The following is a 230,045-nucleotide window of genomic DNA, read 5'->3' as shown; positions in this document are numbered from 1 at the left end:
CCTCGTAGAGCCGGTGGTCGCCCCCGTCGCGGCACGCGTTGGCCTCGCGCAGCTTCGCGGCCAGCCCCCAGGTCTGACGGCTCAGTCCCCGACCGGTAAGGGACCGGCAGCGCAGATTGGCGTCGTCGTAGTCATCCGCCTCCCAGACCTCGCGCGGCGGCACGGAGAAGACCCGGGAGCGGTGCGGGGCCACCATCGCCACGGCCAGGGCCTCCGCCTCGCGCCATCCGGCCGTCAGCAGCCCCAGCGGCATGTCGACCGCGACCACGGCGGCATCCGGAAGCCGGCCGAGCAGCTCGCGCAGCCCGCCGGCGGTATCCGCCCCGGCGAAGCGGCCCTCCTCGCACAGGGTCACGGCCACCCAGCCGGTACGGCAGGCGTCCACCCCCACGACGGATGATCCGGCGCATCCGGGTGCGGGCGGGGTGTGAGCATCGCGACGGGAACCCATGCGCCGCATCCGACCACGCCGATGGGCCGGTACGGGGCAGAACGGCGCGAAAAGACCGGCGAGGATCGAGGGCGACCCCGACTCACCGGTCAGCCGCGGCCGACTGTGCCCCGTGGTCGGACCAGGAGCGGCAGGCCTTCCCCGAGCGGTCATGAACTGGCGTCGGAAAGGTTCGCGACGGCCCACGGGGTGCTGACCCATCTGCGCTCGTCGCACTGCAACCGCATCCGGGGGGTTGTGTACTCGGCGTTTGCAGTGGGAGCTCTACCGGCACGGCGGCGAGTGGAAGTTTCGCGCTGTTGGCCCGGACCATGTGTCAGGGCTGCGAGGCATCGCTCTAGACTTCGGGGTCAATGTTTCGCAAAGTCAGGTACCGTGCGGGGGAGCCCCGTACAAAACGATTGGGTAGCCAGTGCTTCTGAAAACGTTCGGCTGGTCGTTCGCGGTCACCGCGCTCGGCCTGGTCGCGGCCGTGTTCTACGGGGGGTGGACCGGCTTCGGGATCGTGGCGATCCTGTCCATCCTCGAGATCTCGGTGTCCTTCGACAACGCCGTGGTCAACGCCGGGATCCTGAAGAAGATGAATGCCTTCTGGCAGAAGATCTTCCTCACCATCGGCGTCCTGATCGCGGTCTTCGGCATGCGCCTGGTCTTCCCGGTCGTGATCGTCGCCATCAGCGCCAAGATCGGTCCGATCGAAGCGGTGCGGCTCGCGGTCGACGACAAGGACAAGTACCAGCAGTTGGTGACCGACGCCCATCCGTCGATCGCCGCCTTCGGTGGCATGTTCCTGTTGATGATCTTCCTCGACTTCATCTTCGAGGAGCGGGAGATCAAGTGGCTCGGCTGGCTGGAGCGTCCGCTCGCCAAGCTCGGCAAGGTCGACATGCTCTCCGTCTGCATCGCGCTCATCGTGCTGCTCGTCTCCGCGATGACCTTCGCCACCAAGGCCCACCAGCACGGCGGCATCCATGCGGACAAGGCGGAGACCGTCCTGATCGCCGGCGTCGCGGGCTTGATCACCTACCTGATCGTCAGCGGCCTCTCCGGCTACTTCGAGAACAAGCTCGAGGAAGAGGAGGAGCGCGAGCACGAGGCCGAGGAAGAGGCCAGGAGGAGCGGCAAGAAGGTCCCGGCGGTCGTGATGGCCGGCAAGGCCGCGTTCTTCATGTTCCTCTACCTGGAGGTCCTGGACGCGTCCTTCTCCTTCGACGGCGTCATCGGCGCCTTCGCGATCACCAACGACATCGTCCTGATGGCGCTCGGCCTCGGCATCGGCGCGATGTACGTCCGCTCGCTCACGGTCTACCTGGTCCGCCAGGGCACCCTCGACGACTACGTCTACCTGGAGCACGGCGCGCACTACGCGATCGGCGCCCTCGCCGTGATCCTGCTCGTCACCATCCGGTACGAGATACACGAGGTCATCACGGGCCTCGTCGGCGTCGTCCTGATCGCCTGGTCCTTCTTCTCCTCGGTCCAGCGCAACCGCAGGCTAGCGGCGGCCGAGGGAACGGACACGGGGTCCAGCGAGAAGGCTGAGGTCTCCTCCGGGGTCTGAGCCGGGCCGCCGCCAGGCGGACGGTGTCCTCCGCGAAACCCCACCGGTGGCCGGCCACCGCCCTGACCATTCCGGGGCGGTGGCCGTCCACCGCCCCGGAATGGTCGTCCAGACGCCGAGGACTATCGCTTTGCCGAAGCCTTCGGTGCGGCTTCGGGCGAGGCTTTCGGTGAGGTCGACGGTGAGGAAGGGGCCGTGGCGCCGCCGGGGTTCGGACCGTAGGCGTCCAGGAAGCGGTCGCGGAAGGAGCTCATCTTCCACACCGGGGCCTTCGCGCCCGGCATCAGGCCGTCCTCCCAGCCCCAGTGGGAGATCCGGTCCAGCACCGCCTTGTCGTGCGCGACGATCGCGACCGGTACGTCCCGGCTGGCGTTGTCGCCGCTGACCCGGGCGAGGGGCTGGTGGTCGCCGAGGAAGACGAGCACGGTGTTCTTGTTGCCGTACTTCAGCACATAGTCGATGAGGCTGTTCACCGAGTACTGGATGGACTTTCCGTACTCGGCCTTCACCTTGCCGGAGTCGGTGAACACATCCGCGGGATTCTTCCCGGCCTTCTCGATGGCCTTGTAGACCGAGCCGTCGCCGACCTGGCTCCAGGGGACCGTCTTGGGGATGGGCGCCCAGGGCTGGTGGCTGGAGGTCAGGATGATCTCCGACATCAGCGGCTTGTCGCGCTTCTTGCCGTGCTCCAGGTGCTCGAACGCCTTGAGGGCGTACTGGTCGGGCATGGTCGACCAGCTGAACTTCGGGCCCTTGTAGCCGAGGTCGCGGGAGTCGTAGACGTGGTCGAGGCCGTAGAACTTGCCCTCCGGCCAGCCCTTGGTGACTCCCGGCATGATGCCGACCGTGCGCCAGGCGCCGGTGCGCTGGAAGGCGCGGGTGAGGGACATGTGGTCGCCCGCGGTGACGGTGCGGTAGCGGTTCTGGTTGTCGATCCACAGGCCGGTGAGGAAGGTCGAGTGCCCCAGCCAGCTGCTGCCGCCGTACGTGGCCGAGGTCAGCCAGCCGCTCTTGGAGGCGAACCCGGCCTTGTTCAACCGCTTGGTGGCGTTCTTGAGGGTCTTGTCGACACCGGGCGCGATCGCCGGGTCCTCGATGGCCGAGCGGCCATAGCTCTCGATGAAGGTGAACATCATGTCCTTGCCGCGCAACCCGGTCAGCAGCTGGTCGCCGGGGGTGTCGCCGTAGGTGTCGACGGCGGCCACCTTGGCGAACTCCCGCTCGTCCTTGAGGGTCTTGCGCACCCGCTCCGCCCGGTCCTGGACGAGCGCGGTGGTGCTCCGGGACGCGAACGGCGCCCCGGCCACCTGCACGCCGAGCGCCGCGCACATGACCCAGACGGTGCCGAGCACCAGGGTGGTACGGGTCGCCACGGCGCTGTTCCTCGCCATGACGTTGCTGATCCGCAGGACGGCGAGCCCCATCAGGACGAGCATCACCACGGCGAGGACCACGACACCGATCACGGCGGCGGTGGCGGCCGTGTCGCCGAGCGCGTCCTTGACGTACGACTGGGCGTCGTCCAGCAGTATCCAGTCGAGCACCACGTTGAACCCACGGCCGAGGAACTCGTTGAAGCCGATGTCGAGCAGGTTCAATATGGTCAGCGCGCCGAGGGCCACCCCGGCGAGCACCGCCACCACCCGCCGCGCCATCGACGGCAGCATCAGCAGCAGCGTGGCGCCGAACACCCCCTCCACCGGGATGCGCATGAAGGCGCTGGGTTCGATGAGGCTGAGCCGGGTCGGCAGGAGGAGGGCGAGGAACACGAGGGCGAGGGAGAGCCCCGTGGCCGTCCACGCCACCGTCCGCGCCACCGCGGGGTACTTGGCCCGCCAGCCCTTGGGGGCGGCGGCCGTGTCGTGGACGGAGCTCACCTCCTGGTCGGGGACCGCGTCCCGCTCCCCGGTGTCATCCTGCCGCTGGGCGGGGAGATCCGGCGTGGCCTCAGGCTCAGCCTGAGGTGGACTCTCCGGAGCCGGGCCCTCCGTCGGGGCCTGCTCCGTGGTTCCCTTGTCCGTTTCCGACCGCTGATGAGAGCTCGATTGGCGCGACAACCCGAAGGTCCTTCCCTGCGAAGCCCGGTGGTGGCACGGCGGACCCGGCTCGGGTAGTCGGGCCCGCCGTTATCCGTACGGCGCGCCGGGGGCCTCCGTTCAATCACCTGGCACTTTTCCCGGCGCCGCCCGCTCGCGAGTGCACCCGCCCCACGATACGCTGCAACCCTCACATGAATGTGAGAGTCAGCCGGATCGGCGGCACGCGGGCGGAGAGACAAGGACGGACACATGCGTATCGGAGAGCTCTCGGAGCGCACCGGCACACCGCGCCGGCTGCTGCGCTACTACGAGGAGCAGAAGCTGATCCTGCCCGACCGCTGTGCGAACGGCTACCGCTCCTACGACGAGCGTCTCGTCGACCGGGTGCTGCAGATCAGGGGGCTGCTCGACGCGGGGCTTCCGACCCGGATCATCAAGCAGATCCTGCCGTGCCTCGACAAGCCGCGGCGCATTCACTTCTCCGACGCCACACCGGAGATGATCGCCACGCTGGAGAACGAGCGGGACCGCATGAGCCGGCGCATCGAGTGCCTGACCCGCAACCGGGACGCGATCTCCGAGTACCTTGACGCCGTGCTCAGTAACAACACCGCAAGCTGACCCACGACGAGACCGGACCGGTGGTCCCCGATGTGAGCGTCGAGGTGGACGACGTGGACGCGGCCTACGCGGTGATGTGCGCCCGCGGTGCCGGGATCGTGCACTCGCTGCGGGACGAGGAGCGGGGCGTCCGCCGCTTCTTCGTCCGCGACCCCAACGGCCGCGTGATCAACGTGCTGAGCCACCGCCGATAATCCGGTGCGCCCCGCCCACGCACTGGGCTAGCGTCGCCGCTCATGACGACGCCACCGCGCATCCGCCCTCCCCGCACCGCCGATGAGCGCACCCAACTGCTGGGCTGGCTCGATATGCAGCGTGCCGTCATCGCGTGGAAGTGCGAGGGCCTGTCCGAGGCGGACGCCCACCGGTCCTTCCTTCCGACCTCGCCCCGGATGACCCTGGCCGGGCTCGTCTCCCATATGCGCTGGGTGGAACACCTGTGGTTCGAGATCGTCCTCCTCGGCCGCCCGGCCGGGGGCCCCCGGTTCGACGAGGACGTCGAGGATGCCGATATGAGGGTCGAGGGCGTCCCGCTCGCCCAGCTCCTCAAGGACTACGCGCAGCAGTGCGAGGTGTCCAACGAGATCATCGCGGCCCACGCCCTGGACGACACCGGCCGCCACCCGGACTTCAACGCCACCTCCACCAGCCTGCGATGGATCCTCTTCCACATGATCGAGGAAACCGCCCGCCACGCCGGCCATATGGACACCATCCGGGAACTCGTCGACGGCGAGAAGGGCTACTACTGACGCCCCGCCGCGGTGACCGGGTGACCTGGATCGAAATTAACGGATCGCCCGCCACCCGGCGGTGGATCCGGGCTGGGGCGCGGTGGTGCGGGCGGCGGCCCGGCGGCGAGCCGACTGATCAGCTATCTGTCGACGGTGCCGGACAGCCCGGCCGGGTCGGCCACGGCCACGGCCGTCTTCCCGTCCAGCTCCCAGCCTTTCGCGTACGCCGCGGCGAACTCCTCGCCGCCCAGCGCGGCCTCACCCCGGCGGGTGAGCTCGCGGACCTCCGGATCGGTGTGGTCATGCGTGCCGCGGAGCCGGGCGGCGGCCCCGAGCAGCACGGCCGACTCGTGGTGCCGCCCGCGCGTCTCGGCAAGCGCGGCCGCCTTCACCGTCACCAGCGACAGGATCGGCAGATCCCGGGTCGCCAGCGCGGCCGCGTACGCCTCGCGCAGCGCCTTGTCCACGCCGGGCAGGTCGCCCAGCGCCAGGCAGAGCGCGGCCCGTGCGCCGCCGACCAGCGTCCGGACGTGGTCCGTGGGGAACGCGGTCTCGTCGAGCAGACCCCGTTCGGCGGCGTCGATCAGGTCGCCCGCTCTGTCCAGGTCGCCGAGCCGCACCCGGAAGTCGGCCTCGCACACGTCGACCAGGACCAGCAGGTCCGCCGAGGACGCGTGCAGCGCCCGCTCCCGGGCGGAGTCGATCACCGCCATCGCCCGATCGGTGTCGCCGCGCCGCAGGTGCACGTCGATCCAGCGCAGGTCGCTGTAGAGCTGGTCGCCGAGGCTGAGCGAGCCGAACTCGCCCGCCAGCGTCCGGGCCTCGCGCAGGTCGGCCAGCGCGCCGTCGAGGTCGTCGTATCGCCGCAAGTGGGCGCTCATCGGCAGCGTGGCGGCCCGGCCCCAACGGTCGCCGGCCTGCCGGAAGCGGGCCAGGGCCGCCTTCACATGGACACGCATTCGCATCAGCGCGCCCACGTTCTCGGCGATCTCGGCCTGGAACATATGGGCCAGCCCGGACAGCCACACGTCGTCGCCGTCGGCCAGGCGCTGGAAGATCGCGAGCGCGGCCTCCTCCTTCTGCAGGAAGAGCAGGACCGGGCCGAACACGCGGTAGTGGCTCGGCAGCTCCGGGTGCGCGAGCAGCCGTTCGGCCAGCTCGCGCATCTCCGTCCGGTCGTCCGCGGCTTCCCCGGCGGTGATCCCCGACAGGATGTCCGCCCGGTTGAGCAGGTAGGCGGCTCGGACGCAGTCGCGCTCGGGCGTCGGCCCGCCACTGGTCGCCGCCAGCACCTCGCCCAGCCAGTAGGCGGCGTCGGAGTGGCGGCCGAACATCTGCCAGTACCAGACCAGGGTCAGGGCGAGAGTGGTCGCGCCGTGGGAGTCGCGGGTGGCGCACAGGTGGCGCAGGGCGGCGAGCGTGTTGTCGTACTCGGCGCCGATGACCTTCATGGCTGTCAGCTGGCCGGGCCCGCGCAGCAGCGGGTCCTGACGGGCCATCAGCCGCGTGAAGTGGGCGGCGGCCAGATCGCGGGCCGTGCCGAGGTCGCCGGTGTCGGTCAGGCGGTCGGCGCCGTACTCGCGGATGGTTTCGAGCATGCGGTAGCGGCCGGTGGCGGGCACGAGCTGCAGCAGTGACCGGTCGACGAGGGTGGCGAGCAGTTCGGGGATGTCGGCTGTGGGCACGGTGGTGCCGGCGCAGACGGCGGTGGCCGAGGCGGGGGTGACGCCGCCGGGCAGGATGGAGATCCGTTCCGCGACGGTGCGCTCGCGCTCGCCCAGCAGCTCCCAGCTCCAGGCGATGACCGCGCGCAGGGTGCGGTGCCGGGGTGGTGCGGTGCGGCTGCCGGTGGTGAGCAGCCGGAACCGGTCGGAGAGTCCGTCGGCCAGGTCGGGCAGTGACAGCGTCCGCAACCGGGCGGCGGCCAGCTCGAGGGCCAGCGGCAGGCCGTCCAGCCCGCGCACCACGCGCACGATGTCGGGCAGTGAGGTCTCGTCGACGTCGAAACCGGGTCGCACGGCGGCGGCCCGCTCGGTGAACAGGCGCACCGAGGCCGCCCTTCGGGCCTGTTCGACGCCGTCGTCCGGGTCGGGCAGCGCGAGCGGGGCCAGCGGCACGAGCGCCTCGCCGTCGACCGCGAGGGGTTCGCGGCTGGTGGCGAGCACGCGCAGCCCGGGGCAGCGGGGCAGTAGCGCCGAGACGAGGCGGGCCACGGCGTCGATCAGGTGCTCACAGTTGTCGACCAGCAGCAGGCTCTCCCGGCCGCCGAGCTCGCCGACGAGGACATCCAGCTCGTCACCCTCGATCCGCTTGCGGGCGTCGAGCATCGCGCCGCCCCGCAGCCCGGTCCCGGTGAGCACTGCCGTGGCGATCTTCGCCGGTTCGGTGACGGACACGAGGTCGATGAGCCAGGCGCCGTCGCGCCATGTGTGGCGGTGCCGGCGGGCGGCCTCCAGCGCGAGCCGGGTCTTCCCGGCGCCACCGGGACCGAGGACGGTGACCAGGCGTCCGGTGGTGAGCAGCGTGCCGATGCGGGTGAGGTCGTCGTCGCGGCCGATGAAGCTGGTCAGCGGCGCGGGCAGGTTGGTCGGCCGGATCCGATCGGGTTCGGTGGCCGCCCGTCCCCCCGCCTGTCCCCCGGCATTCCGTCCGGTTGCGGCCGCAGGGCTCCCGACCTCGGAGTTCGCGCCCGCCTGGCTCATGCCTGCCACGCTCGTGCCCGCCGCGCTCGCTTCCGTCGCGCTGGTGGCCCGGGCGGTCGCCTCGGTCGTCGGAACCGAGGCCCTCGAACTCACCGCACGCCCGGCCGGGGCACTGGAAGCCGCCGGGCTCCCGGCCGGAGCGCCCCCAGCCGAGGCGTCCGGCACCAGGTTGGGCCGGCCGGGGCGCAGCAGGCGCAGATGGCGTTCCCGCAGGGCGGTGCCCGGGTCGGCGCCGAGGGCGTCGGCCAGCGTCTCGCGGACCCGCTCGTAGACCGCGAGCGCCTCGGCCTGACGCCCTTGCGCGGCGAGCGCGTCCATCAGCAATGCGGCCGCCCGCTCGTTGACCGTCCGCTCGGCCAGCAACCCGGTCAGCCGGGCGGCGGCCAACTCGGCCCGCCCCAGCGACAGCTCGGCGTCGGCGAGATCGGTGACCGCATCGATCGACACCCGCGCCAGCCGTGTCGCGACCGTGGGCGCGACCGCGGCGACGACCGCGGGTTCGGCGCCAGGATGGTCGCCCCACAACGCCACGGCATTGGACAGCGCGGCGACCGCGGCCTCCGGGTCACCTGCCCGCAGCCCCTCCCGACCGGCAGCGGTGAGCCGCTCGAAGCGCAGCGCGTCCACGTCGGCCGCGTCCACCGCCAGTCGGTAGCCGCCCGTGACCTGCACGACCACGCCACGGGCCGGGTCGGTCGGGGTGAGGGCGCGGCGCAGCCGGGAGACGAGGGCCTGCAGGGCGTGGGCGGGGCCGGACGGCGGCTCCTCGGCCCAGATCGCGTCGACCAGCACGCCGGGCTCGACCGCGTGGCCACCGGCGAGCGCCAGCCGGACCAGCAAACCCCGCAACCGCGCGCCCGAAACGGTCAGAGCGGTGTCACCGCGCGACACCTGAAACGGGCCGAGCAGCGTGATGCGAAGCCGTGCGCCCCTCTCCATTCCCCGATCTTCGCGCGCCCACCCGCAAGGCCCCAAATCAGGGCGCCCGTGTCAGCGCCGTATCAGCCCCCTGTGAGCGACCCGCCTCAGTCTCCTCATGCCGCACCACCATCACGAGCAATGGAGACGACAGATGACCGCGACAAACAACGCCGGCAACTGGGTCCGGAGCTGGGGCGCCTCGCCCCAGGCGGCCCACGACGGGCTCGGCTCGCTCAACGACTGCCCGCCCCTCGCCGACGTGACCCTGCGCCAGGTGGTGCGCGTCAGCGGCGGCGGGCGCCGGGTGCGCATCCGTTTCACCAACGAGTTCGGGACCGCGCCCTTCACCATCGGCGCGGCGCGGGTGGGCCTCGCGGCGCCCGGTGGCGGGGTGCGGCCGGGCGGCGAGCACGTGCTGACCTTCTCCGGCGCGCCGGCCGTCACCGTCCCGGCGGGCGCGCCGCTCCTCAGCGATCCGGTCGACCTGCGGCTGCCCGCCCTCGCCAAGCTGTCCATCAGCCTCTATCTGCCAGGGCGCGTGGAGACCTGCACCTGCCACGACCCCGCCCTGGAGACCGGCTGGACGATTCCGGGCGACGCCGTTGCCTCTCCCACCCTGCCGGAGAACGCCGAGGTTCTGCCGGTGCGGGCCCTGATCTCCGCCGTGGAGCTGCTTCCCGACGCCCCTGCCAAGGCCATCGTCGTGGTGGGTGACTCCCGCACCGACGGCGTCGGCTCGACCCCGGACACCAACCGCAGCTGGCCGGAGCTGCTGGCCGAGCGTCTCGCCGAGCGGACCGTGGCCACCGGCTACGTTTCCAACCAGGGGATCAGCGGCAACCGGATGCTCAACAACGGCATCGGGGTCGCCGCCTCGGCCCGCTTCGACCGGGATGTGCTGGCGACGCCCGGCCTCGGTTACGTGGTGCTCTCCGTGGGCGGCAACGACCTCGCCATCTCCTTCGCCCCACGGGACGGCGACGGCCCCCTGGCCGATTTCCTGAAGGTGTTCCCCGGCGCGCCGGTGACGACGGACGACGTCATCGCGGGCTACCGCCAGCTGATCGCCCGGGCGCATGACCACGGCGTGAGGGTCTATGCCACGACGATCGCGCCGTATGAGGGCGCGGAGGTCTACACACCGGAGGGCGAGAGCGCACGCCAGGCGGTCAACGAATGGATCCGCACCAGTGGCGCCTTCGACACCGTGCTGGACTTCGACGCCGTCTGGCGCGACCCGGCCCGCCCCAGCCGGATCAGGGAGGACTTCCACGTCGGCGACCATCTGCACGGCAGCGACGCGGGTTACCGGGCCCTGGCCGACTCCATAGACCTGTCGCTGTTCAGCTGAGTCGGCCGGTCTGTGAATCGGCCGGTCTGCCGCCGGAACGCTTCGGTGTTCCGGCGGTTCCGGCGCGACCCCAATGATCACGTGGGGACGAACGGGTCACCCCCGGCCAGGTCAGCCGCCTCCCCGGGAGGCGGTGCGCCGGGCGCTGTCGCGGCGCGGCCTGAGGGGGGCGTCCTCGTCGCTGAAGAGCTCCGGGTGCTTGGCGCGGATCTTCTCCACATCGCTGAAGACCAGCCGCAGATGGGAGCGCAGCGCCCCGTCGGCCCGGTCCAGATCGCCCTCCTCCAGCAGGTCGACCACTTCGCGGTGCTGGCCGATGAGCAGGGACATCTGCTGGGTCATGGGCAGTGACAGCCTGCGGGCCCGGTCCAGCTGGGCCTTGGCCTGGCTGACGACCGGCCAGGCCGAGGCGTGTCCGCTGACGGCCATCAGCCGGGCGTGGAACTCCTCGTCCAGCTGGAAGAAGCCCTGCATATCGGACTGGCGGTCGGCCTCCTCCTGCGCGGTGAGCAGCACCCGCAGCTCCGCCACATCCCGCGCGGTGGCCTTCTCCACGGCCTCCCGCAGCGCGGCGCACTCCAGCGCCTCCCGGATGAACTGGGCGGAGGCGACATCGCGCTCCCGGATGCGCGAGATGAACGTTCCCATCTGGGGATAGATGTCGACCAGTCCCTCGTCGGCGAGCAGGATCAGGGACTCGCGGACGGGGGTGCGGCTCACTCCGAGTTCGGCCGCCAGATCGTTCTCCGAGACGGCGGAGCCGGGCTCCAGCTCCAGGCCGACGATGCGCGAACGCAGCAGCTCATGGACCAGTTGCCGGGTGTTGCGCCCCCGGGAGCGTGCCGTGTGCAGTCCTTCCGCCGGTGCCATCCGACCCCTTCCGAACCCTTGACTCGCCTCGCTGACGTACTTGTATGGTAGCCGACCGACAGCCCCGACTCCACCCCCGGAGCTCCACGGGAGCCCCCGGAGCCCCCGGAGCCCCCCGGAGCCCGCTCAGTGAGGAGCACATGCGTATGGCCACGATCACGGAGGCCAAGGTCATCGTCACCTCGCCGGGTCGCAATTTCGTGACCCTGAAGGTGACCACCTCCGACGGCGTGACCGGTCTCGGTGACGCGACCCTCAACGGCCGCGAACTCGCGGTCGCCTCCTACCTGGAGGACCACCTCGTACCGCTGCTGATCGGCCGCGACCCCGCCCGGATCGAGGACACCTGGCACTACCTCTACAAGGGGGCCTACTGGCGCCGCGGCCCGGTGACCATGACCGCCATCTCGGCCGTGGACACCGCGCTGTGGGACATCAAGGGCAAGGTCGCGGGCCTTCCGGTGTACGACCTGCTGGGCGGCAAGGCCCGCGAGGGCGCCATGGTCTACGGCCACGCCAGCGGCGGCGACGTCCCCGAGCTGCTGGAGGACGTCGCCCGCTTCCAGGAGATGGGCTACCGCGCGATCCGCGCCCAGGCCGCCGTCCCCGGCTCACCGGGGACCTACGGCATCCGCCACGGTACGGTCGCCACCGTCTACGAGCCCGCCACCGGCGCGCTGCCCGAGGAACAGCCCTGGTCCACCGAGGCGTATCTGGACTTCGCGCCGCGCTATCTGGAGGCGGTCCGCGAGCGGTTCGGCTTCGGCTTCCATCTGCTGCACGACGTCCACCACCGGCTCACCCCCACCGAGGCGGGGCGGCTCGGCCGCAGCCTGGAGGAGCTGCGGCTGTTCTGGATGGAGGACCCCACCCCCGCCGAGCTCCAGGAGTCCTTCCGCCAGATCCGCCATTCCACCACCACCCCGATCGCGGTCGGCGAGGTCTTCAACTCCATCTGGGACTGCCAACAGCTCATCACCGAGCGGCTCATCGACTACATCCGCGCCTCGGTCGTACACGCCGGCGGCATCACCCATCTGCGGCGGATCTTCCACCTCGCCGAGCTGTACCAGGTGCGCACCGGCTCGCACGGCGCCACCGACCTGTCGCCGGTGAGCATGTCCGCCGCCGTCCACCTCGATGTCACCGTGCCCAACTTCGGCATCCAGGAGTACATGGCGCACGACCCGCTCACCCATGAGGTGTTCCGGCCGACCTACGAGCTGCGGGACGGCGCGCTGCACCCCTCGGCCGCGCCCGGCCTCGGCATCGAGTTCGACGAGGAGGCGGCCGCCCGCTTCCCGTACGACGCGAAGTACCTTCCGGTGAGCCGCCGTACCGACGGGTCGGTGCACGACTGGTGAGCGCCAACCCCACGCGGCGCCTGTCCCTGGCCACCCTGCCCGGCGTCCCCGCGGAGAGCCGCCCGCCGATCGACCCGCGGGCGCTGCGCCCCCGGATCGTGCATCTGGGCATCGGCGCCTTCCACCGCGCCCACCAGGCCCTCTACACACAGGCCGCCGAGGCGGCACACGGCGGCGGCTGGGGCATCGCCGGTGTCACCCAGCGCAGCCGGGCCGTCGTGGACGCGCTGCGTCCGCAGGACGGGCTGTACTCGTTCACCGAGCGGCGCCCCGACGGCCCGGCCACCCGCGTGGTCGGCACCGTGACCGAGGTGCTGCACGCCGCCGACGACGGCGCCCGGCTCGGCGCGCTCCTCGCCTCCCCCGAGGTCACCGTCGTCACCCTCACCGTCACCGAGAAGGGCTACCGGCGCGACGCCGCCACCGGCGGACTCGCCCTGGACGACCCGCTCGTCCGGGGCGATCTGGAGGGACGGCCCGCACCCGCGAGCGTGGCCGGGCAGCTCGCGGCGGGGCTGCGCGCCCGGCTGCGGGCCGGCGGCGCCCCGGTGTCGCTGGTGTCCTGCGACAACATGGCCGACAACGGCGCCGTACTGCGCCGCCTGGTGCGGGAGTTCATCGCCGCGACCGCGTGGGAGGACCGTGACCGCCTGCTGGACTGGATCACCGGCTCGGTCGCCTTCCCCGCCACCGTCGTCGACCGCATCGTCCCCGCCGCCACCGACGCCGACCGGCAGGCCGCCGCCCGCGCGCTGACCGTGGCCGACCAGGGCGCGGTGACCGGCGAACCGTTCACCCAGTGGGTCCTCCAGGACATCTTCGCCGCCGACCGCCCCCGCTGGGAGGAGGCGGGGGTGCGCTTCGTCGCGGACGTCGCCCCCTACCAGCTCGCCAAGCTCCGGCTGCTCAACGGCTCCCACTCGCTCATCGCCTATCTCGGCCTGGCCGCCGGATGCGAGACCGTCGCCGATGTCCTGGCCACCCCCTGGGGCGAGGAGACCGTACGCGCCTACTGCGCCGAGGCCGCCCAGAGCCTGCCGCCCACCGAGGGGCTGGACCTCCCCGCCTACATCGACAGCCTGGTGGACCGCTTCGCCAACCCCGCGATGCACCATCGCATCCAGCAGATCGCCATGGACGGATCCCAGAAGATCCCCGAACGGTGGCTCGCCCCGCTGCGCGAACTGCGCGCCGCCGGACGGGACACCCCCCTCCTGGCCGCGGCCCTCGCCGCCTGGGCCCGCCGCACCCGGGACCACTCCCTGGACGATCCGCGCGCCGAGGAGCTGCGCCGGGCCTGGGACGGCCCGCACTCCGAGGCCCCGCGCCGGCTGCTGCGGCTGCTGGGCGCCGAGGACCTCGCGGACGACACCGCCCTCGTCGCGTCCGTACGGGCGGAGCTGGACTCCGGCACCCGGCCGCCGCGCTGACCACACGTATTGCCCCTTCAAAGGAGAGCCGCCTTGAAGACGCCCAGAGTCGCCCCCGCCACCGACACGCCATCCCAGGACGGGGCAAGCCCCGCGCCACCGCGCCCACGCGGTCTGCGGCACAACACCCGCTGGCTGATGGTCTTCCTCTGTTTCCTCGGCATGACCGTCAACTACGTCGACCGCGCCACCATCTCCCTCTCCCTGCCCTATATGACCGATGACCTCAACATCGGCCCCGAGTGGCAGGGCGTCATCCTCAGCATGTTCTTCGTGACCTACGCGCTGGGCCAACTGCCCGCCGGGGCACTGATCGACCGCTACGGCGAGAAGCGCATGTTCGCCATCGGCGGGCTGCTCTGGTCCCTGGTCACCGTGGGCACCGGCTTCGTCCGGGGCATCGGCAGCCTGCTGTTCGCCCGCCTCGCCCTCGGCGCGGGCGAGGCCCCGGCCTACCCCTCGTGCGCCAAGTCCGTCTCCCGCTGGTTCCCGGTCCGCGAACGGGCCCTGGCCAACAGCGTCTGGGACAACGGCGCCCGCGCCGGCACCGCGGTCGCCGCCCCGGTGGTGACCGCGCTGATCGCCTGGCAGGGCTGGCGGATGGCGTTCTGGGTCACCGGCGCGGCCGGTCTGCTGTGGGTCGCGTTGTGGCTGAAGGCATACCGCGAGCCCACGGCGCGCGACGGGCTCAGCGCCGAGGAGCGCGCGTACGTCACGGCGGGCGGCGCCCGGCTCGAGGAGAACCCCGCCGAGGAGACGGCCCCGGAGGAACCCGCCGTCCGCTGGCGCGACCTGTTCCGGTACCGCACGGTCTGGGGCATGATGATCGGCTTCTTCTGCCTCAACTACGTCATCTACTTCTTCATCACCTGGTTCCCCAGCTACCTCGTCGACGCCCGCGGCTTCGACCTGCTCAAGCTGGGCTTCTACGGCGCCCTGCCCGGCGTCGTCGCCATCGGCGGCAGTCTGCTCGGCGGCTGGACCAGCGACACGCTGCTGCGCCGCGGCTGGTCGGTGACCCGGGCCCGTAAGACCTGTCTGGTGTGCGGGATGCTCTTCTCCTCGGTCATCGCCTTCGCGGTGCTCGTCCCCAGCGCCACGGGGGCCCTGGCACTGTTGTCCGTCAGCTACGCGAGCCTGGCCTTCTCCGCCGCCTCGGTGGCCAGCCTGCCCGCCGACGTCGCACCCACCCCGCGCCATGTCGCCTCGCTCGGCGGCATCCAGAACTTCGCGTCCAACCTGGCCGGGGTGCTCGGCTCGACCACCACCGGGCTGCTGCTGGGCGCTTTCAACCACTCCTTCGTCGCACCGCTGATGCTGTCCGGCGCGCTGTGCGTGATCGGCGCCCTCACCTACGGCCTGGTCATCAAGCGCGTCGAACCGCTGCGGCTGTCCGCCGCCTGAGCCCCACTCATGTACGAGGAGAACCACCCCGATATGAACGACGCCACCGCCGCGATCCTGCACGGCCCCAAGGACGTGCGCATCGAGCGGCGCCCGATTCCGCGACCCGCCGTCGGCGAGGTCCTGGTGGAGATCGGCGCGGTGGGGCTGTGCGGCTCCGACCTGCACTACTACGCCCACGGCGAGAACGGCCCCAATGTGCTGCGCTCCCCCACCGCGCTCGGCCACGAGGCGGCCGGAACGGTCGTGGCGGGCGACGGCCCCCTGCCCGCGGGCACCCGGGTCGCGATCGAGCCCGCCATCCCGTGCGGACGCTGCCGCGCCTGCCGCGCGGGCCGCTACAACCAGTGCCCCCACGGCCGCTGCTTCGGCTCCCCGCCCACCGACGGCGCCCTGACCGGGCATCTGGCCGTGCCCGCGGAGTTCGCCCATCCGCTCCCCGACGGCTTCCCCCTCACCTCCGGGGCGCTCATCGAACCCCTCGCGGTCGCCCTGCACGCGGTGCGCCGCGGCGATGTCGCGGCCGGGGACCGGGTGCTGATCACCGGTGCCGGGCCGATCGGCCTGCTGGTCCTCCAGGCCGCCCGCGCCGTGGGGGCGGGCGAGACCGTGGTGACCGACGTCAACCCCGGCCGGCTGGCCCACGCCCGCCGCCTGGGCGCCGACCACGCCCTGGACACCTCCCGTGAGCCCCTCCCTCAGGATCCGGTGTTCGATATCGCGCTCGACTGCTCCGGTATCGAGTCCGCCCTGGCGGCTGCCGCGCACGCGGTACGCCCCGGCGGCACCGTGGTCGCCGTCGGCAACCCGCCCCAGCCCCGCACCACGCTGCCGCTGGCCTGGATGCAGCGTCAGGAGCTCACCCTGGTCACCGCCTTCCGCTACGCCGGGGAGTTCCCCGCGGCGGTGTCCCTGGCCGCCACCGGACGGATCGACCTGGAGTCGCTGGTCACCGCCCGCTTCCCGCTGGAACGTACGGCGAACGCGCTCGAGACGGCGCTCTCCGATCCCGCACAGCTCAAGGTCGTCATCGAGCCCTGAGCATGGCCGTCCGAGCGGTCGGGCCCTGAGCCATGGCCGCCCGAACAGACGAGCCCTGAGCAGCCGTCCGGGCCGGGGCGGCACCCCGTCCGTCCCACCCGTCACAATGGGGATCATGTCCCGACGTACCCGACGCCCGCAGCCGGCCCGCCCCACCCCGGCCTCCTGCCCCTGCGGGCTGCCCGCGGCCTACGACGACTGCTGCGGCCGGCTGCACCACGGCCAGGCCCGCGCGACCACCGCCGAGCAGCTGATGCGCTCGCGCTACAGCGCCTTCGCCGTCGGGGACCAGGCGTATCTGCTGCGCAGTTGGCACCCCACCACCCGGCCGCCCGGCGCCGGGCTCGACCCGGGGCTGCGCTGGGTGCGCCTGGAGATCCTGGGCACCACCGAGGGCAGCGCGTTCCACACCACGGGCACCGTCGAGTTCCGCGCCCACTACACCGAGGGCGGCCGCGCGGGCTCGCTCCACGAGAACAGCCGCTTCGTACGCCACGAGGGCGACTGGGTCTATCTCGACGGTGTGACCGGCGACTGACCCCGCCCCACAGCGGTCGGCGCGACCACCCTCCGCGCCGACTTGGTCATTTGTTTCCCGTGTCGTCGCCGACGCCTTCTGGTGCCCGGTCAACTCCGGGGCGATGCTGGGGCGCTGTGCGTGTGAACCACGCGAGTCCCCTGGCCCCATGGAGTTGCCGTGCCTCCTGTCGCGTTCGCCAGACCTCTGGCGGCCCTGGCCGCGGTGTCCGCCCTTGTGCTGGGCGCCGCCGGCCAGGCCACCGCCGACACCACCCCCGCCCCGGCGCCCGAACCCCTGCCGCGGGTCTCCACGGAGATGCTGCGGCCGGTCGCGCCGCCCGCCGCCAGCGGTGCGCCGGGCACCCGGTCCGTGGCCGACGGCGACGGGCTGCAGACCGCCCGCTCCTCGCGGCCGGTCGCCCCGGGGGTGAAGCTGGCCTCGTACGACCGGCTGGAGTCCGACAAATGGCTGCGGGTCGACGCGCTGTCGGTGGACCTGGCCGGCGGAACCAAGGTCGACTATCTCCACCCCGACCAGGTCGCCAAGCGGCGGACGGTGTCCCAACTGGCCGCCGAGCACGACGCCGGGCCGGGGCGCCGCACGGTCGCGGCGATCAACGGTGACTTCTTCGACATCAACCAGACCGGCGCCCCCGAGGGCAACGGCATCGGCGACGGCCGCCTCGTCAACTCCGCCTCCGCGGCCGGACCCGCCCAGGCCGTCGGCATCGGCCCGGCCGACGCGGGCCGCGTCCTCCAGCTCTACTTCGACGGCACCCTGACCCTCCCCGACGGCCCCCATCCGCTCGCGGCGCTCAACGCCGCCAACGTCCCGGCCGCCGGGATCGGGGCGTACACCGCCCAGTGGGGCGAGGCGGACCGCGCCCAGACCGTGGACGGCGCACGGCGCACCGCCGAGGTCACGGTCGTGGACGGCAAGGTCACCAAGGCGGCCACCGCGCCCGGCAAGGGCCCGATCCCGGCCGGTGCGACCGTGCTGCTCGGCCGGGACGCCGGGGCCGACGAGCTGTCCGCACTGGCCGTCGGCGACGCGGTGTCGATGGAGTACCGGCCGCGCACCGACGACGGCGACCTGCCGCGCACGGCCCTCAGCGGCCGGGAACTGCTGGTCGTGGACGGCAAGCCGGTCGGCCACGACGGCGAGGGCAACAACACCACGGCGCCGCGCACCGCGGTCGGCTTCTCCCGCGACGGCCGCACCATGCAGATCCTCACCGTGGACGGGCGGCAGGCCGACAGCGGCGGGGTCACCCTCACCGAGTTGGGCCTGATGATGAAGGACGCGGGCGCCTACAGCGCGCTCAACCTCGACGGCGGCGGCTCCTCCACGCTCGTCGCCCGCGAGCCCGGCAGCGACACCGCCCGGGTGGAGAACAGCCCGTCCGACGGCGCCGAGCGCACCGTCCCCAACGGCCTGGCCCTCACCGCGCCCGACGGCAGCGGCCGGCTCAAGGGCTTCTGGGTGGACACCGCGATGGACCGCGCGTCCGCGCCCACCGCGGACCCGGTCCGGGGCGGCCACCCCGAGCGGGTCTTCCCCGGCCTCACCCGCCGCCTCACCGCCGCCGGTTACGACGAGACGTACGGCCCGGCCGACGGCGCGCCGCAGTGGCGGGCGGCCGATTCCCACATCGGCCGGGTCGGCTCCGACGGCACCTTCACCGCCCGCCACGGCGGTGACACCACCGTCACCGCCCGGCGCGGCGCCGCCCACGGCGACATCGGCCTCACCGTCCTGGACCGGCTGGACCGGATCCAGCCCACCAGCCGGCTGGTCGGCCTGGCCGACGCCGAGGCCACGGGCCGGTTCGGCGTCGTCGGCCTGGACGCGCACGGCACCAGCGCCCCCGTCGAACCCTCCGATGTGGGGCTCTCGTACGACCACGCGCTGTTCGACATGGCCCCGGACCCCCGGACGGGCACCTTCACCGTCAAGGCGCGCCATGACCAGGCCGCGGGGCAGGTCACGGTCCGCGTCGGCGGCGCCACCAGCGTGCTCGCCGTCACCGTCGGCCTGACCGAGCGGCAGGAGGCGTCCTTCGACGACGCCGATCGCTGGACCTTCAGCCAGGCCCGCGCCTCGGGTTCGGCGCAGGCCACTCCCGACGGCCACACCGGCACCGGGCTGAAGCTGGACTACGACTTCACCCAGTCCACGGCCACCCGCGCCGCCTACGTCACCCCGCCCCAGCAGATCGAGGTGGACGGGCAGCCGCAGTCCTTCGGCCTGTGGATCAAGGGCGACGGCAAGGGGGCGTGGCCCACCCTGCACCTCAAGGACGCGGCGGGCTCCGACCAGTTGCTCCGCGGACCGTATGTGACCTGGACCGGATGGCGACATGTCGACTTCGCCGTCCCGGCCGGAGTCGCGTATCCGCTGAAGGTCAACCGCTTCTACCTCGCCGAGACCTCCCCCACCCGCCAGTACACCGGCAGTGTGGTCATCGACGACCTCTCGGCGCGGGTGCCGCCCTCCGTCGAACTGCCCACGCAGAGCGTGCGCCCCGATCCGCTGATCTCCACCGCCGCGCAGGTGCGGGGGCGCGACTGGCGGTTCGCGGTGATGTCCGACGCGCAGTTCGTGGCCCGCGATCCGGGCAGCCCGATCGTCGCCCAGGCCCGCCGCACCCTGCGGGAGATCAAGGCGGCCAAGCCCGACTTCCTGGTGATCAACGGGGACCTGGTCGACGAGGGCTCCCCCGCCGATCTGTCCTTCGCCCGCACCGTGCTGAACGAGGAGCTGGGCGATGAGCTGCCCTGGTACTACGTGCCCGGCAACCATGAGGTGATGGGCGGCTCCATCGACAACTTCACCGGCGAATTCGGGCCCGCTCACCGCTCGTTCGACCACCGGGGCACCCGCTTCCTCACCCTGGACACCTCACGGCTGGGGCTGCGCGCCGGTGGCTTCGACCAGATCAAGGAGTTGCGCGCCCAGCTCGACGCGGCCGCGAAGGACCCCGACGTCGGCTCGGTGATGGTGATCGAGCATGTGCCGCCGCGTGACCCCACCCCGCAGCAGGGCAGCCAGCTCGGCGACCGCAAGGAGGCGGCGCTGCTGGAGGGCTGGCTGACCGACTTCCGCCGCACGACGGGCAAGGGCGCGGGATTCATCGGCAGCCACGTCGGCACCTTCCACGCCTCACGGGTGGACGGCGTCCCGTACCTGATCAACGGCAACTCGGGCAAGAACCCCGCCACCCCGCCCAACCAGGGCGGGTTCACCGGCTGGTCGATGGTCGGCGTGGACCACGTCTCGGCCCGGGACCAGGCGGCCGCGCGCCACGCACCGTGGCAGGGCGGCCCGGACTGGGTGTCCGTGCAGACCCGCGCCCATGTGGACGGGCTCACCGTCACCGCCCCGGACGACCTGCACACCGGGCAGGCCGCCGACATCACGGCGACCGTCTTCCAGGGCGAGGGGATCGACGCCCGGCGGGTGCCGGTCGGCTTCCCGCTGAGCGCGGACTGGACCGGCTCGCCAAACGTTCACATCGGCGACCCGGACGACGCCGGGCGCCGTGATGTGGCGGCGTACGACCCGGCCGACGGCAAGCTGACCGCGCTGCGCCCGGGAACGGCCACCCTCGCGGTGCGCGTGAACGGCGCCACCGCGCAGGCGCGGTTCACCGTCACCGCGGCGGCCGCGGCGCCCGCGGCCTGAGGGCCGTCCGGCGGAACACCATTCCGGCGGTTGGCCCGCTGGGACATCGGCCCGCGCATCCGCACCGGGCAGGTGCGGATGCGCGGTACCGAAAGTCAGGTCACCGCCGCAGCGGTCCCTCGCAACTGAATTCCGCGGTACCGGAGTTGCCCGTGACGGCGGGCCGGCCGAAGCTGCAGTTCATATCGCTGAAGTCGACGGCGGCGGGCTTGGAACGGTCGAGCAGGTTGGCGTCGACCGCCTCGGACATCTCGGTGAAGACCTTGTTGAGGCTGCCGGGGTCGCTGAGGTTCGTTGTGATCTCGCCGGTGCAGACGAACCGACCGTGCTCGCCGTCGCCATTGTCCTTGCAGACGGGCTGATTGCCGGTGGCCTGGGAGAAGGCGCTCTGCGCCCCGGCGGCGTCGGTGAGCGTCAGGTCCTGGTTGGGGACGAACGTGGTGTCCGGTACGAACAGGTCGTCGACGATGGCTATCTGCTGGTCGAGGAAGGCGTTGTACTGCTGCTGCAGGTTGGTGTCCGCGCCCTGCTGGTTGCGCCAGTTGTCGAAGGCGACGGGGTCGTCGGCGCGGATGAACCGGTACATCTCCTGGAGCTTCGCCGGGTGGTCGCGCCACAGGAACTCGAAGAAGGTTCCCGCGTAGGAGTAGAAGCGGAAGCCGTCGCGGTCGTAGGTCGCGTGCAGCATCTCGTTGATCGTCATCCGCGGCCTGCCGCCCTGGGTGTCGCTGATGATGTCCCGGACCAGGGACTGGCGTACGCGGATGCCGTCGTCACGGGTCGAGCCGTCGAAGAACTCGGCGCTGCCCTCGTCCATGGCGGTCGTGCGGTCACCCTCGTACCAGGGGCCCTCGCCGAAGAAGCCGGGGACGGCGAACCGGCCGTTGAGGTAGTGGGTGTACTCATGCCGGAAGAGCTCTTCCAGGGTGAGGGAGGAGTCCTGGGGCACGCGGCGCTGGTACGTGTAGAAGGTCGCCCCCTTCTCGATGTAGACACCGCCGTTGTCGGTGGCCATGCCGGTGAGCATCGGGTGGTAGACCTCGTAGTCGGAGCGTGAGGCGTACAGCACGATGCTGAGGGTGGCGTTCGGGTCACCGGCGAGCGGCTCCTCGGTGCCGAGCACCCGGTGGAACTGGGCCCTGACCTGCTTGGACGCATAGTAGAGCTGGTCGACGGTGGCGCGGTCGAGGGCGGTACGGACCTTGATGCCGCCATTGTCGTAGGAGTACGTGTTCGGGAAGATCCGCTTCTCGATGTCCTCCTTGCAGACACCGTAGGGCCGGCACGCCTCGAAGGTGATGAGCCAGGAGACGACCTTGCCCCAGGGTGCGCTGCCCTCGCCGAAGTTCCTGACCGTGACGGGCAGCAGGGCTCCGAGGTCGGCGATGGTCTGCTGCTTGAGGGAGTCGATCTCGCCGAAGCGGCCGTACTCGAGGAGGGCGTCGCGTACGACCCAGGCGTTGGGGGTGTCCTTCAGGTGGGTGTAATCGGCGAACGCCTTGAAGGCGGCACGGTAGCCGGGGTCGGCGGCGACCGCGGCCTGGAACTCCTTGTCCTGGTTGCCGGAGTAGACACCCAGGTAGTTCAGCGAGAGCGCGGAGAGGGCGGCGTTGCCCCAGGACTGGTCCTTGTTGGTGGGGGTGTGCTCCGGGTCCATGGTGGCCAGGACCTTCTTGATCAGGCCGAGTTGGTACTGGCGTCCGCCGGGCCCGCTGCAGCCGATCAGGGCCTCGCGCAGGGTGTCGGCGTTGGCCCCGGTGGCGTCGAAGGTGTGGGCCGCGGCGCCGAAGGCGTCGACCGCGCCGCGTACCGCGTTGACGGTGGGGGCGTCGGTGGTGTCGATCTCGTCGTGTGAGAAGTCGTGGTACGCCACCGCGTGCAGGTACGTGAACATCTCGTACAGGTGGCTGGTGTTCTCGCCGTCGTGGCCGGGGGCGAGGGAGGCGATGCGCCGTGCCACGGTCTGGACGTGCGCGTCGGACATGACGGGGATCAGCCGCGGGTCCCAGTTCCAGATGAGGCCGCGCAGACAGCCGTCGGCGGTGACCGCGGGGTCGGCGAGGAAGTCGGCCAGCTGATCAGGGCTCAGCCCGGTGATGCCGTCCAGGGTGCAGGGGGCGACGGCCGGCTTCCTGTCGTGGTGCAGGGTGGCCGGCCCGGACAGCGGGCCGGGGATCCGTCCATCGGTGGTGACGGAGCCGGGCGCGGCGGCCGGAGGTGCACTGAACTCCGGTTTCGCGTCGAGGCGTTGGGCGTGGTCGAAGGGGTTGTCGGCGGGCCGGGGCGGGGGCTTCGGTGCCGCCTTCGGCTGCCACGGATGGGCGGATGGCGCGGGGTCCCCGGGCGCGGCCGCGGCGGCCTGCCCGAGCGGCATCACGAGCGCGGCGACGAGGGTCGCGGCCAGCAGGAGTCTGCGCGAGAAGCGCGAATGTAACACCTGAACCTCCAAGAGGCGGTGGGGGGTGAGTGGGGGCCCGAGGCAATGGCCTTCACTTCACGAGGTGTGACCTGTAACATAGTAATGTGAAATTGCACTGACAAGGCGTCAGGAAAAGGTCATCCAGATTTCCTTCACCGGAGGTGTCCGTGACCGCGCGTGCCACCCAACTCCACACCGGCAGCCATGACTTGCCCGTATCGGATGCCCTCGCCCGCTCGATGGCCGACGGCTGGGCCCCCGCGCCGCCCCCAGCTGACTCCCGGGTCCCCGGCTTCGAGCAGCTCACCGGTCGCCGGGCCCGGCTCGCCGCCCGCTTCCCCGGCGAGCGGCTGCTCATCCCGGCCGGCGAGCTGAAGGTCCGCTCCCACGACTGCGACCACCGCTTCCGCCCGCACAGCGCGTACGCCTGGCTGACCGGGCTGACCGGCGAGGACCAGCCCGGTCACGTGCTGGTCCTGGAGCCGGACGGCGAGCCGGTGCTGTACCTGCGGCCACGGTCACCACGCGACGAAGGCGGGGAGTTCTACCGGGACCGCAAGTACGGCGAGTTCTGGGTCGGCCGCCGCCCCGACCTGGCCGAGGCCGAGCGGCTGACCGGCGTCCGCTGCGCCCACCTGGCCGACCTCGCCCGCCTCGGCCCCGGCAGGGACGCCTCCCGCGATCCCGAACTCGCCTCCGCGCTCAGCGAGTTGCGATTGGTGAAGGACCCGTGGGAGGTGGCCCAGCTCCAGCAGGCCGTGGATCACACCGCCACCGGCTTCGAGGATGTCGTCCGCGCCCTGCCCTCGGCACTGCGGCACCCCCGCGGCGAACGCTGGATCGAGGGCGTCTTCCAGCTGCGCGCCCGCGCCGAGGGCAACGGCACCGGCTACGAGACCATCGCCGCCGCCGGCGCCCACGCCTGTGTGCTGCACTGGACCCGCAACGACGGCCCGCTCGACCCGCGGCAACTGCTCCTGCTCGACGCGGGCGTGGAGACCGACGCGCTGTACACCGCCGACCTCACCCGCACCCTCCCGCTGTCCGGGCGCTTCTCCCCCGTCCAGCGCCGGGTCTACGAGCTGGTGCTCGCCGCGCAGGACGCGGGGATCGCCGCCCTCAAACCGGGCGCGAGCTTCCGCGACTTCCACCGGGCCTGTTCCACCGTGCTCGCCGAGGGCCTCGCCGACTGGGGCGTACTGCGCATCCCCGCCGCACAGGCACTCACCGCCGAGAGCGGCCTCCACCGGCGCTACACCCTGTGCAGCTCCGGCCATATGCTCGGGCTCGACGTCCACGACTGCGCCCGGGCCCGCGCGGAGCAGTACCTGGACGGCGTCCTGGAGGAGGGCCAGGTCCTCACCGTCGAACCGGGTCTCTACCTGCAGCCCGACGACACGACCCTGCCGCCCGAACTGCGCGGGATCGGTGTGCGCATCGAGGACGATCTGGTGATCACGGCCGACGGCGCCCGCCTGATGTCAACGGCCCTGCCCCGCACGGCCGATGCGGTGGAGGAGTGGATGGACCGGCTGCTGTCCCCGTCCGGCTGATCCGCGGTCGCGCCGCGCTGCCGCCCAAGGGGCCCGCTCCCGTCCGAGGGGCCCGGCCGGGCGACGCCCCGTCAGGTCACTCGTGCGGCCTCCTCGCGGCCCTGGGCCCACAGGGAACGGACATGGCCGAGGTGGCGGGTCATGCATGCCTCCGCCGCCTCGGCGTCCCCGGCCAGCATCACATCGAGCAGTTCCACATGCTCCTCGGCGGACGGCAGTAGCCGGTCGTGTTCGTCGAGCCAGGTCAGGCCGTAGAGACGGGAGCGCTTGCGCAGGTCGCCGACGGTCTCGACGAGACGGTCATTGCCGCTGAGGCCCAGCAGTTCGAGGTGGAAGCGACGGTCGGCCTCCAGATAGCCGACGAGGTCATGGGCGGCCGCCGCCTCGACGATCTCCAGGGCGATCGGGCGGAGCGCTTCGAGCTGGGCGCGGGTCGCGGTGCGGGTGACCCGGCCCACGACCGGGACCTCGATCAGCGCCCGGATCTCGGTGTACTGGTCGAGGTCGCGGTCGCTCACCTCGGTGATCCGGAAGCCCTTGTTGCGCACCGGCTCGACCAGACCCTCGCGGGCCAAGTCGAGCATGGCCTCCCGCACCGGTGTGGCCGAGACCCCGAAGTCCGCGGCCAGACCGGGCGCCGAGTAGACCGTGCCCGGCCGGAGTTCACCCGCTATCAGGGCCGCACGCAGCTGATGGGCGACCTGGTCGCGCAGCCGATGCTGAACGGTGGCCAGGCTCCGATGCTTGAGTTCACCCATCTCGGCCCTCCGAATGGCACGTCGAGTCGGCGCGGAGTGCCAGCGTACAATGTCACGTTGCGCAAGCGGCCCGACAGCGGCCCGACAGCGGCCCGGCCGGGACCCGGCGGGGAACGGGCTCAGGTGTCCCAGACCCGGCGGACCTGTTCGAAGCGGGTGGGCAGCGGAGGACGGCGACCGGCGTACCGGGCGTTCGTACGGTGGACGAACCGCCGCCAGGAGAGCACCAGCCCCTGCCGGGTGATGGGCAGCCCGGCGATCACGGTCACACCATTGTCATGGGTGTGGTGCACCGTCAGCAGCAGCGCGTCCGGCACCGACCCCTCCAGCTCGGCGCAGAGCTCCTGCCGCACCCGCAGCCAGCGGCGCAGCACCAGCACGGTGCCGCGGTCCAGGCCGTGCCGGCGCGGGACGCGATGCTTGCCGTGCTCGATGGTCACCCATCCGGAGTCGAGGTCCAGCGCCGACAGTCCGCAGCGCAGCAGTCCGCCGTACCGGGCGCCACTGGCCCGCGCCAGGCCCACCACCACGGCCAGCCGTACGGTCTCCGGCTTCGCGCCGTCCTCCATCGCCTGCACCGAGAGCTGCCGCCAGATCCACTCCGCCTCCGCCGTCGAGACCACCGGCCGCGGATAGCGGTCCTGCGCCGCCTCCTTCGCCGTCCGCGCCTGGGACCGCGCTGCCATGTCCACCCCCTGGGAGCCTCGCGACATCGAGGCGACATCGAGTCGCTTGGCACACTATTTCTTCCGTCGATGTCCTCGTCAAGGGCATCACGGCGGTACGGTCGTCCGTGTGCGTCTTCTGCTGATGTCCGACACCCATCTCCCCCGGCGCGCCAAGGCGCTCCCCGGGGAGCTGCTGGAGCGGCTGCCGCACGCCGATGTCGTGGTCCACGCGGGCGACTGGGTCGACCTCGCCACCCTCGATCTGCTCCAGGAGCGATCGCGGCGGCTGATCGGGGTGTACGGCAACAACGACGGGCCCGAGCTGCGGGCGCGGCTGCCGGAGGTGGCCCGGGCCGAGCTGGCGGGGGTGCGGCTGGGCGTGGTGCACGAGACCGGAGCGGGGCGGGGGCGGGAGCGGCGCTGCGCCGAGCGGTTCCCCGACCTCGATGTGCTGGTGTTCGGCCACAGCCATATCCCGTGGGACTCCACGGCCGAGGGGCCGCTGCGGCTGCTCAACCCCGGCTCCCCCACCGATCGGCGCCGACAGCCGTACTGTACGTTTATGACGGCCGCGATCGAGGCCGGGCGGCTGACCGCCGTGGAGCTGCACCGGCTGCCGCCCCGCCGCTGACCGATCGCCGTTCCCCGGGCGGGGTGGCCGCGCCCGTTTCCTTCCGTTCGCTCGTCTCTCCTTTCAGCCCTGGTATCCGACATGTCCTTTTCGGGTGCCGAGGAGTGTGTGATGACGGCGGTAAGTGGCGGGTCCGCGGGGCGATGGGCGCTGGCGGCGGTGTCCGCGACCGTGTTCTGCGTCCAGCTGGACGCGTTTGCGCTGAACCTGGCCCTGCCCGCGATCGGGCGGGATCTGGGGGCGGCGGGAGGCGGCCTGCAGTGGGTGGTGAGCGGGTATCTGCTCGCGGCCGGCGCGCTGATGGCGGGCGCGGGGCGGCTGGGCGATCTGTACGGCCGCCGCCGGTTGCTGACGGCGGGTCTTGCGGTGTTCGGCGGGGCGTCGCTGGTCTGTGCGCTGGCCCCGTCGCTTCCGGTGCTGGTGGGCGCGCGGGTGGTGCAGGGCGCGGGCGGGGCGATGGCCATGCCGGCCGGTCTCGCCCTGCTGACGAACGCCTGCCCGCCCGGTTCGCGGGGCCGGGTCATGGGCCGGGCGCTGGGCATCGGGGGCGTGGCCACGGTGTGCGGGCCGTACGTCGGCGGGGTGCTCACCGAGGCGGTGTCCTGGCGGGCGGTGTGCTGGCTGAACGTCCCCCTCGCGCTGGTCGCGGTGGTGTGCGCGGCACGGGCCGGGGAGTCGCGGGACACCACCGCACCGGCGTCCGTGGACGCGGCGGGGCTGGTCACCGCGACCGGCGCGCTCGCGGCGCTCGCGATCCTGGTGGACCGGGGGCAGTTCTGGGGCTGGGCCTCGGGCCGCTCGGCGACGGCCCTGGTGCTGGCGGTCGGGCTCGGGGCCGTCTTCGTACGGCATGAGCGGGCGGCGGCGCATCCGCTGGTGGATCTCGCCCTGTTCGGCAACCGGCCCTTTGTGGCTCTCACGGCGGCCGGAGCGGCGGCCAATGCCGCGACCGTGGTCGTCCTGTTCGTCGTGCCCCTGGCGTTGCAGGGGCCGTGGCGGCTGTCGGCGACGGGCGCGGGGGCGGCCTTCCTGGCCCCGGCGGCGGCGATGGCGCTGGCCGGGCCGGTGGCGGGGCGGATCCGCACGGCGGACGCGGTGCGGGCGATGGCCGGGGCTCTGGTGCTGGGGGCGGTGGCGCTGGGCGCCGCCGCGGCGGCGCCCACCCTGCCGGTCTTCCTCGTCGCGGTCACGGGGTGCGGGGCCGGGCTCGGGGTCGCGGGCGCCCTGACGCTCATCGCCACCCAGGCGGTGGTGCGGCCCGAGCGCGCCGGGGAGGCGTCGGGGGTGACCAAGACGGTCATCACCACCGCGGCGGGGCTGGGGGTGGCCCTGTCCGGGCCCGCCGCCGACGCGCACGGTGCCGCCATGGCCGCGGCCGTCGACGCGGCCCTGATGACGGCCGGGGGCTGCTGTCTGGCCGGGGCCGCGCTCCTGGTCATCACGCTGCTGACGCGGATACGGCCCGGCCGTGGCCCACGAGCCCGGCGTCGACATGCTTTTCTACAGAAATGACCGACTCAACCCTGCTTGTCTACGGGCTGTGGGCGCCGGAGGTGGGCGACGAGGGCGGAAACAGTTCGCCACGGGCCAGGGCCAGGACGGTCCGGGCCGCGATGCCGCCGATGAGGATGGTGACGGCCACGAGGACGAGGTAGGTGTAGACGAGGTGGCCCGCCGGTTTGCCGTCATCGATCCAGTGCAGCGTGGTGGTGGCGACCACGGCCCAGGAGAAGGTGAAGGCCCACGTGGCGACCGTGAACCGCAGGCGCGCGTAGAGGGGGACCAGCCGGAGCTGGACGATGACCATCAGCAAGAGGTATCCGGCCAGCGCGGCCGCGATGAAGTCCACCCGGCCCTTGTCGAGTGCGAAGTAGGCGACGCTGGCGATGGCGGCGGGGGCCACCTCGATCGTCATCGTCGGCAGGAGCGGCGCGGGCAGTCGAGGGCGGTGGAACAGCCTTCCCGTGATCATCGAACCGAGGATGAACCAGCAGATCATGCCTAAGCCGAACATGACCTCGGCCAGCCGGGTCTGTCCCACCCTCGCGGCGCTGGCGCAGGAAACGAGGCCGCCGGCCACAGTGGGCAGGAAGTAGCCGGGGTGCATCCGGTCCAGTTCCATGTCCCTGCAGACCCACTGTCCGGTGAGCCATCCGCCGAACAACACGGTCAGCACGAGAAAGACGTCCACCAGAACCTTTCCCGCCATCGGGCTGTACGGCGCCAGTCCCTGGGCCGCCAACAGCATCGGGGTGATCAGCGCCAGGGAGGTGAACGGACTCGCCACGGGGTCTTCCAGATCGGCGCGGAGCCTCCCCCTGCCGCCGCACACGTAGCGCAGATACCATCCCACCGATACCAGCCATACGACAGTGGCCAGTCCGATCAGGGCTCTTCCGACGATCACCGGCACATGCCCGGCCTGACCAGCGGCCACCCAGGTACCGCCGAGACCGGCCAGGCCGAAGGCCATGCTGAAAATGTTGGGCGGGACGCGCCGTACGGTCATCGCCGGGCTCCTTTCAAATCCGGCTGATGAGCCACCGCAACCGACTGTGCCCCCCGCGGGCCGCCTCCGCGACTTCGCCATGTCATCCGGGGACGCCGGCAGCCACGGAAATACGAGACGACGCCCTTACCGTCGCACCTGTCGCACGGCCACGGCGTACGTGATGCCCCCGTGAGTGACGATCGTGCTCGGCGAGACCTGACAGCCCTCCGTAGGTCAGGTGAACGCGCGGGGCCGGTTCTCCGTATCGCCCTGTGTGCGTCCTGCCCATGGGACGCACACCGCCCGCACAGACCGATACCGAGACCGGAGGCCCCGTCCATGAATGACCGGTTCATCCCTCCCATCCAGGCGCTGCCGGATGGCGACGCCGAAGTCCGCCTGGTGCTCCATCTGCCCTGGGAAGTGGTCGCCGCGCTGGGCCAGGAGGCCGGCCGGCTGGCGGCCCAGACGCAGCGGCCGGTGAGCCTCGACGAGGCGGTCAGCCATCGGCTGCGCCAGGGGACCCACACCATCGGCGTCCACGCCAAACCCGAGCGGGAGCGGCCCCAGCCCGCGGCCACGGCGCCCCACCCCGCACCGCCGCTGGCGGCCCGCTCCCCCGGTGAGCAGGCCCGGCAGGCGATCGAGAAGATCAACGGGTCGGCGCAGCCGCACAACGGCACCGCGAACGGCACCGTCGGCGCCGCCGAGTCCACCGGCCCGCAGCACACCTCCGGCGCCCCGGAACCGGCCCCGCCCGACACCCGGGGCATCCTGGAGCGCCCCACGAGGGCCACCGGAACGGTGAACGGCACATCGACGGAGATGCCGAGATAACACCCGACGCAGGCGCGGGGAAACGGCTGGAAAGGCCGCGGATACGAGGGTGCCGTCCCCCACGGGACGGCACCCTCGTATGTGCGGCACCTCGAAGGTGCGCAGCACTCGGGCCTCCGGCCCCCTCGCCTTACTCGAGGTGGTCCAGCGCCGCGGCGACGATGCCATCGCTGTCGATGCCGTGGTAGCGGTAGACGTCCTCGATCGCACCGGACTGGCCGAACCGGGTCACGCCGAGGGTGGTGACGGGCGTGTTCTGGATCGTGCCCAGGAAGGACAGGGTGTGCGGGTGGCCGTCCAGCACGGTGACGAGAGGCGTGGCCCGCTCGGCGGGGAAGACCTGGTCGAGGATCCAGGTCGGGTCCTCCGACAGGCCGCGGCGGGCCTGCAGCGCGCGGAAGAGCAGATCCGGGCTGGTCACGCACACGACATCGGCGCCGTGGCCGAGTGCGGCGAGCCGGTCGGCGGCGGCCAGGGCCTCGGGGACCAGCGCGCCCATCGCGGCGAGGGTCACCACCGGGTTCTCGTGCTGCCTCAGCCGATAGGCTCCGGCGACCGCGTGCCGGCGGCGGCGCTCACGCGCGGCCGGGTCGGTCGGCACCGCGGCCGCGGACTGGTCGACGGGCCGGGTGGACAGCCGCAGGTAGGCCGAACTCCCGTCCGGCCGACCGAGGTTGCCGAGCGCGGCCAGCAGACACCATTCGGTGTCGATCGCGAACGCGGGTTCGTAGGTGACACAGCCGGGCTGCTCGATACCGAGTGACGGAGTGGTGATCGACTGGTGGGCACCGCCCTCGGGGGCGAGCGTGACGCCGGACGGCGTGCCGACCAGGATCGACTGGCCACCGGCGTAGATACCGAAGGACCACGGCTCCAGCGCCCTGTTGACGAAGGGGTCGTAGACCACACCGATCGGCAGCAGCGGCTGGCCCCAGCGGCTCCAGGTGGTGCCCAGTTCGCCGAGCAGGCCGACCAGGTTGGTCTCCGCTATGCCCAGCTCCACGTGCTGGCCCGTGGGCCGCTCCCGCCAGTGCAGGATCGTCTCGGCGTCGTCGGCGAACCAGTTGGGGCGCTCGGTCGGCGACCACACCCCGACCTTGTTGAGCCAGCCACCGAGATTGGTGCTGGAACTGACGTCGGGGCTGACCGTGACGATCCGTTCCGCCGCCTCCGGCGCCCGCCGGGTGAGGTCCAGCAGGACGCGCCCGAGCGCCTGCTGGGTGTTGCCGGTACCGGTCGGTGCCGGGCGGGCCAGGTCGGCGGGCACCTCGGGGGGCCGCCGCGACGCGTGTCCGGGGCGGCGCAGCCGATCGGCGGCCGCCGCGCACAGGGCCGCTTCCGGCGAGCCGTCGCCGAAGGCCGCCCAGGGGCGGTCGAGGTCCGTCCCCAGACGGTCGGCCAGTGACTCCATCTGGTCGCCGGTCAGCAGCGAGGAATGGTTCTGCGGATGGCCCTCGGTGGGCAGCCCGCAGCCCTTGACCGTGTACGCGAAGATCACGGTCGGGCGGGTGTCGTCGACGGCGTCGTACGCGTCCATGAGGGCGCGGATGTCATGGCCGCCCAGGTTGCGCACCGCCGCCAGCAGCGAGGCGTCGTCCAGCGGCGCGATGAGGTCGGCGATCGGCCCGGCCGTGGAGCCGGTGCCGGGCAGGCGCTCACGCAATTCGTCGGCGGAACACCGCAGCAGGCGCTGGTATTCGGGGTTGCCCATGGCGTCGATACGGGCGCGCAGCGCCTCGCCGCCCGGCCGCGCGAACAACTCCTGCAGGAGCTGCCCGTACTTGAGGTTGATCACCTGCCAGCCGGCCGCGGTGAACATGCCCCGCAGCCGCTCCGCGGCGATACCGGGCACCACGCGGTCCAGGGACTGCCGGTTCAGGTCGACGACCCACACCACCTCGCCCAGGCCCGGCACCATCGGGTCCTGGATCGCTTCCCAGATCGCGCCCTCGTCCAGTTCCGCGTCGCCCAGCAGGGAGTACTGCCGTCCCGTACCTGCCCCGCCGAAATGCCCCTGCGCGTAGCGCCGCGCGATGGCGCCCCACAAGGGCGCGGTGGCGCCGATGCCGACCGATCCGGTGGAGTAGTCGACCGGATCGGGGTCCTTGGACCGGCTGGGGTAGCTCTGCAGGCCCCCGAAGGCGCGCAGGGTGGTCAGGTAGGACTCGTCCAGCTCACCCAGCAGGTAATTGATCGCATGCAGCACGGGCGAGGCATGGGGCTTGACCGACACCCGGTCCTCGGAGGTCAGCGCGTGGAACCACAGCGCCGTCATGATCGACGTCATCGAGGCGCTGGACGCCTGGTGACCTCCGACCTTCAGACCCGAGGGGTTCGGCCGCACCCGGTTGGCATGATCGATGATCGCCGTGGACAGCCACAGCACGCGCCGTTCGACCGCTTCGAGCACGGCGAGCTCCGCCTCCCGGGCAACGCCCGGGCCATCGCCGCCGACTGACCTCAGCTCCGAGTTCACGACCGTCACAGAGCGCACCCCACTGTCCGCACCTTGCTTCCGCAAAAATTTGACGTTGTGCTCTGCCAGTAGACAGATAATCCCTGGGGTGCACAACATGTCCCCGTAGGAGTGAGCATTCTGCTCAGACTCCGAGTCGGATGAGAGACATCGATTGGACACTATGAGCGATGAGCGAGGCGTGGACGCCACGGACGCGCGGATCCTGCTCGCCCTTGCCGCCGATCCACGAGCCACCATCGTCGCCCTGGCCGAGCAGCTGGGGTTGTCCCGCAACACCGTCCAGGCGCGGGTGGCCAGATTGGAGCAGGGCGGCGCGCTGGACTCCTTCGAACGCCGGATCACCCCGAAGGCACTGGGTCATCCGCTCACCGCGTTCGTCACCGCGCGGGTCCATCAGCACCGGTTGGCCGAGGTGTCCGAAGCGCTGGCGGGCATAGACGAGGTCGTGGAGGTCTTCGGCCTCAGCGGCGAGACGGATCTGCTCATACGGGTGGTCGCCACGGACGTGGAGGCCCTGTACGGAATCGCGGGACAGATCCTCGCCATCCCCGGCATCGAGCGCACCACGACGGCCCTGGCCATGCGCGAACTGGTGCCGCACCGCCTCACCCCACTGCTGCGCCGTGCCGCGGCGGGTGGATAGCAGACTGTAAGGGGACACGGCGGCCCCATGGAACTCCTGGACTCCGCCGGGTCACGGCGGCGCCCGGAAGCGAGATCAGCCGGCGGCGCTCTCCGGCAAACGCATCCAGCACGCCGAGAACCCGGCCGGTCACCGAGCTGTCGTTTACGTATAAGGAGGAAGCGGGCGGAGCCGTCGCGAATCACGTTTTTCGTGTCGGCCCAGCCTGGTGGGTTCCGGTGAGCAGAGCTTCGGCGTGTTTGCGGAAAGCGGTGACCAGACGGCTGCGGTCGCCGGTGCGAGTGGCGAGCACGACCTGGCTGGGTTCGACCCCGCGCAACGGGATGGTGGTGAGGCTGGGATGCAGGCCGGTCGCGTAGTCGAGGGGCGGCCCGATGGCCACGGCCTGCCCGGCGGCGATGAGTTCGTGTTTGTCCTCAAGGGCTTCGACCAGGGGGCCGTCGGGCGCGGGCCGCCCGTCGGGCCGGGGATCGAGCCGCCAGTAGGCGTTCAGCAATGGGTCGGACTGGCGTACGTGGGGGATCGGCTCGTCGGCGATGTCGTCGAGGGTGACCGACTCTTCGCCGGCCAAACGATGGTCCCGCGGCACGACCAGCACGCGCGGCTCGTCGTAGAGGACGGTGATGCGCAACTGGTCGGTGGGGAACGGCAGGCGCGTCACCACCGCGTCGACGCGGTGCTCCAACAACGCGCCGCGCGAGTCGTTCCAGGCGAGCAGGCGGGTGTGGACCTCGGCACCGGGATCGCGGTCGCGCAGGGCGCGCACGGCCGGAGTGATGATCAGCCCCTTGGTGTAGCCGATGGTGACGCTGCCGGGCCGGGCCGCGGCCCGGGTGCGGGCCATCGCCTCGACCGCGGCGCGCAGCAGCCCCTTGGCCTGGGGCAGGAAGATCTCGCCTGCCTCGCTGAGCCGGGTGCCGTGCGTGGTGCGGTCAAGCAGGCGGACGCCCATTTGCTGTTCGAGGCGGCGAATCTGCCGGCTCAGCGACGGCTGGGTGGTGTGCAGCGCCTCGGCAGCACGGCCGAAATGCTGGTGCTCGGCGACCACCGTGAAGCACTGCACCAGCCGCAGGTCGAGGTCCACTGGCGCGGGGAAGGGATCGGACACCACCCCACTCTAGCTGGTGTTATGCACGCTTCGTATTACGTTTTCCGGAACAATCATTGGACCGGGGACCCAGTGCGGTCGCACCGTAGGGACCGTGACATCGAACAGCGTGACTCCGTTTCGCATCGACATTCCGGACAGTGCCCTGGAGGATCTGAAGGACCGACTCCACCGGGTACGCCTTGCCGGCCGGGAGACAGTGCCGGACAGCAGCCAGGGAGTGCAACGGGAGCGGCTCGAGGAGCTCCTGGACTACTGGGCCACCGGCTACGACTGGCGCAAGCTCGAGCGGCGGCTCAACGAGCTGGGTCAGTTCCGTACCACCATCGACGGTCTCGGCATCCACTTCATGCACGTGCGCTCGCCACGCCCCGACGCCACTCCCCTGTTGCTGCTGCACGGGTGGCCGGGCTCGTTCCTGGAGTTCCTCAAGACCGTCGGCCCGCTGACTGACCACAGCTTCCACCTCATCATCCCCTCGATGCCCGGCTACGGCTTTTCCGACCAGCCCACCTCCACCGGCTGGGACCCGGACCGGATCGCCCGCGCGTACGGCGTACTCATGCAGCGCCTGGGCTATGACTCCTACCTGGCCCAGGGCGGCGACTGGGGCGGTGTCGTCGCGACCCGCATGGGGGCGCAGCGCCCGGCGGGCCTGCGCGCGATCCACGTCAACTTCCCCGAGTTCCTCGCCGCACCACCGGTCGGCGACGACCCGACCCCTGAGGAGAAGGCCGCACTCGAACAAGGCAGCCGCTTCCTCACCGTCCATTCCGGATACCACGTCTTGCAGCGCACCCGGCCGCAGACCATCGGCTACGCCCTGACCGACTCCCCGACCGGGCAGGCCGCGTGGATCTACGAGAAGTTCCTCGACTGGGCCCGGCCCGACGCTCTCACCTCCGACGAGATCCTCGACCACATCTCCCTTTACTGGTTCACCGGTACCGGTGCTTCCGCCGCCCGCCTGTACTGGGAGTACGCCCGGCAGCCGCTCACTCTGACCGAGCTGGACCTTCCCGTCGGTGTCAGCGTCTTCCCGGACGAACTGACGCGTACCCCGCGCATCTGGGCCGAGCGCGCCTACCACGACCTGCGCTACTTCAACGACGACATCCCCGCGGGCGGCCACTTCGCCGCTCTGGAGCAGCCGGAGCTGTTCGTCGAGGAGATCCGTAAGTTCGCGCGGACGGTGGCCGCGTGAAGACGGCCGTCATCACCGGGGGCACGGACGGCGTCGGACGCGGTAAACCCGTGGAGATCGCCGTCGGGGGGATCCTGCCATTTCCCGGGTTCCGGCACCCCGGGCCACCCCGTCGCCCTGACCGAGGGGGTCCACATTCCCCTGGCCCCCGGGCCTCCTCCCCCGCCGACGCACGGCGACTCTACGGCTACACCCGGGAGGTGCTTGCCCGATGAGGATGGACGGGTACGTCAACGACGAGCATTACGGCGGCGGTAGCTGGGACGAGATCCACTGGTCGTTCGGCGAGATGCCGGCGCACGCGTCGCGCGGCACCACGCTGCGCGCCGGTGACATCCTCGCCAGCGGCCCCGTGGGCACCGGCTGCATCCAGGAGTTGTCCGGCCACCGCCCCTACCTGGACCGGGAGACAGCGTCCGCATCGAGATCCAGCACCTGGGCGCGATCATCACCCGCATCACCGAACGAGAGGACCACCACCATGGCGCCTGATGTGACGATCTCGCGCAGCATCACCATCGCCGCGCCGCCCTCGGCGGTCTTCGCCGTGATCGCCGATCCGCACCGGCACGCCGGCTTCGACGGATCCGGAACGGTGAAGAAGTCGGTTTCGGGGCCGGAGCGGCTGAGCCTCGGCGCGAAGTTCCGGATGTCGATGAAACTGTTCGGCGTCAGATATCAGATCACCAACACGGTCAAGGAGTACGACGAGAACCGCCGCATCGCCTGGGCCCACCCTGGCAGGCACCGCTGCGCTACGAGCTCCAGGAGGTTCCGGGCGGGACGCGGGTTGTCGAGACCTGCGACTTCTCCACCTCGCCGATCGGCGGGCTGCTGGCGCGCACCCGCTGGACCAAGATGAACGCCGAGGGCATCGAGAAGACGCTGCCGCGGCTCAAGGCACTCGTCGAGAACGGATAGGCAGGCCGAGGGCCCGCCTCCGGATCCGGCGAAGGCGGGTCTCGGTGGCGGTGGTTGTTCGGTGAGGCATGAGGAAGCGTGGCTCCTGAGGGTGGGGGGTCGCGGGGTGGGAATGCGAGTTCGGGCGGTGCTAGGCGGGGGCGGGCGCGGCATCCGCCGCCGACGTCTCGACGCGCACCCGGGCCACGGTCGCGTCCTGGAGAGTGAGTGGTGTCTCTTCGGCGCCAGGAAGGATGGTGTCGAAACGCTCCAGCCGTCGGCCGCCGAGCGTGACGATGCCGTCGAGGACCACCAAAGCGGTGGCGAACGCGGCCGAGACCGACAGCTGCGCGTCGCCCCCGAGGAGGCCGAGGCTGCCGCGGATGCCGCTGCGCACCATGAGGTTGAGCGCCCGCGCCCTGCCGTGAACTGCGGTCGTGGCCACTTCGGCGGTCCCGTCGAACGTGACGATCTGGGTGTAACGCAGATCGTGGACGGCACCGTCGATGGACAGCTGAAGGGGCACGGGGGCGGCCGACAGCAGATGGCGCTCCATCCCCGGAAAGGGTGAGAAGGGGCCGGTGTCCTCGATGTCCGCGAGGCTCAGCCGCCACGTGGCCGTCTCCGGGGAATCCGCGGCGAGCTCACGATGGATCTCGCGGGTCCAGCCCCGTCCGTTGGCCCACCGTTGTGGTTCGAGCGTGGCCATCGGGATGATGTGTGCGGTGTCCGCCGAGCCGTTTCCCGGTTCTCCGGTGGGCTTCTTCGGTGACTGCATGTCGAGTTCGTCTCCATCCCGGCCGGCCTGGCCGATCGGGTTCCGTGGCAGGAGTGTCGGGGGTACGGCTTCGGTCCGGGGAAGTAGGGGGGCGGTGCGGGTGCTCATCCTGCTCCGGGTCAGTTTCCCTCGGTGCCCATGAAGGGATAGGTCCAGTCCAGGTCGGGGTTCATGTTCTCCTTGATGTAGCGGCCGCTGACCCGGCGCCGGAGGGCGAGCGGGGAGCCGGTCTTGTCGTCGCTTCTGCGGGGCGCTTCGATATTCGATCGCGTGAGACGGAGGTGGGCTGCCAGGCTGCGTGCATGGATCACGCGGAAGTGCTCCTCATCGGAGGGCGGGCCGGGGTCGGCAAAACGACGGTGGGGTGGGAGGTTTCGGCGTTGCTGCGAGGCGCGGCGGTCCCTCACGCGGTCATCGACGGTGACTTCATGGGACAGGTGCATCCAGCTCCGGAAAGAGATCCGCGCCGTGCGGAGATCACTGAAAGCAATCTGATTGCGGTGTGGACGAACTACGCACGCCGCGGCTACCGGCGTCTGATCTATACGAACACACTGAGCGTGGTGCCCGAGGCGACCGGCATGTTCGAGCGGGCCATGGGCAGCGGGGTGCGGATCGTGCGGGTTCTTCTCACGGCCACCGACACGACCACGCGGGAACGGCTGGAGCGCCGGGAAATCGGCTCGGAGCTGGAGACGGAATGGGAGAGCAGTACCCGTAAGGCGCGGTTGCTGGACCAGCAGACCTCTGCGGACGCAGTGCGGGTGGCGACGGACGGGCGGGCTGTCGCGGACATCGCGCGCGAGGTGGTGGCCGCCACCGGCTGGACCGAGCAGCACTCCACGAGCCCCCCGGTGGATACGCCTTCGGCGTGGTGGCCTTCCTGAGTCGCTTCGACCTGACAGCCACGGGCCGGCCGGGGGTTCCGGCTGGCCCAGTGGGCTGCATCCCTGCGTGGCGAACCGGCCGTTGAGGTAGACCACGGCCCTGGCCGGAACCGCCGGTGCCGGTGCCGGCCAGGGCCGTATCACTCGCAGTAGACCTGCATCTTGGAGCCGGGGTCGCCGAGGTCGACGATGACGTCGTCGAGGTGGTCGATGAGGTCATCGAGGTGCTGCGGCTTGAGCTCGGCGAGGTCGATCGGCACCCCGGCCTTGTCCAGCTCCGCGTTGACCTTGGTGATGGCCGCCGGTGGGAGCAGGGTGGTGAGCCGGACGCCGGCGCGCAGCAGTTGCAGCGGGATACGGACGTTGAGCCGGGTGGGGCCACCGCCGGTGTCGTCCTCGGCGTCCATGACCACGCGCAGGTACTTGGCGCGGGCCTTCGGGCGGGACGTCGTTCCCGGCGGCGTCTCGGGCTGCTCGCGCTCGAGCGCTTCGATCAGCCGCTCGGCCTCGTCCGCGGTGATCTTTCCTTCGGCCAGCATCTCCAGGATCTGGCGGCGCTGCTCGTTCATGCGTGTGCTCCTGATTCTCTGAGTTATCTCACGCTGGCCAGCACGGCTGTCCGGCCCTGCGCCATCTCGAACCGGGTGCCGGGCAACGCCCACAGCACCTGTCCGGCACCGCGCAGCGCGCCTCCCGGGCTCATCCGGAAGATGAGGCACGCGACCACCCCGCCCAGCACGGCGAGCAGCAGCAGCGGCGACAGCACCAGCACCACCGGCACCACGGGGATGTACAGCCGCACCCGGCGGCCGTTGGAACGGCGCACGCGCACCGTCACCAACTGCGGGATCATCGGCCCCGCTCCAGTTCGGCCAGGGCGTCCTCGGCGGTGATCTCGCCCCGGTGCAGGCGGTCGACGACATTGGCGGCGCTGGTGGGTGCTGGGTCGACGTCGACGAAGTCGAGGTGCTCGGCGATCCGCTTCAGCCGCGACTTGATCGTCGGGTAGCTCACCCCGAAGATCCGCTCCATCTCCTTGATGGATCCGTGCGCCCGGACGAACGCGGCGACGAAGATCTGATCGTCGATGCCGAGTTGGGCCAGCTGCGGCGGCTCGAACAGCCCCTCGATCGCGACGCCGCTGTCGGCGAGGCGGACCCGCTCGACCGCGAACGGCCGACCGCGCGTCAGGTCCGTCAGGTCCTGCCAGTCCATCCTCGGCTCCTTACTCTCGGCAACCTCTTCATACTTCATGTCTATCTTGAGATTATTAAGGAGTCAATCCGCAGACTTTAATATTCACGATGTTGATCTTGATAATTCGGCTTCGATACGGCCGGCTCCGCCATCCCTTCCGCGAAGCCGCCGCAGACCACCGCTCACCCCGGCATCTGGGTAGCTGAAGCCCCGGCCCGCCCTCGGCGCAGCTACCGTTGTGCCCGGTTCGCGTCCTGGCCGGCGGAGCGGTACTCGCTCGGAGTCATGCCGCTGGCGGCGCGGAAGGCGCGGGTGAAGTCGGATGGCCTGGGGTATCCCCAGCGCATGGCGATGGCGGCGATGGGGACGGTGCACTGGGAAGGGTCGGCCAGGTCCCGTCGGCAGCGGGCGAGGCGCTGCTGCCGGATGACGTCGCCGACCGTGGCACCGTGCTGTTGGAAGATGCGGTGCAGATAGCGCGTGGAAATGAAGTGCGTCGCGGCTATGGCGCCTGGTGTGAGGCCGGGATCGTGCAGGTAGGTGGCGATGTAGGCACTGATCTGCTCGAACAGTGCACGCTGCCGTGACCCGGCTGGAATCAGGGTCTGCCGGTCGGCGTGGTGAGCGAGCAGGGCCGTCGCGAGATCGACCGCGGTGGTGCCCAGCCGGGTGCTGTCAGCGGACGTGAGATCGGCGTGCGTATCGGCGAGGCCGGTCAGCATCTGGCACAGGAGCCGCCCGACACCCGCTCGTCCGGGCCCCCACGCCCTCGGCCGTGAGGACATCGACGCGGTCTGCGAAGTGGCCGGGCCCGCCGCGAAGAAGGCACAGGACCAAGGGCTCGGCCCGTGCACGTCGACGTACACCGCCGTGTTCCAGATGATCTCGCCCCCACAGAAGAAGGCCCTGCAAACCGCGACGGTCGACCCGCAGCGCATCGCCGTGCGCACGCCCGACAAGATCGAGATGCCGGCCGAAGCGGTACGGGCCTCCGCCACGTTCTCCGACGACGACCTCGGCAGCTACACCCTGGAGTACCTCAAGGACGATTGGTTCATCACCGACTGAGCCCAACGCGCCATACGCGGAGCCGCCCGGCGGTGGGAGCGGACTCATTCCCACGGCTTCTGGACGCTGGAGATTCCGTGGGACAAGGCGACCCGAGCCGACGCCCGGGACCTCACCCGCCGGCTCCAACGATCGCCGTACGGGCGACCTGAGCGCCGGCTCCGCCGGCACGCAGGCGGAGCCTGCGCTCAGTTACTCGCGCCGTCGGCCGAGGACACAGAACTCGTTGCCTTCGGGGTCTGCCATGACAACCCACGACTGGTCACCCTGACCAATATCAACACGCTGTGCGCCATGAGCCTCGAGGCGAGCCACCTCGGCGCCCTGATCATCAGGCACGAAGTCGAGATGCAGTCGGCTCTTGGCCTTCTTGGGCTCATCAAGCCGGACGAACTCCAACCCCGGCACGCGATCCGGCTCCGGACGGATCGCGAACTCCACATCAGAGGAGTGGACCACAACCCAGCCAAGAGCCTCGGCCCACCACTGCCCCAGGGCCACCGGATCTGCGGAGTGAACGATTACATTTCGCCATTCCAAGGTCATCAGCCGAGCCTAGACCTGCCAGGACTTCGAAAACAGGCATGCATGGCATGCATGAAGAGGGCCCGCTGACATCCTCTCAGCGACGACCATTTCCAGATTCGGCGGACGGCCCGGCTAGCGCGCCACGCGGTAGCGGAAGTAGACGACTCCCGAGCTGAAGGTGCAAGTCTCAACGAGTTCGAGATCCACCCGGCGCTCGCGCTGGGGAAAGAACGGAATGCCACCGCCGACCAGCACCGGATAGACCCTGGCCCGGTACTCGTCGATCAGACCCACCGCGGCCGCCTCGGCAGCGAGAGCCGCGCCGCCGATCGCGATATCGCCCTCCCCCGGCTCGACCCGCAACCGCTCGATCTCCTCCGCCAACCCGCCGGAGACCAGGCGGGCAGTGCCCTGCACCGCCGACAGCGTGGTGGAGAACACCACCTTGGGGAGCGGCTTCCAGAGCGCGGCCCACTCCAGCATGGAGGCGTCGAGTGATGGATCCTGGTCGGCGGTCTCCCAGTACAGCATCGTCTCGTACAGTCGGCGTCCCATCAGGTGGACGCCGACCTCACGGATCTCGTCGATGGAGAAACGAAAGACGTCCTCGCTGGGCGCCGTCCAGTCGAAGCCGCCGTCCGGCCCGACGATGTAGCCGTCAAGTGAGACGGCCATCGAATAGGTCGCTCGCCACTGCCGCTGCGCTTAGCCTGAGCGCATGCGTCACGCGAAAACCTCCTACGTATGCTTGCCATGTCGGGGTTCGTACAAGCAGCCCTACCTCGGCGCTCAGGACCGGCTGTGCCCGCGCTGCGCAAAGCCGATGATCCACGTGGGGTCCGCCTTCGCCGCGCCTCGCCGACGCGACAAAGCGGGGTGGAGGGTACTGTCCGTGCTGCTCCACGCAGGCGTGCGATTCCACAAGAGCTGCTGTGGAGGACCCGGTTACCGCCCACGCACACTCCACGAGGTGCGCGAACGGATGGTGTACGCCCGAACCACCGGGGAGCCATTCGTCCAGGCGCTCGTCCGCCACGAGCTCCCCTAGCACCGCGACAGCCGGGGAGGCGCCGGCGAAAAACCATGCGCCGGAATGGGCGGATGGGGGGAGGTGGGCGTTACGGGAGGGCGCCAGGTCGCTGTGCCCGAAGCGCGCATCGGGCGGGTGCGACAGCGTTCGATGAGGCGACGCCGGCCTTCGGCGGTAAGAGGTGTGTTGCCGTGCGGCATGCCCAGATCTCTCTGCCTGCGACGGCAGTCGATCGCCGGGGCAGTCGGCCCGGCCCGGCTGGCTTGAAGGCGGAGGCTTCTCGTACCGGGCCGAGTGCCGCAGCGGCGCGTGCCGGGCAGGGTCATCGGGTGATCGGGGTGGCACCGGTCGCGGTGATGGACAGGTCCCACAGCCGTGCGGCGGCGCCGGGGTCGATGGCGTACGCGCGGACGCCGCCGTCATCCATGAGAGCGTCATGGGCGGAGATACGTGAGACCTCGCAGTCTTCCAGGTAGAGGCCGCCTCGGTCGTCGAGGAGTCGGGACGTGGCGGCCCACAGGCCGGTGGCGGCGCCCTGGGAGGGGGTCTTGAAGTCGGCGCCGATCACCTTGCCGTGCTCGTCCACCCAACCGCGGTCGATCTGCTCCCGAAGTGTCATCTCCCGCTGAAGGCCGGTGACGATCTTGCCCGGGTGGAGCGCGAGGGCCCGGACACCGTCGTTGCGTCCGAGGGCGTCGAGGTGCACGGCGAACAGGGCGTTGGCGGTCTTGGCCTGGCCGTAGGCCAGCCACTTGTCGTAGCCGGTGCGAAAGTGCGGGTCGTGCCAACGGATATCGGTCAGGGCATGTCCGGCGGAGCTGTTGACGACGACGCGCGCACCGCCCGCGGCGGCCAGGAGCGGATAGAGCTCGCAGGCGAGAGTGTAGTGTCCGAAGTGGTTGGCGGTGAACTGGCTCTCCCAGCCGGGGCCGACGCGCCGCTCCGGGGTGGCCATGATGCCGGCGACAGCCATGAGCAGATCGAGCCGGGCGAGGGAGTCGCTGATCCGTGCGGCGGCGGCGCGCACACTGTCGAGGTCTGCCAAATCCATGGAGATGACCTCGCAGCGCTCCACCTCCGCGAGCGCGGCGCGGGCGACTTCGGGCCTGCGTGCCGGAACGATGACCCGGGCCCCGGCCGCCGACAGGGCCCGGGTGGTTTCCAGGCCGAGCCCGGAGTAGCCCCCGGTGACGACGGCGCTCGTGCCGGAGAGGTTGAGGCCGGCCATGACGTCCTCGGCGGTGCTGACGGCGGAGAAGGGCGAGCCGAGCGGCTGCTGATCAGTGCTGGTCACGCCGACGACGCTACGATCTAGCGCGAGGTCTAGATCAAATCCTGGAGTGGGGCGCATGGCGACTGGCGAGACCTCCGCGGAGCCACTGAGCATCGGTGAGGTGGCCGAGCGGACCGGACTCAGCGTGCATGCCTTGCGCTTTTACGAGCGCGAGGGCTTGCTGGTCGGACCGGTCCAGCGCACCTCCGGCGGTCGGCGGCGGTACACCGCGTTCGACGTCGACTGGTTGCTGATCTGCGTCAAGCTGCGTGCATCCGGCATGCCGCTCGCCGACCTCAAGCGGTTCGCCGAACTGGTGCGGCACGGTCCGGGCAACGAGGCGGAACGTCTGCGGCTCCTCGACGCCCACCGGCAGCGCGTCGACGCACAGATCCAGGCACTGGAGGAGTGCCGCTCCGTCATCGCCTGGAAGGTCGGCGTCTACGCCGAACACCTCGCCCGCGGCGAGGCCGGCGGACTCTGGGACCCGACGGTCTGAGGGGCAGGCACAGAACCGCGAGGGCCGACCCCAGTGCGCAAGGTGGTGGTCGTGACCGGCGCGAGCGACCTGCGGAAACCGCTGATCGGGCGGTGGCCGTCCCGGAGAGTCCGACGCGGCGCTCCGGCTGAGCTGCCGCGCGGCCGCAGCCGGCCCCGCCGCGAGCGTTCGGTGTCCGATTCGCAGGGTGGCGTGGGGGCGCGCAGCATGGAAGTGGCCGGCTGCCATCGTTTCGCGAGGTGACAGGCCATGACTGGTTGAGCCCACTGGAAGCAGCGGCCGAGGCCGTGCGGCCGAGGGGTGTGGACGCCGGGGGACGTTCCGGCGCGATGTGCCGGTCGGAGGAGTCATAGGAGGTCGGCGATGGCGCACGCACACGGAGATGAACCGATCGTGGTCGGCCTCGACCCCGATCCGGGCAGACGCGCGGCGCTCGGCTGGGCCGCCGACGAGGCGGACCGGCGCCGCCTGCCGCTGCTGCTGGTCCTCGCGCAGAACCTGCCGACCCCCGGGTACCGGCCGACGGGCGGGCGGCCGTCCTGGGAGGAGTGGAACGAGTCGCTGCACACGTCGGGGGATCGCATGCTGAAGGAGGCGGTGGCCTTCGTCGAGTCCCGGCATCCACAGGTGCGGGTATCGGGTCTGCTGGCGGAGGGGCATCCGGCGTGGGTGCTGCGTGAGCAGGCGCGGAACGCCACGGTAGTGGTGGTCGGGTCCTGGCGCCTGAGCGCTCTTCAGGAGGTCTTCACCTCCGCCGCCGTCGCCCTGCCGCTCATCGCCCACGCGCCCTGCCCCGTGGTGGTCGTGCCGGAGCAGGTCTCCGAGGCGGAACACGCCCCCGAGCCGGAGCACGTCCCCGAGCGGCAGCCGCATTTCGTGGTCGGGGTCGACGGCAGTCGTCATTCCGCGGCCGCCGTCGACTTCGCCTTCGACGAGGCCGCCGTGCACGGCTCGGCCCTGCGCGCCCTCTACGTATGGCAACCTCCCCGGTTCGGAACCCCCGACGAGGAGGCCGCCGTCCAGGAGTGCCGTCGGCTGCTGTCGGAGACCGTCGCCGGGCGTACCGCCGGCCATCCGGAGGTGGAACTGCGCCAGGAGGTCGTACCGGGCCACCCGGTACAGGTCCTGACCGAGGCGTCCGAACACGCCCTCGGCCTGGTCGTGGGCACCCGCGGACACGGCGGGTTCACCGGCCTGCTGCTGGGCTCCGTCAGCCAGGGCGTGACGCAGCACGCACGCTGTCCGGTCATCACCGTCCCGAGCGCCTGACCACCGCCGCGGCCGCGAAGGCCCGGTCCGGTTCCGTGTTCTTCAGGCCCTGGCGGGGCGGGGGCCGATCTCCCGCAGCAGCTCCATCACCGCCCGGGCGCGGGCGGTCTGGGTCATGCCCTTCACCGAGGCGATCTGGACTTCGAGCGGGGGGCTTCCGTCCCGCAGCTCCAGTTCCGCGATCTCGCCGCCGCCGTAGGTCTGGCCGGTCGCCGGCCGCTGGTTCAGCACGGAGTATCCGAGCCCCCGGGCCACCAGGGAACGTACGGTTTCATAGCTCCGGGTGCGGTAGCGGACATCGGGCGCGGTGCCGGTGGCGGCGATCAGCGAGCGGAAGTAGTCGCGGCTGTGGGGCAGGTCGAGCAGGACGAGGGGTTCCGCGGACAGTTCGGCCAGCTCCACGGAGCCCTGCCGGGCCAGCGGGTGGTCGGCCGCGACGATGACATAGGCCGGGGCCCGCGCGATCGTCTCGCTGCGCAGGTCCATCTCGGCCGTCAGACCGAGGTCGTAGGTGAGGGCGAAGTCGATGCGTCCCGCGCGCAGGGCCTGGACGAGCTGATCCGTCTCTCCCTCCACCACGTCGATCTCGATGCCCGGGTAGCGGTCGGTGCATTCGCTGAACAGGGGCGGCAGATAGTACGGGGCCAGCGTCACGAAGCACCCGACGGCCACCGGCCCGGAGATCGTCTCGCCGTCTCCCCGGGCTTCGCGCTCGATCTCGCGCGCACGGGCCAGCAGCTCCCGCGCGTGCTGCTGAAGCCTCTCCCCCGCGGGCGTCAGGGTCAGTCCCCGGCCCCTGCGGCGGATGAACAGCTGCACCCGCAGGTCGCGCTCCAGGTTGTGGATGGCCGCGGACACGGCGGACTGCGCGATGTGGAGCGCCCCCGACGCCTCCGTCATCGAACCGCGCTCGGCGGCCACGAGGAAGTAGCGGAGCTGGAGGAGGGTGAAACCCACCGGTGACGTCATGCGTGACCCTCGCGCCTGGTGATCGGTGTCCGTGCCGATGCCGACCCTATGCGGCGGCCGGACCCTATGCGGGCGGTGCCTGGTGGCGCTCCGCGGGCGCGTCGGAGACGTCCTCGGGACGCAGCAGGGCGGAACCGGCGGTCTCCTTGAGGGACAGGGCGGCGATGAGGCCGCCGACGGCGAACACCATCAGGTAGGGGCCGGGCAGCAGGGTGCTGCCGGTCGCGGAGATGAGCACGGTCATCAGGTACGGCACCGTGCCGGCGAACAGGGCGGCGGTGAGGTTGTAGGCGATGGACAGGCCGCTCTGGCGGGTGCGGGTGGGGAAGATCTCCGCAGACCACACCGCGTAGGTGCCGAGGATCGCGGCGAGGATCACGCCGAGCAGCAGCCCGGCGATCCAGGTTCCGGCGAGCCCGGTCCGCATGAGGAGGAACGCGGGGGTGGCGAGGACCAGGAGGCCCGCGGTGGCCCCGACGAAGACCGGTTTGCGTCCCACGCGGTCGGACAGCATCCCGAACACCGGGACCAGCACCAGCCCCAGCAGTGAGATCACCGTGGACAGCAGGGCGGCGCTGCCGGCCGAGTGCCCCAGGTGGTCGGTCTCGTAGGTGACCAGGTACGTCAGCACCATGTAGAAGGGCACGTGCATGGCGGCCATCAGGCCCGCGGCCTGGAGCAGATGCCGCTTGTGGCGGCGGAACAATTCCCGTACGGGGGTGCGCGGCACGGCGTCGTTGGCTTCGAGCGTCCGGTACTCGGGGGTGTCCTCGATCTTGTTGCGGATGATGAAGCCGATGACGCCGAGCGGCGCGGAGACGAGGAAGGGGACGCGCCAGCCCCAGGCGGTCAGCTGCTCCTCGTCGAGCCCCGTCGACAGCAGCAGATAGACGAACGAACCGGCGAGGAAGCCCAGCAGGGAGCCGACCTCCAGCCAGCTCACCCCGAATCCGCGGCGGCGCCGGGGGGCGCTCTCGGCGAGGAAGCTCGCCGCGCTGCCGAACTCGCCGCCCGCCGCGAATCCCTGGATCAGGCGCAGGATCACCAGGAGCACCGGGGCGGCGACCCCGATCGCCGCGTAGCCGGGCAGCAGACCGATCGTCAGGGTCGCGCCGGACATCATGAAGATGACCAGCGACAGTGTGCGCTTGCGGCCGATCCGGTCACCGAGTGGTCCGAACACCAGGGCGCCGATGGGCCGGATGCCGAAGGACACGGCGAACACGCCGAACACGGCGAGCAGTCCGGTGGTGCCGTTCTCGTCCGGGAAGAACACGGTCGCGACGGTGCCCGCGAGATAGGCGTAGGCGGCCCAGTCGAACCAGTGCACGAATACGCCGACGGCTCCCGCGGCAACGCTTCTGCGCAGTGCGACGACGTCGGTGGCCACCTCGACCTCGGCCGTGGTGACGTCGGTGTGAGTGGTGGGCATGCGCGCCTCCTTGGGAATGGGGTGGGAGAAGCCGGAGCTGTGCGGGTGCCGTCTGCGGGGGTCGGCCCGGTCAGGAGCTCGCGCTCGCGTAGCGGCTCGAACTCCGGTCCACACCGGTCCAGGCCAGCGCCACCGCCCCGTCGAGCAGGGCCCGCTGGGCGTTCGCGCCCACGCAGAACGCGGCGAACTCGTGCTGGTGGTTGGTGGCGGGCAGCGAGCCGATACCGATGTACGGGTGGATGGCGGGCACCGTCTGCGAGACGTTGCCCATGTCGGTGGAGGCGCGGTTCATCCGGGCGGCCTGTCCCGGCGGCGCGAACTCCCGTCCCAGGGCGAGGGCGTTCGCGCGGTAGTGGGCGAGAGCGGTCTCGTCCGTGCGGAACTCCGCGTACGGTTTGCTCTCCGGTTCGATCTCCAGCTCGCACCCGGTCGCGAGGGCACCCGCCTCGAAGGCCCGCATGACCCGTGGTTCCAGCTCGGCCAGTTCGGCGAGGGTCTCCGCCCTGACGTACCAGCGGCCGGTGGCCCGTTCCGGGATGGCGTTCGGGGCGTCCCCGGCGTGGGTCACCACGCCGTGCACCCGGGCGGAGGTGGGCAGTTGCTGGCGGAGCAGCCCGATCGCGACCTGGGCCACGGTGAAGGCGTCGGCCGCGTTGATCCCGGCCTCGGGGTAGGCCGCGGCGTGTGCGGACCTACCGGTGTAGGAGATCTTGGAGTGGCTGACCGCGAACGGACGGGCCTCGGCGACGTCGACCGGCGCCGGGTGCACCATCATCGCGAGGTCCATCCCGGCGAAGGCGCCCCGGTCGAGCATCTCGATCTTGCCGCCGCCGCCCTCCTCCGCCGGGGTGCCGTAGACCTCGACGGTGAGGCCGGCGTCGTCGGCGACGGCGGCGAGGCCGAGCGCGGCGCCGACCGAGCTCGCCGCGATGAGGTTGTGCCCGCACGCGTGGCCGAGGCCGGGCAGCGCGTCGTACTCGGCGCACAGCGCGATCCGGACGGGCCCGCTGCCGAACCGGGCGTGGAAGGCGGTCTCCAGGCCCAGGTAGGACGTGGTGATGTCGAATCCGGCGCGGTCCAGCGGCTCGGGTACGGCAGCCGCCGCCCGGTGTTCCTCCCAGGCCGTCTCCGGGTCGGCGTGCAGCCGCTCGGACAGCCGGATCAGCTCCTCGGCATGCCGGTCCACCTCGCGCCGGGCGGCCTCTTTGAGCGTGCCCATGGTCCCCGTCGGCCCCGTGGTCCCCATCGGCCCGGTGGTCCCCATCGTCCCCATCACCGATCGCCCGGGACGCCGTACGAGGGAGCGGAGGCGGGGTCGAGTCCACGGCGCACGTAGTCGTCCCGCTGCGGCAGCCAGACGGCGAGGAGTTCGGCGAGCCGGTCGACGGGGTCGTCGGCCCAGTCCACGCGCAGGTCGGTCACCCGCCAGTCCACGTCCGCGACGACCGCGAGGCCCGCGGAGTGCACCGGCCCCTCCTCGCCACCGGCCTCGACCGCGGCCTTCAGGGCGGTGACCAGCCGCTCCTCCAGCTCCCCGGCGGCGGCGGAGTACGCGTCGAGGAGGACGCCGGGGATGTGCTCGCCGCACAGCATGTTGCCGGCCGCCACCGCGCCCTCGGCGGTGGCCGAGGCGTGCTTGCCCAGGGTGTGCGCGCCGCTGTAGACGAACCCGGGCCCGGAGCGGCCCAGCACGGTCAGCTGACGGTGGGCGATGGACTTCGCGTTGCGCACCGCGCCGGTGACACCGGCCAGGGCGCGTTCCGCGTCGCCGTGGTCGGCCAGCTCCGCCAGCAGGCTGGTGCCGAGCGTGGGGTCGGTGACGTTCTGCGAAGCCGCCGCGCCGACCCCGGACCGCAGATGGGCGACCCGGGCGGCGACCGCCGGGCTGGACGAGCTGACCGCGATGCCGAACCGCTCGCCGTCGCGGACCACCAGGGAGAATGTCATGCCCGCGCCTCCTCGGGGATCACGGCGACGGCGTCGATCTCGCACAGCCATTCCGGACGGGCCAGGGCCGACACCACCAGGCCGGTGGAGATGGGGTGGACGCCCTTGGTCCAGCGGCCCACGGTGCGGTACACCGCCTCGCGGTAACGCGGGTCGATCAGATAGATGGTCAGCTTGACCAGGTGCTCCATCCGGCTGCCCGCCTCTTCGAGCAGCAACTTGATGTTCGCCATGGCCTGTTCGGCCTGCGCCTCGGCGTCGCCGATGCCCACGGACTCGCTGGTGTCGAGGTCCTGGCCGATCTGGCCCCGGACGTACACGGTGTCGCCGGCGACGACGGCCTGGCAGAGGTCGTTGTCGAGGTTCTGCTCGGGATAGGTGTCGCGGGTGTTGAACGGACGGATCCGGGTGTGCCCGCCGGCGACGACCGGGGCCTTGACGGCGTTCGCCCGGCGGCCCTCGTTCGTGGAGGTCATCATCTGCTCCTCAGTTCTTCCAGGCCGCCGGCGCGGCGCCGGGCCGGTCGGTGGTGCCGTACGCGAGATAGCCCCGCTGGGTCGTGATGTGATCGGCGACGTATCCGGCGTCGTGCCAGACGCCCCAGATGAAGCTCGATCCGCGGCGGGACAGCCAGGGCAGGCCCAGGAAGTACACGCCGGGCTCGCAGGACACACCGCGCCGCTGGTCCGGCCGGCCGTTCTCGTCGAACGCGTCGACCTCGAGCCAGCTGTAGTCGGTGGCGAAGCCCGTCGCCCAGACGATCGAGGTGACACCGGCCGCGGCCAGGTCGAGCTCCAGCCGGGGATCGGCCACGCCTTCCGGGTCCGGCCCGAGGTCGTGGGCCTGCGGCTCCTCGGGGAGGTCGAGCCCATTGCGCTCGACATACGCATCGGCCGCCCGGAGGAGCTCGAGGTACTTCGCGTCGCCGAGTGCGACGTTCGTGGCGAGATCCCGCGCGAAGCGCAGCACACCGTCGTCGTAGGACGCGGTCAGACCGACGAGCTCGACGCCGTCGGCGGCCAGGGCCCGGAAGTCCACGGTGTGGCCGCCGCGGGCGCCGCTCACCGCGATGGTGACGTGTTCGGCACCCTGGGGAGGCGTCTCCGCGTCCCAGCGCCCGAGCACACCGAGCCACCAGCAGAAGTCACGCCCGCGGTACTGACGGGCGGGACGGTCGTGCGGACCGACGGAGAGAAAGACCCGGCGGCCGGAGCGGCGCAGCTCATCGGCGATCTGGACCCCCGAGGAGCCGGCCCCGACCACGAGGACCGCGCCCTCGGGGAGCTGCTCCGGGTTGCGGTACCCGCTGGAGTGGAGCTGCACGGGGACGGCGCCGTCCGGGACGATGGGCGGGATCACGGGCCGCTGGAACGGCCCGGTCGCGGCCACGACGAAGCGCGCGTCGATGGGGCCCTGCGAGGTCTCGACCCGGAAGTCGGGCCGACCGGTCCGCTTCCGTACCGAGGTCACCTCGACACCGCACCGGATCGGGGCACCTATCTTCTCGGCGTAGGTGACGAAGTAGTCGGCGATCTGCTCCTTCGAGGCGAAGGCGTCGGGGTGGACGTCGGGGTCGACGTCGGAGAACTCCAGCCCCGGGAACCGGTCGTGCCACGCGGGCCCGTTCGCCACCAGGGAATCCCACCGCTCCGAGCGCCACCGCTCGGCGATACGGTGCCGCTCCAGGACGATATGCGGCACACCGTGGGCTCCCAGGTGCTCGCTCATCGCCACACCCGCCTGGCCCGCGCCGACGACGACTACCTCAGTCTCTTCACTCAACTTTCAGCCTCCACTCAGGCGGTAGTGCATCCCGGTGTCGCGTTGACCGTGCTGTGGGTGCTACCGCACGAGGGATCCTTGGGCATGGCCGTAGTGCTGTCCAACAGATGTTTCTGCTGTAGGCGATCTGATTTACAGATTTGGACACCTGAGACTGGCGGCTACTTGGGCGCACTGCCCGGACGCGCCGGAGGCTTTGCCACGCTCCTGAACGTCGCCTGGCGACGGGAAGCCTCTTCGGAGTCGGCGAGTTCAGCGATCACTTCGGCGTGGCACGACTGAGGGAGGCACCAGCATCCGAGGCGGCGGCACGTTCCTGCTGGCCGAGGCTTGAGTCCTGGACGGCCTGCGGGCGACGACGACCTGGTGGCCGGCACCGGTCTTCCGCAGAAGGTACGCGGGGGTCCAGCTCGATCAGAGCCGGATGGTCATCGATTCGGGCGGCATCACCACCGCGGGTGCGGCCCTCGGACACGTTGACCTCGCGCTCGCGATCATCCGGGCGAGCAGCCCTGTTCCAGAACCTTTGCGCTACGAGCCGGGTGGCAGGAGTCCGCGGGCCAGGGTGAAGGCAGCCGTGGCGGTGGACAGGAGGGCGTTGATCCTTCCGAGGATGCGAGCCGTCCTGTCGGCATCCTGCGCGTCGACGGCCGCGGCCAGGTCGTCGGCGTACTCCCGCGCCCTTACCGCCTCATCGGACGTCGCGGTGTCCGCGTCCGTACGCAGGGCGTCGATCAGTTGCTGATGGGGGATGTCAGACGCGTTCGCCCGGTTGCCATAGCCGCCGTGGACCACCGAATGATGGCTGTTGACGTTCGCCACGACGAAGCCGCCCGGTCCAGTGGAGATGTGCACCCCTTCGCCTCCCGTCCAGATGAACTTGCCCTCGTACTCGGTCCAGCCCTTGTACGTCACGCTGTAACTGCCGAACCGCCAACCCTCCACATCGATCAGCTTGTGCTTGAGCGGCTCGGCCAGGACGCGCATCGCGTCCGCCCGATTCCATCCTCGCCGGGCGAAGTAGTCGGTCATCATCACGCGCCGACCCGGGTTCGCCGCCCGTCGGCAGATCTCGCGGAATGCCTGCCCCTGATACATCTCCACCTGGCCCGGGGCGACCGACAGCTCCGGCAGCCGCCGCCGGTGCACGATGCCGCGGATCCATACGAACAGGGCATAGATCAACCAGCAGAGCAAGGCGATCACAACTAACTTCGGTGCCAACTCCACGCTCGTCACCCTCCCCCGTCGGCCCCAAGCCAACCCATTTTAGGACCAGTTGGTGCGCTGTGACCCTGCACTGCACCGTCCAGTCCCGTCCAGTCCCGTCCAGTCCCGTCCAGTCCTGTCCTGGCAACGGGCTTCGGGGACAAGCGGCTACTGGGGCAGGGGGCGGTCGTGGACGACGTTCTTCATGACGAGGGTGGAGTTCAGGCGCTGAACGCCCGGGAGTTTGGCCAGCCGCTGGTCGTAGAGCTGCTGGTAGGCGGCCAGGTCGGTGGTGGCGACGCGCAGCAGGTAGTCGGGTTCGCCGAAGAGCCGCTGGGCCTGGATGACGTGCGGGATGGCGGCCACGGCCTCTTCGAAGGTGGTGACGGTGTCGGCGTCCTCCCAGCGCAGGGTGGCGAAGACCACGGCCTCGAAGTCCAGGCCGACGGCGGCCGGGTCCACGACGGCGCGGTAGCCGCGGATGGCGCCCTCGCGTTCGAGGTCCCGCAAGCGGCGGTGACACGGCGAAACGCTCAGCCCCACGCGGGCGGCCAGCTCGGTGATCGTCAGGCGGCCGTCCAGCTGCAGCTCGGTAAGAATTTTCCGGTCCAAGGCGTCCATGGAGAAGATTCTCCCTCATTCGACGCGATCACGAGGCTGGAGCGCAAACACTTTCGGGCAGATCGCACGTAATCTTCCCTCTCAGAGCAAGGAATGTGAGAGGGATCGATCGATGGACACGACGACGGTGGCGGCTTTCCTGGCAGTGGACCTGCTGCTGGTGTTCACCCCCGGCGCGGACTGGGCCTATGCGATCGCGGCCGGGCTGCGAGACCGTTCGGTCGTCCCGGCGGTCGCCGGGCTGATAGCCGGATACGCGGGGTACACGCTGCTCGCCGTGGCGGGCCTGGTCGTGATCGTGGCGAGTTCGGCCACGGTCCTCACCGTGCTGACCGTCGCCGGGGCCGCCTACCTGATGTGGCTGGGCTGGGGCGTACTGAGGCGGCCCGCCACTTTGACCGCGTCCACCGAGACCGTGGCCTCCTCACGCTGGCAGATCGCGCTCAAGGGGGCCGGTATCAGCGGCCTGAACCCGAAGGCGCTGCTGCTGTACTTCTCGCTCTTCCCGCAGTTCATCCACCCCTCGGGCGGCTGGCCCGTCGCCGCGCAGACCGGGCTGCTCGGCACGGTCCACATGACGGCCTGCGCGGCCGTCTATCTCACCGTCGGCGTTCTGGCCCGTACCGTGCTCAGGACCCGGCCCTCGGCGGCCCGGACGGTGACCCGGGTCTCCGGTGTCATGATGATCGCCATCGGCGGTCTCCTGCTGGTGGAACGCCTGGCAGGCTCGTGAACCCGCCCTGTCCGTACGAACCATGCGATGTCCGCTGAAGGAGCAGTACGTGAAAGACCAGGCGCAGCAGGAGCAGGCGAGCCCCGAGGTGCGCGAGCGTATCCGGGACAGCTTCGGCCGGCAGGGGCTGATGAGCCACCTCGGGGCCCGGATAGCGCACATCGCGCCGGGCCGCGTGCACATCGTGCTCCCGGCCCGCCCCGAGGTGACCCAGCAGCACGGCTACGTCCACGCGGGCGCCACCAGCGCGATCGCGGACAGCGCCGGCGGCTACGCGGCCCTCACCCTGTTCCCCGAGGACGCCGAGGTGCTCACGGTCGAGTACAAGATCAACCTCCTCGCGCCCGCCGCCGGTGACCACATCGAGGCGGTCGGGACCGTCCTGAAGTCCGGACGTACCCTGGCCGTCTGCCAGTTGGAGGTGTTCGGTGTCCAGGACAGCGGGCGGAAGCTCGTCGCCAACGGGCAGCAGACGCTGATCCGGGTGCAGCGATCCGAGCGGTGAAGTCGCCGAAGCCCAAGGGAATCATCGTCCTGGCAGTTCCGTCCGCCATCGAGCCGGAGGTCGCGGCATGAGCACCATACAGATCTCGCAGCGCGCCCAGGCCGTAGCCCCGTTCTACGCCATGGAGTTCGGCAAGCAGGCCGCCGCGCTGGAGGCCCAGGGGCATCACATCGTTAAACTCAGCATCGGCGAGCCGGACTTCGGCGCGCCCCCGGCCGTCCTGGACGCGATGCGCGGGGCAATGGACGGACGGCCCATGCCCTACACCGAGTCCCTCGGACTGCCTGCGCTGAGGCGGGCCATCGCGCGGTTCTACCAGGATGAGCACGGTGTCGAGGTCGCTGCTTCCCGGGTCGTCGTGACGGCGGGGGCCTCGGCAGCCCTGGTGCTGGCCACGGCCGCGCTCGTCGATCCCGGCGACGAAGTGCTCATCGGCGACCCGTCGTACCCCTGCAACCGGCAGATCGCCGAGAGCTTCGGTGCCCGCGTCACGCTCGTACCCACCACGGCCGGAACCCGCTTCCAGCTGGACGCGGAATCGATGCGCTCGCACTGGACGGACCACACCCGCGGGATCATGATCGCCTCCCCCTCGAACCCGACGGGCACTTCGGTGCCGGCCGACGAACTCGCGGCGATCTGTGACGTCGCACGCGAGCGCGGCGCATGGCGCATCGTCGACGAGATCTACCTCAACCTCAGTGACCATGACGCACAGGGCCGGTCTCCGCGCAGCGCGCTGTCGTACGACCCCGACGCCGTCGTCATCAACAGCTTCTCGAAGTACTTCGGCATGACCGGCTGGCGGCTGGGCTGGTGTGTCGTACCCGAGACGCTCGTACCGGCGATGGAACGCCTGGCACAGAACTACTTCCTCTGCGCCTCCGCACCCGCCCAGCATGCCGCTCTGTCCTGCTTCACCACCGAGTCGCTCGCGGTCTGCGAGGCCCGCCGCGTCGAGTTCGCCGAGCGGCGCGCGCTCGTCCTCGACGGCCTGGCACGGATCGGACTGCCGGTTCCCGTCCCGCCCGACGGCGCCTTCTACGTCTACTTCGACGTCAGCGGCACGGGGCTCACCTCATGGCAGTTCTGCGAACGGGCGCTCCAATCGGCACATGTCGCCCTCACTCCGGGCAGGGACTTCGGCGTCCACACGGCGGACAGCCACGTCCGCCTCTCGTACGCGGCGTCGGCCGACGAGCTCCGCGAGGGGATCGCCCGGCTCGGGACGTTCGTGGCCACGCTTCCGTAACGCGGGCGGTCACTAGTGCTTGCTCACCGCCGCGTCGAGGAGGGGCCGAGTTCCCGGGCCACTGTGGTCAGGGCCCGGATGTCCCGCTCGGCCCGGGCGATGAGAATCGCCCGTTCCAAAGCGCTGATCGCTGACACGGAGGTTGTTCATGGATGATGACGCCGAGCGGCTCCCGGCCTGGGTGACCTGGCGGCGCACGCCCTTTCCCGACGCGAACACGCTCCTGCTCCACGGGCGGCAACCCGCCCTGGTCGACAGCGGTTTCGTCGGCCACGCCGAGGAGACCGCCGCCTGGGCACGCGCCCGTACGGGAGACATCGCCCTGGTCGTGAACACCCTCCCCCAGACTTCGTCCGGGGGTGCCCCCAGCACTCCGACCACGTCGGCGGCAACGCCCTCCTCCAGGCCCACGGTGCCGCCATCGCCGCCGGAGTCCCGGAAGCCGAGGCCATCGCCCGCAGGGACCCTGGCTGCTGCGCGGCCGAATACCTCGACCAGCCGGTCGCCCCGTACACGGTCGACATGCCGCTCGACGACGGACAGCTCATCCGGCTCGGCGACACCGACTGGGAGGTCGTCCGCACCCCCGGGCACACCCCCGGCCACCTGGCACTGTGGCAGCCCGAGGTGCGGCTCCTCGTGGTCGGGGACGCGCTGTCGGACTACGACGTCGGCCGGGTGAACCTCGCCCTCGACGGCCCAGACGCGGCCGCCACCGCGCTCACCTCCCTCAAGCGGATCGCCGGCCTCGCCCCCGCGTGATCCTGCCCTCCCACGGCCCCATCCCCACAGATCCCGGCGCGGCCTTCGCCACCGCTCTCCGCCGTGCCCAGCGCCTCGTCGACGACCCGGACGGAGCCGTCTGGTACGGCGCGCGGCGGATCTTCGCCTTCGCCCTGATGATCCGTGGCGGCATCCCGGCCGGCGAGGTCGAGCCCTACCTGTCCGCGCGTGCGTGGCTGACCGACGCCGCACGGCTCCTGGACCGCACACCCGAGGCACTCGCCACCGAGCTGATCGACACCATGCTCGGCAGCGGCGCCGTCGTGCTGCGCGACGGCCGCCTCCAGGCCGCCGCGGACCACACCCCCGTCCCGGCGGAAGCGCTCCGGGTGCCGTACCCCCGGGCGTGGCCGACAACGCGACCGCGCTGATCGACCGCCCCGGCGCACGGGAGATAAGGGCCGCGCCTGCCGAAGCCCGGTACGCCGCCTCCAGCCCGGCCCGTCAGAGGGCGTGGCGGCGGACCGCGTCGAGGAGCTGGTCGATGTCGTCGGCGCTGTGGGTGAAGGTGGTGACGAAACGGACTGTCCCCGGCTCCCAGCGGTCGTGGTGGAAGACGTAGCCGTCCGCGAGGAGTCCTTCGGTGACGTGCTGGGGCAGGCGGCAGAAGAGGATGTTGGCCTGGGGGTGACCAGAAGGCCGATGTCGGGGATGGCCTTGAGACCGTCGCCGAGCCGGGCGCACATCGCGTTGGCCTGGCGGGCGTTGTGCAACCAGAGGTCGTCGGTGAGGTAGGCGTCGAGCTGGGCGGCGTGGAAGCGCATCTTGGAGGCGAGCTGGCCGGCGCGCTTGGCGCGGAAGCCGAGCTCGGTGGCGAGTTCGGGGTCGAAGGAGACGATGGCGTCGGCGGTCATCGCACCGTTCTTGGTGGCACCGAAGGACAGCACGTCGATGCCGGCCTTCCAGGTCATCTCGGCCGGGGTGGCGCCGAGGTGGTCCAGGGCGTTGGCGAAGCGCGCGCCGTCCATGTGGACGCGCAGCCCGGCGTCCTTGGCGATGGCGCACAGGCGGCGGATCTCCGCCACGGTGTAGACGCTGCCGAGCTCGGTGGCCTGGCTGATGCTCACCGCGGAGGGCTGCACACTGTGCACGTCACCGGCCTTGCGACGTACCGCCGCATACAGCGCATCGGGGTCGATCGTGCTGTTGTCGCCGGGAACGCCGACGAGCTTGGCACCGGCGGTGAAGAACTCGGGTGCGCCGCATTCGTCGTGGTTGATGTGGCTGTCGGGGTGGGACAGCACGCTGCCCCACGGCGGGGTGAGGGCGGCCAGGCTCAGACCGTTGGCGGCGGACCCGGTGGAGACCATGAAGACATCGACGTCCCGCTCGAAGATCTCGCTCAGCTTGCGGCGGGCGCTGTCGGTGAAGGGGTCGTTGCCGTACGGCAGGACCTGCCCGGCAGCCGCGTCGGCGACGGCCTGGACTATCTCCGGGGATGCTCCGGCCATGTTGTCGCTGATGAAGGCGCGGCCGGCGGGGGTGGTGGCGATGGTGGAGCTCATGAGTGGGTATTCCTTGGTGTCAGGTTCCGATGGGGCCGGCGAAGACGACGGTCAAGTGCGCTTCCCGCGGTCCTCCCGAGCGAGGAGACCCGCCTGCATACCGCAGGTGACCGGGGCTCGGCACCGGACCGAACAGGCCGAAGGCGCAGGCGCGGTCGCCGCGGAGAACCGAGCAGGTCAGAGGGTGATGGTGCCCCGGATGTAGCTGGTGGCGGCGCCGCCGACCCAGACGGTGCCGTCCTCGTCGGCGATGACGTCGACGGTCCCGGCCCGGCTCAGGCGCGCGCCCTGGGAGACTCGGTAGGCGGACGGCGCCGCACCGGTGGCGGTGAGCCACTGCCCGACCGAGGCGTTCATGCTGCCGCATACGGGATCCTCGGCCACGCCGACGCCGGGAGCGAAGGTGCGCATCTCGAAGTCGTGCTCGGATCCCTCGGGGTGGGCACCGATCGCGCCGACCATCGCGTCCGGGATGAGGGACAGGTCGGGTTCGAGGGCGAGCACCTCCTCCGCCGTGGGCAACTGGACCACGGCCCAGCCGGGTCCGTTGTCGGCCCACTGGTGGGCGATGACACGATCCCGCTCGATACCGAACGCGGCGACGATCCGGTTCAGGTACGCGTCGTCGAGCGCGCCGCCGCGGACCAGCGGCGGGGCGGCGAACGACAAGGTGCCATCACCACGGCGCACGGTGACCAGGCCGGCGCCGCACTCCTGCACGATGCGGTCCGCGTGCCGAGGCACGCCCCCGTTGTCCAGCCACGCGCGCGCCGAGCCGAGCGTGGGGTGCCCGGCGAACGGGAGTTCACCTCCCGGGGTGAAGATCCGCAGCCGGTAGTCGGCCTCCGGCGTGGTCGGGGGCAGGACGAACGTGGTCTCGGACAGATTCGTCCAGCGCGCCAGCCGCCGCATCTCCTCGTCGGTGATCTCCGCCCCATCGAGGACGACGGCGACCGGGTTGCCCAGATAGGGGCTCGTGGAGAACACGTCGACCTGCATGAACGAGCGTGCGCGTGGCGTAGTCATCAAGGGCCTTTCGAAGTGGCGGAAGCGGCGAAGCGGTTTCGGGCGTCCCGCGTGTCCATGGAAGCTTCATCCCAGCGGCTGCCCGCCCGGTGGAAAACAGCCAGTCACGACTGGGTGGACTGATCACTGGGGCGGGGAGAGAGCGGGCAGGATCCCGCACGATGGCGGCGCATCCCGTGCCGACGCTCACGCCCGTCTCGACACCCACGTGCCGTGACCGCGTCCGAATACCGTCGGCCACCGGGGCAAACCACGGGCGGGGCACGGTCATCTTATCGAGTTAATGCCAGCGGCTCTCCGAGGCCGAATGGGCGCACCGGCCGCTACTGTTCCCCAGGTCTGGACGGATTCCCGGACGTTTCCCCCCTCCTTTCCTCTTTGCCGGTGACGCGCACGCACGCCAGCCATCGCCCTCACGAAGGAGAGCTCGCCCGATGACTGTTGGTACCAGCTCGGAAGCGCCTCTGGAGCCGCCTCGGCAGTCCAGCCTGAGCACGGCGGCCGCCCGCAACCTCGCCACCACGACCAAGTCCGCCCCGCAGATGCAGGGGATCACCTCCCGCTGGCTGCTGCGGACCCTCCCCTGGGTGGAGGTCGAGGGCGGCACCTACCGGGTGAACCGCCGGCTGAGCTACACCGTCGGCGACGGGCGCGTCGAGTTCGTCCAGGACGGTGCCGACGTCCGGGTGATCCCCCGCGAACTCGGCGAGCTGGCCCTGCTGCGTGGCTTCGAGGACGTGGAGGTGCTGACCGCCATCGCCGACCGCTGCGTCCAGCGCGACTTCCGCGCGGGCGAGACGCTGGTGGAGCGCGGCAGGCCCGCCGAGGAGTTCCACCTGATCGCCCACGGCCGCGTCAGCCAGACCTCCGTCGGACCGTACGGCGATGAGACCGCCGTCGCCATACTGGCCGATGGCGACCGCTTTGGTGAGGGCGCTCTGCTGAACGCGGAGGCCCGGTGGGACTACACCGCCACCGCCGAGACCGCCGGCACCCTGCTCACCCTGTCCCGCGCCGACTTCGCCGCCGTGCTGTCCGCGGCGCCGAGCCTCCAGGCGCACATCCGGGAGTTCAGTTCCCTGCGCGGTCACGCGCAGAACCATCGCGGCGAGGCCGAGATCGCCATGGCGGCCGGTCACACCGGCGAGCCCGCGCTCCCCGGCACGTTCGTCGACTACGAACTGAAGCCGCGCGAGTACGAACTCTCCGTCGCGCAAACCATTCTGCGGATCCATACGAGGGTCGCCGACCTCTACAACGAGCCGATGGACCAGACCGAGGAGCAGCTCAGGCTCACCATCGAGGCACTGCGTGAGCGCCAGGAGCACGAGCTGATCAACAACCGGGAGTTCGGCCTGCTCCACAACGCCGACTTCAAGCAGCGCATCCAGCCCCACTCGGGCCCGCCCACCCCGGATGACCTCGACGAGCTGCTGTGCCGCCGCCGCGGCTCCAAGTTCTTCCTCGCGCACCCCAGGACGATCGCGGCGATCGGGCGGGAGTTCAACTCCCGCGGGCTCTACCCGACCCACGTCGACCTGGGCGGGCAGCAGGTCCCGGCCTGGCGCGGCGTCCCGATCCTGCCCTGCAACAAGATCCCCGTCACGAAGGAGAACACCAGCTCGGTCCTCGTCATGCGCACCGGCGAGGACAACCAGGGCGTCATCGGTCTGCGCCATACCGGTCTGCCGGAGGAGTACGAACCGGGTCTGTCGGTGCGCTTCATGGGCATCGACGAAAAGGCGATCATCTCCTACCTCGTCACTACGTACTACTCCGCCGCCATCCTGGTGCCGGACGCGCTCGGTGTGTTGGAGAACGTGCAGATCGCCCGCAGCCGCGACTAGAGGTCCTGCCCTGCCCGGCGGCTACGAGAGCCCGGCGCTCCCAGCCGGCCGAGCATGCCCGTGATCCGGGACAGCCACCCACCCCACCGAGGAGCTATGGATGCCCGCGCCTGAGCCTTCCCCTCCGCAGCCGAGCCCGCCCGCGGCTGGTCCGCACTCCGGGGCGTTTGTCCTCGCTGAGGCCGCCGCCCGCGCCCGCGACATCAGGACCGCCTTCGGCGGCGGCAGATCCCCCGCGCCGTCCATGCCCGCATCGCCTCCCGCCGACGCCCCTGCCACCGGTGCACCTCCCACCGACATTCCTGCCGCCGAGGTGCGAACAGCGGGCGCCGACCTGGGTCGGATCCTGCGTGGCCCCAGTGGCCTGGGCACGGTGGGCCTGCACCTGGCCCGGTGCGAGGGCGCGTCGGCGCCGGTGGAGCCGGTAGAGCCGGTGGAGCCGCCGACGGCTCCGGCGGAAGGCACCCCGGTCCCGGGCCTCTACCACCATCCGGTGCCGGAGCCCGACCCGGTGCGGGTGGAGGAGGTCAGCCGCAGGATCAAGACCTGGGCGCTGGACGAGGTCGATCTGTACCCGGAGGACTGGGAAGACCAGTTCGACGGCTTCTCCGTGGGGCGCTATATGGTCGCCTGCCATCCGGACGCTCCCACCGTCGACCATCTGATGCTCGCCACGCGCCTGATGGTCGCCGAGAACGCGGTGGACGACTGCTACTGCGAGGACCACGGAGGATCGCCCATCGGCCTCGGCGGACGGCTGCTGCTGGCGCACACCGCCCTCGACCCCTTGCACACGACGGAGGAGTACCAGCCGCGGTGGGCGGAGTCGCTCCATTCGGACGCGCCCCGGCGCGCGTACCGCTCCGCCATGGAGTACTTCGCCCAAGCGGCCAGCGCCTCCCAGGCGGACCGGTACCGGCACGACATGGCCCGTCTGCACATGGGGTACCTCGCCGAGGCCGCCTGGGCCCAGACGGACCACGTGCCCGAGGTGTGGGAATACCTGGCGATGCGCCAGTTCAACAACTTCCGCCCCTGCCCCACCATTACGGACACCGTCGGCGGCTACGAGCTGCCGGCGGACCTGCACGCCACGCCCGCCATGCAGCGCGTCATCGCGCTCGCCGGGAACGCCACCACCATCGTGAACGACCTGTACTCGTACACCAAGGAACTCGCCTCCCCCGGGCATCACCTGAACCTGCCCGTGGTGATCGCCGAACGTGAGGGCATCTCCGACCGCGAGGCCTATCTGAAGTCGGTCGACGTCCACAACGACCTCATGCACGACTTCGAAGCCGAAGCCGCGGCTCTGGCCGCCGCCTGCCCCGTCCCGAGCGTGCAGCGCTTTCTACGGGGCGTGGCCGCGTGGGTCGACGGCAACCACTACTGGCACCAGACCAACACCTTTCGCTACAGCCTGCCCGACTTCTGGTAAGAAGAATGGACTTATCTGTGACCAGTACCGACCTCACCACCGACGCCGCCATCTCCACCAGCGCCGCCTCCGTGTTCATCCCCGCCCCGGTGACGCCCTACCAGGGGGACATCGCCCGCTACTGGGACGGCGAGGCCAGGCCGGTGAACCTGCGTCTCGGCGATGTCGACGGCCTTTACCATCATCACTACGGCATCGGCGCTGTCGACCGCACCGCCCTCGGCGACGCGGACGACAGCGCATCCGAGAAGAAGCTGATCGCCGAACTCCACCGCCTGGAATCGGCACAGGCCGAACTCCTCCTGGACCACCTCGGCCCCATGGAGCGCGACGACACGCTCGTGGACGCCGGCTGCGGCCGCGGTGGCTCGATGGTAATGGCCCACCAGCGCTTCGGGTGCAAGGTCGAGGGCGTCACCCTGTCGGCCAAGCAGGCGGACTTCGCCAACCAGCGCGCCCGCGAGCTCGGCATCGAGGACCATGTCCACGCCCGTGTCTGCAATATGCTCGGTACGCCCTTCGAGACCGGGCAGATCGCGGCCTCGTGGAACAACGAGTCGAGCATGTACGTCGACCTGCACGACCTCTTCGCCGAGCACTCCCGCATCCTCGCGGTCGGCGGTCGCTATGTGACCATCACCGGCTGCTGGAACCCCCGTTACGGCCAGCCCTCGAAGTGGGTCTCCCAGATCAACGCGCACTTCGAGTGCAACATCCACTCCCGCCGGGAGTATCTGCGCGCCATGGCCGACAACCGGCTCGTACCGCAGGCCCTCATCGACCTCACCGCCGCCACCCTGCCGTACTGGGAGCTGCGAGCCACGTCCTCACTGGTCACCGGCATTGAGGAAGCGTTCATCAACTCCTACAAGGACGGCTCCTTCCAGTACCTCCTGATCGCGGCCGACCGCATCTGACCGCCTCCTGGCACACCGCCCCGTCGCCATGTGGCGGGGCGACGTGCTGCCGGCCGGCTCTCGGGTTGTCTACGTACACTGACGGGCATGGCCTGCCGCATCAGTGAACTGGTCCTCGAATGTGCCGACGCCGAGCGGCTCGCCGCGTTCTGGAGCGAGGTCCTCGGCTACGTCGAACTCGGCCGGGAAGACGACGGAAGCATCGAGATCGGGCCGCCCGACACCGGTTTCGGCGGCCTGCGGCCCACCCTCGTCCTCAGCCCCAACAGCGACCCGCGGACCGGGAAGCTCCCCCTGCACATCGACGTCAACGCCACCGACCGCGACCAGGACGCCGAGTTGGAGCGGCTGCTCGCTCTCGGCGCCAGGCCCGCCGACGTCGGCCAGACCGGCACCGAGAACTGGCACGTCCTGGCCGACCCGGAAGGCAACGTGTTCTGCCTCCTGCACGCCCGGCTCCAACACCCCTGACCTGGGGCGGATGTGGCCACCCTGGGTTCCCTCGGCCGGTGTCTCACGGGGTCTGCTCGTGGCCGGTCATCATGTTGATCAGGCTGTGGGGTGCGCCCGCTCCGTAGAACATCTCGTGGACCTGGATTCCTTCGGTGGCGGCCGCGGCGCTGCGGGGGAACATGGCCTGCTCGTACTCGGTGAGCGCGGCCTCGACGTCCTCGGGGTGCGCGGCGAGGGCCTTGCCCAGTTCGGCGCCGTCGTACATGGCCAGGTTGGCGCCCTCGCCGTTCGGGAGCGAGAGGTGGGCGGCGTCGCCGAGCAGGGTCACCCCCGGCTGCCGCTCCCACCGGTGCTCGATGGGCAGGGCGTAGAGGGGCCGCAGGACCGGTGCGGTGTCACCGTCGGCGATCAGCGCGGTGAGTTCCGGTGCCCAGCCGTTGAACTCCTGCGCGATCCGTACGGTGGCCGCGGCGGAATCGGTGAAGTCGATGTCCGCGAACCAGTCCCGCGGCCGGGCGAGCATCATGTAGGCGTGCAGGGTGCCGGCCCGCTCCCGGTGAGCCAGGAATCCCTTGCCCGGCGCGAGCGCGAACAGCGACCCGCTGCCGACCGCCTTCGCGCCGGCCGGATGCCGGGTGTCGGCGTCGAACAGGTAGGTCTCGACGAACGACATGCCGATGTACTCGGGTGCCGCACCGGAAAGCAGTGGCCGGACTCGGGACCACGCGCCGTCGGCGCCGACCAGCAGGCCGGTGGTGACGGTGGTGCCGTCGGCGAAGGTCACCTCATGGCGGCCCGCACCGAGGGCACGGGTACCGCTGGCCTTGTGGCCCCACCGGACGGTGCCGGCCGGGAGCGAGTCGAGGAGCATCTGCCGCAGCTCGCCGCGCAGCACCTCGGGGTTGCCACGAGTGCCGTCGTCGGCATGGTCGAACAGGACGGTCCCGTCCAGGTCGAGAACCCGTATCGCCTGGCGGCCCTCCAGGATGAGGCTACGGAACTCGTTCATCAGGCCGGCCGCCCGCAAGGCGGGCTGTCCGCTGTCCTCGTGGATGTCGAGCATCCCGCCCTGCGCACGCGCCGTCGGAGAGATCTCCGCCTCGTAGACCGTGGCCGGGATGCCGTGGAGGTGCAGGACGCGGGCGAGCGTCAGGCCGCCGAGTCCGGCACCGATGATCGTGACGTCAGTGGTCATGCTGGTTCCTTGTTGTCGCACGCCTGCCGAATGGGCATTCGGCAGGATCTCTTGAAAAGTTCCAGACTCCGCCGACACGCCACCGACAACGCGACCGACAGCCACCGACAACGAGCATGTGCGTACCGACGCCGCCGTCACCCCTGACGGGCGTAATGTATGTATATGGGTGATGTTCGGTGCGGTTGGTGCGATGCGCCGCTACCGAATCGGGCCGGCCACAACCGGCGGTATTGCAGTCCGGCACACCGGCAGGCGGCCTGGCGGGCGCGGTGTCGGTGGCCGGCGGCGGCCGAGTCGCGGCAGGCGATGGTGCTCGCCGGCGCGGATCTGCTGGACCGGGTTCAGGCGGCAGCGCAGCGGGCGGGTGAGCTGTCCCCGGCGCGGGAAGCCGCGGTGGGCTGCCACTGCGCCGCGGTGGCGGAGGTTCCCGGACTGGCCGAGCGGTTGGTGCGGCACGCGGTGCTGGCCGATCGGCAGGCCGGGGTCGGCTGGGCGCGGATCGGCGCCGCCTTTGGGATCAGCGCCGAGGCGGCCAGGCGCCGCTTCGGGCGTGTGCGGCACATCGCGGAGGAGGGGCAGGGGGCGCGGGAGGATGCCTCACCTGTCGCCGGCTCCGGTATGGAGCCGCTGGATGCGTTGCTGTGCACGGCGGTACGGGAAGCGGGCGCGTCCACGGGCCTGGTGTATCTGCTGCCGCCCGGCGGACAGGTGCTGCGGCTGGCCGTGATGACCGGGATGCCGCCGAAGATCGCCGAGCTCTGGGAACGGTTGCGGCTTCCGGCTTCGGGTCCGGTGGCGGACGCGGTGCGTGAGCGGCGCCTGGTGTGGCTCGCCAGCCAGGCGGAGCTGGCGCGCCGCTACCCGAGGGCAGCGCTGGTATGGCCCTACCCGGTGGCGCTTGCCGCCGCACCGGTCACATCCGGCACCACTGCCTGGGGCGGACTGGTGCTGCTGTGGCCCGGACCGCGCCGGCCGCACCTGAGCGCCCATGAGCGCACCGTGATCGGCTCCACCTGCGACCGGGTGGGGGCGTTCCTGCGGCATGCCGCCGCGGACGGCCATCCGACAGCACCCGAAGAGCCACACGTGGCGGCCCCGCCACGGACCTGGACCGCCGGGCCGGTCCAGGCACAGGCCGCGGTGGACTTCGCCGACCGCCTCCCGGAGGGCTGTTGCGCGCTGGACGTGGCGGGCCGGATCACTTTCATCAACGCCACCGCCGCCGATCTGGTCGGCGGGAGCGTCCCGGATCTGCTCGGCGCACCGCTGTGGGAGGCGCTGCCATGGCTGGACGACCCGGTCTTCGACGACCGCTACCGGACCGCTGTGCTCGGCCGCCGGCCCACGTCCTTCACCGCCCTGCGCCCGCCGGACCGGTGGCTGTCCTTCCAGCTCTGCCCGGATGCCTCCGGTGTCAGTGTGCGCGTCTCCCCCACCGACAGCACCGCCCCGATCGACCGCCCGGGACGCGGGGCGGACATCGCCACACCGACACGGTCCGGCAGGCTGTACGACCTGATGCACCTGGCCGGCGCGCTCACCGAGGCCGTCAGCGTTCAGGACGTGGTCGAGCTGACCGCCGACCTGGTCCTGCCCGCCTTCGGCGCCCAGGGCTTCGTCCTGTCCGTGGCGGAGGGCGACCGGCTGCGTGTCGTCGGCCACCGTGGATACCCACCCGAGGTCATCAACCGCCTCGACATCCCTCCCCTCCGGGACGACTCGGCCCCTACCGTGCGCGCCGTGACCACGGGAGCACCCCTGTTCTTCGCGTCCCCGCACGAGATGAATCAGCTCGCTCCCTACATCCCACGGCTGACCAAAAGGGCGGCCTGGGCGTTCCTGCCGCTGCTGGCCTCCGGTCGCCCGGTCGGCTGCTGCGTGGTCTCCTACGACCGGCCCCACGACTTCACCCCTGACGAACGCGCCGTCCTGACCTCTCTCGCCGGACTGATCGCCCAGGCCCTCGACCGCGCCCGGCTCTACGACGCCGAACACCAGCTTGCCCACGGTCTGCAGAGCGGCCTGCTGCCCGCCGCCCTCCCGACCGTGCCCGGGCTGGAGGTGGCGGCCCGCTATCTGCCCACGGCTCGCGGCATGGACATCGGTGGCGACTTCTACGACCTCATCCGCTGCGACGCCACCACCGTCGCCGCGGCCATCGGCGACGTCCAAGGCCACAGCGTGAACGCCGCCGCCCTCATGGGACAGGTCCGCACCGCCGTCCACGCCACCGCCGGGGCACATCCCGGGGAAGTCCTCGCCCGCACCAACCGCCTGCTCACCGACCTCGACCCCGGCTTGTTCACCAGTTGCCTCTACGCCCACATCGACCTGGCACACCACGTCGCCCACCTGGCCACAGCCGGCCACCCGCCCCCGCTCCTGCGCCACCCCGACGGACACACCGAGGTCCTCCACCTGCCACCCGGCCTCCTGCTGGGCATCGACCCCGGCGCCGACTACCCGGCCACCGAGATCCCCCTGCCGCCCGGCGCCGTGCTGGCCCTCTACACCGACGGCCTCGTCGAGAGTCCCGACGTCGATCTCGACGACGCGACCACGCACCTCGCCGACCAGCTCACACAGGCCCGCGGCCAGCCCATGGACACCCTCGCCGACACCCTCATCCACCACGACCCGCATACCGATCCCCACAGCGATGACATCGCTCTGCTCCTGCTCCACCCGCAATCGGTCGTCGGCTGACAGAGCCATCGCCCGGCTCGCCGGTCCCGCGCCTTCAGCGTCGCGCTCGAGCGCTGTGCGGTGGGACGAGACGGTCGCCGGACACGAGCGTGCCGGCCTGCTTGATCTGCTGAAGCAGAGGAGAGACCTCCATGCTCTGGAGACCGGACAGCGACCCGATGCGGTCCGAGGTGTATTCGAACAGCTCGTCGAGGTCGCGGCAGTGCGCAACGGCATGGAGGTTGTAGGGCCCGGAGACGGCGGCGGCGAAGGCTATTTCGGGTTCCCGCGCGAGTGTGCGTCCGATGTCCTTGACCGCCGTCGGGTGCGCTCGGAGCCAAAGGTTCGCCCGAGCGTGATAGCCCAGTGCCGCTGCGGCGATCTCGACATCGATGTGGACGACCCGGCGCCGGAGCAAGGCTTGAAGACGGCGTGATGCACGTCCAGGCGTGAGGTTCGCCGCTGCGCCGAGATCGACAAGACCGACGCGACCGTCTGCGGCGAGAAGGTCGAGCATCTTCTCGTCCTCGGGGCTGAGGTGCACGGGAACGCGAGGGACAACCGGGGATTCCGTGAAAGGGGCGCCATCGCTCCCGAGCATCGACTCCTGCTGTGGAGTCAGCGTGCCGCGTAGAGCCGCCCAATAGTGGCCGCGGCCTCCGACAAACTGACGGAGTATCGCGGACGCGTTGATGTCGATGACAGCCGCGGTGCGCGGAAGTCGCCGGCCGAGGAGGTCCTCGCGCTGTTCCCGAGTCCGCGACCGGACCGCGCAGGTGATTTCGGAGCCCGCGGCGCCGAGGGCCACCCAGCTGACATCGTCGCGCTTCGCGAGTGCGTCGGCGATCGCCGTAACGCTGCCGGGGCGGCACCGCAGTCGCACCAGCCACCTGCTCTGTCCCAGCGCCCCCGGATCGACGACACCGGCTACGCGGATGACGCCATCGGCGAGCAACCGACGATATCGGCGGCCGACGGCCCCCTCGGAGAGGCCGAGCACCGCTGCGATCGAGGCGAACGAGGCCCGTGGAGCCACCTGGAGTGCGCGAATGACTCGCACATCATCGGGCTGCAGAGCGGCGGATTCAGCCATCAGCGCTCCTGTCATGAGGGCAATCGTACAAATCCGCGCCCCGGACGTGCCCCGAGTGCGATGGAGCGGCAAGGCTTGAGGCGCATCAGAAGCGCATGAGGGGTGCCGCTCGTCACAGTCGGCACTCCGAAACTCGAAATAAGGGGATGACACGGAATGTCGTCAACTGACACGGACCAGCACCCGCCAACCGCTCTCATCGTCGGGGCGTCGCGCGGTCTCGGACACGCGATGGCGGCCGAACTGTTCGACAGGGGATGGAACGTCATCGGCACAGTCCGGGACGCGACCGCTCGCACCCTCTTGCACGACCTCGCGGACCGCTCCGACGGGCGCGTCCGCGTCGAGCATCTCGACATCAACGAGCCCGCACAGCTGGCGCCCCTCCACGAGCGTCTCGCCCAACGCGAACTCGACGTGCTCTTCGTCAACGCGGGGACCACGAACAACGAGCCGACGCCGATCGGTGCCGTTCCGACGGCCGACTTCGTGGAAGTGATGGTCACCAACGCGCTCAGCCCGATGCGCGTCATCGAATCACTCGAAGACCTCGTTTCTCCGACCGGACTCATCGGGGCGATGTCCTCCGGGCAAGGCAGCATCACGAACAACACGACCGCATCGCGCGAGGTCTACCGGGGCAGCAAGGCGGCCCTGAACATGTTCATGCGCGGCTTCTCCGTCCGACAGGTCCAACAGCACGAGACCCGGCGCGCATTCGTCCTCATGGCGCCTGGCTGGGTCAGCACCACCCTGGGGGGACCGGACGCGCCACTCACCATCGGCGACAGCGTCCCGCGGGTGGTGGACGTTCTCCTGTCCAGGCTGGGGAAGCCTGGTCTCGAGTATCTGGATCGCTTCGGTCAGACCGTCCCATGGTGAGCCCGGCCCCGGGAGCGGGCACCGCTCAGTCCGCCCCGCCCGCGACAGCACCCCGTTCGATCGCCAGCCGGGTCAGTTCGACCCGCGTGTTGATATCGAGCTTGGTGTAGATGTGCTTCATGTGGGTGGCGATGTCGAGAACCCGCGACCGGCTCCGTCCCCGAGGTGAACGCGACCACAATGGGTCGCATCAGCACCGAGGAGAAACACGATGGCCAAGTACTTGCTGCTCAAGCACTACCGTGGCGCTCCGGCCGCGGTCAACGACGTACCCATGGACCAGTGGGAGCCGGAGGAGGTCTCGGCGCATGTGCAGTACATGAACGACTTCGCGGCGCGGCTGGAGGGGACCGGCGAGTTCGTCGGCGGCCAGGCACTCGCCCCCGAGGGGACGTGGGTGCGGTACGACGGTGAAGGGCGCCCGCCGGTCACCGACGGCCCGTTCGCCGAGACCAAGGACCTCATCGCGGGCTGGATGATCATCGACGTCGACAGCTACGAGCGCGCCGTCGAACTGGCCGGGGAGCTGTCGGCCGCCCCCGGGGCGGGCGGCAAGCCGATCCACGAGTGGCTCGAGCTGCGCCCGTTCCTGGGCCCGCACCCCACCATCACGGAGTGCCCTCATCGATGAACGAGGCCCTGATCCGGAGCCTCACGCCGAGCGTGCTCGCCGTCCTCGTCCGCCGCGGAGCCGACTTCGCGGCGGCTGAGGACGCCGTACAGGACGCACTGGTCGAGGCGGTCCACGGCTGGCCGGCCGACCCTCCGCGGGATGCGAAGGGCTGGCTGGTCACCGTGGCCTGGCGCAAGTTCCTCGACGCCACCCGCTCTGATGCCGCCCGCCGCCGGCGGGAGGACCGCGTCGACGAGGAGCCGGCGCCCGGGCCCGCGCCCGCCGTGGACGACACGCTCCAGCTCTACTTCCTGTGCGCCCACCCGTCGCTGACGCCGTCGTCCGCGGTCGCGCTCACCCTGCGCGCCGTGGGCGGGCTGACCACCCGCCAGATCGCCCAGGCGTACCTGGTGCCCGAGGCGACCATGGCGCAGCGCATCAGCCGGGCCAAGCGCACCGTCTCCGACGTGCGATTCGACCAGCCCGGCGACGTCGCCACCGTGCTGCGCGTCCTCTACCTGGTCTTCAACGAGGGCTACTCCGGCGACGTCGACCTCTCCGCCGAGGCCATCCGGCTCACCCGGCAGCTCGCGGCCCGGGTCGACCACCCCGAAGTGGCCGGGCTGCTCGCCCTCATGCTGCTCCACCACGCCCGGCGTGCCACCCGGACCGCGCCGGACGGCAGTCTGGTGCCGCTCGCCGAGCAGGACCGCGGCCGGTGGGACACCGCGTCGATCGCCGAGGGCATCGAGATCCTGCAGGCGGCCCTCGCCCGCGACCGGCTGGGCGAGTTCCAGGCCCAGGCCGCCATCGCGGCACTCCACGCCGACGCGCCCACCGTCGAGGAGACCGACTGGGTGCAGATCCTGGAGTGGTACGACGAGCTCGTGCGCCTGACCGACAGCCCGGTCGTCCGGCTCAACCGCGCGGTGGCCGTCGGCGAGGCCGACGGCCCGCGCGCCGGTTTGGCGGCGCTCGCGGAGCTGAACGACTCGGCCCCGACCTCTTCGAGCAGGGGGCACCCCATGCCCCGCCACACCGCGGTGGCGGCGTACCTCCACGAGCGCGACGGCGACCTGGCGACGGCGGCACGGCTGTACGCCGAGGCGGCCCACCAGGCACCCAACCTCGCCGAGCGCGACTACCTGACCCGCCAGGCCGCCCGGCTCAACGCCCTTCGACGTGGCTGACGAGTCGCGCCCGGACATTCCCGCGGCACTGGGCGCGGCCACCGCCCGATTGAGCACTGCCGTCCGACGGAGTGCTGCCGCGTGCGGAGCGTGCCGTCATCGGCGCCGAATTCCGTTTGAGGCGCCGCCGTATGTCGGGGAGAGTCGGTGGCATGGAGTTCTTCTGCTATCACCGCGATCGGCCCGGCTCCGTCACCTTGCGCAAGGAGCTGTCGGAAGAGCACTGGTCGTACATGGACCGGTACGCGGCGGAGATGATCGCTCGCGGCCCGACCCTCGCCGACGACGGCGATACGCCCACCGGCAGCGTGCACATCCTCGGCGTGCCGGATCCCGCCGCCGCCCGTGCGTTCGCCTTCGACGAGCCGAACTACCAGGCCGGCGCGTACCGGGACGTGCTGTTGCGACGGTGGCGCAATGTGCTGGGGCGCACCATGTGGGATTTCCCCGGCGGCCGGACCGGTGGCCATCGGTACCTGGTGCTCGGCCTCGGCTCGGGGGAAGCCGCCGACCTCGTCGTGCCGCCTGGCCGGGACGAGCTGATCGCGTACGGGCCGCTGCTGTCCGACGACGGCGCCCGCTGGCTGGGTACGGCGGTGCTGCTGCGGGCCCCGGACCCGGACACGGCACGCGCCGTCCTGACCCCGGACCGGTATGCCGCCATCGAGGTCCATGACTGGGAGTTCGGCGGGCGGCGGTGATGCCCGACGTGGCCGGTACGGGCTCGGCCGAGTGTGCCTGCTGCCGCGATGAGTTCCGGCCGGGACGCGAGTCTGTTCTGGTGACCGTCGTAGGACGCCGTACGACGCCGCCCGGCACGAGACACCACGGAGGACACCATGACGACCGCAGCGGACGACCCGACCACCGCGCTGCCCGGCCGCCCGCCCATCGTCGACCTGGCCACCTGGCAGGCCGCCCGTGACGCGTTGCTGGTCCGCGAGAAGGCTCACACCCGCGAGGGCGACGCCATCGCCGCGGCCCGCCGCCGGCTGCCGATGGTGGAGTTCGACGGGACGGTCGAGGTCGTCGGACCGGACGGCCCGGTCCCGTTCCTGGACCTGTTCCAGGGCCGCGACGAGCTCGTGGTCTACCAGCACATGTGGCACGACGGCGCGCCGCACCAGGGCCAGTGCGAGGGCTGCACCACCACGGCCTGGCACCTGAAGGACGCCGCCTACCTCAACGCCCGCGGCGTCTCGTTCGCCATCCTGACCACGGGCCGGTGGGACGAGGTGGCCGCCTACGTCGAGTTCATGGGCTACACCGAGCCCTGGTACTCGGTGCGCGACGTGGCCGCGCCGGTCGGCGGGGACATGGGGTACCTCACCTCCTTTCTGCGCGACGGCGACCGCGTGTTCCTCACCTACTCCACGACGGGCCGTGGCAACGAGCGGGTCAACGGGTCCCTCGGCCTGCTCGACATGACGCCCTACGGCCGCCGCGAGGCGTGGGAGGACGACCCCGAGGGCTGGCCCGAGGGGCGCGGCCCTTGCTGGTCCTGGCGCACGGACGCGGACGGGAACGCCACCTGGGGCCCGACCAGCCGCCCCGTGCCGCAGTGGACCCGCCCCGGCGCGACCCCCGTGGAGACCCTCGGCCGACACGGCCACCACTGCTGACACGCCTTCGCCGACGGCGGCGGCTCTTCGCCGAAGACGACGGCGGCGGCAAGGGCGTGAGGCGCCCGCGTGCCCGGTCGCCGGGCGGTTCGTCCGGAAGGTGAAGGACTCCTGGGGGAGAGGGGCCGTCCGGGCTTGCCACTCCCACCAGGATCCGGCCGGTCTACCGCTTGTACGGATCCCCGTCAGGGAGCCATGCGTCCGGCGCGTGGATGCCGAAGTCGCGGGCGCCTTCCGTCAGGGCGTCGACGGTGCTCAGTACGGCTGGGCGGAGTTCGTCCCGGCGCCAGACGAGAGACCAGGTCCAGTAGACCTTCGGCTCGGCCACGGGGCGTGCGGCCAGATCGGGCGGCAGTGGAGTGGTCTGGCCCTTGGGCGAGTTGAGGATGGGCCGCCTGCTCCGACGCACATGGTCGAAGAACACGGGACCGGTGATGCCGCCGTCCGTGATGCGCACCGCGGGGACGCCGGCCTCTTCGGCCAATCGCCCCGCGTAGTCGTTCCAGGACAGCCATGTGCTGGTGTCGTCGTCCAGCAGAACGTCGATGTCCCGGGCGCGGACCTCGCCGGTGTCCTGCCCGGCCGAGACGGCGTACAGCCGCTCCGCGCCGATCAGTCTGGCGCTGAGTCCGAGCTTCTCCAGGTCGTCGGTACGGATCCAGCACACCGCGAGGTCGAGGCCGCCGTCCGCGACGCGGGCTGCCTGGGCGTGGGAGGGCGCGACCCATGTGTCGATATGCAGGCGCGCCACGGACGAGGCGCGGGCGGTCAGGTCCGGGGGCAGCCAGTTGACGTAGCCGAGCCGGACCGGTTCCGAGCCCGCGATCCTGGCGGCGCGGTTGCGGAGATCGTCGGCGCGCTCGAGCAGGGCCCGGGTGTGCGGGAGCAGGGCCGCCCCGGCCGGAGTGAGGGCCACCGAACGGCGGTCGCGGTCGAAGAGCCGGACGCCGAGATCCCGTTCCAGCGACTTGATCTGCTGGGACAGGGAGGGGCCGGCGATCAGGAGCCGCTCCGCGGCCCGGCCGAAGTTCAGCTCTTCGGCTACAGCGACGAAATACCGCAACTGGCGCAGCTCCACGCACGCAATGCTACCTGCGGCCGGGGACCCGGCCGGTCCCGCCCTCGGCCGCCTCGCCCCCCATGCGTCCACGCCCGCTCAGTGGCCCCGACGCGCGGGCGGAGGGGCGGTCTCGCATCGGGGGCGTCCGTGTGACCGGCTTCCTCCCATCTGATAGGCGCTACCTCCCACCGCAGGTCACAGCGGTGCCGGGGCGGGCGGGAGGCCTCGCCTTCCTTGGTATTTTGTCGACCGGTCGTCTATGTTCATGGGGAGCCGGTCGTGAACACCGGCCGGACAACCCCCACTGGAGAAAGTCACCATGAGCACTCCTGACCAGAAGGTCGCCATCATCACCGGCGCGTCCCAGGGCATCGGCGCGGGCCTGGTCGAGGCGTACCGGAAGCTCGGCTACGCCGTCGTCGCGACCTCGCGCGGGATCGCTCCCTCACCGGACCCGCAGGTCCTCAGCGTCCAGGGCGACATCGCCGACCCGGCCACCGCCGAGCGGGTGGCCGGCGCCGCGATAGAGCGCTTCGGCCGCATCGACACGCTGGTCAACAACGCCGGCATCTTCGTCGCCAAGCCGTTCACCGAGTACACGCGGCAGGACTACGACACGGTCACCGGCGTCAACCTGAGCGGTTTCTTCCGCATCACCCAGCTCGCGGTCGAGCAGATGCTCCGTCAGGGCGGCGGGCACGTCGTCCAGATCACCACCAGCCTGGTCGACCACGCCAACTCGGCGGTCGCCTCCGTCCTGGCCTCCCTGACCAAGGGCGGACTCCAGTCGGCGACCAAGGCCCTGGCCATCGAATACGCGACCCGCGGGGTGCGCAGCAACGCCGTGTCACTCGGCATCATCAAGACACCGATGCACCCGGCGGACTACCACGACACCCTCGCCGCCCTCCACCCGGTCGGCCGGATGGGAGAGATCAGCGACATCGTCGACGCCGTCACGTACCTGGAGAACGCTCCCTTCGTCACCGGCGAGATCCTCCACGTCGACGGTGGCCAGAGCGCCGGCCACTGACCCCCCGCACACACCGCCCGGGCGTCACACCCGCCGCCCGGGCACACCCTTCCCGGACCATGACCCTCAGGCGTCGGCTCTCAGGCAGGCGAGCGACGCCTCACCCCCTGTTGGAGCTGACACCATGAGTACTGACGTGCTGAACGACCCCCTGCACGAGGTGCTGGGCCGCTGGCAGGCCGCTTTCGACGGCCACCAGACGGACGCGATGGCCGACCTGTTCACGCCCGACGCCCTCTTCCAGGGATTCGGGCCCGAAACGATCTTCGGCCGGGACGCGGTGCGCGGCTACTACGCGGCCGTTCCGGACTACCGCAGGGCCCATCTGGGGAACGTCCACGGCTACCGGATCGGCGAACACGTGGCCGGTGGCTTCGCGGACGTCACCTTCCGGGATCCGACGGGCTGGGAGGCCCCGGTGCATCTGTCGTTGGTCCTTCAGCGCGAGGGCGGCAGTTGGCGGATCCGTCAGTACCACGTCTCCCGTATCGCCGCTGATCACTGAGGCGGCGGTGCCCGTAAGAGGCTGGGCCTACCAGCAGGGAGGAAGCCGATCCTGGCATTCTCCCTGCTGGCGGGCGCAGTCTGAGGCCATGCAGCAGCACGTCACCGACTCCCGAGGCGTACGTCACTCACCCTGGGCCCATGTCCTTCAGGCCGCCGCCGCGTTGGGGGCGGGCATGGGTGTGGGCCGTTTCGTCTACACCCCGATTCTTCCCCTGATGCACGCTCAGGTCGGGCTGTCCGCCGCGACGGGGGCGAATCTCGCCACCGCCAACTACGTCGGCTATCTGATCGGCGCGCTCGCCGGCACCTTCCTGCCTCGGCTGGTGCGCTCCCCGGCCGTCCTGCGGAGTTGCCTGGTGGTGCTGACGGTGTCCCTGGCCGCGATGCCAGTGACCCACTCCCCCGGTGCATGGCTGCTGCTCCGGCTGTGTGCGGGCGTGGCCAGTGCGCTGATCTTCGTCATCGCCGCCAGCTCCCTGCTCAGCCATCTGCGCGACCACCCCGCCCATTTGCCCGGGTGGGCCTTCGGAGGAGTCGGGGCCGGTATCGCCCTGTCCGGGCTGCTCGTCCTCGCCCTGCGCACCATCGCCGACTGGCAGGCCGCGTGGTGGGCCTCCGCCGGGCTGACCGCACTGCTCGCCCTTCCCGCATGGTTCCTGCGGCCGGAACCCGCGCCCCCGTCGGCGTCCGCCACGCCCGGAGCGGAGCGGCGGGCGACCGGCCCGCGTACCCATCGGTGGTTCACCGCGCTCCTCGCGTCCTACACGCTGGAGGGCATCGGCTACATCATCGCGGGCACCTTCCTGGTGGCCGCGATCGAGCAGAGTTCTCCCGGTTGGATCGGCAGTGGTGCCTGGGTGCTGGTCGGCTTGGCGGCCATCCCGTCCTCCGCACTGTGGGCGGGGCTGGGCCGGCGCTGGTCCCGCCCGGGCCTCCTGCTGGCCGCCCTGGCCATCCAGGCCGTCGGCATCGCCCTGCCCGCGCTGATCGGTGGCGTCGCCGCCGCGCTGATCTCCGCGGTGCTCTTCGGCGCCACGTTCATCGGCGTCAGCACGCTCGCGCTGGCGACCGGCGCACATCTGCGCTTCCCCCGCGCGGTCGCCCTGCTGACGGCCGGATACTCGGTGGGCCAGATCCTCGGCCCGCTGGTCGCCACGCCTCTGCTGCACCACGGTTACCACCAGGCCCTGATCCTCGCGGCCGTCGTCGTCCTGGCGTCCGCCGTCGCGGCAGCCCTGCTCCGGATCGGTTTCCCCCACCACATGCCCACGCCCGGCCACCCGGTCGCGCGCTCGGAACCCGCACCGGGCGGGCAGCCCACGGCCATCGATACCGCACGGGCGCAGGCGGACTGACCTCCACACAAAGCCCGCCGCCGTGGGCCTCACGCACCGGCACCACCGGCGCGCCCTCACCCCTCCCGAGTGGCGATCCTCCGGTCCCCAGTGGTGCGATCTTCCGGCCGCGACAGGCGCGCTGCAGGCGATGCACCTCCAGGAGCAGCGGCGGCGCCACCGTGAGCTGGCCCGGGTGCGGTCCGGTGTCCGAGGCCACGCGGCGGGTCGTCCTGCGGCCGTTGCCGCATCGGCTGGGCCCGCTGCGGGTCGCTTCGCTGAACATGGCGGCCGAGGACGAGGCGCAGATCGGCGGGGATCTGTACGCGGCGACCCGGGTCGAGGACTCCACCCGGATGATCATCGGGGATGTCCGTGGCAAGGGGCTGACCTCCATCAGCGACGCGTCGGTGCTGATGGGCGCCTTCCGGGAGGCCGCCCACGGCTCGAGCGCCTCCCGCACGCCCGACACCTTCGCCTTCAAGGACGGCGACACGCTGCTGCTCTCTACGGACGGGGTGATCGAGACCCGCGCCCCGACGGGTCCTTCTATCCGCTGGCCCAACGGGCCGGGCAGTGGAGGTGCTCCGGTCCCGAAGGGCTTCCGCACCACCTCCGCCGCGATCTGCTGGACCATGTCGGTGGGCGGCTGGGCGACGACGCCGCCATGGTGGTCATCCAGCGCTCGCCGGCCCTCCACCCGGTGCAGCAGCTGAAGAAGATGGTGCCGGTCAACGGCGCCCACCGTTGATCCGCGGCGTTCCAGCAGATCCGGCAGACCCGGCGGAACGCCGCCCAACTCGGCAGGCCGGACGAAGTCCACTGCGGTTCGGCAGGTGCCCTGAAGGGGCGCCGGGCTATGTCGATGTGCGGCTCCGCCGCGCGGGCGCGACCAGCCACGATGGCGCCACAGACGACCGACGGCACGGCGCGGCACATCCAGCGGAGCGTTTAGCGGACCCGCTCGACGCGGCGCTCGTCCCAGACCGGCTCCGCCGTCTCGCGGACGACACCGTCCGAACCGAAGACCAGGAAGCGGTCGAAGGACCGCGCGAACCAGCGGTCATGGGTGACCGCGAGCACCGTCCCGTCATAGGCGCCGAGCCCGTCCTGCAGCGCTTCGGCCGACTCCAGGTCCAGGTTGTCCGTGGGCTCGTCCAGCAGCAGCGCGGTCGTCCCGGCCAGCTCGAGCAGCAGGATCTGGAACCGGGCCTGCTGACCGCCCGAGAGCCGGTCGAAGGTCTGGTCGCCCTGCCGGTCGAGCTCATAGCGCCGTAGCGCGCTCATCGAGCGGCCCCGGTCCCGGGCGTGCTCGGTCCACAGGATGTCGACCAGCGTGCGCCCGAAGAGCTCCGGATGGGCGTGGGTCTGGGCGAAGTGACCGGGCACGACCCGCGCGCCCAGCTTCCACTCCCCCCGGTGGTCGACGCTCTGGCCCGCCAGGAGCCGCAGGAAGTGGGACTTGCCCGAGCCGTTGGAGCCCAGGACGGCCACCCGCTCACCGTAGAAGACCTCCAGGTCGAAGGGGCGCATCAGCCCCTCCAGCTCCAGCGCCCGGCAGGTCAGCGCCCGCACCCCGGTGCGTCCGCCCGCGAGCCGCATGGTGATGTCCTGTTTGCGCGGGGGCTCCGGTGGCGGCCCGGCCTCCTCGAACTTCCGCAGCCGGGTCTTGGCGGCCTGGTAGCGGGAGGCCATCTCGTCGCTGCGGGCGGCGTACCGCTGCATGTCCAGCACCAGCCGTTTGAGCTGGGCATGCTTCTCGTCCCAGCGCCGCCGGAGCTCCTCGAAGCGCTCGAACCGCTCCTCGCGGGCGTCGTGGTAGGTGGCGAAACCGGCCCCGTGCACCCACACATCGCTGCCCGCCGGGCTCGGCTCGACGCTGACGATCCGGTCGGCCGCGCGGGCCAGCAGTTCCCGGTCGTGGCTGATGAACAGCACGGTCTTACGGGTCTCGCGCAGCCGCTCCTCCAGCCACTGCTTGCCCGGTACGTCCAGGTAGTTGTCCGGCTCGTCCAGCAGCAGCACATCGTCGGGCCCGCGCAGCAGCGCCTCCAGCACCAGCCGCTTCTGCTCGCCCCCGCTGAGGGTGCGCACCTGGCGCCACTGCGCCCGTTCGTACGGCACTCCGAGCGCCGCCGTGGTGCACATGTCCCATACCGTCTCGGCCTCGTAGCCACGCGCCTCGGCCCAGTCGCTCAGGCTCTGGGCATAGGCCATCTGGGCGGCCTCGTCGTCCCGCTCCATGATCGCCAGCTCGGCCTCGTCGACCGCGCGGGCGGCCTCGCGGATCCGGGGCTGGGCCACCGACACCAGCAGGTCGCGCACCGTCCGCTCATCGCGTACGGAGCCGATGAACTGCGGCATCACCCCGAGCGAGCCGCTGACCGTGACCGTGCCGCCGTGCGGCTCCACCTCGCCGGAGACCAGCCGGAGCAACGTGGTCTTGCCCGCCCCGTTTGGCCCGACCAGGGCGGCCACCGTGCCCTCCGCGACGCGGAACGACACATCGCCGAGCAGCAGCCGTCCGTCGGGCAGGAAATAGGCGAGGTGCGCGGCCTCCAGATGTCCCATGGTCCGGCATTCTCACGGCCCGGCCGCCCTGTCGGCAAAGTGATTTCCCGGACCGGGCCCCAGGATGCCCGCAGGTGGCTGAACGCGGGGGCCCCGCCATCCGTATGGCAGAGAAACGTCCCCTGATCAGGAGGCACCACCATGACGCAGTCGGCAATCAACGGGCAGGGCACCACCCGCCGCGCCGTCGTCACCGCGGCGGGAGTGGCCGGGCTGGCCGCCACGCTTGCCGCATGCGGCAAGGACGACAGCGGCGATTCGGACAGCGGCAGCGCGGGCAGCGCCCAGGACGCCGGGGGGTCGCAGCCGTCGCAGAGCGCGGAGGGCGGCCAGTCGGCCGGCGGGGACGGCATGGAACTGGCCAAGACCTCCCAGATCCCCGAGGGCGGCGGCATGGTCTTCAAGGACCACAAGGTCGTGGTGACCCAGCCCAAGGCGGGTGAGTTCAAGGCGTTCTCGTCGATCTGTACGCACCAGGGCTGCTCGGTCGGCGATGTGACCGGCGGCACCATCAACTGCCCGTGCCACCAGAGCAAGTTCGACATCACCGACGGCAGTGTGAAGGGCGGACCGGCGCAGAAGCCGCTGCCGGGCGCGCAGATCAAGGTGCAGGGAAGCTCGATCTGGATGGCGTGACGGCCGTCCTCCGCCAGCAGGCGACCACCTCGTCGGCCGTGGTGACGGCGGCCACGAGGGCGAGGGTGTGGCGGACCATCGCCGGGGTGTACGAGGCGGGCACCCCGGCGATCGCGTCCTCGGGCACCACGGCCGTATAGCCGAGGTTGACGGCGTCGAAGACGGCGCCCGGGATCGCCACATTGGCCGACACGCCGGTGATGACCAGCGTGCGGCAGCCCAGATTGCGCAGCAGCGCGTCCACCTCGGTCCCGGCGATCGGCGAGAGGCCGTGCAGCCGCCGTACGACCAGGTCCTCGGCGGCCACCGGAACCGGTTCGGCGATCTCCACCGCCGCGCTTCCGGTGAGCTGCCGGACCGGCAGCCGCTCGACGGCCCGGAACAGCGGTGCGTTGCGGTTCGCGCCGCGTCCGTCGGCGCGCCGCTCGGCCACCGCGTGCAGCACCTGGACGCCCGTGTCGTGGGCGGCGGCCACCAGCTGGGCGACACGCCCGAGCGCACCGGACTCCTGGGCCACGGCGGCCAGTTCGGGCAGCGCGCTGTCCGGGCCCACCACACCGCGCTGGCATTCGACGGTGAGCAGGGCACAGCCGTCCGGCCGGAGCAGTTCCACCAGGTCTTCGCGGGGGCTCGGGGTCACGGCGCGGAAGAGTAGCGCCCCTTGCGTCATCAAGGAAGAGCCATCATCCTGTGCCGGACATCCAGTTACCGGGAGGCACGGGGTCGGATGACCGTCACCCAGCGGCGGGGACGCCGCATCATGATGGCTCAGGACGAGCTGGACGCCTTCCTCGCCGAACAGCGCACCTGCCGGGTGGCGACCGTGGCCGCGGACGGGCGGCCGCATGTCAGCCCGCTGTGGTTCTGCTGGGACGGCGCCGCGCTGTGGCTGTACTCCCTGACCCGCAGCCGCCGCTGGGCCGAGGTGCGCCGCGATCCGCGGATCGCGGTGGTGGTCGACGACGGGCACGACTACGGCGAGCTGCGCGGGGTGGAACTCTCCGGCGAGGCGGTCCTGGTCGGCGAGGCGCCGCGCACCGGCGTGTCGTGCCCGGAACTCGACACGCCGGAGCGGATGTTCGCGGCGAAGTACTTCGGCCTGGACGCCATGCCGCACGACGGGCGCCACGCATGGCTGCGCCTGGCCCCCGAGGCGATCCGCTCCTGGGACTTCCGCAAGATGCCGCAGGGCTGACCCGGAGCCCGGGGAGCGGGGCCCGGACCGGGCTCCGGGCCCGGCTCCCGGTCAGTCGGCGGTCAGTCGACGATCTTCTCGCCGACGGACCGCAGCACCTCGACCGCCGCGCGGATCGAGGGCCGGCGATCGGCGTCCGCGCGCCAGATCGCGTAGATGTGCCGCCGCATCGTGGGCTGGCTGACGGGCACCATCCGCACCCCCTCGGGCACCGGGCCGCGGCCCAGCCGGGGCACCACGGCGATGCCCAGCCCGGCGGCGATCAGCGAGAGCTGGGTGTGGTGCTCATGCGCGGTGTGCCGGATCCTCGGCTCGATGCCCTTGCCGCGCAGGGTGACCATCAGCCAGTCGTAGCAGAACCCGCCCTTGGGCCAGGAGACCCACTCGTCGTCCACGAAGTCCTCCGGCTCGACCGCGTGGCGGTCGGCGAGGGGGTGGTCGGCGGGCATCGCCACATCCACCGGGTCGTCCAGCAGGGCGGCCTTCACCAGCCCGCCGGGCATCGGCAGGGGTTTGTTGTACCAGTCCAGGACCACGGCCAGATCGATGTCGCCGCGCACCACCGAGGGCACCGACTCATCGGGCTCCATCTCCTGCAACCGCACGTTCAGCTGCGGATGCTCGGTGCGCAGCCGGCCCAGCGCGTCCGGGAAGAGACCGCGGACGGCGGTCGGGAACGCGCCCAGCAGCAGCTCGCCGACGGCATGGCCACGCTGCGCCTCCAGATCCGCCTGGGCCAGCTCCACCTGGGAGAGGATGCGCGCCGCGTGATCGGAGAGCAGCCGTCCGGCGTCGGTGAGGCGGATCCCGCGCCCGTTCTTGGCGAGGAGCTGCTGACCGGTCTCCCGCTCCAGCTTGGCGAGTTGCTGGGAGACGGCGGAGGTGGTGACATGCAGCCCCTCGGCGGCGCCGCTCACGGAGCCGTGGCGGGCCACGGCGTGCAAGGTCCGTAGGCGATCCAGGTTCAACATATAAGGAATCCTACGCGATACCGCGAACGAAATCTCGCTTGTCCTAAGAGGTTGTAGCCCACATCGTAAAGCCATGACCTCAGCGACCGCCTCGGCGCCCCCTGCCGCCGCCTCCACGGCGGAGACCTCCTCCTCCCCCGCCCGCCGACCGCTCCTCGACTGGCGGATCCGCTTCGGCGTGCTGTCCCTGATCTGGGGTTTCAGCTTTCTCTTCATCAAGGTGGGCAATGAGGCGTTCGCCCCCTTGTACGTCACGCTCGGGCGGATGCTGTTCGGCACCGCCGTACTGCTCGTGACGCTGGTGGTCAAGCGGGAGCGGCTGCCGCGCGGGGCGCGGGTCTGGGGCCATCTGGCGGTGGCCGCGTTCTTCCTCAACGCGCTGCCGTTCTCGCTGTTCGCCTACGCCGAGCTGACGATCCCCTCGACCCTGGCCGGTATCTGCAACGCCGCCTCGCCGCTGTGGGGGATGCTGCTCGCGGTGGTCGTGGTCTCCGACGACCGGCCGAGCCGTCAGCGTGTCGCGGGTCTCGGGCTCGGCTTCATCGGCGTGTTGGTCGTGCTGGGCGCCTGGCAGGGCTTCTCCGGCCAGGACCCGCGGGGCACGGTGCTGGCGCTGATCGCCTCGGCCAGCTACGCGGTCGGCTGGCAGTACGTCCGGCGCACGCTGAGCGACACGGGCCACTCCCATCTGTCGATGTCCGGCGGTCAGCTGCTGCTCGGCACGGTGCAACTCGCCCTCGTCGCACCGGTGTTCGCGACGACGCCCACCTCCTTCCCGGTCCTGCCCCTGCTCTCCGTGCTCGCCCTGGGCGCGCTGGGCACCGGAGTGGCGTTCCTGGTCCAGTACGGGCTCGTCGACGAGGTCGGCCCGACGACGGCGATGATGGTCACCTACTTCGTTCCGGTGATCGCCACCACCGCGGGCGTGGCGATCCTCGGGGAACACCTCACCTGGAACACACCGGTGGGCGCGGCCGTCGTCCTCATCGGCGCGGCCCTGACCCAGCGGCGCTCCACCGCGCGATAGCCCATCGACCGCCCGATAGCCGCCCCGCCGCCCGTCAGCCGATCGGCCGCCCGTTGGCCGATCGAGCGCACCGGCCGTCACATCAGAGTGTCGAGCGCCAACCGACAGGTCGCGGACGCGCCTGCCGGTTGGCGTTGAGCCCGTGCCCCCGTGGTCGGCGTACGGAATCACGGACACTAGTCCAGCCGCCCCGAGACCGTCGCCCCCGCCGCCGCGGCCACCGCGGCGGCCACCGTCTCGATCTCGTCGGCGGCCAGCGGCGAAACCGTCAGCCGGATCCCCGGTGGCGAGGCAACGCGGAAGCGCGCCCCCGGGGCGACGGCCCAGCCCGACGCCAGCAGCCGGGCGACCGCGCCGGTCTCGTCCGGGACCGGCACCCACACATTCATCCCGCTCCGCCCGTGCGCGGCGATCCCCCGCTCCCGCAGCGCCCGCACCAGCGCGGCGCGCCGCGTGTCGTACGACGCCGCCACCGCCGCCGCGTCGACCGCGCCCGCCCGCCACAGCCCGCCGACCGCCTCCTGCAGCAGATGGCTGACCCAGCCCGGCCCCAGCCGCTGGCGGCCACGCACCCGGTCCAGGGTGACGGGGTCGCCGGTGAGCACGGCGAGCCGCAGATCGGGGCCGTACGCCTTGGCGGTGGAGCGGACCAGCGCCCAGTGGTCCGTGCCCCCGGCCAGCGGACGCAGCGGGAGGTCCACGATGCCGTGCCCGTGGTCGTCCTCGATCAGCAGCACGGAGGGGTGGGCGGCGAGGACTGTCCGCAGCTCGCGGGCGCGTGTCGCGCTCACCACCGCGCCCGTCGGGTTCTGCGCCCGGTCGGTCACCATCAGCGCCCGCGCCCCCTGGGCCAGCGCCTGCTCCACCCGCTCGGGCAGCGGTCCGTCGTCGTCGACCCCGACCGGGACGGCGCGCAGTCCGAGCGCCGGGATCAGGTCGAGCAGACTGCCCCAGCCGGGGTCCTCGACCGCGACCGCGTCACCGGGACGCAGATGCGCGGCCAGTACTCGCTCGATCGCGTCGAGCGCGCCCGAGGTGACGGCGACCGGCCCGGCCGGCACCCCGTCCGCGTCGAGGGCGGCCCGGGCGAGCTCGGCCACCTCGGGGACGACGTCCGGCGCGCCGTACAACGTGGGGCGCTCCGCCGCGCGGGCCGCGGCCGCCGCGAGCGGCGCGCCGAGCGGGGGCAGCAGCGCGGGGTCGGGGTTGCCGCTCGACAGGTCGCGCGCGCCGCTGGCGTCGACCCCGATCCACTCGCGGGGCGTACTGGAGGGGCGGGAGCGCACTCGGCTCCCCCGGCGCCCCGCCGTCTCGATCACGCCTCGTTCGCGCAGCACGCGATAGGCGGCCGCGACTGTATTGGCGTTCACGCCCAGCCGCTGCGCCAACTCCCGCAGAGGAGGCAGCAGTTGGCCCGGCGGCAGCTCACCGGTGCCGACCGCGCGCTCCACACTGGCCGCGATCTCGGCTGCGCGTCGGCCAACGATCGGATATTCTCCTAGCACAAACGCTATTTTGCACTAATGCAATGGAGGACGCAAATGCCCGCCCCGGACGCCACCGCCGCGACCAACGCGCCCGACAACGCCTACACACCGACCGACCGCACCGTGCCCACCCGCTCCCGCGAGCGCGCGTCGTACGACCGGGAGGTGGTGCACGCGATCCTCGACGAGGGCTACGTCTGCCATCTGGGCTTCATACGCGATGGCGCCCCCGTCGTCCTGCCGACCCTCTACGGCCGGGTCGGGGAGCGGCTGTACCTCCACGGCTCGACGGGGGCGCGCCCCCTGCGCATGGCGGGCGCGCCGGCCGGCGAGGAGCCGGGGCTGCCGGTGTGTCTCACCGTCACCCATGTCGACGGGCTGGTCCTGGCCCGTTCGGCGTTTCACCACTCCATCAACTACCGCTCGGTGGTGGTGCACGGCATCGCCCGCCCGGTGACCGATCCGGCCGAGCGCACCGCGGCCCTGGACGCCCTGGTGGACCATGTGGTGCCGGGCCGTGCCGCCGACTCCCGGCCCGCCAACGGCAAGGAGCTGGCCGCCACCGCCGTGCTCAGCCTCGACCTCGAAGAGGTCTCCGCGAAGATCCGCACCGGCGGGCCCAACGACGACGCCGAGGATCTGGGCCTCCCCCACTGGAGCGGCGTGGTGCCCGTCGCCCGCGCGTACGGCGCGCCGGACCCCGCCGATGACCTCGCGCCCGACACGCCGGTGCCCGGCTACCTCACCCGGCTCTGACCGGGGGCACCCCGGCGCCCTCCGGGTCGTCGCACGCCGGGGACGGGGGCGGCCACCCTCCCGCCGTGTACTCCCGCTCCCCCTCCACCGGCGCCGAGGCCGCCACCGGCTCGGCCGCGGCGGCCTTCGGGGTGGAGGTCTGGGCGATCAGGGCGCCGGTCAGCACCACCGCACCGCCGACGACCTGCGCCACGCCCAGGTGCTCATCCAGCAGCACCCACGCCAGAACGGTCGCGATGACCGCCTCCAGACAGGCGAGCACCCCGGCCACCTGCGGTGAGAGCCGACGCACCGACAACACCCCGGTGAGATACGCGATCACCGTCGCCACCAGCACGATCCAGGCGAGCAGCACCAGGGCGGGAACACGGGCGCCCGCCAGGTCGGCGCCGCCGGTGAGGACCGTCCAGTCCATTCCCCAGGGGCGGCCGACCACGGTCAGCGCCACGGCTCCGATCAGCAGTCCGTAGGCGATGACGCCGAGCGGATCCGCCGGGTCCTGGCCGTCGCTGCCGTGGTCGGAGAGGACGAAGTAGCCCACCTGACAGAAGGCCGCGCCGAAGGCGAGCAGCAGTCCGAGGGGGTTGAAGCTCAGCCCGGACCAGACCTCCACCACACATGCGAGCCCGCCGACGGCCAGGACGACGCCGATCGCCGCGGCCCGGCTCACCGGCCGGCGCTGGACGAACCGCACCCATCCCAGCACCAGCGCGGGCGCCAGGTATTCGACGAGCAGCGCGACACCGACGGGGATCCGGGAGAGCGCCGCGAAGTAGCACGCCTGCACCCCCGCGACGGCCAGCAGACCGAATCCCACCAGCAGGGCGGGGCGGCGGGTCAGCAGCCGGCGATGGCGCCAGGCCAGGGGCAGCAGGATCAGGGCCGCGCCGGTCACTCGCAGCCAGGTGACCTCGAGCGGTGCGAGCCCCGCCTCGATCAGCGGTTTGGCGGCGACGCCCGATCCGCCGAACGTGAGCGCCGACACCAGGGCGAGCCCCAGGCCGACTTTCCTTTGCTGTGAGTGGCCTCCGGATATCTGCACCGGGCCATCATGTCAGCTCATGTCAGTACCGTCACCCCGTTGACTGCTGGCAGGTCTCCACGGCCAGGGCGGTGACCAGCGGTTCGACGGAGACGCCCGCGCGCCGCAGCACCTCCATGGCACGGCACTCCCGGTCACGGACGAACGCGGCGAGGAGATCGAGGCCACCGGCGCGGGCCCCGCCACGGGAGGCGGCGCGGCGGACCGCCGCATCGAGGGCGGCCGCCGCGGCGGGCGACCATCCGGCCATCCCGCTCCCCACCGACAGCGCCGCCCCCGAGACCTCGACGGTGCCGCTCCACCGGAGCCCGTAGCCGATGACGCGCTGCACCAGATACCCCAGCAGCCGTATCACCTGGGGCGGGCCACCGGGAAACACCTCCTGTACCTCCGGGTCGGACTCCAGGAGGCCGTGCAGCAGATGGGCGGTGTCGATCTGCGCGTCACCATCGCGTACGGCGCGCCGGCGAGCCCCCGCGATCACGGCGGCCACCACTTCGCTGACCCGGTCCTCGCATCCGGCGTCGTCCGGGCCGGCGGAAAGGGTAGGACTTCGCACGCTCTCACCCCATCAGTCCCTTGAGGCCGGAGCATCCTCGCCGGGAAGCATGTGCGCATCCCACCGTGGTTGTGCGTGGTTGACCGGTTCTCATCCTCGGGGAGGAGGGGAAGGGGAAACACGGGAACTGACGACTCGTCAGTATTGAATGTTCCGGACCCCGGGGCTACGTTGCCCGGCACCGTCGCACCACACACCGCAGGAACCCGCCGAAGGGACTCCCCCATGGCCGAGGTCAGCGCGCAGACACGCATCGAGGCACCGGCCGAGAAGGTCTGGGCCCGGCTGACGGACTTCTCCACGTACGGCGACTGGAACGCCACCCACACCAGCTTTCCGCGGGGCGGCCCGGCCACGCTGGAAGTGGCGGCGACCTATGAGGAGAACATGAAACTGATGGGCTTTCCGGCCGAGGTGACCTGGACCGTCGAGGAGTGCGAACCCGCCCGGCTGCTGGCCACCCGGGGTAAGGGCCCGATGGGCGTGAACCTCGCCATGCGCTATTCGCTCACACCGGACGGCGATGCCACGACGGTGCGCCTGGACGGGGAGTTCACGGGGGCGGCGGTCTCTTTGATGGCCGGGAAGCTGAAGGACTCGGCGACCAGCGCGCTCAATGAGTCGCTGCGCAAGCTGAGCGCGCTGGTCGTCTAGCGCCGGACAGGCACCTGGCCCCGCATCCCGCCCCGCCGCCCCCGTGCGGCCGTTCCCCCGTCCGATCGGGCTCAGCTCTCGCCGCCCCGCTCGGTGCCGCCCTTCTCCTCGTCCTGCTCGGCGAGGATGAGATACAGCCGCTTGCGCGACTCATTGATGACGGAGACGGCCTTCTGCCGCTGCTCCGCGCTGCCGGTGCGCCAGACCTGGGAAAACGCCTCCATCAGCCCGAAGCCCGCCTGGCGGACCTCGTGCATGGCCTCCCAGTCGATACCGCGCCCGGCCTCTTCCCAGGGAGCCGCGGGCCCCGCCTCGGCCTCGGTGCGGCCGGTGTCGGTGAGCGCGAACAGCTTCTTGCCGCCCTCACTCTCGCTGCCGATCAGCCCCTCGTCCTCGAGCAGCTGAAGCGTGGGGTACACCGAGCCGGGGCTGGGCCGCCAGGCTCCCCCGCTGCGCTCGGCGATCTCCTGGATCATCTCGTAGCCGTGCATCGGGCGGTCCTTCAGCAGGGCCAGGATCGAGGCGCGCACATCGCCGCGCCGCGCCCGCCCACGCGGCCCGCGGCCGCCGGGGCCGCCGCGGCCACGGCCGCCGAACGGGGGCCCACCGAAGGGCGGGCCGTCGAAACCGGGGCCGAACGGGCCGAATGCCGCGCGCCGCCCCTCACCTTCGCCCCGGCCGCGGTGGCCGGGTCCGCAGTGTTCACGTCCATGTCCTTGAGAACGCATCGTGACGCTCCTTTCTATCGTCGATCCATCACGACACTTCAACGATATATCGGAACCGATCGGATGCCAACCCCTTTGGCTCGCCGATACCGCCCCGCACCCTCACCCGCCGGCCCCGACCGCCGCTCCCCGCACCACCGGTCCCGGCCCGCACCACCCGGCCCCACCCCGCTCCCCGGGAGGTGCCACGCCTGACGGATTGGCCATGGCCGCCCCGCCGCCCGCCGCCTACGGTCGCCGCCATGCGGATACGTATCGTCGACGCGTTCACCGAGCGCCCCTTCGCCGGCAACCCGGCCGGGGTCGTCCTCCTCGACACCAACGCCTTCCCGGACGACGACTGGCTGCAGCGGGTCGCCTCCGAGGTCAATCTCGCCGAGACCGCCTTCGCCCACCCACTCCCCGAGGCCGCGGAGGCGGACTGGGCGCTGCGCTGGTTCACCCCGGTCACCGAGGCGCCCATGTGCGGCCATGCCACGCTCGCCACCACCCATGTCCTGAAGACCGCAGGGGCCGCGACCGGCACGGTCCGCTTCGCCACCCTCAGCGGAGTCCTGTCGGCGACGGCCGACGACGGCGGCTCGATCACGCTGGATTTCCCCACGGCCTCACTGACCGCGCTGCCGGTCTCCCAGCAGACGGCCGAGGTCGCCGGAGCCCTCGGCGCCGAGATCGTGTCCGCCCATCACGCGGGCCCGCATATCGACGATCTGCTGATCGAGCTGACCGACGAGAAGACGGTGCGCGCCCTGGCCCCCGACCTCGCCGCGCTCAAGCGGATCAGCCACCGGGGCGTCATCGTGACCGCGGCCGCCGAGGACCCCACGCGCGGCTACGACTTCGTCTCGCGGATGTTCGCCCCGGCCGTCGGCATCGACGAGGACCCGGTCACCGGCAGCGCCCACACCGCGCTCGCGCCCTACTGGTCGGCCCGGTTCGGCCGCGACGAGCTGACCGGGCTGCAGGTGTCCGCGCGCACCGGCCTGGTCCGCACCGTGCTGCGCGGCGACCGTACGCTGCTGACGGGAGGCGCCGTCACCGTCATCGACGGCGAGTTGCTGGCCTGAGACCCATCGGTCGCGGCGGCCGGGCGGGTCAGGCCGTGGGCAGCCAGTCCACCCGGCCCGCCAGCAGGGCGTATCCGACGAAGGCCACGATGTCGATCAGCGCATGCGCGGCGACCAGCGGCCCGACCCGCCCCCAGCGGCGGTAGAGCAGCACGAAGATCACGCCCATCGCCAGGTTGCCGAAGAAGCCGCCGATCCCCTGGTAGAGGTGGTACGAACCGCGCAGCACCGAGCTTGCCAGCAGGGCGGCCATCGGGGTCCAGCCCAACTGCCCGAGCCTGCGCAGCAGATAGCCGACCACGATCACCTCCTCCAGCACCGCGTTCTGCACGGCGGAGGCGATCAGTACGGGGATCTTCCACCACACATCGGGCAGCGACTCGGGCACCACCGTCAAATTGCCCCCGGCCGCCCGCGCCCCCAGATACAGCAGCAGCCCGGTGCCGCCGATCGCGGCCGCGACCGCGGCGCCCCACGCCAGATCGAACCGCGGCCGGTCGCGGTCGAAGCCGATCGCCCGCAGCCCGGCGCCCTCGCGCAGCAGCAGATGGGCCACGAGCACGACCGGCACCAGCGCGGTCGAGATGCCGAAGAGCTGCCAGGCGAGATCCAGCCAGGGCCGCCCCGGCGCGGCGGAGGAGTTGAGATTGGCCGCCTGGTCCTTGAGCCCGCCGGGTTTGGTCACCGAGCCGATAAAGCTGATCAGTGCGGACAGCCCGCTTGCGCCGAGGGAAAGCGCCAGCACGAGCAGCGTCTCATTGCGCAACGTCCGCCGCGAGAGCCCGTCCTCGACCGGGGCATCCGCGCCCCGCGCCTGTGACCGCACTCCTGTCCCCACTTCCGCTTGTCCGTCTCATCGGGTGCACTCGCCCCGCTCACCGGACAATACGGTGTCATGGTCGACGGTGTGGGCGTCACCCGGAGAGATCGGTGGGCCAGGTGTGCACCGGCGCGTCGGTCCGCATCAGGGCACAGTAGCGGCGGGTCATGGCCGCGAGCGCGGCGTCCCGGTCCAGCCCGCCGGCCAGCGCGCGGCGGTAGGTGGCCGTCTGCCAGGACGCGCCGTTGACCCGCAGCTTGCAGCGCTCCTCGATCACGCCGAGGTAGCGGTCGCGGTCGGCGGGCTCCACGCCCCAGGAGTCGAGGCCGGACGCCGCGAGCGGCAGCAGTTCCTCGCGGACCAGCCGTACGGCGGAGGTGCGGGCCAGGGAGGCCGACCGGCCGGATTTGGGCCACTGCAGGACCGCGTCGATGCCGTGCCGGCAGGCCGCGTCGAAGTTGGCGGCGGCGGCCGCGAACGGCAGCCGGGTCCACACCGGGCGGGACTCCTCGGCGAGCGCCCTGACCAGTCCGTAGTAGAAGGCGGCGTTGGCTATGACATCGGTGACGGTGGGCCCCGCCGGGAGCACGCGGTTCTCCACGCGCAGATGCGGCACACCGTCCACGACGTCGTAGACGGGCCGGTTCCAGCGGTAGATCGTGCCGTTGTGCAGCGCCAGTTCCTGGAGCTCGGGCACCCCGCCCTCGTCCAGCACCCGCAGCGGGTCCTCGTCCTCGCCGGTGGAGAGCAGAGGCGGGAAATAGCGCAGGTTCTCCTCGAACAGCTCGTAGGCGGAATCGATCCAGCGCTCGCCGAACCAGGTGCGCGGACGCGCCCCCTGGGCGGCGATCTCCGGCGGACGCACATCGGTGGCCTGGAGGAACAGCGGCGGCCGGGATTCGCGCCAGGCCTCATGGCCGAAGACGAAGGGGGAGTTGGCGCCCACGGCGATCTGCACGGCGGCCACCGCCTGCGCCGCGTTCCACGCGTCCGCGAAGCGCCCCGGGGTGACCTGAAGATGGAGCTGGACGGAGGTGCAGGCCGCCTCGGGCGCGATGGAGGCGCTGGCGTAGGTGAACCGCTCACGGCCCTCGATGTCGATGAGGAAATCCTCGCCGCGGGCGGCCAGCATCTGCTCGTTGAGGAGTTTGTAACGGTCGTCATAGGAGAGGCTCGTGGATCCCAGATCGTCCGCGGCGAGGGTCGGCAGAATTCCGATCATCACGATCTCGGAGGACACTTCCCGCGCCTTGCGATCGGCATATGACAAACCGGTTCGGAGCTCTTCCGACAGCTGATCGAGAACGCGTCCGCGCAAACGGTGGGGCACGATGTTTACTTCAAGGTTGCACTGCCCGAGTTCGGTCTGGAAATCATGACTCCCGATGCGCTCCAGAACCTCGGCGTTCATCATCCTCGGCAGTCCGTCGGCCCCGGCGAGATTCAGCTCGATCTCCAGCCCCATCAGATTCTTCGGGCGGTCGAATCGCTTGTCGGCCAGAAGCCGGCTCAGCCCGTCGAGGCACTGCCGCAACCGGACGCGCTGCCGTCGCCGGCCGGACGGGTCGAACTCACCGGCTATGAGCTTGTCCCCCATCGAAGCGTCCCTCCTCGAGTGGATCATCGGTGCCAGCCGTCTGCACACCACGCTCGATGATGCCCACCAATGTGATCGATAACGCCCCGCGATCCCCACCCAGCCAGTAGGCTCTCTGGAACTGCTCATTGCGCCGGAAAATTGGACCGGCGAGTTCCAGCCTACCGCGTCGGCCCCAAAATGCCAGGTCATATCCGTTCATCTAGCACAGAATCGGGGAAAATCCCCGCCTTCTCACGGCCTGGATAACCTCTTGTCGGCAATGCGGGCAGCGGCTAGATGAAACACAACGGGAACACTTGTCGTATAAACTCGGCTAACGAGGCAGAGAGATAAGGCCCGAACAGTCTGTTCCGGTTCCCCTCTGACCCGTGTTCCACCGACAGCGCCGCCCAAACCCGGCCCGCTATCGCTTCACCGTGTCTCCAAGCGAGAGGCGACCCACCATGCCGCTGCATGTGCCCCAGGCCCCCGCGCCCGCCCTGCGCAGCGTCCTCACGGCCCTTGACTCCCCCACCGCCGTCCGCGAGGCGCGCACCCCGGTACTCTCCACGCTCACCGGCCCCTTCGAACCCGAACTCCCGCTCCCCGTCCATGTCCTGGACGACATCACCACCGCCGACGGCCCGCCAAGCACCCGGCTCACCGGCTGGCGCTTCCTGATCCGCGACGGCGACCGCACGGTGGCCGCCGCCGAGGCGATGCTCACCGCCGACGGCTGGGCCTTCTCACACTTCTCCGAGGGTCCCTATGTCAGCTCGGCCGAACTCGCCCTGAGCCAGGCCGAGTCGCTGCCCTCCGCGTACCAACCGCGGCTGCTGTCCATCCCCGAGCTCTACATGGTCACGCTCTGGCTGCACGGCGACCTGACGGCGGACGGCGCCGAAGGCGGCCTCGGCGCGGGGGACCTGTTGGTGCCGCTCGCCCCGGCCCCGCCGGGTATCGCGCCCCACCGGGCGCATCGCGCAACCGACCTGCTGCCGGTTCTCACCCACCGGCTCACCCGGGCTCCCTTGCTTGGCTCACCCGCCTGACCTGGGCCTCCATCAGATTGGGAGCGCCCCGTGACCGCCGGGTCACGGGGCGCTCCGCAGCATCCTCGTAACAGTCCGGCGCCGATGAACCGTCCGGACGGGTGATGCGTCATTATCTAGCGAGACCGGTACCGCGAAATCCCTGCGGATTCCAGGCCGCAGGGCAACACTGGAGCAATCGACCGACTCAAACCACGGGGGGGCGGCCATGAACGCCGCAGCGAGCCGCAGGACATTCACCACTCCGCAGCGAAAGAACCCTGTCATGTGCCAGCATCAACCACCCTGCCCGTCAGCCGACTCCGCCGACCGGGAGGCCGCCCATCTGGTGGCGCACCACCCGGAGCAGGGATGGAGCCTGCTGTGCAACGGCGTCCTGCTCTTCGAGGACACCGGTGAGCTGCTGCCGGACGGGCGCGTCATCGCACCGTGCCGGCCGCGGGGTTCCGAGCACATCGTCACCGCGGCCTGACCGCCGCCCACGCCGTCACCACGGTCTGACCCACCATCGACGGCACGTACCCGCAGGGGCCGGCCCGGCGCATCCGCCGCACCGGCCCCATTGACGCGTTTGCCGAGGGGAAGCCCTCAGCCCTCGTAGGACTCCAGCGGCGGGCAGGAGCAGACGAGGTTACGGTCCCCGTAGGCCCCGTCGATCCGCCGCACCGGCGGCCAGTACTTGTCGGCCGCCGAGACCCCGGCCGGGAAGACCGCTTCCTCCCGGGAGTACGGGCGGTCCCACTCCCCGGTCAGCGACGCCGCCGTATGCGGGGCGTTCCGCAGCGGGTTGTCCTCCTTGGCCCACTCGCCGGAGCCGACCTTCTCGATCTCGGCCCGGATGGCGATCATCGCCTGGCAGAACCGGTCCAGCTCCGCCAGATCCTCGCTCTCGGTCGGCTCGATCATCAGCGTCCCCGCGACGGGGAACGACATCGTCGGCGCGTGGAAGCCGTAGTCGATCAGGCGCTTGGCCACATCGTCGACCGTCACGCCGGTGGCCTTCGTCAGCGGTCGCAGATCCACGATGCACTCATGGGCCACCAGGCCGCCGGGGCCGGTGTAGAGCACCGGGTAGTGCGGCTCCAGACGCTTGGCGACATAGTTGGCGCCGAGCACCGCGACCTGGGTCGCGCGGCGCAGCCCCTCGGCGCCCATCAGCCGGATGTACGCCCAGGAGATCGGCAGGATCCCCGCGGAGCCCCACGGCGCGGCCGAGACCGGGCCGACGCCGGTGGCCGGGCCCGCGGCGGGCTGCAGCGGATGGTTGGGCAGATAGGGCGCCAGGTGCTCGCGCACCGCGACCGGGCCGACGCCGGGGCCGCCACCGCCGTGCGGGATGCAGAAGGTCTTGTGCAGGTTCAGATGCGAGACATCGCCGCCGAACCGGCCCGGCTCGGCGAGCCCGACCAGCGCGTTGAGGTTGGCGCCGTCCACGTAGACCTGGCCGCCCGCGTCGTGCACGGCCGCGCAGATCTCGGTGATGTGCCCCTCGAACACACCGTGGGTGGAGGGGTAGGTGACCATCAGCACGGCCAGTTCGGCACCGTGCTTCTCGATCTTGGCGCGCAGGTCGCCGGTGTCGATCTCGCCGTCCTCACCGGTCTTGACCACGACGACCTTCATGCCGGCCATCACGGCGCTGGCGGCGTTGGTGCCGTGCGCGGAGGACGGGATCAGGCAGACGGTGCGCCGGGTGTCCCCGTTGGCCCGGTGGTAGGCGCGCACCGCGAGCAGCCCGGCGAGCTCGCCCTGGGATCCGGCGTTCGGCTGCAGGGAGACCTTGTCATAGCCGGTGACCTCGGCCAGCCGCTCCTCCAGCTCACGGATCAGGGTCAGATAGCCCTGGGCCTGCTCGGCCGGTGCGAAGGGGTGCAGCGCGCCGAACTCGGGCCAGGTGACCGGCTCCATCTCGGTGGTCGCGTTGAGCTTCATGGTGCAGGAGCCGAGCGGGATCATGCCCCGGTCCAGGGCGTAGTCCCGGTCGGCCAGCCGCCGCAGATAGCGCAGCATCGCCGTCTCGGAGCGGTGCTGGTGGAAGACCGGGTGGGCCAGATAGCCGTCGTGGCGCAGCAGGGCCGCGGGCAGCGCGTCCGGCGCCGCGGCGTCCAGCTCGTCGACGCCGGGGATCCCGGCGGCGTCGCCGTTTCCGCCGTCCACTCCGAAGGCGGACCACACGGCCGCAAGCTGCGCACGGGCGGTGGTCTCGTCGCAGGCGATGCCGACGTGGTCGGCGTCGGTCAGGCGAAGGTTGACCCCGGCCTCCCGGCCCGCGGCGACGACCTCGGCGGCCCGGCCCGGCACCCGTGCGGTGAGGGTGTCGAAGAACGCGCCGTGCACCACCTCGACACCGCCGGCCCGCAGCCCCTCGGCGAGCACGGAGGCGTAGCGGTGGGTGCGGCGGGCGATCGCCGCGAGCCCGTCCGGGCCGTGGTAGACGGCGTACATCCCGGCCATCACGGCCAGCAGCACCTGGGCGGTGCAGATGTTGCTGGTGGCCTTCTCCCGGCGGATGTGCTGCTCACGGGTCTGCAGCGCCAGCCGGTACGCCTTGTCGCCGTCGGCGTCCACGGAGACCCCGACCAGCCGGCCGGGAAGGTTGCGGGCGTAGGCGTCGCGCACCGCCATGAAACCGGCGTGCGGTCCGCCGAAGCCCATCGGGACGCCGAACCGCTGGCTGTTGCCCACCGCGATGTCCGCGCCCAGCTCACCGGGCGAGGTGAGCAGGGTGAGCGCGAGCAGATCGGCGGCGACAGTGACGACGGCGCCCAGCTCATGAGCGCGCTCGATGACCGGGCGCGGATCGCGCACCACGCCGGAGGCGCCCGGGTACTGCAGCAGCACACCGAAGACCCCGCGCTCGGCGATCTCGTCCGGAATGCCCTCGGCCAGATCGGCGACGACGACCTCGACACCGGTCGGCTCGGCGCGGGTCCGCAGGACCGCGACGGTCTGCGGCAGGCAGTCGACGTCGACCAGGAAGACGCCCTCCTTGACCTTGCCGACACGCCGCGACAGCGCCATCGCCTCGGCGGCCGCGGTGGCCTCGTCCAGCAGCGAGGAGCCGGCCGTGGGCAGCCCGGTCAGATCGGCGACGACCGTCTGGAAGTTGAGCAGGGCCTCGAGCCGGCCCTGGGAGATCTCCGGCTGGTAGGGCGTGTACGCGGTGTACCAGGCAGGGTTCTCCAGCACATTGCGCAGGATCACCGGCGGGGTGTGGGTGCCGTAGTAGCCGAGGCCGATCATCGACGGCAGCACCTGGTTGCGGTCGGCGAGTCCGCGCAGCTCGGCGATGACCTCCGGCTCACTGCGGGCCGGGGGCAGGGCATGCAGCGCCTCGGTGCTCTTTATGACCTCCGGTACGGCGGCCTCGGTGAGCTCGTCCAGCGAGCCGAAGCCGACCTGGGCGAGCATCTTGGCCTGCGCCTCGCCGTCGGGGCCGATATGGCGCTGCTCGAACGGAGTACCGCGTTCCAAGTCGGAGAGTGCGATGCGATTGGCGGTCATCTGCGGGGGCCTCCTGGTCTGTAACGACCGGCGAGGGGCACCACGGCGCGGGTGCCCGGACGGCCTCCCCCTCTGTCATCTCAACCTGAGAGCTTCACCGGCCACATACCGCCTGACCGGTTTTCACCGTCGGTGAGGAGGGGTTCCGGAGCTCTGCTCGCCCGTGGCCCGCCCTGCTTTCCAGAGTGACCTCACCCGCACGGTACGTGTGCCTGAGAGATTCCGGGGAGGGTTTGCTCCTTCGGCGCCTCCGACAGCGTCGGCGGAGGACTCTCCCGCACGGGGTTTACAGCCACAGTCAGCGTACCAGCGGTTCTACCGTGGGGGACGGTCGCCGGCGTTCGAGTGGCCGAGCGCGGCGATGTGGCTTTTTGTAGGTATCAATGGTCACTTGCCACCTGTGGGAGAGAGCGTGCAGACCGATATCGACCCGCGGACCCTGATCGGCCGCAAGGCATTCGACCGCGAGGGCTCCAAGATCGGCACCGTGGACGAGGTCTATCTCGACGACGCGACCGGCGAGCCCGAATGGGCGGCGGTACGCACCGGGCTGTTCAGCCGGGACGTCTTCGTACCGCTCGAACCGAGCGAGGTCGTCGGCGACACCCTGCGGGTGCCGTACGACCGGGCGCTGATCAAGGACGCCCCGGACTTCGGAGTCGGCCGCCACCTCTCCCCCGAACAGGAGTTGCAGCTCTACCACCACTACGGACTGGACGTCACGGGCTGACCTTGCCCCTGAGGCTGGGGCTGGCCCTGGCCCTGGCCTGGGGCCGGGGGCTGCATGTGGCCCTGCATGTGGCCCGGGAGCTGCTCGCGGCCCAGGCCGTGGCCCTGCATCTGGCCTGGGGCCTGACCCTGCTCGGGTCCGCCACCCGGTCCTGGGGCCAGCCCATCCGGGCCCGCGGCCAGGCCGCCTGGTCTCGCGGCCAGGTCATCCGGGCCCTCGATCTGCTCTGGATCCGGGGCTATGGCCTCCCCCGGGGTCATGCCCGTGGTCCCCTCCCGGCCCGTAGTCCCCTCTACGGCCAGGTCCGTGACCGCCTCCCGGGCCACATCGGGCTCCGGGCCAGCGGCGTCTTCCGGGGCCGAGCCTGCGACCTCCTCCGCGGCCGGGTCCGCGTCCAGGTCCGGGTTCGTGACCGCTTCCCGGGCCACTCCCGGGACCGGGTCCAGGTCCGAACCCGCCTCCCCGGCCACATCGGGGCCCGGGCCCGCGGCCTCCCCCGGGCCCAGGTCCGGGTCCGCCTCCCCGGCCACGTCCGGGCACGGGCCCGCGGCGTTCTCCGGGACCGAGCCTGCGACCTTCCCCGCGTACGGGTCCGGGTTCACGGCGTCCTCCGGGACCAGATGCGCCTCCGGGCCCGGGTCCACGTCCGGAGCCCCGTCCGCGTCCGGGATCGCGTCCGAGCCCGGGGTCCCGTCCTCGTGCGGTCGTAGCAGCGGCAGCGGTTCGGTCGGCTCCAGTGCCGGGTCGTCCACGGCGAACGTCCGCACCCGCCCCGGCCGCGACCACGGCTCCTCGAAGCGCACGGTCACCCGGCCCACCCCGCTCCCCTGCACCCAGCCCGCCCCGTACTCGGCGTGCCGCACATCGGAGCCCGGCAGCCAGCGCCGCGGCTTCCCAGCGTCCTCAGGGGCCTCTCCCGCGCCCTCTCCCACAGGCTCCGGCCTCTCGGGGCCCGGCACGCGCCGGGCGTCCCCCAGTGCCTCATGGGCGGCCTGCGCGGCCTGCGCGGCCTGCGCGGCCTGGGCGAAGAGATCCTCTTGGGTGTAGTCCGCCAGACCGCTGACCCCGACCCCGAGCAACCGCACACCCGCCGTGGTGTCCACACCGTCGATCAGCCGCGCCGCGGCCTCCCGCACCACCCCCGGATCGTCGGTCGGCCCGCGCAGGGTCTCCGAACGGGTCAGCGTGGAGAAGTCGTACCGCCGCACCTTGATCACGACCGTCCGCCCCGAGCGACCCGCCTCGCGCAGCCGCCGCACGCAGCGGTCGGCGAGCCGCGCGATCTCCAGCTGCACCCGGGTGCGGTCGGTGAGGTCGACGTCGAAGGTGTCCTCCACCGAGATGGACTTGGCGTCCCGCTCGGCGACGACGGGCCGCTCGTCCCGGCCCTCCGCCATCAGAAACAGCGACGCGCCGTGGGCCCGGCCCAGCAGCCGCACCAGCTCGGCCTCGCCCGCCTCCCGCGTCTCGGCCACGGTGTGGATCCCGGCCCGGCGCAGCGTCTCCGCCGTGGCGGGGCCGACTCCCGGGAGTGTCCGCACCGACATGGGGCCGAGCAACTCGCGCTCCGTCCCGGGGTCGATGACCACCAGGCCGTCGGGCTTGGCCTGCTCCGAAGCGATCTTGGCGAGCATCTTGGATCCGGCGAGCCCCACCGAACCGGTCAGCCCGGTGACCGCCCTGATGTCGGTCCGCAGCCGCTCCCCCACGGCGCGCGCCGCCCCCACGGTGGGCTCGGTGCCGCCCGCCTCCAGATCAACGAACGCCTCGTCCAGACTGAGCGGCTCCACCAGGGGCGAGAGCGTGTGCAGCAGGGTCATGACCACGTCGCTCACGGCGCGGTAGAGGGTGAAGCGGGGGATGAGGAACGCCGCGTTCGGACACAGGCGGCGGGCCTGGGCCATCGCCATGGCCGAGTGCACCCCGAACACCCGGGCCTCATAGGAGGCCGTGGCGACCACGCCACGCGGCCCCAGACCCCCCACGATCACCGGCTTACCGCGCAGGCTGGGCTTGGATGCCTGCTCCGCCGAGGCGTAGAAGGCATCCATGTCCAGATGGAGAATCGTCGGCGCACCCCTCACACCTACGATGCTGCCGCACACCACTGACAATGGGCGGCACGACGGCCCGGAGGCGGGCCGGGGGCGCCGCTCGGCTCGCGTCCGGGGCGGCGCCTAGCGAAAGGTGCCTGACGAAAGGGCGAGCGCTCAACCGGCCCGGTTGCGACGCGCCGCGAGCTCATCGGTGGGGTTGGGCCGGATCAGCGTCTCCCCGGTGTCCACCCGCTCGCCGTGCAGCTGGGACAGCGCGCTCTCGACATCCCGCCAGACGACGCCCACGGCGATCCCGAAGACACCCTGACCGCCCTGGAGGAGGTCCACGACCTCATCGGGCGAGGTGCACTCGTAGACGGTCGCGCCGTCGCTCATCAGCGTCATCTGGGCCAGGTCGTCGAGCTCCCGGGCCCGCAGATGGGTCACCGCCGCCCGGATGTTCTGCAGCGATACGCCGGTGTCCAGCAGCCGCTTCACGATCTTGAGGACGACCACGTCCCGAAAGCTGTAGAGCCGCTGGCTGCCCGAGCCGTACGCGGGCCGGACGCTCGGCTCCACCAGCCCGGTGCGGGCCCAGTAGTCGAGCTGGCGGTAGGTGATGCCCGCGGCCGCGCATGCGGTCGGTCCGCGGTACCCGACCCGCCCCGTCTCCCCCGCGGCGGGCTCACGCGGCGGTGCTGCCTGTGCCGCGACCCGAGCCTTCAACGCCGGATCGGCCGGTGCGCTCCCCTGGAGCGTATACGGACCGCCGGCTGCCGTGCCGTCGCCGGTGCTTCTCACGCCGACCTCCGTCCTCGACCTGCCACCTTGAAGGTAGGCAGTCACCCGGGGTGCGTCAACGATCGCCACACTCGGCACGCCGAGTGATAATCACCCTAAGGGTGGTTTCCCGTGTCCCTCGTCCGGGAAAGGCTACTCGAATGCGCGAGCTAGGACCGGCATACCGCTCACTGGCTGCTGGTTCCGAAGTCCTCGGGCGAGATCTGGTCGAGGAACTCGCGGAACTTCTCCACCTCGTCCTCCTGCTCATCCGGGATCGCGATACCGGCGTCGTCCAGCACGCCGTCGCTGCCGTAGATCGGCGTTCCGGTGCGCAGCGCGAGCGCTATGGCGTCGGACGGCCGGGCACTGACCTCCACGCCGCTGGCGAAGACCAGCTCCGCGTAGAAGACCCCCTCGCGCAGATCCGTGATCCGGACCTCCGTGAGCTGCTGGCCGACCGCTTCGAGTACGTCTTTGAAAAGATCATGGGTCAGCGGGCGCGCCGGAGCCATGCCCTGCTGAGCGAAGGCGATCGCGGTCGCCTCACCTGGTCCGATCCAGATGGGGAGGTACCGGTCGCCTCCCACTTCACGCAGGAGCACGATCGGTTGGTTGGAGGGCATTTCCACCCGGACACCCACGACGTCGAGCTCGTTCACACAGCAACCCTAGGACGTGCCCGGCCGGTTTGGATAGTCGGGGCCCGGCCGGTCACCGCTCCTGGACCCTCAGAGCCGACCGCACCAGGGCCGCGTGCAGCTCTACGGAGAGCGTGGCGAGCTCCCGCACACTGGCCTCCGCATGCGCTCTGGTCTGCGGGTTTCTATGCAACCGCAGCGGAGCGACCACCTGCTCGACCATTCCGGCCTCGCGTTCGGCGGAGGCTTTCATGATTCGCAGATGACGTGGTTCCAGGCCGAAACGACCGAGTTCGGCGATGAGCCGGGCGACGGTCACCGCCTCGATGTCGTACCCGCCGTCCGCGCTCGGCGCGAGCAGCCCGTACGACTCCCATTCGGCCAGCTGCACCTCGCTGACCTCGGCCGTTGCCAGCAGCTCGGCACGGCCCAGCCGGGCGGCCGTGGGGCCGTCCGCGGCCGCCCCGGTACCGCCGTCGAGCACACCGGGCTGCCGCGCTCCCTGCGAAACGGCAGGAAGCTGCAACGGCTCGCCCCGCTCCAGGGCGTCCAGATGCTCCCGGATGACCTTGAGCGGCAGGTAGTGGTCACGCTGCATCCGGAGGATACGGCCGAGCCGCTCCACATCCCGCCGGCTGAATTTGCGATAGCCGGAGGGCGTCCGGCGCGGCTCGACCAGACCTTCCGACTCCAAGAAGCGGATCTTGGAGGTGGTGACCTCGGGGAACTCGTCCCGCAACAGATTCAGCACGGTGCCGATGCTCATCGACCGGCTGCCCGTGGGGGCGGTGCCGGTACCGGCACCGCCCGACGGTGTCTGAAGCATGGACCTCCCCTGACGGGTCAGATGCCGACGCCCCGCTGGCTCGGGTAGAAGACCAGCCGGTACTTACCGATCTGCACCTCGTCGCCGCTGGCCAGCACCACCGGCGCGTCGATCTGCTCCCGGTTGAGATACGTCCCGTTGAGGCTGCCGACGTCCGAGACGGTGAAGCTGCCGTCCTGGCCGCGCCGGAACTCCACATGGCGGCGGGAGACCGTCACATCGTCCAGGAAGATGTCGCTCTGCGGGTGACGGCCCGCCGTGGTGACATCACTGTCCAGCAGGAAACGGCTGCCCGAGTTCGGCCCGCGCCGGACCACCAGCAGCGCCGATCCCATCGGCAGCGCCTCGACGGCGGCCTGCGCCTCCGGGCTGAGCGACGGCAGCGGCGTCTGCCCGGTCACCTCGGAGTCGTACGCCTCGAGACCCGAGATCGAAATGGTGGAGGTGGTCTCCGAGGCACGCTCGGAGGGCGCGCCGCCCCGCAGCGGGGCGCCGCAATTGGAGCAGAACCGGCTGGCCTCCGCGTTCCGGTGACCGCACCGCTGACAGACAGGCAAGCCGAACCCTCCACCACTGTGAGCGGCCGATGGCTCCTGGAAACCTATGGGGCCGGTCGCGGAGGGGTCAACAGACGCGCCCTGCGCGCCGACCTGGTCCCGGAACAGCGGGCGCTCCTCGGTCCCCCCTCCGCTCTCCTCCGCGGCACGCGAGGCGCGGTGGCGAGCGGTGCTGCTGCCGCCATCCTGGCGGGCACTCTTGCCGAACAACTTCCCGAACAACTTCACGGGCGATTCCCCTTGACTGAAACAGACCCGCCCGTGGGGCAGGACAAACCCTCGATGCACACACCAGACGGTCCGGACATCCTCACAACGTCCGTGGCCACCAGACAGTTTCCATCACGCTCGGATCTTCTGGTGCGTTGACCCCCCGCGTCCACATGGTCTCCCCGAGAGACCCTCATTTCGAACCGCCTCACCGTGATGACGACCGAGCGTAGTCAGGCGGCTTCGCCGATCGCAAGGCATCCACAACGACCTTCTTCTCCCGCCGCACGGACACAGTGGCCTGCTCCTTCTCCAGGCTCTGCACCACCCCGCCGGGAATGTTCAGCGCCGGCTCCAGATCCTCCGGCTTGCCGATCACCTTCACAACATACGGTCGCGTCACTTTCTGTCCATCGATCTGGATCGCGCCACCGCTGTCCGCGAAGTAGGTGCCGGCGACCACCCGCACCTTGCCGATCTGGATCGCCTCGGCACCCGCCGCGCGCAGCTCCTGCACCGTGTCGAGCAGCATGTCCGACTCCACGGAGCCCCGGGAGTCGTCGATCGTGATCGTGATACCGGGACCCTGTGCTGCCACCGTACCCGCGAGCACGCCCAGCTGCTGCTCCTTCTGGAGCGTCTGCTTGCGGGCCTCCTCGGCCTGGTCCGAGCTGTTCTCCAGCTCGGTGCGCTGGTTCTCCAGCCGGCGCTTCTCGTCCTGGAGCCGCTGAGTGCGGGAGTCCAGCTCGTCGAGGATCCGGACCAGGTCCTCCTGCCGGGCTCCGCGCAGCACGCTGTTCTCGTTGGTCGAGCGCACCTGGATGGCGAGGCCCAGGCCGAGGCCGAAGAGCAGCAGGGCGACGATGAGCTGCGCACGGGTCAGCCGCGGCGGCCATACGCCCTTCAGCAGCCGCTGGCGGCCGGTCTGGGCCTCTTCCGACCTCTGTCCAGTCCCAGGGCCGCCTTGCCCGGCTCCGGGGCCGGGGACGGGCCCCACACGCTCTCCGGGGCCGCTCCTGGGCCCGCCGGGGGGCCTGGTGCCCTCGGCGCCCGGCGTGGGCGTGTCGCCCGCCTTCACGGGCCGGCCCTGGGCCTGCGGCGGCAGGGCCTCGGGCAGCACGGCCTTGGGCAAGGGCGTCCTGAGAGCGACGTCCTTGAGGCCGCCCGGCGGGGGCCCGGCAGCTCTGCCCGGCTCGCCTCGCGCGGGCCCGGCGGGCCTGCCCGGCTCACCCCGCGGGGGCGTGGACGGCCTGCCCGGCTGCTGCCGTACGTCACGCTGCTCGGGCTTCCGGGCGGGCGACGGGGCACCCGGCCGCGGCGTTTCGGCCGCCGACGGCCGCTCCGGCTGTGCCCGCTCGCACGGCTCCCCGGAGGGCACGGGCTTCTCGGCCGTCTCCGGCCGTCGCGGCGGCTCGGGCGACCGCCGCGGCTGCTCAGCGCCCGGTTCGGTCTTTTCGGCCTTCGCTGCCTGCTCGGGCCTTTCGGGCTTCGCGTCCCTCTCGGCCAGTCGCGGCGTTTCGGCCGGCCGTCGGTTTTCGGCCGACTCTGGCCGCTCGGGCTTCTCAGGGGTGTCGTCGGTCGTCATCGGCCTCACGCCCGGAAGACATGGCGGCGGATCGCGGCCGCGTTGGAGAAGATCCGGATACCGAGCACGACCACGACTCCCGTCGACAGCTGAGCACCGACGCCCAGCTTGTCACCGAGGAAGACGATCAGTGCGGCCACCACCACATTGGACAGGAACGATACGACGAAGACCTTGTCGTCGAAGATCCCGTCCAGCATCGCCCGGAAGCCCCCGAAGACCGCGTCGAGTGCCGCCACGACGGCGATCGGCAGATAGGGCTCGACCACCGTCGGCACCACGGGTCGGACCACAAGCCCGACCACGACTCCCACGATGAGCCCCAATACGGCGATCACGATGTGCCCTTCCCTGTGTCGGCGTCACCCTTGCCGGAGCCACCGGCTATCGGTTCCGCGGTGCGTACGATCAGGCTCGGCGCGGCCGGAAGCCGGAGCGAGTCCTGGGCGGAAATGCTCGTGCGGATGTCATAGTTCTGCTGCAGCACATGCAGATACTGACCGTCCGCGCTGTTCTGGAAAGCGGTGCTCAGCCGCTGCCCGTCCCCCACCGCGAGCACCGTATACGGCGGCGCCAGCGGCTTGTTGTCGACCAGTATGGCGTCTCCCGCAGCCCTGATCGCCGAGAGCGCCGTCAGCCGCTGTCCGTTGATCGAGATGGCCTCCGCGCCCGACTCCCACAGGCCGTTGACGACGCGCTGCATGTCGTGGTCGCGCACCCGGCCGGTATCGGAGAAGTCGGCGCTCTCCCGTGGTCCCCCGCCGCCGCCGGCCGCGCCCTTGGCATCGTCGACCACCAGCTTCACCCCGGGGCCCGTCACCTCGTTGGCCCCCGAGAGCAGCGCCACCAGATCGGCCTTGGCTCCGCCGTGCTTCTCCAGTGCCTGCCGCTGCTTCTCCCCGACTTCGCCGCGGAGCTTGTCCACGCTCCTGGCGAGGTCGTCCGCGTTCGAGTTCCCCGTCTCGATACGGTCGATCAGTTCTCCCCGCTCCTTGGCCAGCGTGGGCGCCGATATCCGCGCCTCGGCGGCGCCGACGGTGATGACCACCGCGACCAGGACAAGGCCGAGAGCCAGCCCCAGTTTGGCCCGCATGGTGCGCGGCAGGCCCGAGCGACCGGTCTCACCGCGCCGCGCGGCGGCCTCGGCGTAACCGTCGTCGAGGCTGTGGTCCATCACATTGGTCAGCAGCGACATGGACGCGTCGAGGCGCGGGCGAGGGCGCGGCGATGCTGTGCTCCGAACGGGGGGCGGCTGCGACATGCCGCACATCGTCGCACGTGGGGGCCGCCGCCACCGAATGGCCCCTCCGGCGTGCCGGATCGGGGACCTCGGGGCGGCGCCCCCACACGCTCAGACGTGCGCAGACGGCCTCGGGGTCAGCGCCCCGCGCTGTCCACGACGCTCGACCACTCGTCCAGCAGGGCCTGCGCGGACGCGTCGTCCGGGCCCTCCGCCCACAGATGGGTGACCGCCTCGGCCGGGTCGGGCAGCACCATGACCCACCGCCCATCGGCCTCCACGACCCGCACCCCGTCGGTGGTGTCCACGCTGCGGTCGCCCGCGGCCTCCACCACATGCCGCATGACCAGGCCCTTGACCGCCCAGGGGGTGGCCAGATCGCGCCGCTGGACATGCGCCCGCGGGATCCGCGCATCGATCTGACTCAACGTCAGCTGAGTGCGCGCCACCAGCCCGATCAGCCGGACGAAGGCGGCCGTACCGTCGAAGACGCTGCTGAACTCGGGGATGATGAATCCGCCGCGCCCGTCACCGCCGAAGATGGTGGTCTCCGACCGGGCGACCCGGGTCAGATCGTCCGCCGCGGTGGTCGTCCACTCCACCTGCGTGCCGTGATACGCCGCCACCTGCTCGGCGATACGGGTCGTGGTCACCGGAAGGGCCACCCGCCCGCTGCGCCGCTCCGCGGCCACCAGGTCCAGCATCACCAGCAGCGTCCGGTCGTCCTCCACGATGCGGCCCCGCTCGTCCACGAGCGAGAACCGCTCACCGACCGGGTCGAACCGCACCCCGAACGCGGCACGCGCCGAGGCCACCATCTCGCCGAGCCGGGCCAGCCCCGACCGGCGGGCGTCGGCGGTCTCCGTCGGACGCGCCTCGTTCAGGCCGGGGTTGATGGTCAGCGCGTCCACCCCGAGCCGTCCCAGCAGGCTCGGGAGCACCAGCCCGGAGCTTCCGTTGGCGGCGTCCACGACGACCTTGAGACCGGATTCGGCGATGCCGCTGATGTTCACGGCGCGCAGCAGCGAGCCCGTGTACGAGTCGAAGACGCTCGACGGGAAGCTGAGGTCACCGATCTCGCCCGGGAAGGCCCGGCGGTACTCCTGGCGGGCATACACCCGGTCCAGCTTCCGCTGACCGGCCGCGGACAGATCGGCGCCCCGCTCGTCGAAGAACATGATGTCCACCGAATCCGGCACCCCGGGCGAGGTCCGGATCATAAAGCCGCCGGCGCTGCCGCGCGCGGTCTGCTGCCGGGCCACCGGCAGCGGTACGTTCTCCAGGTCCCGTACGTCGATGGCGCTGGTCTGCAGGGCGGAGATCATCGCCCGTTTGAGCGCCCGCGCGCCCCTGGAGTGGTCACGCGCAGTGGTGACCGTGGAGCCCTTCTTGAGGGTCGTCGCATAGGCTCCGGCAAGCCGCACCGCGAGCTCCGGGGTGATCTCCACATTGAGGATGCCGGAGACACCGCGGGCGCCGAACAGATGGGCCTGCCCCCGCGACTCCCAGATCACCGAGGTGTTGACGAACGCGCCCGCCTCGATGGTCTTGAACGGGTAGACCCGGACATTGCCCTGGACGATCGATTCCTCGCCGATCAGGCACTCATCGCCGATGACGGCCCCGTCCTCGATACGGGCGGCGCGCATGATGTCGGTGTTCTTGCCGATGACACAGCCGCGCAGATTGCTCTGCTGGCCGACGTACACGTTGTCGTGCACCACCGCCTTGTGAAGAAAGGCGCCGCTCTTCACCACGACATTGGAGCCGACGACGGTGTGCTCACGGATCTCGGTACCGGCCTCCACCTTGGCGTAGTCGCCGATATAGAGCGGACCGCGGAGCACGGCCTCCGGATCCACATCCGCCCCTTCGGCGACCCATACGCCGGGTGAGATCTCGAATCCGTCGAGTTCGACGTCGACCTTGCCCTCTAGAACGTCGGCCTGGGCCTTCACATAGCTCTCATGGGTGCCGACATCCTCCCAGTAGCCCTCGGCGACATACCCGAAGATGGGCTTGCCTTCCTTCATCAACTGAGGGAAGACATCTCCGGACCAGTCGACCGGAACATCGGGCTCGACATAGTCGAAGACCTCCGGCTCCATGACGTAGATGCCGGTGTTGACCGTATCGGAGAAGACCTGACCCCAGGTGGGCTTCTCCAGGAAACGCTCGACCTTTCCGGCCTCGTCGACGATGGTGATACCGAATTCGAGGGGATTGGGGACGCGCGTCAGACAGACGGTGACAAGGGCTCCGTTTTCCTTATGGAAATTGATCAGATCCGTAAGGTCGAAATCCGTCAGGGCGTCGCCCGAGATCACAAGGAAGGTGTCGTCCTTGAGTGCTTCCTCCGCGTTCTTGACGCTACCGGCGGTGCCGAGTGGCTTCTCCTCATTCGCGTACGTGAGCTCCATACCGAGCTCCTCGCCGTCACCGAAGTAGTTCTTGACCAGGGACGCGAGGAACTGGACGGTCACCACGGTCTCGCTGAGCCCATGCCGCTTGAGCAGCCGCAGCACATGCTCCATGATCGGCCGATTGGCCACGGGCAGCAGCGGTTTGGGCATGGTCGAGGTCATCGGGCGCAGACGAGTTCCCTCGCCCCCTGCCATCACGACGGCCTTCATGTCGGAAGCGTCCTCCTTGAAGAGACGACGGTCATGCCGACCGTGCACGCCGGATGGCCCTTGCATCTACCGCACTACGGGCCCCGGCCTCCATGGACGCCGCTACGGCGAACTCAGTCGGCCGCGGTGTCCGCCTTCACAAGTCGGCGGACCTGAACCACGTAGAGGACTCCTGCCCACCAATAGAGTGTTGTACCCCATCCGGCGAACGCCCATCCGAAAATTGCGGCGGTCGTGTGAAGCACGCCACTTCCCTCACTCAGAAGGAGCAAGGGGAAGGCATACATCAGGTTGAAGGTCGCCGCCTTGCCGAGGAAGTTCACCTGGGGCGGCGGATAGCCGTGGCGCCGGAGGATGCCCACCATCACCAGCAGGACCAGCTCTCGGGCGAGAAGGACCGCGGTCAGCCAGAGGGGCAGGATCTCGCGCCAGGTGAGACCGACAAGCGTCGACAGTATGTAGAGCCGGTCGGCAGCCGGGTCGAGAAGCCGGCCGAGGCTGCTGATCTGGTTCCAGCGACGGGCCAGCTTCCCGTCGAGATAGTCGCTGACACCGCTGAACGCCAGCACCAGCAGTGCCCAGCCGTCGCTGTTGGGCCCGCCGAACTCGGGCCGGAGGATCAACCACAGGAAAAGCGGCACGCCGACGAGGCGCGCCGCGCTGAGGATGTTCGGGATGGTGAGCACACGGTCCGTCTGAACTCGTGTCTCCTGTACCTCCACCCGGGAGCCTCCCGTGAGAAACAGGCCGATGATGCCCCATGACTCTACCGGTAGGCCCGCATGGGTTCCGCACCGGGGCGTACCGGACATGGACATAAAAAAGACCCCGGCGGAAGTAAATTCCCATCGGGGTCTTTCTTAAAGATTGTTCGGCGGTGTCCTACTCTCCCACAGGGTCCCCCCTGCAGTACCATCGGCGCTGAAAGGCTTAGCTTCCGGGTTCGAAATGTAACCGGGCGTTTCCCTAACGCTATGACCACCGAAACACTATGAAACTGAACCGGAACCACACCCCAAAACAAAAGGGGGGTTCAATACGGTTCATTGCTTCAGAACCAACACAGTGGACGCGAGCACCTGAGGACAAGCCCTCGGCCTATTAGTACCAGTCAACTCCACCAGTTACCCGGCTTCCATATCTGGCCTATCAACCCAGTCGTCTACTGGGAGCCTTAACCCATCAAGTGGGTGGGAGTCCTCATCTCGAAGCAGGCTTCCCGCTTAGATGCTTTCAGCGGTTATCCCTCCCGAACGTAGCCAACCAGCCATGCCCTTGGCAGGACAACTGGCACACCAGAGGTTCGTCCGTCCCGGTCCTCTCGTACTAGGGACAGCCCTTCTCAAGACTCCTACGCGCACAGCGGATAGGGACCGAACTGTCTCACGACGTTCTAAACCCAGCTCGCGTACCGCTTTAATGGGCGAACAGCCCAACCCTTGGGACCGACTCCAGCCCCAGGATGCGACGAGCCGACATCGAGGTGCCAAACCATCCCGTCGATATGGACTCTTGGGGAAGATCAGCCTGTTATCCCCGGGGTACCTTTTATCCGTTGAGCGACGGCGCTTCCACAAGCCACCGCCGGATCACTAGTCCCGACTTTCGTCCCTGCTCGACCCGTCGGTCTCACAGTCAAGCTCCCTTGTGCACTTACACTCAACACCTGATTGCCAACCAGGCTGAGGGAACCTTTGGGCGCCTCCGTTACCCTTTAGGAGGCAACCGCCCCAGTTAAACTACCCACCAGACACTGTCCCTGATCCGGATCACGGACCCAGGTTAGACATCCAGCACGACCAGAGTGGTATTTCAACAATGACTCCACCACAACTGGCGTTGCGGCTTCACAGTCTCCCACCTATCCTACACAAGCCGAACCGAACACCAATATCAAGCTATAGTAAAGGTCCCGGGGTCTTTCCGTCCTGCTGCGCGAAACGAGCATCTTTACTCGTAGTGCAATTTCACCGGGCCTATGGTTGAGACAGTCGAGAAGTCGTTACGCCATTCGTGCAGGTCGGAACTTACCCGACAAGGAATTTCGCTACCTTAGGATGGTTATAGTTACCACCGCCGTTTACTGGCGCTTAAGTTCTCAGCTTCGCCACACCGAAATGTGACTAACCGGTCCCCTTAACGTTCCAGCACCGGGCAGGCGTCAGTCCGTATACATCGCCTTACGGCTTCGCACGGACCTGTGTTTTTAGTAAACAGTCGCTTCTCGCTGGTCTCTGCGGCCACCACCAGCTCAAGGAGAAAATCCCATCACCAGCAATGGCCCCCCTTCTCCCGAAGTTACGGGGGCATTTTGCCGAGTTCCTTAACCATAGTTCACCCGAACGCCTCGGTATTCTCTACCTGACCACCTGAGTCGGTTTAGGGTACGGGCCGCCATGAAACTCGCTAGAGGCTTTTCTCGACAGCATAGGATCATCCACTTCACCACAATCGGCTCGGCATCAGGTCTCACCCTTCAATGAGGAACGGATTTACCTACTCCTCGGGCTACACCCTTACCCCGGGACAACCACCGCCCGGGCTGGACTACCTTCCTGCGTCACCCCATCACTCACCTACTACAGGTCTGGACCGTCGGCTCCACCACTCCCCTCAACTCCGAAGAGATCAGGGCGGCTTCACGGACTTAGCATCGCCTGGTTCGACGTTGGCGCTTCAAAGCGGGTACCGGAATATCAACCGGTTGTCCATCGACTACGCCTGTCGGCCTCGCCTTAGGTCCCGACTTACCCTGGGCAGATCAGCTTGACCCAGGAACCCTTAGTCAATCGGCGCACACGTTTCCCACGTGTGTATCGCTACTCATGCCTGCATTCTCACTCGTGAACCATCCACAACTCGCTTACACGGCTGCTTCACCCGGCACACGACGCTCCCCTACCCATCACAGCGATCGTTAGACCACATGCTGCAATGACACGACTTCGGCGGTACGCTTGAGCCCCGCTACATTGTCGGCGCGGAATCACTTGACCAGTGAGCTATTACGCACTCTTTCAAGGATGGCTGCTTCTAAGCCAACCTCCTGGTTGTCTCTGCGACTCCACATCCTTTCCCACTTAGCGTACGCTTAGGGGCCTTAGTCGATGCTCTGGGCTGTTTCCCTCTCGACCATGGAGCTTATCCCCCACAGTCTCACTGCCGCGCTCTCACTTACCGGCATTCGGAGTTTGGCTAAGGTCAGTAACCCGGTAGGGCCCATCGCCTATCCAGTGCTCTACCTCCGGCAAGAAACACACGACGCTGCACCTAAATGCATTTCGGGGAGAACCAGCTATCACGGAGTTTGATTGGCCTTTCACCCCTAACCACAGGTCATCCCCCAGGTTTTCAACCCTGGTGGGTTCGGTCCTCCACGAAGTCTTACCTCCGCTTCAACCTGCCCATGGCTAGATCACTCCGCTTCGGGTCTTGAGCGCGCTACTAAACCGCCCTATTCGGACTCGCTTTCGCTACGGCTTCCCCACACGGGTTAACCTCGCAACACACCGCAAACTCGCAGGCTCATTCTTCAAAAGGCACGCAGTCACGACCGTGCTCCGAAGAACACGGCGACGCTCCCACGGCTTGTAGGCACACGGTTTCAGGTACTATTTCACTCCGCTCCCGCGGTACTTTTCACCATTCCCTCACGGTACTATCCGCTATCGGTCACCAGGGAATATTTAGGCTTAGCGGGTGGTCCCGCCAGATTCACACAGGATTTCTCGGGCCCCGTGCTACTTGGGAAATACTCAAGCAAGTTGCTGACGTTTCAGCTACGGGGGTCTTACCCTCTACGCCGGGCCTTTCGCATGCCCTTCGCCTACATCAACAATTTCTGACTCACCGACCGGCCGGCAGACCGATCAAAAGCACTCCCACAACCCCGTATGCGCAACCCCTGCCGGGTATCACACACATACGGTTTAGCCTCATCCAGTTTCGCTCGCCACTACTCCCGGAATCACGGTTGTTTTCTCTTCCTGCGGGTACTGAGATGTTTCACTTCCCCGCGTTCCCTCCACATACCCTATGTGTTCAGGTATGGGTGACAGCCCATGACGACTGCCGGGTTTCCCCATTCGGACACCCCCGGATCAAAGCTCGGTTGACAGCTCCCCGGGGCCTATCGCGGCCTCCCACGTCCTTCATCGGTTCCTGGTGCCAAGGCATCCACCGTGCGCCCTTAAAAACTTGGCCACAGATGCTCGCGTCCACTGTGCAGTTCTCAAACAACGACCCGTACCCCGTCACCCACACTCACCGTGCGGTTCACCGGGACCGGCCGAAGGACGAGCGTCATAGCCCGTACCCTCAGACACCCAACAGCGTGCCCGGCCCGACCCCCGGATCCAGCAGTCTCGTTCCACGCCCCGAAGGGGCAGTACTAGAAACAGCGGACCAGACGGCCGTGCCGAATAGTCAACGTTCCACCCATGAGCAAACCGTGCGAGACATGCGCTCGCAGTCGGCTATGTGCTCCTTAGAAAGGAGGTGATCCAGCCGCACCTTCCGGTACGGCTACCTTGTTACGACTTCGTCCCAATCGCCAGTCCCACCTTCGACGGCTCCCCCCACAAGGGTTGGGCCACCGGCTTCGGGTGTTACCGACTTTCGTGACGTGACGGGCGGTGTGTACAAGGCCCGGGAACGTATTCACCGCAGCAATGCTGATCTGCGATTACTAGCGACTCCGACTTCATGGGGTCGAGTTGCAGACCCCAATCCGAACTGAGACCGGCTTTTTGAGATTCGCTCCACCTCACGGCTTCGCAGCTCATTGTACCGGCCATTGTAGCACGTGTGCAGCCCAAGACATAAGGGGCATGATGACTTGACGTCGTCCCCACCTTCCTCCGAGTTGACCCCGGCAGTCTCCTGTGAGTCCCCATCACCCCGAAAGGCATGCTGGCAACACAGAACAAGGGTTGCGCTCGTTGCGGGACTTAACCCAACATCTCACGACACGAGCTGACGACAGCCATGCACCACCTGTACACCGACCACAAGGGGGCCCCTGTCTCCAGAGGTTTCCGGTGTATGTCAAGCCTTGGTAAGGTTCTTCGCGTTGCGTCGAATTAAGCCACATGCTCCGCCGCTTGTGCGGGCCCCCGTCAATTCCTTTGAGTTTTAGCCTTGCGGCCGTACTCCCCAGGCGGGGAACTTAATGCGTTAGCTGCGGCGCGGACAACGTGGAATGTCGCCCACACCTAGTTCCCAACGTTTACGGCGTGGACTACCAGGGTATCTAATCCTGTTCGCTCCCCACGCTTTCGCTCCTCAGCGTCAGTGTCGGCCCAGAGATCCGCCTTCGCCACCGGTGTTCCTCCTGATATCTGCGCATTTCACCGCTACACCAGGAATTCCGATCTCCCCTACCGAACTCTAGCCTGCCCGTATCGAATGCAGACCCGGAGTTAAGCTCCGGGCTTTCACATCCGACGCGACAAGCCGCCTACGAGCTCTTTACGCCCAATAATTCCGGACAACGCTTGCGCCCTACGTATTACCGCGGCTGCTGGCACGTAGTTAGCCGGCGCTTCTTCTGCAGGTACCGTCACTCTCGCTTCTTCCCTGCTGAAAGAGGTTTACAACCCGAAGGCCGTCATCCCTCACGCGGCGTCGCTGCATCAGGCTTTCGCCCATTGTGCAATATTCCCCACTGCTGCCTCCCGTAGGAGTCTGGGCCGTGTCTCAGTCCCAGTGTGGCCGGTCGCCCTCTCAGGCCGGCTACCCGTCGTCGCCTTGGTAGGCCATCACCCCACCAACAAGCTGATAGGCCGCGGGCTCATCCTGCACCGCCGGAGCTTTCCACACGCATCCCATGCGGGAGCGTGTCATATCCGGTATTAGACCCCGTTTCCAGGGCTTGTCCCAGAGTGCAGGGCAGATTGCCCACGTGTTACTCACCCGTTCGCCACTAATCCCCGGCCGAAACCGGTTCATCGTTCGACTTGCATGTGTTAAGCACGCCGCCAGCGTTCGTCCTGAGCCAGGATCAAACTCTCCGTGAATGCTTCCGGGATATCCCGGTCACACAGTCACGAGAGCGGAGCAGACCGGAGGAATAATCCAGTCCGCTCACAGCGTCCTCGCTGTGTATTTTTCCAAAGGAACCTCGTCCGAGATGGACGGGGTATCAACATATCTGGCGTTGACTTTTGGCACGCTGTTGAGTTCTCAAGGAACGGACGCTTCCTTTGAAACCGTTTCACCGGTCTCTCCGGGCGCTTCCCTTCGGTGTTTCACACGCTATCAGACCATTTCCCGCTCTCCGAACCGGTGTCTTTCGCAAGGCACGCGAAAGCGGATCCGAGATTTGGATCAAGTAGCTGATGGCGCCGCCCTGAACCTGGATGTACACGCAGATGACCGCAGTGCTTCATCCGGTGGGCAGGAGTACGACAGTACAGCGCCTCGCGCGGCCGTGGCAAATCGATTCCAGGCCCGAGCGTCCACTCTTCCAGCGCCACGTGTGCGGAATCCGAAGTTCCTATGACTTACTCTTCTGGGCAGTGCGCTGTCCGGGACAGACGGTGACGGCGCGTAATGATTCTTCACCCCGGGAGGCCCCATGACCAGCGTGACCTCACCGGTCACCGGCCGCGTGATCGGACTCGAAGCGGTTCCCGATCCGGTGTTCTCCGGCGCCATGGTCGGTCCGGGCACGGCGATCGACCCGGTGCTCGAGCCGGTTGTGGCCGTGGCTCCGGTCGACGGCATCGTCGTCTCTCTGCACCCGCACGCGTTCGTCGTCGTGGACGGGGAGGGACATGGTGTGCTCACCCACCTCGGCATCGACACCGTGCAATTGAACGGTGAGGGCTTCGAGGTGCTCATCAACAAGGGGGACACCGTCAAGCGGGGCGACGCGATCGTGCGTTGGGACCCGGCCACCGCCGTGGCCGCGGGCAAGTCGCCGATCTGTCCGATCGTGGCGCTCGAGGCCACGGCCGATGCCCTGTCCGACGTCAAGGAAGGCGTCGACGTGAAGCCGGGCGACACCCTCTTCAACTGGTGAGCCGCGCGTACGCTCGGCGGCCGGTGGGGACCGGGGCCGGGTGGCGCGCACTGCTGGTACGACATCCACCATGGCGGGGTTCCGCCGTATCGACCGGGGACGGGTGACATGGAGACAACGCTGCGAGGCGTCGGCGTGAGCCACGGGGTGGCCATCGGCGAGGTGCGCCATATGGGGACGGCGGTCCTGGAGCCGCCGGCGAGGCAGATTCCGGCCGATGAGGCGCCACGTGAGCAGGGGCGAGCGCGCCAGGCCGTGGAGGCCGTGGCGGCCGATCTGGTCGCGCGCGGCAATCTGGCGGGCGGCGAGGCCCAGGCCGTACTCGAGGCGCAGGCCATGATGGCGCAGGACCCGGAGCTGATGGCCGATGTCGAGCGGCGTATCGCCGTGGGCAGCACCGCCGAGCGCGCGGTGTACGACGCCTTTGCCGCCTACCGGGCGCTGCTCGCGGGGGCAGGGGACTATCTGGCGGGCCGGGTGGCCGACCTCGATGATGTGCGGAACCGGATCGTGGCGCGGCTGCTGGGTGTGCCGATGCCGGGTGTGCCGGACAGTGATGAGCCGTATGTGCTGATCGCGCGGGACCTCGCTCCCGCCGACACCGCGCTGCTCGACCCGACGCTGGTGCTGGGGTTCGTGACCGAGGAGGGCGGGCCGACGAGCCACAGCGCGATCCTCGCCCGTGCCCTGGGGGTGCCGGCCGTGGTCGCGCTGCCCGGTGCCGGGGATCTGGTCGAGGGAACCCTGATCGCCGTGGACGGCAGCACGGGTGAGATCTTCGTGTCCCCGAGCGAGGAGAAGCGGGCCGAGCTGACGCGGGCCGCCGAGGAGCGCCGGGCCGCGCTGGCCGCCTCCTCCGGTCCGGGTGCGACGTCTGACGGACACAAGGTGCCGCTGCTGGCGAACGTCGGCGGACCGGCCGATGTGCCGGCGGCGGTCGAGGCGGGCGCCGAGGGTGTGGGGCTGTTCCGCACCGAGTTCCTCTTCCTCGACGACAGCACCCAGGCGCCGTCGGAGGAGAAGCAGGTCGAGGCGTACCGCCAGGTGCTGGAGGCGTTCCCCGAGGGTCGGGTGGTGGTGCGGGTCCTGGACGCGGGCGCGGACAAGCCGCTGGCCTTCCTCACCCCGGCCGATGAGCCCAACCCGGCGCTGGGTGTCCGCGGTCTGCGTACCCTGCTCGACCACCCCGAGGTGCTCCGGACGCAGCTCACGGCGCTGGCCAAGGCGTCGGAGGGGCTGCCGGTCTATCTCGAGGTCATGGCCCCGATGGTGGCCGACCGGCTGGACGCCAAGGCGTTCGCGGACGCGTGCCGTGAGGCGGGGCTGCGGGCCAAGTTCGGCGCGATGGTGGAGATTCCGTCCGCCGCGCTGCGGGCGCGCTCGATCCTTCAGGAGGTCGAGTTCCTGTCGCTGGGCACCAACGACCTGGCGCAGTACACCTTCGCGGCCGACCGTCAGGTGGGTGCGGTCTCACGGCTGCAGGACCCGTGGCAGCCCGCGCTGCTCGACCTGGTGGCGGCGTCGGCGGAGGCCGCGCAGGCCGAGGGCAAGAGCTGTGGTGTCTGCGGTGAGGCCGCCTCCGATCCGCTGCTGGCGTGTGTGCTGGCCGGTCTGGGGGTCACCAGCCTCTCCATGGGTGCGGCCTCCATTCCGTATGTGCGCGCGACGCTGGCCAAGCACACGCTCGCGCAGTGCGAGCGGGCCGCCTCCGCGGCGCGCGCGGCGGACACCGCCGAGGATGCCCGCCGGGCGGCGCAGGCGGTGCTGTCCGGCGAATGAGCCGGTGAGCTCGTGACCGCGAGCTGATGAGCTGATGGTGAAGGCGTCCCGCCGTGTGGCGGGACGCCTTCGGTCATTCCGGGCTGCCGAGCGGGATGCCCGCCCGGTATTCGACGCCGTGCTCCGGTGGGATGGGTTCACCGGTCCGGGCGTCGGTGCAGTACGCGGTGAACACCTCCGCCTCGCTCAGCGGGCGCAGCCAGCCATCGTGCAGCGCCCAGCCGCGGACCGTCTCGGGGCTGTCCACCACGATGGTGCGCAGCACCAGGCCGCCTGGGCTGCGCAGGGCGAAGCCGCAGGCCAGGACGGTGCGGAAGACCAGCCCCGAGGGCTCGGGCAGCTTCGGCGGGCCCGCTTCCCGGGCGTCGGCGTGGAGCACGGCGACCAGCGAGGTGCCGTCCGCCGGGACGCTGCAGACCAGATGGTGGACGCCTGGCCCGGCCGCCTCGACGACCTTGCGCAACGCGGCCCCGGCGCGGTCGAACGCGGCGCGGGCGGTGGTGTCGTCGCGGCACTCCCCGCGGTGGCCGGCGCGGGAGAGCAGCGCCGTGGCGTACTCCCAGGTGGCCTGCTCGTCGGCCACGCCGATGAGCCGTGGAACCAGACGGTCGATCGGCTGGCCCTCATAGATGACGGTGCCGCCCGCGGCGGCCAGCTCCGCCGTATAGCGAGTGCGGCTCGCGGAGGTGTCCGGGTCGAGCCGGGTGTCCGCGCAGAACTCCTCGTAGGCGACGGGGTCGAAGAGGGCGACGGTGGTGTGGACGCCCTTGGCCGCGAGCGCCTTCAGCAGCCCTTCCATCTGCCGTAGATACGCACCGTGGTCGTCGAAGGCGAACGATGCGTAGTGCCGCATGGCCGCGAAGTCCCGCTCGTCGGCGAGCAGGGCCACCGTGCTGGGCACCTCTCTGCGCAGGGCGCGACGGGCGGTCTGGCTCCTCGTCCGGTGCCGCGTCCTCGTATTCGCCTTCGCTGTCTTCGGCTTCGTCGTCTTCGGATGTGGCTTCGGCTTGCCGTGCTTGCCCCGGTGCCTGCCGGGGCGGCTCCAGTCCTCGCTCCGCTGTCCGGTGTGCGCCATGACTCCCCCTCAGCGCGGATGTTCAGTGCTCACTCACCGTAACCGGGGCCACTGACAACGCTCCGTCGCCGCGGTCCCGTACCAGGTGGTGCTGGGCGCCGCACATCGCGGCGAGCCCGGCGCCGAGGCCGAGCCAGCCGAGAGGGCCCGCCGCGATCGCCGCCGTCACCGCGAGCGGCCCCGCGCTGCGCTGCACGGCCTGGGCCAGGCCGTGCACGCCGAGGTAGGCGCCCTGTGCGGTGGGCGGGGCGAGGACGACGGACAGCTCCCAGGAGATCGTGGCGTGCAGCATCTCCGCGACGGTGAAGGCGGTGGCGGCCAGCACCAGCATGACGGCCGCGAGCCAGGGCGCGCCGACGGTCGAGGCGGCCAGCGCGGCCCCGCCGAGGAGGAACGCGCCGGCCAGCGGCCACAGCGAGGTGCGTGCGGTGTGCGGGGTGGCGCCGAAGCGGGCGAACGGGACCTGGAAGAGCACCACGAGCACGTTGTTCAGGACGAGCAGCAGGGGGACGAGTTGATGCGGTGCGCTGGTGGCCGTCACGGCCCACAGCGGCAGGCCGACCTTGAAGACGGAGTCGTCGAGGAAGAGGACGGCCTCGCCGGCGGTGTAGGTGAGATAGCGGCGGTCGCGCCAGGGGTTGGGGGCGGTGGTCCTCCCGGGTGCGGGGGCGGGGTCGCTGGGTGCGGATTCGCTGGGTGCGGTCTCGTCGGGCGTGGGTTCGCCGGGCGCGGATGCCGCGGGTTCCCCGGGTGCGGAAGTGGACTTGGCCGCGATGCGGGCGGCCGAGGGCGGTTCGGCGCAGCCGAGCGTGAACAGCGCGGAGGCGAGGAAGGAGAGCGCGTCGCCGACGAGGAGCCAGCGGTAGACGGTGACGGTACCGCCGGTGAGTGCCGCTGCCGCCGCGAGGCCGCCGACGGCCCAGCCCACGTTCATGGCGGTGCGGCTGATGGCCTGGTAGCGGACGCGCTCGGGGCCCGCGACGCGGGTCGCGTACAGCTTGGTCAGTACGGAGGCCGCGCGGTCGCCGAGGCTGCCCACCGAGGTGATGGCGAGCAGGAGCCCGAGGTCGGTGGTGGTGAGGAGGGCCAGTGAGGCGACGGCGCGGACCAGTTGGACGATGATCAGGAGCGGGCGCAGCGGGACGCGGTCGGCGAGGAGGCCGCCGAGGGGCGGCCCGGCGATGCCCACGCTTCCTGACACGGCGAGCAGCACGCCGATTTCGGCGGTGCCGAGCCCGGCGGCGTAGGTGAAGTAGAGCGTCGCGGTCGCGCCCCACAGGCCCGAGCCGATCCGGTCGACGAAGGTGACGGTCAGCATGCGCCGGCCGTCCCGGCCGCCGGGGATGCGGTCGCTCAGCGCGGTGCGCCACGTTGGCTTGCCCACCCTGGTCCCCCTTGACATTCGATTTTGTATTGATACAGAATATTTTCTGTGGCGACACAATATGAGATCACCGGTGCGTCGGCCAAGGGGATTGCCGCGTCCGTCGAACAGGGCGTGGTGGAGGGGGCGTTGGCGCCCGGCACCGCGCTGCCTCCGGTGCGCCGGCTGGCCGAGCGGCTGGGCATCAGCCCCGGCACCGTCGCGACCGCCTACAAGGAGCTGCGGCGGCGCGGAATCGTGGTGACCCACGGGCGGGGCGGCACGGTGGTCGCCCCGACGCCCGCGGTCGCCTCGCGGCGCCCGCCGCCGGTGCCGGAGGGGGTGCGCGATCTGGCGGGCGGTCACCCCGATCCGGCCTTCCTCCCCGCGCTGCTCCCGGCCGCCCGCCTCTCCCCCGGAATCCGGTCACACCGCGCCCAGCCCCGGCTGGCCGGTCTGGAGGACCTGGCCCGCGCCTGGTACGAGCGCGATGGCGTGCCGGCCGAGCACCTCACCTTCGCCCATGGCGCGCTGGACTGCGTGGCCCGGCTGCTGTCGGTCGAGCTCAGGCCGGGTGACGCGGTGGCGATGGAGGACCCCGGCTACCACCACCTGCTGGACCTCGTCCCGGCGCTGGGGCTGCGGACCGTGCCAGTGGCGGTGGACGACGAGGGGATCCGGCCGGACGCGCTGCGGGCGGCGCTGCGGTCCGGGGCGCGTGCGCTGGTCTGCAGCCCGCGTGCGCAGAACCCTTACGGCGGCTGGTTCTCGGCGGGGCGCCGGGAGGCGCTGCTGGAGGTGCTGGGTGCAGCCCCGTCCGAAGTGCTGGTGATCGAGGACGACCACGCCGCGGACATCGCGGGAGTGCCGCTGCACAGCCTCGCCACGGGCGGCCTGGCGCGCTGGGCGCAGGTGCGCACGGTCTCCAAGCACCTGGGGACGGACCTGCGGTGGGGTGCGCTCGCCTGCGACCGTACGACGCTGGCGCGGCATGACGGCCGGATGGTGCTGACCTCGGGCTGGGTCAGCCATGTGCTGCAGGAGACGGTGACGCGGCTGATGACCGACCCCGAGACCCAGGGCCTGGTGGCCGCGGCGCGGACCGCCTACGCGCGACGGCGTGAGGCCCTGCTGGCCGCGCTGTCGGCTCGGGGGGTCGCCGCGCACGGGGCGAGCGGGATGAATGCGTGGGTGCCGGTGCGGGACGAGGCGGCGGTCGTGAACGGGTTGCGGACGCGAGGGTGGTGGGTGGCGGCCGGTGCGAGGTTTCGGCTGGGTGCCGGGGCGGGGGTGCGCATTACGACGGCGGGGTTGGGGGAGGCAGATGCGGGGGTGTTGGCGGGGGATTTGGTGGGGGTGTTGGGGGAGGCTCAGGCCACGTATGGGGGGTAGGCGGGGGTTTTCCCCACCCCTCCCCTCCCCTTCCCTTCCCGAACCGGGGCGCTGCCCCGGGCCCCGCTGGGGCTGCGCCCCAGACCCCGTTTCGGGGGCTCCGCCCCCGGACCCCCGCCGGGGCTCCGCCCCTGGGCCCCGCTCCTCAAACGCCGGAGGGGCTGGAGGGTGCGGAGGGTCCGGAGGGGCTGGGGGCCCGGAGGGGCTGGGGGTCCGGATGGGCTGGGGGTCCGGAGGGAGCTGGGAGTCCAGAGGGAGCTGGAGGTCCCGGAGGAGGCCGGAGGTCCAGAGAGAGCCGGAGGTCCAGAGGGGGCCGGAGGTCCAAAGGGAGCCGGAAGTCCGGAGGGAGCCGGAGGGCCGGAGGGAGCCGGAGGGCCGGAGGGAGCCGGAGGGCCGGAGGGAGCCGGAGGGCCGGAGGGAGCCGGAGGGTGGAGCTCCGCCCGGCCGAAGGTCGGGGCTTCCCCGGATACCCGCTCCCTCAAGCCCCAGCCGCGCCCTCCGACGGAGCCGAGCCCCGCTTCTCCTCCGCCAGGCGTTCGTAGTACCGCAGGAGCTCCACGTCGTCCACCGAGCCCGGGTTGACCGCCTTGTCCAGGGAGGTGCCCTGGAGGAGGCGCTTGACCGGGACCTCGATGCGTTTGCCGGTCAGGGTGTGGGGGACGCCGGGGACCTCGATGATCTCGTCCGGGACGTGGCGTGGGGAGAGCTGGGTGCGGATGGTGGTCTTGATGCGGCTCAGGAGCTCCTCGTCCAGTGCGGCGCCGGGGGCGAGGTGGACGAAGAGTGGCATCCAGTAGCCGCCGTCGGGTTGTTCGACGCCGATGACGAGGGATTCGCGGATCTCCGGGAGCCGTTCGACCGCCTCGTAGATGTCGGCGGAGCCCATTCGGACGCCCTGCCGGTTGAGGGTGGAGTCGGAGCGGCCGTGGATGACCACGGTGCCACGGGAGGTCAGGGTGATCCAGTCGCCGTGGCGCCACGCGCCGGGGAACATCTCGAAGTAGCTGTCGCGGTAGCGGCTGCCGTCGGGGTCGTTCCAGAAGCGGACCGGCATCGACGGCATGGGGCGGGCCACGATGAGCTCGCCGACCTCGTCGACCACTGATTCGCCCTGTGGGTCCCATGCCTGGAGGTCGGTGCCGAGGCCGGGGGCCTGCAGCTCGCCGATGTAGACGGGGAGGGTGGGCACGGCGCCCGCGAAGCAGCTGCACACATCGGTGCCGCCGCTGACGGAGGCGATCCACATGTCCTCGGCCACCTCGTCGTGGATCCACCGGAAGCCGTCGGGCGGCAGCGGGGAGCCGGTGGTGGCGACGCATTTGATGCGGGAGAGGTCGAAGTCGCGGCCCGGGTGGACATCGGCCTTGCGGCAGGCCATGACGTACGCGGCGGAGGTGCCGTAGAGCGTGGTCCCGGTGCGCTCGGCGACGCGCCACTGGGCGGCGGTGTCCGGATGGCCGGGGCTGCCGTCGTAGAGGACCACGGTGGCGCCGACCAGCAGCCCGGACACCAGGAAGTTCCACATCATCCAGCCGGTGGAGGTGTACCAGAAGAAGCGGTCGCCGGGGCCGAGGTCGCAGTGGAGGCCGAGCTGCTTGAGGTGTTCGAGCAGGATGCCGCCCTGGGACTGGACGATCGCCTTGGGCAGGCCGGTGGTGCCGGAGGAGTAGAGCACCCACAGGGGGTGGTCGAAGGGCAGCGGCTCGAAGACCGGCTCCGCCGGTTCGCGCACGACGTCGTCCCAGACGAGCGCGCCCTCGGGGGCGGGGGTGCCCAGCAGCGGGATGTGGACGACGGCGCGCAGGGTGGGCAGCTCGGCGCGGAGCTCGGCCACGGTCTTGGTGCGGTCGTGGGTCTTTCCGCCGTAGCGGTAGCCGTCGATGGTGAAGAGCACCACCGGTTCGACCTGCTGGAAGCGGTCCAGGACGCTGCGGGCGCCGAAGTCGGGGGCGCAGGAGGTCCATACGGCGCCGACGGCGGCGGTGGCCAGGAGGGCGACGGTGGCCTGGGGGATGTTGGGGACGTAGCCGCTGACCCGGTCGCCCGGGCGGACGCCGAGGCGGCGCAGCTCGGCGGCGACGGCGCCGACCTGGCCGCGCAGTTCGGCCCAGCTGACCGGGCGCGGGTCATTGGTCTCGTCGACGTGGAGCAGCGCGGGCTCGTCGGCGCGGGCGGGGTCCTCGGCGGCGCGCAGGGCGTGCTCGGCGTAGTTGAGGGTGGCGCCGGGGAACCAGCGGGCGCCGGGCATGGCGGCGTCGGCGAGCACCCGTTCGTACGGGGTGGTGAAGCGCACCTCGAACCATTCGGCGACCGCCTGCCAGAAGGTCTCCAGCTCCTCCACCGACCAGCGGTGCAGCGCGGCGTAGCTCGCGGCCGGGTCGTCCTTGGTGGGCGCGGGCGCGCCGTGACGCTCGGCCGCCCAGGCGTGGAAGGCGGTCAGCCGGGACCGGTCGATCCGGTCCGCGCCGGGCTGCCACAGGGGCTGTGGCCGATGGTCGGAGTGCGCTGCGGTGGTCATGGGTGTCGGCTCCCGGGCTGTCCGCGTCGGATGTGTCCGTGGCTGGTGCATCCGCCTCGTATGCGTCCGGTCAGGACGATGCCATGTGATCGACTCCCACACCAGGGGCGCCACTCCACATCACAGGGCGGGATCATGTGGGAGGACCACGGGTGAACGGCAGTTGAACCATATCTCTGCCGGGCGTCGGCAATGGCAGGCTGATCAGTATGGATGCGCGTGACCTGGTGCGGTCGGAAAAGCTGGTGCGGTCGGTGAAGGTGATCTGCACGGCGCAGGGGCTGCGGTCACTGCGCTCGGCGTGGCGGCGTCGGCGTTCCGACGCGGTCGGGCTGCCCCGCCGGGGCACCGAGCTGGCCCGGGTGCCGGGTGAGGTGGAGGGGGCCGATCCGGAGCCGGGGGGCGGGGTGGTGCGGTTCGCCAGGTCCTCGCTGCGGGTGCGGGTGACCACGGGTGGCGCGGTGTTCTGCGGCTGGGACGGGGCCGAGCCGGAGCCGTCGTACGCGCTGGACGGACCCTGTCCTGAGGCCGACGAGCGGGCGGAGCTGGAGCCGGACACCGGCGGCGGCTGGCGGGTGGTGTCCGAGCGGGTCACGGTGATGGTGTCGCGGACCGGCACGGTGGAGGTGCGCACCCCGGGCGGGGTGGTGCTGCGGCGGGATCTGCCGCCGCGCTGGTGGGAGCCGGCCGGGGCGCCCGGGCCCGCGGAGCCGGGGGCGGGGGTGGGCGGGGAGGGCGCGCGCTGGCTGCAGCGGTCCGAAGTGGCGGCGGACGCTCGGTTCTTCGGGCTCGGTGGACGGGCGTCCGGGCCGCGGCTGCGGGACGGTGTGTACCGGCTGTGGAACACCGATCCGGGCGGCAGCTTCGAGCCGGGGGACGATCCGCTGTATCTCACCATGCCGGTACAGCTGGTGGTGGCCGACGCGGGCACCCATCTGGTGTTTCACGACAACTCCTGGGACGGCTCGGTCACCCTGCGGGAGGGCGAGGAGGGCGCGGGCTCGGGCCACGACCGGCCCGGCAGCTGCCGGACGCGGATGGAGGGCGGCCCGCTGCGCTACTGGGTGATCGTGGGCACCCCGGCGCGGGTGCTGCACGGCTGGACGGCGCTGACGGGCGCCCCGGCCGTCCCGCCGCGGTGGGCGCTCGGCCACCACCACGCGCGCTGGGGGTTCGGCGACGCGGCGGAGGTACGGCGGGTGGTGGCGGGCTACCGGGAGCGGGATCTGCCGCTGTCCGCGCTGCATCTGGACATCGACCACTTCGCTGGGCACCGGGTGTTCACGGTGGACGGCGCGCGCTTCGCCGATCTGCCGGGGCTCGCCGCCGAGCTGCTCGAGGACGGGGTGCGGCTGGTGTCGATCGTCGACCCGGCGGTGAAGGCGGAGCCGGGCAACGCGGTGTACGCGAGCGGGGCGGCGGAGGACGTCTTCGTGCGCGACACCCGGGGCCGTGAGGTGCGCGGAGTGGTGTGGCCGGGCGAATCGGTGTTCCCCGACTTCACCGATCCGCGGGTGCGCAAGTGGTGGGGCGGGCTGTACGCGGAGCGGCTGGCGCAGGGCTTCTCCGGGGTGTGGCACGACATGAACGAACCGGTGTCGTTCGCCGCCTTCGGGGAGACCACCCTGCCGCGCTCGGCCCGGCACGTCCTGGAGGGCCGGGGCGGCGACCACCGCGAGGCGCACAACGTCTACGCGCTGGCCATGGCGCGGGCCGGCTACGAGGGGCTGTGCGAGCTGCGCCCCGACGAGCGGCCGTTTCTCTTCTCGCGCTCGGGGTGGGCGGGGCTGCAGCGGTACGGGGGCAGTTGGTCCGGCGACGTGGCCACGGACTGGGCGGGGCTGCGGGCCTCGCTGTCGCTGGTGATCGGGCTGGGCCTGTCCGGGGTGCCGTATTCGGGGCCCGACATCGGCGGCTTCACCGGCTTTCCGTCGCCGGAGCTGTATCTGCGCTGGTTCCAACTGGGTGCGTATCTGCCGCTGTTCCGCACCCATTCGGCGATCTCGGCGGGGCGGCGGGAGCCGTGGGAGTTCGGCTCGGAGGTGCTGGAGCACGCGGCGGCGGCGCTGCGCGAACGGCAGCGGCTGATGCCCTACTTCACAACGCTGGCGCAGCTGGCCGCGCGCACCGGCGCCCCGTATGTCCGCCCCGTATGGTGGCGGACACCCAAGGACCGCGCGCTGCGCGACTGCGAGGACGCCTTTCTGCTGGGCGACGCGCTGCTGGTGGCGCCGGCCCTGGAGGAGGGCGCCCGCCGGCGGCCGGTACGGCTGCCGCGCGGCCGCTGGTACGACACGGTGACCGGCCGGGCGTACGACGGCCCGGGCAAGGTGGTGCTGGACGCCCCGCTGTCGGGCATCCCGGTACTGGCCCGGGCCGGTTCGGTGGTTCCGGTGGCGGGGCCGGACGGCGAGGTGGAGCTCGAGGTATGGACACCGTGCCAGGGCCGTAAGGGCGCGGGGGCGGGCGCGCTGGCCGTGGAGACGGGCGACGGCTGGGAGAAGCCGGAACTGCTGCGGTTCGCCACCCGGCTGCGGGACGGTGCGCTGACGATAGAGCGGGAGGGCGGTGGCGAGGTGGGATATCCGGTGCGGATACGGGGTGAGGCACCGCCGGAGGAGGGCAAGCCGCCGCGTCGCATGAGTTGAGGGGGCGTGGGCGATCCGCGCGGAGGCCCCGCGCCACGGGCGCCGGCGGATCCCCCGCGAGGCGGGCTTGTGGCCGCGGGCTTGTTTTCGCTTCGGGGGGTGGGATAAGTGATGGGCATGCCAAGACTCGCCGTCGCGCTGCGTGCGCTCGCTCTGCCCGTTGCCGCTCTGCTGGCCGTCGCTCCGTCCGCTCCGGCGCAGGCGAAGCCGGAGCCGAAGGCTCCGAAGGAGTTCGTGGCCCTCAGCGACGTGGATCCGACGATCCTGCAGGAGTTCCGCTACTTCACGCCGCATAACTTCACCGGCGATCCGGTGGATGGCTACCGCCGGCCGATGTGCATTCTGACCCGCCCGGCCGCCGTGGCGCTGCACCGGGCGCAGCGGCAACTCCTGCGGCGCGGCTATACGTTGAAGGTGTACGACTGCTATCGGCCGCAGCGCGCGGTGAACGACTTCGTGGAGTGGGCCAAGGACCTCGGCGATCAGCGGATGAAGGGCGAGTTCTATCCGGAGGTCGACAAGACCCGGCTGTTCGAGGACGGCTATATCGCGGAGAAGTCGGGGCACAGCCGGGGCAGCACCATGGACCTGACGATCGTGCGGCTGCCCGCGCTGCCCACCCGGCCCTATGTGCCGGGCGAGAAGCTGGTGCCGTGCTACGCGGCCAAGAAGGACCGCTTCCCGGACAACTCGGTGGACATGGGGACCGGGTACGACTGTTTCGACACGCTCTCGCATACGCTCGATCCGCGGATCAAGGGCGTGCAGCGGGCCAACCGGCTGCTGCTCAAGGGGACGTTGGAGAAGCTCGGTTTCGTCAATCTGGCCGAGGAGTGGTGGCACTACACGTACCAGCCGGAGCTGTTCCCGGACACCTACTTCGACTTTCCGGTCTCGCGCCGCTCGCTGACCGGCTGAGCCTCACAGCCGTCCCCCCGCGGTGTCCGAGGACAGCCGCTGGGCGATGTACACGGGGATCACGGACGCCAGGATGAGGAGCGCGGCGACGACGTTGACGACGGGGGCCTGGTGGGGGCGGGCCAGGTTCTCGTAGATCCAGATGGGCAGGGTGCGGGTGCCGGGCCCGGCGGTGAAGGTCGTGACGACGATCTCGTCGAAGGAGAGCGCGAAGGCCAGCAGCCCGCCCGCGAAGAGCGCCGAGCGCATGGCGGGGAAGGTGACGTACCGGAAGGTCTGCCAGGGGCGCGCCCCGAGGTCCGCGGACGCCTCGGCCAGGGAGGGCGCGATACGGCGCAGCCGGGCGCCGACGTTGTTGAAGACGATGACGACGCAGAAGGTGGCGTGCCCGACGACCACCGTGAACAGGCCGAAGCCGATGCCGATCGGGTCGAGGACGGTGCGGAAGGCGGCGTTGAGGGCGATGCCGCTGACGATGCCGGGCAGCGCGATCGGCAGGACGAGCAGGAAGGACACGGTCCGCCGGCCGAAGAAGCGGTGGCGGTGGACGGCGTACGCGGCCAGGGTGCCGAGCACCAGGGCGATCGCGGTGGCGGCGAGCCCGGCCTTGAGCGAGGTGAGCAGGGCCTGGCGGGCGCCCTCGCTGTGCAGGGCGGCCCGCCACCAGCGGCCGGTGAAGCCGCTGGGCGGCCAGCCGAAGGAGCGGTCGGTGTTGACGGAGTTGAGCAGCACCAGCAGCAGCGGGACGTAGACGATCGCGAGGCCGGCCGCGGTGACACAGCAGAGGGCCACGCGGGCGGTGCGCGAGATGCGCATGGGTCCACCTCCTGGAGCGACGGGAGCGACTAGAGCGACTAGAGCGAGTCGAGGGCGCCCGCACGGCGTACGGCGGCCAGATAGCAGACGATGAGGACCACGGGCACGGCGGAGAGCGCTGCGGCCATCGGCAGGTCCAGGGTGACCTGCGAGGCGATGACATTGCCCAGCAACTGGGTCTTGCCGCCGACGATCTGCACGGTGAGGTAGTCGCCCAGGCTGAGCGAGAAGGTGAAGACGGATCCGGCGAGCACGGCGGGGCGTACGGCGGGCAGGACGACGGAGCGCAGGGTGCGCCAGGTGCCGGCGCCGAGGTCGGCGGAGGCTTCCAGCATCCGCTCGGGGAGCCGTTCGAGGGCCGCGTACACCGGCAGGATCATGTAGGGCAGCCAGAGGTAGGCGAGCACGATGACGACGGCGGTGGTGCCGTAGCCGGGTCCGTGCAGCCCGAACGGGGCGAGGGCGGCGCCCACCACGCCGTTCTCGCCGAGCATGACCCGCCAGGCGTACGCCTTGACCAGATAGCCGGCCCACAGCGGGGTGAGCACGGCGACCAGCAGCGGCCGCCGCCAGCCCCGGCCCGCGACCCGCGCCATGAAGAAGGCCATGGGCAGGGCGAGGAGCGCGTCGACGACGGTGACGGCGGCCGCGATGGACAGGGTGCGCAGGGCGATGGTGCGGTAGACGGGGGTGGTCAGCAGCTCGTGGAAGTTGTCGGTGTTCCACGTGCGGACGACATCGGAGGTGAAGGAGTCGGTGGCCCAGAAGGCCGACAGCAGCAGGACGGCGAGCGAGCCCAGATAGGCCAGGGTCAGCCAGAGCAGGGGCGGGGCGAGGAGCGCGGTCAGCCGCAGCCGCGAGCCTGGGGTGGGCGCGGCGGGCATCTCAGCCCTTGAGCTCCGTCCAGGCCCTGGTCCACTGGGCGTAGTCGGTGCAGTCGGCGTCCTTACGGCCGTCAAGGCACTGTTTGATGGGTGTGGTCCAGAAGTGGACGCGCTGGAAGTACTTCTCGTCGTCCGCGTGGAAGATCGCGCAGTGGTCGGGGGCGGAGGTCTCGGCGCACGCCTTACGGTTGGACGGAGCCTCGCCGAAGTACTCGGCGACCTGGGCGTTGACCTTGGGCGAGACGATCCAGTCCAGCCACTTGTAGGCGCAGTTGGGGTGCTCGGCCTTGGCGGAGACCATCCAGGTGTCGGACCAGCCGGTGGCGCCCTCCTTGGGGAGCACCGCCTTGACGGGGGCCTTCTCGGCCTTGGTGAGGTTGGCGATGACCTGCCAGGTGGTGCCGATGACGCTGTCGCCGCCCTTGAAGGCGGTGATCTCCTTCTGGTAGTCGCTCCAGTACTCCCCCACCGCCTTGTGCTGCTTCTTCAGCAGGGCGACTGCGGCGTCGAGTTGCTTCTGGTCGAGCGCGTAGGGGTTCTTGATGCCGAGCGAGGGCTTGGCCTGCATCAGATAGAGCGCGGCGTCGGCGATGTAGATGGGCGAGTCGTAGGCGGTGACATGGCCGTCGTACCGCGCGGCGTCGTCGAAGACGGCGCGCCAGGAGTCGGGGGCCGAGGTGACCTTGTCGGTGCGGTACATGAGGAGATTGGCGCCCCGGCCGTGCGGAATGCCGTACATCCGGCCGTCCTTGGAGTTGAACGGCTGCTGTTTGAGGGCCGGGAAGATGTCCCTGTAGTTCGGGACCAGCTTGGTGTTGACGGGGGCCGCGTCGCCGGAGGCGATGAGGCGCAGGGTGGCGTCGCCGGAGGCGGAGACCGTGTCGTACTGCCCGGTCTTCATCAGCGAGACCATCTCGTCGGAGGTACCGGCCGTCTTGGTGTTCACCTGGCAGCCGGTCTTCTTCTCGAACGGGTGGACCCAGTCGACCTTGGGGTCGTTGGAGCCGTCCTCGGCATAGCCGGCCCAGGCGATGATGTTGACCTTGCCTTCGCCCTTACCGAGCTTGTCGGGTGCGTGGCCGCCTTTGTCGTCGTCGTTTCCGGAGCCGCATCCGGCGGCGGTCAGCAGCAGCGCGCAGATGGCGGCCGCGGACCTCCACGCAGACATCTTCCGTTTCCGCATCCGGTCCTCCTCGTCCCGCTTGGCACTTGAGGCTCGGCCAGTATCAGGCGGGCGGTATGCCCCCGCCAGGGTGCCGTCGGCAATGACAAGGTCAACTCGGTACGGGGAAGGCGTCCCGTTCGTCCCAGGAGAGCCCGATCTCGCCGTCCGGGCGGGCGGATTCGGGGAGTCCGGTGAGGTTCTGGCGGTGCACGGTGAGCCGGTCGCCGTGCGGAAGCACGATGGTGAAGCGGGTGTGCGCCCCGGCGTGCACGATATCGGTGATGCGCCCCGTGACGGTCCGCCGGCCGTCGGCGGACAGTTCGGCAGGCTGCCGGGCGGACGCTTCGGCGGACTGCCGGGCGGATGGTTCTGCGGGGTCGGTGAGCAGGATCCGCTCGGGCCGGATGGAGTAGGTGCCGGGGCGGCCCACGACGCGGACCGCGGCCTCGCCGCGCAGCAGGTTGGTAGTGCCGACGAAGCCCGCGACGAAGGCGGTGGCGGGGCGTTCGTACACCTCGACCGGCGGACCGGTCTGTTCGATGCGGCCGTCGCGGACGACGGCGATGCGGTCGCTCATGGTCAGCGCCTCGTCCTGGTCATGGGTGACCAGGAGGAAGGTGATGCCGGTGGTGCGCTGCAGTTCCTTCAGCTCGGTCTGCATCTCCTGCCGGAGCGCCAGGTCGAGCGCGCCGAGCGGTTCGTCGAGCAGCAGCACGGCGGGCTGGTCGACGAGGGCGCGGGCGAGGGCGACGCGCTGGCGCTGGCCGCCGGAGAGCTCGGCGGGGCGGCGGGAGGCGAAGCCGTCCAGCCGTACGGTGGTCAGCGCCTCGCGGGCGCGGGCGAGCCGCTCGGCCTTGCGGACGCCGCGCACGGTCAGGGCGTAGGCCACGTTCTGCTCGACGCTCATCTGCGGGAAGAGCGCGTAGTCCTGGAAGACGGTGTGCACATCGCGGCGGTTGGGCGGGGTCGCGGTGACGTCGTCTCCGGCGAGTTCGATACGGCCGCCGGTGGGCTGTTCGAACCCCGCGACCAGGCGCAGCAGAGTGGACTTCCCCGAGCCGGAGGGGCCGAGCAGGGTGAAGAACTCGCCCTCGTGGACGGTGAGGTCGACGGCGTCCACCGCGCGCACCGTGCCGAAGTCCTTGGTGACGGCCTCGAGCCGGACGGCCGTGCCGGTCCGCGTCGTGGCCCGGGCTTGCGTCCGTGTCTCCGCCACCGACCGCTCCCCTCGCCCTTCGGCTGATCAGGACCGTGATCGCGGTCACTGTACCGGGGTTACGCGCGCTACGGTCCCCGTGCCACACTTCTGACACATCGTCAGTTTCCAGGTATCGGGAGGGGTCGTGTCCCCCACGCGTGTGCCCGTGGTCGACGGGTGGTTCAGCTCCGAGGGCGGGGAGTTCCGGCTGCTGGGGACGTGCTGCCGGGGCTGCGGGGCGGTGTATTTCCCGCGGGAGGACGTCTTCTGCCGCGCCCCGGGCTGCGCGGGCACCGAGCTGACGGAGGTGCCGCTGTCCCGGCGCGGCCGGGTGTGGTCCTACACCGACGGCCGCTACCGGCCGCCCGCCCCCTACCCGTCCGGCCCCGACGGCGAGTGGCGGCCGTACACACTGATCGCCGTGGAGCTGGCCGCCGAGCGGATGGTGGTGCTGGGGCAGGGCGCCCCCGGGGTGACCGTGGCCGATCTGGCCGTCGGGATGGCGGTCGAGGTGGTGCCCGGGGTGCTGGGCGAGGAGGGCGGGCGCACCCTCACCACCTGGCACTGGCGGCCCATCTCCGGGGAGGCGTCATGACCGGTGAGGTGGCGGTGCTCGGCGCCGGGATGCACCCCTGGGGGAAGTGGGGCCGCAGCTTCGTGGAGTACGGCACGAAGGCGGCGCGGGCCGCGCTCGGGGACGCCGGGCTCCAGTGGTCCGCGATCCAGTCCGTGGTGGGTGCCAATACCGTGCGCTGCGGCTATCCCGGGCAGGTCGCGGGCGCGACCTTCGCCCGGGCGCTGGGCTGGCAGGGCGCCCGGGTCACCAGCGTGTACGCGGCCTGTGCGTCCGGCGCGCGGGCCATCGACACGGCCCGCGCCCAGATCCTGTCCGGCATGGCGGACACGGTTTTGGTGGTGGGCTCCGACGCGGCGCCCAAGGGCTTCTTCGCCCCGGCGGGCGGTGAGCGGCCGGACGATCCGGACTGGCTGCGCTTCCGGGTGCTGGGCGCCACCAACCCCGCCTATTTCGCGCTCTGGGCCCGCCGCCGGATGGCGATGTACGGCGACACGGCCGAGGACTTCGCGCGGGTGAAGGTGAAGAACGCGGCCGCCGGCGCCGCCAATCCGTACGCCCGCTACCGCTCCCCCGTCACCGCCGAGGAGGTCGCCGCGTCCCCGGTGGTCGCCGATCCCCTGCGGCTGCTGGACATCTGCGCCACCTCCGACGGGGCGGCGGCGCTGGTGCTCGGCAGCATGGAGACGGCGCGACGGCTCGGGATGAGCCGCCCGGTGCGGATCCGCGCCGTCTCGTCCGTCTCCCCCAGCCATCCGCGCACCGCGCTGGATCTGCCGGACATCGCCACCGACTCGGCCCCGCCGGGCTCCCCCGCGTCCGATCCGTTCCGGCCCTCCATCGCCCGGGCCGCGTACGAGGAGGCGGGGCTGGGGCCGGAGGATCTGTCGCTGGCCGAGGTGTACGACCTGTCCACCGCCCTGGAGCTGGAGTGGTACGAGGACCTCGGACTGTGCGGGCCCGGGGAGGGCGCGAAGCTGCTGCGCGAGGGGGCGACGGCACTGGGCGGGCGGATTCCGGTCAATCCGAGCGGCGGGCTGGCGTCCTTCGGCGAGGCGGTTCCGGCGCAGGCCATCGCCCAGGTATGCGAGCTGACCCAGCAGTTGCGGGGGCAGGCGGGCGAGCGGCAGGTGGCGGGGGCGAGCGCGGGAATCACCGTGAACCAGGGGCTGTTCGGGCATGGCTCGTCGGTCGTCGCGGTGCGCTGAGCGGTGCCCGAGCGTCCGCCGGTACCAGGGCGACGTCCTTACGGTTGTCACGAACACCGTTGCCGTCCATCACCTTGACGCCCCCTGACCACCGGTGAACACTGCTGCGGTGTCAGTCGGCGTCGCCGCACGCAGGCTCTTGTGACGTTCACCCCCCATGGGCGATTCCGATGCACCCGCACGCTCGAAACGACCCAGCACGGAGGACCGGGGCCACCCGCCCCGGGCGAGGTCCTAGGAGCCGACATGAGCAATGGGGACATCTTCACCGGTGAGGTCATCGGCACCGCGATACTGATTCTCTTCGGGGCGGGCGTCTGCGCCGCCGTCACGCTGAACCACTCCAAGGCCAAGGCGTCGGGGTGGATCGTCATCGCCTTCGGCTGGGGCTTCGGCGTCATGGCCGGCGCCTACACCGCCGCCCCGCTGTCCGGAGCCCATCTCAATCCGGCGGTGACCGTGGGCGTCGCCGTGGACACCGGCGACTGGGACAAGGTGCCGCTCTACATCCTCGGGCAGCTCATCGGCGCCGTGATCGGCGCGGTGCTGGCCTGGGCGCTGTACTACGCGCAGTTCGCCGCCAACGCGGACGAGAAGAACGCCCTTCCCACGCTCGGGGTCTTCTCCACCGTTCCGGAGATCCGGAATCCGGTGGCCAACCTCGTCACCGAAATCATCGCGACGGCCGCGCTGGTGCTGCCGCTGCTCGCGTTCGGCAAGGTCGACGGCATCGGGATCGGCCCGGTCGCCGACGGCGGCGGCACCGTGGTCCTCGGCTCGGGCATCTCCGTCCTGCTCGTCGCGTTCCTGGTGGTCGGCATCGGCCTCTCCCTGGGCGGGCCCACCGGCTATGCCATCAACCCGGCGCGCGACCTCGGGCCACGCCTCGCCCACGCCCTGCTGCCCATCCCCAACAAGGGGACCTCGGACTGGGGTTATGCCTGGGTCCCGGTGGTGGGCCCGCTGATCGGGGCCGTGCTGGCGGGTCTCGTCTTCAACGCAGCCTTCTGACCGAAGGAGACGCCATGCCGCATCCGACGGACACCTACGTCGCCGCGATCGACCAGGGCACCACCTCCAGCCGCTGCATCATCTTCGACCACGACGGCGCGATCGTCGCCGTCGACCAGCGCGAGCACCGTCAGATCTTTCCCAAACCCGGCTGGGTCGAGCACGACGCCACCGAGATCTGGGCCAAGGTGCAGGCCGTGGTGGCCGGTGCGCTGGCCAAGGCGGGGCTGCGGGCCGACCAGCTCACCGCGCTGGGCATCACCAATCAGCGCGAGACGACGGTCCTGTGGGACCGCCGCACCGGCAAACCGGTGCACAACGCGATCGTCTGGCAGGACACCCGCACCTCCGGCCTGTGCGACGAACTCGGCGGCGAGGTGGGACAGGACCGCTTCCGGGACACCACCGGACTGCCGCTCGCCAGCTACTTCTCCGGGCCCAAGGCCGCCTGGCTGCTGGAACACGTTCCCGGGCTGCGCCACCGTGCCGAGCTGGGCGAGATCGCCTTCGGCACCATCGACTCCTGGCTGATCTGGAACCTCACCGGCGGCACCGACGGCGGAGTGCACGTCACCGATGTGACCAACGCCGGACGCACGCTGCTGATGGATCTGCGGGCCCTCCAGTGGGACCCCTCGATCCTGGCCGCCATGGGCCTGCCCGAGGCGATGCTGCCGGAGATCCGCTCCTCCGCCGAGGTGTACGGCACGGCGGTCGGGCAACTGGCCGGTGTGCCGGTGGCCTCCGCGCTCGGCGATCAGCAGGCCGCCGTCTTCGGCCAGACCTGCTACGGCGTCGGCGAGGCCAAGAACACCTATGGCACCGGCAGCTTCCTGCTGCTGAACACCGGTGACCGCCCGGTGCCGTCCAAGAGCGGGCTGCTGACCACGATGGGCTACCAACTCGGGGGTGAGCGGCCCGTCTACTGCCTGGAGGGTTCGATCGCGATCACCGGCGCGCTGGTGCAGTGGTTCCGCGATCAGCTGGGCATCATCCGCTCCGCCGACGAGATCGAGCCGCTCGCCGCGAGCGTGGACGACAACGGCGGGGCGTATATCGTCCCGGCCTTCTCGGGTCTGTTCGCCCCGTACTGGCGCTCGGACGCCCGCGGCGTGATCACCGGCCTCACCCGCTATGTCACCAAGGCGCATCTGGCCCGTGCCGTCCTGGAGTCGACCAGCTGGCAGACGCGTGAGGTGGTCGACGCGATGTACCAGGACTCCGGGGTACGGATCAGCTCGCTCAAGGTCGACGGCGGAATGACGGCCAACGGCCTGCTGATGCAGCACCAGGCCGATGTGCTGGGCGTCCCGGTGATCCGTCCGGTGGTCGCCGAGACCACCTGCCTGGGCGCGGCGTACGCGGCGGGGCTCGCCACCGGCGCCTGGCAGGACCTCGACGAGCTGCGGGCCCACTGGAAGCGGGACACCGAGTGGACCCCGGGGATGTCCGAGGAGGAGAGGACGCGCGAGTACGGCAACTGGCGCATGGCGGTGGAGCGCAGCTTCGGCTGGCACAAGGAAGGGCAGCGGGCCGAAGGCTCCTGAGCCGCATACGGTGCCATCGCTCGCGAACGGCGGCCCGTACCCCGGACGGCGGGGTACGGGCCGTGCCGTGCGGTCAGGCCCGGGGCGCGGTGGCCAGCATCGCGTGCTCGACCACCGAGATCAGCACATGCTTGACCGACTCGCGCTCCCGGGCGTCACACAGGACGACCGGGGTGCCCGGGTCGAGGTCGAGCGCGTCGCGCACCGAGTCCTCCGGATAGCGGTCGGCGTCCTGGAAGCAGTTGACCGCCACCGTGAAGGCGATGTCCCGCCGTTCGAAGTAGTCGATGGCGGCGAAGCAGTCCTCGAGACGGCGGGTGTCGGCCAGCACCACCGCGCCCAGCGCGCCGGTGGCCAGCTCGTCCCACAGGAACCAGAACCGGTCCTGTCCCGGTGTGCCGAAGAGATACAGCACCAGGTCCTCGCGGAGCGTGATGCGCCCGAAGTCCATGGCGACGGTGGTGGTCGTCTTGGACTCCACCCCCGCGATGTCGTCGACCGGCCGGCCCGCCTCGGTGAGCAGCTCCTCGGTGCGCAGCGGCCTGATCTCGCTGACCGCCCCCACCAGGGTCGTCTTGCCCACCCCGAAGCCGCCCGCCACCAGTATCTTCAGCGTGACCGGTTCGACGACATGAGGGCGAACCAGGTCAGAGTGCCCGTAGCCCATTGATCACCTCGCGCAGAATCCTCTCGTCCGGCAGTTCCGCCGGAGGTACGGGCCGAGACACTCGGACGAGTGCGGCGTGGAGCAGATCGCCGATGAGCACACGGATCACGCCGATCGGAAGGTCGAGCTCCGCCGCCAGTTCGGCGACGGACTGCGGACTGTCCCGGCTCAGCTCGACGATGTCGATGTGCTCCGGGGACAACATCTGGTCGGCGACGGTCCGGTGGTTCGCGCTGTCGGCGACGACGACCGCGATCAGATCCAGCTTCTCCTCCGCGGCGCTGCGGGTGCGTCCCCGCGTCATCGCATAAGGTCTGACCACCGGTCCCGCCGCGTCGTCGAACCACCGGGCGACGCCTTCCGGGTCTCCGCTCATCGTCCCCCGGCCTCCGTCACCCGCTGGAGCGCGGAGCCGAGCCCAGATGCACGCCCACCCGCTTGACCAGCAGCGTCATCTCGTATGCTATCTGGCCCACATCGGAGTCGGCGTCGGCGAGGACGGCAAGACAGCTACCGTCCCCCGCCGCGGTGACGAACAGGAAGGCGTCGTCGAGTTCGACGATGGTCTGACGGACCCGGCCGACGTCGAAGTGGCGGCCGACGCCCTTGGCGAGGCTGTGGAAGCCGGAGGCCACGGCGGCCAGATGCTCACCGTCCTCCCGGGACAGATCGCGTGAGCCGCCGGTGGCGAGCCCGTCCCCGGAGAGCACCAGCGCCTTGCGGATGCTGCCCACTCTGCCGACCAGTTCATCGAGCAGCCAGTTGAGTTCGCCCGATCCGTTCGGCGAGCCATTGGATGCTGCGGCGTTCGATGCGGTCATCGACCGTCCCCCTCATGTGTCGTTCCAGGGCTTACGTCCGCATCGCCGGATCCGGTGGCCGACTGCCGCCGACCGCGCTGCCAACCCCGTTGGAGCGAGGCCATGGTGGCCCTCGCCTGCTCGGCTTCGCGCTCGGGATCGATCTCGGCAGCGGTTCGGTCCGCCTCGTCCGGGGGTGCGGGGTCGTTCTTCAACTGCGGGGCCAGGCTGGCCTGCCGTACCCGCTTGGGGAGGCCGGAGGCCGCCCGCTGGGTGGGCACCGGGCTCTGCTCCGGGCCTTTGCGCTCCGTCCCCGTGCGCCGCGGGCCCTGGCTCCGACCCTGGGCCTGGTCCTGGCCCTGGCGTTCGGAGCGGTCGGCCCAGGACGGCTGCCCCGGGCCCTGCGAACGGGTGGGCCGTCCGCCGGACGTGCCCTCGACCGGCCGGCCGTGGTCGGCGACCAGTACCGGCGGGACACGGCGGGGCAGCGGCGCGGGGCCGCCGCCCGGTGCCGGGTCCGGGCCGTCCGAAGTCTGCTGATGCTGCTCCACGGTGGACGGGGCGGGTCCGGTGCGTACGGACTGACGCGCCTTCAGGCCGCGGGCCCGGAAGATCCCGCCCACTTCCTCGTCATCGTCGGCGCCTTCGTGACCCTCATGTGCGAGGGATGAGGTCAGGGACGCGAGCTGCGAGGCCGGCTCGGCCTCGTCCACGGGTCCGAGCCGGACGTCGCCCACGCCCCGCCGCGCGGTGTCGGCGAAGCGCCCGCCGGTGTCCCGGTCGTCGCGGCCGTCGGTCTCCCCCCGGCCGCCCTCGTCGGTGAGCAGGTTGGAGGGGATGAGCACGATGGCCGTGGTGCCGCCGTACGGGGAGGGCTGCAGCGAGACCCGCGCCCCCTGCCGCTGGGCGAGCCGGCTGACCACGAACAGCCCGAGCCGGTCGGTGTCGGAGAGCTGGAACTCGGGGGTCTCGGCGAGCCGGAGGTTGGCCTCCAGCAGCGCGTCGGGCGTCATGCCGAGGCCCCGGTCGTGGATCTCCAGGGTGAAGCCCTTGGCGACCCGCTCGCCGTGCACCTGGACGGCGGTGTGCGGCGGCGAGAAGACGGTCGCGTTCTCCAGGAGTTCGGCGATCAGATGGGTGAGGTCGCCGACGGCCGGGCCGACGGCCGCGATCCGGGGCAGCCGGCGGACCTCGATCCGCTCGTAGTCCTCCACCTCGGCGACGGCCGCGCGCACGACGTCCATCAGCTGGATCGGCTTGCGCCACTGCCGGGAGGGGGCGGCGCCGGAGAGGATGACCAGGCCCTCGGCGTGCCGCCGCATACGGGTGGTCATATGGTCCAGGCGGAACAGGTCGGCGAGCTCGTCGGTGTCCTCGGTGCGCCGCTCCATGGTGTCGAGGAGGGTGAGCTGACGGTGCAGCAGCACCTGGCTCCGGCGGGCGAGATTGACGAAGACCTCGGAGACGCCCTGGCGGAGCTCGGCCTGCTTGACCGCGGCCTCGACGGCGGCCCGCTGGAGGGTGTTGAGGGCCAGGCCCACCTGGCCCATCTCATCGGGGCCGTAGTCCAGCCGGGGCGCCTCGGTCTCCACGTCGATCTGCTCGCCCGCGCCGAGGCGGCGCATCACGCTCGGCAGCCGGACGCTGGAGACCTCCTGGGCGTCCCTGCGCAGCCGGGACAGATCGCGGACCAGGCTCCGGCCGATCCGGAACGAGACGAAGATGGAGACGATGAGCGCGATCAGGCCGAGGACACCGGCGATGCCCGCCTTGAGCAGCACGCTGCTGGCCACCGGGTCGATGCGCTTCTTGAGCCGGTCGGTGGCCTCGTCGCCCAGCCGGTCGTAGTCGCTGAGGACGGGGTGGGCCGCGGCCTCCCAGTGCTCCTGGTCCAGCGCCCTGATGGCCGTGGCGGGATCCATCGAGGACAGGACCTTGCCCTCGGCCACGCGCAGGGCGGCGGGGGCGGCGTTGGTGCGCCGGTAGTCGGCGAAGACCTTCTGCTCGGAGTCGGGGAGGATCGGCAGGTTGATCTCGTAGAGCAGGGTGCGCTCGGCGATGAGGTCGGACATCGCCTGGAGGTCCGCCATCGTCATCTTGCGCGCCGTCAGCGCCGAGACATACAGCGCGTCCTCGCGGGAGAGCGCCTCCCGGGCGCGGATCATGGCGACCAGCGCGCGGCCCTGTTTGTCGAGGTCGGTGTCGGGCACCGCGTGGAGGGAGCTGCGGAAGGTGTAGCAGAGGTCGACAAGCTTGTTGTAATACTCATATGCCTGGGTGGAGGAAATGGCGTCGTCCTCGACCTTGCGGCGCAGGCTGTCCAGCCCGTCGGCGGCCTTGAGGATGTTGTCGAGCTGTTCCTCGGAGTCGTCGTTCATCTTGCCGTGCATAGTGCCGTCCGAGTCGGCGGCCCGCAGCTTGTCGATCGACTGGTCGGTTTTGCGCTGCAGGGAGTGGAGCACGGGCAGGGCGTCCGACTGCCGCGGATCGGCCAGCAGGACGAGCGTCTGCCGGCGTTCCTTCTGGACGGCGTGCACCGCGTCCTCGGCCGGCTGGCCCGCCTTGTCGATGATGTCGGCCGCGTCCAGCAGTTGGATCGCCTCGCGACCGGTGATCACCGTGGCGAAGGCCCATATCGCCGTCAGCGACACGAGCGGCACCAGCAACAGCGCCACGATCTTCCTGCGGATGGACTTACCGCGAAAGCGCATGGCCTCCCTAACGTCAACCCCGAATTGCGGGGGCGGTGTTCCGAGTTCCGACAACGAGCGGCGCGAGCCTACTACTGCCAGTTGGACATATCGAAGGCATGTCCACTTGATGCAGGGAACTCCTTACACTGCGTGATCAGGAGTTGTCGGGCGATTCCCCGACTTACCCCCCGCGCTCGGGGCTGTTCTCCCGGGCACCGCATGCGGCCATTCGGCCGCGGTTGGCTGGTTTTCCCCTCCCCAGGGGAACCTCCGGTCGGTGCCATTCGTGATCCAAAGGGGCACACTAGGGGGGCATACAACCCAAGTCCCGCTATCTGACTCGGCCGCACCGGGGCAGCCTTGGAAAGGGGTGGGAGCGTCATGGACGCGATGGACAAGGATCGCGACATCCCGGCACTCGGGGCCCGGCCGTTGTGGACCGAGGAGCCGGCGCGCAGGCGGCGGCTGCCCGATCCGGTCCGCGCCGCGGCGGTGCGGGCGGTCATCATCATCGCCGTGACGCTGGTTCAGACGATGGTCGCGCTCCTGTGCACCCTGGCGGGCTCATGGTCCGCCTTCCCCACCGTGCTCGCCACGGTGGCGAGCACGGTGGTGGCGACCTGGGGCGTGCTGGACGTATGGGTGACCCGGCAGGTCTGGCGCCAGCGGTACGGAGTGGTGTCCCGGCCCAGCAGCACGGCCCGGGAGATGCGCCGGCAGCGCCGCCGGGCCGGTGAGGCGGAGCCGGTCACCTCCCGGCCGGCTGCGGAGCACGGGCCAGCTCGCGGCGCAGCCGCATAAAGGGCCTGGGCCGGTCGACGCCGAGGGCGGCGGTGGAGATCCCGCCATGTTCGTAGACGGCGAGGAAGCCGCCGCCGTCGGCCGGGTCGCCCTCGAGGATCCGGACGGTGTCACCGGGTGCGCGCCGCCCGGCGTACTGGATACGGGCGCCGTACTGGTCGGACCAGAAGTAGGGCAGCGCCTCGAAGGGTTCGACGGTGGACCCGGCGAGCAGATTGCGGGCGGCGACGGCGCCCTGCAGCATTCCGCTGGTCCAGTGCTCGGCCCGGACGGTGCGCGCGGTGCCCGGCTGGGCCAGCCGGGCCACGTCCCCGACGGCCACGACATTGGGCAGCGCGGTGACACAGCCCGCGTCGCACCGCACCCCGTCGTCCAGGGCCAGACCGGAGCCTTCCAGCCACCCGGTGGCGGGGCGCACCCCGACGCCGACGACCACCACATCGGTGGGCAGCACCCGCCCATCCGTGAGCTCCACGCCGGTGACCCGGCCGCTGCCGCGCAAGCCCTCGACGCCGGTGCCGCACAGCAGGGTGGCCCCGCCCCTCGCGTGCAGCCCGGCGCACACCCGGGCCATCTCCTCGCCCAGTTGGGGCACCAGCGGCAGCGGCGCGGCCTCCACGACGGTGACATCGAGCCCGAGGGCGGCACAGGAGGAGGCCACTTCGGCGCCGATGAAGCCCGCGCCGATCACCACCACCCGTGCGGCATCCGCGCGCAGCGCGGCGCGGAGCCGGGTCGCGTCGTCGAGGGTGCGCAGGGTGTGCACCCCGTCCAGCCGCGGAAGGGGCAGGGTTCTGGGCGTGGCCCCGGTGGCGATGACGACGCCGTCGGTGCGCAGGGCGCGGCCGCCGGTGAGGCGGATCTCCCCGGCGGCGGTGTCCAGTGCCTCGGCCCGGACGCCGAGCAGCCATTCGGCGTCGAGTTCGGCCTCCTCCTCGGGGTCGGTCAGGGCGAGGCGGCCCGGCCCCTCGCCCGGATCGCCGTCCCCGGTCAGGAACTCCTTGGACAGCGGCGGGCGGTCGTAGGGGCGGTGGCACTCCTCCCCGACGACGACCAGCCGCCCGTCGTATCCCAGGGAGCGCAGGCCCCGCGCCGCGTGCAGTCCCGCGAGCGCGGCCCCGACCACCGTGACCGTGGTGAGCGTCGTCATGCCACGGCTTCTTCCGGTGCCGCGTGCACGGGCTCGCCGGGAACGGTGCGCACCGCGGGGTGGACATACAGCATTCCGTCCACGACCGTGACAGCGTGGGTCCGTACGGGCTTGCGGGCGGGCAGACAGGTCGGCTCGCCGGACCGCAGATCGAACAGCGCGGCATGCAGCGGGCATTCGACGTAGCAGCCTTCCAGCCACCCTTCGGAGAGGGAGGCGTCCTGGTGGCTGCAGGTGTCATCGATGGCGTAGAACGCTCCGTCGGTGTGGAACACCGCGATCGTCGCGGCGGCGTCGCCGGCCTCGACACGCATCGACTCGCCCTCCGGCAAGTTCTCGATACGGCAGACGGGAATCATTGGCCCCCCTCACGTTGATCGGTATCATGCGTTGTGGATAGTGCACTGAAAAGCGCGATGCGCAACAGAATCCAGATCGGGAAGGCAGCCGTCAAGAGTTCCCCGGACCGAGGGGCCCCACGCAGAGCCACCGGATGGTGAGATCAGAACCATGACGAACACGACCGAGGAACGGGCCGAGGACAAGCGGGGGGCCTCCGGGGCAGTGCAGTCGGTGGACAGGGCGGTCAGCGTCCTGGAGATCCTTGCCAGGCTCGGCGAAGCCGGAGTGACCGAGATCGCCGACGAGCTGGGGGTCCACAAGTCGACCGCCTTCCGGCTGCTCGGCGTTCTGGAGAACCGCGGACTCGTCGGGCAGGAACGCGACCGGGGGAAGTACTACCTGGGCGCCGGGGTGCTCAGACTCGCCGGCGCCGCCGCCATCCGCCTGGACATCTCGCAGGAGGGCGCCCCGGTGTGCCGGGCGCTGGCCGACGAGACCGGTGAGACGGCCAATATCGCCGTCCTGGACGGGGACGCGGCGGTCAACATCATGCAGGCGCGCGGTGCCGCGGCGGTGACCGCCTTCAACTGGCTGGGGCGGCGCACCGCGCTGCACGCGACCGCGAGCGGCAAGGTGCTGCTCGCACATCTGTCGGGCGAACGCCGGGAGCGGCTGGTGACGCGGAAGCTGCCGCGGTTCACCGAGCACACCATCACCACCTCCGCCGAGCTGCGGCAGCAGCTGGAGACGGCGGCCGAGCGCGGCTACGCCTACTCCTGCGAGGAGTTGGAGATCGGGCTGAACGCGGTGGCGGCGCCGGTGCGCGCCCACGACGGCGCGCTCATCGGGGCGATCGGCGTCTCGGGCCCGGCGTACCGGATGGCGCAGAGCCGGCTGCCCGATCTGGCCGAGTACGCCGTGAAGACCGCCGAGGAGTTGTCCCGGCGGATGGGCTTCCCCGGCTGAGCCGCCACATCACCCCACCCACCCGACGAGGGGGCCGGACGACTCCGGCCCCCTCGTCGCGTCCGCGGCCAGGACCCAGGGGCGTGTGACCGACGCGAAACCCCAGTCAGCGCTGGCTTACAGGCGGTTTTCGCGAACCCCTTGACCGCACGGGGCGACGACTTTCAGGATGTCTCTCATCGCGCAACATGCCGCGCTATACGCAACTGGGTGGTAACCGGCGGCCGTTGAAACGGCCTCGGCCTCACCCTCCATCGAGGCAGTCATGCCAGCTCCCGTGCACCGGTCCCTGCGATCGCAGGAGAACAGAGGAGTGAGCCATGCCACAAGAAGCCCGCGCCGTCGTCGCGGTCAAAAAGGGCGCCCCCGTGGAGGTGCTGCCCGTTCTCGTGCCCGAACCCGGCCCCGGTGAGGTGCTGGTGGGAGTCCAGGCGTGCGGCGTGTGCCACACCGACCTGCACTACCGGGACGGCGCGATCGGAGACGAATTTCCGTATCTGCTCGGGCACGAGGCGGCCGGAATGGTCGAGGCCGTGGGCCCCGGCGTCACCGGACTCGCACCCGGTGACTATGTGGTCCTGGCCTGGCGGGCGCCGTGCGGCGGCTGCCGCTCCTGCCGCCGGGGCCGCCCGTGGTACTGCTTCGACAGCCGCAATGCCGCCCAGCCGATGACCCTGACCGACGGCACCCCGCTCAACCCGGCGCTGGGCATCGGCGCGTTCGCCGAGAAGACGCTGGTCGCGGCGGGGCAGGCGGTGAAGATCGACCCCTCGGCACGCCCCGAGGCGGCGGGCCTGATCGGCTGTGGGGTGATGGCCGGCTACGGCGCGGCCGTGCACACCGGCGGGGTGTCCAACGGCGACACGGTCGCGGTCATCGGCTGCGGCGGCGTCGGCAACGCCGCGATCGCCGGGGCCTCGCTGTCCGGGGCGCGCAGGGTGATCGCCGTGGACATCGACGACGCCAAGCTGGACGCGGCGACCCGCTTCGGCGCCACCGACACCGTCAACTCCCGTGGTACGGATCCGGTCGAGGCGGTACGCGAGCTGACCGGGGGCTTCGGCGCGAATGTGGTGATCGACGCGGTGGGCCGCCCCGAGACCTACTCCCAGGGCTTCTACATGCGCGACCTGGCCGGGGTGCTGGTGCAGGTCGGGGTGCCGGATCCGGAGATGCGCATCGATCTGCCGCTGATCGATCTGTTCTCGCGGGGCGGTGCGCTCAAGTCGTCCTGGTACGGCGACTGCCTGCCCAGCCGTGACTTCCCGGTCCTGGTCGACCTCCACCTCAGCCGCAAGCTGGATCTGGACGCGTTCGTCAGCGAGACGATCACGCTGGACGAGGTCGAGACCGCGTTCACCAAGATGCAGCGCGGCGAGGTGCTGCGGTCGGTGGTGGTCCTGTGACTACCGAGGCATACGGCCCGGACAAGCGCGTGGTCATCGTCGGTGCCGGGATCGTCGGCTGCTCGCTCGCCGATGAGCTGACCGCCCGCGGCTGGCGGGACGTCACCGTCCTGGAGCAGGGCCCGCTGCTCGCCCCCGGCGGCTCGACCTCGCACGCCCCCGGCCTGGTCTTCCGGACCAGCCCCTCCAAGACCCTGACCGACTTCGCCACCTACACCGTCGAGAAGTTCTCCTCCCTCGAGGTCGACGGGCTGTCCTGCTTCAACCCGGTGGGGGGTCTGGAGATCGCCACCAGCGAGGAGCGCTGGGCCGAGCTGCACCGCAAGGCCGGGCTGGCGGCCTCCTGGGGCGTACGGGGCGAGCTGCTCGGCCCGGCCCAGTGCGCCGAGCTGTGGCCGCTGCTGGACGCGGAGCGGATCCTCGGCGGTTTCCACACCCCGGACGACGGGCTGGCCCGGGCACTGCTCGCCTCCCGCGCCCAGCTGGAACGGGCCACCGCGCACGGCGCCCGCTTCCTGGACCGGCACACCGTCACCGCCATCGAGCGGGAGGACGGCCGGGTCACCGCGGTCGTCACCGACCGGGGCACCTTCCCCGCCGACATCGTGGTCTCCGCCGCCGGATTCTGGGGCCCGCTGATCGGCGCGATGGCGGGGGTCCCCGTCCCCCTGCAGCCGCTGGCCCACCAGTACGCCAGGACCGGGCCGCTGCCCGAGCTCGCTGGGCTCAACGACCCCCGTACGGAGGCGAGCCGGCCGATCCTGCGCTTCCAGGACCGCGATCTCTACTTCCGCGAGCACACCGACCGCATCGGCATCGGCAGCTACGCCCACCGCCCGCTCCCCGTCGACCCGGCGCGGCTGCCCGCGTACGACGAGGCCCCGGTGATGCCGTCCTCGCTGCCGTTCACCGCCGAAGACTTCGCCCCAAGCTGGGAGGACAGCGTCGAATTGCTCCCCGCGCTCGGCGCGAGCGGGGTCGAGGAGGGCTTCAACGGCGTCTTCTCCTTCACCCCCGACGGTATGCCGGTCATCGGCGAGTCCCGCGAGGTGCGCGGCTTCTGGCTGGCCGAGGCAGTGTGGGTGACCCACTCCGCGGGCGTCGCCCGGGCCGTGGCCGAGTGGATGACGGACGGGCGGCCGGGCATGGACGTCCACGAATGCGATCTGTACCGCTTCGAGGACGCGCAAGCCTCCCCCGCCTACATCGCCGAGCGCGGGGCCCGGAACTTCGTCGAGGTCTATGACGTCATCCATCCGCTGCAGCCGATGGAGCAGCCCCGTCCGCTGCGGGTCAGCCCCTTCCACGTCCGGCAGCGGGAGCTGGGCGGGTACTTCCTGGAGGCCGCGGGCTGGGAGCGGCCGCACTGGTACGAGGCGAACGCCTCGCTCGCCGAGTCGATCGACCTGCCCCCGCGCGACGCCTGGTCGGCCCGCTTCTGGTCGCCCATCGCCGCCGCCGAGGCCAGGGTCACCCGGGAGCGGGTCGCGCTGTACGACATGACCCCGCTCAAGCGGCTGACGGTCACCGGGCCCGGGGCGCTGGACTTCCTGCAGCGCATGACCACCAATCAGCTGGCGAAGAAGCCCGGTGCGGTCACCTACACCCTGCTGCTGGACGAGGCCGGGGGCATCCGCAGCGACCTCACCGTCGCCCGGCTGTCGGAGCGCCACTTCCAGGTCGGCGCCAACGGCGGACTGGACCTGGACTGGCTGCTGCGCCATGCGCCCGATGACATCCATATCGCCGACATCACGCCGGGCACCTGCTGCATCGGCGTCTGGGGCCCACTGGCCCGGGATCTGGTCCAGCCGCTGACCCGCGACGACTTCTCGCATGAGGCGTTCGGCTACTTCAAGGCCCAGCAGACGTATATCGGCCATGTACCGGTGACCGCGATGCGGCTGTCCTACGTCGGCGAGCTGGGCTGGGAGCTGTACACCACCGCCGACATGGGGCTGCGGCTGTGGGACACCCTGTGGGAGGCGGGCCGGCGCCACGGGGTGATCGCCGCCGGGCGCTCGGCCTTCAACAGCCTGCGGCTGGAGAAGGGCTATCGCGCCTGGGGCCATGACATGACCACGGAGCACGATCCCTACGAGGCCGGGGTCGGCTTCGCCGTCCGGATGAACAAGGGCGACTTCATCGGGCGTGCGGCGCTCGAGGGCCGCGGCGAGGAGACGGCGGCCCGCAGGCTGACCTGCCTCACCCTGGACGACCCGGCCGCGGTCGTGATGGGCAAGGAGCCGGTGTACGCCGATGGCGTCCCGGCCGGCTATGTGACCAGCGCGTCCTACGGCTACACCATCGGCCGGACCGTCGCCTACGCCTGGCTGCCCGCCTCGGCCGCCGTCCCCGGCACCGCCGTCCACATCGAGTACTTCGGCGAGAAGGTCCCCGCGACCGTCGCCGCCGAGCCCCTCTTCGACCCGCGCATGGAGCGTATCCGCCGCTGACGCGAGCGCGTGCCGAGCGCGCGTGCCGAGAGCGTCCGCGAGCGCGGGAAGCGACCGCTTGGAGGACCCCTGATGGCCCCCACCCACGCTGTGATCGTCCCGGGCCCCGGCGGCATGGGCCGTGCCGCCGCCCATCCCCTCGAACTCTTCGACCCCCGCCGGCTGTTCGCCGCGCCCGCCTGAGGAGAACCCCATGACTGTGGCTCCCGAGTCCCCCGCCGCCACGACCCCCAGTCTGCTCGCCACTCTCCCCGGCCACTGGTACACCGCTCCCGGGATCTTCCGGCGGGAGCAGGAGCACCTGTTCGAGGCCATGTGGTTCTGCGCGGTGCGCGGGGCCGATCTGGACCGGCCGGGTGCGTTCCGCACCGTGCACATCGGCCGGGAGAGCGTGCTGATCACCCGCAACCGGCGGGGTGAGCTGCGGGCGTTCCTCAACATCTGCCGTCACCGCGGCGCCCGGCTGTGCACCGAGGAGTCCGGGACGGTGCGGCGCTCGCTGCAGTGCCCGTACCACGCCTGGACCTACGATCTGGACGGCAGGCTCACCGCCGCCCCCAACCTTCAGAAGATGCCCGATATCGACCGGGTCGAGCGCGGACTGGTGCCGGTGCGGCTTCGCGAATGGCTCGGCTATGTCTGGGTCTGCCTGGCCGAGGACCCACCATCGTTCGAGGAGACGGTCATCGGGGCGGTGGCCGACCGGCTCGGCGACGCGGCGTCCGTGGAGCGCTACGGCGTGGCGGGGCTGGCGCTGGGCCGCCGGATCTCCTATGACGTCCGGGCCAACTGGAAGCTGATCGTCGAGAACTTCATGGAGTGCTACCACTGCGCGACGATCCATCCCGAACTCACCGAAGTGCTGCCGGAGTTCGCCGACGGGCTCGCGGCGCAGTACTTCGTGGGGCACGGCGCCGAGTTCGCCGAGGAGGCCCAGGGGTTCACGGTGGACGGCAGCGAAGGGTTCGGCCGCATCGCAGGGATCGCCGAGGAACAGGACCGCCGCTACTACGCGATCACGGTACCGCCGCAGGTCTTCCTCAACCTGGTCCCCGACCACGTGATCATGCACCGGATGTTTCCGCTCGCCCCCAATCGCACACTGGTCGAATGCGACTGGCTCTACGCACCCGAGGTGGTGGCGTCCGAGCGGGATCTGTCGAAGTCGGTGGAGCTGTTCCACCGGGTCAACGCCCAGGACTTCGACGCCTGTGAGCGCACCCAGCCCGCCATGGACTCCCGCGCCTACCGCGACGGCGGGGTGCTCGTCCCCAGCGAACACCACATCGGCGCCTTTCACCGATGGGTGACCGACCATGTCCCGACCCCCGACGCGGAGGAATGCCCGTGACAGACCTCTTCATCGGTGGCCAGTGGACCGAAGCGATCGACGAACGCACCCGTGAGATCCGCTGCCCGGCCGACGGATCGCTGGTGGCGGTCGTCGACGAGGGCGGCGGCAAGGACGCGGCCGAGGCGGTGGCCGCCGCCCGGCAGGCGTTCGACCAGGGGCCCTGGCCCCGAACCCCGGTCGGGGCGCGCGGCGATCTGCTGCTGCGCGTCGCCGACCTGCTGGAGCGCGACAAGGCCGCGCTGGCCCGGGCGGAATCGCTGGACACCGGGAAGCGACTGGCCGAGAGCGAGCTGGACATCGACGGTGTGGTGGCGTGCTTCCGCTACTACGGGCAGCTCGTGCGCACCGAGGCGGACCGGGTCGTGGACACCGGCACCGAGCACACCGTCAGCCGGGTGGTCTATGAACCGGTCGGGGTCTGCGCGCTGATCACCCCGTGGAACTATCCGCTGCTGCAGACCTCGTGGAAGGTCGCGCCCGCGCTCGCCGCGGGCAACACCTTCGTACTGAAGCCCAGTGAGCTGACCCCGAGCACGGCGATCGCCCTGATGCGGCTGCTGGCGGAGGCCGGGCTGCCGGACGGGGTGGCCAATCTGGTGCTCGGCCCGGGCGCCGAGGCCGGGGCCCCGCTCACCGACAACCCCGATGTGGACATGGTGTCCTTCACCGGCGGCCTGCGGACCGGGCGCCGGATCATGGCCGCCGCCTCGGGCACGGTCAAGCGGACCTCGCTGGAGCTGGGCGGTAAGAACCCCAATATCGTCTTCGCCGACGCGGACTTCGAGACCGCCGTGGACTACGCGCTCACCGCGGTCTTCCTCCACTCCGGGCAGGTCTGCTCGGCCGGGGCCCGGCTGCTGGTGGAGGACCCCGTGCACGACGCCTTCGTCGAGGAGGTCGTGCGCCGCGCCCGCGGGATCCGGCTGGGCGGGCCGTTCGACGAGCGGGCTCAGACCGGCCCGCTGATCTCCGCCGCGCACCGGGCCAAGGTCGAGGCGTATGTGGCGACGGGGCTCGCGGAGGGCGCCCGGCTGCGCTGCGGCGGCGCCCGTCCGGACGATCCGGCCCTGGCCGACGGCTACTACTTTCTGCCGACCGTCCTCGACCGCTGCCACAGCGGTATGTCGGTACTGGCCGACGAGTCCTTCGGGCCGGTGCTCACGGTGGAACGTTTCACCGGCGAGGACGAGGCGGTGCGGCTGGCCAACGACACCGTGTACGGCCTCGCCGGGGCCGTATGGTCCGGCGACGAGGGGCGGGCGCAGCGGGTGGCCTCCCTGCTGCGGCTGGGCACCGTATGGATCAACGACTACCACCCCTATCTGCCGCAGGCGGAATGGGGCGGGTTCAAACAGTCGGGGAGCGGACGAGAGCTGGGGCCCTGCGGGCTCGCGGAGTACCGGGAGGCCAAGCACATCTGGCGCAATACGCGTCCGCGTCCGCAGGGCTGGTTCGCCTGACGGGGCATCCGCCCTGGCCCGTCGGTGCCGGGCCGGCCGGTGACCATCGGCGCCACCGTCGCACCGGCCGCGCCCGGAAGCGGAATCCCCACCGGGAGCGTCACCTTCGACCCCGGCGACGGCACCCCACCGGTCACCGCGCCGCTCACCGCGGGGTCGGCGAGCATCACCCACACCTACGCCGGCACCTCCGGAAGCCCCTACACCATCACCGCCGTCTACAGCGGCGACGCCGACTTCACCCCCTCCACCGGCACGGACACCCAGACCGTGGGCCGGGCGGCCACGACCACGGCCGTGGTCTCCGCCCCGGACCCCTCGTCGATCGGGCAGTCCGTGACACTGACCGCCACCGTGGCATCCGTCTCCCCCGGCGCCGGAACCCCGACCGGCACCGTCACCTTCTCCTTCGGCGACGGCACACCGACCGTCACCGCGCCCCTCTCCGGCGGCGTCGCGACCATCGCCCACACCTACACCACCAAGACCGGCAGCCCCTTCCCCATCACGGCCACCTACAACGGGGACACCAACTTCAGCGCGTCCAGCGGCACCGACACCCAGACCGTCAACAAGACGGCCACCACGACCTCCGCGGTCTCCTCCCCGAACCCCTCGTTGGTGAGCGATCCGGTGACTGTTAGCGCGACCGTATCCCCCGTCGCCCCCGGCACCGGGACACCCACCGGGACCGTCACCCTGGCCATTACCGATCGCACCCCCCAGGTGGTGACACTGGTGAACGGCACCGCCTCCGCGACGTTCAGCCCCCTGCCGAAGGGGACGCTCACCGTCACCGCCAACTACAACGGCGACGTCAACTACGCGACCTCCTCGGCGAGCATCATCCAGACGGTGACACCGGGTCAGGCGTAGTCCGCCGGTTCACGGCCGGTCCGCCGCCTCGACGGGCGCATCCGCGCCCGCCTCGGGGCGGCGGTACATCCGTGTCGCGGTGATCTGGCCGTGCACCTGCTGCTCCTCCTCCGGCTCCCGGACCGGCAGGCCGGGCCGCAGATGCTCCTCGACGCTGATGTACTTCAGGCCGGCCCGCAGATCCGCGTCATTGCGCAACCGGATCACCAGCGGGAACTCTGCCAGCGCCGTGGTGTCGAACAGCCCCGTCGTATAGAGGAGCTGGACCCCGAGCGCGTCCGCGACCGCCCGCTGAAGCTCCAGCAGATAGGTGGCGTTGGCCCGGCCGATGGGGTTGTCGAGGAAGAGGGTGCCCGCGTGGCGGTGCTTGTCGCGGCCCCGGTCGTTGCTGCGCAGGGCCGCCATCGTGCAGTACAGCGCGATGGCGGCGGTCAGCAGCTGGCCGCCGGAGAACACATCGCCCATCTGTCCCACCGGCACCCGCTCGGCCCGCAGCACCGCGTCCGGCTTGAGGATCTCGACGGCCACCCCGCGCGGCTGGAGCGCGGCTTGGACCCCGCGCAGCAGCAGCGACATGCCGTCCCGCCGCAGATCGGAGTTCTTCCGGACGGCGGAGCGGGTCGCCTCGTCGATGACCTCGCCGAGCCGCTCGGCGAGCGTGGCCTGGTCGGGGTCCTCGAAGCGGATCCGCAGGAACTCCTGCCCCGACCATTCGCCGAGCCCCTCCGGGAGCCGGGAGAGCCGCTGCGCCGAGCGCAGGGTGGCCAGGCAGGACTCGACCAGGCCGCGCAGCCGGTCCACGATGGAGTCGCGGTTGCGCTCGAGCTGCTCCAGCTCGTCGGTGAGCACGCGCAGCCGGGGCGCGAACGCGTCGGCCCAGGCGGCGGCGTGCTCGGGCAGCGCGGCCGCGGGGAGTTCGCGGATCTGCTGGCGGGCGGGGGTGCGCACCTGCTCGTAGCGGGTGGAGTTGGCGTGCCGCACCAGCACATCGCCGGCTTCCCGCACCGCCGACTCGGCCCCCGACAGATCGGCGGCGCAGCCGCGCAGTGAACGGCGGGTCTCGGCGGCGGCCTGCCGGGCCTCGGCGAGATCGCCGGCGTACGGCTCGGGCCGCTCGCCGTCGTCCTCCGCGCCGGGGCCCTCGCGCAGCAGATCCCGCAGCAGGGCGGCGGTCTCGTCGAAGCCGCCCGCCGCGTCCTCGGCGGAGCGGTGGGCGCGCACCATGTCGGCGTGGGCGGTACGGGCGGTGTCCAGGGCATCCGTACGGGCGGCCAGTTCGCCGTTGGCGGTGCGCAGCAGCTCCTTCGCCTGCTCGGCGTCGGCCGGGACCGTCTCCTCCGGCAGCTCGGTGTGGGCGGCGCCGTCGGCGGGGGCGAGCCGCTCGGCCTCGCCGCGCAGCCGCCCGAGCTGCTCGCTCGCCGCCGACGCACGGCCCTCCAGCATCTGGACCAGCGATTCGGCGCGGGCGGCGGCGGCCTGCCGGGAGGGTCCGTCGGCGCCGTCGGTGCCCTCCAGGAGCTGGGCGGCGCGGGTGCGGACCTTGTTGGTGAGCCGGTCGAGGGAGGCGAGGGCCGCGCTCTCGTCGCTTTCGGCGCGGGCCTGTTCAGCGCGCAGATCGGCGCCGACGCCGACCTTCTCGTACACCTGGGAGGCGGCGCGGTACGCCTCGCGGAGCGCGGGCAGCGAGGTGGTCGGCGGCTCGGTGTCCTCGCCGAGGTCGTCGGGGGCGCCCGCGATCTCCGCACGCTCGGCGCGCAGGGCGCGGGCGGTACGGTGCGCGTCGTCGGCCGCGCGCTGGGCGGCGCGCCGGTCCTCGTCGGCGGAGCGGGCCCGGTCCACGCAGCCCGCGGCGCGCTCCTCGTACTCGGCGGCCTCCTCCGCCAGTTCGCGCAGCCGGGTCTGCCAGGTGGCGCGCTCCCGCAGCCGGTACGCCAGACCGGCCAGCGCGTCCGCCACCCGGCGGGCCCGCTGCGCCGCCTCCTGGCGCTCGTCCCGGACGCGGGCGGCCTCGGTGGCTGCCTCGTCGGCCTCCGCCCGTACCGTACGCGCCTCCACCAGCTCGCGCTGCGCGGTCTCGGCGGTCTCCCGGCCGGTCTCCGCCGCCGCCGCGAGCTCCGCGAGCCGCCCGGGCGGGCAGCCGGTGCGCCAGGAGGCGAGCCGCGCGGACAGCGCCCGGTCCCCGGCCAGCCTGGCGGCGAGCGCCCTGATCTCCTCGTCCCGCTCGGTGGCGCGGGCCCGCAGCTCGCGCCGCTCGTCGTCGGCGGCGCGCTCGTCGTGCATCGCCGGGTTCGGCGGCACGAGGAAGACCCCGCTGTCCTCGGTGCCGGGTGCGGGCGTCGGCGCGAGCAGCGCGGCGGACGTCCCGACGGCCACGGCGGACCGCGGCAGCAGCGACGCCTGCGCGAGCACCGCGCGGGCGCGGGCGTGGGTGTCGGGGTCGGTGATGACGACGCCGTCCACCAGCTCGGGGCGGGCCGCGAGCACGGCGGCGTGGTCGACGGGGTCCACGGCCTGGGCGAGGTAACGCCAGCCGGGGAGGGCGGGGATGCCGTGCTCGCCGAGGAATTCGACGGCCGCCAGCACATCGGGGCTGGGCGGCAGCAGCCCCCCGTCACCGAGCGCGCCCAGGATCCGCGAGTCCTCGGCGGCGGCGGTCCGCAGCTCGAAGAGCTGCCGCTCGGCGGAGGCCACGCTCTCCTCGAGGAGCTCACGCAGCGCCTCGGCGTTGCGGTCCAACTCCTCGGCGGTCAGCGGCCCGTCACCGGGGGGCCGCTGGGCGGGGCGGGCACGGTCGCTGCGGTCCCGGCCGGGGACACCACCGGGCTCGGGGGTCCAGCAATCGGAGTCGTCGGGGGCGTCGGTGTTGGTGGCGTCGGGGTCGTCGGCGTCGTCGATGCCGGTGTCGGCGTGGGTGACGTCGGCGGTATCGGTGGCGGCCTCCGACTCGGCCCGACCGCCGTCGGCGGCCTCGGCAGCGGCCTCCGCCCCGGCCCGACCGCCGCGGGCGGCATCAGCGCCAGCCTCCATCCCGGCCCCACCGCCGCGGGCGGCATCAGCGCCAGCTTCTGTCCCGGCCCGAGCGCTGTGGGCGGCATCGGCGGCGGCTCGCGACTCGGCCCGACTCTCGTCGCCGTCCCCGACCCGAGCCGATACCTCCCCGGGCGGCCGGGAGTCGGCTGCCACGGCCCGGGCGCCGTCGCGCGGGCCATCCGGACACGAGCCGCCGTCGCCCAGCAGTGCGTCCTCGACGTCATCGATCCGCACCGTCACCCGCCCCGCGGGCCGCGACTCCGCCGCGAGCGGACGACGCCGATGGGCCTCCCCCGGGCCCGCCTCCACGTCCTCGCCAAGGGCCGTCCCCTGCGGAGCCGAGCGCGTCTCCTCCGCCTCACCCCCCGGTCCGGCATCGGCCCGCCGGTCGCCCACGGAAGTTGGGTCGTACCCCGCCTCCTCAACCCGCCCCGCCGTCTGGTCCCCATGGCGCGGCTCACCGACCGTACGCGACACGGAAGCGCCATCTCCGCGCGCCGGCCCGGCATCCACCCTCCAGTCGCCCACGGAAGCGGCATCATCCATGGGCTCGGCAGGACCTGCCTCGCCCACCGAGCCGGTGCCCAAGAGCCCGCCGCCCGCGAATGCGGGGGCGCCCTTCGCGCCCGCACCCGGGCGCGCCTCGTGCGCCGGGCCGACGTGCGGCTGTCCGTACTCGACGCCTGCGGCAGCGTCCGCCGCGCCCGCGACGCCGGCCGTCCACCGTGCCGCCGGGCCGGTCGCGGCCCAGCCTGGAGCGGCGTCCTCGATCTCCGGGGTGGCCGTCAACTCGCCCGTGGCGTACGCCAGGTCGGCACCCGGCTCCTCGCCCGCCTCGCCCGCCTCGCCCGGGAGGTGTTCGCGAGTGTCGGCGGGTGGCTCCTCAAAGGCGTAGGCGTGGTCGGGGTACGCGGGCTCGCCGTCCAGGGGGATGGTGCGGGTGGAGGCGCGGAAGGCGGCCGGGAGTTGGGAGAGGCCGATGTCGTCCGCGTCCTCCTCGTCCACGCGGACCGTGATCCACCCGGCCCGGCCGGAGTCCGTCGGCAGGGCGCGGGCGCCCCGCCGACGCGGGGCGCCCGCGTCCGGAATGCGCACCGTCACCCCGCCCGCCGCGCGCGCGTCCGCCGCCGAGGGGCGGGCGGCGGCGCGCGGAGCGGGGACGGCGGCGGAGGGCTGCGGCAGGCCCAGCAGTTCGACCAGGCGCTGCTCCGCGCCCAGCGCCTCCGCGGCGCGCCGCTCCGCGTCGTACGCGGACTCCGCGGCCCGCGTCGCGTCCACCGCTCGCGCCGCGGCCAAATCGGCGCGGGCCTCCTCGGCGGCGGCCGACTTCGCGTGGTCGGCGGTGCGCCGAGCGGTCTCGCGGGCCTCGTCGAAGGCGGCGACCGTGGTCTTCTCGGCGTCGCTCGCGGCGAGGGCGGCGCGGGCCGGATCGGCGTCGGGGGCCGAGTCGTCGAGCCAGCCCGCGCGGACGGCCTCGGCGGTCTCCTGCTCGACCTCGGCGAGCCGCTGGCGCAGATGCTCGGCGTCGCTGCGGGCGCGCTGGGCCGCCGTGGCGGCGGAGGTGGCGTCGCGGTGGGCGGCCTCGCCGGCCTCCTGGAGGGCGGCGGAGCGCTCTTCCTCCTCGCCCGCGACCCGCTCTCCGTCGGCCGCCGCCGCGTGCAGGGCGCGGACGAGGTCGCCGGCGGCCTTGGCGCGGGCGGCGAGCGCGGGGGCGGCGTCCCGCTCGGCCTCGCGGATGGCGGCGGCCACGCGCGCGGAGCGGTCGGCGGCGGCGCGGTGGCGCAGCACGGTCTCGGCGGCCTGCCAGGCGGAGTGCAGGGTGCGGGCGTCGTTGAGTTCGCGGCGCTGCGCCGCGGCGCCCTTCTCGGCGGCGGCGAGCGCCAAGGAGGCGTGGCGGTAGGCGAGTTCGGCGGCGACGAGGTCGCTGCGGCTGCGGGCTCCCTCGGCGTCGGTGACGGCCTGGGCGGCGGAGCCGACCCGCTCGGCGAGTTCGGCGGCGCGCGCCCGCTCCTCCCCGCCGCGTGCGGACAGCCTCCGGGCGAGCGTACGGGTGCGGCGCTCGGCGCCCGCGTGCACCCCGCGGGCCTGCTCACGCCGCTCCGCGGCCTCCGCGATGCGCTGGAGCAGATCGAGCGAACCGGCGGTGAAGTCGCGCTCGGCGGTCAGTTCGGCGCGGCGGCCCAGCTTGTGGGCGAAGCCGTGGACGAGGTCGGCGAGGCCGTCGGTGTCGCGGGTGTCGGTGACGGCGCGCAGCAGCAGGTCGGTGAAGTCGGAGTCGTTCTTGACCGCGAAGAGCCCGGCGGCCTCGCCCTCGTCGGCGTTCATCTCCCGCTGGTAGCGGAAGAGCTCGGGGTCGAGGCCGAGTTCGCCGAGGTGTTCGTTCCAGCGCTCGTGGATCTCCACCCAGACCACGTCGAGATGCGGATACGCCTTGCCGGCCTCCGTAAGGGCGTCACGGAAGCCCTTCATGGTGCGGCGGCGGCCGCGTGCGGTGGAGGCGCCCTCGACGGCGGGCCGCACCGCCACGGACTCGGCGACCGGCAGCGAGTCCAGGCTCATCCCGGGGCCGGGCCGGAAGGAGTACCACGCCTCGGCGAACTTCCGCGGGTCGTTGGAGACCTGACGGCCGCGCCATTCGCTGACCTTGCCGACGACGACGGTCTCACCGGTGATGGTGTGCTGCCACTCCAGCGCGACATGCCCGCAGTCGTCGGCGAGCAGGAACTTGCGCAGCACACCGGAGCTGGCGCCGCCCAGGGTGTTGCGATGGCCGGGCAGCATCACCGAGAAGATCAGCTTGAGCAGGACGGACTTGCCGCCGCCGTTCTCCAGGAAGAGCACACCGGCGGGGGCCGGGCGGCGCGGCGGGCCGACCGGCTCCTCCTCGAAGAACTCCGCCTGGGTGGGCGCGGGGCTGGGCACCGGCTCGCCGACTCCGCGCAGGTCCAGCACGGTGTCGGCGTAACGCGCACCGGCCGGCCCGATGGAGTAGAGGCGGATCCGGGACAGCTCGTACATGGCGGCGGACTCTCGTTGTCGGAAGGGACGGTGATATCGGGCCGGCAGGCGACGACGGGGGCAGGGGCAGCGTTCAGGAGTGGAAGGGGAGACCGGCGTCGGCCACCAGATCGAGGTCGTCGCCCTCGTCGGGGGGCAGCAGGGTCGCGCTGCCGTCGCTGACGGGGACGACACCGAGTTCCAGCAGCTCGGCCATGGCGGCGGTGGCCGCCATGTCGCGCACCTGGAGCTGATAGCGGGCGGTCGTGCGGTAGGTGCCGCCGGACTCGTCCCCGGTGCGCTGCAGAAAGCCGGAGTCGACCAGGAAGGCGAGGGCCTTGCCGACGATGCCGGTGGTGGATCCGGCGAGCCTGCGGGCGTCCTTGGTGGCGCCGGTCGCGCTGCGCCGGGCGTACACCCGCCAGGCGGATTCCAGCCCGGGCGCACCGGTGGCGGGGTCGGTGTTCTCCCCCTGCTCCTCGGCCCGCTCCTCCAGCCGCCGGCACGCCTGGCGGACGAAGGCGTCGACGCCGTTGACGGTGACCCGGCCGATGTAGCCGTCGTCGGCGAGGTCCTCGGGGCGGGGGAACGCCAGGGCGGCGACGGCAAGATGGGCGAGGCCGTGCAGAAAGCGGTCGGCGGAGTCGGTGGCGGCCCGGCGGGCGTAGTCGCCCATGCGGACGGCGAAGACGGAGTCCTCGGCGGCGGTCACGGCCATTCCGGCGCGGGTCGAGACCTCCAGCACGATGAGCCCGAGCCCGGCGGCGACGGCGTCGGCGAGGCGCGCGAACGCCGGTTCGTCGCGGTGGCGGCGCAGCAGCTCGGCGTATTCCACGTCCCGCGCGGGCAGCAGCTTGGGCTGGAGTCCGAAGGCCACCAGCCGTGCGGCGTCGGCCGCGTCGGCGGGCGTGATCCCGGGCGCCGCCGGGGCGGGTGCCGCATCCGGCGGTGTCATGTCGTCGATGTCGTACTCGGTCACGGCTGAACCTCCTCGCGCGGGGCGTATGCACTGGTCATGGCCATCAGGCCACCTCCGCCCGGTCGGCCGCCATACCGGCCGCGTCCAGCAGGGCGGTACCTACTATCAGGTCGGCGCCGCCGAACTCGGCGTCGTCCAGCTCGGTGCCGTCGTCCACGGCGAACAGCAGCCGCTGCTCGCCCTGGCGGTAGGCGGTGCCGACCGGGGGGCTGGCGGCGTGGACGGCGAGGAGGGCGATCAGATAGGGCAGTTCGGGGTCGCGGCGGCGGGCGTCGGCGAGCAGCCCGGACAGCCGGCGGGGGGCGTCGGCGGGCAGCTCGAGCAGCTCCATGGCCACTGCCAGCTGCTCCTCGCTGAAGCGGCTGTCGTCGGGGGTGGCGATGAGGTCAGGCTCGGGCATCTCGGCGCCGAGGTGCTCCCGTTCCACCGGCGGGGTGAGCAGCATCTCGACCAGGTCGCCCATGCGCACCGAGGTCGGGGTGCGCAGGCCGGTGCCGCGGGCGAAGAACGCGTCGGTGACCCGGCCCGCGCGATCGAGGGGAAGCGGAAGGACGGGCGCCAGCAGCTGTCCGTACAGGTCGTATCCGGAGCGTGGGGCGGGGGGTGCGAAGGCTTGTCGGTCCTGCTCGGCGCGGAACAGCGGACCGGCCTCCAGCAGCCGGGACTGGAGCTGGGTGTGGCGCCGGATGCAGTCCTTGACGATGTCGACGAGCTCGGCGGCGCGCCGCTTGTGCTCGGCGCTCTCTGCCTCGTCGCGCGCCTTACGGATGTTGGTGAGGATCGCGTTCTCATGGCGGTAGCGGTCGGCGACGTGGTCGAGCGCCTCGCTGATCAGCTCGGGGACGGTGCTCAGCCAGTCGACGGCGCGGACGTTGCGCCGGGTGGCGTCGAGGGTGCGGCGCAGCGTCTCCGAGTACTGCACGGTGCGATAGCGGGCCTGCTCGGCGGCGAGTTGGGCGTCGGCGAGCCGGCCCCGGCTGATGAGGACCTCCAGCTTGACCTCGGCGGCGATCTGGGCGCTGGTGACATCCGTGTCGAGGGCGCCGACCAGGACGTTGACCGCCTCGTCGGTGGTGCGCAGATAGACGCTGCCGCCGGGGCCGGGCACCTCTTCGATCAGCTTGAAGTCATAATCTCTGCGGACATACACCCCATCGGGCCCGAAGGTGCCGTAAACGGCACGGAAGCCGCGGTCCACACTGCCGACGTTGATCAGGTTCTCCACCACCCAGCGGGCGACCCGGTCGTGCTCGGCGGCGGGGCGCCCGGGGGCCTGGGCCGCGACGCGGGGCAGCAGCCTGGCCACTATCTGCTCGTGGTCGGCGCCGGTGTCGAAGTCCATGTGGAGCGTGACGAGGTCGATGGCGGCGAGGGCGACCTCCGCCATCGCGTACACCCCGTACTCCCCCGCCAGGTTGGCCTTGCGCGCGTCGAGGTCGTGCAGCGGCGCGGTGCACGCGAGCGCGCGCAGCCGCCGGGCCAGGCCCTCGTCGGCGGCCGGGCCCGGGGCCGGCCGGGCAGCCCCTTCAGCGGTGTTGAGCTGGGGCGCGGCGGCCCCGGGGGGTGGAGATGTCACGTCGCACAGAGTAGGCCGTCGCACCGACAACGTACGAAACGGCACGGAGATCCCGGTATGAGGCACCAGATCCCCCGGGCGTGCACGCGCGTACACCGGCGCGTCCCCCGCACCTCACCGATCCGTCAGTCTACGGCTCACCGGCCGGTGGTCCGTCCAGGGCGAGCACCGCGAAGGTGGCCAGCCAGTGGTCGCCGGTGAAGTCCCCGGAGTCGGTGGCGGGGAGCCCGGCGGCCAGATGGTCACGGGCCGCCGTCCGCAGCACATCCGCCCGCGGATCGCCGTGCGGCAGGGCGGCGGCCAGGCGGCGGAGCGCGGCGGCCCGGCTGAGGATGAGGCCGAGGAGATGACCGATCTGGGGATCGGCCGGGTCGGAGACGACGGGCGGGGTGAGCACGGTGACGGGCTCACCCCATTCGACGCCGGGGAGGAAGCGTTCCAGCCAGCGCGCGAACTCCTCTTCCGGCAGCACCCGGCTCATCGCCTCGGCCTCGGTGAGCGCGGGCGAGAGGAAGTCCTGCCCGGAGGGCTCCCAGTGGACGGGGGCGTCGTGGTCATCGGCGAACCAGCCGAGGACGGCCTCGGTGACCGGTTCGACGATCGTCTTGACGCCGGCGGCGGCCGCGCTGTCCAGGACCAGGCCGAGGGCGAAGGCGCTGTTGGTGTGGACGCCGTGCCGCACCGGGTAGGTGGCGCGTGCCAGCCATCCGCCCAGCAGCGCGCAGACGGCGTCGGCGGCCGGTTCCAGGGCCTTCGCCCAGCGCTCGCCCGCGGCTCCCGGGAGGCTCCGGCACTCGGCGGTCAGCGCGAGCAGCCAGGCCCATCCGTAAGGGCGCTCGAAGGAGGGATGGGCACGGAGATAGTCCGCCTCGGCGGCCAGGGCATCGGCCGTAAGGTGCCCGTCCAGTACGGCGGTGACCTCGTCGGCGCGGATGAGGTCCGGGCAGCGGCGCAGCAGCCGGGCCAACAGCCAGTGCATATGGACCGCGGAGTGCCAGTCGTAGGAGCCGTAGAAGGCGGGGTGGTACCGGCGCGGCTCCACCAAGTCCTCCGGTCCGCGCAGCAGATGCCCCGGGGCGTTGGGGTAGGCCCGGGTGACGTTGGCGGTGGCCAGGGCGGCGAACCGGGCCGCGTACCGGCCGAGTTCGCTCCCCCTCTCGTCCGGCCCGTCGGATTCGTCGGGCTCGTGCGGCTCGTGCGGCTCGTTCAATGCGTTGCTCCCTCGGCGATGCGCAGGTCGGTCCGGTTGTGCACGGCCGCCCCGATGATCGCCCGCAGTGCGTCGGCGGACATCGCGGCGGGCAGTGCGGGTTCAGCGCGGTCCACGACCTGTTCGGGCGCGTACGGGAGGTGGACGAAGCCGCCGCGCAGCGCGGGCCGCTCGGTGGCGATGAGATGGGCCAGGCCGTAGAAGACGTGGTTGCACACGAAGGTTCCGGCCGTCTGCGAGACGGCGGCCGGAATCCCGGCCTCGCGGACGGCCGCGACACACGCCTTGACGGGCAGGGAGGCGAAGTAGGCGGCGGGGCCGCCCTCGACAACCGGTTCGTCGATGGGCCGCCGTCCGGCGTTGTCGGGTATGCGGGCGTCGTCCACGTTGATCGCGACCCGCTCGACGGTGACACCGGGACGGCCGCCGGCCTGGCCCACGCACAGCACCAGGTCGGGGTCGGCCTCCTCCACGGCGGCGGCCAGTTCCTCCAGGGCGGTGCCGAAGACGCATGCGAGCTGTACGGCCGTGACCTCGGTGCCGGGCGGCGGATCGGCGGCGACGAGGGAGACGGCCTGCCACGACGGGTTGACGTCCGAGCCCGCGAAGGGCTCGAAGCCGGTGAGAAGAACTCGGGTCACAGCGGCCCCCTTCAGAAGGCGAAGAGCGAGATGATGGCGATGTTGCAGACCAGCAGCGCACCGGCGGTGGGGATCTGCGCCTTGATGGGCCCGTACTGGTCCTTGAGTTCCAGCAGCGCGGCGGGCACCAGGTTGAAGTTGGCGGCCATGGGGGTCACGAGCGTGCCGCAGAATCCGGCCAGCATGCCGACGGCGAGGACGACGGGCGGATCCCCGTGCATCTGCTGGATGAGCACGGGCCAGCCGATGGCGGCGGTCATCACCGGGAAGGCGGCGAAGGCGTTGCCCATGATGATGGTGAACAGGGCCATTCCGACGCAGTAGACGGCCACGGCGATGTACTTCTGGCCGTCCGGCAGCAGCTGCTCGGTGATCTTGCCGACCTGGGTGCCGACCCCGGCCACCTGGAAGATGGAGCCGAGCACGGCGAGCAGTTGGGGCAGCAGCAGCGCCCAGCCCATGGACTCCAGCAGGCTCCGGCCGGCATGCAGGGGCACCGAGGGCCGCCGCTCGCGCACCACGACCATGGCGACCAGCAGCCCGGCGATCGCGCCGAAGCCGAGGCCGAGGATGGTCTCGCTGCCCTCCTCCAGGACCGGCTCGCCCCCGATGTGCCAGTGCTTGACGGCCGAGGCGCAGACGACGGCGACCAGCGGGATGGTGAGCGCCGGGACGAACAGTTTGCTGCCGAGCCGGGCGGCCGTGGCGGTGCGCTGCTCGGGGGTGGTCGTGTTCGGCACGCCACGCCCGGTGAGCTGGAAGCCGCCGAGGCAGACCATGGCGAGGACGGCGACGCCCAGCGGTTCGGCCGGGGCCTTCTTCTCCACCACCCAGCTGCTGTAGAAGAAGCAGCCGCCGAGCAGCCCCCAGAAGGCGGCCGAGCCAAGGCGCTTGGGGTTGCTGCGGTCGACGGCCATCTGGGCGGCCATGGCGAGGAAGACGGCGCCGACGAGCCAGTAGAACCACTCCGCCTTGATCACTTGGCTTCCTCCGCGGTGCGGCTGCCCTCGGCAGCGGATCGGCCGCCGGGGGCGGCGAGGTCGTGGTCCAGGGAGCGGTCCAGGCGCAGCAGCCGGAAGCCGTGGATGAGGAACGCGCAGACGGCGGTGGGGATGGCCCACAGCGCAAGCTGCAGCGGCTCCAGATGGGTGTGGTACGTGGTGTTGACGAACCCGGTGATCAGCAGGATCGAGCCGATGGCCAGGAAGCAGTCCTCGCCGAAGAACAGCCCGACCGTGTCGGCGCTGGCGGAGTACGAGCGGACGCGCTCGCGGACCCGCTCGGGCAGCGGACCGTGGCGGCGTTCCGCGGCGCCCTCGGCCATCGGCGCGACCATGGGCCGGACGCTCTGGGCGGGGCCGCCGATGCTGGTGAGGCCGAGCGCGGCGGTGAGCTGGCGCAGGGCCAGGTAGAGGGCGAGGAACCGGCCGGTGGTGAGCTTGCCGAGCCGCCCGATGAGGGTCCGGGCCTGCTCCTGGAGGCCGTTGCGCTCGAGGAGGCCGATCACGGGCAGGGTGATGACGAAGATCGTCACCGAGCGGCTGGAGGCGAAGCCGTCGCCGAAGGCCGCCAGGATCTCCTGGGGCGAGAGCTTGGCCAGCAGTCCGGTGGCGATGCCGGCGACCCCCACCACCAGCAACGGGTTGCGTCGTGTGGCGAAGCCGAGGATCACCACGAGGACGCCGAGGAGAACGATCATGCGTCCAGCCTTCCGCGCAGAAGGACCTCACGGGGGCGTGAGGAGAGTGCACCGGAGGCTAGGCGTTCGTTCAACGATCCGACAAGAGCCTGAAACGAACTTGTTCCGGCTCCGTCGGATCGTTTACCGCTGGGAAACCTCTATCGCCGGGACATCTTCCGTCCGTAGGCATCGGCCAACTGCCCCTGGGAATCGTCCAGGTAGGAGGCGAGCAGCCGCTCCGCCTCCACCGCGTCGCCGCTCTGCAGCACCTCCAGGATCTGGCGATTGCGCACCAGATAGGGGGCGTGGAAGCGGCGGGGGTCGGCCATGACATGGAAGACCAGCCGGAGCTCGGCCAGCACCCCGCGCATGAGTTCGTCCGCGCGGGGACTTCCGGCGAGGGAGACGATCGCCTGATGGAAGCGGATATTGGCGGTGGACAGGTCCTGCCAGGCCCGGTCCCGCGCGGCGCGCTCGCCCGCCAGGACCGCCGCCTCGACCGCCTGGACCGCGTAGGGCGGCTCCCCCAGGCCGCGCACCGTCGCGCATTCGACGAGCCGGCGCACGCGGTAGATGTCATTGAGGTCGTCGACCGTGACGACGCGGACGAACACTCCGCGGTTCAGCTCGTGCACCAGCAGCCGCTCATGGGTCAGCAGGCGGAACGCTTCACGGAGGGTGTTGCGCGAGACGCCGAGCGCACCGCCCACGCTGTCCTCGGACAGCCGGGTGCCGGGCGGGAAGAACCCCTCGGCGATGCGGTCGCGCAGAATGTCGGCGACGCGCTCCGCCGTGCTGGTGCGCCCCAGCAGGGCCCGGTCGGCCTCGAGCCCGGCGACGAGACCGGAGACCTGGGGGAACCCGGCCGTCTCCACCGCCTCCGGCGTCTCCGGCATCCCCGGCGACTCGTCCGACGATTCCTCCGACGACTCGCCGGACCGGCGGTTTACGCCTTTTGTCCCGTTCGCCACATCAGCCCCTGTTCGATGTCTCGTTCGTCCCGTATAGCGAGAAGTCAAGCCCAGAAACCGTCACCGGACAACAACCATCTTGTCGGATCGTTCAACGATCGCTTACCTTGTGGTGCCATCCACAGCCCCTCACGTATCCCCCACGCCCCGAACGGACGGATATGACCGCATCCTTGGCGAACCTGTCCATCGATCTCAACGCCGACCTCGGCGAGGGGTTCGGCCGCTGGGAGCTCACCGACGACGAGGCCCTGCTGTCCATCGTCACCAGCGCCAATGTCGCTTGTGGCTTCCACGCCGGGGACCCCTCGACCATGCGCCGGGTGTGCGAGCTGGCCGCCGAGCACGGGGTGCGCATCGGGGCCCAGGTCTCCTACCGTGACCTGGCCGGCTTCGGTCGGCGCAGCATGGACGTCCCGCCGCGGGAGCTGACCGACGAGATCGCCTATCAGATCGGCGCGCTGGAGATCTTCGCCCGCGCCGCCGGGGCGCGGGTGCACTACGTCAAGCCGCATGGCGCGCTCTACAACCGCAGCGTGCACGACGAGGCGCAGGCCGCCGCCGTGGTCGAGGGCGTCCGGCTGGCCGCGGGTGGTCCGCTGCCGGTGCTGGGGCTGCCCGGGTCCCGGCTGCACGAGGCGGCCCGAGCGGCCGGGCTGCCGGTGATCGCAGAGGCCTTCGCCGACCGCGCCTACACCGCCGCCGGGACCCTCGTCCCGCGCGGCGAGCCCGGCGCCGTGGTCTCCGACCCGGACACGGTGGTCAAGCGCGCCCTCGGCTTCGCCCGGGACCGCGCGGTGACCTCGATCGACGGACAGCGCATCGAGGTCGACGTGCGCTCGCTGTGCGTCCACGGCGACACCCCCGGCGCCGCCGACCTGGCCCGCCGGGTGCGGGGCGAGCTGACGGCCGCCGGAGTGCGCGTGGCGGCGTTCGCATGACTCTGCGGTCCCTGCCCGTCGGCGAGCACGGGCTGCTCATCGAGGTCGACAGCGGCGAGGCGGCCGAGGCGCTCCACGCCGAGCTGCTGCGCCGCGCCGCCGCGCGGGAGCTGCCCGCCGTACGCGAGATCGTGCCCGCCGCCCGCACCGTGTTCCTCGACGGGCTCGCCGACCCCGGGCGGCTCGCCACCGAGCTGCCCGGCTGGCGGATACCGCCGCTGGACCGCGGCGACAGCGACATCGTCGAGGTGTCCGTGCGCTACGACGGGCCCGATCTGGCCGAGGTCGCGAAGCGGTGGGGGGTGACGCCCGAGGAAGCCGTAAGGATCCACTCCGGCACCGAGTTCCGGGTGGCCTTCTGCGGCTTCGCGCCCGGCTTCGGCTATCTGACGGGGCTGCCCGAGCGGTTCCATGTGCCGCGCCACGCGACGCCCAGGACCCGGGTACCGGTCGGCTCGGTGGCCCTCGCGGGCGGGTACACGGGCGTCTATCCGCACTCGTCCCCCGGCGGCTGGCAGCTCATCGGCACCACGGACGCCGTGCTGTGGGACACCGCACGGAACCCGGCGGCCCTCTTCACCCCCGGCACCCGCGTCCGCTTCATCCCGGCACGGGGTGCGGCGGGCCCGGCACCGGGCCCCGCTCCGGGAGGGACTGCGCCATGACCGACAGCGCCTTCGTCGTCGTACGCCCGGGAGCCCTGACCACGGTCCAGGACCTGGGCCGCGTCGGCCATGCCCATCTCGGGGTGCCCCGCTCGGGTGCGCTCGACCAGCCCGCCCACCGGCTCGCCAACCGCCTGGTGGGCAACGCCGAAGGGGCCGCCACCCTGGAGACCACGCTGGCCGGCTGTGCGGTGCGGCTGCGCCGCCCGGCGACGGTCGCGGTCACCGGCGCGCCCTGCCCGGTCACGGTCGACGGCCGCCCCGCGGCGTGGGGAGCGGCCGTACGGGTGGCCGCGGGCGCGCTCCTGGAGGCCGGGGCCGCCGCCCACGGGGTGCGCAGCTATGTGGCGTTCGACGGTGGTGTCGAGGCCGAGCCGGTGCTCGGCAGCCGGGCCACGGATGTGCTCTCCGGGCTGGGCCCGGCCCCGCTCGCGGACGGCGCGGTGCTGCGGCTCGGGCCGCCGGGCAGGCCCGCGCCCGGTGTGGACGGGGTACCGCATCGGGGCGTCGCACCGGAGCTGGTGCTTCCCGTGGTGCTCGGCCCGCGCGACGACTGGTTCACCCCGGCGGGGCTGCGCACCCTCATCACCGGGGACTTCCGGGTCTCGGCCGCGAGCAACCGGATCGGCCTGCGGACCGAGGGCCCCTCGCTGGAACGGGCGAAGGACGGTGAGCTGGCCAGTGAGGGGATGGCGCTCGGCGCGCTCCAAGTCCCGCCGGACGGACGGCCGGTGCTCTTCCTCGCCGACCATCCGACGACCGGCGGCTACCCGGTCGTGGGCGTCGTGCCGGAGCCGTATCTGGCCGCCGCCGCGCAGGCCGTCCCCGGCACCCCGGTGCGGTTCACCCCGCTGGGCCGGGCCTCCTGGGGGCCGCCTGCGCGGCGCAACGTCGCGGGCGGGCTCAGCTATTGACAGGCCCTTGCGCCAGGAGGTGTCCGACGACGGATCCTGACGCCTGCGGCAGGCTGCTCCCCTTCCCTCAACTGGGGCTCCGCCCCGGGTCCCGGGGCGGAGCCTCCGCGTGGTCCGCCGGACACCCCGTAACCGGCCCTGGCCCGGATAGGACCCAGCCCCGGCAACCCCTAGCGGGCCCGCCGTGCGCCGACCCGCTCCCTGCGCTGCACCTTGCGGCGCAGGGCGCGGCGCTCCTCCTCACCGACTCCGCCCCAGACCCCGTGGGTCATCCCGGTCTCCAGCGCGTACTCCAGGCACTCCTGGATCACCGGACAGCGGTGGCAGACCTCCTTGGCCCGCGCCTCCTGCTGCTGGGCGGCCGGGCCCGCCACCCCCACCGGGAAGAACAGCTCCGGGTCCTCGTGCGTGCATTCGGCCTTCTGCCACCAGGCCATGGCTGCCCCTTCCGTGAACGACGGTGCTGTAAACGCCCGCCGTCGGGCACACACGCATGGTTCGCGAGCGGGCGCCGCCCGGGAATCATGCGGGCGCGTCCTGGCGGGCTTCGATAAGGGTCGGGTTTCCGATCGTGGCGGCGGCAAACGGATCCGAATGCGCCATGGCTCACACCGGGCTTCCTCGGTGAGCCCCGGGGCCGCCTCGGCCCGTCCCCGGGGGCGTCAGCCCCGCCACGCGACGGTGAGCGGTCATGCGTCCAATCCGGCACCGGCCACCGGCAATCAGTCCCCGGCCCCCTCCGCCGGGCCGTAACCGCCGCCGCCCGGCGTGTGGACGACCAGGATGTCCCCCACCCCGACGTCCGCCGTGTCGCGGCCCTCCAGGCGGTCCACCGAACCGTCGGCGCGCTCGATCAGGTTCGCGCCCAGCGCACCCGGTTCGCCACCCGCCATGCCGTACGGGGGCACCCGCCGGTGGCCGGTGAGCAGGGCGACGGTCATCGGTTCCAGGAAGCGGATGCGGCGGGTGACGCCGTGGCCGCCGCGCCAGTGGCCGCGGCCGCCGCTGTCCCGGCGGATCGCGAAGCTCTCCACCCGCACCGGATAGCGCCACTCCAGCACCTCGGGGTCGGTCAGCCGGGAGTTGGTCATATGGGTCTGTACGGCGTCCGCGCCGTCGAAACCGTCTCCCGCGCCGGAACCGCTGGCGACCGTCTCGTAATACTGGACGCGGTCATTGCCGAAGGTGACGTTGTTCATCGTGCCCGAGCCCTCGGCCTGGACGCCCAGGGCGGCGTACAGGGCGCCCGTGACGGCCTGGGAGGTCTCGACGTTCCCGGCGACCGTGGCGGCCGGGAAGACGGGCGCCAGCATCGAGCCCTCGGGGATGCGGACCTCGAGGGGCTTCAGGCAGCCGCTGTTGAGCGGGATGTCCTCGGCGACCAGCGTCCGGAAGACATAGAGCACGGCCGCCATCACCACCGAGCTGGGCGCGTTGTCGTTGCCCGGCCGCTGGGGCGAGGTGCCGGTGAAGTCCAGGAGGGCGCCGCGCGCCGCGCGGTCCACCGTAAGGGTGACATGGATGACCGCCCCGCTGTCGGTCTCGTAGCGGTACGAGCCGTCGCTGAGGCCGGTCACGATGCGGCGCACGGACTCCTCGGCGTTGTCCTGGACGTGCCCCATATAGGCGTGCACGACATCGAGGCCGAACTGCCCGATCATCCGGCGCAGTTCCTGGATGCCCTTCTCGTTGGCGGCGATCTGGGCACGCAGATCGGCGAGGTTGGCGTCCGGGGCGCGGGACGGGTACGGACCGCAGGTCAGCAGTTCACGGGTCTCCGGCTCGCGCAGCGCCCCGTCCCGTACCAGCGGCCAGTTGTCGAAGAGGACGCCCTCCTCCTGGATGGTGCGGCTGAAGGCGGGCATGGAGCCGGGGGTGATCCCGCCGATCTCGGCGTGGTGGCCGCGCGAGGCGACAAGGAAGAGCAGTTCGTCTCCCGCCTCGTCGAAGACCGGGCTGACCACGGTGACATCGGGCAGGTGGGTGCCTCCGTGGTACGGGTCGTTGATCGCGTACACATCACCGGGCCGCATCGTGTCCCCGTTGCGCCGCAGCACCTCCTTGATGGACTCGCCCATGGAGCCCAAGTGCACCGGGATGTGCGGGGCGTTGGCGATGAGATTGCCCTCGGCGTCGAAGAGGGCACAGGAGAAGTCGAGCCGCTCCTTGATGTTGACGGAGTGGGCGGTGTGCTCCAGGCGCACGCCCATCTGTTCGGCGATGGCCATGAAGAGGCTGTTGAAGACCTCCAGCATCACGGGGTCCGCCTCGGTGCCGACCGCGGTGGTGCTCGGCCGCGGCCGGACCCGGGTGAGCAGCAGATGGCCGCCTTCGCCCGCGGTGGCCTGCCACCCGGGGTCGACCACGGTGGTGGCGTCCTCCTCGGCGATGATCGCGGGCCCGGTGACCCGGTCCGGTGGGCGCATACGGTCGCGTTCATACAGTGCCGTCCGCTGCCATCGCCCTTCCGCGAACATCCTTACGGTCGTCACGGGCGCCAGTTCGCCCTTTCTGGGCGGCCGTTCCACGGCATGGCCGCCGGTGGGCCCGGAGGCGCCGACCGCCTCGACCGACACCGCCTCCACGACCAGCGGCTTGTCCATGGTGAAGGCGTAGCGCGCGCGGTGTGCCCGGACGAAGTCCTCGGTCATCGCGGGGACGGAGCCCAGCGGGACGGGGATGCTGGAGTCCGTGCCCGCGTACCGCAGATGGCCGCGGGCGACGGTGTCCAGGGTGTCCTCCGGGACACCGTCCGCGAGCAGTTCGTCCCGGGTCTGGCCGGCCAGCCGTGCGCACAGCTCGCGCACGCGCGCCAGCGTCTCCTCGCCCAGCTCCGCCTCGACGGCCTGCTCGCGCATGGCGGTGGCGTCGGCCACCCCGATGCCGTACGCGGAGAGCACCCCCGCGAGCGGCGGCACGATCACCGTGCCGATGCCGAGCGCGTCGGCGACCGCGCAGGCGTGCTGGCCGCCCGCGCCGCCGAAGCTGGTGAGCGCGTAACGGGTGACGTCACGGCCGCGCTGCACGGAGGTCTTCTTGACCGCGTTGGCCATATTGAGCACCGCGATGTCCAGGAAGCCCGCCGCGGCCTCCTCCGGTCCGCGCCGGTCGCCGGTCGCCTCCGCGATCTCCTCGGCGAGCGCCGCGAAGCGCTCCCGGACCGTCGCCGCGTCCAGCGGCTGGTCGGCGTGCGGGCCGAAGACCGCCGGGAAGTGGTCCGGCTGGATCCGGCCGAGCATCACATTCGCGTCGGTCACGGTCAGCGGGCCGCCGCGCCGGTAGCAGGCGGGGCCGGGGAGGGCGCCTGCCGAGTCCGGCCCCACGCGGTAGCGCCGGCCGTCGAAGTGGAGCACCGAACCGCCGCCCGCCGCCACGGTGTGGATGTTCATCATCGGGGCGCGCATCCGCACCCCTGCGACCTCGGTGCCGAAGACGCGCTCGAACTCGCCCGCGTAGTGCGAGACATCGGTCGAGGTGCCGCCCATGTCGAAGCCGATGACGCGGTCGTGTCCGGCCTCGCTGGAGGAGCGCGCCATGCCCACCACACCGCCCGCCGGTCCGGACAGCACCGCGTCCTTGCCCCGGAAGTGCGCGGCCTCCCGGAGCCCTCCGTTGGACTGCATGAACATCAGCCGGATACCGCGCAGTTCGGCGGCCACGTCCTCCACATAGCGGCGCAGGATGGGCGAGAGATACGCGTCGACCACGGTGGTGTCGCCGCGTGACACCAGTTTCATCAGCGGGCTGACCTCGTGGGAGCAGCTCACCTGCGGGAAGCCGAGGTCGCGCGCCACCGCGGCAATGGCCTGTTCGTGGGCGGCGTGCCGATAGCCGTGCAGCAGGACGACGGCCGCGCTGCGGAAGCCGTCGCGGTGGGCGGTGCGCAGCGCCTCGGCGGCGGCGTCGAGGTCCAGGGGGCGGACGATCTCGCCGTGGGCGTCCACCCGCTCGGGGATCTCCACCACGCGGTCGTACAGCGCCTCGGGGAGCAGGATCCGGCGGTCGAAGAGGCGGGGCCGGTTCTGGTACGCGATGCGCAGCGCGTCCCGGAAGCCTTCGGTGACGACGAGGACGGTCGGCTCGCCCTTGCGCTCCAGCAGGGCGTTGGTGGCGACCGTGGTGCCCATCTTGACGACGTCGATCCGGTCGGCCGGGACCGGTTCACCGGGGCCGAGCCCCAGCGTCTGCCGGATCCCGGCGACGGCGGCGTCGGTATAGCGCTCGGGGTGGTGGGAGAGCAGCTTGCGGGTGACCAGGCGGCCGTCCGGACGCTTGCCGACGACGTCCGTGAAGGTTCCGCCCCGGTCGATCCAGAATTCCCAGCGACCCGTCACCCCGCCATTGTCGCAGCGGGCGGCGGTGTGTCGGCGATGAACGGATCGGCGGGCGGGTGAGCCGGCGGGGCGGCGGGCGCGGGTGCGGACCGCTGGGCGAGCGGGTCGGCGGACGAGGGCGTGGGCCGCTCGGTGAGGGAGCCGGCGGGCGGGTGAGGGAGCAGGGCGGGGGCCGGGCCGCTGGTCACCGCGGTGAGCGCGGCGAGAGTCGCCCGCCGGTCCCGCTCCTCCAGCAGCTGCGCGGTGCCCCGGAGGCGGTGCCTCCACTCCAGGGCCGCCAGCGCGACCAGGCCGGGCAGGAGGTCGGTGCAGCGGTCCGCGATCCAGCGGGTGCCGCGGGTCGCCATCCACCACGCGGAGGCGGCGCGCGAGGGCGCGATACCGTCGAGCTCCAGGGACGGCGGAGCGCCGGTCGCGATGGACCGGGCACGCAGGGCGCTGTGGAACTCCCTGGCCAGCAGCCGGTGCCCGAGCTCGCTGGGATGCAGCCGGTCCACGCTCCACGCCCGCCGCTCGGCGACCCAGCTGTGGTAGCCGAGCTCCACATGGACCGCCTCGTACCGCTGGGACAGCGCGTGCACCACGGTGTTCACCGCGCGCATCCGGCGTCCCAGGGGGCGCGCGAGCGCGGAGGGCAGCCCCAGCATCCACCCGGGGTCGGGCAGGCAGGCGGTGAGCACCACGGCGCCGTCGGCGCGCAGCGCGCCGATCGTACGGTCGAGGGCCTCGGCGACCCGGTGGATGTCGAACGAGTCGCGCAGCGTGTCGTTCCCGCCGACCACGACCGAGGCCAGATGCGGGCGGGCGCGGCGGGCTTCGGCCAGTTGCTCACCGGCGACATCGGCGGCCAGCGCCCCGCTGCGGGACACATTGACGAACTCCACGGGCTCATCGGGATGCGGCCCGGTGGCGGCCGCCAGAAGTGCGGCCCAGCCACGCCATCCGCCGCCGGGCGCCGGGTCGCCGAGCCCCTCGGTGAGCGAGTCGCCGAGGGCGGCGAACCGCAGCCTGCGCGGCTCCGCGCCGTCGCCCGGGCCCGGCGCCGGGCCGGGCGTCCGCCCGGCCGCCGGGCGCGGGGCAGTGGTGGAACCCTGCCCCGCACCCTCCGTCTCCGTCTTCGTAAGGACGGCCTCCGTAAGGACGGCCTCCGTAAGGGCGTTCTCCGTACGAGACGGTTCCGTACCAGCGCGGTCCCCCGTGTGAGCGCCGGCTGCGCTCACCGCACACCGCCGACTGCCCGGTGCTCGGAGACCGCCGTGGCGGCCGGAAGCGCTGCGGCCGGGACCCGGCCGCCGTCGGCGCAACGGACGCCCTCGGTGCACGCGTCATGGGCGGTCAGGAAGGAGGCGACCGCGGCGGGCCAGCCGTAGCGCTCGGCGCGTGCCCGGGCCGCCGCCCGGCGGAGGGGCTCCGAGCGGGCCAGAACGCGCTCCACGGCGTCCGCGAAGGCCGTTCCGTTGTCCGCGGCGGTCTCGCCCGCGGCGCCGACGATGTCGGGCAGCGCGGAGAGCGCGCTGACGACGACGGGCGAACCGCACGCCAGCGCCTCCAGCGCCGCGAGGCCGAAGGTCTCCGCCGGGCCCGGCGCCAGCACGACATCGGCACTGGCCTGGATGGCGGCGAGCCCCGCCCGCTCCGCCACATGGCCGAGGAAGACGGCCGGAAGCCCCTCGGCGTGGGCGCGGGCCTCCAGGCGCGGCCGCAGCGGCCCGTCCCCGGCGACCACGAGCGCCGCGGAGACGCCCCGCCGCCGCAGCTCGGCGAGCGCGTCGAGCGCCCGGCCCGGCCGCTTCTCGGGCGAGAGCCGCGAGCACATGGCGAGGAGAACGGCCGCCTCGCCGCGGTGGTGGTCCCGCAGCGCGGCGTCGTAGTGGGAGGGGTGGAAGTGGCCGAGATCCACGCCCAGAGGGGCGCGTACGACATTCCGCGCGCCGATCCGCACAAACTCGCGCGCCGCCCACTCGGTGGTGCAGACGATCCGCGAGTACGCCCGCGCGGTACGGAGGTTGAGCCGGTCCGCGGCGCCCTGGGCGAACCCGTCCGGCACACCCCAGGTGCGCAGCACGGCGTCCGCGCTCTCGTGGGAGACCATCACGGCCGGTACGCGGGCGCGCCGCGCCCACTCCCCCGTCCAGCGGAGGGTGGTGCGGTCCGACACCTCGAGCCGGTCCGGTGCCAGGCCGTCGAGCAGCCGGGTCAGCCGCCGCCGGTCGGTCAGGACGCGGTAGCCGCCGGTACCGGGGATGGTCGGCCCGGGGAGCGTGATCACCCGCCCCTGCCGGGTCCGCTCGTCCGAGACCCGCTCGCCCGGCACCACCAGGACGGCCTCGTGCCCGGCCGCCTGATAACCGGCCCCGAGCTCGCGCAGCGCGGTGCGGAGGCCGCCGGAGGCGGGGGTGACGAAGTTGGCCAGCCGGACGATGCGCAGGCCCTTGCCGTCGCTCATGCTGCTCTTTCCTCCCACGGCACTCATGCTGTGCGCCTTTCATTCGCTTCTCCGCCCACGCGGCACAGAGGCGCGGGTATCGGCCCCGACTGCCGCCCGGCGGTCATGCCGCGACCGCCGTACGGGCCGCCAGGACCTCGGTGTAGTGGTCGATCAGCTGGTCGCCGATCGCCGCCCAGGTGCGGCCCTCGACCGCCTCCCGGCCGGCGTGCCCCAGAGCCGCGCGCAGCTTCGCGTCGGCCGAGAGCAGCGATACGGCGTCGGTCACCTCGGTCGCGTCCCCGGGCGGCACCAGCAGCCCCGTACGCCCGTGGTCGATTAGGTCGAGCGGGCCGCCCGCCGCGGGCGCGACCACCGGGACGCCGCTGGCCTGGGCCTCCTGCACGGTCTGGCAGAAGGTCTCCTGGGGCCCCGTGTGGGCGAAGACGTCCAGGGAGGCGAAGACGCGGGCCAGGTCGTTGCCGGTGCGGCGGCCGAGGAAGCGGGCCGTCGGCATGGCCGCCCGCAGCGCGGGCTCGCTCGGCCCGTCCCCGACCACGACCACCTGGACGCCGGGAAGCCGGCTCAGCGGCGCGAGCAGCTCGACGTTCTTCTCCGGGGCGAGGCGGCCGATGTATCCGACGATCAGCTCACCGCCGGGGGCGAGGGAGCGGCGCAGCTCCGGGTCGCGGCGCGAGGGGTGGAAGCGCTCGGTGTCGACCCCGCGCGGCCACAGCCGGATCCGCGGCACGCCGTGCTCCTCGAGGTCGCGGGCGGAGGCGGTGGAAGGAGCCAGGGTGCGGTCGGCGGCGGTGTGCACGGCGCGGATGCGCCGCCAGGCCGCGTTCTCGCCCGCGCCGAGGTAGGTGCGGGCGTAGGAGCCGAGGTCGGTCTGGTAAACGGCCAGCGCCGGTATCCGCAGCCGGAGCGCGGCCGTCATCCCGCGCGCGCCCAGCACGAAGGGGCTGGCGAGGTGGACGACGTCGCTGTGGTGGGAGGTGATGGCGGCGGCGAGCTTACGGCTGGGCAGCGCGACCCGGACCTGCGGATAGCCGGGCAGGGGCAGGGAGGGGATACGGATGACGGGGTACGGATGCGACCGGTCGAGCTCCCCTTGGCTCTCGGGTGGCCCGCCGGCCGCGGCGGGCGGTGCGCCTCCGGGGGGACCCGCCGGTGCGATGACCAAGGGGTGATGACCACGGCGGTGGAGATGGTCGGCCGTCTGCAGCGTGCAGTGAGCGACGCCGTTGATGTCGGGTGGGAAGGATTCAGTCACGATGGCGACACGCATACCGGTGTTGTCGGCGTACGAAGGGTGGCTGCGGCATCGTGCACGTTTCGCGCCGTAGAACGTCCCGTGAGCGTTGGCCTTCGCGCTCCCCGGGCCCTCCTCAGCACCCCGGCGAGATCACATCAAACCCGCATGAACCCGCCTCAATGACCGACCGGTCACCCGGCGTGAAACTGTCGCCTGGGTGAACATCCTGTTCGGGTGGCGCGGAGGTACGGAGGGTGACGATCCCTTCACCCTGCCGGGGAAGACGCGCCTGCCGCCTCCGAGGTTGCGCGCCCCGGCGCGAGATCGCGCTCCGGGGCGGCCGGCGGGATCAGAAGTCCGGGGTTTCGGGCCCGATGCGGCTGCGGACCGCCGTCTGGACCTCGGCCTCCTCCGCCGGGTCGGCGGCCAGCCGGCGGAGTTGTTCGACGACGCGGGTGTCGGCGGTGGCGGCGTGCCGGGCGGCGAGTTCGCGGGTGCTCTCCTCGCAGTCCCAGAGGCATTCGACGGCGAAGCCCGCCGCGAAGGACGGATCGGTGGCGGCCAGCGCGCGGGCGGCGCGGCCACGCAGGTGGGAGGAGGCCGTCTCGCGGTAGACATGGCGCAGTACGGGCGCGGCGCAGGAGATCGCCAGGCGTCCGGCGCCGTCGACGAGCGTCCACAGGATCTGGGCGTCCGGGCCCTCGGCCCGGACCGTGCGGCGGAGGGCGGCGAGCACGAGCGGGGTGTCGTACTGACCGCCGCGGCAGGAGAGCATCGCGGCCGCCGCGTCACCGAGGGCGTCGGGGCGGTGGGCCCAGACGCGGGCCCGGTCGAGGGCGGAGATGCTACGCATGCGTTCGAAGGCGGAGAGGGCCGCCTGGGAGACCAGCTCCGAGGCGTCCGGCTCGGCCACGGCCGCCTCGATCAGGTCGAGCACCTCGGGGTCGCCGATCTCCGCGAGATGCCGCAGCGCGGCGGCGCGGGCGGCGTCGGGGGCCGACGCGGCGGCGGCGAGGAGTTCGGGCCGGTCCTCGGGACCGGCCACGGCGGCCAGGCAGCGGGCCGCCGCGTCGGGGCGGCGGGCGTCCGGCTTCAGATCGTGCTCCCGCTGGGCCCACAGCAGGATGTCGTGGACGCTCCATCCGGGGCGCGGTCCCGAGGGCCGCATCTGGCGCTGCCACCGGTCGAAGGCGCCCTGCTCCGCCGCCGCGCGCACCCGCGGCCCGTGGTGCGGATCGCCGGCCCACAGCCGCCAGGGCCGGGGTTCGTAGGCGCCGCGTACGACGGTGGCCAGCTCGGCGTCGCCCTCGGAGGTCTCGGGGAAGCGGGCCAGGACCGCGGGGGCCAGGCCGCGCAGCCCGGAGTCGTCGTCGCGCAGGGCCAGCTCGTCCAGGGCCCATTGCCAGTTGCTGCCCGCCGCGGTGTAGCGTCGCAGCAGCCGCAGGGCGTCGGCCCTGCCGTAGGCGGCGAGGTGGCCGAGGACGGAGAGGGCGAGCCCGGTGCGCGCCTCGTCGTCGTTGACCAGGTCGTCGGGATGGAACAGATGCTGTTCGATTTCGTCGAGCTCGGCGTCGAGGTCCAGGCAGAGCCTGGCGTAATAGAGCGAGCGGTTCTCGACCTGCCAGTCACGGCGGGGGTCGCGCAGCACACAGTGGTGCAGTGCCGCGAGCGCCTCGGCCCGCGGCGCGGCGAGGGCATGCAGGGTCCCGTCGCCGCGGCCTCGCTGAAGGAGGCCGAGCAGGGTGCCGCTGGGCGCTATGTCTGGATCGAACATGAGGTCAGCATCCGGTGCGGGAGGTTCGCTGGCAACGGGATTTCCGTCGATCGGCATTCTTGCCGATGTCCTGGCGCCGTATGCCTGATGAACGGCGTGGGACTGAGGGACTCCCAAGCGCCGCAGCCTACCCGGAATCGCGCCCTCCGCCGATTCCCGCCCGATATGCCCCCGGAAGGCCATCGGCATATGCCGCAAGCACCACCGGATCGGGTATTGCCAAACCGCTTACGGGATGTCGCAGCCTGTGCAAGAGTCGTTACCGGTCCCTCCCCTCAAGACCCGGCCGCGCCGCGCCCGTATCGGAGAACGTCATGCCGTCCCCCCGCTCCGCGGACCATCCCGCCGTTCCACCTCCCCAGCGTGACACGGTCGACGCCCTCATCTCGCAGACCCAGCGGCTCCGCGGCGGGCTCGACGCCGTCCGCCGCGACACCGTCGCGGACCTGGGCGGTACGGACGACGCGCAGGTGCGCTGGCAGCGCGCGCTGTGCGAGCTCGCCGTCCACCAGCTGGACGACCTGGACCGGCATCTGGGCGAGCTGCGCGAGGGACTGCTCGCCGATCCCCCCAGAACGGACGAGGGGACCAAAGCCGAAGCCGACGCGACGGGGACGGACGGGGGGACGGAAGCCGACGCGGGGGTGACGGCCGAGGCCCCGGCCGGGAGCGATGCCACCGGCCGCGGTTCGCTGCTGAGCCGGGTCGGCAGCGCCGAGTGGAACCTCCTCTCCGACGAGGTGACCTGGTCCGACGAGCTGTGCCGGATCTTCGGCCGCGACCCCGGGGACGGCGGGCTCACTCTTGACGAGCTGCCCTCCTGGGTCTTCTCCGAGGACCAGCCGATCCTGACCACGATGGTCACGGACTGCCTGGTGGACGGAAAGCCGATCGACGGCGAGTTCCGCGTGGTGCGCGCGGACGAGGTGGTGCGCACCATCCATATGGCGGGCGAGCCGGTGCTCGACACCGACGGCAGCACCGCCTCCATGTGGGCCGTGCTCCGGGACGTGAGCGAGCTGCGCCGCAGCGAACGGGCGGTGCGCGAAAGCCGGGACACCCTCAGCCACCAGCGGCGGATCGCGCGGACCGAGCGCCGGCTGGCGGTGGAGGTGCAGGAGGCCGTGCTGCCGCCATGGCGCGGCTCCCTCCGGCTTCCGGCCGGTGACGGCTTTCCGGGCGCCGGCCCGGCGGCCGACGGCGCCGCCCTCGACCTCGCCGCCCACTACCTCCCCTCCGAGTCCAGCGCCCAGATCGGCGGCGACTGGTACGACGCGCTCGAACTGCCGGACGGACGGACCCTGCTGAGCGTCGGCGGCCTCACCGGCCACGGTGTGACCGCGACCTGCGGTATGGCCATGCTGCTGGGCGCGGTGCGCGGCATGGCGGTGGCCGGGATCGAGCCGGGCCCGCTGATGGGGCGGCTCAACCAGCTGCTCGCCGTCTCCTCCCAGCCCGCGCTGGTCGGCGCCGCCTGCGGGCAGTACGACCCGCGCACCCGCACCCTGGTGTGGGCGCAGGCCGGACACCCCGCCCCGCTGCTCTTCCGCGACGGGACGGGGCGCCCGCTGCGCTCTCCCGACGGCGTGCTGCTCGGCGCCACGACGGGCGCCGCGTATACCCAGTCCGAGGAGCGGCTGGAGCCGGGCGATCTGCTGGTGCTGTACACCGGACGGCTCGCCCGGGACGCCGAGGGCGCCACCGAGCGGCTGCTCGCGCTCGCGCCACGGCTGACCGCCGCCCATGGCGCCCAGGAGTGCGTACGGACCGTGGCCGAGACGTTCGGCGACGAGCCGCGCGGGAACGACGCCTGTGTGCTGATCGCCAGGGTCACCGGTGTCCGCGCATGACGCGGCTTCCCGCATTGGCGCGGTGATCGGCCCTCGTAAGGCGTTGGCTTCCCGTACGGTTGACTTGTTTCTTAATGGTTGACTCGTCGTAAGGCGTTGCCCCCTCGTCAGGCCCCTTATGAGGCGTGGCCCGCTATGAGGCGTGGCCCGTTATGAGGCGTGGCCCGTTATGAGGCGTGGCCCGGCCGCTAGACGGCCGCGCTCGTGGCGATGGAGCCGGACCCTTTCAGCCCCGGGCCGCCCTTCCCCGCGCCACTCTTCGGCATCACCTGCTGGATCTCCTCACGCAGCTCCCGGATGGCCGGTGTCGTGGAGTACCGCCCGGTGAGCCGGTACATCTCGCGCAGCCGGTCCCAGGTGCGATGCGAGGAGTTCTGCTCGATCGTCAGCAGGGCCAGCCGGGCATAGCGGTCGGCCTGCTCGGGATCGTCGCCGATGAAACAGGCCGAGGCGATGGAGATGTGGTCGAAGATCTGGGACCGCTGGCGCCCGCCCTCCCGCATCCGCAGCGCCTTCTTGGCATGGCTCTCGGCGATGCCCGCCGCCCCCGGCTCGTGCTCGGCGAGGGTGCGGTAGACCAGCCCCTGCATCCCGTACAGATCCGCCTCGTTGAACAGCTGCATCCAGCTCGGCGCCGGTCCGTCGTCCCGGGCCGAGACGAACAGCTCCTCCGCCTCGCCCAGGGCGCGGCGCACCGCCTGGCCGTGGCCCTTGGACGCCTGCGCCCATGCCTCGATGGTGCAGAACATGGCCCGGGTGCACGGCAGCGCCGCCTCGCCCGCACCGGTCTTGGCCAGCTTCATCAGATCCAGGGCGTCGTCCGGGCGGCCCAGGTGGACCATCTGCCGGGCGGCCCGGGAGAGCGCCTCGCTCGCCCGTGGCCGGTCGCCGCCCTCGCGGGCCGCGTGGGCGGCGATGACGAAGTACTTCTGGGCGGTGGGCTCCAGGCCGACGTCATGGGACATCCAGCCGGCGAGCACCGCCAGGTTGGCCGCCACCCCCCACAGCCTGCGCTGCAGATGCTCGGGGTGGCGGTAGGCGAGCATGCCGCCCACCTCGTTGAGCTGGCCGACCACGGCCTTGCGCTGGAGCCCGCCGCCGCGGGCGGCGTCCCAGGCGCGGAAGACCTCGACCGAGGTCTCCAGTGCGTCGATCTCCTGGGAGCCCACGGGGGCGGCCTCATAGCGGTCGAAGCCCACGGGGTCGAGGGACAGGGGATTGTCGATACGGGGCGCGTCGGTGGCGAGGGTGGGGTCGGAGAGCAGAAACTCGCTCATGGCACCGGTGATGGCGGATCCTGCGGCGAGCGCGGCGCCCGCACCCACCAAGCCGCGTCGGTTGAACATAAGGTCCATTCCCGTGAATTCGGTGAGGACCGCGGCCGTGGACTCGGGCGGCCAGAGCAGCCCGTCGGCGGACTGCCCCTTTCCCGAGCGCCCCCCTCGTCCGAACCCGAGATCCTCAGTGGTCACGACTCGACCGAGACGCTCGGTGAACAGGGCCGCCAGCACCTTGGGCACGGGATCGCGCGGCGTCTCGCCGGTGTCGATCCAACGCCGCACCCGCGAGGTGTCGGTCGCCAGCTGCGGATGGCCCATGGCCGCCGCCTTCCGGTTCACGAGCCTCGCGAGCTCCCCCTTGGACCATCCGGCGAGGCCGAACAGGTCCGCAAGACGGGTGTTGGGTTCCCTCGTCACGTCAAGCCCCCAGGTTCCTCGGCTGACTTGACAGTAACGGTCCCGTCACGAGCCGTGCGACTATTCGCCAGGGTTCGCCAGGGTCCGCCACATGGTGTGCCACCCGCGCAGGGGTGTGATGTTGGAGTGCGTTACCCGGCCCCGTGGCGGATCGAGCTGAACCGACCGCATTCCCCAGGGTGCGGCCCCGCCTCGGGGCCGGGTGCGTACGCAACTCGTCGGCACACGAAGGGATCTGTATCGCCCATGTACGCAGCGTCGTCCTCCGTGTCCGCCCCGCCCCGGCCGTACCGGCGGCAGCTGCCCGGCTCTGGGCCGTACCTCGATCCCGCCCACGGCGGCCGGGCCCGGCGGACCGCCGCCCCCGGCACTGTGCCGCCTCGCGGGAGACTCGACTTGTCCGGTCCACAGGGTGCGCAGCTGCGCACCGCGATCACCTCGGTCCATCGCATCTGTCCGGAGTTCAACCCGGTGCAGGTGCTGCGGCGCAGCGGACGGTCCGTGCTCCTGATCGGGGCGACCGGGCGCAGCACCGCGGTGGCCAAGTGCCTGCTGGACCACTCCCCCGCGTGGGCCGAGCGGTTCCGCCGGGAAATAGCGATGTACCGCACGTTCGTCCGCCAGCGTCCGCCGGTGCGGGTGCCCCGGCTGATCGCCGCCGACCCGGACAACTGCGCGCTGATCATCGAGCGGATGCCCGGGCGGATCGCGGCCGCGCAGCGCCACCCCACCGAACCTCCGCCGCGCGCCGATCTGGGGGCGGTGCTGGGCGCGATCCGCAGGGTCAACCAGTGGCGGCCGCCCGCCGAAATGTTCGACGCCCCCATCGACTACGCCGCCCGGCTGACCCGCTATCACGAGCTCGGGCTGCTGACCGACCGGGACATGGGCGATCTGCAGAAGCTGTTGCGCGGCGTCTCGCACGCCTGGGGGCGGCAGACCCCGGCGCAGTTCTGCCATGGCGACGCTCTGTTGAACAATGTCCTGCTGTCCCCCGCGGGCCCGGTGCTCCTCGACTGGGACCACGCGGGCTGGTATCTGCCCGGCTATGACCTGGCCACGCTGTGGACGGTGCTGGGCGACGCCCCCGTCACCCGGCGCCAGATCAGCCAGCTGGCGCAGGCCGCGGGTCCGGCCGCGCGGGACTCCTTCCTGGTGAATCTGATGCTGGTGCTGACGCGGGAGATCCGCCAGTACGAGACCGCGGTGCAGCGCACCATGCACGATCCCGCCCCCGTGGTGCCGGGCGCGGTCCCCGCCGGTGAGGAGCAGCGGCTGCTGCTGCGCCGGCTGCATGACGACTGCGCGCTGGCTCGGCGCGCGGTGCGGGCGGCGGTCGGCACCCACTGAGCGGAGGCGGATGGCGGCAGGCGCGCGTCACCGGTCTGGACCGGTGACGCGCCGCAGTCGGGCTGACATGCGAACACGCGTCTGGGTGACGGCGATTGACGTCACGCCTGGCAGCGCATATCTCTAAGTGGCTCGGCCCGGCCCGCTTGAGGAGGCTGCAATGCCAGAATCCGCACAGGACAGCGCCCACGACGCGAACAGAACCCCGTCCGGCCCCACTCGGAGAACCACACTGCGGACCGCGGGAGCCGCGGCGTCCGCCGCCCTTCTGCTCCCGCTGGTCTCGGCGACACCCGCCGCCCATGCCGACCAGCCGCGGGCCGACGGTCCTCCTGCCGACGGCGGCGCCCTGCAGCGCGCCTTCGCGGCCGCGGCCGCCGAGTACGGCGTTCCGCTCGGCGTGCTCCTGGGCGTCTCGTATCTCCAGTCACGCTGGGACGGCCACCGCGGCGCGCCCAGCGTCACCGGCGGCTATGGGCCCATGCATCTCACCGACGCCCACACCGCCCTGCTCACCGCCCCGCACCACAGCCAGGGCACCGAGGACGCGCGCGGCGATCTCGCCCGGCCCCTGAGGGTTCCCAAGGCCACCGTTCCCGAGCCCCGGCAGCTGCCCGCCCGGCTGCGCACCCTCGGCCGGGCCGCGGAGCTCACCGGGCTGTCCGCGGCGGCGCTGCGCGGCGATGCGAGCGCCAATGTGCGCGGTGGCGCGGCCCTGCTGGCCGCCACACAGAAGCGGCTGGGGCTGCCGCCGAGCAAGGACCCCGCCGGCTGGTACGCGGCGGTGGCGGCCTACTCCGGCGCCGATGACGCCACGGCCGCGGCCGCCTTCGCCGACGAGGTGTACGAGGTGCTCCGCGGCGGTGCCACACGGACGACCGCCGACGGCGAACGGGTCTCCCTCGACGCGGCGCCCGCTCTCGCCCCGGACACCCGGCAGCTGCGGACGCTCGGTCTGCCGTCCCGTGCCCGGGATCCGCATGTCGAGGCCCCCAAGGATGTGTCCTGCGAGTGGATCCCGGCGCCCTACGAGGAGTTCGGGGACAACGACTACGGCAACCACGACCTGGGCGACCGTCCCGCCTCGCAGTCCATCGACTACATCGTCATCCATGACACCGAGGGCTCCTGGGACACCACCATCAAGCTGGTCCAGGACCCCACCTATGTGTCCTGGCAGTACACCCTGCGCTCCTCCGACGGGCATATCGCCCAGCATGTGCCGCTCAAGGACGTGGCCTGGCACGCGGGCAACTGGTACGTCAACGCCAAGTCCATCGGCCTGGAGCACGAGGGGTTCCTGACCGCTCCGGACGCCTGGTACACGGAGGCGATGTACCGCTCCTCGGCGCGGCTGGTGCGCTATCTCGCCAAGCGGTTCGACATTCCGCTGGACCGCCAGCACATCCTGGGCCATGACAATGTGCCGGGCACCACCACCGCCACCATCGCGGGCATGCACACCGACCCCGGCCCCTACTGGGACTGGGCGCACTACTTCACCCTGCTCGGCGCGCCCTTCCGGCGCACCGCGGGCTCCTCCGGCGGCCTGGTCACCATCCGCCCCGACTACGACACCAACCGGCCCGTCTACACCGGCTGTGAGACGGCGGGCCAGGCGTGTGCCCCGCACGGCTCGGCCGCGGTGCGACTGCACACCGCGCCGCGTGCGGATGCCCCGCTGGTCAAGGACATCGGGCTGCGGCCCGACGGCTCCGACTCGACGACCGGGGTCAATGACACCGGCGCCCGCGCCACCACCGGGCAGCAGTTCGCGGTCGCGGGCCGTGAGGGCGACTGGACGGCGATCTGGTACCTCGGTCAGCGGGCCTGGTTCCAGGACCCCAAGCGGCGGCCGACGGCGGTGAGCGCCAAGGGGCTTGTCGTGACGCCCAAGGCCGGGGCGAAGGAGGTTCCGGTGTACGGCCGCGCCTATCCGGAGGAGGGGGCGTATCCGGAGGGTGTGCCGGTGCAGGCGGTTTCGCCGCTGCCGTACAAGCTGCTCGCCGGGCAGTCCTATCCGCTGGGGCTGAGGACGCGGGGCGAGTATCTGTGGGCGACCACCTTCGATCCGGCCGGTCACAAGGTGGTGCGCGGCCAGGACGTGTACTACCAGATCCAGTTCGGGCACCGGGTGGCGTTCGTCCGGGCCGCCGATGTGACGGTCCGGCGCTCGGGGAAGTGAGCCCGGCGGGCCGTCAGTCCGCCCCGGGAGACTGGTAGACGGGCCATCCGGGGGCCGTGAGCGACCGTGTCGGCTGTGTGCCGTACGGGCGTCTCACGGCCCTCGGCGGCACTCCTCAGCGCTGCTGGAACATCTCCGCGGGCAGCGGCTTGAGCAGCCGGTACAGATCGTCGGTGATCGGCCGGTCCCAGCTGGCGATGGTGACGAGCACACCGTCGCTGCGGTCGAACTGGGCGCAGGAGATCCGGCCCTCGGAGAGCTTGATCCGGCGGACGATGAGGAGGTTGTCCTCATGCATGACCGGGCTGTCCTCGGTGTCCACCACATGGACCGGCTCATCGTTCCCGAGCGCCGCCAGCAGCTGGGTGACCTCGAACGGCGGCTGGCCCTCCGCGACCTCCCGGGCCGGGGATCCCGCGGGCAGATTGCCGATGATCATCGCCGGGCCGCGGCCGCCGAACAGGTCGTAGCGCAGGAAGACGCCCTGGCAGGTGCCGTCCGGAGCGGGCAGCAGCCCCGCCCCGAGGTCGCCGGGCCAGTCTCCCGGGTCCATGGCGAGGACGTCGAAGTCCGGCCCGGTGGGCGTGGCGGCGCTGCGGCGGCGGAGGAAGGACATGCGGACATGGTACGTGGCCGCGTGCCGGTTACCGTGCCGGGGAGCGGGCGGGCCGCACCCCTCATCCGGGGTCCGGCGCCGGGCGCTGGGGAAGGCCGACGGTGGGGGTGATCAGCCGCTTCGCCAGCCCGGCCCGGTCGGTGCCGACCTTACGGTAGACATCGGAGAGCAGCCGGGCGACCTCACGCTCCTCCAGCCCCGTCGCCTCGCCGATCCGGGCGTCCGGCCAGCCCTCGGCGGCCCGCTCGGCGACGGTCTGCTCCTGCGAGGTCAGCGGGCTGGTGTGATCGACCCGCAGTTGCATGGGGCGCAGTCCGGCCGCGGACAGCTCATCGCGGGCCCGGGCGGCGAGGGCGTCGGCCCCGCAGCGCACCGCTCCCTCCAGACCGCGGTAGAGCCGGTCGCCGGCCTCCTGGGGCAGGCCGATGCGGCGCAGCGCGGCGCCGTGGTCGACCAGCGCCACGGCCAGGTCGTAGGCGGCCGGTGACCGCATCAGATGGCTGACGGCCTCGGCCAGCAGCTTGATCCGGTCAGGGCCCTGGGTCACGGTGGCCGCGGTGTGCAGCGCCTTGCCGATCGCGGAGGGGGTGCCGAACTGACGGGCGCGGCGCACCGCGTCGTCGACGACCTCGACGGCCTGCGCGGGATCGGTCAGCGCGAGGGTCTGGGCGAGGTGGAGCTGCCAGGGGCACCAGGCGGGGTTGCGCATCCCGCGCCCGTCCATGCGGCGGCCGACCTCGGTGAGCTGGTGCCGGGCCTCGCGGTGGAGATTGGCGGCCAGCAGCAGCTCACCGCGGACCGCCGGTACGTCGGGGCAGAGCGTGGCCTGCGGAAGGGTCTCGCCGCGGTGCCCGGCCGCGAACTCCTGCGCCTCGCGGACCCGGCCCTGGCAGATCAGCGTTCCGATGAGGGTGCCGACCGCGGTCCAGTGCGCGGGTGTCGAGGAGCCCACCAGATCGGCGATCCGCATCCCCTCCCGGGCCAGCTCCTCCGCCTCGGTGAGCGCGCCGCGGCGCAGACGGGCGTAGCCGAGAAGAGTGAAGCCGAACGCCAGATGGGAGCCGCGCCAGCCCTTGCGCTCGCATTCGGCGATGCCCTTGTTGAACAGTTCCTCGGCGCGCCCGGGCTGGTCGCAGTGGAGGAAGACCAGGGCGACCAGGATCGGCACCTCGAAGCCCCAGTCGTCATCGGTCCAGCTGAGGCCGTCGCCGAGGGCCTCCTCCGCGTAGTGCAGCGCGGTGGCGACCGGCTCTCCGCGCGTCATCGCGTCCCAGGCGCGCAGCCCCAGCAGATAGCGCTCGGCCATGCCGCGGCCGGTGAGGTGGTCCGCGAGCCGGGCGAGCCGCCGGGAGCGGGCGGGCGACTCCTTCTCGTCGGCGCGGAACATGTTCCACATCAGCTGCTCGGTCTGCATCCGCAGCCGGGTGCGGGCGCTGGTGGCCCGCCCGATCTCGGCGGCGACGACCTGGGCGGCCTCCTCCATACGGCCGCTGTGCCCGTATGCCTGGGCGAGCCGGTAGGTGATCGCCTCGCGCAGGTCGGGGCCGAGCGCGGGCTCTTCGAGCGCGGCCCGCAGATGGTTGACGGTGACGTCGGGCTCGGTGAGCTGGGCGGCGCAGCCCAGCTCGTACAGCACGGCGGGGCGCTCCTCCAGGGCGGGTGGTTCGCGCAGCGCCCGGGCCAGACAGCGGCGCCCGGCGTCGGGGGCTCCGGCGCGCAGATACTCCCGGGCGGCGGCCCGCAGATGGTGCACCACCCAGGGGTCGCCCTCGGGGTGCATCTCCAGCAGATGCCGGCCGGCGGCCGCGGAGCCCAGGCCCGCGCCGAGCACCACGTTGGCGGCCTGGCCGTGCATGGCCACCCGCAGGGCGCCGGGGATGGCCTGGTAGACGGCGGTGGCGATGAGCGGGTGGAGGTATTCGAGGGGCCGGGTGCCGTTTCCGGGGCGCGGCGGGGCCAGGATCCGCGCGTCGACGAGCCGCGCCACCACGTCGACGGCCTCGGTCTCGCTGAGCCCGGCGACATTGGCGGTCAGCGCCGGGGTGGCCTCGATGCCGAGGACGGCGACGGCCCAAGCGAGGCGGACGGCGGCGGTGCCGAGGCGGGTCAGCCGGTCGTTGAGCCCGCTGTCCTTGGCCGAGGAGACCAGTTCGCGCAGCGCGGGCAGGTTCTCCGACTGCGGTTTCAGCCGCCGGTCGCGGATCTTGGCGGTGAGCTCGGTGATCTCCCAGGGGTTGCCGCCGGTCATCGCCCAGCACTCGCGGCAGAACGCCTCGTCGGCGTGGTCCCCGAGGACCTCCCGGACGATCCGCCCGACTCCGCTCGGGGTCAGCGGCGCCAGCACATGGGGACGTGATCCCTGGCGCTCGACAAGAGCCCGTATCACGGCGACGTCGGCGGTCAGGCCCTCCGGGCGGTAGCCGACGGCGAGCAGCAGGGGCAGGTCCGCGGTGCGCGAGGCGAACCGGGTCAGCCAGTCCAGCGATTCGGGGTCGGCCCAGTGGACATCGTCGAGGATCATGACGACCGGGGCGTGTTCCACGGCGAAGCGGGTCACCAGCCAGTCGAGGCCGTCGCGGACGCCCTGCGGATCGGGTGCGCCGCCGTTGCCCGAGACCACCAGGCCGACCGCGGGCGCGACGATGTCGTACCAGCCGCCGAGGATCCTGCGGTGCTCGTCCTCGCCGGTCGCCGCGAGCACCGGCTGGAAGAGCTGGCGCACCACATGGAAGGCCGCGCCCTGTTCATGCTCACCGCCACGGGCCCGGAGCACGGTGCAGCCGCGTGCGGCGGCCCTCCGGCGCGCCTCGCCGAGCAGCGCGGTCTTGCCGACGCCGCCGGGGCCCTCGAAGGCGATCACTCCGCCGCCGCGGGTCTCGGCCCGATCGGCGGGATCCGTCCCGCACAGCTCGGTCAGCGCGGCGTCCACCGCGCGCAGCTCCCGATCCCGCTCCAGCAGTGTCCGGCGCGTCCGGTCCTGTTGGCTCATGTCCTCCGCCACGTTCTTCCCCTCCGGCAGGTGACGCCGAGCGTAGCGCGGATGGCACGCTCCGTAGCCCCTCAATGGGGGGATTTCCGCCGGGCATTGCCAGTGGCACACGCCAATTCACTGCCTCCTCTATCGATGCCACGTTCCGCACGCGAGGATGACCGGATTCACCGGGTTGGACAGACGCCGCGCAAGCCTGTGGTATATGCGGCCTCGGCCGCCCGACCAACGAAGGGGGCGGACACGACTCATGCACGCGCACGCTTCGCGACCACAGGCCCGGCAGACGACACTGCTGCGACGGGCGGCCCTGTTCGACTTTCCGGCCTCGGCGGACCTCAGTCCCGGCACCGAGGTGGCCAGGCACCACACCATCCAATGGCTTTCACGGTTCGGCGTCTTCGAGGACCATGAGTCCGTCGCGGAGTACGACGCGCTCCGCTTCGACGTGCTGGCGGGCCTGTTCTACCCCCGGGCGACCGGCGCCGATCTGAACCTGGGCAGTGACCTCGTGGGCTGGTACTTCGTCTTCGACGATCAGTTCGACGGGGAGATGGGCTCCCGTCCGGAGGCCGTGGCGCGGCTGGTGGCGGACGTCATCCGGATCACCGAGGAGGACGCGGCGCACGGCAGGGCACAGGACGGCGAGGGGCCGCTCCTGGAGAGCTTCCGCGACCTGTGGCGCCGGATCAACTCCGGGCGGCCGCAGGTGTGGCGGGACCGTTTCCGCCACCACTGGCTGGAGTACCTGCACTCCTACCACCGGGAGGCCCTGGAGCGGACCGGCGCCCTGCCCGGGGCCGGCAGGGACGCACCGCGCTCGGTGGAGGCCGTGCTGGCGCTGCGGCGTCACTCGATAGGCGTACAGCCCTGTCTCGACCTGAACGAGCCATTCGGCGGCTACACCCTGCCGCCCGCGCTGCACGGCGGCTTCCCGATGGCGCGGATGCGGGAGGCTACGGACGATGTGGTGGTCTTCACCAATGACATCGCTTCCCTGGACAAGGAACTGGCCGTCGGCGACGTCCACAACAGCGTCATCGTCCAGTGGGAGCGCGCGGGTGGTGAACTGGAGGACGCGGTACGCCATATCGCCGACCTCGCCAACGCACGCTACCGCTGGTTCGAGGAGACGGCGGCCAGGCTGCCGGCGCTGCTCACCGAGGCGGGGGCGGACCCGGGCACCCACCGCGCCGTGGGGCGCTATGTGGACGGCATGCGGCATGTAATGACCGGCAATCTGGGCTGGTCGGTGCGGACGGCACGCTACGACGAGCGGGGCACCGAGGCGGTCAGCGGGGGACGGCAGCGGCCCTGGGCCCAGCTGACGGGCGCGGAGGAGCTGATCCGCGCGGGGCGGGGCGCGCCGCTGCCGCCGCCGGGCAGCGGCTCGGGCTCCCGTTAGCCGGCGTGCGGAAGCCGACGCGTTCGGAGCGCTCTCAGCTCATGTGGGGCGCTCAGCTCGCGTGGCGCGGCGCTCAGTTCGCGTGGCGCGGCGCTCAGCTCGCGTGCAGCGCTCAGCTCGTATGGAGCGCTCGGCTCGCGTCGGGCACTCAGCTCGCGTAGAGCTGCTCGATCTGCGCGGCGCACACCTTGTAGACCGCGTCGCGCCGCAGTTTGAGCGAGGGCGTCAACAGCCCGTCCGCCACGGTGAATTCCTTCGGGAGGATACGGAAGGCCCTGATCGACTCCGCTCTGGACACCGAGAGGTTCGCCGTGGAGACCGCCTGCTGGATCTCCGCGTGCAGCGCCTTGTTCGCCGACGCGTGCTCCCGGCCGACGGGAAGCCGCGCGCCGACGACCTGGTGCCAGCGGGCCAGCATCTCGGCGTCCAGGGTGATCAGCGCCCCCACGAAGGGGCGGTTGTCGCCCACCAGGACGCACTGCGAGATCAGCGGATGCGCCCGCAGCCGCTCCTCCAGCGGCAGGGGGGAGACGCTCTTACCGCCGCTGGTGATGATGATGTCCTTCTTACGGCCGGTGATGGTGAGATAGCCCTCGCCGTCGAGGAATCCGACGTCTCCGGTGTGCAGCCAGCCGTCGCGCAGCGCGGCCCCGGTGGCCTTCGGATCGTCCAGATAGCCCTCGAAGACGGTGCCGCCGCGCACCCATACCTCGCCGTCCGGCGCGATGCGCACCGTCGTGCCCGGCATCGGGCGGCCCACCGTGCCGTGCCGGGGACGGCCGGGCGGCTGCGCGGTGATCGCCGCCGTGGTCTCGGTGAGGCCGTAGCCGTTGTAGACGGTGATCCCGGCGCCGGCGAACGTCAGCCCCAGCTCCCGGCTGAACGGTGAGCCACCGGTGACCGCGTAGCGCACCCGGCCGCCGAGGACGGCTCTCAGCCGCCGGTAGACCATCCGGTCGAAGACGGCATGCGTGGCCCTGCGCCCCGGGCCCGGTCCCTTTCCGCCGTCCTGTGACTGCTGCTCGACGGCCGCGGCGTAGCGCACCGCCGTGGCCATGGCCTTCTGGAAGACCACGCCCCGGCCCGCGTCCTGGGCGGCGGTCCGCACGGCTCCCAGGATCTTCTCGAAGATGTAGGGCACCGCGAAGACGCAGGTCGGGCGGAAGCTCTGGAAGGACGGCAGCAGGGCGGACGGAGTGAGTTCGGGTTCATGCCCCATGAGGATGCCGCCCCGCACACAGAGCACTTGGACCATCAGTCCGTAGATATGCGCCAGCGGGAGGAAGGCGAGGATGGCGGGCCGCACCCCGGGCTCGGCGAACAGCCCGCTCCAGCCCGCGAACACGGTGTCGCATTCGGCGGCGAGATTGGCGTGGGTGATCATGCACCCCAGGGGCTGTCCGGTGGTGCCCGAGGTGTAGCAGATGACCGCCGTGCAGCGCGGTTCCACGAGCCAGCGCCGCTCGGTGACCAGTTCCTCGTGGACATCGGCGCCCCGCCGCCACAGCTCCGCCACGCACCCCTGGTCCATCTGCCAGATGGAGCGCAGCCCGGGAAGGGCATCGCAGACGGCTCCGACCGTCATGGCGTGGTCCTCGCCCTCGACCACCACGGCCACGGCCCGCGTCTGGGCCAGGATCCAGCGCACCTGCTCCGCGGAGGACGTGGGGTAGACGGTCACCACCTGGGCGCCGACCGACCACAGGGCATAGCTGAACAGCGTCCACTCGTACCGCGTCCGCGCCATCAGGGCCACCCGGTCCCCGAACCGCACGCCCTCGGCCAGCAGGCCCTTCGCCAGCGCCAGGACCTCGTCCCGGAAGGTCCCGGCGGTCACCGGAGTCCACCGGCCGCGGTCGGTGGCATCCCGCCGGGCGAGCTGGGCCCTGTCCGGTTCGCGGTCCGCCAGTTCGTAGACCGAGTCCGCGAGCCCGCCCGCGCGCAGCGGTTCCACCATGTGAGGGAGACTGAATTCGCGCACGGCACCCCCTGTTTTCGGCCGACTTGCCGCCCCGCGCAACGGGGAAGTGGGAGGGAAAACTACCCGCCATGGCCGGGGCTGCATAGAGCGCTGGACGATTCTGTTCCCGCCCGCGGAGACCTACTGCGACCTGCTGCTGTTACCGTGAGTCACCCTCACGTTTCCACACGGGAAGTGATGGGCTGTGAACCTCCGGTGAACGCATGGGAAGACAGACCTCGGTGCCGTGTCCGGCGACGCGCGGATCCGCCAGGGCGTTCCGCGTCCTGATTCTGGCCGATACCGCACGCACCGCCGTGGGGCCGGGCGCCGCGGGGCCGGGACCACGGCGTGCTCTTCCGAGAGGCGACATGCCAGGGGCGGGCGGGTCCGGCCGGACCCGCCCGCCCCTGATCGGCGGTCCCGGTTCAGGTGAGGTCGAACTCGCCCTCACGCGCGCCCAGGACGAAGGCACGCCACTCGGCCGGGGTGAAGATCAGCGCCGGGCCCTCGGGACGACGGCCGTGGCGCATCACGATGAAGCCCTCGACGAAGGCGATCTCCACATCGCCCACACCCTGGCTACTCGACTGCCACTGGGCGCCCGAGAGATCGAGATCGGGCTTCTCTGCGCTTCCTGCCAGTGGCTGTGCGGTGGTGGTGGTGTCGGCCACGTCAGCTCATCCTCCCGGATCGTCGTCCGCGCCCCACCCTAGCGATCGTGACCGGTGCCGCACAGGCCACGAAAGAAGGACTAAGGAGGAGACTCAATCGGCGGGCGGCGTGTCCGCGACCACCCACATCGAGAAGAACTGCGAGCCCCCGCCATAGGCGTGGCCGAGCGCCTTACGGGCGCCGTCGACCTGGTGTTCGCCCGCCCGCCCGCGCACCTGGAGCGCGGCCTCGGCGAACCGCAGCATGCCGGACGCGCCGATGGGGTTGGTGGACAGCACCCCGCCCGAGGGGTTGACCGGGAGCTCGCCGTCGATCTCGGTCACCCCCGACTCGGTGAGCTTCCAGCCCTCGCCCTCGTCCGCGAAGCCCAGGTTCTCCAGCCACATGGGTTCGTACCAGCTGAAGGGCACATACATCTCCACCACGTCGATCTCCCGGCGCGGATCGGTGATCCCGGCCTGGCGGTAGACGTCGGCCGCGCAGTCCCGGCCCGCCCTCGGCGAGACGCAGTCCTTCCCCGCGAAGAGCGTCGGCTCGCTGCGCATGGCGCCGCCGTGCATCCAGGCGGGCGGGTACGGGGCACGGTCCGCGCCGGCCCGGTCGGTGAGCACCATGGCGCAGGCGCCGTCCGAGGAGGGGCAGGTCTCCGAGTAACGGATGGGGTCCCACAGCATCGGGGACGACCGCACCTTCTCCAGCGTCAGATCGTGCTCATGCAGATGCGCGTAGGGGTTGCGCAGGGCGTTGCGGCGATCCTTGTAGGCCACGAGGGCGCCGATACCGGAGGGCGCGCCGGTGCGCCGCATGTACGCCCGTACGTGCGGGGCGAAGAAGCCGCCCGCCCCGGCCAGCAGCGGCTGCTGGAACGGGATGGGCAGGGACAGCCCCCACATGGCGTTCGACTCCGACTGCTTCTCGAAGGCGAGGGTGAGCACGGTCCGGTGGACACGGGCGGCGACCAGGCCCGAGGCCACCAGCGCGGTGGAGCCGCCGACCGAGCCGGCGGTGTGCACGCGCAGCATCGGCTTGCCGACCGCGCCGAGCGCGTCGGCGAGGTACAGCTCGGGCATCATGACGCCCTCGAAGAAGTCGGGCGCCTTGCCGATGACGACGGCGTCGATGTCCGCCCAGGTCAGCTGGGCGTCCTCCAAGGCCCGTACGGCGGCCTCCCGGACCAGCCCGGCGAGGGAGACGTCCCGGCGTGCGGCGGTGTGCTTGGTCTGGCCGATTCCGACGACGGCCACCGGCTCCTTGGTCACAGGACATCCCCTTCCAGCACCGCCACCAGGTTCTGCTGCAGACACGGGCCCGAGGTGGCATGGGCGAGGGCCCGGTCGGCGGCGCCGCGGTGGATGGCGGCGGCGGCCTCGCCGAGGCGGATCAGCCCGGCGGCCATCATGGGGTTGGCGGCCAGCGCCCCGCCGGACGGATTGACGCGTACGCCCTCCCCCAGCCCCAGCTCACGGCGGAGGATCAGCTCCTGTGAGGTGAACGGCGCATGCAGCTCGGCCAGGTCGACGGGGGCCTCGAAGGCGCCCGCGCGCTCGGCGGCGAGCCGGGTGGACGGGGAGCGGGTGAGGTCCCGTACGCCGAGGCTGTGTGCCTCCGTCCGGTGGTCCATGCCGCGGATCCAGGCCGGGCGGCGGCAGAGCCGGCGCGCCGTGTCCCCGGCGGCGAGCACGACGGCCGCCGCGCCGTCGCCGACCGGCGGGCAGTCGTGGCGGCGCAGCGGCCGCACCAGATACGGCTCGTTCAGGAGGGCCTCGGGCGGCGGTGAACCGGTCACCTGCGCATGCGGGTTGTCCTCGGCCGCGGTCCGGCTGCGCGCGGCGACCGCGGCCAGCGCCCGCTCGTCGGCGCCACTGTCCTCGGCGTCTTCCGCGTCGAGCAGTGCCTGGGCCTGGAGGGCGGCGAGGGAGACCGAGTCCGGCCACAGGGGCGCCACGTAGTACGGGTCGAGCTGACGGGTCAGGACCTCCCGGAGATCGCCGGGTGAGGACTTGCCGTAGGAGTAGACGAGCGCGGTCTCCGCCTCGCCCGTCAGCAGCCTCGTCCATGCCTCGTACAGCGCCCAGGCGCCGTCCATCTCCACATGGGACTCCGAGATCGGCGGCCAGGCGCCGACGCCGTCGAGGGCCATGGTGAAGGAGAAGGCCCGGCCCGCCAGATAGTCGGAGGAGCCGGAGCAGGTGAAGTCGATCTCGCCCGCCCGGAGTCCGACGGCGTCGAGCACCTCATGGAGGACGGGCATCAGCATCTCGACCTCGGAGACCTCCGCGCTGTCCCGCCGGTGGTCGCTCTGGCCGAAGGCGACGATGGCAACCTCTCGCATCTACAACAGCTCCTTGTAGGTGTCGTAGTCGGCGTCGGGTTCGCCGGTGGGCCGGTAGTGGTCGGGGTAGCGGCTGTCCTCGCTCCATACGGGCTCCACGCGCAGCCCCATGCGCACCTGGTCGTAGGGGATGCCGCCGACCCGCCCGTGCAGGGCCAGACCCGCGCCGTCCAGGGCGATATGGGCGTAGACGTACGGCACTTCGATATCGAGGTTGCGGGCCTTGATGTTCACGATGCAGAAGGTGGTGACCGTGCCGCGCGGGCCGACCTCCACCTGCTCGTCGGTGGCGACCCCGCAGGTGGGGCAGGCACCCCGGGGCGGGACGTACACCTTGCGGCAGGACGGACAGCGCTCCCCGCGGGTGGTCCGGTCGGCGAGGGCCTTCAGATAGCGCGACTGGGCGCGGCCGGGTGCGTAGGTGTAGTCGAGGCGGGCGGGGGCCACGATGCCGGTGACGGGGTCGGTGAACTCCCCGCTGTGCGGCACGGCTTCGCCGCCCTCGGCGCCGTCGTACGGCTCGAAGCAGGCGATGTCGGTGATGGCGCCCACGCGCTCCCCGGCCCAGCGGATCCGCACCCGCATACCGGTGCGCACCGCGTCGGGCCCGGGTGCGTCGAGGGCGTGGAGGAGGGCGGTGTCCGCGCCGTCCAGCCGCACCAGCACCCAGGCGAAGGGGGTGTCCAGGGGCTGGCCGCGGCGCGGTGAGGGGTTCCAGGCCCAGGTGGTGACGGTGCCGGTGGGGGCGACCTCGACCAGGTCGGACAGCTCGTCGGCGGTGACCGGGTCGTATTCGACGGGCGGCATCAGCACCCGGCCGTCGGTGGTGCGCACGCCGAGCACGGTGCGTTCGCGCAGTCCGGTGAGGAAGGCGCTCTGCACCGGTCCGAGGGAGCGGGTGAAGGGGAACTCGACGACCAAAGGCGCCTGGAGCACCTCGGGTGAGGGAGCCGGGGTCATGGGGGGTGCGTCTCCTTCCGCGCGGCCGGCGTGGGGCGGCGGCCTGAGGTGTTGGGGGATCACGCCCGGCGGTAGACCGGCGGCCGTTTTTCCGCGAAGGCTTTCGAACCCTCCTTGGCGTCGGCGGTGTCGAAGACCGGCCAGCCGCGTTCGAGTTCGGACTTCAGGCCGTCGGACTCGGTCATCTCGGCGGTCTCGTAGACGGACGCCTTGACCGCCTCGACGGCGAGCGGGCCGTTGGCGTTGATCAGCTCGGCGATCTCCAGGGCCTTCTCCAGCGCCGTGCCGTCCGGGACGACATGGCCGATCAGCCCGATCCGCGCCGCCTCCTCGGCCGGATAGGGGCGCCCCGTCAGCAGCATCTCCAGGGCGTGGGTGCGGGGCAGCTGGCGGGCCAGCCGTACGGTGGAGCCGCCGATGGGGAACAGCCCGCGCCGGACCTCGAAGAGCCCGAAGGTGGCGCCGCGCCCGGCGACCCGGATGTCGGTGCCCTGCAGGATCTCGGTGCCGCCCGCGACACAGGGGCCCTCGACGGCGGCGATCACCGGCTTGCGCGGCCGATGGTGGCGGAGCATTGCCTTCCAGTGCAGATCGGGGTCGGCCGCGAGGCGGTCGCGGACGTGCTGTCCGTCCATCCGGCCGCCGCCCGCGAGCGCCTTGAGGTCCATTCCCGCGCAGAAGGCCCCACCGGCGCCGGTGAGCACCACGGAGCGCACGGCATCGTCCTCGTCGGCCTCGGTCCAGCCGTCGTACAGCCCGACCAGCATCGGCAGCGAGAGCGCGTTCCTGGCCTCGGGCCGGTTCAAGGTGAGTACCAGGGTCGCGCCGACGCGCTCGACGATGAGGTGTTCGGTCCCGCTTGTCACGACGTCCTCCCGTCTCAAGACCTAGAACAGGTTGCAGCAGGGGAAGGCCGACTTCAAGAGAAATCTGATGCTCAGTCAGATTTCTTGTACCGGGGGCCTTCCCACCTCATCCCCGCGCGGCTCTAATGAGCGCCGAGCCGCCGGATCGAGGGGTCAGGAGGAGCCATGGAGTACAACCTTGCCGACCTGTTCGAGTCGATCGTCGACACAGTGCCCGACAGAGAGGCGCTGGTGTACCTGGACCACCCCGGCACCGGAGCCGAGCGGCGGCTCACCTACGCCCAGCTCGACGCGGCCGCCAACCGGCTCGCCCACCATCTGCGGGACAGCGGTATCGCCCCGGGCGAGCATGTCGGACTGCATCTGTGCAACGGCGTCGAGTATCTCCAGACGGCTCTGGCCTGCGTGAAGATCCGGGCGGTGCCGGTGAACGTCAACTACCGCTATGTGGAAGACGAGTTGGTCTACCTCTACCGCGACGCGGACCTGGCCGCGCTGGTCTACGACGCCGAGTTCGGCGAGCGGGTGGCCGCCGCGCTGCCGCACACCGACCGCCTGCGCCATCTGGTGCGGGTCGGCACCGGGGACGGCCCCCGTACGTCCGTGGCGTTCGCCGACGCCGAGGCGTCCGGGTCACCCGAGCGCGGCTTCCCGGCGCGGTCCGCCGACGACCGCTTCATCATCTACACCGGCGGCACCACCGGAATGCCCAAGGGCGTGATGTGGCGGCAGGAGGACCTCTTCTTCTCCGGGCTGGGCGGCGGCGCTCCGACCGGCCGGCCCGTCGGGCGCCCGGAGGAGCTGGCCGAGCGGGTGGCCGCGGGCGGCGAGGGGCTGGTCTTCTTCCCCACGCCGCCGCTGATGCACGGCACCTCCACCCTTACGGCCTTCATCGGGTTCAACTTCGGCCAGAAAGTGGTGCTGCACCGGAAGTTCGTCCCCCAGGATGTGCTGAGGACGGTCGAGAAGGAGAAGGTCACCACCGTCTCGCTGGTCGGCGACGCGATGCTGCGGCCACTGGTGGACGCCCTGACCGGCCCCCTCAAGGGCACCGACCTCTCCTCCCTGCTCAGCGTCAGCAGCTCGGGCGCGATCCTGTCGGAGACCGTACGCGCCCAGTTCGCCGAACTCGCCCCGCACACCCTGCTGCTGAACAACTTCGGCTCCTCGGAGTCCGGGTTCAACGGCACGGCCACCGACGACTCCGGCCCCGAGAAGGGCTTCCGGCTGCACGTCAACGCCCGTACGACGGTGGTGGACCCGGCGACCCTCGCCCCGGTGGCACCCGGCGAGCCCGGCCGGATCGCCCAGCGCGGCCATGTGCCGCTCGGCTACTACAACGACGCGAAGAAGACCGCCGAGACGTTCTTCGAGGCGGACGGGGAGCGCTGGGTGCTGCTCGGCGACATGGCCACCGTCGACGAGCAGGGCGTGATCACCGTCCTCGGGCGCGGTTCGCAGTGCATCAACACCGGCGGTGAGAAGGTCTATCCGGAAGAGGTCGAACAGGCCCTGAAGGCCCATCCGGACGTGTACGACGCGCTGGTGGCGGGCGTCCCCGACCCCCGCTGGGGTCATCGCGTCGCGGCCGTCGTCCAGCCCCGGACACAGGCATCCGGGCTCACCGCCGACGCGGTCCGCGACCACTGCCGGGAGCGGCTCGCGGGCTACAAGACCCCACGTACGGTCGTCTTCACCGACCGCATCCAGCGCTCCCCCAGCGGCAAGGCGGACTACCGCTGGGCGCGAGCGGTCGCGCAAGAGGCGGACCGGGACACCCCGCACGGCGGCTGAACCGTTCCGCGACGCGGTCAGGGCCCGTCCGACGGATGGTGACGCCTGGGAGGGGGCGCCAATCCAGCCCCTCCGGCGTTTGAGGAGCGGGGTCCTGGGGCGGAGCCCCGGCCGGGCCGGGGGTCGGGCCCCGGGTTCGGGGAGGGGCGGGGAGGGGAAAGATCCGCCGGACACCCCGCAAGGCTGACCGAGCGCCCGAACCGCAGCCCTACCGCAGCCTCACGGCGCCGCCCGCTCGCACACCGACGGCAGCGACCGGCCCAGCGCCACACTGTGCAGCGCGTCCAAGTGCCGCCCATGGATCACCGCCGCGGCCCCGGCCGTGAGCCGTCCCACGCAGGAGGGGGCCTCCCGCACGGCCGCCGAATCCGCGATGGCGCGCACGAGTTCGCCGTTGATCCGGTTGATCTCCAGCCGGATCCGCCCGAGGTCGGGGCGTTCGGTGGGCGCTTGTGCGGGGTCGGCGTCCCAGCGCCGGTAGAGGCCGCGCTGGACGACCTTGCTGGCCTCGATCTGGTCGCGGAAGATCCTCGACGTCGCCACGGGGTCGGCGCCCAGCTCCTCGGCCTGCCGCGCCACCGCGTCCAGCACCTCCCGCTCCCGCGCCGGGTCGTCGATCGGGCTGTCCGTGCCCCACTTCGCGGCGGCGACCTCATCGGCCACCAGAACCCGCTGCGCGGACAGCTCGACCAGCGGCCGCAGGGTGCCGTGGACACGGGCCGGACCCGTCGGCGCGGCGAAGGCGGCGGTGGCCCCCGTGGCCAGCACGGCGGTGGCCAGCGCGGCGATCAGCGCATGACGCGGGGACAGATGCGGTCGCATGGGCGGGGGGTTCCTCTCTCGGCGGGACGGGCGGCCCGAGGCGTCGCCCCGGCGGCCCGGGGGCGTCCGACGGGTTCTGGAACGATAGGACGCCGCACCGTCGGCACGCCACGGGGCCGGTCCCCCGGGAAAGCGGGACCGGCCCCGTGGCGCGATGGCCGGATCAGGCGGCACTGGCACTACTTGGCACTACTGGCACTCAACGGGCCGTCCCGCCACAGGCTCACTGCGATTCCGCACCCTCCCAGTACGGCGCCCGCAGCCGCCGCTTGTAGAGCTTGCCGTTGGGGTCCCGCGGCATCTCCGCAATGAAATCCACCGACTTGGGGCATTTGTAGCCCGCCAGCCGGGTGGTGCAATGGGCGAGGATCTCGGCGGCCAGGTCGAGGCCCGGCGCATGCCCCTCGGCGGGTTCCACGACCGCGATGACCTGCTCGCCCCAGTCCTCGTGGGGGATCCCGAAGGCGGCGGCGTCGGCGACGGCCGGGTGGGTGAGCAGCGCGGCCTCGATCTCGGCGGGGTAGATGTTGACCCCGCCCGAGATGATCAGGTCGATCTTGCGGTCGCGGAGGTAGAGATAGCCGTCGTCGTCCAGGAGGCCGAGGTCGCCGACGGTGAAGAAGTCGCCGATGCGGTTCTTCTCGGTCTTGCTCTTGTCCTTGTGGTAGGCGAAGCCCCCGGTGCTCATCTTCATGTAGACGGTGCCGAGTTCACCGGCCGGGAGCCGGGTGCCCTCGTCGTCGAAGATGGCCAGCTCGCTGATGGGCCAGGGGCGGCCGACGGTCCCCGGCTTCTTCAGCCAGTCCTCGGCGGTGGCGAAGGCGCCGCCGCCCTCGCTGGCCGCGTAGTACTCCTCGACACAGCCGCCCCACCACTCGATCATCGCGCGTTTGACATGATCGGGGCAGGGTGCGGCCCCATGGATGGCATGGCGCATCGAGGAGACGTCGTAGGACCGCCTGACCTCGTCGGGGAGGGCGAGCAGCCGGTGGAACTGGGTCGGCACCATATGGGTGTGCGTACAGCGGTAGGTGTCGATGAGGCGCAGCATCTCCTGAGGCGTCCACTTGTCCATGAGCACCAGGGGATGACCGATGTGCAGCGACGAGCTCGCGAACTGCAGTACGGCGGTGTGGTAGAGCGGCGAGCACACCAGATGGACGTGGTCGGGCTCCTCGTAGCGCGGTGTGATGCCGAAGAAGCGCAGAAAGCCGCCGAGGTGGCTCTTCTCGGGGAGCTTTCCGGTCAGCGCACGGCGGATGCCGCGCGGACGGCCCGTGGTGCCGGAGGTGTAGTTCATCACCCAGCCCAGCTCGCGGTCGGCGGGCGGCTCCTCCGGCTGCCCCTCGACGAGTTCGGCGTACGGGCGGAAGCCGTCGATGGCGCCGACCGCGTAACGGTGGGTCGCGGACAGCCCCGCCTCGTCGGCGGCGGCCGACGCCTGCCCGCCGTAGCGCTCATGGGCGATCAGCACCTTGGCGCCGGAGTCGGAGACGATCCAGGCGATCTCGGGACCCACCAGATGGTGGTTGACCGGCACCAGATAGAGCCCGGCCTGCGTGGCGGCGAGGGCGGCGACGAAGAACTCCACCCCGTTGGGCAGGACGACCGCCAGGGCGTCGCCGCGTCGCAGCCCGGCGGCGCGCATCCCGGCGACGAGCCGGTTGCACGCGCTGTGCAGCCGTCCGGCGGTCCACTCCTCACCGTCCGGGGCGATGAGCACGGTGCGGTCGGGCTCGAGCGCGGCCTGGGCCCAGAAGCCGTTGGGTGTAGGGGACATGGCGGTCCGGTCCTCCTTCTGACGGCGATGTCAGGCGGTGTGGGACGAGATCAGACGAGGTGGAGCGGGGGTCAGGCGAGGTCGGGCGGGATCAGGCGAGGTCAGGCGGGCTGTGGCAGGCACGGTCAGGCGGGTTGGGCGGGCGCGGTCAGGCGCGCTTGGCGATGCGGATGACGCGGTCGATGGCGCGCTCGAAGCCCCGGGTCAGATCGTCGAAGACGGCCTGGACCGGGCGGACCTCGTCCATCCGGCCGACGATCTGGCCGACCGGCGTGCCGAGCAGCGGTTCCACCTCGTGCTTCTGGATGCGGGAGACGGCCTCGGCGACCAGCAGCCCCTGGAGCGGCATGGGCAGCGGGTCCGGGCCGTCCGGGTCCTCCCAGGCGTCGGTCCACTCGGTGCGCAGCTGGCGGGCGGGTTTGCCGGTGAGGGCGCGGGAGCGCACGGTGTCCCCGGATCCGGCCGCCAGCAGCTTGCGGATGAGGGCCGCCGAATGCAGTTCGGCCTCCTCGGTGGTGAGCCAGAGGGAGCCGATCCAGACGCCCTGGGCGCCCAGCGCCAGCCCGGCGGCGATCTGCTCACCGCTGCCGATGCCGCCCGCGGCGAGCACGGGCAGCGGGTCCACGGCCCGTACCACCTCGGGGGTGAGCACCATGGAGGCGATCTCGCCGGTGTGGCCGCCCGCCTCGTATCCCTGGGCGACGATGACATCGAGCCCCGCCTCCTTGTGGTGGAGGGCGTGGCGGGCGCTGCCCGCGAGGGCGGCCACGAGGATGCCGTGGTCATGGGCGCGGGCGACGACATCGGCCGGGGGTGAGCCCAGGGCGTTGGCCAGGAGTTTCACGGGGTAGTCGAAGGCGACGTCGAGCTGGCTGCGGGCCACCTCCTCGAGCCAGCCGGTGATCCGCCAGCCGGACGCCTCGCCCTCGGCGAGCCCGGGGACGCCGTGCTTGGCGAGGGTGTCCCGGACGAACGCGCGGTGGCCTTCGGGGATCATCGCCTCGATATCGGCCTCGGTGACCCCCTCCACCTTCTTCGCGGGCATCACGACGTCCACGCCATAGGGCTTGCCGTCGGCGTGCTCCTCCATCCAGTCGAGGTCGCGGGCCAGCTCCTCGCCCGCGCCGTAGCGGACCGCGCCGAGCACACCGAAGCCGCCGGCCCGGCTGATCGCCGCGGCCACGGCGGGGAACGGCGTGAAGCCGAAGACGGCGTGCTCGACACCCAGCCTTGTGCTCAGCTCCGTCTGCATGGTCGGCAGGATGCCGCAGGGCGGCGGACGAAGGAAGAGTTTTTCTGACGCTACGTCAGATTCGATAGAAGAAAAGCGCTCCCCGGGCCGTCGGGAGGACTCTCTGAGGACTTTCGGGCGTCACTTCCCCAACACCGCCATGGCCGCGTTGTGCCCCGGAATTCCGCTCACCCCGCCGCCGCGTACCGCCCCCGCGCCGCACAGCAGCACATTGGCGTGGCGCGTCTCCACGCCCCAGCGGCCGGTGCCCTCCTGGGCGTATGGGAAGGCCAGGTCCCGGTGGAAGATGTTGCCGCCGGGCAGCCGCAGCTCGGCGTCCAGGTCCAGCGGGGTCTTGGCCTCGATGCACGGCCGGCCGTCGGCGTCATGGGCGAGACAGTCGGTGATCGGCTCGGCGAGATGCGCGTCCAGCTCCGCGAGGGTGGCGCGCAGCAGCGCGGTGCGCGCCGCGTCGTTGTCCTCGGTGAACAGCCGGGCGGGGGTGTGCAGTCCGAACAGGGTCAAGGTCTGATAGCCCTCGCGTGCCGGCTCCGGGCCGAGGATCGACGGATCGGTCAGCGAGTGGCAGTAGATCTCCGACGGCGGCCGGTGCGGCAGCTCCCCCGCGGCCGCCTGGCGGTACGCGTCCTCCAGGGCGCCGTACCCCTCGGCGATGTGGAAGGTCCCGGAGAACGCCTCGCGCGGGTCCACCTCGCGGTCGCGCAGCGCGGGCAGCCTGCGCAGCAGCATGTTCACCTTGAGCTGGGCACCTTCCGCGGGCGGGGCGGGCGGCTCCTCGCCCAGCAGCCGGGCCAGCTCGCGCGGCGCGGCCCCGACGAGCACGTACCGGGCGGCCGCGGTGGACTCCCCCGCCTCGCCCTCGTACCGCACCTCGGCCGAGGTGCCGTCGGTGGCGATCGCGGTGACCTCGCGCCCGGTCGCGATCCGCGCGCCCGCCGCGCGGGCTGCGCCGGCCAGGGCATCGGTGAGCGCGCCCATGCCGCCTACGGGGACGTCCCAGTCGCCGGTGCCGCCGCCGATCACGTGGTAGAGGAAGCAGCGGTTCTGCCGCAGCGACGGGTCGTGGGCCCGGGCGAAGGTGCCGATGAGCGCGTCGGTGAGGACCACGCCCCGGATGAGGTCGTCGTCGAACGCCGCCTCGACCGCCTCCCCCAGCGGCCGCTCGAACAGCGCCTGCCACGCCGCGTCGTCCCCGATCCGCGTCCGCAGTTCCTCCCGGGTGGGCAGCGGCTCGGTCAGCGTGGGGAAGACGCGCTCGGCGACGCGTTGGGTCATGCCGTAGAAGCGCTGCCAGGACTCGTACTCCCGCTCCGAGCCGGTCAGCCGCGCGAACGCGGCGCGCGTCCGGGCGGAGGAGCCGGAGTCCACCAGCAGCCCGGTGTGGCGCCCGCCCCGGACCTCGGGGGTGTACGAGGAGACCGCGCGCTTGCGCACCGCGAAGCGCAGTCCGAGGTCGTCGACAATCCGCCGCGGCAACAGGCTGACCAGGTAGGAGTACCGCGAGAGCCGTGCGTCCACGCCGGGGTAGGGCCGTGTGGACACGGCGGCGCCACCGGTGTGGCCGAGGCGTTCGAGCACCAGCACGCTCCGCCCGGCGCGGGCGAGATACGCGGCGGCGACCAGACCGTTGTGACCGCCGCCGACGATGACGACGTCGTACGCATCGCTGTGAGACATGCCCTCTGGTTAGCACGCGCTGATCGCCGGGGCCAGGGCGCCGCGGGTCACCCCCGCCGCGCCCGCCGCCCCGACGCCTGGGCCGTGTCCGCCGCCTAGGCCCTCTCGGGAGTCTCGGGAGTCTCGGCCGTCTCGGGAGTCTCGGCCGTCTCGGCGCGCCGGCCCAGCCGCTCCAGGCAGTGGGCCTCGTCGCCGCGGCTGACGAGGGTGTCGGGATGGCCGGGACCCAGGACGCGGGCGCGGGCGCGGGTCACCCGGCGGTAGCCGTCCAGCGCGTCGGACCAGCGACCGAGCCAGCCCAGGGCGACGGCCACCTCACGGCGGCTGACCAGGGTGTCCGGATGGTCGGGACCCAGGGTGCGCTCGCGGAGGTCGCAGACCTCCCGCGCCTCGGCGAGCCCCTCCTCCCAGCGGCCCAGCCGGCCGAGGCTGACGCCGAGGCCGTGCCGGGCGCGCAGGGTCTCCGGATCGGCCGCGCCGTGGGCGCGGGCGCGGTCCTCGACGAGGGCGCGGTAGACCGCGAGGGCCTCCGCGCCCCGGTCCAGCCGCCCCAGGCCGACGCCGATCTCAAAGCGGGCGGCGAGGGTGTCGGGATGGTCGGGGCCGAGGGTGCGGGCGCGGTCGGCGGCCACCTCGCGGAAGATGTCCAGGGCCTCCCGCCAGCGGTCGAGGCGGCCGAGGGCGTACGCCACCTCGTAGCGGGTGACCAGCGTGTCGGGGTGGTCGGCGCCCAGCACCCGGGCGCGGTCGGCGGCCACCCCCTCCGCCATGCGGTACGCCTCCTCCAGGCGCCCCAGACAGCCCAGATTGAAGGCGAGGTTGTGGCGGCAGCGCAGGGTGTCGGGGTGGTCGGCGCCCATGGTGCGCTCGCGGGCGGCGAGCACGGCCGTGTAGAGGTGCTGGGCCTCGGTGAAGCGGCCGAGGCGGCCCAGGGTGAACGCGGTCTCCTGGCGGGCGGCGAGGGTCTCCGCGTGGTCGGGGCCCAGGACGCGCCCGCGGCCCACCGCGACCCGCTCGTACTCGCGCAGCGCGTCGCCGGGGCGGCCCAGGATCCCGAGGGCGAAAGCGGTCTCGTAGCGGCTGGCGAGGGTGTCGGGGTGGTCGGCGCCCAGCGCGCGCTCGCGCTCGGCGGCCACCGCGCGGTGTATTGCCACGGCCTCCTCCCAGCGGCCCAGCCGCCCCAGGTCCAGCGCGGCGCGGTGCCGGTCGGCGAGCCGCGCCCGGACCCCGGGCGGGGGTGGCGGGGCGGGCTGAGCGGCGTCGCGGCGTCCGGTCCAGGCACCGGTGAGCGCGGCCGTCGCGTCGGGCGGGGTCGCCGACAGCAGTCCCACGCCGCCGGTGTGCGCCTTGGACCCGGTGGTCATGTCCAGGGCCCAGGCCGGAAGTCGGGGAGCCCGTGGTCCGGCGGCCGGAAGCGCGCCGCGCGGCGCGGGGACCGGCGGCGCCGTCGGCCACCGGGACGCGCGGGCCGGGGCGATCCGCCGGGCGAGCTCGGCGGCGTCGTGTGGACGGCCCTCCGGGGTCTTGGCCAGCAGGTCGAGGACGGCGCGCTCGAACCGCTCGGGGAGTTCGGGCCGGTGGCCGCGCGGCGGGACGGGCGGGGTGTGGCGGTGGCCGACGAGGACCGCCCATGCGTCGTCGAGGGCGAACGGCGGCGCGCCCGTGGCCAGTTCGTAGAGCACACAGCCCAGGGAGTACAGATCGCTGCGGTGGTCGACCGGGCCACCCGCGATCTGCTCGGGCGACATGTAGTGCGGGGTGCCCATGGCGACGCCGGTGCCGGTGAGCCGGGAGGTGAAGCCGACGTCATGGCCCAGGCGGGCGATGCCGAAGTCGCAGAGCTTCACAGTGCCGTCGGTGAGCCGCATGATGTTGGCCGGCTTCAGATCGCGGTGCACCACGCCCTGGTCATGGGTGTAGGCGAGGGCCGCGGCGACCTGCTCCGCGATGTCCAGCACCTCGGGGACCGGCAGCGGGCGGCGCTCGTTGTCCTTCAGCAGCTGGCTGAGGTTGCGGCCCTCCAGCAGCTCCATGACCAGGTACAGCGCGCCCTCGTACTCGCCGAAGTCATGTACCACGGTGACCCCGCGGTGCTGCAGCGCGGCGGCCACCCGCGCCTCCCGGCGGAAGCGCTCCCGCACCACACCGGTGAACGAGGGGTCGTGGCGCGACCCCAGCGGTTTGAGGCATTTGACGGCGACGCGCCGGCCGAGCGACTCATCCCGCGCCCGCCACACCTCGCCCATTCCCCCGCGCCCGATCCGGTCCAGCAGCCGGTACCGGCCCTGGATCAGCCTGATGTCCGCCATGCTCCCCCTGCCTTGGCGGAAGTCAGCTCCCGCCGCCCCCGTGGAGAGCGGCCGCGTGCGGCCGAGCCCCCGTCGCATCCCCGCTGTCCAGTATGGCCGCGTTTCTGCGCAGTTTGTAGGGCGAGGGGCGGCTGCCCGGTCCGAGCCGCTCGACCGCCCGCATGATGTGCTTCGGCGGCAGCTGCCAGCGGGCCGTGGGCGGGATGCAGCGCAGCGCCCTGCCCATCGCCCGCAATCGGCGGGTGACCACGGGGGGCGGGGGTGCGGGGCGCCCGTACAGTTCGTGGGCGTACGGGGGCAGGGACCCGTAGGCGAGCGCGGCGAAGCGCCCCCAGATCGCCTCACGCGCCGGGACGAGCAGGGCATGGACTGGGGGCCGCCGCAGAAAGGCGTCCACCTCGCGGGCCTCGGGGGTGTTGGCGAGTTGGGGGCGCACCTTCGCGAAGTACGCGGCGAGCGCCGCCGTATCGGCCGGTACGTCGGCGGGGTCGAGGCCGACCAGCCGGGCGGACACCACGTTCTCGGCGACATAGGCGTCCGCCTGGGCGTCGGTGAGCGGATAGCCCGAGCGCCGCATCACATGGAGGTACGAGTCGATCTCGGCGCAGTGCACCCACAGCAGCAGCTCGGGCTCGTCGACGCCGTACCGGACGCCGGTGCCGGGGTCGGTGAGGGAGAGCCTGCGGTGAATGCCCCGGACCTTGGCGCCCGCCCGCTCGGCGGCCTCGGTGGTGCCGTAGGTGATGGTGGCGACGAACCGCGCGGTGCGCAGCAGTCTCCCCCAGGCGTCCTTGCGGAAGTCGGAGTTCTGGGTGACGCCGCGCACCGCGAGCGGATGCAGGGCCTGGAGGTACAGGGCGCGCACCCCCGCGATCCACATCACCGGGTCGCCGTGCATCTGCCAGGTGACCGACCTGGGGCCGTAGAGCCCCGGGTCGGCGTCCGATCCGCCCTGCCGTATGGCCGCCGCCATGGCCACCACCTCCCGACGGCCAGCCTAGGCGGCACCGGACCCCTGGGCGGGACCCCCTGAAGGGCTCACTTCTTCAGAGGCTGGGTGAAGCGCAACATGTTGCCGGAGGGGTCGCGGAACGCGCAGTCGCGGACGCCGTAAGGCTGGTCCAGGGGCTCCTGCAGCACCTCGCCGCCCGCGGCGCTGACGCGCTCGAAGGTGGCGTCGCAGTCGTCCGTCGCGAAGATGACACCGCGCAACAGGCCCTTGGCCATCAGCTCCGCCATGACCTGTCTGTCGTCGGGCGAGGCGTTGGGGTCGGCCAGCGGCGGTTCCAGGACGATGTTCACGTCCGGCTGCGAGGGCGCCCCGACGGTCACCCAGCGCATTCCCTCGAACCCGACGTCGTTGCGGACCTCGAGGCCGAGGGCATCGCGGTAGAAGGCGAGCGCCTTGTCGTGGTCGTCGACGGCGATGAAGCAACTGGAAAGTGTGATGTCCATGGGACTCACGCTACGGCCGGGCGGCGGGGCTCGCTTCTCCGTTCCTGACCGGTCGCGTGTGGATCTTGGCCATGCAGGCCGGGATGGCGGCGCCATGGTCATGGCTCCGGGCCCGGTAGCTGCTCGGGCTCTCGCCGACCAGCTGTGTGAAGCGCGAGCTGAACGACCCGAGCGACGTACAGCCGACCGCTATGCAGACCTCGGTCACCGTAAGGTCGCCGCGCCGCAGCAGCGCCTTGGCCCGCTCGATGCGGCGGGTCATCAGGTAGCTGTACGGCGTCTCGCCGAAGGCGGCGCGGAAGCTGCGGGAGAAATGGCCCGGCGACATCAGGGCGCCCTGCGCCAGCGCCGGGACGTCGAGCGGCTCGGCGTAGTCGCGGTCCATCCGGTCGCGGGCCCGCCGCAGCCGGACGAGGTCATCGAGATCCTGCCGTTTCACCGGCTCAGTTTCCCACAGCGCCGGGGGCCGGGGATGAGGAGCGACCGGCCGGGAGAAACGGCCGCCCGGACCGGTCAGGAATGGAGAAGCCCCGGTCACGCGGGCGCGGCTAGTTTCATCGCCATGGACCTCACCATTCACTGGACCTTCCTCCCGCATGACGACCCGGAGGCCTCACTGGCCTTCTACCGCGACACCCTCGGCTTCGAGATCCGCAAGGACGTCGGCTACGACGGGATGCGCTGGATCACGGTCGGCCCCGCCGGGCAGCCCGGAACCTCCATCGTCCTGGAGCCCCCGGCCCTCGGCCCCGGTATCACCGACGACGAGCGCCGCACCGTCGTCGAGATGATGGCCAAGGGCAGCTACGCCCGCATCACCCTGGCCACCACCGACCTCGACGGCGTCTTCGCGCGGGTGCGGACCGGCGGCGCCGAGGTCGTCCAGGAGCCGACCGAGCAGCCGTACGGGATCCGCGACTGCGCCTTCCGCGATCCCGCGGGCAACCTGATCCGCATCAACGAGCTGCGCTGAGCCGTCCGGCCCCGGCAGCCACGGCCTGCGAACCGGACGTATTGTTCGAACCTGGTCAGATCGAGCCAGGCGACACCGCTGGATACCGCGAAGGCGGCCCCGCCCGAACCAGATGGAGACACGATGAGCATGGCCACGGACACGGACCAGCGGTCGCCTGTGCCCCACGCCGCCGACAGCCACGATCTGATCCGGGTGCACGGCGCGCGCGAGAACAACCTCAAGGACGTCAGCATCGAGATCCCGAAGCGCCGGCTGACGGTGTTCACCGGCGTCTCCGGCTCGGGCAAGAGCTCACTGGTGTTCACCACGATCGCCGCGGAGTCGCAGCGGCTGATCAACGAGACCTACAGCACCTTCGTGCAGGGCTTCATGCCGACACTGGCCCGGCCCGAGGTGGACGTACTCGACGGGCTGACCGGCGCGATCATCGTCGACCAGCAGCGGATGGGGTCCGACCCCCGCTCCACCGTCGGCACCGCCACCGACGCCAACGCGATGCTGCGCATCCTCTTCAGCCGGCTCGGCGAGCCGCACATCGGCCCGCCCGGCGCGTTCTCCTTCAATGTGGCCTCGGTCTCGGCGAGCGGTGGGTTCACGGTCGACCGCGGTGCCGAGAAGAGCAAGACCGAGAAGGTGAGCTTCAGCCGCACCGGCGGCATGTGCACACACTGCGAGGGCCGGGGCTCGGTCTCCGACATCGACCTCACCCAGCTGTACGACGACTCCAAGTCGCTCGCCGAGGACCCGTTCACCATCCCCACCTACACCGGTGGCGGCTGGGTCGTGCGGGTCATCACCGAGTCGGGCTTCTTCGACAAGGACAAGCCGATCCGGGAGTACACCAAGAAGGAGCGGCACGACTTCCTCTACCGCGAGCCCACCAAGGTGAAGATCAACGGGGTCAACCTCACCTACGAAGGGCTGATCCCGAAGATCCAGAAGTCGTTCCTCGCCAAGGACCGCGAGTCGATGCAGCCCCATATCCGGGCGTTCGTGGACCGGGCGGTCACCTTCGCCGAGTGTTCCGAATGCGGCGGCAGCAGGCTCAGCGAGCTGGCCCGCTCCTCCCGGATCGGCAAGATCAACATCGCCGACGCGTGCGCGATGGAGATCCGCGACCTGGCCGAATGGGTCCGCGGACTGGACGAGCCATCGGTGGCGCCGCTGCTCGCCAAGGTGCGACACACCCTCGACTCGTTCGTGGAGATCGGCCTCGGCTACCTCTCGCTCGACCGCGCCTCGGGCACGCTCTCCGGCGGCGAGGCCCAGCGCATCAAGATGATCCGCCACCTCGGCTCCTCGCTCACCGATGTCACCTACGTCTTCGACGAGCCCACCATCGGCCTGCACCCGCATGACATCCAGCGGATGAACGACCTGCTGCTGCGGCTGCGGGACAAGGGCAACACGGTGCTCGTGGTGGAGCACAAGCCGGAGACGATCGCCATCGCCGACCATGTCGTGGACCTCGGCCCGGGCGCCGGCACGGCGGGCGGCACCGTCTGCTTCGAGGGCACCGTCGAGGGGCTGCGGGCGAGCGAGACCGTCACCGGCCGCCATCTCGACGACCGGGCCGGGCTCAAGGAGACGGTCCGCAAGGCCAACGGCACCCTGGAGATCCGTGGCGCGACGGCGAACAACCTGCGGAACGTCGACGTCGACATCCCGCTCGGCGTGCTCTGCGTCGTCACCGGCGTCGCCGGCTCCGGCAAGAGCTCACTCCTCCACGGTTCCATTCCGGCCCCGGAGGGTGTGGTCTCGGTGGACCAGACCCCGATCCGCGGCTCGCGCCGGAGCAACCCGGCGACGTACACCGGACTGCTCGACCCGATCCGCAAGGCGTTCGCGAAGGTCAACGGCGTCAAGCCGGCGATGTTCAGCGCCAACTCCGAGGGCGCCTGCCCCACCTGCAACGGCGCCGGCGTGATCTACACCGACCTGGCGATCATGCAGAGCACCGCCACCACCTGCGAGGATTGCGAGGGCAAGCGGTTCGACGCATCGGTGCTGGAGTACCACCTCGGCGGCCGTGACATCAGCGAGGTGCTCGCGATGTCGGTGGCCGAGGCCGAGGAGTTCTTCGGCAGCGGCGAGGCACGCACACCGGCGGCCCACAAGATCCTCCAGCGGATGTCGGACGTCGGACTCGGCTACCTCACCCTCGGCCAGCCGCTCACCACGCTCTCCGGTGGCGAGCGGCAGCGGCTCAAGCTGGCCGTCCACATGGCCGACAAGGGCGGCGACCGCCAGGTCTTCGTACTCGACGAGCCGACCACCGGTCTGCACCTCGCCGACGTCGAGCAGCTGCTCGGCCTGCTCGACCGGCTCGTCGACTCCGGCAAGTCGGTCATCGTCATCGAGCACCACCAAGCGGTCATGGCACACGCCGACTGGATCATCGACCTCGGCCCCGGTGCCGGTCACGACGGTGGCCACATCGTCTTCGAGGGCACCCCCGCCGATCTCGTCGCCGAGCGCTCCACCCTCACCGGCGAACACCTCGCGGAGTACATCGGCGCCTGACCGAGGTGGCCGGCGTGTGCCACGAGGGCCGCCGGAGCCGCGGTGTCGGTGAAGTTCCGGGGCTGTCGGTCCGCTGCCGGTGGCTTGTCGGCGCGGGACCGGTGGTTTGTCGGCGGAGGGCCGGAGCCTTGCGGAGAGCCTGCCGGGTGTCCATCCGGATCAACCCGGACCGGGCGCCGCGGTACGGAGGGGAAGCCGGGTGTGGAACGCGGTGTCGCCCGGCACGCCGGCAAGCGTGACCGTGCCCCCGTGCGCCGCGATGACGGCCCGGACGATCGCCAGCCCCAGCCCGGTGCGGGGCGCCGGGCGCGTCGTCGTCCCCGTCGCCCGTCGGGGGCGTCGTCCCGCGCACCGGCCGGGCACACGTCCTCGGGCGGCACCTCCGGCACGTATACCGGCGACGTGAGCGACACCGCGTACGGACCGGTCCAGGTGGCCGTCACGCTCTCGCACGGCAGGATCACCGCCGGGCCGCGTCACGTCGAGCATGCCATGGGCACGGTGTTCTCCTTCGACCTCCGTGCCCCGGTCACCCGGCCCGTCCGCCGGGACCCGCACACCGACCAGCCCGCGACCGCCCTGCTCTCGCTCACCCTGACCGGCCACCACCTCACCAGGACCGACGCCTACGCCACGGCCGCGTTCGCCATGGGCGCCGGAGCCCGTGACTGGGTCGAGGCGCTCGACGGCCACGAGGCGCTGGGGATCACCGCGGCGGGTGAGGTGTGGCGCACCCCGGGTCTTCCCGGGGCCACCGGGGCGAAGCCGTGATGGACGGCGTCCGGTCAGGATCTCTTGGCCGTCTCCTCGGACGCGGTGTCCATACGTCCTTGCGCACGCCCAGGCATCCCGACTCAGCCAGGGGCTGGGCCGGGCGCTGAGCGGGCGCGGGGTGGGCGCCCCGGGAAGAGCCGCCTCTGTACGCGCATGGCGACGTGCCCGAGGCCGGAGAGTGCACAGGCGATCGCGAGGTCGACGAGTGGTAGCGATTCGGTGCCCAACAGGGCGCGCAGGGGCGGCAGATAGATGCCCGCCGCTTGCAGGGCCAGGGCTGTGGCCACGGCCAGCAGCAGGAACGGATTGGCAAGGCTGCCCGGGCGGGCGCGGGAGCCCAGCGCGACGCCGAGTTGGGTGGCACCGAGGACCAGGAACATCATGGACTGCCAGGGGCGGCCGGTTTCCCGCGCCCAGACGCCCGCGACCAGAGTGACACCAGCGACGAAGGCCCCCATGGTCAGGATGCGGGGCCAGAGTCCGGCGCCCAGGACGCTCTCGTCGGGTGGGCGTGGCGGGTGGCGCATCACGTCCGGGGCCACGGGTTCGGCTCCGAGCGCCACGCCGGGGAGACCATGGGTGAGCAGGTTGATCCACAGGATCTGGGCAGGGAGCAGGGGCAGGGGCATGCCCAGGAACGGGCCCAGGAGCATGACCAGGATTTCCGCCGTTCCTCCGGCGAGGGCGTAGAGCAGGAACCGACGCACGTTGGCATAGACCCGGCGGCCTTCCTCGACGGCGGCGACGACGGTGGCCAGGTTGTCGTCGGCGAGCACGAGGTCAGCCGCTTGGCGGGCCACTTCGGTGCCGCGTTGCCCCATGGCCACGCCGATGTCCGCCCGGCGCAGCGCGGGGCCGTCGTTGACGCCGTCACCGGTCATCGCCACCACATGGCCCGAGGCGCGCCACGCCTGGACGATGTCGAGCTTCTGATCAGGCGTGGTCCGGGCGTAGACGCGCAGTGCGGTCAACTCGCCCGCGGTGCCTTGGCGGATCCGCGTCCCCGTGGTGACCTCGTCCTCCCGAGCGATGATGCCCGAACGCGCGGCCACCGCCCGTGCCGTGAGGGGGTGGTCGCCGGTGATGAGGACGGGGATGATGCCGGCGTGTTCGCACGCGGCGATGGTGGTCCGGGAGGTGTCTCGGGGTGGATCGAGGATGCCGACGAGGCCGAGCAGCGACAGCCCCGACTCCCGGACGTCGGGGCTCGGGGACCGTATCTCGTCGTGGTCGGCGGAGGCGACGGCGAGGACCCGGTATCCGTTCCGGGCCAGTTCCTCGGCCTGGGCGGCGGCCCGGGTCCGCGTCCCTGGGGGATCGGTGAGGACCGGCGGCCGGAGCATGACCTCGGGGGCTCCCTTGCATACGACCCGCAGTCCGCCGCCCGGTGCGTGGTGCACTGTCGTCATGCGCTTGCGTGCGCTGTCGAAAGGGATCTCGTCGACCCGTGGCAGTGCGCGTTCCAGCTCCGGCCGGTCCAGACCGAGCCTGGCTCCGGCCGCGAGCAGGGCGGCCTCCGTGGGGTCGCCCATCGCGCGCCACTGTCCGTCACCGTCCGCAGGAGGTTCCAGCGCGGCGTCGTTGCACAAGACCGCGGCGCGCAGCAGCGCGGCCAGATCGGGGGCGTCGCCCGCGGTCACCGTGCGGTCGTCGCGTGCGACGCGGCCCTCGGGTCCGTAGCCGATGCCGCTGACGGTGGCCTCGCCCTGGGGCGTCCACAGCCTCTCCGCGGCCATCCGGCCCTCGGTCAGGGTGCCGGTCTTGTCGGTGGCGAGCACCGTGACCGAACCCAGGGTCTCCACCGCGGGCAGCCGGCGGACGATGGCGTGCCGCTCCGCCATCCGCCGTGCCCCCAGGGCGAGGGCGAGGGTGATCACGGCGGGCAGGGACTCGGGTACGGCAGCCACGGCGAGACTGATCGCGGTCACGACCATCAGCTCGACCGGCTGCCCGCGTGCCAGCCCCAAGGCGAGCACCACCGCGCACAGTGCCACGGTGACGGCCGCCAGCACCCGGCCGAACCGGGCCAGTCGTCGCTGCAACGGGGTCAGCCCGGGCGCGGTGCCCATCAGCGCGGCGATCCGGCCGAGCGCACTGTCCGACCCTGTACCGGTGACCTCGACACGTCCGCGGCCGCGGACAACCACCGTGCCCGCAGACACCGTGGAGAGCGACCGGTCCGCGCCGAGGGTCTTCTCCACCGGGACGGACTCGCCCGTCAGCGCCGACTCGTCGACCAGAAGCAGGGCCGCGTCGAGGATCTCACCGTCGGCGGGCACGATGTCCCCCTCGCCCAACAGGATCAGGTCTCCCGGCACCACGTCGGCGGCCGGTACGGAAGACTCCGCGCCGTCGCGCACCACCCGGGCGGCGGGCGCGCTCAGGGCCGTCAGTGCGGCCACGGCCCGTTCCGCCCGTACCTCCTGGACGATGCCGACCACGGTGTTCACCGTGATGACGAGCAGGATCACGGCACTGTCCGGGAGATCTCCGGTGGCCAGGGTCAGCGCGGCGGCCACGAGCAGCACCACGATCAGCGGGTCGCGCAGCTGCTGGAGCACATGGCGCCACACCGGGGTGCGCCGCTCCTGAGCGACGACGTTGGCCCCGTACTCCCCCAGCCGCCGCGCCGCCTCCTCCCTAGACAGCCCCGCCGTCACCAGGGGTCGTCCTCCGCTACGAGCAGCACCGCGAATACCTTGTGCTCGGGCGCCCAGGTCTGCGGATGGTGAGCTGTCGTGGTCTGCGCGTGGGGCGGGTTCCCTGGCCGCCCTCGCCGGGCGGCCAGGGCCCGCGAGGAGCCAAGGCTCTCGGCTGGGCGAAGGGTCGGCATGCCTTCATCGTGTGGCCGATGTTCCCGGATCGCATCCGGCGCCTGCGGGACCGGCGGGGAGAACCAAGCAGACCGACCACTCCGCCATCAGAACTGAGCGGTTCAACCAGGAAGCGGGGCGGTGTGTCCGTGGTCACGGGGTACCCACATGCGGACGAGCCGACCGCAGGAAAGGCGGTGGGGAAGATGGCGCTTCCGCTGGTCGTGGGTGTCGATGGATCGGAGTCCAGCCTTCAGGCCGTGGACTGGGCCGTGGACGAGGCGGCACGCCATGGGCTGCCCTTGCATCTGGTCCATGCTTCCCGATGGGAGCGGTACGAGGAACGTCTCCCCTCGTTCGGCACCGACCGCCCCTCGGGGGAGATAACGGCCGAGAACATCGTCGCCTCCTGCGCGGAACGCGCGACGTTGCTCCACCCTGATGTGAAGGTGTCCGCCGAGGTCCTGCCCGAAGACACCGTGACGGCGCTGCTGGAGCAGAGCCGTGAGGCGTTCGCCGTGGTCACAGGGCCCCGTGGCAGAGGTGCGCTCGCGGAGACGCTGCTGGGGTCGGTCAGTCTGGCGGTGGCGGCACGTGCTGTCTCCCCGGTGGTCGTGGTCCGTGGTGGGGAGAGCAACCGCGCGGGCGCCCTCGGGCGCGTGATTCTCGCGGTCGGCGACCTGGTGGAGGGGTCGGTGGCCATCCGGTTCGCCTTCCGTGAGGCGCGGGCGCGGGACGCCGCACTGCACGCCGTACGCTCCTGGCGGCGCCCCGCGCACCCCCATGCGGGCCAGTCGCTGCTCGAGCGTGAGGCGACCGGCCTGATCTACGAGGAGCAGGCGGCGGGCGTCCTCAGCGAGGTGCTGGATCAGGTCGAGCGCGAGCACGATGACATCGCGGTCCACCGCGAAGTCATCGAGGGGCCGGCGCACCGGGTGCTGCTGGACGTGTCGGAGCAGGCCGATCTGCTGGTGGTCGGCGCCCTCCAGCGGCGTGACCACACGGGTATGCAGCTCGGCCGGGTCAGCCACGCCGTACTCCACCGCTCCGCATGCCCGGTCGTGATTGTCCCGCAGCAGGTGTGACCGCGCACAGCACGGGGCGTGCGTGCTCAGGATCGCCACCGCCGGGCGGCGCGCAGCCGCCGCAAGTAGGGGTCGTGCGCGTGGCGTGGCAGGATGCGCAGCCGGACGTCCAGGGCGACGGCTCCGTCGGGTCTGGCCACCACCGGGTTGAGGTCGGTCTCGGCGAGCTGGGGCAGGTCGCAGGCCATCCGGGACAGCCTCAGCAGCAGTTGCTCCAGCCCCTCCAGGTCCACCGGCCCGCCGCCCCGGTAGCCGAAGAGCAGCGGGGCGCAGCGCGGGGCGGTGAGGAGGCTGTGCGCATCGCGGTCGGTGAGCGGGGCGAGCCTGGCGGCGTGGTCGGCGAGGAGTTCGGTGGCGGTGCCGCCGAGACCGAAGAGCACCAGAGGGCCGAACACCTCGTCCTGGATGACACCCGCGAACAGCTCCACGCCGCGGCGGGCCATGGGCTGGAGGAACACACCGGCCATCCGGTCCCCGAAGTGCGCCCGCAGGTCGCGGTAGGCGTGGCGTACCTGGCCCGGTCCCTCCAGGTCGAGCCGCAGCGCTCCCTGGTCGCTCTTGTGCACCAGTCCTGGCCAGTACGCCTTGATGGCCACCCGGTCGCGCTCGTCTGCCACCAGGTGCCGTGCGGCGGCCACGGCGGTGTCCTCGTCCTCGGCCCAGGCCCAGGGCAGCTGGGGGATGCGATAGCAATCGAGCAGCGCGGCGCAGTCACGGGGGTCGGGCCAGCCCCCGTCGGGGTGACGGGTGAGGAAGTCCTCCACGAGGGCCGTTGCACCGGCGGGGTCGATGCCCGACAGCGGTGGCAGGGTGCCCGGTGGTTCGGCTCGCCAGCGCGCGTAGCGGGCGGCATGGGCCAGTGCGCGCGCCGCCGACTGCGGCTCGGCATAGGCGGGTACGGGGCGGTCGTCGGCGCTTGCGAGGAGCCGTACGGGGGCCTCCTGGTCGAGGAGGACCGCGGCCACCGGCCGGGGCCGCTGTCCCGGTGCGTCGGTGAGGGCCAGCAGCGGGTCGTCCCGCGTTCCGGTGGCGAGCGCGGTGGGCACGAGCACCACCAGCACGGCGTCCACGGTTCCGTGCGCCGCCAGCCGGTCCACGCAGGAGCGCATCCGGTCGGCGGTGACGGCGGCCGTGGTGTCCACGGGGTTACTGGTGGCAGCGCCGGGCGGCAGGACCGCCCGCAGTTCACCGGCCAGGCCGACGTCCAAGGCGGGGACGGTGAGTCCCGCGTCGGCGCAGGCGTCGGCGGCGAGCACACCGGCGCCTCCCGCGTTGCTCACCACCGCGACCCGGATGCCCGTGGGCAGCGGCTGGGCGTGCAACAGGGCCGTGGTGTCGACCAGTTCGGCGATACTCCGGGTGGCGATGATTCCCGCCTGGGTGAACAGGGCACCGCGGGTCATGGTGGGGGTGGCCGCGGCGGCGGTGTGCGAGGCGGCGGCCCGCCGTCCGGCTTCCGAGCGGCCCGCGTCCACGGTGAGCACGGGCATGGTGCGGGCGACGCGGCGCGCGGTGCGCGAGAAGGCCCGGGGATTACCGAAGGACTCCAGGTGGAGTACGGCGAGCCGGGTGCCGGGGTCCGCCTCCCACCACTGGAGCATGTCGTTGCCGCTGACGTCGTACTTGTCGCCGAGCGAGACGAAGCTGGAAACGCCGACGCCGAGACGGCCGAACCGTTCGAGCAGCGCGATGCCGACGCCCCCGGACTGCACGGCGACCCCCGCGCACCCTGGCAGCGGAGGATGCGCGGCGAACGTGGCGTTCAGGCTCGCCTCGTCTGCCGTGTCGGCGATGCCCAGGCAGTTGGGGCCCACCAGCCGCATCCCGTGGCGTCGGCAGCAGGTGAACAGCGCCTCCGCCTGGCCGGTGTCGAGCCCCGCCGTCAGGACGACCAGCGCCCGCACACCCGCCGTGCCGCACTGCCCGGCGACGTTGGGCACCACGGGTGCCGGTACGGCGAGCACGACGAGATCCGGTACGAGCGGGAGGGCCGCCACGGAGGGGAACGCCGGTGTCCCCTCGATGACCCGGGCGTGCGGGTTGACCGCGTACAGCGCCCCGGTGAAACCACCTGCCCGCAGGTTTCTCAGCACCGCCCGCCCGACCGATCCTGGCCGCCGGCCCGCCCCCGCGACGGCCACCGAGCGTGGTCGCAGCAGTGGCCGCAGGCTGGCCACATCGGCGATCCGGCCCCGTCGGTCCACCGCCGCCAGGTAGTGCTCGTCCTCCTCCAGGTGGACGGTGCAGCGGACGTCGGTGCCGTCGAAGTGGCGGGAGGTGCGCAGCCCCAGATCGGCGAAGACCTTCAGCACCTCGTGATTGTCTGCGAGCGCTTCGGCGGTGAAGCCGGAGATGCCCGCCTCCCGGGCAGCGTGGACGAGGTGTTCGAGCAGCAGGGTGCCTATGCCTTGGCCGTGGCGGCCCTCGGCGACGGCCAGGGCGATGTCCGCGGACACCGGTTGGCCAGGGGCTGTGGGCAGCATGGTGTACTCGGCCACCCCGACCACCCGGCCGTCGGCCAAGGCGACGAGCGCACGGTAGCCACGGTGTCCCGGTGCGCAGATGCGCTCCGCCGCCTCCTGTGCGTAGCGCGGGTTGACGGCGAAGAAGCGCAGCCGCATGGCCTCGGGAGACATCTCCTGATGCATGCGCAGTACTTCGTCCCGGTCCTGTGGTCGCGCGGGGCGTATCTCGACGGTGCTGCCGTCGGCGAGCAGGGCGTGGACCGTATCGGGACGGTGCGTGGTGTCCGTCATCCGTGTCCCCTTGCGTCGGCCTTGTCCGTGTCGGGGGCCGGTCCATGGCCCGGCGCCAGGAGTGAGGCCGCATGGTCGGGCACGAAGGTCTGCAGGTCCTTGGGCGGCCGCCGGTAGCCGGTGGACGCGGGGCGGGACGGCAGGCGCAATTCCGGGAGCCTCACGTCGCCGTACGGCACGGTGGACAGCAGGTGGGCGATCATGTTGATCCGGGCGGCGCGCTTGTCGTCGCTGTCGACGACGTACCACGGGGCCTCGGGGATGTCGGTGCACGCGAACATCTCGTCCTTGGCGCGGGAGTACGCCTCCCAGCGAGTGACGGATTCCAGGTCCATCGCGGAGATCTTCCAGCGCCGCGTGGGGTCGCTCAGCCGCTGGTGGAACCGCTGTTCCTGCTCGGCGTCGCTCACGGAGAACCAGTACTTGCGCAGCAGGATCCCGTCCTCGACCAGCATCCGCTCGAAGACCGGGCACTGGCGGAGGAAGCGCTGGTGCTCCTCCTCGGTGCAAAAGCCCATGACGCGCTCGACGCCGGCCCGGTTGTACCAGCTGCGGTCGAAGAGCACGATCTCCCCCGCGGCGGGAAACTGCTCGGTATAGCGCTGGAAGTACCACTGGGTGCGTTCGCGGTCCGTGGGCACGGGCAGGGCCACGGTGCGTACGACGCGCGGGTTGAGGCGTGCGGTGACCCGTTTGATCGCGCCGCCCTTCCCAGCCGCGTCCCGTCCCTCGAAGACCACCACGACGCGCTGTCCCTCGGCCTGCACCCACTCCTGGAGCTTCACCAGTTCGATCTGCAGACGCCGCAGTTCCTCCTCGTACCGGGCACGCGGCAGCCGTCCTGGTCCGTCTTCGTCCTGCGGTGAGCGGCGTGCCATCGGTGCTCCCTTCCGGACCGGCTGAGCAGTGAAGTCATGGGTGAGGCACGACAGCGACGGGGCACGCGGCGTGGTGGAGGAGTGCGTGAGCGACATGGCCGAGGCGTGGGCCCACGGTGGGCCGGTTGATGGGGCGGCCGACCACCATCAGCCCGGCCTGCGACGCAGCTCCCAGCAGGACCTCCGCCGCGTGGCCGTGCTCGACCCGCTCGGTGACCGGGACGTCCGGATACTTCTCCCGCCACAGCTCGACGGCTTCTGCCAACCGTCCCCGATCCCGTTCGCCGGGCTCGGAGCTCCGCGTCTCGTCGTGAGGCGGCCGTGACGGCAGGCTGTAGGCGAACAGGGGCGCCGGCGCCCAAGCCCGTACCGCCCCCACCCCCACTCCGTGCGCCGCGGCGGAGGCGAAGGCGAACTCGATCGGCGCGGCAGACTCCGGTGGATCCTGGATGCCTACGACGACATCGCCGGTGTGAGACCCGGTTCGCTTCCCGTCATCCCTTCGCACCATCACAACGGGGTTCGTGGACAGCGCGAGTACCCGCAGGCCGACCGACCCGAGCAGAAAGCCACCCATGGCGCCGCGTCCGTGTGAGCCGAGCACCAGCATCTCGGAGGCCGCACCCTGGGCCGGCAGGGCCTCGACGGCCGTCTCGGGGAGCAGTTCGGTGGAGACCGGCACCTCCGGGTAGGTGGCCAGCACACGTGCCTTGGCATGCTCCAGGGCCTCCTGCGCCCAGAGCTTGCGCATCTCGGGTGCCTGCGCGGTACGGGCAGTCTGCGGCGGCAGCATCCAGGCGTGGATCAGCCGCAGCGGTGCACGACGGCACTGTGCCTCCCGCGCCGCCCAGTCGGTGGCGGCCAGGCTTTCGGGTGACCCGTCCAAGCCTGCGGTGATGGGGTGAACCATGTGGGATCTCCGTCGTCGGGAATGCGGATGGTCATCCGTCCCGCCAATGCCGCGTCCCGGTCATTCGTGGGGGACGACGGCGACCGGACAGTCCGCGTGGTGCACCGCCGCCTGCACCACGGGCCCCAGGCGGGGACCCAGCGCGGGTGGGTGCTTCCGCCGCCCGACCATCAGCAGATCGCTGTCGGTCGCGGCCTGTACGACGGCCTGGGCCGGGCTCTCCAGCCGGACCTCGTCGACGACCCGCACCCGGGGGAACTTCTCCCGCCAGGGGCGCAGTACCTCATCCAGCTCCCGGCGCGCCTGCTCCACGGTGTCCTGAGCCACGTCGGATTCCCCGCCCCGGGCGGTGTGGACCCGGTCGGGCCTTCTTCCGTGGACGGCGTGCAGTGGCACATCGCGAGTGAAGGCGGTGACATAGGCGAACTCCAGCAGGTTGTCCTGCGGACCGTGCAAACTCAGGCCCACGACCACGCGTCGCCGGCGTCCGTCCGCTTCCCGCCCCGCGCGCATCAGCACCACCGGCCGCTCGGCCCGGGCGATGGTGTGCAACCCGATGTCACCCAGGAAGAAGCTCGCCACCCGGTCCAGCCCCCGCGACCCGAGCACCAGCATGCGGGACCGCGTCGCCGCGTCGAGCAGGGCCGTCTCGGCCTCGTCCGCGACCAGGTCCTCGATGATGGTCAGCTTCGGATGGCCGCTGGCCAGTTCAGTGTGCGCGTCGTGCACGATCCGCTTCGCCCAGTAGTTCTGTTCTTCCGCCGCTGGGCTGTCGGGCGTGGGCGGGCACAGCAGGATCCACGCATGCGTCAGGCACAGCGCCAGCTCACGCCGCTCCGCCTCGTCGGCGGCCCAGCGAGCGGCGGCCAGGCTCTCGGCCGAGCCGTCGAGACCCACGGTGACCACTTGTTCCATGGCAGTGCCTCCTGCCTGGTGCTGGGGTGCCGGGTTTCACGCGGCGGCGGCGGAGCCGCCGGTGTCATCGGTGCCGTAGGCGATGTGCTCGGTGACCGACACCACTCCGTCCACGCCCCGGCACAACCGCACGATGACCGGGACCAGGCTCCTGGCCTCGACCGATCCGTCCAGTGTGACCTCGCCCTCCCGCACATCGACTGTCACGGCCGAGGGAGCCAGTCGCAGGGTCCGTCGCAGCAGATCCCTTTCGATCTCGTGGAGGATCGCGTCGTCGTGGCGCAGGAAGACCCGCAGCAGGTCGCCACGGCTGATGATGCCGAGCAGCTTGTCGGTCTCGTCCACCACGGGAAGCCGCTTGATGTTCCCGTCCGACATCACACGGGCCGCCTCGACGACCGTCCACTCCGGGCGCGCGCACACCGCGGGTGCCGACATCAGCTCCTCCGCCTTCGCGCCCTGCGCCTTCGCCCGTTCCCACGCCTCCAGATGCGGGACCGGGAGGAGACCGGACGGGTCCGCCTGGCCGGACGACTTGCGTAGCAGATCACCCTCGGACACGACGCCGACCGGACGTCCCGAACCGTCCACGACCGGCACGGCGGTGACATCGTGCTCCGTGAGCAGTTGTACGAGTTCCTTGAACGGCATGTCACGCGGTGCCTGGACCACCGGACGTGTCATGAGGTCTGCGACCGTTCTGTGGCGCATGTCCCGACTCCTCTCGCAGACTCGCGGTGGGTCGGCCGGTGTTCCCTTATAGAGCTTGCCAGCTATACAGCCTGTCGGCTCGTCCCCGCCGCCGAATGAGCCTCATGGCTCCTTCTCGTGGCCACACGGCCCACAAAGGGGCCGTTCGGCCCCTCGCTCGAGGGCTCTCCGCCCCCAGGACACCGCTCACCGGCAGTGACACATTGGAAGTCAGGCAGAGAGGCGGGATGTCGATGCGTGCCCAAGTCGGCGACCAACTGATTGTCGAAAGCCCCACCAGCGGTGCCACCCAACGGGATGGTGAAATCGTCGGGCTCCACCACGACGACGGAACACCGCCCTATGACGTGCGGTGGTCGGACTCGGACCAGGTCACCCTGGTGTTCCCCGGACCGGACGCACACATTCACCCCAGCGGGCACAGGCCGGAAGGGCAACGGGAGGCGACCGGCCCCCGCGGGTCCGCAGCGACGCACCGCAGTGCGCGTTCGCTCTCCGAAGCGGTGGTCATGGCTCTGGTACGGGACGCCACGGCCGCCCCGTCGATGCACAACGCCCAGCCCTGGCGATTCCAGTACTCCCGGCGCAACCGCGTCTTCCATCTGCGGGCCGACCTCCGGGGCGCTCTGCCGCACAGCGACCCCGTACTCCGGGCCCTGCACATCGGCTGTGGCGCCGCCCTGATGAACCTGCGGGTCGCGGTCGCCCATGAAGGCTGGCAGGCGACCACCCGGGTGCTGCCCGACCCCAGCGACCCGATGCTGCTGGCCTCCGTGACACTGACCGGCCCGCTCGGCGATGAAGACGATCCGGCCGCTTTGTACCCCGCCGTGCACACCCGGCACAGCAGCCGGTATCCCTTCGCCGAGACAGAGATCCCCATGTCCGTGCGGACCGCCCTGGTCGACGCAGCGGACCAGGAGCACGTTTCACTGTCCTTCGCCTCCGGCTGGCATCTGCAGTCCGTCCTGGACCTGGCGCGAGAGGGTGAGGCCCGCAACCTCACCGATGCGGGCGCCGCCGCGGACCTGGCCCGCTTCACCCGCAGGGCGGGCGATACGCGGCCGGCCACCGAAGGGGTCCCGGAGTACGCCTTCGGTCCCCGCCGCCGCATCGGCAAGGCCCCCATGCGGGACTTCGCCGGCGGCAAGTCGATCCCCGGCCGCGCGACCGCCGATTTCGAGACCTCCCCTCACCTGGCGTTGCTGAGCACCTCACGCGACCGCCCCGTGGAGTGGCTGCGCACCGGCCAGGCGGTGGAGCGGGTGCTGCTGCGGGCCACGCTGGAGGGACTGGCCGCCTCGTTCGTCACTCAGGCCCTCGAATGGCACGACCTGCGCTGGCCACTGCGCGACCCGATGGCGGGCATGGCCTATATGCAGATGGTGCTGCGGCTTGGATACGGCCCTCCGGGTACGCGGACCCCTCGGCGGCCGGTCCAGGATGTGCTGGACATTGAGCCGTAGTACCGGTCGCGTGTCCCGGAGGAATCGCCCTCAGGTCGTGCGCTCCGCCTCGTCCGGTCCGACGCCCCGGAAGTGGCATTCCACGTCCACGACACCTTCCACGGCCCGAGCAAGGCGAGCGGCCACGGGGATCAGCGAGGTATCGCGGAGCTGCCCGCTGAGCGTCACGACTCCCTCCCGCACCTGCACATGGACACTGCTGCCAGGGAGCAGGTAGGACACCACCGTGCGACGGACCTCTTCCTCGATGTCCAGGTCCGAGCGGAGGAAGACCTTCAGCAGATCCCCCGGCTGACGATTCCCTGCAACTTGCTCTCGGCGTCGACCACGGGAAGCCGTTTGACCCCTCTGACGGCCATGATCCGAGCCGCCTCGGCCAACGTGGCGTCCGGGTGCACGCTCACCGCCGGGGAGCTCATCAACTCCTCCGCCGTCACCGCCCCCGCCTTCGCGAGGTCGGGGAGCCGGCGCAGCTGCTCGAAGCGGTCCGGGTCACTGTCCCGGAATTCCTCCTTGGGCAGCAGATCCGCCTCGGAGACGACGCCGATGACACGCCCCTCACCCTCCAGCACCGGCATGGCGCTCACCCGCCACTGCCCCAGCGTCTGCACCAGTTCCTTGAACGACGCGTCACGCCCGACGGCGACCACCGTCCGGGTCATCACATCGCTCACGATGTGCGGGGTCTCGGACACTGAGTTCCTCCCTCCGCACGGCGCTCGGCGGCTCTTCCACTTCCAGTGTCCGGTCCGCCGCTGTCTTCCTGCCACCTGGAGACCGTGCCGTTCAGCAGATCCGGGGCAGTTGCTCGCCCAGCGGCAGATCGACGATCCGGGTCCCGCCGAGTCCGGTGCGGGCCACGACCATGCCGGGGTGCTCGGCCACACACGTGCCGATCACGGCCGTCTCACGTCCCAGCGGATGGGCACGCATCGCGTCCAGTACCGCGTCGGCATGTTTCCTGGGCACGAAGGCCACCAGGCGGCCCTCGTTGGCCATGTACACAGGGTCCAGGCCCAGCAGGGCACAGGCTGTGGCCACCGCCTCCGGGACAGGCACCGCCCCCTCGTCCAGGATGACTCCGGTGTCCGAGGCGGTCGCGATCTCGTTGAGCGCGGTGGCCAGGCCGCCGCGCGTCGGGTCGCGCAGGACGTGGATCTCGGGGGTGACGGCGAGCATCGCCTGGACCAGTCCGGCCAGAGGCGCGGTGTCACTGACCATCTCGGTGCCGAACGTCAGCCCTTCGCGGACGCTGAGGATGGCGATGCCGTGCTGTCCGATCGGCCCGCTGACGATCACGACGTCACCGGGCCGGGCACGTTGCGGACGGATGTCCACGCCCTCGGGGATCAGCCCGATCCCCGCCGTGTTCACGTACACACCGTCGCCGTGGCCGGCGTCGACCACCTTGGTGTCGCCGGTCACCACGGTGACGTCCGCAGCTCGGGCGGCCGCGCCCAGCGCCTGGGCGATCCGGCCGACGGTGCTCAGCTTGGTGCCCTCCTCCAGAATGAACGCGCAGGACAGGTACGCGGGGACGGCTCCGCTCATGGCGAGGTCGTTGACGGTGCCATTGACCGCCAGATCCCCGATGTTGCCGCCGGGGAAGAACAGCGGGCGGACGACGTAGGAGTCGGTCGAGAAGGCCAGCCGGGCACCGCCGAGCGTGACGGCGGCCGAGTCGGTGAGTCCTCGCAGCGCCTCGCTGCCGTAGGCCGGGAGGAAGAGGTGCCGGGTCAGCTCCGCGGAAAGCGCTCCCCCGCCGCCGTGGCCCATCACCACCACCGGGTGGTCGCGCGGCGGCGTCGGGCAGGACCAGCCTTCGGTGTCGGCGGTGATGTCAGTCAACGGAAGCCGTCTCCTCCATGCGGGGCGTGGCCAGACGCCGGTACAGGTAGTAGGCGGCGCACGTGCCCTCGCTGGAGACCATGGTCGCGCCGAGCGGTGTGCGCGGAGTGCAGGTGGTGCCGAAGGCCGCGCACTCGTGGGGCTTGATCAGGCCCTGGAGCACCTCTCCGCTGCGGCACACCGCGGGCTCTTCGGTGACCGGACAGGTGACATCGAACCGGTGCTCGGCGTCGTAGTCACGGTAGGCGTCCGACAGCCGCCAGCCACTGCCCGCGATGATGCCGATGCCACGCCAGGCGCGGTCGGTGGTGGTGAACACCTCTCTCAGCACGCTCAGGGCGACCGGATTGCCCTGCGGGCGCACGGCGCGTGGGTAGGCATTCTCGACGCGGTGTTCTCCTCGCTCGAGTTGGCGGGCCGCCCGCCGGATGCCCTCCAGGATGTCCAGCGGCTCGAATCCGGTCACCACAATGGGCACCTTGTAGGTGTCGGCGAGGTCGGGGTACTCGGTGGTGCCCATCACGCTGCATACGTGCCCGGCGGCGAGGAACGCCTGGACGCGGCAGTCCGGTGATCGCATGACCGCCTCGATGGCCGGCGGCACCCGGACATGCGAGACCAGCAGGCTGAAGTTTCGGACCTCGAGCCGTTTGGCCTGGTGGACCGCCATGGCGATGGCGGGCGCGGTGGTCTCGAAGCCGACGCCGAAGAACACCACCTGCCGGCCCGGAGTCTGCTGGGCGATCCGCAGCGCGTCCAGCGGTGAGTAGACGACACGGACGTCACCGCCGTCGCTCTTGATCCGGAACAGGTCGCGGTCGCTTCCCGGCACCCGGAGCATGTCGCCGAACGAGCAGAAGACCACGCCCGGGCGCGAGGCGATGTCCAGCGCCTTGTCGATCACTTCCAGCGGTGTGACGCAGACCGGACAGCCCGGCCCGTGGATCAGCTCGATGTTCTCGGGCAGCAGTTGGTCGATGCCGTGCCGGATGATCGAGTGGGTCTGACCACCACAGACCTCCATCATCGCCCAGGGCCGGGTGACCGTCCGGGCGATGTCGTCCAGGAGCCGTCGGGCCAGGGCAGGATCCTGGAATTCGTCGATGTATTTCACCGGTTCTCCTCCTCGGGCGCCCTTTCCACCTCGGCCGCCGCACGTTCCCAGGCATCGCCGAACTCTTCGTCCAGTGCCCCGATCCGCTCGAAGAGCCGGAGGGTGGCCAGGGCGGATTCCTCGTCGAGCCGCTGGATGGCGAAGCCGACGTGGACGATCGCGTACTCACCGACCTGGATCTCCGGCAGATAGGCGAGGCAGACGTCCTTGACCACCCCGCCGAAGTCGACCCGCGCCATCGGCGTGCCGTCCCGTTCCTCGATGCCGACCACGCGGCCGGGTACCGCCAGGCACATGTGCTCCTCCTCGGTTCCTCAGTCGTCGGCGACGCGGCCGGCGATGACCGCCTGTCCCAGGGCCAGGCCGCCGTCGCCGGGCGGCACGACCGTGTGCCCGAGGACGGTGAAACCGTCCTCGCCCAGCCCGGCGGTGCACATCTCGTCCAGGAGGGCGTTGGCGAACACCCCGCCGGTAAGGACGACCGTCCGCGCTCCCGTGCTCTGGCGTGCCTTCCGGCAGGCCGTGCGGACCGCTCCGGCGACCGCCAGATGGAAGCGGTTTGCGATCAGCGGGACCGCCGTACCCGCGCGGAGATCGGCCACGATCGCCGCCAGCAGCGGCGCGGGCGCACCGAGTTCGAAGGCGTAGCCCTCCCGTACCCGGCCGGCGGTCACCGCCGCGGCTTCCAGTTCCACGGCGGCCTGAGCCTCGTACCCCGCCCGGTGACAGACGCCGACCAGCGAGGACACGGCATCGAACAGCCGCCCCATGCTGGAGGTCGGCACACACGCGATACCGCGCACCAACTGGCTGTCCAGCAGCCGAAGTTCTTCGGGTGGACAGGCGGCCGCGCACGGCAGGTCGGGCGACCAGGCGAGACCGGCCGCGCGCAGATGCGCGAGTGCCATCCGATACGGCTTGCGCACCGCCGCGTCACCGCCCGGCAGGGGTGCGTACGCCAGGTGTGCCAGGCGGCGGTAGCCCGCGTAGTCGGCCAGCAGCACCTCGCCGCCCCAGACGGCGCCGTCGTCGCCGTAACCGGTGCCGTCGAAGGCGATGCCGAGCACCGGCTCGTCCAGTCCGTGCTCCACCATGGCGGAAGCGATGTGGGCGTGGTGGTGCTGGACCAGGGTGAGCGGCCGTCCGTCACGCCGTGCCCATCGCGCGGTCCGGTAGCCGGGGTGGCGATCAGCCGCGACGCGGACCGGCTCGACGCGGGTGAGCGCGCGCAGATGCCCCTCGGCGCGCTCGAAGGCCCGCTGGGCGGCCAGGCTGTCCATGTCCCCGATGTGGGCGGACAGCCAGGCGGAGTCGCCTTCTGCCAAGCACAGGGTGTTCTTCAGATCCCCACCGACCGCGAGAACCGGACGGACGGCCACCGGAAGACGGATGCGCACCGGGGCGAAGCCGCGCGAGCGGCGGACCGGCAGCGGCGAACCGTCCGCACGGACCCGGACCACTGAGTCGTCACAGGCGACCACAATGGGCCGGTCATGCGAGAGCCAGGCATCGGCCAGCCCGTCCAGACGGCGCAGCGCCTCCCGGTCGTCGGTCACCAGCGGCTCGCCGGAGATGTTCCCACTGGTCACCACCAAGACGCCGGGACCAGGTGGATCGCCCGGAAGGCCGAACAAGAGCCGGTGCAACGGGGTGTAGGGCAACATCACCCCGATGTCCGGGCTCCCCGGGCACACCTGCGGCGCGAGCGGAGACGGAGTTCGGCGGCGCAACAGCACGATGGGACGGGACCGCCCCGTGAGCACGCGGCGCTCCGCCGGGCCGAGGTGGCCGAGCCGGGCGACGGTGTCGGGATCAGGCGCCATGACGGCGAACGGCTTGTCGCCACGGGCCTTGCGGCGTCGCAGTTCGCCCACGGTCCTCGGAGCGGTGGCGTCGCAGACCAGGTGATAGCCGCCGATGCCCTTGACCGCCAGGATCGCCCCGGCCTCCAGCATCCGCCGGGCTTCGGCCAACGCGGCCCCGTCCTCCCGTCGTACGGCGCCGGTGAGTCTCAAGCGTGGCCCGCAGGCCCAGCAGGCGATGGGCTGGGCGTGGAACCTCCGGTCGGACGGGTCCGTGTATTCCGCCGCGCAATCCGGGCACATCGGGAACGCCGCCATGGTGGTCATGGCCCGGTCGTACGGCATGACGGTGGTGATGGTGAAGCGCGGGCCGCAGCCGGTGCAGGCGATGAACGGGTGCCGGTGGCGGCGGTCGGCCGGATCGGCAAGCTCCGTCAGACAGGCGTCGCAGGTGGCGGCGTCGGGCGGGACCAGGGTGCGGCCGTGGCCCGTCGTGGAGGGCACGATCGCGAAGCCGGTGCCGCCGGTCGAGGGCATCTCGGAGGTGGCCACCGAGACGATGTCCGCCAGCGGGGGTGCGTCCGCCGTCAGCCGATGGCAGAAGGCGGCCACCGCGTCGGGGCCGCCCTCGATCTCGATGCGGGCCCCGGCCGGTCCGTTGGCCACTCGTCCGGACAGGCCCAGTTCGGTGGCCAAGGCATGGACGAAGGGACGGAAACCGACACCCTGCACCACGCCGCCGACGGCCACCAGGCGGCGGACCGGCCGCTGATGGTCGACAGCCCTCACGCCCGCCCCGGTGGGGCGGAACGGGGAGTGATGGCTGGCTGATCCATGGGGGCGGCACTTCCATCCGGTGTGGTCGTGAGCCTGTGCGCAGAGCCCGGGCCCGGCCGTGGGGCGGAAGCCGCCTGGCCGGGCCCTCGGTCATGCTAGGAACCGGATCGGCCACCGTGGGAAACCACGCGCGGGCGGTCGCCCCCAACACCCCGAACGGCTCAAGCCAGGCGCAACGCCGCCGAGACCATCGGCTATGCGATCTCCTGATGTCCCATCAGTTGATCGGCTGTGTGCCGAAGGCGGTCGTGAGCGTCGGCGATGGCCCTGGCCACCTGGCGGAGCAATGCGGGGAGCGCGTCGGCCACCGGCGGGCTGAGCCCGCGCCCGAGGCTGAAATCGGCCCCTTCGACGGCGTGCACCGTGAGCTCCCGGGGCATCCGGTCGAGCGCCGCGGCCAGGGCGAATGTCTCGCCGAGGCCCAGGGCGTGCGTACTGGCCGGGCGCGCCGCCGAACGCGCGGCCTGCTCTGCCGTCAGGGTGTGCAGCCGCCCCGGCTGCCCGGGATGCGCGTGCACCACCTCGACCACGACGACGGCGTCCTGACGGTGCCAGAGGCCGAGCATCCTCCCGGGCTCGCCGTCGCTGTCGAGCAGCGGCGTGTCCTCCGGCGGGTTGGCGCGCAGTGCCTCGATGACGGCCGGGCCGGCTCCGTCGTCCCGGCGGAACGGATTGCCCACGCCGATGACCACCACCCGGCCCGTCATCCGCGCTCCACCGTCAGGTCCAGGAAGTGCGCCGAACAGGAGATGCACGGGTCATGGTTGCGAACGGCCCGCTCGCACAGCGCGGTCAGCTCCTCGTCGTCGGCCGGCTCGCCCGGCCCATCCAGGCGGGACTGCACCTGGCGGCGGAGGTCGTCCTCGATGGCGGCCTGGTTCTGCGCGGTGGGTGGCACGATACGGGCGAGGGTGAGGGTGCCGTCCGCGTCCATGGCGTAGCGGTGGTAGAGCAGCCCGCGCGGCGCCTCGGTGGCCGCGCAACCGGTCGCCGGGCGCGGTGGCACTTCGACGTACGGCCGGGAGGGCGGCTCGTAGGCGTCGATGATCCGCAGTGCCTCGGCCACGGCGTGGGCCACCTCGACGGCGCGGACGATGATGCTCCGGAACGGATTGCGGCACACCGCCCCGGTGGCCGGATCGCCGAGCCCCGCCTCCCGCGCGGCTTCGAGGGCCGAAGGGTGGAGCCACTGTCCGCTGATCGCGTACCGGGCCAGTGAGCCGGTCAGGTAGTGGTGGCCGTCCAGCTCGGACACCAGGGCGGTCGAGTGGGGGACCTGCCGTTCCACCACGTGGTGCTCGAACTCCTCCACCGGAAGCGCTCCTACGGAGGTGGCCCCGTTTGAGCCCGCCCCCGCGGCCATGACGGCGGGGGTTCCGGAGTCGATGGCGTACCGGCCGGGGTCCCGCATCGCCAGCAGCGGGCCGTCGTAGGCGGCATCTGGGAAGTCGAAGCCGGACACCCAGCGCACGGTCTCCAGCGCGTCGTCATGGGCCCGGCGCAGCCGCTCTGCCAGCGGGACGAGTTCCGCCGGAGCGGGTGCGCGGTAGAAGCCGCCGATGCGGACGTTGATCGGGTGGATGGCACGGCCGCCGAGTTGTTCCATGATGGCGTTGCCCGCTTGTTTGATCCGCAGGCCGCGTTCCACGGCCCCGCGTTCGTCGCGGGCGAGTTCGACCGCGCTGGGGTGGCCGAAGAAGTCGGGGGCGTGCAGCAGATGGATGTGCAGGGACTGGCTCTCGATCCATTCGCCGTAGTAGAGCAGCCGCCGCAGTTCCGCGAGCGGTCCGCCGACGGTCACCCCGCAGGCCCGCTCAACGGCCTGGCATGCGGTCATCTGGTAAGCGACCGGGCAGATTCCGCAGATCCGTGAGGTGATGTCGGGTGGCTCGCCGTGCCCGCGCCCGACGAGGAACGCCTCGAAGAAGCGGGGTGGCTCGTAGATCCGCAGCCGCGCCTCGGCCACCGTCCCGTCGTGCACGGTCAGATGGAGGCCGGCCTCGCCCTCCACCCGGGCGAGTGCGTCCAGGCGCAGGACGCGGGATCCGCGGTGGCTCATCGGGGCTCTTCCTCCGCCGGGGGCTCGGTGGACCCCTGGGCGGCGAGCCCGGGTACGGGGGCGTATTCGGGCGAGGCCGCGTTGAAGGTGCGGAAGACGCGTAGGACATCCCGCTCGGACATGCCGTCATGCCGCAGCTGGCTCACCATGGATTCCAGGTTGGGCTGCGCGACCGGCCCGAAGCAGCCGTAACAGCCACGCCCGTAGGCGGGACAGAGGGCACCGCACCCGGCGTGGGTGACCGGCCCCAGGCAGGGAGTGCCGTGCGCGACGGTGATACAGGTCGTGCCGCGTCGCTTGCACTCGAAGCAGACGCTGTGACCGGAGATGTTCGGCCTGCGCCCGGCCAGAAACGCCGTGATCACCTCCAGCAGCTGGCCGCGGTCGATCGGGCACCCACGCAGCTCGAAGTCGACCGGTACATGCGTCGAGATCGGGGTGGAGGTGTCCAGGGTCGCGATGTACTCCGGGCTGGCGTAGACCGCGGCGCGGAACGCCTCGACGTCCGCGAAGTTGCGCAGCGCCTGGACGCCGCCCGCGGTGGCACAGGCCCCGATGGTGACCAGGCGGCGGGAGATCCGCCGGATGTGGTGGATGCGCTGGACGTCCTCGGCGGTGGTGACGGATCCCTCGACCAGGGAGAGGTCGTACGGTCCGGTCCCCGCCAGAGTGGCCGGCTCCTGCGAGTCCTCAGCAGTGGACATCTCCAGAAAGTGTGCGATGCGCAGCCGGCCGGTGAGCGGCAGCAGCTCGTCCTCGCAGTCGAGCAGGGTCAGCTGGCAGCCGTCGCATGAGGCGAACTTCCACACGGCGAGGGAGGGGCGGGCGTCGGAGTCCATCTCACAGCTCCCTCACGGCGAGCAGGGACCGGGTACGGTCGTAGCCGACCACCGGGCCGTCCCGGCACAGCAGGAGCGGCCCGAGCTGGCAGTGCCCGCAGTGGCCGGTACCGCAGCGCATGTTCCGCTCCAATGACACCTGGATCCGATGCGCGGGCAGGCCGCGGGCGAGCAGCGCCCGGGCCGTGTGCCGGATCATCACCTCGGGACCGCAGATCAGCGCGGTGGTCCGAGCCGGGCGCCAGTCGGCCCGGTCCAGCAGAGTGGTGACCACGCCCACGCTGCCACACCAGCCCGGGCCGGGCCGGTCGACGGTCACCTCCACCTGTGCCGAGGCGCGCCGCCAGTGCTCCAGTTCCTCGCCGAAGAGCAGATCCGCAGGGGTGCGGGCCCCGATCAGCACGTGAAGGCGGCCGTAGTGGCCGGGGTGGTTGAGCACATGGCGCACCACCGGGCGCAGCGGGGCGAGCCCGATGCCGCCGGCGACCACCAGGACGTCGGATCCGGCCGCTGCGTCGAGGTCCCAGCCGATGCCGTAGGGGCCCCGCAGGCCGACCGCGTCCCCCGCCCTGAGCCGGCACAGCGCGCCGGTGACCGCCCCGATCGCGCGCACGGTGTGCACCAGACGGTGGCCGTCACGGATCGCACTGACCGAGATCGGCACCTCACCGACGCCGAAGGCGTACACCATGGCGAACCGGCCTGGCGAAAACTCCGGCAGCGCCCGTCCCACCGGTGTCACCTCGAGCGACACGCAGTCCGCGGTCTCCTCCGAGACGGCGGTCACCCGGTATGGCAAGGGCACGGTGGTCACGACGGGACACTTCCATGCGGTGTGTACAG

The 230,045-nt window shown here is 71.5% G+C and carries 189 protein-coding genes, 3 rRNA genes, 6 pseudogenes and 1 riboswitch (2 of these 199 running past the window's edge); of the genes and pseudogenes, 81 read left to right on the top strand and 117 right to left on the bottom strand.

Translation table 11 applies throughout. The features are described from left to right. Positions 1-451 carry the 5' portion of a DUF429 domain-containing protein gene (locus CGL27_RS45360; protein ID WP_119993481.1) on the bottom strand. Its footprint begins 281 nt before the window's first position, so 451 of the gene's 732 nt are visible here — the first part of the coding sequence; it begins with the start codon at positions 449-451; the stop codon falls past the left edge of the window. A 259-nt stretch (positions 452-710) separates the two neighbouring features. Between CGL27_RS45360 and CGL27_RS45355 the strand changes: the two are divergent. Both CGL27_RS45355 and CGL27_RS45350 read left to right on the top strand, forming a co-directional pair. Beyond that, a pseudogene (locus CGL27_RS45355) lies at positions 711-860 on the top strand (TerD family protein); the annotation flags it as partial. 3 nt (positions 861-863) lie between these two features. Further along, the gene (locus tag CGL27_RS45350) at positions 864-2,012 is read left to right on the top strand and encodes a DUF475 domain-containing protein (RefSeq protein ID WP_078646012.1); all 1,149 of its coding nucleotides are present in this window, start codon (positions 864-866) and stop codon (positions 2,010-2,012) included. A 122-nt stretch (positions 2,013-2,134) separates the two neighbouring features. Here the strand turns inward: CGL27_RS45350 and CGL27_RS45340 are convergent, their stop codons facing one another. After that, positions 2,135-3,889, bottom strand: a complete 1,755-nt coding sequence (locus CGL27_RS45340) for a sulfatase (protein ID WP_240450861.1) — start codon at positions 3,887-3,889, stop codon at positions 2,135-2,137. Between the two features lie 411 nt (positions 3,890-4,300). Between CGL27_RS45340 and CGL27_RS45335 the strand changes: the two genes are divergently transcribed. The 3 genes and pseudogenes from CGL27_RS45335 (at position 4,301) to CGL27_RS45325 (ending at position 5,424) form a co-directional block, all read left to right on the top strand. Then, on the top strand, positions 4,301-4,672 hold the full coding sequence (locus CGL27_RS45335) for a MerR family transcriptional regulator (protein WP_078646010.1): 372 nt from the start codon (positions 4,301-4,303) through the stop codon (positions 4,670-4,672). Then, positions 4,669-4,866, top strand: a pseudogene (locus tag CGL27_RS45330) (VOC family protein); the annotation flags it as partial. The gene CGL27_RS45335 and the pseudogene CGL27_RS45330, both read left to right, overlap by 4 nt. A gap of 42 nt (positions 4,867-4,908) precedes the next feature. Next, complete coding sequence (locus CGL27_RS45325; protein ID WP_119993477.1) at positions 4,909-5,424, top strand: DinB family protein; 516 nt, start codon at positions 4,909-4,911, stop codon at positions 5,422-5,424. 122 nt (positions 5,425-5,546) lie between these two features. Here CGL27_RS45325 and CGL27_RS45320 read toward each other — a convergent pair whose 3' ends face one another. Beyond that, positions 5,547-9,047, bottom strand: a complete 3,501-nt coding sequence (locus CGL27_RS45320; RefSeq protein WP_119993475.1) for a BTAD domain-containing putative transcriptional regulator — start codon at positions 9,045-9,047, stop codon at positions 5,547-5,549. A 133-nt stretch (positions 9,048-9,180) separates the two neighbouring features. Here CGL27_RS45320 and CGL27_RS45315 point away from each other — a divergent pair, with 133 nt between their 5' ends. Next, the gene (locus CGL27_RS45315) at positions 9,181-10,380 is read left to right on the top strand and encodes an SGNH/GDSL hydrolase family protein (protein WP_119993473.1); all 1,200 of its coding nucleotides are present in this window, start codon (positions 9,181-9,183) and stop codon (positions 10,378-10,380) included. 111 nt (positions 10,381-10,491) lie between these two features. Here the strand turns inward: CGL27_RS45315 and CGL27_RS45310 are convergent, their stop codons facing one another. Further along, entirely contained in the window at positions 10,492-11,250 is a 759-nt protein-coding gene (locus CGL27_RS45310; RefSeq protein WP_119993471.1) for a GntR family transcriptional regulator, read from the bottom strand. Between the two features lie 146 nt (positions 11,251-11,396). Between CGL27_RS45310 and manD the strand changes: the two genes are divergently transcribed. The 6 genes from manD to CGL27_RS45280 all read left to right on the top strand — a co-directional run bounded on the left by manD (position 11,397) and on the right by CGL27_RS45280 (position 20,693). Beyond that, positions 11,397-12,614: a D-mannonate dehydratase ManD gene (gene manD, locus CGL27_RS45305; RefSeq protein ID WP_119993469.1), complete on the top strand. Its 1,218-nt coding sequence runs from the start codon at positions 11,397-11,399 to the stop codon at positions 12,612-12,614. Then, the gene (locus CGL27_RS45300) at positions 12,611-14,044 is read left to right on the top strand and encodes a mannitol dehydrogenase family protein (protein WP_119993467.1); all 1,434 of its coding nucleotides are present in this window, start codon (positions 12,611-12,613) and stop codon (positions 14,042-14,044) included. The genes manD and CGL27_RS45300 overlap by 4 nt, the downstream gene beginning before the upstream one ends. Before the next feature lie 33 nt (positions 14,045-14,077). Further along, complete coding sequence (locus CGL27_RS45295; RefSeq protein WP_078646005.1) at positions 14,078-15,448, top strand: MFS transporter; 1,371 nt, start codon at positions 14,078-14,080, stop codon at positions 15,446-15,448. Between the two features lie 33 nt (positions 15,449-15,481). Further along, positions 15,482-16,489: an NAD(P)-dependent alcohol dehydrogenase gene (locus CGL27_RS45290; protein WP_205587857.1), complete on the top strand. Its 1,008-nt coding sequence runs from the start codon at positions 15,482-15,484 to the stop codon at positions 16,487-16,489. A gap of 115 nt (positions 16,490-16,604) precedes the next feature. After that, positions 16,605-17,027, top strand: coding sequence for a YchJ family metal-binding protein (locus CGL27_RS45285; RefSeq protein ID WP_119993464.1), 423 nt, complete (start codon positions 16,605-16,607; stop codon positions 17,025-17,027). Between the two features lie 159 nt (positions 17,028-17,186). Next, positions 17,187-20,693 carry a phosphodiester glycosidase family protein gene (locus CGL27_RS45280; RefSeq protein ID WP_119993462.1) on the top strand — a complete coding sequence of 1,169 codons (3,507 nt, stop codon included), beginning with the start codon at positions 17,187-17,189 and terminating at the stop codon, positions 20,691-20,693. Positions 20,694-20,793: 100 nt separating this feature from the next. On the opposite strand, the gene CGL27_RS45275 is transcribed toward CGL27_RS45280, so the two are convergent. Next, positions 20,794-23,130 carry a collagenase gene (locus CGL27_RS45275; RefSeq protein ID WP_119993460.1) on the bottom strand — a complete coding sequence of 779 codons (2,337 nt, stop codon included), beginning with the start codon at positions 23,128-23,130 and terminating at the stop codon, positions 20,794-20,796. Between the two features lie 149 nt (positions 23,131-23,279). Between CGL27_RS45275 and CGL27_RS45270 the strand changes: the two genes are divergently transcribed. Then, a complete protein-coding gene (locus tag CGL27_RS45270; RefSeq protein ID WP_119994871.1) occupies positions 23,280-24,665 on the top strand; it encodes an aminopeptidase P family protein in 1,386 nt (461 codons plus the stop codon). Between the two features lie 71 nt (positions 24,666-24,736). Here CGL27_RS45270 and CGL27_RS45265 read toward each other — a convergent pair whose 3' ends face one another. Both CGL27_RS45265 and CGL27_RS45260 read right to left on the bottom strand, forming a co-directional pair. Beyond that, on the bottom strand, positions 24,737-25,423 hold the full coding sequence (locus CGL27_RS45265; protein WP_119993458.1) for a GntR family transcriptional regulator: 687 nt from the start codon (positions 25,421-25,423) through the stop codon (positions 24,737-24,739). A 119-nt stretch (positions 25,424-25,542) separates the two neighbouring features. After that, a complete protein-coding gene (locus tag CGL27_RS45260) occupies positions 25,543-26,109 on the bottom strand; it encodes a tyrosine-type recombinase/integrase (protein WP_119994870.1) in 567 nt (188 codons plus the stop codon). A gap of 109 nt (positions 26,110-26,218) precedes the next feature. On the opposite strand from CGL27_RS45260, the gene CGL27_RS45255 reads away from it, so the two are divergent. Then, on the top strand, positions 26,219-26,722 hold the full coding sequence (locus tag CGL27_RS45255; protein ID WP_119993457.1) for a metallophosphoesterase: 504 nt from the start codon (positions 26,219-26,221) through the stop codon (positions 26,720-26,722). 111 nt (positions 26,723-26,833) lie between these two features. After that, positions 26,834-28,234, top strand: a complete 1,401-nt coding sequence (locus CGL27_RS45250; protein WP_119993455.1) for an MFS transporter — start codon at positions 26,834-26,836, stop codon at positions 28,232-28,234. A gap of 19 nt (positions 28,235-28,253) precedes the next feature. On the opposite strand, the gene CGL27_RS45245 is transcribed toward CGL27_RS45250, so the two are convergent. Beyond that, on the bottom strand, positions 28,254-29,231 hold the full coding sequence (locus CGL27_RS45245) for a TDT family transporter (protein ID WP_119993453.1): 978 nt from the start codon (positions 29,229-29,231) through the stop codon (positions 28,254-28,256). Between the two features lie 321 nt (positions 29,232-29,552). Between CGL27_RS45245 and CGL27_RS45240 the strand changes: the two genes are divergently transcribed. Then, on the top strand, positions 29,553-30,050 hold the full coding sequence (locus CGL27_RS45240; RefSeq protein WP_078645933.1) for a hypothetical protein: 498 nt from the start codon (positions 29,553-29,555) through the stop codon (positions 30,048-30,050). Positions 30,051-30,180: 130 nt separating this feature from the next. Here CGL27_RS45240 and CGL27_RS45235 read toward each other — a convergent pair whose 3' ends face one another. Further along, the gene (locus CGL27_RS45235; protein ID WP_240451063.1) at positions 30,181-32,460 is read right to left on the bottom strand and encodes a pyruvate dehydrogenase; all 2,280 of its coding nucleotides are present in this window, start codon (positions 32,458-32,460) and stop codon (positions 30,181-30,183) included. A 229-nt stretch (positions 32,461-32,689) separates the two neighbouring features. Here CGL27_RS45235 and CGL27_RS45230 point away from each other — a divergent pair, with 229 nt between their 5' ends. Beyond that, a complete protein-coding gene (locus CGL27_RS45230; RefSeq protein ID WP_078645932.1) occupies positions 32,690-33,172 on the top strand; it encodes an Lrp/AsnC family transcriptional regulator in 483 nt (160 codons plus the stop codon). Between the two features lie 181 nt (positions 33,173-33,353). Here CGL27_RS45230 and CGL27_RS45225 read toward each other — a convergent pair whose 3' ends face one another. After that, the gene (locus CGL27_RS45225) at positions 33,354-34,280 is read right to left on the bottom strand and encodes a LysR family transcriptional regulator (protein WP_119994869.1); all 927 of its coding nucleotides are present in this window, start codon (positions 34,278-34,280) and stop codon (positions 33,354-33,356) included. Between the two features lie 94 nt (positions 34,281-34,374). Between CGL27_RS45225 and CGL27_RS45220 the strand changes: the two genes are divergently transcribed. Continuing rightward, on the top strand, positions 34,375-35,484 hold the full coding sequence (locus tag CGL27_RS45220; protein ID WP_240450860.1) for an epoxide hydrolase family protein: 1,110 nt from the start codon (positions 34,375-34,377) through the stop codon (positions 35,482-35,484). A gap of 211 nt (positions 35,485-35,695) precedes the next feature. Continuing rightward, complete coding sequence (locus CGL27_RS51190) at positions 35,696-36,346, top strand: SRPBCC family protein (protein ID WP_205587856.1); 651 nt, start codon at positions 35,696-35,698, stop codon at positions 36,344-36,346. 189 nt (positions 36,347-36,535) lie between these two features. Here CGL27_RS51190 and CGL27_RS45205 read toward each other — a convergent pair whose 3' ends face one another. Next, positions 36,536-37,162, bottom strand: a complete 627-nt coding sequence (locus CGL27_RS45205) for a HutD family protein (RefSeq protein WP_162953210.1) — start codon at positions 37,160-37,162, stop codon at positions 36,536-36,538. Between the two features lie 119 nt (positions 37,163-37,281). Further along, on the bottom strand, positions 37,282-37,473 hold the full coding sequence (locus CGL27_RS45200; RefSeq protein WP_119993448.1) for a hypothetical protein: 192 nt from the start codon (positions 37,471-37,473) through the stop codon (positions 37,282-37,284). Here CGL27_RS45200 and CGL27_RS45195 point away from each other — a divergent pair. Further along, positions 37,465-38,049 (top strand): hypothetical protein, encoded by a 585-nt coding sequence (locus tag CGL27_RS45195; RefSeq protein WP_205587855.1) that lies wholly within the window; start codon positions 37,465-37,467, stop codon positions 38,047-38,049. The two genes, CGL27_RS45200 and CGL27_RS45195, sit on opposite strands and share 9 nt — an antisense overlap. A gap of 140 nt (positions 38,050-38,189) precedes the next feature. Here CGL27_RS45195 and CGL27_RS45190 read toward each other — a convergent pair whose 3' ends face one another. From CGL27_RS45190 to CGL27_RS45175, 4 genes are all read right to left on the bottom strand, one after another. Continuing rightward, a complete protein-coding gene (locus CGL27_RS45190; protein WP_119993446.1) occupies positions 38,190-38,618 on the bottom strand; it encodes a hypothetical protein in 429 nt (142 codons plus the stop codon). A gap of 23 nt (positions 38,619-38,641) precedes the next feature. Then, positions 38,642-38,902 carry a hypothetical protein gene (locus CGL27_RS45185; protein WP_119993444.1) on the bottom strand — a complete coding sequence of 87 codons (261 nt, stop codon included), beginning with the start codon at positions 38,900-38,902 and terminating at the stop codon, positions 38,642-38,644. Next, positions 38,899-39,264, bottom strand: a complete 366-nt coding sequence (locus CGL27_RS45180; protein ID WP_119993443.1) for a DUF2089 domain-containing protein — start codon at positions 39,262-39,264, stop codon at positions 38,899-38,901. Before CGL27_RS45180 ends, CGL27_RS45185 begins: the two co-directional genes overlap by 4 nt. A 212-nt stretch (positions 39,265-39,476) precedes the next feature. Further along, entirely contained in the window at positions 39,477-39,968 is a 492-nt protein-coding gene (locus CGL27_RS45175; protein ID WP_119994866.1) for a helix-turn-helix transcriptional regulator, read from the bottom strand. A gap of 79 nt (positions 39,969-40,047) precedes the next feature. On the opposite strand from CGL27_RS45175, the gene CGL27_RS45170 reads away from it, so the two are divergent. Continuing rightward, the gene (locus CGL27_RS45170) at positions 40,048-40,314 is read left to right on the top strand and encodes a hypothetical protein (protein ID WP_205587854.1); all 267 of its coding nucleotides are present in this window, start codon (positions 40,048-40,050) and stop codon (positions 40,312-40,314) included. Positions 40,315-40,506: 192 nt separating this feature from the next. Here the strand turns inward: CGL27_RS45170 and CGL27_RS45165 are convergent, their stop codons facing one another. Together CGL27_RS45165 and CGL27_RS45160 are read right to left on the bottom strand one after the other, a co-directional pair. Beyond that, positions 40,507-40,860: a VOC family protein gene (locus tag CGL27_RS45165; protein WP_119993441.1), complete on the bottom strand. Its 354-nt coding sequence runs from the start codon at positions 40,858-40,860 to the stop codon at positions 40,507-40,509. Between the two features lie 114 nt (positions 40,861-40,974). Further along, positions 40,975-41,517, bottom strand: coding sequence for a dihydrofolate reductase family protein (locus tag CGL27_RS45160; protein WP_119993440.1), 543 nt, complete (start codon positions 41,515-41,517; stop codon positions 40,975-40,977). A 43-nt stretch (positions 41,518-41,560) separates the two neighbouring features. On the opposite strand from CGL27_RS45160, the gene CGL27_RS52700 reads away from it, so the two are divergent. Then, positions 41,561-41,890, top strand: a complete 330-nt coding sequence (locus tag CGL27_RS52700; protein WP_119993438.1) for a deoxyxylulose-5-phosphate synthase — start codon at positions 41,561-41,563, stop codon at positions 41,888-41,890. Positions 41,891-42,194: 304 nt separating this feature from the next. On the opposite strand, the gene CGL27_RS45150 is transcribed toward CGL27_RS52700, so the two are convergent. Continuing rightward, complete coding sequence (locus CGL27_RS45150) at positions 42,195-43,166, bottom strand: SDR family NAD(P)-dependent oxidoreductase (RefSeq protein WP_119993436.1); 972 nt, start codon at positions 43,164-43,166, stop codon at positions 42,195-42,197. 55 nt (positions 43,167-43,221) lie between these two features. Between CGL27_RS45150 and CGL27_RS45145 the strand changes: the two genes are divergently transcribed. After that, positions 43,222-43,644 (top strand): MerR family transcriptional regulator, encoded by a 423-nt coding sequence (locus CGL27_RS45145; RefSeq protein WP_078645917.1) that lies wholly within the window; start codon positions 43,222-43,224, stop codon positions 43,642-43,644. Between the two features lie 363 nt (positions 43,645-44,007). Then, complete coding sequence (locus CGL27_RS45140; protein WP_119993434.1) at positions 44,008-44,913, top strand: universal stress protein; 906 nt, start codon at positions 44,008-44,010, stop codon at positions 44,911-44,913. A 42-nt stretch (positions 44,914-44,955) separates the two neighbouring features. Here the strand turns inward: CGL27_RS45140 and CGL27_RS45135 are convergent, their stop codons facing one another. The 9 genes from CGL27_RS45135 to CGL27_RS45090 form a co-directional block, all read right to left on the bottom strand. Beyond that, on the bottom strand, positions 44,956-45,882 hold the full coding sequence (locus CGL27_RS45135; protein WP_119993432.1) for a LysR family transcriptional regulator: 927 nt from the start codon (positions 45,880-45,882) through the stop codon (positions 44,956-44,958). Between the two features lie 64 nt (positions 45,883-45,946). After that, positions 45,947-47,314, bottom strand: coding sequence for an MFS transporter (locus CGL27_RS45130; protein WP_205587853.1), 1,368 nt, complete (start codon positions 47,312-47,314; stop codon positions 45,947-45,949). Positions 47,315-47,384: 70 nt separating this feature from the next. Continuing rightward, on the bottom strand, positions 47,385-48,533 hold the full coding sequence (locus CGL27_RS45125) for a M20 family metallopeptidase (protein ID WP_119994864.1): 1,149 nt from the start codon (positions 48,531-48,533) through the stop codon (positions 47,385-47,387). Positions 48,534-48,586: 53 nt separating this feature from the next. Beyond that, entirely contained in the window at positions 48,587-49,261 is a 675-nt protein-coding gene (locus CGL27_RS45120) for a DUF1028 domain-containing protein (protein ID WP_119993430.1), read from the bottom strand. Continuing rightward, positions 49,258-49,737 (bottom strand): RidA family protein, encoded by a 480-nt coding sequence (locus tag CGL27_RS45115; RefSeq protein ID WP_203348595.1) that lies wholly within the window; start codon positions 49,735-49,737, stop codon positions 49,258-49,260. Before CGL27_RS45115 ends, CGL27_RS45120 begins: the two co-directional genes overlap by 4 nt. A gap of 10 nt (positions 49,738-49,747) precedes the next feature. Beyond that, positions 49,748-51,043 (bottom strand): NAD(P)/FAD-dependent oxidoreductase, encoded by a 1,296-nt coding sequence (locus tag CGL27_RS45110; protein WP_119993428.1) that lies wholly within the window; start codon positions 51,041-51,043, stop codon positions 49,748-49,750. Positions 51,044-51,204: 161 nt separating this feature from the next. Continuing rightward, positions 51,205-51,420 carry a DUF4326 domain-containing protein gene (locus tag CGL27_RS45105; RefSeq protein WP_240450859.1) on the bottom strand — a complete coding sequence of 72 codons (216 nt, stop codon included), beginning with the start codon at positions 51,418-51,420 and terminating at the stop codon, positions 51,205-51,207. A 154-nt stretch (positions 51,421-51,574) separates the two neighbouring features. Further along, positions 51,575-52,273 carry a hypothetical protein gene (locus CGL27_RS45095; RefSeq protein ID WP_119993426.1) on the bottom strand — a complete coding sequence of 233 codons (699 nt, stop codon included), beginning with the start codon at positions 52,271-52,273 and terminating at the stop codon, positions 51,575-51,577. Positions 52,274-52,420: 147 nt separating this feature from the next. After that, positions 52,421-52,873 (bottom strand): Lrp/AsnC family transcriptional regulator, encoded by a 453-nt coding sequence (locus CGL27_RS45090; protein ID WP_119993425.1) that lies wholly within the window; start codon positions 52,871-52,873, stop codon positions 52,421-52,423. Positions 52,874-52,985: 112 nt separating this feature from the next. Here CGL27_RS45090 and CGL27_RS45085 point away from each other — a divergent pair, with 112 nt between their 5' ends. The 4 genes from CGL27_RS45085 to CGL27_RS53690 all read left to right on the top strand — a co-directional run bounded on the left by CGL27_RS45085 (position 52,986) and on the right by CGL27_RS53690 (position 56,125). Further along, positions 52,986-53,606, top strand: coding sequence for a LysE family translocator (locus CGL27_RS45085; protein WP_119993423.1), 621 nt, complete (start codon positions 52,986-52,988; stop codon positions 53,604-53,606). A gap of 49 nt (positions 53,607-53,655) precedes the next feature. Continuing rightward, positions 53,656-54,111, top strand: coding sequence for a PaaI family thioesterase (locus CGL27_RS45080; protein ID WP_119993421.1), 456 nt, complete (start codon positions 53,656-53,658; stop codon positions 54,109-54,111). A 76-nt stretch (positions 54,112-54,187) separates the two neighbouring features. After that, on the top strand, positions 54,188-55,363 hold the full coding sequence (locus tag CGL27_RS45075) for a pyridoxal phosphate-dependent aminotransferase (protein ID WP_205587970.1): 1,176 nt from the start codon (positions 54,188-54,190) through the stop codon (positions 55,361-55,363). Between the two features lie 177 nt (positions 55,364-55,540). Then, positions 55,541-56,125 carry an MBL fold metallo-hydrolase gene (locus CGL27_RS53690; protein WP_346345790.1) on the top strand — a complete coding sequence of 195 codons (585 nt, stop codon included), beginning with the start codon at positions 55,541-55,543 and terminating at the stop codon, positions 56,123-56,125. Here CGL27_RS53690 and CGL27_RS45065 read toward each other — a convergent pair. Together CGL27_RS45065 and CGL27_RS45060 are read right to left on the bottom strand one after the other, a co-directional pair. Further along, positions 56,026-57,651 (bottom strand): beta-eliminating lyase-related protein, encoded by a 1,626-nt coding sequence (locus CGL27_RS45065; protein WP_346345773.1) that lies wholly within the window; start codon positions 57,649-57,651, stop codon positions 56,026-56,028. The genes CGL27_RS53690 and CGL27_RS45065 overlap by 100 nt on opposite strands. A gap of 177 nt (positions 57,652-57,828) precedes the next feature. Beyond that, complete coding sequence (locus CGL27_RS45060) at positions 57,829-58,677, bottom strand: PhzF family phenazine biosynthesis protein (protein WP_119993417.1); 849 nt, start codon at positions 58,675-58,677, stop codon at positions 57,829-57,831. 434 nt (positions 58,678-59,111) lie between these two features. Between CGL27_RS45060 and CGL27_RS45055 the strand changes: the two genes are divergently transcribed. The 4 genes from CGL27_RS45055 to CGL27_RS45040 all read left to right on the top strand — a co-directional run bounded on the left by CGL27_RS45055 (position 59,112) and on the right by CGL27_RS45040 (position 63,350). After that, a complete protein-coding gene (locus CGL27_RS45055) occupies positions 59,112-60,524 on the top strand; it encodes a family 2B encapsulin nanocompartment shell protein (protein ID WP_119993415.1) in 1,413 nt (470 codons plus the stop codon). 100 nt (positions 60,525-60,624) lie between these two features. Beyond that, positions 60,625-61,962: a family 2 encapsulin nanocompartment cargo protein terpene cyclase gene (locus CGL27_RS45050; RefSeq protein WP_119993413.1), complete on the top strand. Its 1,338-nt coding sequence runs from the start codon at positions 60,625-60,627 to the stop codon at positions 61,960-61,962. A 5-nt stretch (positions 61,963-61,967) separates the two neighbouring features. Beyond that, positions 61,968-62,879, top strand: a complete 912-nt coding sequence (locus tag CGL27_RS45045; RefSeq protein WP_107439187.1) for a geranyl diphosphate 2-C-methyltransferase — start codon at positions 61,968-61,970, stop codon at positions 62,877-62,879. A gap of 87 nt (positions 62,880-62,966) precedes the next feature. Beyond that, complete coding sequence (locus CGL27_RS45040; protein WP_078645901.1) at positions 62,967-63,350, top strand: VOC family protein; 384 nt, start codon at positions 62,967-62,969, stop codon at positions 63,348-63,350. A gap of 43 nt (positions 63,351-63,393) precedes the next feature. On the opposite strand, the gene CGL27_RS45035 is transcribed toward CGL27_RS45040, so the two are convergent. Further along, complete coding sequence (locus CGL27_RS45035) at positions 63,394-64,527, bottom strand: NAD(P)/FAD-dependent oxidoreductase (RefSeq protein WP_078645900.1); 1,134 nt, start codon at positions 64,525-64,527, stop codon at positions 63,394-63,396. Between the two features lie 309 nt (positions 64,528-64,836). Between CGL27_RS45035 and CGL27_RS45030 the strand changes: the two genes are divergently transcribed. Then, complete coding sequence (locus CGL27_RS45030; protein WP_240450857.1) at positions 64,837-67,236, top strand: SpoIIE family protein phosphatase; 2,400 nt, start codon at positions 64,837-64,839, stop codon at positions 67,234-67,236. A 34-nt stretch (positions 67,237-67,270) separates the two neighbouring features. Here CGL27_RS45030 and CGL27_RS45025 read toward each other — a convergent pair whose 3' ends face one another. Continuing rightward, the gene (locus CGL27_RS45025; protein WP_240450856.1) at positions 67,271-68,323 is read right to left on the bottom strand and encodes an Lrp/AsnC family transcriptional regulator; all 1,053 of its coding nucleotides are present in this window, start codon (positions 68,321-68,323) and stop codon (positions 67,271-67,273) included. A 141-nt stretch (positions 68,324-68,464) separates the two neighbouring features. Between CGL27_RS45025 and CGL27_RS45020 the strand changes: the two genes are divergently transcribed. The 5 genes from CGL27_RS45020 to CGL27_RS45000 all read left to right on the top strand — a co-directional run bounded on the left by CGL27_RS45020 (position 68,465) and on the right by CGL27_RS45000 (position 72,615). Then, the gene (locus tag CGL27_RS45020; RefSeq protein WP_119993410.1) at positions 68,465-69,190 is read left to right on the top strand and encodes an SDR family NAD(P)-dependent oxidoreductase; all 726 of its coding nucleotides are present in this window, start codon (positions 68,465-68,467) and stop codon (positions 69,188-69,190) included. Positions 69,191-69,401: 211 nt separating this feature from the next. Continuing rightward, positions 69,402-69,821 carry a YciI family protein gene (locus tag CGL27_RS45015; protein ID WP_119993408.1) on the top strand — a complete coding sequence of 140 codons (420 nt, stop codon included), beginning with the start codon at positions 69,402-69,404 and terminating at the stop codon, positions 69,819-69,821. Continuing rightward, complete coding sequence (locus CGL27_RS45010; protein ID WP_119993406.1) at positions 69,818-70,993, top strand: DUF6596 domain-containing protein; 1,176 nt, start codon at positions 69,818-69,820, stop codon at positions 70,991-70,993. The genes CGL27_RS45015 and CGL27_RS45010 overlap by 4 nt, the downstream gene beginning before the upstream one ends. Positions 70,994-71,145: 152 nt before the next feature. Next, a complete protein-coding gene (locus CGL27_RS45005; protein ID WP_078645894.1) occupies positions 71,146-71,694 on the top strand; it encodes a YciI family protein in 549 nt (182 codons plus the stop codon). 138 nt (positions 71,695-71,832) lie between these two features. Next, positions 71,833-72,615 (top strand): DUF899 family protein, encoded by a 783-nt coding sequence (locus CGL27_RS45000; protein ID WP_119993404.1) that lies wholly within the window; start codon positions 71,833-71,835, stop codon positions 72,613-72,615. Positions 72,616-72,778: 163 nt separating this feature from the next. On the opposite strand, the gene CGL27_RS44995 is transcribed toward CGL27_RS45000, so the two are convergent. Further along, entirely contained in the window at positions 72,779-73,702 is a 924-nt protein-coding gene (locus tag CGL27_RS44995; RefSeq protein WP_119994862.1) for a LysR family transcriptional regulator, read from the bottom strand. 292 nt (positions 73,703-73,994) lie between these two features. Here CGL27_RS44995 and CGL27_RS44990 point away from each other — a divergent pair, with 292 nt between their 5' ends. From CGL27_RS44990 to CGL27_RS44975, 4 genes and pseudogenes are all read left to right on the top strand, one after another. Then, positions 73,995-74,708, top strand: coding sequence for an SDR family oxidoreductase (locus tag CGL27_RS44990; RefSeq protein ID WP_119993403.1), 714 nt, complete (start codon positions 73,995-73,997; stop codon positions 74,706-74,708). Positions 74,709-74,832: 124 nt separating this feature from the next. Next, complete coding sequence (locus tag CGL27_RS44985) at positions 74,833-75,213, top strand: nuclear transport factor 2 family protein (protein ID WP_119993401.1); 381 nt, start codon at positions 74,833-74,835, stop codon at positions 75,211-75,213. Positions 75,214-75,301: 88 nt separating this feature from the next. After that, a complete protein-coding gene (locus CGL27_RS44980; protein ID WP_119993399.1) occupies positions 75,302-76,570 on the top strand; it encodes a YbfB/YjiJ family MFS transporter in 1,269 nt (422 codons plus the stop codon). A 148-nt stretch (positions 76,571-76,718) separates the two neighbouring features. Next, positions 76,719-77,300 (top strand): annotated as a pseudogene (locus CGL27_RS44975) (SpoIIE family protein phosphatase); the annotation flags it as partial. Between the two features lie 200 nt (positions 77,301-77,500). Here the strand turns inward: CGL27_RS44975 and CGL27_RS44970 are convergent. Next, positions 77,501-79,120 carry an ATP-binding cassette domain-containing protein gene (locus CGL27_RS44970; protein WP_078645889.1) on the bottom strand — a complete coding sequence of 540 codons (1,620 nt, stop codon included), beginning with the start codon at positions 79,118-79,120 and terminating at the stop codon, positions 77,501-77,503. Between the two features lie 141 nt (positions 79,121-79,261). Between CGL27_RS44970 and CGL27_RS44965 the strand changes: the two genes are divergently transcribed. Beyond that, positions 79,262-79,756, top strand: coding sequence for a Rieske (2Fe-2S) protein (locus tag CGL27_RS44965; RefSeq protein ID WP_093468954.1), 495 nt, complete (start codon positions 79,262-79,264; stop codon positions 79,754-79,756). Here the strand turns inward: CGL27_RS44965 and CGL27_RS44960 are convergent. Further along, positions 79,722-80,426 (bottom strand): isochorismatase family protein, encoded by a 705-nt coding sequence (locus CGL27_RS44960; RefSeq protein ID WP_119993397.1) that lies wholly within the window; start codon positions 80,424-80,426, stop codon positions 79,722-79,724. The two genes, CGL27_RS44965 and CGL27_RS44960, sit on opposite strands and share 35 nt — an antisense overlap. Positions 80,427-80,483: 57 nt before the next feature. On the opposite strand from CGL27_RS44960, the gene CGL27_RS44955 reads away from it, so the two are divergent. Continuing rightward, on the top strand, positions 80,484-80,951 hold the full coding sequence (locus CGL27_RS44955; protein ID WP_119993395.1) for a pyridoxamine 5'-phosphate oxidase family protein: 468 nt from the start codon (positions 80,484-80,486) through the stop codon (positions 80,949-80,951). Between the two features lie 62 nt (positions 80,952-81,013). Here CGL27_RS44955 and CGL27_RS44950 read toward each other — a convergent pair whose 3' ends face one another. Then, positions 81,014-81,922, bottom strand: coding sequence for a LysR family transcriptional regulator (locus tag CGL27_RS44950; RefSeq protein ID WP_078645885.1), 909 nt, complete (start codon positions 81,920-81,922; stop codon positions 81,014-81,016). Between the two features lie 73 nt (positions 81,923-81,995). On the opposite strand from CGL27_RS44950, the gene CGL27_RS44945 reads away from it, so the two are divergent. Next, positions 81,996-82,949 (top strand): DMT family transporter, encoded by a 954-nt coding sequence (locus CGL27_RS44945; RefSeq protein WP_119993393.1) that lies wholly within the window; start codon positions 81,996-81,998, stop codon positions 82,947-82,949. A gap of 176 nt (positions 82,950-83,125) precedes the next feature. On the opposite strand, the gene CGL27_RS44940 is transcribed toward CGL27_RS44945, so the two are convergent. After that, the gene (locus tag CGL27_RS44940; protein ID WP_119993391.1) at positions 83,126-84,454 is read right to left on the bottom strand and encodes an aminotransferase class I/II-fold pyridoxal phosphate-dependent enzyme; all 1,329 of its coding nucleotides are present in this window, start codon (positions 84,452-84,454) and stop codon (positions 83,126-83,128) included. A gap of 36 nt (positions 84,455-84,490) precedes the next feature. Between CGL27_RS44940 and CGL27_RS44935 the strand changes: the two genes are divergently transcribed. Then, positions 84,491-85,192, top strand: coding sequence for a pyridoxamine 5'-phosphate oxidase family protein (locus CGL27_RS44935; protein WP_119993389.1), 702 nt, complete (start codon positions 84,491-84,493; stop codon positions 85,190-85,192). Here the strand turns inward: CGL27_RS44935 and CGL27_RS44930 are convergent. Continuing rightward, positions 85,179-86,234: an EamA family transporter gene (locus CGL27_RS44930; protein ID WP_240450854.1), complete on the bottom strand. Its 1,056-nt coding sequence runs from the start codon at positions 86,232-86,234 to the stop codon at positions 85,179-85,181. The two genes, CGL27_RS44935 and CGL27_RS44930, sit on opposite strands and share 14 nt — an antisense overlap. 31 nt (positions 86,235-86,265) lie before the next feature. Further along, entirely contained in the window at positions 86,266-86,793 is a 528-nt protein-coding gene (locus CGL27_RS44925) for a Clp protease N-terminal domain-containing protein (protein WP_119993387.1), read from the bottom strand. Between the two features lie 225 nt (positions 86,794-87,018). Between CGL27_RS44925 and CGL27_RS44920 the strand changes: the two genes are divergently transcribed. Further along, positions 87,019-87,447 (top strand): SRPBCC family protein, encoded by a 429-nt coding sequence (locus CGL27_RS44920; RefSeq protein WP_119993386.1) that lies wholly within the window; start codon positions 87,019-87,021, stop codon positions 87,445-87,447. A 71-nt stretch (positions 87,448-87,518) separates the two neighbouring features. Here CGL27_RS44920 and CGL27_RS44915 read toward each other — a convergent pair whose 3' ends face one another. Next, positions 87,519-88,175 carry a PadR family transcriptional regulator gene (locus tag CGL27_RS44915; RefSeq protein WP_119993384.1) on the bottom strand — a complete coding sequence of 219 codons (657 nt, stop codon included), beginning with the start codon at positions 88,173-88,175 and terminating at the stop codon, positions 87,519-87,521. Between the two features lie 242 nt (positions 88,176-88,417). Between CGL27_RS44915 and CGL27_RS44910 the strand changes: the two genes are divergently transcribed. Continuing rightward, complete coding sequence (locus CGL27_RS44910; RefSeq protein ID WP_119993382.1) at positions 88,418-89,242, top strand: PhzF family phenazine biosynthesis protein; 825 nt, start codon at positions 88,418-88,420, stop codon at positions 89,240-89,242. Between the two features lie 28 nt (positions 89,243-89,270). On the opposite strand, the gene CGL27_RS44905 is transcribed toward CGL27_RS44910, so the two are convergent. Both CGL27_RS44905 and CGL27_RS44900 read right to left on the bottom strand, forming a co-directional pair. Beyond that, positions 89,271-90,080: a CPBP family intramembrane glutamic endopeptidase gene (locus tag CGL27_RS44905; RefSeq protein ID WP_205587851.1), complete on the bottom strand. Its 810-nt coding sequence runs from the start codon at positions 90,078-90,080 to the stop codon at positions 89,271-89,273. Between the two features lie 76 nt (positions 90,081-90,156). Continuing rightward, positions 90,157-91,659, bottom strand: a complete 1,503-nt coding sequence (locus CGL27_RS44900; RefSeq protein WP_119993378.1) for a glutamate--cysteine ligase — start codon at positions 91,657-91,659, stop codon at positions 90,157-90,159. A 446-nt stretch (positions 91,660-92,105) separates the two neighbouring features. On the opposite strand from CGL27_RS44900, the gene CGL27_RS44895 reads away from it, so the two are divergent. Together CGL27_RS44895 and CGL27_RS44890 are read left to right on the top strand one after the other, a co-directional pair. After that, entirely contained in the window at positions 92,106-92,693 is a 588-nt protein-coding gene (locus CGL27_RS44895) for a hypothetical protein (RefSeq protein ID WP_014058678.1), read from the top strand. Positions 92,694-92,958: 265 nt separating this feature from the next. After that, positions 92,959-93,165, top strand: a complete 207-nt coding sequence (locus tag CGL27_RS44890; RefSeq protein WP_043236576.1) for a DUF5999 family protein — start codon at positions 92,959-92,961, stop codon at positions 93,163-93,165. Positions 93,166-93,281: 116 nt separating this feature from the next. Here CGL27_RS44890 and gcvP read toward each other — a convergent pair whose 3' ends face one another. Continuing rightward, positions 93,282-96,197, bottom strand: coding sequence for an aminomethyl-transferring glycine dehydrogenase (gcvP, locus tag CGL27_RS44885; protein WP_119993377.1), 2,916 nt, complete (start codon positions 96,195-96,197; stop codon positions 93,282-93,284). Between the two features lie 190 nt (positions 96,198-96,387). Continuing rightward, positions 96,388-96,485: riboswitch (glycine riboswitch) on the bottom strand. 124 nt (positions 96,486-96,609) lie between these two features. Between gcvP and CGL27_RS44880 the strand changes: the two genes are divergently transcribed. Continuing rightward, on the top strand, positions 96,610-96,927 hold the full coding sequence (locus CGL27_RS44880; protein ID WP_014058681.1) for a PRC-barrel domain-containing protein: 318 nt from the start codon (positions 96,610-96,612) through the stop codon (positions 96,925-96,927). Here CGL27_RS44880 and CGL27_RS44870 read toward each other — a convergent pair. The 13 genes from CGL27_RS44870 to CGL27_RS44805 all read right to left on the bottom strand — a co-directional run bounded on the left by CGL27_RS44870 (position 96,903) and on the right by CGL27_RS44805 (position 113,452). Then, positions 96,903-99,011, bottom strand: coding sequence for a DNA polymerase IV (locus CGL27_RS44870; RefSeq protein WP_240450853.1), 2,109 nt, complete (start codon positions 99,009-99,011; stop codon positions 96,903-96,905). The genes CGL27_RS44880 and CGL27_RS44870 overlap by 25 nt on opposite strands. 126 nt (positions 99,012-99,137) lie before the next feature. Further along, a complete protein-coding gene (locus tag CGL27_RS44865; RefSeq protein WP_240451061.1) occupies positions 99,138-99,689 on the bottom strand; it encodes a MerR family transcriptional regulator in 552 nt (183 codons plus the stop codon). Positions 99,690-99,931: 242 nt separating this feature from the next. Continuing rightward, positions 99,932-100,405, bottom strand: a complete 474-nt coding sequence (locus CGL27_RS44860) for a bifunctional nuclease family protein (protein ID WP_014058684.1) — start codon at positions 100,403-100,405, stop codon at positions 99,932-99,934. Positions 100,406-100,457: 52 nt separating this feature from the next. Further along, complete coding sequence (locus tag CGL27_RS44855) at positions 100,458-101,210, bottom strand: MerR family transcriptional regulator (protein ID WP_119993373.1); 753 nt, start codon at positions 101,208-101,210, stop codon at positions 100,458-100,460. 17 nt (positions 101,211-101,227) lie between these two features. Beyond that, a complete protein-coding gene (locus CGL27_RS44850; RefSeq protein ID WP_203348783.1) occupies positions 101,228-102,037 on the bottom strand; it encodes an FHA domain-containing protein in 810 nt (269 codons plus the stop codon). 148 nt (positions 102,038-102,185) lie between these two features. Then, positions 102,186-103,109 (bottom strand): DUF881 domain-containing protein, encoded by a 924-nt coding sequence (locus tag CGL27_RS44840; RefSeq protein ID WP_240450852.1) that lies wholly within the window; start codon positions 103,107-103,109, stop codon positions 102,186-102,188. Positions 103,110-103,567: 458 nt separating this feature from the next. Beyond that, positions 103,568-103,900 carry a small basic family protein gene (locus CGL27_RS44835; protein WP_014058688.1) on the bottom strand — a complete coding sequence of 111 codons (333 nt, stop codon included), beginning with the start codon at positions 103,898-103,900 and terminating at the stop codon, positions 103,568-103,570. After that, positions 103,897-104,823 (bottom strand): DUF881 domain-containing protein, encoded by a 927-nt coding sequence (locus CGL27_RS44830; protein ID WP_119993371.1) that lies wholly within the window; start codon positions 104,821-104,823, stop codon positions 103,897-103,899. The genes CGL27_RS44835 and CGL27_RS44830 overlap by 4 nt, the downstream gene beginning before the upstream one ends. A 116-nt stretch (positions 104,824-104,939) precedes the next feature. Continuing rightward, entirely contained in the window at positions 104,940-107,435 is a 2,496-nt protein-coding gene (locus CGL27_RS44825; RefSeq protein ID WP_078645868.1) for a mannose-1-phosphate guanyltransferase, read from the bottom strand. Positions 107,436-107,548: 113 nt separating this feature from the next. Then, positions 107,549-108,157 carry a CDP-alcohol phosphatidyltransferase family protein gene (locus CGL27_RS44820; RefSeq protein ID WP_078645867.1) on the bottom strand — a complete coding sequence of 203 codons (609 nt, stop codon included), beginning with the start codon at positions 108,155-108,157 and terminating at the stop codon, positions 107,549-107,551. Between the two features lie 147 nt (positions 108,158-108,304). Continuing rightward, positions 108,305-108,421 (bottom strand): 5S ribosomal RNA (gene rrf, locus CGL27_RS44815). Positions 108,422-108,516: 95 nt separating this feature from the next. Next, a 23S ribosomal RNA gene (locus CGL27_RS44810) occupies positions 108,517-111,638 on the bottom strand. A gap of 287 nt (positions 111,639-111,925) precedes the next feature. Next, positions 111,926-113,452, bottom strand: a 16S ribosomal RNA gene (locus tag CGL27_RS44805). The 16S, 23S and 5S rRNA genes sit together here, the layout of an rRNA operon. A 560-nt stretch (positions 113,453-114,012) precedes the next feature. Between CGL27_RS44805 and CGL27_RS44795 the strand changes: the two genes are divergently transcribed. Both CGL27_RS44795 and ptsP read left to right on the top strand, forming a co-directional pair. Beyond that, complete coding sequence (locus tag CGL27_RS44795; protein ID WP_119993368.1) at positions 114,013-114,459, top strand: PTS glucose transporter subunit IIA; 447 nt, start codon at positions 114,013-114,015, stop codon at positions 114,457-114,459. Between the two features lie 108 nt (positions 114,460-114,567). Beyond that, complete coding sequence (ptsP, locus tag CGL27_RS44790; protein ID WP_119993366.1) at positions 114,568-116,238, top strand: phosphoenolpyruvate--protein phosphotransferase; 1,671 nt, start codon at positions 114,568-114,570, stop codon at positions 116,236-116,238. 73 nt (positions 116,239-116,311) lie between these two features. Here ptsP and CGL27_RS44785 read toward each other — a convergent pair whose 3' ends face one another. Next, positions 116,312-117,313, bottom strand: coding sequence for a hypothetical protein (locus CGL27_RS44785; RefSeq protein WP_119993365.1), 1,002 nt, complete (start codon positions 117,311-117,313; stop codon positions 116,312-116,314). Positions 117,314-117,335: 22 nt separating this feature from the next. Beyond that, positions 117,336-118,697: an MFS transporter gene (locus CGL27_RS44780; RefSeq protein WP_276147904.1), complete on the bottom strand. Its 1,362-nt coding sequence runs from the start codon at positions 118,695-118,697 to the stop codon at positions 117,336-117,338. 48 nt (positions 118,698-118,745) lie between these two features. Here CGL27_RS44780 and CGL27_RS44775 point away from each other — a divergent pair, with 48 nt between their 5' ends. Further along, complete coding sequence (locus tag CGL27_RS44775; RefSeq protein WP_119993363.1) at positions 118,746-120,068, top strand: aminotransferase class I/II-fold pyridoxal phosphate-dependent enzyme; 1,323 nt, start codon at positions 118,746-118,748, stop codon at positions 120,066-120,068. Positions 120,069-120,546: 478 nt separating this feature from the next. On the opposite strand, the gene CGL27_RS44770 is transcribed toward CGL27_RS44775, so the two are convergent. Beyond that, positions 120,547-122,586: an acetoacetate--CoA ligase gene (locus CGL27_RS44770; protein WP_119993361.1), complete on the bottom strand. Its 2,040-nt coding sequence runs from the start codon at positions 122,584-122,586 to the stop codon at positions 120,547-120,549. Between the two features lie 209 nt (positions 122,587-122,795). Here CGL27_RS44770 and CGL27_RS44765 point away from each other — a divergent pair, with 209 nt between their 5' ends. Beyond that, positions 122,796-125,234, top strand: coding sequence for a glycoside hydrolase family 31 protein (locus CGL27_RS44765; RefSeq protein ID WP_119993360.1), 2,439 nt, complete (start codon positions 122,796-122,798; stop codon positions 125,232-125,234). Between the two features lie 117 nt (positions 125,235-125,351). Continuing rightward, positions 125,352-126,152: a M15 family metallopeptidase gene (locus tag CGL27_RS44760; RefSeq protein ID WP_119994860.1), complete on the top strand. Its 801-nt coding sequence runs from the start codon at positions 125,352-125,354 to the stop codon at positions 126,150-126,152. A gap of 3 nt (positions 126,153-126,155) precedes the next feature. Here the strand turns inward: CGL27_RS44760 and CGL27_RS44755 are convergent, their stop codons facing one another. From CGL27_RS44755 to CGL27_RS44740, 4 genes are all read right to left on the bottom strand, one after another. Then, positions 126,156-126,968 carry an ABC transporter permease gene (locus CGL27_RS44755; protein WP_078645859.1) on the bottom strand — a complete coding sequence of 271 codons (813 nt, stop codon included), beginning with the start codon at positions 126,966-126,968 and terminating at the stop codon, positions 126,156-126,158. Positions 126,969-127,006: 38 nt separating this feature from the next. Beyond that, complete coding sequence (locus CGL27_RS44750) at positions 127,007-127,852, bottom strand: ABC transporter permease (RefSeq protein ID WP_107439183.1); 846 nt, start codon at positions 127,850-127,852, stop codon at positions 127,007-127,009. Position 127,853: 1 nt separating this feature from the next. Further along, positions 127,854-129,035 carry an ABC transporter substrate-binding protein gene (locus CGL27_RS44745; RefSeq protein ID WP_119993358.1) on the bottom strand — a complete coding sequence of 394 codons (1,182 nt, stop codon included), beginning with the start codon at positions 129,033-129,035 and terminating at the stop codon, positions 127,854-127,856. 91 nt (positions 129,036-129,126) lie between these two features. Then, positions 129,127-130,233, bottom strand: coding sequence for an ABC transporter ATP-binding protein (locus tag CGL27_RS44740; protein ID WP_119993357.1), 1,107 nt, complete (start codon positions 130,231-130,233; stop codon positions 129,127-129,129). 127 nt (positions 130,234-130,360) lie between these two features. On the opposite strand from CGL27_RS44740, the gene CGL27_RS44735 reads away from it, so the two are divergent. The 4 genes from CGL27_RS44735 to glpK all read left to right on the top strand — a co-directional run bounded on the left by CGL27_RS44735 (position 130,361) and on the right by glpK (position 134,555). Continuing rightward, positions 130,361-130,810: a zinc ribbon domain-containing protein gene (locus tag CGL27_RS44735; RefSeq protein WP_119993355.1), complete on the top strand. Its 450-nt coding sequence runs from the start codon at positions 130,361-130,363 to the stop codon at positions 130,808-130,810. Further along, complete coding sequence (locus tag CGL27_RS44730) at positions 130,807-131,997, top strand: lipid-transfer protein (protein ID WP_119993354.1); 1,191 nt, start codon at positions 130,807-130,809, stop codon at positions 131,995-131,997. The genes CGL27_RS44735 and CGL27_RS44730 overlap by 4 nt, the downstream gene beginning before the upstream one ends. Before the next feature lie 246 nt (positions 131,998-132,243). Beyond that, positions 132,244-133,008 (top strand): MIP/aquaporin family protein, encoded by a 765-nt coding sequence (locus CGL27_RS44725; protein ID WP_119993352.1) that lies wholly within the window; start codon positions 132,244-132,246, stop codon positions 133,006-133,008. A 14-nt stretch (positions 133,009-133,022) separates the two neighbouring features. Then, positions 133,023-134,555, top strand: a complete 1,533-nt coding sequence (gene glpK, locus CGL27_RS44720) for a glycerol kinase GlpK (RefSeq protein ID WP_119993350.1) — start codon at positions 133,023-133,025, stop codon at positions 134,553-134,555. A gap of 73 nt (positions 134,556-134,628) precedes the next feature. On the opposite strand, the gene CGL27_RS44715 is transcribed toward glpK, so the two are convergent. The 4 genes from CGL27_RS44715 to CGL27_RS44700 are packed head-to-tail and all read right to left on the bottom strand — an operon-like array spanning position 134,629 to position 138,733. Beyond that, positions 134,629-135,222, bottom strand: coding sequence for an ATP/GTP-binding protein (locus tag CGL27_RS44715; protein WP_119993349.1), 594 nt, complete (start codon positions 135,220-135,222; stop codon positions 134,629-134,631). Next, a complete protein-coding gene (locus tag CGL27_RS44710) occupies positions 135,203-135,598 on the bottom strand; it encodes a DUF742 domain-containing protein (protein ID WP_014058709.1) in 396 nt (131 codons plus the stop codon). The genes CGL27_RS44715 and CGL27_RS44710 overlap by 20 nt, the downstream gene beginning before the upstream one ends. Positions 135,599-135,614: 16 nt before the next feature. Continuing rightward, on the bottom strand, positions 135,615-136,043 hold the full coding sequence (locus CGL27_RS44705; RefSeq protein WP_078645849.1) for a roadblock/LC7 domain-containing protein: 429 nt from the start codon (positions 136,041-136,043) through the stop codon (positions 135,615-135,617). Next, on the bottom strand, positions 136,040-138,733 hold the full coding sequence (locus CGL27_RS44700) for a nitrate- and nitrite sensing domain-containing protein (RefSeq protein ID WP_119993347.1): 2,694 nt from the start codon (positions 138,731-138,733) through the stop codon (positions 136,040-136,042). The genes CGL27_RS44705 and CGL27_RS44700 overlap by 4 nt, the downstream gene beginning before the upstream one ends. A gap of 363 nt (positions 138,734-139,096) precedes the next feature. Between CGL27_RS44700 and CGL27_RS44695 the strand changes: the two genes are divergently transcribed. After that, positions 139,097-139,516, top strand: a complete 420-nt coding sequence (locus CGL27_RS44695) for a hypothetical protein (RefSeq protein ID WP_078645847.1) — start codon at positions 139,097-139,099, stop codon at positions 139,514-139,516. On the opposite strand, the gene CGL27_RS44690 is transcribed toward CGL27_RS44695, so the two are convergent. Together CGL27_RS44690 and CGL27_RS44685 are read right to left on the bottom strand one after the other, a co-directional pair. Next, complete coding sequence (locus tag CGL27_RS44690; protein ID WP_119993345.1) at positions 139,464-140,666, bottom strand: FAD/NAD(P)-binding oxidoreductase; 1,203 nt, start codon at positions 140,664-140,666, stop codon at positions 139,464-139,466. The genes CGL27_RS44695 and CGL27_RS44690 overlap by 53 nt on opposite strands. Then, positions 140,663-141,025: a bifunctional 3-phenylpropionate/cinnamic acid dioxygenase ferredoxin subunit gene (locus CGL27_RS44685; protein ID WP_119993343.1), complete on the bottom strand. Its 363-nt coding sequence runs from the start codon at positions 141,023-141,025 to the stop codon at positions 140,663-140,665. The genes CGL27_RS44690 and CGL27_RS44685 overlap by 4 nt, the downstream gene beginning before the upstream one ends. 151 nt (positions 141,026-141,176) lie before the next feature. Between CGL27_RS44685 and CGL27_RS44680 the strand changes: the two genes are divergently transcribed. The 6 genes from CGL27_RS44680 (at position 141,177) to CGL27_RS44655 (ending at position 149,526) form a co-directional block, all read left to right on the top strand. After that, complete coding sequence (locus CGL27_RS44680) at positions 141,177-141,974, top strand: IclR family transcriptional regulator (RefSeq protein ID WP_119993341.1); 798 nt, start codon at positions 141,177-141,179, stop codon at positions 141,972-141,974. A gap of 320 nt (positions 141,975-142,294) precedes the next feature. Further along, positions 142,295-143,380: an S-(hydroxymethyl)mycothiol dehydrogenase gene (locus CGL27_RS44675; RefSeq protein WP_119993339.1), complete on the top strand. Its 1,086-nt coding sequence runs from the start codon at positions 142,295-142,297 to the stop codon at positions 143,378-143,380. Further along, positions 143,377-145,836: an FAD-dependent oxidoreductase gene (locus tag CGL27_RS44670; protein ID WP_119993337.1), complete on the top strand. Its 2,460-nt coding sequence runs from the start codon at positions 143,377-143,379 to the stop codon at positions 145,834-145,836. The genes CGL27_RS44675 and CGL27_RS44670 overlap by 4 nt, the downstream gene beginning before the upstream one ends. Before the next feature lie 193 nt (positions 145,837-146,029). Next, on the top strand, positions 146,030-147,187 hold the full coding sequence (locus CGL27_RS44665) for an aromatic ring-hydroxylating dioxygenase subunit alpha (protein WP_119993335.1): 1,158 nt from the start codon (positions 146,030-146,032) through the stop codon (positions 147,185-147,187). Beyond that, complete coding sequence (locus CGL27_RS44660; RefSeq protein ID WP_119993334.1) at positions 147,184-148,650, top strand: aldehyde dehydrogenase family protein; 1,467 nt, start codon at positions 147,184-147,186, stop codon at positions 148,648-148,650. The genes CGL27_RS44665 and CGL27_RS44660 overlap by 4 nt, the downstream gene beginning before the upstream one ends. A gap of 24 nt (positions 148,651-148,674) precedes the next feature. Beyond that, entirely contained in the window at positions 148,675-149,526 is an 852-nt protein-coding gene (locus CGL27_RS44655) for an Ig-like domain-containing protein (RefSeq protein WP_119993332.1), read from the top strand. A 9-nt stretch (positions 149,527-149,535) separates the two neighbouring features. Here CGL27_RS44655 and CGL27_RS44650 read toward each other — a convergent pair whose 3' ends face one another. The 8 genes from CGL27_RS44650 to CGL27_RS44615 form a co-directional block, all read right to left on the bottom strand. Further along, positions 149,536-155,574 carry a hypothetical protein gene (locus tag CGL27_RS44650; protein WP_119993330.1) on the bottom strand — a complete coding sequence of 2,013 codons (6,039 nt, stop codon included), beginning with the start codon at positions 155,572-155,574 and terminating at the stop codon, positions 149,536-149,538. A gap of 73 nt (positions 155,575-155,647) precedes the next feature. Beyond that, positions 155,648-156,508: a hypothetical protein gene (locus CGL27_RS44645; protein ID WP_106685963.1), complete on the bottom strand. Its 861-nt coding sequence runs from the start codon at positions 156,506-156,508 to the stop codon at positions 155,648-155,650. 67 nt (positions 156,509-156,575) lie between these two features. Then, a complete protein-coding gene (locus CGL27_RS44640) occupies positions 156,576-158,108 on the bottom strand; it encodes a hypothetical protein (protein WP_078645837.1) in 1,533 nt (510 codons plus the stop codon). A 130-nt stretch (positions 158,109-158,238) separates the two neighbouring features. Next, the gene (locus CGL27_RS44635) at positions 158,239-159,222 is read right to left on the bottom strand and encodes a DUF2891 domain-containing protein (protein ID WP_119994859.1); all 984 of its coding nucleotides are present in this window, start codon (positions 159,220-159,222) and stop codon (positions 158,239-158,241) included. A 92-nt stretch (positions 159,223-159,314) separates the two neighbouring features. Next, on the bottom strand, positions 159,315-159,959 hold the full coding sequence (gene pcp / locus CGL27_RS44630; RefSeq protein ID WP_119993328.1) for a pyroglutamyl-peptidase I: 645 nt from the start codon (positions 159,957-159,959) through the stop codon (positions 159,315-159,317). Positions 159,960-159,970: 11 nt separating this feature from the next. Next, a complete protein-coding gene (locus tag CGL27_RS44625) occupies positions 159,971-160,939 on the bottom strand; it encodes a DUF979 domain-containing protein (RefSeq protein ID WP_078645835.1) in 969 nt (322 codons plus the stop codon). Continuing rightward, positions 160,936-161,658: a DUF969 domain-containing protein gene (locus CGL27_RS44620; RefSeq protein WP_078645834.1), complete on the bottom strand. Its 723-nt coding sequence runs from the start codon at positions 161,656-161,658 to the stop codon at positions 160,936-160,938. Before CGL27_RS44620 ends, CGL27_RS44625 begins: the two co-directional genes overlap by 4 nt. A 140-nt stretch (positions 161,659-161,798) precedes the next feature. Further along, positions 161,799-162,536 (bottom strand): GntR family transcriptional regulator, encoded by a 738-nt coding sequence (locus CGL27_RS44615; protein WP_205587850.1) that lies wholly within the window; start codon positions 162,534-162,536, stop codon positions 161,799-161,801. Between the two features lie 236 nt (positions 162,537-162,772). Here CGL27_RS44615 and CGL27_RS44610 point away from each other — a divergent pair, with 236 nt between their 5' ends. The 3 genes from CGL27_RS44610 to CGL27_RS44600 are packed head-to-tail and all read left to right on the top strand — an operon-like array spanning position 162,773 to position 165,131. Further along, positions 162,773-163,552, top strand: a complete 780-nt coding sequence (locus CGL27_RS44610; RefSeq protein ID WP_119993327.1) for a 5-oxoprolinase subunit PxpA — start codon at positions 162,773-162,775, stop codon at positions 163,550-163,552. Further along, a complete protein-coding gene (locus CGL27_RS44605) occupies positions 163,549-164,217 on the top strand; it encodes an allophanate hydrolase subunit 1 (protein WP_078645832.1) in 669 nt (222 codons plus the stop codon). The genes CGL27_RS44610 and CGL27_RS44605 overlap by 4 nt, the downstream gene beginning before the upstream one ends. Then, positions 164,214-165,131, top strand: coding sequence for a biotin-dependent carboxyltransferase family protein (locus CGL27_RS44600; RefSeq protein ID WP_119993325.1), 918 nt, complete (start codon positions 164,214-164,216; stop codon positions 165,129-165,131). The genes CGL27_RS44605 and CGL27_RS44600 overlap by 4 nt, the downstream gene beginning before the upstream one ends. Positions 165,132-165,301: 170 nt before the next feature. Here CGL27_RS44600 and CGL27_RS44595 read toward each other — a convergent pair whose 3' ends face one another. The 6 genes from CGL27_RS44595 to CGL27_RS44570 all read right to left on the bottom strand — a co-directional run bounded on the left by CGL27_RS44595 (position 165,302) and on the right by CGL27_RS44570 (position 174,922). Beyond that, the gene (locus tag CGL27_RS44595) at positions 165,302-165,568 is read right to left on the bottom strand and encodes a WhiB family transcriptional regulator (RefSeq protein ID WP_078645830.1); all 267 of its coding nucleotides are present in this window, start codon (positions 165,566-165,568) and stop codon (positions 165,302-165,304) included. A 285-nt stretch (positions 165,569-165,853) separates the two neighbouring features. Further along, complete coding sequence (locus CGL27_RS44590; protein WP_119993323.1) at positions 165,854-169,465, bottom strand: hydantoinase B/oxoprolinase family protein; 3,612 nt, start codon at positions 169,463-169,465, stop codon at positions 165,854-165,856. Then, positions 169,462-170,685, bottom strand: coding sequence for an SGNH/GDSL hydrolase family protein (locus CGL27_RS44585; RefSeq protein ID WP_119993321.1), 1,224 nt, complete (start codon positions 170,683-170,685; stop codon positions 169,462-169,464). The genes CGL27_RS44590 and CGL27_RS44585 overlap by 4 nt, the downstream gene beginning before the upstream one ends. Further along, entirely contained in the window at positions 170,682-171,911 is a 1,230-nt protein-coding gene (locus CGL27_RS44580; protein WP_119993320.1) for a glycosyltransferase, read from the bottom strand. Before CGL27_RS44580 ends, CGL27_RS44585 begins: the two co-directional genes overlap by 4 nt. 103 nt (positions 171,912-172,014) lie before the next feature. Then, a complete protein-coding gene (locus CGL27_RS44575) occupies positions 172,015-173,181 on the bottom strand; it encodes a glycosyltransferase family 1 protein (protein WP_119993318.1) in 1,167 nt (388 codons plus the stop codon). A gap of 316 nt (positions 173,182-173,497) precedes the next feature. After that, positions 173,498-174,922: a HEAT repeat domain-containing protein gene (locus CGL27_RS44570; protein WP_119993316.1), complete on the bottom strand. Its 1,425-nt coding sequence runs from the start codon at positions 174,920-174,922 to the stop codon at positions 173,498-173,500. A gap of 314 nt (positions 174,923-175,236) precedes the next feature. On the opposite strand from CGL27_RS44570, the gene CGL27_RS44565 reads away from it, so the two are divergent. Then, the gene (locus CGL27_RS44565) at positions 175,237-176,772 is read left to right on the top strand and encodes a SpoIIE family protein phosphatase (RefSeq protein WP_119993315.1); all 1,536 of its coding nucleotides are present in this window, start codon (positions 175,237-175,239) and stop codon (positions 176,770-176,772) included. A 188-nt stretch (positions 176,773-176,960) separates the two neighbouring features. Here the strand turns inward: CGL27_RS44565 and CGL27_RS44560 are convergent, their stop codons facing one another. Continuing rightward, complete coding sequence (locus CGL27_RS44560) at positions 176,961-178,469, bottom strand: hypothetical protein (protein WP_119993313.1); 1,509 nt, start codon at positions 178,467-178,469, stop codon at positions 176,961-176,963. 246 nt (positions 178,470-178,715) lie between these two features. On the opposite strand from CGL27_RS44560, the gene CGL27_RS44555 reads away from it, so the two are divergent. Next, entirely contained in the window at positions 178,716-179,819 is a 1,104-nt protein-coding gene (locus CGL27_RS44555) for an aminoglycoside phosphotransferase family protein (RefSeq protein ID WP_119993311.1), read from the top strand. Positions 179,820-179,979: 160 nt separating this feature from the next. After that, positions 179,980-182,004 (top strand): peptidoglycan recognition family protein, encoded by a 2,025-nt coding sequence (locus CGL27_RS44550; protein WP_119993309.1) that lies wholly within the window; start codon positions 179,980-179,982, stop codon positions 182,002-182,004. Positions 182,005-182,119: 115 nt separating this feature from the next. Here CGL27_RS44550 and CGL27_RS44545 read toward each other — a convergent pair whose 3' ends face one another. Together CGL27_RS44545 and CGL27_RS44540 are read right to left on the bottom strand one after the other, a co-directional pair. Further along, a complete protein-coding gene (locus tag CGL27_RS44545) occupies positions 182,120-182,620 on the bottom strand; it encodes a hypothetical protein (protein WP_078645820.1) in 501 nt (166 codons plus the stop codon). A 61-nt stretch (positions 182,621-182,681) separates the two neighbouring features. Further along, positions 182,682-185,609 (bottom strand): AAA family ATPase, encoded by a 2,928-nt coding sequence (locus tag CGL27_RS44540; protein ID WP_119994857.1) that lies wholly within the window; start codon positions 185,607-185,609, stop codon positions 182,682-182,684. A 250-nt stretch (positions 185,610-185,859) separates the two neighbouring features. On the opposite strand from CGL27_RS44540, the gene CGL27_RS44535 reads away from it, so the two are divergent. Then, positions 185,860-187,014 carry an isoafricanol synthase gene (locus CGL27_RS44535; protein ID WP_119993307.1) on the top strand — a complete coding sequence of 385 codons (1,155 nt, stop codon included), beginning with the start codon at positions 185,860-185,862 and terminating at the stop codon, positions 187,012-187,014. 148 nt (positions 187,015-187,162) lie between these two features. On the opposite strand, the gene CGL27_RS44530 is transcribed toward CGL27_RS44535, so the two are convergent. From CGL27_RS44530 to CGL27_RS44505, 6 genes are all read right to left on the bottom strand, one after another. Then, positions 187,163-188,995 (bottom strand): AMP-dependent synthetase/ligase, encoded by a 1,833-nt coding sequence (locus CGL27_RS44530; protein WP_119993305.1) that lies wholly within the window; start codon positions 188,993-188,995, stop codon positions 187,163-187,165. Between the two features lie 407 nt (positions 188,996-189,402). Next, positions 189,403-189,648 (bottom strand): DUF397 domain-containing protein, encoded by a 246-nt coding sequence (locus CGL27_RS44525; protein ID WP_078645817.1) that lies wholly within the window; start codon positions 189,646-189,648, stop codon positions 189,403-189,405. A gap of 93 nt (positions 189,649-189,741) precedes the next feature. After that, positions 189,742-190,908: a thiolase domain-containing protein gene (locus tag CGL27_RS44520; protein ID WP_119993304.1), complete on the bottom strand. Its 1,167-nt coding sequence runs from the start codon at positions 190,906-190,908 to the stop codon at positions 189,742-189,744. Next, positions 190,905-191,981 (bottom strand): thiolase domain-containing protein, encoded by a 1,077-nt coding sequence (locus CGL27_RS44515; protein ID WP_078645813.1) that lies wholly within the window; start codon positions 191,979-191,981, stop codon positions 190,905-190,907. Before CGL27_RS44515 ends, CGL27_RS44520 begins: the two co-directional genes overlap by 4 nt. Then, positions 191,982-192,941, bottom strand: a complete 960-nt coding sequence (locus tag CGL27_RS44510; protein WP_078645811.1) for an OB-fold nucleic acid binding domain-containing protein — start codon at positions 192,939-192,941, stop codon at positions 191,982-191,984. A 59-nt stretch (positions 192,942-193,000) separates the two neighbouring features. Then, entirely contained in the window at positions 193,001-193,807 is an 807-nt protein-coding gene (locus CGL27_RS44505; protein ID WP_078645809.1) for a crotonase/enoyl-CoA hydratase family protein, read from the bottom strand. A gap of 165 nt (positions 193,808-193,972) precedes the next feature. Here CGL27_RS44505 and CGL27_RS44500 point away from each other — a divergent pair, with 165 nt between their 5' ends. Next, on the top strand, positions 193,973-195,601 hold the full coding sequence (locus CGL27_RS44500; RefSeq protein WP_078645807.1) for an acyl-CoA synthetase: 1,629 nt from the start codon (positions 193,973-193,975) through the stop codon (positions 195,599-195,601). A 219-nt stretch (positions 195,602-195,820) separates the two neighbouring features. On the opposite strand, the gene CGL27_RS44495 is transcribed toward CGL27_RS44500, so the two are convergent. The 8 genes from CGL27_RS44495 to CGL27_RS44460 all read right to left on the bottom strand — a co-directional run bounded on the left by CGL27_RS44495 (position 195,821) and on the right by CGL27_RS44460 (position 205,335). After that, positions 195,821-196,423, bottom strand: a complete 603-nt coding sequence (locus CGL27_RS44495) for a chorismate mutase (protein WP_119993302.1) — start codon at positions 196,421-196,423, stop codon at positions 195,821-195,823. 223 nt (positions 196,424-196,646) lie between these two features. Beyond that, a complete protein-coding gene (locus CGL27_RS44490; RefSeq protein ID WP_119993300.1) occupies positions 196,647-198,203 on the bottom strand; it encodes an acyl-CoA synthetase in 1,557 nt (518 codons plus the stop codon). 148 nt (positions 198,204-198,351) lie between these two features. Then, positions 198,352-199,455 (bottom strand): nitronate monooxygenase family protein, encoded by a 1,104-nt coding sequence (locus tag CGL27_RS44485; RefSeq protein ID WP_119993298.1) that lies wholly within the window; start codon positions 199,453-199,455, stop codon positions 198,352-198,354. 120 nt (positions 199,456-199,575) lie between these two features. Then, on the bottom strand, positions 199,576-201,132 hold the full coding sequence (locus CGL27_RS44480; RefSeq protein WP_119993296.1) for an NAD(P)/FAD-dependent oxidoreductase: 1,557 nt from the start codon (positions 201,130-201,132) through the stop codon (positions 199,576-199,578). A gap of 95 nt (positions 201,133-201,227) precedes the next feature. Further along, the gene (locus tag CGL27_RS44475) at positions 201,228-203,441 is read right to left on the bottom strand and encodes a serine/threonine-protein kinase (RefSeq protein WP_119994856.1); all 2,214 of its coding nucleotides are present in this window, start codon (positions 203,439-203,441) and stop codon (positions 201,228-201,230) included. Between the two features lie 22 nt (positions 203,442-203,463). Further along, positions 203,464-204,414, bottom strand: coding sequence for an oxygenase MpaB family protein (locus CGL27_RS44470; protein ID WP_119993294.1), 951 nt, complete (start codon positions 204,412-204,414; stop codon positions 203,464-203,466). A gap of 65 nt (positions 204,415-204,479) precedes the next feature. Then, entirely contained in the window at positions 204,480-204,896 is a 417-nt protein-coding gene (locus tag CGL27_RS44465) for a VOC family protein (RefSeq protein WP_119993292.1), read from the bottom strand. Between the two features lie 10 nt (positions 204,897-204,906). After that, the gene (locus CGL27_RS44460; RefSeq protein ID WP_078645795.1) at positions 204,907-205,335 is read right to left on the bottom strand and encodes a helix-turn-helix transcriptional regulator; all 429 of its coding nucleotides are present in this window, start codon (positions 205,333-205,335) and stop codon (positions 204,907-204,909) included. A 123-nt stretch (positions 205,336-205,458) separates the two neighbouring features. Here CGL27_RS44460 and CGL27_RS44455 point away from each other — a divergent pair, with 123 nt between their 5' ends. The 3 genes and pseudogenes from CGL27_RS44455 to CGL27_RS44435 form a co-directional block, all read left to right on the top strand. Next, positions 205,459-205,869, top strand: coding sequence for a VOC family protein (locus tag CGL27_RS44455; RefSeq protein WP_119993290.1), 411 nt, complete (start codon positions 205,459-205,461; stop codon positions 205,867-205,869). Between the two features lie 123 nt (positions 205,870-205,992). Beyond that, positions 205,993-208,395, top strand: coding sequence for an excinuclease ABC subunit UvrA (locus CGL27_RS44450; protein ID WP_119993288.1), 2,403 nt, complete (start codon positions 205,993-205,995; stop codon positions 208,393-208,395). Between the two features lie 549 nt (positions 208,396-208,944). Beyond that, a pseudogene (locus CGL27_RS44435) lies at positions 208,945-209,166 on the top strand (FAD:protein FMN transferase); the annotation flags it as partial. Between the two features lie 83 nt (positions 209,167-209,249). Here the strand turns inward: CGL27_RS44435 and CGL27_RS44430 are convergent. Both CGL27_RS44430 and CGL27_RS50520 read right to left on the bottom strand, forming a co-directional pair. Then, the gene (locus tag CGL27_RS44430; RefSeq protein WP_205587849.1) at positions 209,250-211,829 is read right to left on the bottom strand and encodes a cation-translocating P-type ATPase; all 2,580 of its coding nucleotides are present in this window, start codon (positions 211,827-211,829) and stop codon (positions 209,250-209,252) included. After that, the gene (locus tag CGL27_RS50520) at positions 211,826-212,002 is read right to left on the bottom strand and encodes a hypothetical protein (RefSeq protein WP_162953208.1); all 177 of its coding nucleotides are present in this window, start codon (positions 212,000-212,002) and stop codon (positions 211,826-211,828) included. The genes CGL27_RS44430 and CGL27_RS50520 overlap by 4 nt, the downstream gene beginning before the upstream one ends. A 186-nt stretch (positions 212,003-212,188) precedes the next feature. Here CGL27_RS50520 and CGL27_RS44425 point away from each other — a divergent pair, with 186 nt between their 5' ends. Beyond that, complete coding sequence (locus tag CGL27_RS44425; protein WP_119994854.1) at positions 212,189-213,067, top strand: universal stress protein; 879 nt, start codon at positions 212,189-212,191, stop codon at positions 213,065-213,067. 26 nt (positions 213,068-213,093) lie between these two features. On the opposite strand, the gene CGL27_RS44420 is transcribed toward CGL27_RS44425, so the two are convergent. From CGL27_RS44420 to CGL27_RS44400, 5 genes are read right to left on the bottom strand one after another with little or no spacing between them, the layout of a single operon-like run. Further along, positions 213,094-215,823, bottom strand: coding sequence for a bifunctional GNAT family N-acetyltransferase/acetate--CoA ligase family protein (locus CGL27_RS44420; RefSeq protein ID WP_119993287.1), 2,730 nt, complete (start codon positions 215,821-215,823; stop codon positions 213,094-213,096). Continuing rightward, on the bottom strand, positions 215,820-216,701 hold the full coding sequence (gene ppk2, locus CGL27_RS44415; protein WP_119993285.1) for a polyphosphate kinase 2: 882 nt from the start codon (positions 216,699-216,701) through the stop codon (positions 215,820-215,822). Before ppk2 ends, CGL27_RS44420 begins: the two co-directional genes overlap by 4 nt. A 34-nt stretch (positions 216,702-216,735) precedes the next feature. Then, positions 216,736-217,611: a universal stress protein gene (locus tag CGL27_RS44410; protein ID WP_119993283.1), complete on the bottom strand. Its 876-nt coding sequence runs from the start codon at positions 217,609-217,611 to the stop codon at positions 216,736-216,738. Positions 217,612-217,671: 60 nt separating this feature from the next. Further along, positions 217,672-218,526, bottom strand: coding sequence for a universal stress protein (locus CGL27_RS44405; RefSeq protein ID WP_119993282.1), 855 nt, complete (start codon positions 218,524-218,526; stop codon positions 217,672-217,674). A 36-nt stretch (positions 218,527-218,562) separates the two neighbouring features. After that, positions 218,563-219,237 (bottom strand): CBS domain-containing protein, encoded by a 675-nt coding sequence (locus tag CGL27_RS44400; protein ID WP_119993280.1) that lies wholly within the window; start codon positions 219,235-219,237, stop codon positions 218,563-218,565. Positions 219,238-219,332: 95 nt separating this feature from the next. Between CGL27_RS44400 and CGL27_RS53685 the strand changes: the two are divergent. Together CGL27_RS53685 and CGL27_RS44395 are read left to right on the top strand one after the other, a co-directional pair. Beyond that, positions 219,333-219,632: pseudogene (locus CGL27_RS53685) on the top strand (DUF1918 domain-containing protein); the annotation flags it as partial. A gap of 114 nt (positions 219,633-219,746) precedes the next feature. Beyond that, positions 219,747-220,703, top strand: coding sequence for a nitroreductase family protein (locus CGL27_RS44395; protein WP_240451060.1), 957 nt, complete (start codon positions 219,747-219,749; stop codon positions 220,701-220,703). 30 nt (positions 220,704-220,733) lie between these two features. Here CGL27_RS44395 and CGL27_RS44390 read toward each other — a convergent pair. From CGL27_RS44390 to CGL27_RS44345, 10 genes and pseudogenes are all read right to left on the bottom strand, one after another. Beyond that, positions 220,734-221,398, bottom strand: a pseudogene (locus tag CGL27_RS44390) (CBS domain-containing protein). Positions 221,399-221,489: 91 nt separating this feature from the next. Further along, a complete protein-coding gene (gene hypE, locus CGL27_RS44385; protein ID WP_119994853.1) occupies positions 221,490-222,479 on the bottom strand; it encodes a hydrogenase expression/formation protein HypE in 990 nt (329 codons plus the stop codon). A gap of 64 nt (positions 222,480-222,543) precedes the next feature. Further along, entirely contained in the window at positions 222,544-223,665 is a 1,122-nt protein-coding gene (gene hypD / locus CGL27_RS44380) for a hydrogenase formation protein HypD (RefSeq protein ID WP_119993277.1), read from the bottom strand. Then, positions 223,662-223,961: a HypC/HybG/HupF family hydrogenase formation chaperone gene (locus CGL27_RS44375; protein WP_078645775.1), complete on the bottom strand. Its 300-nt coding sequence runs from the start codon at positions 223,959-223,961 to the stop codon at positions 223,662-223,664. The genes hypD and CGL27_RS44375 overlap by 4 nt, the downstream gene beginning before the upstream one ends. Before the next feature lie 18 nt (positions 223,962-223,979). After that, the gene (gene hypF / locus CGL27_RS44370) at positions 223,980-226,256 is read right to left on the bottom strand and encodes a carbamoyltransferase HypF (RefSeq protein ID WP_240450851.1); all 2,277 of its coding nucleotides are present in this window, start codon (positions 226,254-226,256) and stop codon (positions 223,980-223,982) included. 242 nt (positions 226,257-226,498) lie between these two features. Next, positions 226,499-227,011 carry a hydrogenase maturation protease gene (locus CGL27_RS44365; protein ID WP_119993275.1) on the bottom strand — a complete coding sequence of 171 codons (513 nt, stop codon included), beginning with the start codon at positions 227,009-227,011 and terminating at the stop codon, positions 226,499-226,501. Continuing rightward, on the bottom strand, positions 227,008-228,363 hold the full coding sequence (locus tag CGL27_RS44360; protein ID WP_119993274.1) for a nickel-dependent hydrogenase large subunit: 1,356 nt from the start codon (positions 228,361-228,363) through the stop codon (positions 227,008-227,010). Before CGL27_RS44360 ends, CGL27_RS44365 begins: the two co-directional genes overlap by 4 nt. Further along, entirely contained in the window at positions 228,360-229,202 is an 843-nt protein-coding gene (locus CGL27_RS44355) for an oxidoreductase (protein WP_119993272.1), read from the bottom strand. The genes CGL27_RS44360 and CGL27_RS44355 overlap by 4 nt, the downstream gene beginning before the upstream one ends. A 1-nt stretch (position 229,203) precedes the next feature. Further along, the gene (locus CGL27_RS44350; RefSeq protein ID WP_119993270.1) at positions 229,204-230,016 is read right to left on the bottom strand and encodes an FAD/NAD(P)-binding protein; all 813 of its coding nucleotides are present in this window, start codon (positions 230,014-230,016) and stop codon (positions 229,204-229,206) included. Further along, positions 230,013-230,045, bottom strand: the 3' end of a protein-coding gene (locus tag CGL27_RS44345; protein ID WP_119993269.1) for a cyclic nucleotide-binding domain-containing protein. 423 nt of this gene lie beyond the right edge of the window; the window shows 33 of its 456 coding nt (coding positions 424-456); its start codon lies beyond the right edge, outside the window; its stop codon occupies positions 230,013-230,015. The genes CGL27_RS44350 and CGL27_RS44345 overlap by 4 nt, the downstream gene beginning before the upstream one ends.

It is taken from the genome of Streptomyces sp. 11-1-2 (genome assembly GCF_003595545.1).
Taxonomy (GTDB): Bacteria; Actinomycetota; Actinomycetes; order Streptomycetales; family Streptomycetaceae; genus Streptomyces; species Streptomyces hygroscopicus_B.
This window is presented reverse-complemented; position numbering and strand designations above follow the sequence as displayed.

Excerpts from the sequence above, each read along its gene's own strand:
- CGL27_RS45335 (WP_078646010.1), top strand. The coding sequence starts at position 4,301 with ATGCGTATCGGAGAGCTCTCGGAGCGCACCGGCACACCGCGCCGGCTG.
- CGL27_RS45325 (WP_119993477.1), top strand. The coding sequence starts at position 4,909 with ATGACGACGCCACCGCGCATCCGCCCTCCCCGCACCGCCGATGAGCGC.
- CGL27_RS45320 (WP_119993475.1), bottom strand. The coding sequence starts at position 9,047 with ATGGAGAGGGGCGCACGGCTTCGCATCACGCTGCTCGGCCCGTTTCAG.
- CGL27_RS45315 (WP_119993473.1), top strand. The coding sequence starts at position 9,181 with ATGACCGCGACAAACAACGCCGGCAACTGGGTCCGGAGCTGGGGCGCC.
- CGL27_RS45310 (WP_119993471.1), bottom strand. The coding sequence starts at position 11,250 with ATGGCACCGGCGGAAGGACTGCACACGGCACGCTCCCGGGGGCGCAAC.
- manD (WP_119993469.1), top strand. The coding sequence starts at position 11,397 with ATGGCCACGATCACGGAGGCCAAGGTCATCGTCACCTCGCCGGGTCGC.
- CGL27_RS45290 (WP_205587857.1), top strand. The coding sequence starts at position 15,482 with ATGAACGACGCCACCGCCGCGATCCTGCACGGCCCCAAGGACGTGCGC.
- CGL27_RS45285 (WP_119993464.1), top strand. The coding sequence starts at position 16,605 with ATGTCCCGACGTACCCGACGCCCGCAGCCGGCCCGCCCCACCCCGGCC.
- CGL27_RS45265 (WP_119993458.1), bottom strand. The coding sequence starts at position 25,423 with ATGGGTGAACTCAAGCATCGGAGCCTGGCCACCGTTCAGCATCGGCTG.
- CGL27_RS45260 (WP_119994870.1), bottom strand. The coding sequence starts at position 26,109 with ATGGCAGCGCGGTCCCAGGCGCGGACGGCGAAGGAGGCGGCGCAGGAC.
- CGL27_RS45250 (WP_119993455.1), top strand. The coding sequence starts at position 26,834 with ATGACGGCGGTAAGTGGCGGGTCCGCGGGGCGATGGGCGCTGGCGGCG.
- CGL27_RS45245 (WP_119993453.1), bottom strand. The coding sequence starts at position 29,231 with ATGACCGTACGGCGCGTCCCGCCCAACATTTTCAGCATGGCCTTCGGC.
- CGL27_RS45240 (WP_078645933.1), top strand. The coding sequence starts at position 29,553 with ATGAATGACCGGTTCATCCCTCCCATCCAGGCGCTGCCGGATGGCGAC.
- CGL27_RS45230 (WP_078645932.1), top strand. The coding sequence starts at position 32,690 with ATGAGCGATGAGCGAGGCGTGGACGCCACGGACGCGCGGATCCTGCTC.
- CGL27_RS51190 (WP_205587856.1), top strand. The coding sequence starts at position 35,696 with ATGAGGATGGACGGGTACGTCAACGACGAGCATTACGGCGGCGGTAGC.
- CGL27_RS45205 (WP_162953210.1), bottom strand. The coding sequence starts at position 37,162 with ATGCAGTCACCGAAGAAGCCCACCGGAGAACCGGGAAACGGCTCGGCG.
- CGL27_RS45195 (WP_205587855.1), top strand. The coding sequence starts at position 37,465 with ATGGATCACGCGGAAGTGCTCCTCATCGGAGGGCGGGCCGGGGTCGGC.
- CGL27_RS45190 (WP_119993446.1), bottom strand. The coding sequence starts at position 38,618 with ATGAACGAGCAGCGCCGCCAGATCCTGGAGATGCTGGCCGAAGGAAAG.
- CGL27_RS45185 (WP_119993444.1), bottom strand. The coding sequence starts at position 38,902 with ATGATCCCGCAGTTGGTGACGGTGCGCGTGCGCCGTTCCAACGGCCGC.
- CGL27_RS45180 (WP_119993443.1), bottom strand. The coding sequence starts at position 39,264 with ATGGACTGGCAGGACCTGACGGACCTGACGCGCGGTCGGCCGTTCGCG.
- CGL27_RS45175 (WP_119994866.1), bottom strand. The coding sequence starts at position 39,968 with ATGCTGACCGGCCTCGCCGATACGCACGCCGATCTCACGTCCGCTGAC.
- CGL27_RS45165 (WP_119993441.1), bottom strand. The coding sequence starts at position 40,860 with ATGACCTTGGAATGGCGAAATGTAATCGTTCACTCCGCAGATCCGGTG.
- CGL27_RS45160 (WP_119993440.1), bottom strand. The coding sequence starts at position 41,517 with ATGGCCGTCTCACTTGACGGCTACATCGTCGGGCCGGACGGCGGCTTC.
- CGL27_RS52700 (WP_119993438.1), top strand. The coding sequence starts at position 41,561 with ATGCGTCACGCGAAAACCTCCTACGTATGCTTGCCATGTCGGGGTTCG.
- CGL27_RS45145 (WP_078645917.1), top strand. The coding sequence starts at position 43,222 with ATGGCGACTGGCGAGACCTCCGCGGAGCCACTGAGCATCGGTGAGGTG.
- CGL27_RS45140 (WP_119993434.1), top strand. The coding sequence starts at position 44,008 with ATGGCGCACGCACACGGAGATGAACCGATCGTGGTCGGCCTCGACCCC.
- CGL27_RS45135 (WP_119993432.1), bottom strand. The coding sequence starts at position 45,882 with ATGACGTCACCGGTGGGTTTCACCCTCCTCCAGCTCCGCTACTTCCTC.
- CGL27_RS45130 (WP_205587853.1), bottom strand. The coding sequence starts at position 47,314 with ATGCCCACCACTCACACCGACGTCACCACGGCCGAGGTCGAGGTGGCC.
- CGL27_RS45125 (WP_119994864.1), bottom strand. The coding sequence starts at position 48,533 with ATGGGCACGCTCAAAGAGGCCGCCCGGCGCGAGGTGGACCGGCATGCC.
- CGL27_RS45120 (WP_119993430.1), bottom strand. The coding sequence starts at position 49,261 with ATGACATTCTCCCTGGTGGTCCGCGACGGCGAGCGGTTCGGCATCGCG.
- CGL27_RS45115 (WP_203348595.1), bottom strand. The coding sequence starts at position 49,737 with ATGACCTCCACGAACGAGGGCCGCCGGGCGAACGCCGTCAAGGCCCCG.
- CGL27_RS45090 (WP_119993425.1), bottom strand. The coding sequence starts at position 52,873 with ATGGACGCCTTGGACCGGAAAATTCTTACCGAGCTGCAGCTGGACGGC.
- CGL27_RS45085 (WP_119993423.1), top strand. The coding sequence starts at position 52,986 with ATGGACACGACGACGGTGGCGGCTTTCCTGGCAGTGGACCTGCTGCTG.
- CGL27_RS45065 (WP_346345773.1), bottom strand. The coding sequence starts at position 57,651 with ATGAGCTCCACCATCGCCACCACCCCCGCCGGCCGCGCCTTCATCAGC.
- CGL27_RS45060 (WP_119993417.1), bottom strand. The coding sequence starts at position 58,677 with ATGACTACGCCACGCGCACGCTCGTTCATGCAGGTCGACGTGTTCTCC.
- CGL27_RS45055 (WP_119993415.1), top strand. The coding sequence starts at position 59,112 with ATGACTGTTGGTACCAGCTCGGAAGCGCCTCTGGAGCCGCCTCGGCAG.
- CGL27_RS45050 (WP_119993413.1), top strand. The coding sequence starts at position 60,625 with ATGCCCGCGCCTGAGCCTTCCCCTCCGCAGCCGAGCCCGCCCGCGGCT.
- CGL27_RS45045 (WP_107439187.1), top strand. The coding sequence starts at position 61,968 with ATGGACTTATCTGTGACCAGTACCGACCTCACCACCGACGCCGCCATC.
- CGL27_RS45040 (WP_078645901.1), top strand. The coding sequence starts at position 62,967 with ATGGCCTGCCGCATCAGTGAACTGGTCCTCGAATGTGCCGACGCCGAG.
- CGL27_RS45035 (WP_078645900.1), bottom strand. The coding sequence starts at position 64,527 with ATGACCACTGACGTCACGATCATCGGTGCCGGACTCGGCGGCCTGACG.
- CGL27_RS45030 (WP_240450857.1), top strand. The coding sequence starts at position 64,837 with ATGGTGCTCGCCGGCGCGGATCTGCTGGACCGGGTTCAGGCGGCAGCG.
- CGL27_RS45025 (WP_240450856.1), bottom strand. The coding sequence starts at position 68,323 with ATGACAGGAGCGCTGATGGCTGAATCCGCCGCTCTGCAGCCCGATGAT.
- CGL27_RS45020 (WP_119993410.1), top strand. The coding sequence starts at position 68,465 with ATGTCGTCAACTGACACGGACCAGCACCCGCCAACCGCTCTCATCGTC.
- CGL27_RS45015 (WP_119993408.1), top strand. The coding sequence starts at position 69,402 with ATGGCCAAGTACTTGCTGCTCAAGCACTACCGTGGCGCTCCGGCCGCG.
- CGL27_RS45010 (WP_119993406.1), top strand. The coding sequence starts at position 69,818 with ATGAACGAGGCCCTGATCCGGAGCCTCACGCCGAGCGTGCTCGCCGTC.
- CGL27_RS45005 (WP_078645894.1), top strand. The coding sequence starts at position 71,146 with ATGGAGTTCTTCTGCTATCACCGCGATCGGCCCGGCTCCGTCACCTTG.
- CGL27_RS45000 (WP_119993404.1), top strand. The coding sequence starts at position 71,833 with ATGACGACCGCAGCGGACGACCCGACCACCGCGCTGCCCGGCCGCCCG.
- CGL27_RS44990 (WP_119993403.1), top strand. The coding sequence starts at position 73,995 with ATGAGCACTCCTGACCAGAAGGTCGCCATCATCACCGGCGCGTCCCAG.
- CGL27_RS44985 (WP_119993401.1), top strand. The coding sequence starts at position 74,833 with ATGAGTACTGACGTGCTGAACGACCCCCTGCACGAGGTGCTGGGCCGC.
- CGL27_RS44980 (WP_119993399.1), top strand. The coding sequence starts at position 75,302 with ATGCAGCAGCACGTCACCGACTCCCGAGGCGTACGTCACTCACCCTGG.
- CGL27_RS44970 (WP_078645889.1), bottom strand. The coding sequence starts at position 79,120 with ATGGGACATCTGGAGGCCGCGCACCTCGCCTATTTCCTGCCCGACGGA.
- CGL27_RS44965 (WP_093468954.1), top strand. The coding sequence starts at position 79,262 with ATGACGCAGTCGGCAATCAACGGGCAGGGCACCACCCGCCGCGCCGTC.
- CGL27_RS44960 (WP_119993397.1), bottom strand. The coding sequence starts at position 80,426 with ATGACGCAAGGGGCGCTACTCTTCCGCGCCGTGACCCCGAGCCCCCGC.
- CGL27_RS44955 (WP_119993395.1), top strand. The coding sequence starts at position 80,484 with ATGACCGTCACCCAGCGGCGGGGACGCCGCATCATGATGGCTCAGGAC.
- CGL27_RS44950 (WP_078645885.1), bottom strand. The coding sequence starts at position 81,922 with ATGTTGAACCTGGATCGCCTACGGACCTTGCACGCCGTGGCCCGCCAC.
- CGL27_RS44945 (WP_119993393.1), top strand. The coding sequence starts at position 81,996 with ATGACCTCAGCGACCGCCTCGGCGCCCCCTGCCGCCGCCTCCACGGCG.
- CGL27_RS44935 (WP_119993389.1), top strand. The coding sequence starts at position 84,491 with ATGCCCGCCCCGGACGCCACCGCCGCGACCAACGCGCCCGACAACGCC.
- CGL27_RS44920 (WP_119993386.1), top strand. The coding sequence starts at position 87,019 with ATGGCCGAGGTCAGCGCGCAGACACGCATCGAGGCACCGGCCGAGAAG.
- CGL27_RS44915 (WP_119993384.1), bottom strand. The coding sequence starts at position 88,175 with ATGCGTTCTCAAGGACATGGACGTGAACACTGCGGACCCGGCCACCGC.
- CGL27_RS44910 (WP_119993382.1), top strand. The coding sequence starts at position 88,418 with ATGCGGATACGTATCGTCGACGCGTTCACCGAGCGCCCCTTCGCCGGC.
- CGL27_RS44900 (WP_119993378.1), bottom strand. The coding sequence starts at position 91,659 with ATGGGGGACAAGCTCATAGCCGGTGAGTTCGACCCGTCCGGCCGGCGA.
- CGL27_RS44895 (WP_014058678.1), top strand. The coding sequence starts at position 92,106 with ATGCCGCTGCATGTGCCCCAGGCCCCCGCGCCCGCCCTGCGCAGCGTC.
- CGL27_RS44890 (WP_043236576.1), top strand. The coding sequence starts at position 92,959 with ATGTGCCAGCATCAACCACCCTGCCCGTCAGCCGACTCCGCCGACCGG.
- gcvP (WP_119993377.1), bottom strand. The coding sequence starts at position 96,197 with ATGACCGCCAATCGCATCGCACTCTCCGACTTGGAACGCGGTACTCCG.
- CGL27_RS44855 (WP_119993373.1), bottom strand. The coding sequence starts at position 101,210 with ATGCTTCAGACACCGTCGGGCGGTGCCGGTACCGGCACCGCCCCCACG.
- CGL27_RS44830 (WP_119993371.1), bottom strand. The coding sequence starts at position 104,823 with ATGTCGCAGCCGCCCCCCGTTCGGAGCACAGCATCGCCGCGCCCTCGC.
- CGL27_RS44825 (WP_078645868.1), bottom strand. The coding sequence starts at position 107,435 with ATGAAGGCCGTCGTGATGGCAGGGGGCGAGGGAACTCGTCTGCGCCCG.
- CGL27_RS44795 (WP_119993368.1), top strand. The coding sequence starts at position 114,013 with ATGACCAGCGTGACCTCACCGGTCACCGGCCGCGTGATCGGACTCGAA.
- ptsP (WP_119993366.1), top strand. The coding sequence starts at position 114,568 with ATGGAGACAACGCTGCGAGGCGTCGGCGTGAGCCACGGGGTGGCCATC.
- CGL27_RS44785 (WP_119993365.1), bottom strand. The coding sequence starts at position 117,313 with ATGGCGCACACCGGACAGCGGAGCGAGGACTGGAGCCGCCCCGGCAGG.
- CGL27_RS44770 (WP_119993361.1), bottom strand. The coding sequence starts at position 122,586 with ATGACCACCGCAGCGCACTCCGACCATCGGCCACAGCCCCTGTGGCAG.
- CGL27_RS44765 (WP_119993360.1), top strand. The coding sequence starts at position 122,796 with ATGGATGCGCGTGACCTGGTGCGGTCGGAAAAGCTGGTGCGGTCGGTG.
- CGL27_RS44760 (WP_119994860.1), top strand. The coding sequence starts at position 125,352 with ATGCCAAGACTCGCCGTCGCGCTGCGTGCGCTCGCTCTGCCCGTTGCC.
- CGL27_RS44755 (WP_078645859.1), bottom strand. The coding sequence starts at position 126,968 with ATGCGCATCTCGCGCACCGCCCGCGTGGCCCTCTGCTGTGTCACCGCG.
- CGL27_RS44750 (WP_107439183.1), bottom strand. The coding sequence starts at position 127,852 with ATGCCCGCCGCGCCCACCCCAGGCTCGCGGCTGCGGCTGACCGCGCTC.
- CGL27_RS44745 (WP_119993358.1), bottom strand. The coding sequence starts at position 129,035 with ATGCGGAAACGGAAGATGTCTGCGTGGAGGTCCGCGGCCGCCATCTGC.
- CGL27_RS44730 (WP_119993354.1), top strand. The coding sequence starts at position 130,807 with ATGACCGGTGAGGTGGCGGTGCTCGGCGCCGGGATGCACCCCTGGGGG.
- CGL27_RS44725 (WP_119993352.1), top strand. The coding sequence starts at position 132,244 with ATGAGCAATGGGGACATCTTCACCGGTGAGGTCATCGGCACCGCGATA.
- glpK (WP_119993350.1), top strand. The coding sequence starts at position 133,023 with ATGCCGCATCCGACGGACACCTACGTCGCCGCGATCGACCAGGGCACC.
- CGL27_RS44715 (WP_119993349.1), bottom strand. The coding sequence starts at position 135,222 with ATGGGCTACGGGCACTCTGACCTGGTTCGCCCTCATGTCGTCGAACCG.
- CGL27_RS44710 (WP_014058709.1), bottom strand. The coding sequence starts at position 135,598 with ATGAGCGGAGACCCGGAAGGCGTCGCCCGGTGGTTCGACGACGCGGCG.
- CGL27_RS44705 (WP_078645849.1), bottom strand. The coding sequence starts at position 136,043 with ATGACCGCATCGAACGCCGCAGCATCCAATGGCTCGCCGAACGGATCG.
- CGL27_RS44700 (WP_119993347.1), bottom strand. The coding sequence starts at position 138,733 with ATGCGCTTTCGCGGTAAGTCCATCCGCAGGAAGATCGTGGCGCTGTTG.
- CGL27_RS44695 (WP_078645847.1), top strand. The coding sequence starts at position 139,097 with ATGGACGCGATGGACAAGGATCGCGACATCCCGGCACTCGGGGCCCGG.
- CGL27_RS44690 (WP_119993345.1), bottom strand. The coding sequence starts at position 140,666 with ATGACGACGCTCACCACGGTCACGGTGGTCGGGGCCGCGCTCGCGGGA.
- CGL27_RS44685 (WP_119993343.1), bottom strand. The coding sequence starts at position 141,025 with ATGATTCCCGTCTGCCGTATCGAGAACTTGCCGGAGGGCGAGTCGATG.
- CGL27_RS44680 (WP_119993341.1), top strand. The coding sequence starts at position 141,177 with ATGACGAACACGACCGAGGAACGGGCCGAGGACAAGCGGGGGGCCTCC.
- CGL27_RS44675 (WP_119993339.1), top strand. The coding sequence starts at position 142,295 with ATGCCACAAGAAGCCCGCGCCGTCGTCGCGGTCAAAAAGGGCGCCCCC.
- CGL27_RS44665 (WP_119993335.1), top strand. The coding sequence starts at position 146,030 with ATGACTGTGGCTCCCGAGTCCCCCGCCGCCACGACCCCCAGTCTGCTC.
- CGL27_RS44650 (WP_119993330.1), bottom strand. The coding sequence starts at position 155,574 with ATGTACGAGCTGTCCCGGATCCGCCTCTACTCCATCGGGCCGGCCGGT.
- CGL27_RS44645 (WP_106685963.1), bottom strand. The coding sequence starts at position 156,508 with ATGACACCGCCGGATGCGGCACCCGCCCCGGCGGCGCCCGGGATCACG.
- CGL27_RS44620 (WP_078645834.1), bottom strand. The coding sequence starts at position 161,658 with ATGATCGTTCTCCTCGGCGTCCTCGTGGTGATCCTCGGCTTCGCCACA.
- CGL27_RS44615 (WP_205587850.1), bottom strand. The coding sequence starts at position 162,536 with ATGCCGGAGACGCCGGAGGCGGTGGAGACGGCCGGGTTCCCCCAGGTC.
- CGL27_RS44610 (WP_119993327.1), top strand. The coding sequence starts at position 162,773 with ATGACCGCATCCTTGGCGAACCTGTCCATCGATCTCAACGCCGACCTC.
- CGL27_RS44605 (WP_078645832.1), top strand. The coding sequence starts at position 163,549 with ATGACTCTGCGGTCCCTGCCCGTCGGCGAGCACGGGCTGCTCATCGAG.
- CGL27_RS44600 (WP_119993325.1), top strand. The coding sequence starts at position 164,214 with ATGACCGACAGCGCCTTCGTCGTCGTACGCCCGGGAGCCCTGACCACG.
- CGL27_RS44595 (WP_078645830.1), bottom strand. The coding sequence starts at position 165,568 with ATGGCCTGGTGGCAGAAGGCCGAATGCACGCACGAGGACCCGGAGCTG.
- CGL27_RS44580 (WP_119993320.1), bottom strand. The coding sequence starts at position 171,911 with ATGAGCGACGGCAAGGGCCTGCGCATCGTCCGGCTGGCCAACTTCGTC.
- CGL27_RS44575 (WP_119993318.1), bottom strand. The coding sequence starts at position 173,181 with ATGCGTGTCGCCATCGTGACTGAATCCTTCCCACCCGACATCAACGGC.
- CGL27_RS44570 (WP_119993316.1), bottom strand. The coding sequence starts at position 174,922 with ATGTTCGATCCAGACATAGCGCCCAGCGGCACCCTGCTCGGCCTCCTT.
- CGL27_RS44565 (WP_119993315.1), top strand. The coding sequence starts at position 175,237 with ATGCCGTCCCCCCGCTCCGCGGACCATCCCGCCGTTCCACCTCCCCAG.
- CGL27_RS44555 (WP_119993311.1), top strand. The coding sequence starts at position 178,716 with ATGTACGCAGCGTCGTCCTCCGTGTCCGCCCCGCCCCGGCCGTACCGG.
- CGL27_RS44550 (WP_119993309.1), top strand. The coding sequence starts at position 179,980 with ATGCCAGAATCCGCACAGGACAGCGCCCACGACGCGAACAGAACCCCG.
- CGL27_RS44545 (WP_078645820.1), bottom strand. The coding sequence starts at position 182,620 with ATGTCCTTCCTCCGCCGCCGCAGCGCCGCCACGCCCACCGGGCCGGAC.
- CGL27_RS44540 (WP_119994857.1), bottom strand. The coding sequence starts at position 185,609 with ATGAGCCAACAGGACCGGACGCGCCGGACACTGCTGGAGCGGGATCGG.
- CGL27_RS44535 (WP_119993307.1), top strand. The coding sequence starts at position 185,860 with ATGCACGCGCACGCTTCGCGACCACAGGCCCGGCAGACGACACTGCTG.
- CGL27_RS44515 (WP_078645813.1), bottom strand. The coding sequence starts at position 191,981 with ATGCGAGAGGTTGCCATCGTCGCCTTCGGCCAGAGCGACCACCGGCGG.
- CGL27_RS44510 (WP_078645811.1), bottom strand. The coding sequence starts at position 192,941 with ATGACCCCGGCTCCCTCACCCGAGGTGCTCCAGGCGCCTTTGGTCGTC.
- CGL27_RS44500 (WP_078645807.1), top strand. The coding sequence starts at position 193,973 with ATGGAGTACAACCTTGCCGACCTGTTCGAGTCGATCGTCGACACAGTG.
- CGL27_RS44495 (WP_119993302.1), bottom strand. The coding sequence starts at position 196,423 with ATGCGACCGCATCTGTCCCCGCGTCATGCGCTGATCGCCGCGCTGGCC.
- CGL27_RS44490 (WP_119993300.1), bottom strand. The coding sequence starts at position 198,203 with ATGTCCCCTACACCCAACGGCTTCTGGGCCCAGGCCGCGCTCGAGCCC.
- CGL27_RS44485 (WP_119993298.1), bottom strand. The coding sequence starts at position 199,455 with ATGCAGACGGAGCTGAGCACAAGGCTGGGTGTCGAGCACGCCGTCTTC.
- CGL27_RS44480 (WP_119993296.1), bottom strand. The coding sequence starts at position 201,132 with ATGTCTCACAGCGATGCGTACGACGTCGTCATCGTCGGCGGCGGTCAC.
- CGL27_RS44475 (WP_119994856.1), bottom strand. The coding sequence starts at position 203,441 with ATGGCGGACATCAGGCTGATCCAGGGCCGGTACCGGCTGCTGGACCGG.
- CGL27_RS44470 (WP_119993294.1), bottom strand. The coding sequence starts at position 204,414 with ATGGCGGCGGCCATACGGCAGGGCGGATCGGACGCCGACCCGGGGCTC.
- CGL27_RS44465 (WP_119993292.1), bottom strand. The coding sequence starts at position 204,896 with ATGGACATCACACTTTCCAGTTGCTTCATCGCCGTCGACGACCACGAC.
- CGL27_RS44455 (WP_119993290.1), top strand. The coding sequence starts at position 205,459 with ATGGACCTCACCATTCACTGGACCTTCCTCCCGCATGACGACCCGGAG.
- CGL27_RS44450 (WP_119993288.1), top strand. The coding sequence starts at position 205,993 with ATGAGCATGGCCACGGACACGGACCAGCGGTCGCCTGTGCCCCACGCC.
- CGL27_RS50520 (WP_162953208.1), bottom strand. The coding sequence starts at position 212,002 with ATGCCGACCCTTCGCCCAGCCGAGAGCCTTGGCTCCTCGCGGGCCCTG.
- CGL27_RS44425 (WP_119994854.1), top strand. The coding sequence starts at position 212,189 with ATGGCGCTTCCGCTGGTCGTGGGTGTCGATGGATCGGAGTCCAGCCTT.
- CGL27_RS44420 (WP_119993287.1), bottom strand. The coding sequence starts at position 215,823 with ATGACGGACACCACGCACCGTCCCGATACGGTCCACGCCCTGCTCGCC.
- ppk2 (WP_119993285.1), bottom strand. The coding sequence starts at position 216,701 with ATGGCACGCCGCTCACCGCAGGACGAAGACGGACCAGGACGGCTGCCG.
- CGL27_RS44410 (WP_119993283.1), bottom strand. The coding sequence starts at position 217,611 with ATGGTTCACCCCATCACCGCAGGCTTGGACGGGTCACCCGAAAGCCTG.
- CGL27_RS44405 (WP_119993282.1), bottom strand. The coding sequence starts at position 218,526 with ATGGAACAAGTGGTCACCGTGGGTCTCGACGGCTCGGCCGAGAGCCTG.
- CGL27_RS44400 (WP_119993280.1), bottom strand. The coding sequence starts at position 219,237 with ATGCGCCACAGAACGGTCGCAGACCTCATGACACGTCCGGTGGTCCAG.
- CGL27_RS44395 (WP_240451060.1), top strand. The coding sequence starts at position 219,747 with ATGGCTCTGGTACGGGACGCCACGGCCGCCCCGTCGATGCACAACGCC.
- hypE (WP_119994853.1), bottom strand. The coding sequence starts at position 222,479 with ATGGGCCACGGCGGCGGGGGAGCGCTTTCCGCGGAGCTGACCCGGCAC.
- CGL27_RS44375 (WP_078645775.1), bottom strand. The coding sequence starts at position 223,961 with ATGTGCCTGGCGGTACCCGGCCGCGTGGTCGGCATCGAGGAACGGGAC.
- CGL27_RS44365 (WP_119993275.1), bottom strand. The coding sequence starts at position 227,011 with ATGACGGGCCGGGTGGTGGTCATCGGCGTGGGCAATCCGTTCCGCCGG.
- CGL27_RS44360 (WP_119993274.1), bottom strand. The coding sequence starts at position 228,363 with ATGAGCCACCGCGGATCCCGCGTCCTGCGCCTGGACGCACTCGCCCGG.
- CGL27_RS44355 (WP_119993272.1), bottom strand. The coding sequence starts at position 229,202 with ATGGACTCCGACGCCCGCCCCTCCCTCGCCGTGTGGAAGTTCGCCTCA.